The 192,737-nt window shown below is 61.0% G+C and carries 160 protein-coding genes, 1 tRNA gene and 4 pseudogenes; 78 read left to right on the top strand and 87 right to left on the bottom strand.

Going from position 1 to position 192,737, the window contains the following annotated elements:
• Positions 1 to 11 precede the first annotated feature (11 nt).
• Complete coding sequence (locus tag J1G33_RS23060) at positions 12 to 737, top strand: hypothetical protein (protein ID WP_223018825.1); 726 nt, start codon at positions 12 to 14, stop codon at positions 735 to 737.
• 14 nt (positions 738 to 751) lie between these two features.
• Positions 752 to 2,902 (top strand): lipase family protein, encoded by a 2,151-nt coding sequence (locus tag J1G33_RS23055; protein ID WP_223018819.1) that lies wholly within the window; start codon positions 752 to 754, stop codon positions 2,900 to 2,902.
• 8 nt (positions 2,903 to 2,910) lie between these two features.
• On the opposite strand, the gene codA is transcribed toward J1G33_RS23055, so the two are convergent.
• The 5 genes from codA to J1G33_RS23030 all read right to left on the bottom strand — a co-directional run bounded on the left by codA (position 2,911) and on the right by J1G33_RS23030 (position 7,833).
• Positions 2,911 to 4,146, bottom strand: a complete 1,236-nt coding sequence (gene codA / locus J1G33_RS23050; RefSeq protein WP_223018818.1) for a cytosine deaminase — start codon at positions 4,144 to 4,146, stop codon at positions 2,911 to 2,913.
• Positions 4,147 to 4,196: 50 nt separating this feature from the next.
• Positions 4,197 to 5,465: a cytosine permease gene (gene codB / locus J1G33_RS23045; RefSeq protein WP_078820844.1), complete on the bottom strand. Its 1,269-nt coding sequence runs from the start codon at positions 5,463 to 5,465 to the stop codon at positions 4,197 to 4,199.
• A 149-nt stretch (positions 5,466 to 5,614) separates the two neighbouring features.
• The gene (locus J1G33_RS23040) at positions 5,615 to 6,238 is read right to left on the bottom strand and encodes an NUDIX hydrolase (RefSeq protein WP_032876827.1); all 624 of its coding nucleotides are present in this window, start codon (positions 6,236 to 6,238) and stop codon (positions 5,615 to 5,617) included.
• A gap of 62 nt (positions 6,239 to 6,300) precedes the next feature.
• Positions 6,301 to 6,657: a 6-carboxytetrahydropterin synthase QueD gene (gene queD, locus J1G33_RS23035; RefSeq protein ID WP_003190259.1), complete on the bottom strand. Its 357-nt coding sequence runs from the start codon at positions 6,655 to 6,657 to the stop codon at positions 6,301 to 6,303.
• Positions 6,658 to 6,753: 96 nt separating this feature from the next.
• Positions 6,754 to 7,833, bottom strand: a complete 1,080-nt coding sequence (locus tag J1G33_RS23030) for a patatin-like phospholipase family protein (RefSeq protein WP_223018817.1) — start codon at positions 7,831 to 7,833, stop codon at positions 6,754 to 6,756.
• Positions 7,834 to 7,992: 159 nt separating this feature from the next.
• Between J1G33_RS23030 and J1G33_RS23025 the strand changes: the two genes are divergently transcribed.
• From J1G33_RS23025 to J1G33_RS23010, 4 genes are read left to right on the top strand one after another with little or no spacing between them, the layout of a single operon-like run.
• Positions 7,993 to 8,295 (top strand): PepSY domain-containing protein, encoded by a 303-nt coding sequence (locus J1G33_RS23025; RefSeq protein ID WP_005786863.1) that lies wholly within the window; start codon positions 7,993 to 7,995, stop codon positions 8,293 to 8,295.
• Entirely contained in the window at positions 8,295 to 8,606 is a 312-nt protein-coding gene (locus J1G33_RS23020; RefSeq protein WP_078820847.1) for a PepSY domain-containing protein, read from the top strand. The genes J1G33_RS23025 and J1G33_RS23020 overlap by 1 nt, the downstream gene beginning before the upstream one ends.
• Positions 8,606 to 9,274 carry a response regulator transcription factor gene (locus J1G33_RS23015; RefSeq protein WP_005786867.1) on the top strand — a complete coding sequence of 223 codons (669 nt, stop codon included), beginning with the start codon at positions 8,606 to 8,608 and terminating at the stop codon, positions 9,272 to 9,274. Before J1G33_RS23020 ends, J1G33_RS23015 begins: the two co-directional genes overlap by 1 nt.
• Positions 9,271 to 10,584 (top strand): sensor histidine kinase, encoded by a 1,314-nt coding sequence (locus J1G33_RS23010; RefSeq protein WP_078820848.1) that lies wholly within the window; start codon positions 9,271 to 9,273, stop codon positions 10,582 to 10,584. Before J1G33_RS23015 ends, J1G33_RS23010 begins: the two co-directional genes overlap by 4 nt.
• 128 nt (positions 10,585 to 10,712) lie before the next feature.
• Here the strand turns inward: J1G33_RS23010 and J1G33_RS23005 are convergent, their stop codons facing one another.
• Positions 10,713 to 12,860 carry a methyl-accepting chemotaxis protein gene (locus J1G33_RS23005; protein ID WP_223018816.1) on the bottom strand — a complete coding sequence of 716 codons (2,148 nt, stop codon included), beginning with the start codon at positions 12,858 to 12,860 and terminating at the stop codon, positions 10,713 to 10,715.
• A gap of 236 nt (positions 12,861 to 13,096) precedes the next feature.
• Between J1G33_RS23005 and J1G33_RS23000 the strand changes: the two genes are divergently transcribed.
• Both J1G33_RS23000 and J1G33_RS22995 read left to right on the top strand, forming a co-directional pair.
• The gene (locus tag J1G33_RS23000; protein WP_223018824.1) at positions 13,097 to 14,416 is read left to right on the top strand and encodes a Na+/H+ antiporter NhaC family protein; all 1,320 of its coding nucleotides are present in this window, start codon (positions 13,097 to 13,099) and stop codon (positions 14,414 to 14,416) included.
• Between the two features lie 123 nt (positions 14,417 to 14,539).
• Entirely contained in the window at positions 14,540 to 16,219 is a 1,680-nt protein-coding gene (locus J1G33_RS22995; RefSeq protein WP_223018815.1) for a methyl-accepting chemotaxis protein, read from the top strand.
• A gap of 4 nt (positions 16,220 to 16,223) precedes the next feature.
• Here J1G33_RS22995 and yegQ read toward each other — a convergent pair whose 3' ends face one another.
• Positions 16,224 to 17,537 carry a tRNA 5-hydroxyuridine modification protein YegQ gene (yegQ, locus tag J1G33_RS22990; protein WP_148854441.1) on the bottom strand — a complete coding sequence of 438 codons (1,314 nt, stop codon included), beginning with the start codon at positions 17,535 to 17,537 and terminating at the stop codon, positions 16,224 to 16,226.
• A 171-nt stretch (positions 17,538 to 17,708) separates the two neighbouring features.
• On the opposite strand from yegQ, the gene J1G33_RS22985 reads away from it, so the two are divergent.
• Positions 17,709 to 18,776, top strand: coding sequence for an AI-2E family transporter (locus J1G33_RS22985; protein WP_223018814.1), 1,068 nt, complete (start codon positions 17,709 to 17,711; stop codon positions 18,774 to 18,776).
• A 3-nt stretch (positions 18,777 to 18,779) separates the two neighbouring features.
• On the opposite strand, the gene J1G33_RS22980 is transcribed toward J1G33_RS22985, so the two are convergent.
• From J1G33_RS22980 to J1G33_RS22970, 3 genes are all read right to left on the bottom strand, one after another.
• Positions 18,780 to 18,962: a hypothetical protein gene (locus tag J1G33_RS22980; protein WP_005786881.1), complete on the bottom strand. Its 183-nt coding sequence runs from the start codon at positions 18,960 to 18,962 to the stop codon at positions 18,780 to 18,782.
• Between the two features lie 91 nt (positions 18,963 to 19,053).
• Positions 19,054 to 19,248 carry a hypothetical protein gene (locus J1G33_RS22975; RefSeq protein WP_003190284.1) on the bottom strand — a complete coding sequence of 65 codons (195 nt, stop codon included), beginning with the start codon at positions 19,246 to 19,248 and terminating at the stop codon, positions 19,054 to 19,056.
• 219 nt (positions 19,249 to 19,467) lie between these two features.
• Entirely contained in the window at positions 19,468 to 19,845 is a 378-nt protein-coding gene (locus J1G33_RS22970) for a hypothetical protein (protein WP_223018813.1), read from the bottom strand.
• Between the two features lie 156 nt (positions 19,846 to 20,001).
• Here J1G33_RS22970 and J1G33_RS22965 point away from each other — a divergent pair, with 156 nt between their 5' ends.
• Entirely contained in the window at positions 20,002 to 20,820 is an 819-nt protein-coding gene (locus J1G33_RS22965; RefSeq protein WP_032876805.1) for a shikimate 5-dehydrogenase, read from the top strand.
• A gap of 114 nt (positions 20,821 to 20,934) precedes the next feature.
• Here the strand turns inward: J1G33_RS22965 and J1G33_RS22960 are convergent, their stop codons facing one another.
• Positions 20,935 to 21,585: a DUF480 domain-containing protein gene (locus J1G33_RS22960; protein WP_032876803.1), complete on the bottom strand. Its 651-nt coding sequence runs from the start codon at positions 21,583 to 21,585 to the stop codon at positions 20,935 to 20,937.
• 116 nt (positions 21,586 to 21,701) lie between these two features.
• On the opposite strand from J1G33_RS22960, the gene J1G33_RS22955 reads away from it, so the two are divergent.
• Positions 21,702 to 22,211, top strand: coding sequence for a DUF1993 domain-containing protein (locus J1G33_RS22955; protein ID WP_223018812.1), 510 nt, complete (start codon positions 21,702 to 21,704; stop codon positions 22,209 to 22,211).
• Positions 22,212 to 22,279: 68 nt separating this feature from the next.
• Here J1G33_RS22955 and sstT read toward each other — a convergent pair whose 3' ends face one another.
• Positions 22,280 to 23,500 (bottom strand): serine/threonine transporter SstT, encoded by a 1,221-nt coding sequence (gene sstT, locus J1G33_RS22950; protein WP_078820854.1) that lies wholly within the window; start codon positions 23,498 to 23,500, stop codon positions 22,280 to 22,282.
• Between the two features lie 241 nt (positions 23,501 to 23,741).
• Here sstT and J1G33_RS22945 point away from each other — a divergent pair, with 241 nt between their 5' ends.
• Positions 23,742 to 24,896 (top strand): MFS transporter, encoded by a 1,155-nt coding sequence (locus tag J1G33_RS22945; protein WP_216091021.1) that lies wholly within the window; start codon positions 23,742 to 23,744, stop codon positions 24,894 to 24,896.
• A 21-nt stretch (positions 24,897 to 24,917) separates the two neighbouring features.
• Here the strand turns inward: J1G33_RS22945 and nhaR are convergent, their stop codons facing one another.
• Positions 24,918 to 25,820 carry a transcriptional activator NhaR gene (gene nhaR, locus J1G33_RS22940; protein WP_223018811.1) on the bottom strand — a complete coding sequence of 301 codons (903 nt, stop codon included), beginning with the start codon at positions 25,818 to 25,820 and terminating at the stop codon, positions 24,918 to 24,920.
• 134 nt (positions 25,821 to 25,954) lie between these two features.
• Here nhaR and J1G33_RS22935 point away from each other — a divergent pair, with 134 nt between their 5' ends.
• The 4 genes from J1G33_RS22935 to mnmH all read left to right on the top strand — a co-directional run bounded on the left by J1G33_RS22935 (position 25,955) and on the right by mnmH (position 29,218).
• The gene (locus J1G33_RS22935) at positions 25,955 to 26,206 is read left to right on the top strand and encodes a hypothetical protein (protein WP_005786899.1); all 252 of its coding nucleotides are present in this window, start codon (positions 25,955 to 25,957) and stop codon (positions 26,204 to 26,206) included.
• 31 nt (positions 26,207 to 26,237) lie between these two features.
• Positions 26,238 to 26,987, top strand: coding sequence for a TerC family protein (locus J1G33_RS22930; RefSeq protein WP_005786902.1), 750 nt, complete (start codon positions 26,238 to 26,240; stop codon positions 26,985 to 26,987).
• A gap of 93 nt (positions 26,988 to 27,080) precedes the next feature.
• The gene (gene selD / locus J1G33_RS22925) at positions 27,081 to 28,115 is read left to right on the top strand and encodes a selenide, water dikinase SelD (RefSeq protein ID WP_078820856.1); all 1,035 of its coding nucleotides are present in this window, start codon (positions 27,081 to 27,083) and stop codon (positions 28,113 to 28,115) included.
• Positions 28,115 to 29,218, top strand: coding sequence for a tRNA 2-selenouridine(34) synthase MnmH (gene mnmH / locus J1G33_RS22920; RefSeq protein WP_223018810.1), 1,104 nt, complete (start codon positions 28,115 to 28,117; stop codon positions 29,216 to 29,218). The genes selD and mnmH overlap by 1 nt, the downstream gene beginning before the upstream one ends.
• 109 nt (positions 29,219 to 29,327) lie before the next feature.
• On the opposite strand, the gene J1G33_RS22915 is transcribed toward mnmH, so the two are convergent.
• Together J1G33_RS22915 and J1G33_RS22910 are read right to left on the bottom strand one after the other, a co-directional pair.
• Positions 29,328 to 30,383 (bottom strand): permease, encoded by a 1,056-nt coding sequence (locus J1G33_RS22915; protein ID WP_032876785.1) that lies wholly within the window; start codon positions 30,381 to 30,383, stop codon positions 29,328 to 29,330.
• 58 nt (positions 30,384 to 30,441) lie between these two features.
• Entirely contained in the window at positions 30,442 to 31,143 is a 702-nt protein-coding gene (locus tag J1G33_RS22910) for a hypothetical protein (protein WP_005786910.1), read from the bottom strand.
• Between the two features lie 252 nt (positions 31,144 to 31,395).
• Between J1G33_RS22910 and J1G33_RS22905 the strand changes: the two genes are divergently transcribed.
• From J1G33_RS22905 to hemB, 3 genes are all read left to right on the top strand, one after another.
• A complete protein-coding gene (locus tag J1G33_RS22905) occupies positions 31,396 to 32,094 on the top strand; it encodes a glutathione S-transferase N-terminal domain-containing protein (RefSeq protein WP_032876782.1) in 699 nt (232 codons plus the stop codon).
• Between the two features lie 3 nt (positions 32,095 to 32,097).
• Positions 32,098 to 32,940, top strand: a complete 843-nt coding sequence (locus J1G33_RS22900) for a PhzF family phenazine biosynthesis protein (protein ID WP_223018809.1) — start codon at positions 32,098 to 32,100, stop codon at positions 32,938 to 32,940.
• 116 nt (positions 32,941 to 33,056) lie between these two features.
• Positions 33,057 to 34,031: a porphobilinogen synthase gene (hemB, locus tag J1G33_RS22895; RefSeq protein WP_005786915.1), complete on the top strand. Its 975-nt coding sequence runs from the start codon at positions 33,057 to 33,059 to the stop codon at positions 34,029 to 34,031.
• A gap of 54 nt (positions 34,032 to 34,085) precedes the next feature.
• Here hemB and J1G33_RS22890 read toward each other — a convergent pair whose 3' ends face one another.
• The 4 genes from J1G33_RS22890 to J1G33_RS22875 all read right to left on the bottom strand — a co-directional run bounded on the left by J1G33_RS22890 (position 34,086) and on the right by J1G33_RS22875 (position 40,368).
• The gene (locus J1G33_RS22890) at positions 34,086 to 34,547 is read right to left on the bottom strand and encodes a hypothetical protein (protein ID WP_347709544.1); all 462 of its coding nucleotides are present in this window, start codon (positions 34,545 to 34,547) and stop codon (positions 34,086 to 34,088) included.
• Positions 34,548 to 34,654: 107 nt separating this feature from the next.
• Positions 34,655 to 35,056: a hypothetical protein gene (locus J1G33_RS22885; RefSeq protein WP_262416912.1), complete on the bottom strand. Its 402-nt coding sequence runs from the start codon at positions 35,054 to 35,056 to the stop codon at positions 34,655 to 34,657.
• A 129-nt stretch (positions 35,057 to 35,185) separates the two neighbouring features.
• Positions 35,186 to 35,629, bottom strand: coding sequence for a hypothetical protein (locus J1G33_RS22880; protein ID WP_223018808.1), 444 nt, complete (start codon positions 35,627 to 35,629; stop codon positions 35,186 to 35,188).
• Entirely contained in the window at positions 35,626 to 40,368 is a 4,743-nt protein-coding gene (locus J1G33_RS22875) for an RHS repeat-associated core domain-containing protein (protein WP_262416921.1), read from the bottom strand. Before J1G33_RS22875 ends, J1G33_RS22880 begins: the two co-directional genes overlap by 4 nt.
• Positions 40,369 to 40,641: 273 nt before the next feature.
• On the opposite strand from J1G33_RS22875, the gene J1G33_RS22870 reads away from it, so the two are divergent.
• Entirely contained in the window at positions 40,642 to 41,727 is a 1,086-nt protein-coding gene (locus J1G33_RS22870; protein ID WP_078820862.1) for a DUF1615 domain-containing protein, read from the top strand.
• Here J1G33_RS22870 and J1G33_RS22865 read toward each other — a convergent pair whose 3' ends face one another.
• Positions 41,728 to 42,522, bottom strand: a complete 795-nt coding sequence (locus J1G33_RS22865; protein ID WP_032876770.1) for a DUF4349 domain-containing protein — start codon at positions 42,520 to 42,522, stop codon at positions 41,728 to 41,730. It lies immediately after the preceding gene.
• 85 nt (positions 42,523 to 42,607) lie between these two features.
• Between J1G33_RS22865 and J1G33_RS22860 the strand changes: the two are divergent.
• Positions 42,608 to 42,853: pseudogene (locus tag J1G33_RS22860) on the top strand (acyl-CoA thioesterase domain-containing protein); the annotation flags it as partial.
• A gap of 245 nt (positions 42,854 to 43,098) precedes the next feature.
• Here the strand turns inward: J1G33_RS22860 and J1G33_RS22855 are convergent.
• From J1G33_RS22855 to J1G33_RS22845, 3 genes are read right to left on the bottom strand one after another with little or no spacing between them, the layout of a single operon-like run.
• Positions 43,099 to 44,280 (bottom strand): acetyl-CoA C-acetyltransferase, encoded by a 1,182-nt coding sequence (locus J1G33_RS22855; protein WP_078820863.1) that lies wholly within the window; start codon positions 44,278 to 44,280, stop codon positions 43,099 to 43,101.
• A gap of 11 nt (positions 44,281 to 44,291) precedes the next feature.
• The gene (locus J1G33_RS22850; protein ID WP_005786928.1) at positions 44,292 to 44,951 is read right to left on the bottom strand and encodes a CoA transferase subunit B; all 660 of its coding nucleotides are present in this window, start codon (positions 44,949 to 44,951) and stop codon (positions 44,292 to 44,294) included.
• A gap of 31 nt (positions 44,952 to 44,982) precedes the next feature.
• On the bottom strand, positions 44,983 to 45,681 hold the full coding sequence (locus tag J1G33_RS22845; RefSeq protein WP_010211319.1) for a CoA transferase subunit A: 699 nt from the start codon (positions 45,679 to 45,681) through the stop codon (positions 44,983 to 44,985).
• 133 nt (positions 45,682 to 45,814) lie between these two features.
• Here J1G33_RS22845 and J1G33_RS22840 point away from each other — a divergent pair, with 133 nt between their 5' ends.
• Positions 45,815 to 46,717 (top strand): LysR family transcriptional regulator, encoded by a 903-nt coding sequence (locus tag J1G33_RS22840; protein ID WP_032876764.1) that lies wholly within the window; start codon positions 45,815 to 45,817, stop codon positions 46,715 to 46,717.
• Positions 46,718 to 46,772: 55 nt separating this feature from the next.
• On the opposite strand, the gene J1G33_RS22835 is transcribed toward J1G33_RS22840, so the two are convergent.
• The 6 genes from J1G33_RS22835 to J1G33_RS22810 all read right to left on the bottom strand — a co-directional run bounded on the left by J1G33_RS22835 (position 46,773) and on the right by J1G33_RS22810 (position 54,502).
• The gene (locus J1G33_RS22835) at positions 46,773 to 47,102 is read right to left on the bottom strand and encodes a hypothetical protein (RefSeq protein ID WP_003190335.1); all 330 of its coding nucleotides are present in this window, start codon (positions 47,100 to 47,102) and stop codon (positions 46,773 to 46,775) included.
• Between the two features lie 469 nt (positions 47,103 to 47,571).
• On the bottom strand, positions 47,572 to 48,426 hold the full coding sequence (locus J1G33_RS22830; RefSeq protein WP_223018806.1) for an NAD-dependent protein deacetylase: 855 nt from the start codon (positions 48,424 to 48,426) through the stop codon (positions 47,572 to 47,574).
• An 8-nt stretch (positions 48,427 to 48,434) separates the two neighbouring features.
• Complete coding sequence (locus J1G33_RS22825) at positions 48,435 to 48,875, bottom strand: CBS domain-containing protein (protein ID WP_148854148.1); 441 nt, start codon at positions 48,873 to 48,875, stop codon at positions 48,435 to 48,437.
• A 130-nt stretch (positions 48,876 to 49,005) separates the two neighbouring features.
• Positions 49,006 to 50,955, bottom strand: coding sequence for a DNA topoisomerase III (locus J1G33_RS22820; RefSeq protein ID WP_148854147.1), 1,950 nt, complete (start codon positions 50,953 to 50,955; stop codon positions 49,006 to 49,008).
• Between the two features lie 166 nt (positions 50,956 to 51,121).
• Positions 51,122 to 52,744: an MFS transporter gene (locus J1G33_RS22815; RefSeq protein WP_078820865.1), complete on the bottom strand. Its 1,623-nt coding sequence runs from the start codon at positions 52,742 to 52,744 to the stop codon at positions 51,122 to 51,124.
• A gap of 81 nt (positions 52,745 to 52,825) precedes the next feature.
• Positions 52,826 to 54,502, bottom strand: coding sequence for a GMC family oxidoreductase N-terminal domain-containing protein (locus J1G33_RS22810; RefSeq protein WP_223018805.1), 1,677 nt, complete (start codon positions 54,500 to 54,502; stop codon positions 52,826 to 52,828).
• Positions 54,503 to 54,631: 129 nt separating this feature from the next.
• On the opposite strand from J1G33_RS22810, the gene J1G33_RS22805 reads away from it, so the two are divergent.
• Positions 54,632 to 55,525 carry a LysR family transcriptional regulator gene (locus tag J1G33_RS22805; protein WP_148854144.1) on the top strand — a complete coding sequence of 298 codons (894 nt, stop codon included), beginning with the start codon at positions 54,632 to 54,634 and terminating at the stop codon, positions 55,523 to 55,525.
• A 71-nt stretch (positions 55,526 to 55,596) separates the two neighbouring features.
• On the opposite strand, the gene J1G33_RS22800 is transcribed toward J1G33_RS22805, so the two are convergent.
• The 3 genes from J1G33_RS22800 to J1G33_RS22790 all read right to left on the bottom strand — a co-directional run bounded on the left by J1G33_RS22800 (position 55,597) and on the right by J1G33_RS22790 (position 59,550).
• Positions 55,597 to 57,456 carry a DUF3857 domain-containing protein gene (locus J1G33_RS22800; RefSeq protein WP_223018804.1) on the bottom strand — a complete coding sequence of 620 codons (1,860 nt, stop codon included), beginning with the start codon at positions 57,454 to 57,456 and terminating at the stop codon, positions 55,597 to 55,599.
• Between the two features lie 178 nt (positions 57,457 to 57,634).
• Entirely contained in the window at positions 57,635 to 58,981 is a 1,347-nt protein-coding gene (locus J1G33_RS22795) for a glutamine synthetase family protein (protein WP_103735347.1), read from the bottom strand.
• Positions 58,982 to 58,992: 11 nt separating this feature from the next.
• Positions 58,993 to 59,550 carry an XRE family transcriptional regulator gene (locus tag J1G33_RS22790; RefSeq protein ID WP_216091035.1) on the bottom strand — a complete coding sequence of 186 codons (558 nt, stop codon included), beginning with the start codon at positions 59,548 to 59,550 and terminating at the stop codon, positions 58,993 to 58,995.
• Between the two features lie 268 nt (positions 59,551 to 59,818).
• Here J1G33_RS22790 and J1G33_RS22785 point away from each other — a divergent pair, with 268 nt between their 5' ends.
• Complete coding sequence (locus J1G33_RS22785; RefSeq protein WP_005786954.1) at positions 59,819 to 60,127, top strand: RcnB family protein; 309 nt, start codon at positions 59,819 to 59,821, stop codon at positions 60,125 to 60,127.
• Positions 60,128 to 60,215: 88 nt separating this feature from the next.
• Positions 60,216 to 61,409 (top strand): MFS transporter, encoded by a 1,194-nt coding sequence (locus tag J1G33_RS22780; RefSeq protein ID WP_032876744.1) that lies wholly within the window; start codon positions 60,216 to 60,218, stop codon positions 61,407 to 61,409.
• On the opposite strand, the gene J1G33_RS22775 is transcribed toward J1G33_RS22780, so the two are convergent.
• Positions 61,372 to 61,644, bottom strand: a complete 273-nt coding sequence (locus J1G33_RS22775) for a DUF1652 domain-containing protein (RefSeq protein WP_032876742.1) — start codon at positions 61,642 to 61,644, stop codon at positions 61,372 to 61,374. The two genes, J1G33_RS22780 and J1G33_RS22775, sit on opposite strands and share 38 nt — an antisense overlap.
• 103 nt (positions 61,645 to 61,747) lie before the next feature.
• Entirely contained in the window at positions 61,748 to 63,244 is a 1,497-nt protein-coding gene (locus tag J1G33_RS22770; protein WP_078820868.1) for a helix-turn-helix transcriptional regulator, read from the bottom strand.
• A 203-nt stretch (positions 63,245 to 63,447) separates the two neighbouring features.
• On the opposite strand from J1G33_RS22770, the gene J1G33_RS22765 reads away from it, so the two are divergent.
• The 4 genes from J1G33_RS22765 (at position 63,448) to J1G33_RS22750 (ending at position 66,429) form a co-directional block, all read left to right on the top strand.
• The gene (locus tag J1G33_RS22765) at positions 63,448 to 64,416 is read left to right on the top strand and encodes a hypothetical protein (protein WP_019821429.1); all 969 of its coding nucleotides are present in this window, start codon (positions 63,448 to 63,450) and stop codon (positions 64,414 to 64,416) included.
• A gap of 78 nt (positions 64,417 to 64,494) precedes the next feature.
• Positions 64,495 to 65,115: a lipoprotein gene (locus tag J1G33_RS22760; protein ID WP_032876738.1), complete on the top strand. Its 621-nt coding sequence runs from the start codon at positions 64,495 to 64,497 to the stop codon at positions 65,113 to 65,115.
• 358 nt (positions 65,116 to 65,473) lie between these two features.
• On the top strand, positions 65,474 to 65,818 hold the full coding sequence (locus J1G33_RS22755; RefSeq protein WP_223018803.1) for an FKBP-type peptidyl-prolyl cis-trans isomerase: 345 nt from the start codon (positions 65,474 to 65,476) through the stop codon (positions 65,816 to 65,818).
• Positions 65,819 to 65,829: 11 nt separating this feature from the next.
• A complete protein-coding gene (locus tag J1G33_RS22750; protein WP_223018802.1) occupies positions 65,830 to 66,429 on the top strand; it encodes a GNAT family N-acetyltransferase in 600 nt (199 codons plus the stop codon).
• Positions 66,430 to 66,441: 12 nt separating this feature from the next.
• Here J1G33_RS22750 and J1G33_RS22745 read toward each other — a convergent pair whose 3' ends face one another.
• Entirely contained in the window at positions 66,442 to 67,179 is a 738-nt protein-coding gene (locus tag J1G33_RS22745) for a helix-turn-helix transcriptional regulator (RefSeq protein ID WP_223018801.1), read from the bottom strand.
• Between the two features lie 74 nt (positions 67,180 to 67,253).
• Between J1G33_RS22745 and J1G33_RS22740 the strand changes: the two genes are divergently transcribed.
• The 7 genes from J1G33_RS22740 to J1G33_RS22710 all read left to right on the top strand — a co-directional run bounded on the left by J1G33_RS22740 (position 67,254) and on the right by J1G33_RS22710 (position 75,414).
• Complete coding sequence (locus J1G33_RS22740; RefSeq protein WP_223018800.1) at positions 67,254 to 68,414, top strand: cytochrome P450; 1,161 nt, start codon at positions 67,254 to 67,256, stop codon at positions 68,412 to 68,414.
• On the top strand, positions 68,411 to 68,755 hold the full coding sequence (locus tag J1G33_RS22735; RefSeq protein WP_148854139.1) for an antibiotic biosynthesis monooxygenase: 345 nt from the start codon (positions 68,411 to 68,413) through the stop codon (positions 68,753 to 68,755). The genes J1G33_RS22740 and J1G33_RS22735 overlap by 4 nt, the downstream gene beginning before the upstream one ends.
• A 508-nt stretch (positions 68,756 to 69,263) precedes the next feature.
• Positions 69,264 to 69,434, top strand: coding sequence for a hypothetical protein (locus J1G33_RS22730; protein ID WP_158254351.1), 171 nt, complete (start codon positions 69,264 to 69,266; stop codon positions 69,432 to 69,434).
• Between the two features lie 166 nt (positions 69,435 to 69,600).
• Positions 69,601 to 70,317, top strand: coding sequence for an MgtC/SapB family protein (locus J1G33_RS22725; protein WP_005786976.1), 717 nt, complete (start codon positions 69,601 to 69,603; stop codon positions 70,315 to 70,317).
• 290 nt (positions 70,318 to 70,607) lie between these two features.
• Positions 70,608 to 71,234 carry a response regulator transcription factor gene (locus J1G33_RS22720; RefSeq protein WP_032876719.1) on the top strand — a complete coding sequence of 209 codons (627 nt, stop codon included), beginning with the start codon at positions 70,608 to 70,610 and terminating at the stop codon, positions 71,232 to 71,234.
• 7 nt (positions 71,235 to 71,241) lie between these two features.
• Entirely contained in the window at positions 71,242 to 74,856 is a 3,615-nt protein-coding gene (locus tag J1G33_RS22715) for a transporter substrate-binding domain-containing protein (protein WP_050549310.1), read from the top strand.
• A 135-nt stretch (positions 74,857 to 74,991) separates the two neighbouring features.
• Entirely contained in the window at positions 74,992 to 75,414 is a 423-nt protein-coding gene (locus J1G33_RS22710) for a hypothetical protein (RefSeq protein WP_032876716.1), read from the top strand.
• Between the two features lie 40 nt (positions 75,415 to 75,454).
• On the opposite strand, the gene J1G33_RS22705 is transcribed toward J1G33_RS22710, so the two are convergent.
• Complete coding sequence (locus tag J1G33_RS22705; protein WP_223018799.1) at positions 75,455 to 76,534, bottom strand: 3-deoxy-7-phosphoheptulonate synthase; 1,080 nt, start codon at positions 76,532 to 76,534, stop codon at positions 75,455 to 75,457.
• A 619-nt stretch (positions 76,535 to 77,153) separates the two neighbouring features.
• Here J1G33_RS22705 and J1G33_RS22700 point away from each other — a divergent pair.
• Positions 77,154 to 77,903 (top strand): carbon-nitrogen hydrolase family protein, encoded by a 750-nt coding sequence (locus tag J1G33_RS22700; protein WP_223018798.1) that lies wholly within the window; start codon positions 77,154 to 77,156, stop codon positions 77,901 to 77,903.
• Complete coding sequence (locus tag J1G33_RS22695; protein WP_223018797.1) at positions 77,904 to 78,335, top strand: GNAT family N-acetyltransferase; 432 nt, start codon at positions 77,904 to 77,906, stop codon at positions 78,333 to 78,335. It begins immediately after the preceding gene.
• Between the two features lie 39 nt (positions 78,336 to 78,374).
• Here J1G33_RS22695 and J1G33_RS22690 read toward each other — a convergent pair.
• Positions 78,375 to 78,437 (bottom strand): annotated as a pseudogene (locus J1G33_RS22690) (DNA-binding protein); the annotation flags it as partial.
• Positions 78,438 to 78,519: 82 nt separating this feature from the next.
• On the opposite strand from J1G33_RS22690, the pseudogene J1G33_RS22685 reads away from it, so the two are divergent.
• The 6 genes and pseudogenes from J1G33_RS22685 to J1G33_RS22655 all read left to right on the top strand — a co-directional run.
• Positions 78,520 to 78,651 (top strand): annotated as a pseudogene (locus J1G33_RS22685) (transcriptional regulator); the annotation flags it as partial.
• Between the two features lie 160 nt (positions 78,652 to 78,811).
• Positions 78,812 to 79,453 (top strand): UvrY/SirA/GacA family response regulator transcription factor, encoded by a 642-nt coding sequence (uvrY, locus tag J1G33_RS22680; protein WP_005786991.1) that lies wholly within the window; start codon positions 78,812 to 78,814, stop codon positions 79,451 to 79,453.
• Position 79,454: 1 nt separating this feature from the next.
• Positions 79,455 to 81,278, top strand: coding sequence for an excinuclease ABC subunit UvrC (gene uvrC, locus J1G33_RS22675; RefSeq protein WP_078820877.1), 1,824 nt, complete (start codon positions 79,455 to 79,457; stop codon positions 81,276 to 81,278).
• Positions 81,279 to 81,310: 32 nt separating this feature from the next.
• Positions 81,311 to 81,871 (top strand): CDP-diacylglycerol--glycerol-3-phosphate 3-phosphatidyltransferase, encoded by a 561-nt coding sequence (gene pgsA / locus J1G33_RS22670; RefSeq protein ID WP_034135291.1) that lies wholly within the window; start codon positions 81,311 to 81,313, stop codon positions 81,869 to 81,871.
• A 60-nt stretch (positions 81,872 to 81,931) separates the two neighbouring features.
• Positions 81,932 to 82,007: transfer RNA gene (locus J1G33_RS22665), tRNA-Gly, on the top strand.
• Between the two features lie 1,013 nt (positions 82,008 to 83,020).
• Complete coding sequence (locus J1G33_RS22655; RefSeq protein WP_103735335.1) at positions 83,021 to 83,770, top strand: glucose 1-dehydrogenase; 750 nt, start codon at positions 83,021 to 83,023, stop codon at positions 83,768 to 83,770.
• On the opposite strand, the gene J1G33_RS22650 is transcribed toward J1G33_RS22655, so the two are convergent.
• Positions 83,767 to 84,687 carry an AraC family transcriptional regulator gene (locus J1G33_RS22650; protein WP_103735334.1) on the bottom strand — a complete coding sequence of 307 codons (921 nt, stop codon included), beginning with the start codon at positions 84,685 to 84,687 and terminating at the stop codon, positions 83,767 to 83,769. The genes J1G33_RS22655 and J1G33_RS22650 overlap by 4 nt on opposite strands.
• A gap of 86 nt (positions 84,688 to 84,773) precedes the next feature.
• Here J1G33_RS22650 and J1G33_RS22645 point away from each other — a divergent pair, with 86 nt between their 5' ends.
• Positions 84,774 to 86,249 carry an aldehyde dehydrogenase family protein gene (locus tag J1G33_RS22645; protein WP_223018796.1) on the top strand — a complete coding sequence of 492 codons (1,476 nt, stop codon included), beginning with the start codon at positions 84,774 to 84,776 and terminating at the stop codon, positions 86,247 to 86,249.
• Positions 86,250 to 86,505: 256 nt separating this feature from the next.
• On the opposite strand, the gene J1G33_RS22640 is transcribed toward J1G33_RS22645, so the two are convergent.
• From J1G33_RS22640 to J1G33_RS22625, 4 genes are all read right to left on the bottom strand, one after another.
• The gene (locus tag J1G33_RS22640; RefSeq protein ID WP_223018795.1) at positions 86,506 to 87,966 is read right to left on the bottom strand and encodes a TolC family protein; all 1,461 of its coding nucleotides are present in this window, start codon (positions 87,964 to 87,966) and stop codon (positions 86,506 to 86,508) included.
• A gap of 10 nt (positions 87,967 to 87,976) precedes the next feature.
• On the bottom strand, positions 87,977 to 91,078 hold the full coding sequence (locus J1G33_RS22635; protein WP_103735331.1) for a MexW/MexI family multidrug efflux RND transporter permease subunit: 3,102 nt from the start codon (positions 91,076 to 91,078) through the stop codon (positions 87,977 to 87,979).
• 18 nt (positions 91,079 to 91,096) lie between these two features.
• A complete protein-coding gene (locus J1G33_RS22630) occupies positions 91,097 to 92,212 on the bottom strand; it encodes an efflux RND transporter periplasmic adaptor subunit (RefSeq protein ID WP_223018794.1) in 1,116 nt (371 codons plus the stop codon).
• Positions 92,213 to 92,274: 62 nt separating this feature from the next.
• Entirely contained in the window at positions 92,275 to 93,492 is a 1,218-nt protein-coding gene (locus tag J1G33_RS22625) for an MFS transporter (protein WP_032876642.1), read from the bottom strand.
• A 264-nt stretch (positions 93,493 to 93,756) separates the two neighbouring features.
• On the opposite strand from J1G33_RS22625, the gene J1G33_RS22620 reads away from it, so the two are divergent.
• Positions 93,757 to 94,866, top strand: a complete 1,110-nt coding sequence (locus tag J1G33_RS22620; RefSeq protein WP_032876639.1) for a P1 family peptidase — start codon at positions 93,757 to 93,759, stop codon at positions 94,864 to 94,866.
• Here the strand turns inward: J1G33_RS22620 and J1G33_RS22615 are convergent.
• Entirely contained in the window at positions 94,857 to 95,657 is an 801-nt protein-coding gene (locus J1G33_RS22615) for a LuxR family transcriptional regulator (RefSeq protein WP_223018793.1), read from the bottom strand. The genes J1G33_RS22620 and J1G33_RS22615 overlap by 10 nt on opposite strands.
• Before the next feature lie 103 nt (positions 95,658 to 95,760).
• On the opposite strand from J1G33_RS22615, the gene J1G33_RS22610 reads away from it, so the two are divergent.
• Together J1G33_RS22610 and J1G33_RS22605 are read left to right on the top strand one after the other, a co-directional pair.
• Positions 95,761 to 96,576, top strand: coding sequence for a carbon-nitrogen hydrolase family protein (locus J1G33_RS22610; protein ID WP_223018792.1), 816 nt, complete (start codon positions 95,761 to 95,763; stop codon positions 96,574 to 96,576).
• A gap of 63 nt (positions 96,577 to 96,639) precedes the next feature.
• On the top strand, positions 96,640 to 97,740 hold the full coding sequence (locus tag J1G33_RS22605) for a polyamine ABC transporter substrate-binding protein (protein ID WP_223018791.1): 1,101 nt from the start codon (positions 96,640 to 96,642) through the stop codon (positions 97,738 to 97,740).
• Here J1G33_RS22605 and J1G33_RS22600 read toward each other — a convergent pair.
• Positions 97,724 to 98,746 (bottom strand): alpha/beta hydrolase, encoded by a 1,023-nt coding sequence (locus tag J1G33_RS22600; protein WP_223018790.1) that lies wholly within the window; start codon positions 98,744 to 98,746, stop codon positions 97,724 to 97,726. The genes J1G33_RS22605 and J1G33_RS22600 overlap by 17 nt on opposite strands.
• Positions 98,747 to 98,976: 230 nt before the next feature.
• Here J1G33_RS22600 and J1G33_RS22595 point away from each other — a divergent pair, with 230 nt between their 5' ends.
• Positions 98,977 to 101,160 carry a PAS domain S-box protein gene (locus J1G33_RS22595; RefSeq protein ID WP_223018789.1) on the top strand — a complete coding sequence of 728 codons (2,184 nt, stop codon included), beginning with the start codon at positions 98,977 to 98,979 and terminating at the stop codon, positions 101,158 to 101,160.
• On the top strand, positions 101,157 to 101,519 hold the full coding sequence (locus J1G33_RS22590) for a response regulator (RefSeq protein WP_032876627.1): 363 nt from the start codon (positions 101,157 to 101,159) through the stop codon (positions 101,517 to 101,519). Before J1G33_RS22595 ends, J1G33_RS22590 begins: the two co-directional genes overlap by 4 nt.
• Here the strand turns inward: J1G33_RS22590 and J1G33_RS22585 are convergent.
• On the bottom strand, positions 101,516 to 102,304 hold the full coding sequence (locus tag J1G33_RS22585) for a helix-turn-helix transcriptional regulator (protein ID WP_078820987.1): 789 nt from the start codon (positions 102,302 to 102,304) through the stop codon (positions 101,516 to 101,518). The genes J1G33_RS22590 and J1G33_RS22585 overlap by 4 nt on opposite strands.
• A gap of 146 nt (positions 102,305 to 102,450) precedes the next feature.
• On the opposite strand from J1G33_RS22585, the gene J1G33_RS22580 reads away from it, so the two are divergent.
• From J1G33_RS22580 to J1G33_RS22550, 7 genes and pseudogenes are all read left to right on the top strand, one after another.
• A complete protein-coding gene (locus tag J1G33_RS22580) occupies positions 102,451 to 102,639 on the top strand; it encodes a DUF1656 domain-containing protein (protein WP_032876622.1) in 189 nt (62 codons plus the stop codon).
• A 12-nt stretch (positions 102,640 to 102,651) separates the two neighbouring features.
• Positions 102,652 to 103,560: an HlyD family secretion protein gene (locus J1G33_RS22575; protein ID WP_032876619.1), complete on the top strand. Its 909-nt coding sequence runs from the start codon at positions 102,652 to 102,654 to the stop codon at positions 103,558 to 103,560.
• Positions 103,560 to 105,515 (top strand): FUSC family protein, encoded by a 1,956-nt coding sequence (locus tag J1G33_RS22570; RefSeq protein WP_223018822.1) that lies wholly within the window; start codon positions 103,560 to 103,562, stop codon positions 105,513 to 105,515. Before J1G33_RS22575 ends, J1G33_RS22570 begins: the two co-directional genes overlap by 1 nt.
• A 61-nt stretch (positions 105,516 to 105,576) precedes the next feature.
• Positions 105,577 to 106,482: a transcriptional regulator GcvA gene (gene gcvA / locus J1G33_RS22565; protein ID WP_032876613.1), complete on the top strand. Its 906-nt coding sequence runs from the start codon at positions 105,577 to 105,579 to the stop codon at positions 106,480 to 106,482.
• A 75-nt stretch (positions 106,483 to 106,557) separates the two neighbouring features.
• Positions 106,558 to 107,385 (top strand): DMT family transporter, encoded by an 828-nt coding sequence (locus J1G33_RS22560; RefSeq protein WP_032876610.1) that lies wholly within the window; start codon positions 106,558 to 106,560, stop codon positions 107,383 to 107,385.
• A 29-nt stretch (positions 107,386 to 107,414) separates the two neighbouring features.
• Positions 107,415 to 107,623 (top strand): annotated as a pseudogene (locus J1G33_RS22555) (SDR family NAD(P)-dependent oxidoreductase); the annotation flags it as partial.
• A gap of 244 nt (positions 107,624 to 107,867) precedes the next feature.
• Complete coding sequence (locus J1G33_RS22550) at positions 107,868 to 109,376, top strand: sensor domain-containing diguanylate cyclase (RefSeq protein WP_223018788.1); 1,509 nt, start codon at positions 107,868 to 107,870, stop codon at positions 109,374 to 109,376.
• Positions 109,377 to 109,391: 15 nt separating this feature from the next.
• Here the strand turns inward: J1G33_RS22550 and J1G33_RS22545 are convergent, their stop codons facing one another.
• The 3 genes from J1G33_RS22545 to J1G33_RS22535 form a co-directional block, all read right to left on the bottom strand.
• The gene (locus J1G33_RS22545; protein ID WP_177464527.1) at positions 109,392 to 109,541 is read right to left on the bottom strand and encodes a hypothetical protein; all 150 of its coding nucleotides are present in this window, start codon (positions 109,539 to 109,541) and stop codon (positions 109,392 to 109,394) included.
• Between the two features lie 177 nt (positions 109,542 to 109,718).
• Positions 109,719 to 110,168 (bottom strand): N-acetyltransferase, encoded by a 450-nt coding sequence (locus J1G33_RS22540; RefSeq protein ID WP_103735320.1) that lies wholly within the window; start codon positions 110,166 to 110,168, stop codon positions 109,719 to 109,721.
• Complete coding sequence (locus J1G33_RS22535; protein ID WP_034119103.1) at positions 110,165 to 110,614, bottom strand: helix-turn-helix domain-containing protein; 450 nt, start codon at positions 110,612 to 110,614, stop codon at positions 110,165 to 110,167. Before J1G33_RS22535 ends, J1G33_RS22540 begins: the two co-directional genes overlap by 4 nt.
• A gap of 81 nt (positions 110,615 to 110,695) precedes the next feature.
• On the opposite strand from J1G33_RS22535, the gene J1G33_RS22530 reads away from it, so the two are divergent.
• Positions 110,696 to 111,184, top strand: coding sequence for a DUF2938 domain-containing protein (locus J1G33_RS22530; RefSeq protein ID WP_223018787.1), 489 nt, complete (start codon positions 110,696 to 110,698; stop codon positions 111,182 to 111,184).
• Positions 111,185 to 111,190: 6 nt separating this feature from the next.
• Here J1G33_RS22530 and J1G33_RS22525 read toward each other — a convergent pair whose 3' ends face one another.
• Entirely contained in the window at positions 111,191 to 111,643 is a 453-nt protein-coding gene (locus tag J1G33_RS22525) for a GNAT family N-acetyltransferase (RefSeq protein ID WP_122735666.1), read from the bottom strand.
• 305 nt (positions 111,644 to 111,948) lie between these two features.
• On the opposite strand from J1G33_RS22525, the gene J1G33_RS22520 reads away from it, so the two are divergent.
• Positions 111,949 to 112,806: an SDR family oxidoreductase gene (locus J1G33_RS22520; protein ID WP_103735319.1), complete on the top strand. Its 858-nt coding sequence runs from the start codon at positions 111,949 to 111,951 to the stop codon at positions 112,804 to 112,806.
• Between the two features lie 672 nt (positions 112,807 to 113,478).
• Here J1G33_RS22520 and J1G33_RS22515 read toward each other — a convergent pair.
• The 6 genes from J1G33_RS22515 to J1G33_RS22490 form a co-directional block, all read right to left on the bottom strand.
• Positions 113,479 to 113,718 carry a hypothetical protein gene (locus J1G33_RS22515; protein ID WP_005787380.1) on the bottom strand — a complete coding sequence of 80 codons (240 nt, stop codon included), beginning with the start codon at positions 113,716 to 113,718 and terminating at the stop codon, positions 113,479 to 113,481.
• A complete protein-coding gene (locus tag J1G33_RS22510) occupies positions 113,715 to 113,972 on the bottom strand; it encodes a DUF6555 family protein (RefSeq protein ID WP_005787382.1) in 258 nt (85 codons plus the stop codon). Before J1G33_RS22510 ends, J1G33_RS22515 begins: the two co-directional genes overlap by 4 nt.
• Positions 113,973 to 114,071: 99 nt before the next feature.
• Positions 114,072 to 114,353 carry a hypothetical protein gene (locus J1G33_RS22505; protein WP_032876585.1) on the bottom strand — a complete coding sequence of 94 codons (282 nt, stop codon included), beginning with the start codon at positions 114,351 to 114,353 and terminating at the stop codon, positions 114,072 to 114,074.
• A 98-nt stretch (positions 114,354 to 114,451) separates the two neighbouring features.
• Positions 114,452 to 115,216: an OBAP family protein gene (locus J1G33_RS22500; RefSeq protein WP_032876582.1), complete on the bottom strand. Its 765-nt coding sequence runs from the start codon at positions 115,214 to 115,216 to the stop codon at positions 114,452 to 114,454.
• 231 nt (positions 115,217 to 115,447) lie between these two features.
• On the bottom strand, positions 115,448 to 115,726 hold the full coding sequence (locus J1G33_RS22495; RefSeq protein WP_223018786.1) for a hypothetical protein: 279 nt from the start codon (positions 115,724 to 115,726) through the stop codon (positions 115,448 to 115,450).
• Between the two features lie 24 nt (positions 115,727 to 115,750).
• Positions 115,751 to 116,005 (bottom strand): hypothetical protein, encoded by a 255-nt coding sequence (locus tag J1G33_RS22490; protein WP_005787385.1) that lies wholly within the window; start codon positions 116,003 to 116,005, stop codon positions 115,751 to 115,753.
• A 184-nt stretch (positions 116,006 to 116,189) separates the two neighbouring features.
• Here J1G33_RS22490 and J1G33_RS22485 point away from each other — a divergent pair, with 184 nt between their 5' ends.
• Positions 116,190 to 116,339 carry a hypothetical protein gene (locus tag J1G33_RS22485; RefSeq protein WP_005787387.1) on the top strand — a complete coding sequence of 50 codons (150 nt, stop codon included), beginning with the start codon at positions 116,190 to 116,192 and terminating at the stop codon, positions 116,337 to 116,339.
• A gap of 118 nt (positions 116,340 to 116,457) precedes the next feature.
• Here the strand turns inward: J1G33_RS22485 and J1G33_RS22480 are convergent, their stop codons facing one another.
• The 4 genes from J1G33_RS22480 to J1G33_RS22465 all read right to left on the bottom strand — a co-directional run bounded on the left by J1G33_RS22480 (position 116,458) and on the right by J1G33_RS22465 (position 121,638).
• Complete coding sequence (locus J1G33_RS22480) at positions 116,458 to 117,798, bottom strand: cytochrome c (RefSeq protein WP_223018785.1); 1,341 nt, start codon at positions 117,796 to 117,798, stop codon at positions 116,458 to 116,460.
• Positions 117,799 to 117,814: 16 nt separating this feature from the next.
• Positions 117,815 to 120,049 (bottom strand): xanthine dehydrogenase family protein molybdopterin-binding subunit, encoded by a 2,235-nt coding sequence (locus J1G33_RS22475; protein ID WP_223018784.1) that lies wholly within the window; start codon positions 120,047 to 120,049, stop codon positions 117,815 to 117,817.
• Positions 120,049 to 120,507, bottom strand: coding sequence for a (2Fe-2S)-binding protein (locus J1G33_RS22470; RefSeq protein ID WP_032876571.1), 459 nt, complete (start codon positions 120,505 to 120,507; stop codon positions 120,049 to 120,051). The genes J1G33_RS22475 and J1G33_RS22470 overlap by 1 nt, the downstream gene beginning before the upstream one ends.
• Before the next feature lie 189 nt (positions 120,508 to 120,696).
• Entirely contained in the window at positions 120,697 to 121,638 is a 942-nt protein-coding gene (locus J1G33_RS22465; RefSeq protein ID WP_223018783.1) for a LysR family transcriptional regulator, read from the bottom strand.
• A gap of 109 nt (positions 121,639 to 121,747) precedes the next feature.
• On the opposite strand from J1G33_RS22465, the gene J1G33_RS22460 reads away from it, so the two are divergent.
• Both J1G33_RS22460 and J1G33_RS22455 read left to right on the top strand, forming a co-directional pair.
• Positions 121,748 to 123,247, top strand: coding sequence for a CoA-acylating methylmalonate-semialdehyde dehydrogenase (locus J1G33_RS22460; protein WP_032876565.1), 1,500 nt, complete (start codon positions 121,748 to 121,750; stop codon positions 123,245 to 123,247).
• Positions 123,248 to 123,492: 245 nt separating this feature from the next.
• Positions 123,493 to 124,269 carry an ABC transporter substrate-binding protein gene (locus J1G33_RS22455; RefSeq protein WP_223018782.1) on the top strand — a complete coding sequence of 259 codons (777 nt, stop codon included), beginning with the start codon at positions 123,493 to 123,495 and terminating at the stop codon, positions 124,267 to 124,269.
• Between the two features lie 73 nt (positions 124,270 to 124,342).
• Here J1G33_RS22455 and J1G33_RS22450 read toward each other — a convergent pair whose 3' ends face one another.
• From J1G33_RS22450 to J1G33_RS22440, 3 genes are read right to left on the bottom strand one after another with little or no spacing between them, the layout of a single operon-like run.
• Positions 124,343 to 124,969 (bottom strand): PAS domain-containing protein, encoded by a 627-nt coding sequence (locus J1G33_RS22450; protein ID WP_223018781.1) that lies wholly within the window; start codon positions 124,967 to 124,969, stop codon positions 124,343 to 124,345.
• On the bottom strand, positions 124,969 to 126,102 hold the full coding sequence (locus J1G33_RS22445; protein ID WP_223018780.1) for an FAD-binding oxidoreductase: 1,134 nt from the start codon (positions 126,100 to 126,102) through the stop codon (positions 124,969 to 124,971). Before J1G33_RS22445 ends, J1G33_RS22450 begins: the two co-directional genes overlap by 1 nt.
• A 13-nt stretch (positions 126,103 to 126,115) precedes the next feature.
• Positions 126,116 to 127,063: an ornithine cyclodeaminase family protein gene (locus J1G33_RS22440; protein ID WP_032876556.1), complete on the bottom strand. Its 948-nt coding sequence runs from the start codon at positions 127,061 to 127,063 to the stop codon at positions 126,116 to 126,118.
• 436 nt (positions 127,064 to 127,499) lie between these two features.
• On the opposite strand from J1G33_RS22440, the gene J1G33_RS22435 reads away from it, so the two are divergent.
• Positions 127,500 to 129,992: a hypothetical protein gene (locus J1G33_RS22435; RefSeq protein ID WP_223018779.1), complete on the top strand. Its 2,493-nt coding sequence runs from the start codon at positions 127,500 to 127,502 to the stop codon at positions 129,990 to 129,992.
• Positions 129,993 to 130,067: 75 nt separating this feature from the next.
• Here J1G33_RS22435 and J1G33_RS22430 read toward each other — a convergent pair whose 3' ends face one another.
• The 4 genes from J1G33_RS22430 to xylA form a co-directional block, all read right to left on the bottom strand.
• Complete coding sequence (locus J1G33_RS22430; RefSeq protein WP_032876554.1) at positions 130,068 to 131,204, bottom strand: sugar ABC transporter permease; 1,137 nt, start codon at positions 131,202 to 131,204, stop codon at positions 130,068 to 130,070.
• A complete protein-coding gene (gene xylG / locus J1G33_RS22425; protein WP_223018778.1) occupies positions 131,205 to 132,761 on the bottom strand; it encodes a D-xylose ABC transporter ATP-binding protein in 1,557 nt (518 codons plus the stop codon).
• Positions 132,758 to 133,759: a D-xylose ABC transporter substrate-binding protein gene (gene xylF, locus J1G33_RS22420; protein WP_223018777.1), complete on the bottom strand. Its 1,002-nt coding sequence runs from the start codon at positions 133,757 to 133,759 to the stop codon at positions 132,758 to 132,760. The genes xylG and xylF overlap by 4 nt, the downstream gene beginning before the upstream one ends.
• Positions 133,760 to 133,847: 88 nt before the next feature.
• Positions 133,848 to 135,164 carry a xylose isomerase gene (xylA, locus tag J1G33_RS22415; RefSeq protein ID WP_223018776.1) on the bottom strand — a complete coding sequence of 439 codons (1,317 nt, stop codon included), beginning with the start codon at positions 135,162 to 135,164 and terminating at the stop codon, positions 133,848 to 133,850.
• 140 nt (positions 135,165 to 135,304) lie between these two features.
• Here xylA and J1G33_RS22410 point away from each other — a divergent pair, with 140 nt between their 5' ends.
• Positions 135,305 to 136,510 carry a XylR family transcriptional regulator gene (locus J1G33_RS22410; RefSeq protein WP_103735306.1) on the top strand — a complete coding sequence of 402 codons (1,206 nt, stop codon included), beginning with the start codon at positions 135,305 to 135,307 and terminating at the stop codon, positions 136,508 to 136,510.
• On the opposite strand, the gene J1G33_RS22405 is transcribed toward J1G33_RS22410, so the two are convergent.
• The 14 genes from J1G33_RS22405 to J1G33_RS22340 are packed head-to-tail and all read right to left on the bottom strand — an operon-like array spanning position 136,398 to position 162,669.
• Positions 136,398 to 137,825, bottom strand: a complete 1,428-nt coding sequence (locus tag J1G33_RS22405; RefSeq protein ID WP_223018775.1) for an isochorismate synthase — start codon at positions 137,823 to 137,825, stop codon at positions 136,398 to 136,400. The two genes, J1G33_RS22410 and J1G33_RS22405, sit on opposite strands and share 113 nt — an antisense overlap.
• The gene (locus tag J1G33_RS22400) at positions 137,822 to 138,130 is read right to left on the bottom strand and encodes an isochorismate lyase (protein ID WP_223018774.1); all 309 of its coding nucleotides are present in this window, start codon (positions 138,128 to 138,130) and stop codon (positions 137,822 to 137,824) included. Before J1G33_RS22400 ends, J1G33_RS22405 begins: the two co-directional genes overlap by 4 nt.
• Positions 138,127 to 138,873 carry an alpha/beta fold hydrolase gene (locus J1G33_RS22395; RefSeq protein WP_103735304.1) on the bottom strand — a complete coding sequence of 249 codons (747 nt, stop codon included), beginning with the start codon at positions 138,871 to 138,873 and terminating at the stop codon, positions 138,127 to 138,129. The genes J1G33_RS22400 and J1G33_RS22395 overlap by 4 nt, the downstream gene beginning before the upstream one ends.
• Positions 138,870 to 140,468, bottom strand: a complete 1,599-nt coding sequence (locus tag J1G33_RS22390) for an AMP-binding protein (RefSeq protein ID WP_032876538.1) — start codon at positions 140,466 to 140,468, stop codon at positions 138,870 to 138,872. Before J1G33_RS22390 ends, J1G33_RS22395 begins: the two co-directional genes overlap by 4 nt.
• Positions 140,461 to 141,180: a VOC family protein gene (locus tag J1G33_RS22385; protein WP_032876535.1), complete on the bottom strand. Its 720-nt coding sequence runs from the start codon at positions 141,178 to 141,180 to the stop codon at positions 140,461 to 140,463. Before J1G33_RS22385 ends, J1G33_RS22390 begins: the two co-directional genes overlap by 8 nt.
• Entirely contained in the window at positions 141,177 to 142,316 is a 1,140-nt protein-coding gene (locus J1G33_RS22380) for a Gfo/Idh/MocA family oxidoreductase (RefSeq protein WP_148854108.1), read from the bottom strand. Before J1G33_RS22380 ends, J1G33_RS22385 begins: the two co-directional genes overlap by 4 nt.
• A complete protein-coding gene (locus J1G33_RS22375) occupies positions 142,313 to 143,491 on the bottom strand; it encodes a cytochrome P450 (protein ID WP_223018773.1) in 1,179 nt (392 codons plus the stop codon). Before J1G33_RS22375 ends, J1G33_RS22380 begins: the two co-directional genes overlap by 4 nt.
• The gene (locus J1G33_RS22370; protein ID WP_223018772.1) at positions 143,488 to 145,164 is read right to left on the bottom strand and encodes a class I SAM-dependent methyltransferase; all 1,677 of its coding nucleotides are present in this window, start codon (positions 145,162 to 145,164) and stop codon (positions 143,488 to 143,490) included. Before J1G33_RS22370 ends, J1G33_RS22375 begins: the two co-directional genes overlap by 4 nt.
• A gap of 2 nt (positions 145,165 to 145,166) precedes the next feature.
• Positions 145,167 to 146,195, bottom strand: a complete 1,029-nt coding sequence (locus tag J1G33_RS22365) for a class I SAM-dependent methyltransferase (protein ID WP_223018771.1) — start codon at positions 146,193 to 146,195, stop codon at positions 145,167 to 145,169.
• Positions 146,192 to 147,295: a saccharopine dehydrogenase NADP-binding domain-containing protein gene (locus tag J1G33_RS22360; RefSeq protein WP_223018770.1), complete on the bottom strand. Its 1,104-nt coding sequence runs from the start codon at positions 147,293 to 147,295 to the stop codon at positions 146,192 to 146,194. The genes J1G33_RS22365 and J1G33_RS22360 overlap by 4 nt, the downstream gene beginning before the upstream one ends.
• The gene (locus tag J1G33_RS22355) at positions 147,289 to 149,034 is read right to left on the bottom strand and encodes an ABC transporter ATP-binding protein (protein ID WP_223018769.1); all 1,746 of its coding nucleotides are present in this window, start codon (positions 149,032 to 149,034) and stop codon (positions 147,289 to 147,291) included. The genes J1G33_RS22360 and J1G33_RS22355 overlap by 7 nt, the downstream gene beginning before the upstream one ends.
• Positions 149,031 to 150,770: an ABC transporter ATP-binding protein gene (locus J1G33_RS22350; RefSeq protein ID WP_223018768.1), complete on the bottom strand. Its 1,740-nt coding sequence runs from the start codon at positions 150,768 to 150,770 to the stop codon at positions 149,031 to 149,033. Before J1G33_RS22350 ends, J1G33_RS22355 begins: the two co-directional genes overlap by 4 nt.
• The gene (locus tag J1G33_RS28060) at positions 150,767 to 156,220 is read right to left on the bottom strand and encodes a non-ribosomal peptide synthetase (RefSeq protein ID WP_223018767.1); all 5,454 of its coding nucleotides are present in this window, start codon (positions 156,218 to 156,220) and stop codon (positions 150,767 to 150,769) included. The genes J1G33_RS22350 and J1G33_RS28060 overlap by 4 nt, the downstream gene beginning before the upstream one ends.
• 38 nt (positions 156,221 to 156,258) lie before the next feature.
• Positions 156,259 to 162,669: a non-ribosomal peptide synthetase gene (locus J1G33_RS22340; RefSeq protein WP_223018766.1), complete on the bottom strand. Its 6,411-nt coding sequence runs from the start codon at positions 162,667 to 162,669 to the stop codon at positions 156,259 to 156,261.
• Between the two features lie 300 nt (positions 162,670 to 162,969).
• Between J1G33_RS22340 and J1G33_RS22335 the strand changes: the two genes are divergently transcribed.
• The 3 genes from J1G33_RS22335 to J1G33_RS22325 are packed head-to-tail and all read left to right on the top strand — an operon-like array spanning position 162,970 to position 169,094.
• Positions 162,970 to 163,854 carry an ABC transporter ATP-binding protein gene (locus J1G33_RS22335; RefSeq protein ID WP_032876507.1) on the top strand — a complete coding sequence of 295 codons (885 nt, stop codon included), beginning with the start codon at positions 162,970 to 162,972 and terminating at the stop codon, positions 163,852 to 163,854.
• A complete protein-coding gene (locus J1G33_RS22330) occupies positions 163,851 to 166,913 on the top strand; it encodes a hypothetical protein (RefSeq protein ID WP_223018765.1) in 3,063 nt (1,020 codons plus the stop codon). The genes J1G33_RS22335 and J1G33_RS22330 overlap by 4 nt, the downstream gene beginning before the upstream one ends.
• A gap of 33 nt (positions 166,914 to 166,946) precedes the next feature.
• A complete protein-coding gene (locus tag J1G33_RS22325; protein ID WP_223018764.1) occupies positions 166,947 to 169,094 on the top strand; it encodes a TonB-dependent receptor in 2,148 nt (715 codons plus the stop codon).
• A 627-nt stretch (positions 169,095 to 169,721) separates the two neighbouring features.
• Here the strand turns inward: J1G33_RS22325 and J1G33_RS22320 are convergent.
• Positions 169,722 to 171,770: a TonB-dependent receptor gene (locus J1G33_RS22320; protein WP_262416911.1), complete on the bottom strand. Its 2,049-nt coding sequence runs from the start codon at positions 171,768 to 171,770 to the stop codon at positions 169,722 to 169,724.
• A 346-nt stretch (positions 171,771 to 172,116) separates the two neighbouring features.
• On the opposite strand from J1G33_RS22320, the gene J1G33_RS22315 reads away from it, so the two are divergent.
• Entirely contained in the window at positions 172,117 to 172,992 is an 876-nt protein-coding gene (locus J1G33_RS22315) for an AraC family transcriptional regulator (protein WP_262416910.1), read from the top strand.
• On the opposite strand, the gene J1G33_RS22310 is transcribed toward J1G33_RS22315, so the two are convergent.
• From J1G33_RS22310 to J1G33_RS22300, 3 genes are all read right to left on the bottom strand, one after another.
• Entirely contained in the window at positions 172,993 to 174,237 is a 1,245-nt protein-coding gene (locus tag J1G33_RS22310) for a carbohydrate porin (protein ID WP_122733382.1), read from the bottom strand.
• A gap of 54 nt (positions 174,238 to 174,291) precedes the next feature.
• The gene (locus J1G33_RS22305; RefSeq protein WP_078821046.1) at positions 174,292 to 176,700 is read right to left on the bottom strand and encodes a glucose/quinate/shikimate family membrane-bound PQQ-dependent dehydrogenase; all 2,409 of its coding nucleotides are present in this window, start codon (positions 176,698 to 176,700) and stop codon (positions 174,292 to 174,294) included.
• A gap of 114 nt (positions 176,701 to 176,814) precedes the next feature.
• Positions 176,815 to 177,690: a bestrophin family ion channel gene (locus tag J1G33_RS22300; protein ID WP_005787467.1), complete on the bottom strand. Its 876-nt coding sequence runs from the start codon at positions 177,688 to 177,690 to the stop codon at positions 176,815 to 176,817.
• A 262-nt stretch (positions 177,691 to 177,952) separates the two neighbouring features.
• Here J1G33_RS22300 and J1G33_RS22295 point away from each other — a divergent pair, with 262 nt between their 5' ends.
• Positions 177,953 to 178,873 (top strand): hypothetical protein, encoded by a 921-nt coding sequence (locus J1G33_RS22295; protein ID WP_032803480.1) that lies wholly within the window; start codon positions 177,953 to 177,955, stop codon positions 178,871 to 178,873.
• 2 nt (positions 178,874 to 178,875) lie between these two features.
• Entirely contained in the window at positions 178,876 to 179,904 is a 1,029-nt protein-coding gene (locus tag J1G33_RS22290) for a GGDEF domain-containing protein (RefSeq protein WP_223018763.1), read from the top strand.
• 15 nt (positions 179,905 to 179,919) lie between these two features.
• Here J1G33_RS22290 and J1G33_RS22285 read toward each other — a convergent pair whose 3' ends face one another.
• Positions 179,920 to 180,219, bottom strand: a complete 300-nt coding sequence (locus tag J1G33_RS22285; protein ID WP_050549300.1) for a helix-turn-helix domain-containing protein — start codon at positions 180,217 to 180,219, stop codon at positions 179,920 to 179,922.
• A gap of 91 nt (positions 180,220 to 180,310) precedes the next feature.
• Here J1G33_RS22285 and J1G33_RS22280 point away from each other — a divergent pair, with 91 nt between their 5' ends.
• From J1G33_RS22280 to J1G33_RS22270, 3 genes are all read left to right on the top strand, one after another.
• Positions 180,311 to 181,402 carry an NADH:flavin oxidoreductase/NADH oxidase gene (locus tag J1G33_RS22280; protein ID WP_223018762.1) on the top strand — a complete coding sequence of 364 codons (1,092 nt, stop codon included), beginning with the start codon at positions 180,311 to 180,313 and terminating at the stop codon, positions 181,400 to 181,402.
• A gap of 204 nt (positions 181,403 to 181,606) precedes the next feature.
• A complete protein-coding gene (locus J1G33_RS22275) occupies positions 181,607 to 183,742 on the top strand; it encodes a TonB-dependent receptor (RefSeq protein WP_223018761.1) in 2,136 nt (711 codons plus the stop codon).
• Positions 183,743 to 183,982: 240 nt separating this feature from the next.
• Positions 183,983 to 184,582 (top strand): hypothetical protein, encoded by a 600-nt coding sequence (locus J1G33_RS22270; protein ID WP_078821049.1) that lies wholly within the window; start codon positions 183,983 to 183,985, stop codon positions 184,580 to 184,582.
• 16 nt (positions 184,583 to 184,598) lie between these two features.
• On the opposite strand, the gene J1G33_RS22265 is transcribed toward J1G33_RS22270, so the two are convergent.
• Positions 184,599 to 185,321 (bottom strand): FadR/GntR family transcriptional regulator, encoded by a 723-nt coding sequence (locus tag J1G33_RS22265; RefSeq protein ID WP_005787481.1) that lies wholly within the window; start codon positions 185,319 to 185,321, stop codon positions 184,599 to 184,601.
• 48 nt (positions 185,322 to 185,369) lie between these two features.
• Positions 185,370 to 187,106, bottom strand: coding sequence for an IlvD/Edd family dehydratase (locus tag J1G33_RS22260; protein WP_005787482.1), 1,737 nt, complete (start codon positions 187,104 to 187,106; stop codon positions 185,370 to 185,372).
• 191 nt (positions 187,107 to 187,297) lie between these two features.
• On the opposite strand from J1G33_RS22260, the gene J1G33_RS22255 reads away from it, so the two are divergent.
• From J1G33_RS22255 to J1G33_RS22235, 5 genes are all read left to right on the top strand, one after another.
• Positions 187,298 to 188,620, top strand: coding sequence for an MFS transporter (locus J1G33_RS22255; RefSeq protein ID WP_078821050.1), 1,323 nt, complete (start codon positions 187,298 to 187,300; stop codon positions 188,618 to 188,620).
• 16 nt (positions 188,621 to 188,636) lie between these two features.
• Entirely contained in the window at positions 188,637 to 189,629 is a 993-nt protein-coding gene (gene araD1 / locus J1G33_RS22250) for an AraD1 family protein (protein WP_223018760.1), read from the top strand.
• Between the two features lie 10 nt (positions 189,630 to 189,639).
• A complete protein-coding gene (locus J1G33_RS22245; RefSeq protein ID WP_223018759.1) occupies positions 189,640 to 191,220 on the top strand; it encodes an aldehyde dehydrogenase (NADP(+)) in 1,581 nt (526 codons plus the stop codon).
• A 16-nt stretch (positions 191,221 to 191,236) separates the two neighbouring features.
• On the top strand, positions 191,237 to 192,100 hold the full coding sequence (locus tag J1G33_RS22240) for an SMP-30/gluconolactonase/LRE family protein (RefSeq protein WP_223018758.1): 864 nt from the start codon (positions 191,237 to 191,239) through the stop codon (positions 192,098 to 192,100).
• Between the two features lie 37 nt (positions 192,101 to 192,137).
• On the top strand, positions 192,138 to 192,737 hold a 600-nt coding region (locus J1G33_RS22235; protein WP_223018757.1), incomplete at its 3' end, for a substrate-binding domain-containing protein.

The raw sequence follows: 192,737 nt of genomic DNA, 5'->3' as shown, positions 1-192,737 counted from the left end.
GGGGCGGGGGGATTCGGGGGTGCGCGGGGCGGGTGGTGGATAGTTTTACATTGGAGGTGGATTTGCCGGCCCAGTTTGAACTTAAAACTGCTGCCAATTACCGACCTGCGACGGGTGAACGCTGCGTTTTACCCAGGCGTCGAGGTAAGAGACCAGAGCGAAAAGTCTTTTTCACGGAATACAAACCGGTAGCGAGCAGGATTAGCTATGAACTGCCGCTGGCTGAAACGGTAGAGGGTTGCCCGTTGGTACTGCGCAGTGTGGAGTTTGGTTTTTATGCGAAGTGGGGCGCGCGGGATACAGATGTGGGGGGGGATGATGCCTATATCTCTATTAGCGATCATCTGGATATACCTGGGATGCAGGAGAAAGGAGTGAAGGAGCTATCAGGTCAGTGTCAATGGTTGTTTCGGACAGTAGGTCCCTTTCATGCAATCAGGAAAATCCTCCAGTGCCGTTCGGTTAATTCGCTAGGACAGTTGCAGACAACACGCGTTGGTGGAACTGCACAGCGCGATCAACTGCGGGGGAGAACCCTCAGGGTGATGCTAAAGATGACTGATGAGGAACGCCCCGCTTTTGGCGATAACTGGGTCGCTGTTCCAGGAGGGTGGAAACGCTGCAAGGGTATAGATTTTGCCGATCTGGATGCTTACTGCAATGGCAATAACACCGATTTCAAGCCAATAAAAATGCCGGATGGCCGCATCTGCAATATTTATCCAACGTGTGAGTGATAAGGAGTTAAGCCATGTATTTGGACGCAAGGAAGCGATCCTTTTTCAGCGACAGTGCGCCAGCTTGTTCATTGCGAGGGCACTGGGTCAGCTTTTGCCTGGTCGATGAGCTCGGGGTTGGCGCGACGTATGGCGGCCTGCCATATACCGTCCGCGACAGTGTAGGACAGCAGTACAAGGGTAGATTGAATGGAGAAGGCTTTGCCAAGCTGGAAAATATTAATAGCGGCCCCGTCATCCTTGTTTTTGATGACCTGTATTCAGGAGCAGGGCAGCCATATCGTCGGTTAATGATGCGACCGACCTATCAGCTTCCAGTTACCGAGCTTCAAGTTCGTGCTGAGCAGACTGGATTTGCTATGGCCGATGGGCGTCGCGTTGAGGCTAATCCTGCACAACAACAAGCCAACCAATTCTACCAAGTCGAAGTCAGGGATCTAGTACGCCATGTTGCCCACTTACCTGCGATAACGCCTCGTGCCCATAGTCCCAAACGTCATGTACTGAAAATGATGGCCGACCTTGGATTCGGCCCACCCGAGCCAACGTTGTCAGGTATCGTACTGTTCCCTAACAACCACACTGTCCTCGAAGTACGACCACTACGGGCGTTGCGCCCAATGCTATGTATTGAAGACAGATTCAGTGCCCTGAACCTGTACCAGCTCGCATTGTTTGCCGCGTTGAGTTATTGCGATTTTGGGCAGGAACCCTCAGAAAGGCCTTTGCATGAAGTCCGGTTTCCGCTCGATCCAAGCGTTGGAAATTTATTCGCTGAACAGCTTTCGTTGTATCACGAAGCCTGGCGAATTGACCCGAAGCAAGTGCAGCGTTTTTATCCGCTCTATGAAGAGGTCCCTTATTCCAGCCGTTTCGAAATCCTGCCATTCGATCCTGAGTTGTATCCCCAAAACCGACCGGAACTGAAGGAAGAACAGGAGCACCCTGCGCGCTTGCACTTTTTCGATGACGAAAAATTCGGCACCGACACCCAGGCTTTCATCACTCACCACGATGAGGTAATCCTGATCGCTGTGCGAGGAACCGTCAGCCGTGCCGATGTGCTACGTGACGCAGACGCCCATCAGGTAGCGTTTGCCGAAGGCGTTGGAAAAGTGCATGACGGATTTTATCAAGCCTACCGGGCTATGCGTGATTTCGTATTGCGATACCTTGATCAGTTTCACACCGGCCAACGCATTGTAATTTGCGGCCACAGCCTCGGCGGCGCCATTGCATTGCTGTTGGCCGAAGGACTGCGCCGAACGCCGGACGCCCACTACAACATCCTCCTTTACACCTATGGGGCGCCCCGTGCCGTTGACTCCGAATTCACTGCCGGCGCTTCATCACTGGTCCACCACCGCATCGTCAATCACAACGACCCCGTGCCTAGTGTCCCCGCCCCCTGGATGAACACCACCGCCAAACTCTGGATACCCGGTGCCATCACCTTATTCAGTACTCCTGTACCCGGTGGCCTGTTGTTCGCCGCCGGGTTGGTGCGCATGGGGGGCAACCCCTATCAACATCATGGTGAACAACATCACTTCATGCCGATCACGCTCCCGGATGGCACCCATTCTTCGGTGTTATGGAAGCCGGGCTGTGAGTCCATCGAAGAGGCGGGTTGTAATCGCGCATTGCAACTGCAGGGCGACATGCCCGACCGCGACAATCTATTGAGGCAGCTTTTTCAGGCCGGTCAACACTTCATGACCACCAGCTACATCCCTGCGGCCTGGGCTACATTGCGGCGCTGGCAACAAACCCTGGATAGCCAAGGCCCCTTGGTGACTCCAAGGGAGTTTGAGCTGCTCGACCAGGCTCTTGAGGACATGCGCGCGCAACTGCGGGCCAAACGGCGTGACCTCGCCCGTCTACGCCCTGCCAATGATCGCAGCCATGAAACCAACGATGCCTTGAACGCCGAGATCGACCGTTTGCACACCAGCCGTGAGCGTCTGGCCAGCCTGCGCTGGCGTCGCCTTCAAGCCCGCGATGTCTACGGCAGTCATGCGGAGGCTGCGCACCTGCACGCCAGCCTCAAACGCTGGTTCAGCCACCGTGAGAATCGCGAGCCTGCTCAATTTGCCAGCATCCCACCGCCTTCCCACGATGATCTGGCAAGGGCGCAAACACTGGATATCGACTCCATCGTCTAGCCACCGGGTTACATAAACTCCACCTGTGCCGGTTGCCGCTTCATCAGCACCTTGCCATTGCGGATCGAGTACAGCGGCAGGCCCTGGCTACGAATGACTTCGTAGTCGCTGTCGGCCGACAGGATCAGCAGGTTGGCAGGGCGGCCGGCTTCCAGACCGTAGCGGTCACCCAGGGCCATGGCCTTGGCACTGTTGTCGGTGACCAGGTCCAGCGCGCTTTGCAGGTTGCGGTAGCCGAGCATATGGCAGATGTGCAGGCCGGCTTCCAGCACGCGCAGGATGTTGCCATTACCCAACGGGTACCAGGGATCGACGATGGAGTCCTGGCCGAAACACACGTTCATGCCGGCTTCGAGCAACTCGTTGACACGGGTGACGCCGCGGCGTTTCGGGAAGCTGTCGAAGCGGCCTTGCAGGTGGATGCTTTCGGTGGGGCAAGACACAAAGCTGATGCCGGAATGCCCCAGCAGGCGAAACAGTTTGGCGCAGTACGCGTTGTCGTAGGAGCCCATGGCCGTGGTGTGGCTGGCGGTGACGCGGGTGCCCATGTCGCGGCTGCGGGCTTCTTCGGCAAGTACTTCGAGAAAGCGTGAGTGAGGGTCATCGGTTTCGTCACAATGCACGTCCACCAGGCAACCGGTGCGTTCGGCCAGGTCCATGAGGAACTTCACCGAACTGACCCCTTGATCGCGGGTGTATTCGAAGTGGGGGATGCCGCCGATTACGTCGGCGCCCAGGCGAATGGCTTCCTCCATCAACTCGCGGCCATTGCGGAACGACTCGATGCCCTCCTGGGGGAAGGCAACAATTTGCAGGTCGATCAGGTGCGTGCTTTCTTCACGCACTTGCAGCATGGCTTTGAGCGCGGTGAGGTCCGGGTCGGTGACGTCGACATGCGTGCGCACATGCTGGATACCGTGGGCGGCGAGGGCCTGGATGGTTTTTTTGGCCCGGGCCTTGGTGTCTTCCTGGGTAATGGTGGCCTTGCGTTCCCCCCAGCACTCGATCCCCTCGAACAGCGTACCGCTCATGTTCCAGCGCGGTTCGCCGGCAGTGAGCGTGGCATCAAGGTGGATGTGGGGTTCGACGAAAGGCGGTATCACCAGGTTGCCGGCGGCGTCCACATCGCCGGCCGCGAGCGTGGGAACGCTGGTTTGCGCAGTAATACTGGCGATCCGGCCGTGTTCCAGGTGCAGATCATGCAAGCCTTCACGGTTGCGCAGGCGGGCATTGATGATGTGCATGGTCAAGTTCCTCTTGGCTAAAAACAATCAGGCAGGCAGCCGCCGGATCCTCAAGGCGATATCGATGCCCCGGCGGTCATGATGCGTAGTATGGCGCTGAGCAACACGTAGGTCAGCGATGCGGCAACAATTCCCACCAGCGGCGCGACCCATGGCGAATTGAACGCCAGTACGGTACCCACCCCATACGCTACCAGACCCGGCCAGTTGAATGCCGGCAGGCGAGCATCCGCCAGGCGCGGGTATTGGCCCCCATAACGATAGAAGAAGTCCGCCATGATCACCCCGCCAATGGGCGGGATCACGGTGCCCAGCAGGATCAGGTACGGCACCAGCAGGTCGTACATGCCAAGCAAGGCGAGCAGGGTGCCGATTACTGCACCGGCCAGGGTCACCGTTTTGCGGCGCTGGGTGCGCAGCAGGTTGCAACCGGCGACGGCGAAGTTGTAGATGGTGTTGTCCTGGGTGCTCCAGATATTGAGCAGCAACATCGCCATCGCGGCCATGGCGAAACCTTGCAACAGTAAAACCTCTACCACATCCGGTTGCTGATAGACGATGGCGCCATAGGCGCCGATCAGCACCATCAGGCCATTGCCGATAAAAAAGCCGATCAGGCTGGCCAGCACCGCGACCTTGGCCGAGCGCGAAAACCGCGTCCAGTTGGTGGCCTGGGTCGCACCGCTGACGAAGGTGCCGAACACCAGGGTAATCGCCGTGGACAAGTCCAACTCTGCGGTCGGCACCACCGCCAGCAGCCCCGGTAGCCCGCCGACCTTCACCGTGGCGACCCACATCGACAGGATCAACAATAACCCCATTGCAGGCACTGCGATCCAGGACAGGATTTCCAGCCCGCGATACCCCACATAGGCGGTGGCGCAGAACAATAAGCCAAACACCATCATCAGCCCCAGCACACTGCCTGGGCTCAGTTGGAAATATTTGCCCAATACTACGGCCGCCGTGGCAGTGCCCCAGGCATACCAGCCGATCTGGGTAAAACCGAGGATCAAGTCGCTGAGCTTGCTGCCCACTTCGCCAAAACAGAAACGCCCCATCAACACCGAATTCAGGCCGCTCTTGAACGCGATGTAACCCAGGCCTGCGGCATAGATACCCAACAACAGGTTACCCAGGGCCACGACGCCGAGCATGTCGATGAAACTGAACGCCACCCCCAGCTTGCCGCCGGCAAACATGGTTGCGGTAAAAAAGGTAAAACCCAGCAACACCATGGCCGTGGACGCAAGGCCTTTGCGCGCATGCAGGGGGACTTCGCTGAGGGGGTAATCGTTGCCAGGTGGTTGCTGCGTCATGGGGGCTGCTCCCTGAGTAGTGACGCAGCTCGTTTGCATCGTGCGTGCCAACGCAGAGGCGGGTAGATATCAGCTAGCGCAAGCAAGCCCCTTCAAGTTACCCCAGCCCAATCCGGTGCAGAAGCAGTGCAGCGGTGAGCCAAACTGGCTCAGTCGAACAGCGTCTGCGTGGTCTCACCCCGATGAAACGCAAAGGCCGCCTCAAGATCACTTTCAATCGTGCGCCCGCGAGACAGGGGCGGCAGATCATCCAGTGTGAAAAAACCGACTTCGGTGGTTTCAAAACCTGCCATGGGCGCGAGTTGGTCTACCCGGTCACACAGGAAGTACAACTTGTAGAAATCCCTCACATCCGGCCGGTACAAGCCCTTGGCTTTGTGCGTCACGCTGTATAACGCCCTTGCGGTGACCGTCAGCCCGGCTTCTTCGCGGATTTCCTTGACAATGTTCTCGGCCGCCGACAAACCGATGTCGGCATAACCACCAGGTAATGCCCAGCAGCCATCCGTCGACTCCCGTACCAGCAAAATCCGCTCACCTTCGATCACTGCACCGCGTACATCGATCATCGGCGTCGAATATCTCTGGGCAAAATCCGAGACCAGGCCGTTGATACGCTCCAGCGGCACGTTGCCCAATTGCGCCAGCATGGTGTGGGCGATCAGGGCAATTTCTTCCAGACGTTCGCGCTCGAAATCGTCGGTGCAGAAATGCAGCCCCGTGGAAGCCAGTGCCTGCAAGCGCTTGGCGTGGGCCAGCCAGGTGTTTTCCATCACGTTCTCCTGTAGGCATTTCCAAAAAAACCACCCGCAGGTGGTTTTCGACACGCTACCGCTTACTCGCCGCGATAGATGCAGCCGCTGGTGCAAGTCTCATGGATGCGGATTGCACTGAGCTCCGGCAGCAGAGGTTTCAATTCATTCCAGATCCACTTGGCCAGCACTTCGCTGGTGGGGTTTTCCAGGCCGGGGATGTCATTGAGGTAGTTGTGGTCGAGGCGCTCATAGAGCGGCTTGAAAATCGCCTTGATCTCCGAGAAGTCGCGAATCCAGCCGGTATGGGGATCCAGGTCGCCGCTCAGGTGGATGGCCACCTTGAACGAATGCCCATGCAGGCGCCCGCATTTATGGCCTTCCGGTACGTGGGGCAGGCGGTGGGCGGATTCGAATGTAAATTCCTTGAAGATTTCCACAGTGTTTTCAGCTCGGTCAGGTGTCTGGCAGGCGGCGAGTTTAACAGTTTGATCAACCCTTGCGCATACCGCCCCTCGCCAGCAGGCCCCATGGGGTCAAAGGGCTTGCAAGTGTTCGCCCAATTTACCGTTATCTGCCAATGCCAGGAACTCATCCCCCAGCCGCCGGCTCTCGCTCATCGCGGTTTGCCAATATTTGTTGCGGCTCAGGTCGTCGCCCATAAAGCGCTTGAAGTCACTGCGGTCTGGCAGTTTGCCGTGGGGCAGGCGGGCCAGATAGTCCCTGGATGGCGCCAGCAACAATACATCCTGCAAGCCTTGCGGGTTGCTGCGTCGCCACGGCAGGCCCTTATCAAACCAGCCGGGGATGACTCGGTCGGTGAAGTGCGGGTACAGCACGATGTCATCGCCGTGATAGGGCAGGTCGAGGTGGTAGTCCAGCAGGCCGCCGTCGCGGTAGGTGCCGGCCCCGGCGCCGGGCAGGTCGCGCACGCCTTGCATGACCATGGGGATTGAGCCGGATGCCAGTAGCGCCTGGCGCAGGTTGCCCAGTTCCAGGTCGATGAAGCGCGAGGCAAAGTCCTTGAGCGGATGTACCGGCGGCGCCTGGCGCGGGTCGTGGATGATCAGCCGCTCGAAATGCCGCGACAGCCGGGCGCGGCCCCGCAGGTTATCGGCAATTACCGACGACAAGCCCAGCCCCAGCCGCCCACGGTGGTCATCGGCAAGCAGCCCGTGGCTCTTGACCACCATGATGTTCAGCCGGTAGTCGGGGTTGTCCAGCACCCGCGCATCACGGCCGGCCAGCAGGTCATCGAGCATCCGTTGGCAGCTCTGACTGACTTCGGCCATGGTCACGCCCTTGGCGAAGCGCTGCTCGTTATACAAGCGGCCCAGGTCCAGCAAGCCCTGCACCGGGTCGGGCAAGCAGGCGCTGGCAAACCGCCACGAACCAATGGAAGCGCCGATCAGCGCGCGTTCCCTTGGTGCGCGCGGCAACCAGTCACCGAACAGCGCCAAGTCCAGCCCTTGGATACCCAGGGCCTTGGGGCCACCGGCCGCACCGGGGAGGATGCCCACTTCGGCAGGCGCAAGTCCCTGCTCGCGAATACGGCTGAGCGCGCGTTTGCCTGCCTTGAGGGTCAAGGCAGGGAACTTGATATGGATGGCAGTCATACCGGTCTCTGTTGAGGCAAGCGGGGCATTATAGAAAATCTCGCTGGCAGTGGGGAAAACGGTCCGCTTGGAAATTGCCATGGTGGCAATTCAGTTTCAGTTAAGTTGCGACAGGTACCGTGACCGGCGTAGGAAAACATCATGTAACGGAGACTTATCATGAAGCGCCTCACTGTTCTGGGCGCCGCCGCTATCATCATCGTTACGGCGACCCAGGCCGCCGCGGCGGACCCTGACAAGCCACTGATCGTGCCCGCCACTGTTACTATTGTCGCTTTCGATCAATTGGAAGCCACGGCCCTGGCCCTTCACCCCGGTTCGACGCTACTGGACACCGACCTGGATGAGGAATACGGCAAGTACGTCTACGAAGTGGAGCTGCAAGATGCCGACGGCATTGAATGGGACGTTGAATTGAACGCGCTCACCGGGCAGGTTCTCAAGAATCATCAGGATACGTAATGAAGGTAAATTTACGCGTCGGCAGTCGAGTGGCGCTGTTGCTCATGATTTTTTGCTCCAGCCTGGCGGCCCGCGACCTCAACCAGGATGAAGCCCTGGCCCTGCGCCAGCAGGGCGTGATTCTGCCGCTGGAACAGCTGCTGCACCAAGCCATGGCGCGTTATCCCGGCTCGCGGCTGCTGGAGGCCGAGCTGGAAAAGAAACACGGGCAATACGCCTATGAAGTGGAATTGGTGACTACCGAAGGCGTGGTACGCGAGATCAAGCTGGACGCGACCAATGGTGTGTTGATCAAAGATGAGGAAGACTGATGCGCCTGCTTCTGGTGGAAGACAACGTACCCCTGGCCGACGAACTGCTGGCCGGCCTGCAGCGCCAGGGCTATGCGGTCGACTGGCTGGCCGATGGCCGCGACGCCGTGTATCAAGGGCGCAGCGAGCCGTATGACCTGATCATCCTCGACCTTGGCCTGCCTGGCTTGCCCGGGCTTGAGGTGCTGGCGCAATGGCGGGCCGCCGCGCTGGCCATCCCGGTACTGATCCTCACCGCCCGCGATTCCTGGGCCGAGCGTATCGAAGGGCTCAAGGCCGGAGCCGATGATTACCTGAGCAAACCCTTTCACCCCGAAGAACTGTACTTGCGCATCCAGGCGCTGTTACGCCGCTCCCACGGCCAAGCCAACCAGCCAACGCTGCAAGCCGCCGGCCTGCATCTGGATGAAGGTCGCCAGTGTGTACTGCGCGATGGCGCCGAGATCCAACTGACGGCCGCTGAGTTTCGCTTGCTGCGCTATTTCATGCTGCACCCCGAACAGATTCTGTCCAAAAGCCATCTGGCCGAGCATTTATATGACGGCGAGACCGAGCGTGACTCCAATGTACTGGAGGTCCATGTCAACCATCTGCGCCGCAAACTGGGGCGCAGCGTCATCGAAACCCGGCGCGGCCAGGGCTACCGATTTGGCGCCACCCCGGCATGAAGTCGATCCAGCGGCGCCTGAGCCTGGGGTTGATCAGCGTGATGGTGATCGTCGGCGTGGTACTGGCGCAGACCAGCCTCTTGCTGTTCGAAGCAGGCTTGCAGCGCTACCTGGAGGCGGGCTTGCGCAACGACAGCGAGAACCTGCTGGTGGCGCTGGTGCGCGGGCCCAACGGCGTCCAGTTGGATGAACAGCGCCTGTCGCCGGCTTATCAGCGGCCGTTCTCCGGGCATTATTTTCGTATCGACTTTGCCGATGTCCATTGGCGCTCCCGTTCACTGTGGGATCAGGAGCTGCCCAGGCTCCCGGAGGCGGGGCTCAAGGGCAACCTGCAATTGGGCCCGGAAGGTCAGCAGTTGTTGGTGTTGCGCTCGGACTACAAGCGCTTTGGCAAGTTGATTTCCATCAGCGTGGCGCAGGACTACACACCCGTGCGGGAAAGCTTTCGCCTGATGCGTCAGGTGGGCCTGGTGGTGGGGGTGGTGGCGCTGCTGCTGGTGCTGGTGCTGCAACGGGTCACCGTGCGTCGCGCCTTGCGCCCGCTGGAGACGGCGCGCAACCAGATCGCCCAACTGCAGCAAGGCCAGCGCTCCCAACTCGACACTCAGGTGCCGCAGGAACTGGAACCGCTGGTGGCGCAAATCAACCATTTGCTGGCCCACACTGAAGACAGCCTCAAGCGCTCACGCAATGCCCTCGGCAACCTGGGCCATGCGCTGAAAACCCCTATGGCAGTGCTGTTGAGCGCAGCCTCCAGTGATGCGCTCAAGGATCATCCGCAGTTGAGCCAGTTGTTGCGCGAGCAGCTGGAACAGGTGCAGCAGCGCCTCAATCGCGAGCTTAACCGTGCCCGCCTGGCGGGCGATGCGCTGCCGGGTGCACTGTTTGACTGTGAAAAAGAACTACCCGGTTTGTTGGCCACCCTGCGCATGATCCATGGTGAGCACCTGGACCTCGCCTATCATGTCGCGCCGGGTCTGCATTTGCCCTGGGACCGTGAAGACCTGTTGGAACTGCTGGGCAACCTGTTGGACAACGCCTGCAAGTGGGCGGATGCCGAGGTGCGCTTGAGCGTCAGCGAGACGCCCCGGGGCTACCTGTTGGCGGTGGAGGACGACGGTCCGGGCATTCCTCAGGCCCAGCGCGACCAGGTATTCAGTCGCGGCGCACGCCTGGATGAGCAGAGGGTCGGCCATGGCCTGGGATTGGGGATCGTGCGGGACATCGTTGAGGTGTGGGGCGGGGTGTTGCAGTTGCAGGAAAGTGAGCTGGGTGGGCTCAAGGTATTGATCGAGCTACCACGCCGCTAGCACTGACCCACCCCAGTTCAAAAATGTGGGAGCTGGCTTGCCTGCGATAGCATCGACTCGGTTTGCCTGAAATACCGAGGTGTTGCATCGCGGGCAAGCCCGGCTCCCACAGAAAAGCCTGGCTGCATTCAGACCCGAAACTGATCCATCAACCCCTGCTGCTGGTTGGCCAGGCTGTTCAACGCCTGGCTGACCCGCGCCGATTCATTGGCCTGTTCCGACAGCGACTCGGTTACATCGCGAATGGTCGCCACGTTGTTGTTGATCTCTTCGGCCACCGCGCTTTGCTCTTCGGCGGCGCTGGCGATTTGCAGGTTCATGTCGCTGATCACCGTGACGGCGTCGCCAATCTGGCGCAAGGCCGTGACGGCCTGGCCGACTTGTTCGACGCTGCCTTGGGCCTGGCGATAGCTGTTGCCCATGGAGCTGACCACGTCGGTAGTACCGTTTTGCAATTGTTCGATCACCAGGCGGGTTTCTTCCACCGACTCCTGGGTGCGTCGTGCCAGGTTGCGCACTTCGTCGGCGACCACCGCAAAACCTCGCCCGGCCTCGCCGGCACGGGCGGCTTCGATAGCGGCGTTAAGCGCCAACAGGTTGGTCTGCTCGGCGATGCCACGAATCACTTCGAGCACCGAGCCGATCTTCTCGCTGTTAGCGGCCAAGCCTTCCACCTGGGTCATGGCGGTGCTCATATCGGCGGCCAGGTCACCAATGTTGGCGGTGGTGCGGTCTATGACGGTCAAGCCTTCGCGCGTCGCCTGGTCGGCATCCTTCGCAGCTTGGGCCGCCTGAGCGGCACTGCGGGCGACGTCCTGGGCGGTGGCACTCATTTCATGGGACGCGGTGGCCACCTGATCCACCTGGCGATACTGCTGTTCCATGCCGGCACTGGTCTGCGTAGCAATCTCGGCGGACTGGTCGGCGGTGCCGCGGGCGTCCTGCACCGAGCGCTTTACCTCGGCAATGATCGGTTGCAGCTTGTCGAGGAAACGGTTGAACCAGCCAGCCAATTGGCCCAGTTCGTCCTGTTTGCTGTAAGCCAGGCGCCGGGTCAGGTCGCCTTCGCCGCTGGCGATGTCTTCGAGCATATGCGCCACGCCAAGGATCGGCCGAGTCACACTGCGCGCCATCAGCCACACCAGCACCAAGCCAACCACAGCGGCCAGCAGGCCCAGGCCCAGTTCCAGCAGGGTGCCCTTGGCATTGTCAGCGTCCAGCTGGGTTTTCAGCGCCTCGGCGGGGGCTACCAGAACTTTTCCCGGTACATCCAGCAATACGCCCCACGACTTGCCCCCTGGGATCGGCGCAAACGGCGCCAGCACCTTGAGTTGCTGGTCGGTGCGCAGGCTGTGGGCCTGGGTGCTGTTGGCCAAGGCACTGACCAACTGCGCACCGCTGGCGGTGTCGACCTGCTCCAGGCGCTGGCTGAGTTTGCTGGCATCCGGGCTGTAGCCGGCCAGCAAGCCGGTGGGGCTGAGGATGCTGACTTGGGTCTGGCCGTCGTACAGCTTCTGGCTGGCCTGTTGGCTCACGGCCTGCAAGCTGTTGAGGTTGATGTCCACCGACAGTGACGCAATGACTTTGCCATTGACCATCAGCGGGAACACGATGCTGGTCATCAGCACGTTCTGGCCGTCGATCACATAGAAATAGGGTTCGATCACACACGGCTTGAGGGTCGTGCGCGGGCAGGTGAACCAGGCGTTGGCTTTTTCACCGCTTGGGCTAATGGAGGTGTCGGTCATGTCGCTTTCAGGCAGCGCCATTGAGGTGATCTTGCCCGGCGTTGGTTGCGACCAATACAGGGCGAACCGGCCTTTGTCATTACTGCCCAGTTCCGCCTGGTTGGCGAATAGCTCGTCTTTGCCATCCAGCGCATTGGCTTCGAATACCAGGGACAAACCCAGCAGGTCGGGGTTGGCCTGTAAGGCGGCCTTGACCTGGCGGGTCAGGTCTTCACGGGTGTCGAAGGCATCGAGAAAGCGTTTCTCCGCCTGTTCGCGCAAAAACAGTACCTGGCGGGAAAACCCATGGCCGTATTGGTAGGCATCCATGAACTGCTGGCGAATGCCCAGCGCCTGCACTTCACCTTGGGCCTCAATGCGCGCCTGGGCGGCTTCGTCGAGCATCTTCATGCTGGACGCCTTGACCTGCTCCGAGCTCTGCGCCATGCGATACAGCGACAGACCCACCAGCAGGGTCACGATCCCAAGCAGGCACAGGCCCGCCAGCAGGGTGATTTTCCATTGAATGGAGAGCTGCCTGAGCGACATCGGGACATCCTTACCTGAAAGCACATGGAAACAGTTTATCGGCCGGCGCCCGTGGTTCTTTATTCAAACGCCCCATTTAAACCTCAAAGCGGCGTCGTTTTTTGACATGAGCGCCTGCCTGCTGCAAAGTGCGCGCCCTCTAATAAGACCTCTTTCAAGCCTGCACGCCGGCAGCTGTTCCCATGGGCCGTGCGCGGGCATGCCTGTCTTTTATGTTTTTGCTTGAGGTAACCATGATTAACGCAGTCATCGCCGCGGTCGGCACCATGCTGGTGCTCAGCCTGTCCCGCGTGCATGTGGTCATCGCCATCATCGTTGGTGCCCTGGTGGGCGGCTTGACCGGTGGCCTGGGGATCGACGCCACGCTCAAAGCCTTCAACGGCGGTCTGGGCGGTGGTGCAACCGTCGCCTTGTCTTACGCACTGCTGGGCGCTTTCGCGGTGGCCATTGCCAAGTCCGGCCTGGCCCATGCGCTGGCAGACAAAGCCTTGCTGCTGGTGGACCGCCAGGAAGCCAGCGGCGGCAGCCACGTCAAATGGCTGTTGATCGGCCTGTTGTGGGTGGTGGCGATTGCCTCGCAGAACATCCTGCCGATCCATATTGCGTTCATTCCGTTGCTGGTACCGCCGCTGTTGTACGTGCTGACCAAGCTGCAACTGGACCGCCGCCTGATCGCGTGTGTGATGACCTTCGGCCTGATCACGCCATACATGTTCCTGCCGGTGGGCTTCGGCAATATCTTCCTCAACCAGATCCTGTTGGCCAACGTGGCCAAGAGCGGCGTGGATATCAGCCAGGTCAACGTCACCCATGCCATGGGCCTGCCGGCACTGGGCATGGTGGTCGGCCTGCTGGTGGCGGTGTTTGTCAGCTACCGCAAAAAGCGCGTGTACGACCTGGAAAAAATCGAGCGTGTTGAGCAAGTGGCGGTGCAGTACAACCCGCTGACCCTGCTGGTGGCCGGCCTGGCGATTGCCTCGGCGTTTATCATCCAGTTGTGGCTGGACTCGATGATTATCGGCGCCCTGGCCGGGTTTTTGATCTTCTCGGTGTCGGGCATCGTGCGCTGGAGCGACACCGATGACCTGTTCACCGAAGGCATGAAGATGATGGCGATGATCGGCTTCATCATGATCGCCTCGTCAGGCTTTGCCGAAGTGCTCAAGGCCACCGGTGACGTACGCTCACTGGTGGAAGCCTCGGCGGCGTTTATCGGCCATAGCCGCGGGGTAGGGGCGTTGCTGATGTTGTTGGTGGGGCTGTTGGTCACCATGGGCATCGGCTCGTCGTTTTCCACGGTGCCGATCCTTGCCGCGATTTTCGTGCCGCTGTGCGTACAACTGGGCTTCAGCCCGTTGGCCATCGTGTGCATCGTCGGCACCGCCGGTGCATTGGGCGATGCCGGCTCGCCCGCCTCGGACTCCACCCTCGGCCCCACCTCCGGCCTGAATATCGACGGTCAGCACCACCATATCTGGGACACCGTGGTGCCGACCTTCCTGCACTACAACATCCCGTTGCTGGCGTTTGGCTGGCTGGCTGCGATGACGCTCTGACGCAAGCACTGCACCTCTACGGTGGCGAGGGAGCTTGCTCCCTCGCCACACAAGCTCGCTCCTACAGAAATCACTTACCTGGCCGTTAACCTCTCAAGTCGCCACTAACAAGAGAGAAAAGCCATGCGTCTGAGTTTGAAGGCCAAAGTCCTGGCCCTTGCCGTTGTGCCGGTGTTGCTGTTTGCCGTGGTCATCAGCCTCACCACCGTGTGGATTCTGCAGGGCCAGGCCCGCAACGAAGTGGATGAAACCCGCCAGCGCCTGCTTGACGACGCCAAGGCCACTTTGCAAGGCTATGTCGAAGTGGCCATGACCACCATCAAGCCGCTCTACGACGCAGCCGCTCCCGGCGATAGCACGGCGCGGGCGCAGGTGGTCAAGTTGCTGTCCAACACCCGCTACGGCAAAGACGGTTATTTCTTCGGCTACGACTCCGAAACCATCCGCCTGTTCAAGGGCAACAGCCCGGACGGCGTAGGCAAAAGCTTCAAGGACAACCGTGACCCCAACGGTGTCTACGTCAATCGCGACCTGGTCAAGGTCGGCAAGGACGGCAGCCACTACTTGCAATACAGCTCGACCCAACCCGGCCAGACCGAACTGGTACCCAAGCTCGGCTACACCGAATACCTGCCCAAATGGGACATGGTTATCGGCACCTCTGTGAACCTGGACGGTATCGAGGCCCAGGTGGCGGTGGTCCAGGACAAGGTCGAACAGCGTATGCAAGGCGTGCTGCTGAGCATCCTTGGCGTGGCTGTGGTGGTGTTGCTGGTGATTGCGGCGGTGGGCATGTTAGTCGCCAATACCATCCTGCGCCCGCTGAGCCTGATGAAAGCCAACCTCGACGACATCGCTGCCGGTGAAGGCGACCTGACCCGCCGCCTGGCCATCACCAGCCAGGATGAACTGGGCGACCTGGCCGGTGCGTTCAACCGGTTTGTCGATAAAATCCACGGCCTGGTGCGCCAGATCACCGAAATGACCGCCCAGCTCACCGGGCTGGTGAGCCAGGTGTCCGACCAGGCCCAGCGCTCCGAACAGGCCATGGAACGCCAGCGTCACGAGACCGACCAGGTGGCCACCGCGATCAACCAGATGTCGTCCGCGGCCCATGAAGTGGCGCGCAGTGCCCAGGGCGCTGCGGTCGCCGCGCAACAGACCGACGCCGAGGGCCAGGCCGCCAAACGCGTGGTGGACGGCAGCATCGCGCAGATTCACGCGCTGGTGAACGATATCCGCAGCAGCGGTGTGTCCCTGGACAGCCTGCAGCAGGATGTGTCGTCGATTGTCAGTGTGCTCGGTGTGATTCGCTCGATTGCCGAACAAACCAACCTGCTGGCGCTCAATGCGGCCATCGAGGCTGCGCGGGCCGGGGAGGCCGGCCGTGGGTTTGCCGTGGTCGCCGATGAAGTGCGCGCCCTGGCCAGCCGTACGCAAAGCAGCACCCAGGAAATCCAGGGCATGATCGATCGCCTGCAAAAGGGCACCGAAGCCGCCGTTGACGCGATGCGTCGCTCCAGCGATGCGGGCGAAGGCACCTCGGCCCAAGCCAACGAAGCCGGGGCGTCCCTCGATACCATGGCCCAGCTGATCGGTACCATTAACTCGATGAACGCGCAGATCGCCAGCGCCGCCGAAGAGCAGACTGCTGTGGCCGAAGAGATCAACCGCAGCGTGCATCAGATTGCTGTGGCGGTGGACAGCGTAGCGGATGAAACCCAGCTCGGCGCCCAGACCTCGCGCAGCCTCGCGGACCTGGGCCAGCGGTTGGGGCAGTTGGTCGGTCAATTCAGGATCTGAGGTTCTACAAATCGCGCATCAGTAGGCCAAAACGCAGGTCCATCTCGACCGGCAAGGGCACATACACCGTGTGCCCATCTCCCGGCGCCACCTCAATGGCTTGCCCCTTGGCGTTGTGCAAGGTGGCCAAGTCAAAGTGAAAGTTGCCGGCGGGCGTCATCAATTCCAGGTGATCGCCCGCGGCAAAGCGATTCTTTACCTTGACCTCGGCCAACTCCCCGCGACGTTCGCCGGTCAATTCCCCAACAAACTGCTGGCGCTCGGACACCGAGCTGCCGTTCTGGTAGTTCTGGTATTCGTCGTGCACATGCCGACGCAGGAAACCTTCGGTGTAGCCGCGCTGGGCCAGGGACTCCAGATTGGTCATCAAGCCGCGATCAAACGCGCGCCCGGCCACCGCGTCGTCGATCGCCTGGCGATACACCTGGGTGGTGCGTGCGCAATAGAAATGGGATTTGGTGCGGCCCTCGATCTTCAATGAGTGCACGCCCATCTGCGCCAGGCGCTCCACGTGCTGCACGGCGCGCAAGTCTTTGGCGTTCATGATGTACGTGCCATGTTCGTCTTCAAAGGCCGGCATTTGCTCATCGGGACGGTTGGCTTCCTGTAACAGGAATACCTGGTCGGTGGGTGTGCCGACCCCCAGCGTCGGCTGATGGTGCTGGACGATGTCGCCGGTCGCGTTCTCCACTGCCGGCGTGGCCTGGTATTTCCAGCGGCAGGCATTGGTGCAGGTGCCTTGGTTGGCGTCGCGCTTGTTCATGTAGCCCGACAGCAGGCAGCGCCCGGAATAGGCCATGCACAGGGCGCCATGTACGAACACCTCCAGTTCCATGGTCGGTACGTGCTGGCGGATCTCGCCGATTTCTTCCAGGGACAGTTCCCGCGACAGGATCACCCGGCCAATGCCTTGCTGCTGCCAGAATTGCACGCTGGCCCAGTTCACCGTGTTGGCTTGTACCGACAGATGAATCGGCATCTGCGCGAAATGCTGGCGCACCAGCATGATTAGCCCAGGGTCGGACATGATCAGCGCATCCGGGCCCATGGCGATCACCGGCGCCAGGTCCTTGAGGAAGGTCTTGAGCTTGGCGTTGTGTGGCGCAATGTTCACCACCACATAGAAACGCTTGCCTTGCGCATGGGCTTCCTGGATGCCGAGGGCGAGGTTGACGTGGTCGAATTCGTTGTTGCGCACGCGCAGGCTGTAGCGTGGCTGGCCGGCGTAAACCGCATCGGCACCGTAGGCGAAGGCGTAGCGCATGTTTTTCAGGGTGCCGGCGGGAGCGAGCAGTTCGGGGGCAATCATCGGAGGCATGGGCGTGGGTCGCAAAAAGGCGCGAGGGTAGTGCACGGGCGGTCACAGTTTATTGACCCAGGTCTAAACAAGCCGATCTATGCTTGTTCGATAAACAAGGGCACTCCCAGGTTTCGCCGCGGACTAAGCAACAGGGCTGACACCGGCCCGGCTTTCTCATATGGACCGGACATGAATCAAACCAACCTGCAATTCAAAACCCTGCTGCTATTGCTGGCGCTGGTGACCATCGCCTTTATCTGGATATTGCTGCCGTTCTATGGCGCGGTGTTCTGGGCGGTGATCCTCGGCATCATCTTCGCGCCGATGCAGCGCCGCCTGCAGCAGCGCTTCAGTTGGAACCGCAACCTGACCTCCCTGACCACCTTGATGGTGTGCCTGGTGATCGCGATTCTGCCCGTGATCATTACCAGTGCGTTGCTGGTTCAAGAGGGGGCCACGCTGTATAAAAACGTCGAAAGCGGCAAGCTCGACGTGGCCGGTTATATCGAGCAATTCAAGAACTTCCTGCCGCCGTACTTCCAGCAACTGCTCGATCGCTTTGGCATGGGCAACCTGGAAGGGCTGCGCGAAAAGGTGGTCAAGGGGGCGATGCAGGGCAGTCAGTTCTTCGCTTCCCAGGCGTTCAGCTTCGGCCAGGGCACCTTTGATTTCCTGGTGAGCTTTTTCATCATGCTGTACCTGCTGTTCTTCCTGCTGCGCGATGGCCCCGAGCTGGTGCGCAAGGTGCGCACGGCGGTGCCATTGGCCGAGCCGCAAAAGCGCCGCCTGCAACTCAAGTTCAACCGGGTGGTGCGGGCCACGGTCAAGGGCAACGTACTGGTGGCCGTGACCCAGGGTGCGCTGGGTGGTTTGATCTTCTGGTTCCTGGATATCCCCAGTGCGTTGCTCTGGGCGGTACTGATGGCGTTCCTGTCCTTGCTGCCGGCGGTGGGCGCAGGGATTGTCTGGGCGCCAGTGGCCGTTTATTTCCTGTTGAGCGGCGCCCTCTGGCAAGGCGTGGTGCTGGGGCTTTTTGGCGTATTCGTGATTGGCCTTGTGGACAACGTGCTGCGTCCGGTCCTGGTGGGCAAAGATACCAAGATGCCGGACTACCTGATCCTGATCTCGACCCTGGGCGGCTTGTCGGTGTTTGGCCTCAACGGCTTCGTGATCGGGCCGCTGGTGGCGGCCTTGTTCATGTCGTGCTGGGCGTTGTTCGCCGAAACCAAGCCGCGGGTCAAGTTGCCCTTGCCTTAGGTCTCAGGCCTGGAGCCTGAAGTCGGCCGCCAGCCGGCGTTGTGTTTCGGCGTCAGACAACGAAGTGAGCGGGCCGCTGATAGGCTCGCCATCACGTACCACGTACCAGCAGGCAAGCAAGCCGAGCTTGCGCAGAGGGGTGGGAACGGCGCTACCGATGACAGACATGATTTGAACAGTGGGCATAAGGACCTCCAATCGCTATGGAGGTCACCTTAAGGGGTGTCGCTATCCAGGAAAAATCACCTGGCTCGATAGTCGACATCAACGCCAGGCGTTAATCCACCACCTGGTCGAGCATGTTCACCACTTCGTGTTCACTGAGCAGCCCCTTGCGCACCAGGTTTTCAGCCAACAGCGCCAGGAACTTCGCGCTGCGATGGCCTTCAAGGTGCTTGAGCTCGGTCAAGGCGCTGTAGACCTTGCTGGACGTGCAGAGGCCGGCGGTGCGGTGCGGATTCTGGGTGGGCATGTTCGTTCGTCCTTAATTGTTATTGGTGGACCGGGTCGATAGTGAGACTGTTTTATGACGCAACCATGACAGCGCACGCCTGGGCCGATCAAGAGGATATGCGACTCTTGTACTGTGGGATTGTCGTCATAGCGACATTGGCAGGATTAAACCGGACGTTCCAGGCAAAAAAAGGCCCCGCATGTGGGCGAGGCCTGTTCCACTCAAGTCAATTGAAACTTACCAACCGTGCCGGTAGTAGCCGTGGGGAGGGCCGTAGTAGCCGCGAGGCGGGCCATAATAGCCACGGGGAGGCCCGTAGTAGACCGGCGCCGGGCGATAGTAAACCTGCTGCTGCACGTACACCGGTGGTGGCGGCGCGTAATAGACCGGCGGTGGGGCGGCATACACTGGCTGCGGTTGCACATACACCGGCTGTTGCACATAGACCTCACGAGGCTGGCTGGCAACCACGGAGCCGACGACTGCCGCGCCCACAAGTGCACCGAACACTGCCGGGCCACCCCAACCACCACCGTGGGCGGAGGCTTGGCCGGCCATCGCAAGTGCGCCGATAAGCAAGGCGATGATTCTGGGGATTTTACGCATCATGGTCATTCCTCGGTTAGCCCCTGCGCTTGTGGTCTGCAATCAATAGACCCAAGGATTGTCGCGGGGATACTTTTAAGACAACGTATTTCAAAAAAACAGCACGGCCAGTAGGTAAAGGTTGTGTAAGGTCTGTACCGATTTGCTTACTTAAAGGAGTTACCCATGCAGATGCATCCCAACAAGGACACCCAGCTGTGCATGTCGCTGTCGGCGCGCCCTGGGAACTTTGGCCTGCGTTTTCATAACCATCTGTATGAACAACTGGGGCTGAATTTCTACTATAAAGCCTTCAGCAGCCAGGATTTAGCCGGCGCGATCGGTGGCATCCGAGCCTTGGGCGTGCGGGGTTGTGGGGTTTCCATGCCGTTCAAGGAGGCGGCCATCGCGCTGGTGGACGAACTCGACGATTCGGTTCAAGCCATTGACTCGCTGAACACTATCGTCAACACCAACGGTCATCTCAAGGCTTACAACACCGATTACATTGCTGTCGAGCAACTGCTGAAGAAGCACGCCGTGCCGAAAGATTCCACCTTCGCCCTGCGTGGCAGCGGCGGCATGGCCAAGGCGGTGGCCAGCGCCTTGCGTGATGGCGGTTATGCCAACGGTGTGATCGTAGCGCGCAATGAGGTGGCGGGCCGGGCATTGGCCAGCAACCTGGGGTATGAGTGGCAGGCGGACCTGGGCGACCTGCGTCCACAAATGCTGATCAATGTGACGCCCATTGGTATGACAGGCGGGGCCGAGGCGGATGCATTGGCGTTCGATGCCGACGCGATTGATCAGGCAGAAACTGTTTTTGATGTGGTAGCGATCCCGGCTGAAACGCCCCTGATCGTGCATGGGCGTGCCAAGGGCAAGCGGGTGATTACCGGGTTGGAAGTGATCGCGATCCAGGCGTTGGAGCAGTTTGTGCTTTATACAGGCGTGCGCCCAACGCAGGAGCAGTTCCAGGCGGCAGTGGCCTTCGCCCGAAGCTAAAGACTTACACAAATCCACTGTGGGGCTTGCTCGCGAATAAGGTGTGTCAGTCAATGGATTCTTAACTGATGCACCACTATCGCAGGCAAGCCAGCTCCCACATGTTTATCTGCGTTATGCCTGTTCCAACTGCGCCAGCCGTTCTTCCAGTGCGGCAATCCGCGCTTCCAGCTCTTCGATCCGTTCCACCGAAACAGCCCCCGCGCTACGCTCTACTGGATTGCCTCGCGCGGTCATGATCGCTTCAATATCCGCCGGATCCCCCAGCGCGTGGGTATACCGATCTTCCCGCTGGCCCGCCTGGCGCGGCACCAATACCGCCAACCCTCGGGCAATCAGGCGTTCCAGCTGGTGAACGACCTGCTCGGCATCTTCAAAGTCATGCATACGCCCGCTACGGGTCAGCAACTCGTTCACCGTCTGCGGCCCCCGCAGAAACAGCAACCCGGTCAAGATCACTTGGGCCGGCACCAGTTCCAACGCCTTGTCCACACGGTGTTCCCAGCGGTCTGCACGGCTACCCATCACCAGGCGGGTAAAGCCTTGGCCCTCCAGCGCGCGCAGGCTTTGGCCGACCTGGCCCTGGCTGAGGTTCATCACTGGCTCACGGCTGGTTTTCTGATTGCAGGCCAGCACCAGGGCGTTGAGCGTCAGGGGGTAGGTTTCGGGGTGGGTCGCCTGTTTTTCGATCAGGCAGCCGAGGATGCGGATTTCCGTGCTGTTCAGGCGCGGCTCAGGGGTGTCGGTGTCATGTTCGGCGGTCATCGCGCGTTCCCTATGCAGTGAAGGTCACCAGCGTAATCCTCAAAAAATAAAAGACAAGCGCCGGGCATGGCTATAATCGCCGCTGGTTCCAACCCTGCCATTATCGTGAGACTGACATGACTATTTCCCTGTACGCCGCTTCTATCCCAGTCTTCAAGCAAATGCTCAACGCATTGAGCGATGTGCTGAACAAAGCCGAAGCCCACGCTACTGCCAAGAACATCGAGCCCAATGCCCTGCTGCAAGCGCGCCTGTTCCCGGATATGTTCTCACTGGTGCGCCAGGTACAGATCGCCGTGGACTTCGCCAAAGGCGTGTCGGCACGCCTGGCCGAAATCGAAGTGCCCAAGTACGAAGACACTGAAGTCACCTTCGCCGACCTGCAAGCGTTGATCGCCAAGGTCCTGGCGTTTGTCGACACCATCAAGCCCGAGCAGATCGACGGCAAGGAAGGTATCGAGATCGTCACCCGCCCAGGCACCCCGAAAGAGAAGCGCTTCAGCGGCCAGTCCTACCTGCTGACCTACGGCCTGCCGCAGTTCTTCTTCCACGTCACCACCGCTTACGCTCTGCTGCGTCATAACGGTGTGGAAGTGGGCAAGCGCGATTACATGGGCGCGTTCTAAACCGGCAAGCATAAAAAAGCCCGGTGTCGTTCGTGATTGAACGGCACCGGGCTTTTTTTGCGAGGCGTTTAAGCTGCCTGTTCTTCCTTGCCCAGGCAGGCCGCCGCTGTAAACAACACATCGGTAGACGAATTCAGCGCCGTTTCCGCCGAATCCTGCAATACGCCGATGATGAAACCGACGGCCACCACCTGCATGGCGATTTCACTTGGAATGCCGAACAGGCTGCACGCCAGTGGAATCAGCAGCAGCGAGCCGCCCGCTACACCGGAGGCCCCACAGGCGCAAATGGCCGCGACCACGCTGAGCAGCACCGCGGTCGGCAGGTCCACGGCAATCCCGAGGGTGTGCACGGCCGCCAAGCTTAGCACGGTGATGGTGATTGCCGCACCGGCCATATTAATGGTGGCACCGAGCGGGATCGACACCGAATAGGTGTCTTCATGCAGGCCCAGGCGCTTGCTCAACGCCAGGTTGACCGGAATATTGGCCGCCGAGCTGCGGGTGAAAAATGCAGTAATACCGCTTTCACGCAGGCACATCAGCACCAATGGGTACGGGTTGCGGCGCAGTTTCCAGAACACGATGGCAGGGTTTATCACCAGCGCCACGAACACCATGCAGCCGATTAACACCACCAGCAGGTGCGCATAGCCGAGCAAGGCGCCGAAACCGGAGGTGGCCAGGGTCGAGGCCACCAGGCCGAAGATGCCCAGCGGGGCGAAGCGGATGACCACGCGTACGATCAGGGTCACGCCGTTGGACAGGTCGTCCAGCACCGTGCGGGTGGTTTCACCGGCATGGCGAATGGCAACGCCCATGCCGATGGCCCAGGCCAGGATACCGATGAAGTTGGCATTCATCAGTGCGCTGACCGGGTTATCCACCACACTGAGCAACAGGCTTTGCAGTACCTCGCCAATGCCGCCGGGAGCGCTCACCGTGGCGTCATGGGTGGCCAGTACCAGAGAGGAGGGGAACAACGTGCTGGCGACCACTGCGACCACGGCGGCGGAAAAGGTGCCGAGCAGGTACAGGAACAGGATCGGGCGGATATGGGTTTCCTGGCCATGCTTATGGTTGGCAATCGAGGCCATGACCAGCACAAACACCAGGATCGGCGCAACGGCCTTCAGCGCCGTGACAAACACCTTGCCGATAAAGCCCGTGGCGCGTGCGGCCTCGGGGAACAGCAAGGCCAGCACGATCCCGGCGATCAGGCCGATGACAATTTGTGTGACCAGGCTGACGCGCATTAAACGTTGCAACAGGGAAGGGGCAGCAGTCATAAAGAGTTGTCTCTAGTTTTTTTAGTAGGGCACAGCATTGCAGGCAGAAAGTACTGTAGGAAGCAGGCGCGAAGTCTAGCATGCTGTAGGACGCGTCTCGTTCGCTGCGGCATTCCGTCACCCGTTTACGTCGGATTTGGTCAAGTCCCGACATGTTCTGTTAAGATTCACCCCTCTCATCTTTCCTCTCTATCAGCGAGCCCTTCGGGCTGTCGTTGATGTCGCTGTTTCTGGAGTTTGCATGTTGTTCCCTATCTTGCTGCTGTCGGCAGCCGGTTTTACCGTGCTGACCACAGAATTCGTGATCGTCGGCTTGTTGCCCTCGATCGCCCGGGACCTGAATGTCAGTGTGTCCCAGGCCGGGCTGCTGGTGACGCTCTTCGCGTTTACCGTGGCGGCGTTCGGCCCCTTCCTGACCGCCTACTGCGCGCGGTTCCAGCGTAAGCGTCTGTTTATCAGCATCCTGATCATGTTTGCGGTGGCCAATACCGTGGCGGCATTGGCGCCCAATATTTGGATAATGTCCCTGGCTCGCTTGATTCCGGCGTTGGGCTTGCCGGTGTTTTGGGCCTTGGCCAGCGAAACGGCGGTGGACATTGTCGGCCCTGAATTCGCCGGGCGTGCCATTGAAAAAATCGGCTTCGGCATCGTCTGCGCCACCGTGTTCGGGATTCCGGTAGGCACGCTGATTGCCGATATGTTCGGTTGGCGCACCGCCTTTGCAGTGCTTGCGGTGATTGCCCTGGCCAAGGCGTTATTGCTGTTCATTTACCTGCCGGTGACCCAGGCAAAGAACGAGCAAGTCACCTTGCGCTCGCAATTCAAGATCCTGCGCAGCCCGGTGATGCAGGGCCACATCCTGCTGTCGATTCTGGTCTTCAGCGGCATGTTCACCGCCTATACCTACCTGGCGGATATCCTTGAGCGCTTGGCAGGGTTCGACGGCACGCTGGTGGGGTGGTGCCTGATGGGCTTCGGCGCGGTCGGGCTGATCGGCAATTCCCTCGGCGGGCGCGCGGTGGATCGTCACCCCTTGATTGCGTCCATAGTGTTCTGCGGGTTTATGATCGCGGGCATGGTGGCAGTGGTGCCGGCGATTCATTCCACCATTGGCCTGGCGGCAGCGATGGCGGTATGGGGCGTGACCCAGGCGGCGATGTTCCTGGTCAGCCATGTGCGATTGATGAAGGCGGCTCCCCACGCGCCGGCGTTTGCCGCCTCGCTGAATATCGCCGGGGCCAATCTCGGCATTGGCCTGGGTGCAATGGTGGGTGGGCATGTGATTGACACCCTGGGCCTGGGCAGCCTGGGCTTTGCCGCCTCAGGGTTCATCCTGGTGTCGATCCTGCTCGCACTGTGGCTGATGAGCGCCAAACCTCGCGCGGCCAGCGCCTGATCAAAGGGGCGTGCAGTTTTTTCAGGGCAGGGCGGTAAACAACTCGCGTCTTGCCCCTTCGGTAATCGCCACGATGCCGGGGTGCTTGACCTTGCGCTCCACCGAGATCGCATAGAACGACTCGGTCACCGCGTCGGTCTGGCCGATCAGCGCCACGCCGTATTGGCGCACCACCTCATCGGCAATCACGCCGGGGGCGATGAAGATTCCGCTGCCGGATTGCCCAAACGCTTGCATCAACGCACTGTCGTCGAATTCACCGATGATCCGCGGTTGAATCTGCTGCTCGGCAAACCAGCGCTGCAACCGGCTGCGCACTACGGTCTCTGCCCCCGGAATCAATAACGGCGCACCGTGCAAACACTGTGGGAAATCGCCGCCATGCTGGTCAGCCAACGCCTGGGTGGCGAAAAAACTGATGCCGCATTCCCCCAGTTTCTGGCTGTAGCCCTTGATGTCCAGATGGCTCGGCATCGGGCTGTCGGAAATCACCAGGTCCAGGCGCTGGATCGCCAGGTCGGCGAGTAAACGTTCGAGTTTGTCTTCGCGGCAGGTGATGCGCAGCGGTTCGCTCAGCTCCATGGTGGGGGCGATCAGGCGGTAGACGATGGATTTTGGCACCACATCCGCCACGCCGACCCTGAACGGGATCTGTTGCTCATCGGGCTGGGCGCGCAGCATCGTCTCAAGTTCGTTGCCCGTCTGGAACATCTGCTCGGCGTAGGGCAGCGCCTGGCGCCCGGCTTCGGTCAGCTCAAGCTGGCGCCCCACCCGCTGAAACAGAGCAATGCCAAAGGTTTGCTCCAATAGGCTGATCTGCCCGCTGATGGTCTGGGGCGTGAGGTTCAGCTGTTCGCAGGCACGCACGATGCTCCCAGTCTTGGCCACCACCCAGAAGTAATGCAGTTGTCGATAATTGAGCATCGGGGTCTACACTTCGTAAAAATCGAAGTATACGCGAGAAAAATACGAATTTTCCTGAACTGTTCCCCTGCATAGAATGCATCGCTATCGCGGGGCCACTATTTGGACCCAATGGTTCTAATGAGGAATACAGCATGAAACTCAATTCCCTGGGCGCGGCGTCGCTGCTTGCGCTTTCATTGGTGATGATCGGCGGTTGTGATCAGGTCGAGAAAAGCGCGCAGCAAGTGTTGGGCAAAGCCAGCGAATCGGCCAAGCAAGCGATCGATGACACCCAGAAGGCTGCCGAACAGGCATTGAGTGAAGCGACCCAGGGCTTGATCAATCCGCAGAAGAAAGATGATCAGGAAGAAAAAGACGCTGAATCGAACACCCAAGAAACCTAATTTCCAAGCACTACCACGTCAGGACTGACCTATGGATTACCTTTTACAACTGGCCGCCAGCCCCACCGCCTGGGTCGCACTGGCTACCTTGATCGTCATGGAAATCGTGCTGGGCATCGATAACCTGATCTTTATCTCGATCCTCACCAACAAACTACCCGAGCAGCACCGGGCCAAGGCGCGGCGCATCGGTATCAGCATGGCGCTGGTATTGCGCCTGGGCCTGTTGAGCACCATCGCCTTCATCGTGCAGTTGACGGCGCCGGTGTTTGAAGTGTTCGGCCAGGCGTTCTCCTGGAAGGACATGATCCTGATCGCCGGTGGCCTGTTCCTGGTGTGGAAGGCAACCACCGAAATCCATCACAGCATGGACCCGGAGCCTGAAGAGAAAGCAACGGTTGGCAACACCGTTGCCATCGGCTTCGCGGCGGCCATCGGGCAGATCCTGTTGCTCGACCTGGTGTTCTCCATCGACAGCATCATCACGGCCGTGGGCATGACCGAGCACTTGCCGATCATGATCATTGCCGTAGTGACCTCGGTGATTGTGATGCTGGTGGCGGCCGAACCGTTGGCCAAGTTCATCAATGACAACCCGACCGTGGTGATGCTGGCGCTGGGCTTTTTGATCATGATCGGCATGACGCTGATCGCCGAAGGCTTCGGCGCCCACGTGCCAAAAGGCTACGTGTATGCGGCCATGGCGTTCTCGGCGGCTATCGAATGCCTGAACATCGCGCGGCGTAACCGCCACAAGCGTTTGCTCGCTGCCCGCGAGTAACCGCTGACCCAAAAGGCCGGCTGCGCTCACAAGAGCCCAGCCGGCCTTTTGCTGTCTGTTAGAATCGGCCCACTTGATAGCTTGAGGTCTTCCATGAACGAGCCGATTCGCCTTACCCAGTACAGCCACGGTGCGGGTTGCGGCTGCAAGATTTCGCCCCAGGTGTTGGAGGTGATCCTTGCCGGCAGCGGCGCACAGAACCTGGACCCCAACCTGTGGGTGGGCAACGCTTCACGCGATGATGCGGCGGTATACGCCATTGACGACGAGCGCGGCGTGGTCTCCACCACGGACTTTTTCATGCCGATAGTCGACGATCCCTTCGACTTCGGCCGCATCGCTGCCACCAATGCCATCAGCGACATTTATGCCATGGGCGGCGACCCCTTGATGGCCATCGCTATTCTTGGCTGGCCGGTCAACGTGCTGGCGCCGGAGATTGCCCGCGAAGTCATCCGCGGGGGCCGTTCGGTGTGCGACGCTGCCGGTATCCCGCTGGCGGGTGGGCATTCCATTGACGCCCCGGAGCCGATCTTTGGCCTGGCCGTTACCGGGATCGTGCAAAAGCGCCACATGAAGCGCAACGACACTGCCACTGCCGGCTGCAAGCTGTACCTGACCAAGCCTTTGGGCATCGGTATCCTCACCACCGCCGAAAAGAAGGGCAAGTTGCGCGAGGCCGACGTCGGCCTGGCCCGTGACTGGATGTGCACCCTCAACAAGCCTGGCAGCCGTTTCGGCAAGTTGGCCGGTGTCACTGCGATGACAGACGTTACCGGTTTCGGCCTGCTCGGCCACTTGGTGGAAATGGCTGACGGCAGTGGCCTGACGGCCCGCATCGAGTATGCAAAAGTCCCACGTCTGCCAGGGGTTGAGTACTACCTGGACCAGGGCTGCGTCCCGGGCGGTACTTTGCGCAACTTCGACAGCTACGCCAGCAAGCTCGGGCGCGTGCAGGAGTTGCACAAGCGCGTACTGTGCGACCCACAGACCAGCGGTGGCCTGCTGATCGCCGTCACCCCCGAAGGCGATAGCGAGTTTCACGCGGTAGCCGCCGAACTGGGCCTGAACCTTGAGCCAATCGGCGAACTGCTTGAGCGACAGACCAACGCGGTAGAGGTGATTTGATGGCAACTGACATCACCGATTACCGCGACATCTTCCTTAATGACAGGCCGATGATGGATACCCGCGCGCCGGTCGAATTCGTCAAGGGCGCGTTCCCCGGCGTGGTCAACCTGCCGCTGATGACCGACGACGAGCGCCAGCGGGTGGGCACCTGTTACAAGCAGCAAGGCCAGCAAGCTGCAATCGTCCTGGGCCATGAGCTGGTCTCTGGATCGATCAAGGCCGAGCGCATCGAGCAATGGGCGCAGTTTGCCCAGGCTAATCCGGATGGCTACCTGTACTGCTTTCGTGGTGGGCTGCGTTCGCAGATCGTGCAGCAATGGTTGAAAACCGAAGCGGGCATCGAGTATCCGCGTGTCGGCGGTGGCTACAAGGCAATGCGTACGTTCCTGCTGGAGACCCTGGAACAGACGACCGCTGAATGCGATTTCGTGCTGCTTGGCGGTATGACCGGTACCGGCAAGACCGAGGTATTGGGTCAACTGCGCAACGCCCTGGACCTGGAGGGCCATGCCAACCATCGGGGTTCCAGCTTCGGCAAGCGTGCCACCGCGCAACCGTCCAATATCGACTTCGAGAACCGCCTGGCGGTGGACCTGTTGAAGAAACGCGCAGCGGGCATTGGCCAGTTCGTGGTCGAAGACGAGAGCCGCATGATCGGCAGCTGTGCGCTGCCACTGCCATTGCACAAGGGGATGCAGACGTTTGCGATGGTGTGGCTGGAAGACAGCGTTGAGGGCCGCGTCGAGCGCATCCTGAAGGATTACGTGGTCGACCTGTGCGCCGAGTTCATTGACGTGTTTGGTGAACGCGGCCAGCTATTATTTGCCGAGCGCCTGACCCAAAGCCTGGCCAATATTCACAAGCGTCTGGGCGGTGAACGTTTCCAGCGGCTGCAGGCGATTTTGCAGGACGCCCTGGCAGAACAGGCGCGCAGCGGTGCAGTGGACCTGCACCGCGTGTGGATCGAAGGCTTGTTGCGCGAGTATTACGACCCGATGTATGCGTTCCAGCGCGAGAGCAAAGGCGCTCGGATCGAGTTTGCCGGGGAGCAAGAGGCGGTGGTGGAATATTTGCGTGAACGAGCAGCTCGGGTGGGGTGATCTTTCGGACGCCATCGCAGGCAAGCCAACTCCCACCTTTTGAAGTGTGAATACATACAAAGGTGGGAGCTGGCTTGCCTGCGATGAGGCCATCAGCCCCACTGAAAATCTAAAGAATCACCGCCCCAATCAACCCACACACCACTCCCACCAGCATGGTCAACCCGGCCACCGTCACCAGTACCCGTGCATCGAAATCCTTGCGCAGCATCAGCAGCGACGGCAGGCTCACGCTCGGCAGGGTCATCAGCAGGGCAACGGCCGGGCCGGTGCCCATGCCCAGGGTCATCATGGTTTGTACGATGGGTATTTCTGCCGCTGTAGGAATCACGAATAACGTACCGACGATCGCCAGCGGCACCAGCCACACCAGGCTGTTGGCCATCGCCCCGTCCACATGGGGGAACAGCCACACCCTTGCTGCACCGAGGATCAATACCGCCAGAATGTACACCGGGATGGTGCTCCAGAACAGTTGCCACAAGGTGCGCAACCAACGGCTCAGGAAGGGTTGCGACTCCAGGGTGCTTACTTCGGCGACAGCCTCCAGCGCCGCTTCCGGCACTTGATCAGGGCGCGCGATACGCTGCGCTACCAGAGACACCCCCACCACCAACACAATCCCGGCCACCAGCCGCAGCGCGGTAAAGTCCCAGCCCAGCACAAACCCCATGAACACCAGCGTGGCCGGGTTCAACACCGGGTTGGCAATCCAGAACGCCAGCGCCGCGCCCACCGACACCTGCTGACGGCGCATGCCCGCCGCCACTGGCGCTGCACAGCAACTGCACATCATCCCCGGCAAGGCAAATAGCCCGCCGCGCAGGGTCGAGCCCAGCCCGGCGCGGCCAAACAGGCGCAGCAGCCAGTCGCGAGGGATCAGTACTTGCAGTAATGAACCGAGGATCACCGCCAGCACTGCGGCTTTCCAGATCGCCAGGAAATACACTTGGGCGTAGGCCAGCGCCGCTGTCAGGGGCGAGCTTTGCTGGTCATTGAGAATCGAGGCGCCAATGCTGTGGTTGTCCGCCGCTACAAACGCCTTGAGGTAGTAGGGCGACCATTTCACATAGTAGAGGCCGATGCAGGCCACCAGCAGAAACAGGGCAGGCTTGTACCAGAACGACCAGCCCCGATTGGGCTGGGAGGACGCGAGGTTGGACATGAAGAGGATCCGCAGGTGAGTCGATAGCCGGGCATCATACGCCCCTGCGGCTCACGCTTCAGATATCTGCACTGACCTGGGTCGGATCCGGGCAGGTTTCATCGCCGTTATTCAGCCCCTGCTTATAGTTGCGACTGAGCAGCGAGGCCTTGCCGTTGTGCCAGGTCAGCGTCAATACGTACAGGGAGTCATAGTCATTGCCAGACCAGTCATCGGTGAGGGTGTGCTTTTCGCCGGACGCTTCGCTGGCGACTTTGTTGATCAGCTCCGGCAGGTAACCATGGGACCAGGCCGTGTAGATCGTCGCGTTGCGGTACTTGTCCTCGACCAGTTCTTCGGCCAGGGCGCTGGTGTCATTCGCTGAGAATTCGATGTTCACCGGCAGGCCAAGCTTGATCGCGCTGGGGCTGATGGTAATCAGTGGGCGAATGTAGCTGTAGGAATTGTCCAGTTCACCTTCCTCGACATTGCGTGTCGGGTTGGCGGCAAACACGTAGTTGGCCTTGCCAAACTTCTCCGGCAGGACAGTAGCCAGGTTCATGGCACGGTTCAGGCCCTGGCAATTGAGCTGGCCCAGGCCACCGGCCGGTTTTTCGCCGTGGCGCAGGAATACCAGGGTTTGCACGCCGTCCACGGGTTGGGCACGGCTTTCACGGGCGTCGAGAGCGGTGACGATGGCCGCGCTGACCAGCAGCAGCGGCAACATCATGTATGAATAACGTTTGAATCGTTGCACAAGGCGCAGAGGCTTGATCTTCATTATAGGTTCGAGTCTTCGTGCGTCGGGTTAAGGCGGACAGGCCCGGCCCCAGTGACGCGGCAAGCGTCCTGCGGTATTCCCTGTCGATATAGCAAGGTGCCTCCATTCACCCTTCGGGCGCTCTTAAGAGTGCAATCGGGCGTTTTGGTTCGCCCAGAGGGGATACTAGTGGGCAAATGTTGCGCAACGATGACCCATGCACGGTGGCGGGCAGATGACTATCATGAGGGCTTTCCGTCCAGGGGGTTCTCGATGAACGCACTCGCCGCTTTCCCGATCAACAGCAAATGGCCTGCCCAGCACCCGGATCGCCTGCAGTTGTATTCGTTGCCCACGCCCAACGGCGTCAAGGTGTCGATCATGCTCGAAGAACTGGGGCTGCCCTATGAAGCGCACAAGGTCAGTTTCGACACTCAGGATCAGATGTCCCCGGAGTTCATGTCCCTGAACCCCAACAACAAGATCCCCGCGATCATTGATCCTAACGGCCCGAGCGGGCAGCCGCTGGCGCTGTTCGAGTCCGGCGCGATCCTGATCTACCTGGCGGAAAAGACCAGCCAGTTGCTTTCCGAAGACCCGGCCACCCGCTATGAAACCCTGCAGTGGCTGATGTTCCAGATGGCCGGGATCGGCCCGATGTTCGGCCAGGTGGGGTTCTTCAACAAGTTCGCCGGCAAGTCTTATGAAGACAAGCGCCCGCGTGACCGCTACGCCGCTGAAGCCCGGCGCTTGCTGGGCGTTCTGGAAAAACGCCTGCTGGGCCGCACCTGGATCATGGGCGATGACTACAGCATCGCCGACATCGCCACTTTCCCCTGGATTCGCAACCTGATCGGTTTCTACGAATCCGGCGACCTGGTGGGCATTGCCGATTTCCCTAACGTACTGCGCGCATTGGACGGCTTTGTCGCACGTCCGGCGGTCATCCGTGGCCTGAATATTCCGAGCTGAAGCATGCCGACTTTCGAGTTCCAACAACTGGATGTATTCAGCCGCGTACCGCTTAAAGGCAACCCGTTGGCCGTGGTGCTCGGCGCCGATAGCCTCACTGACCAACAGATGGCCGACTTTGCCAACTGGACCAATCTCAGCGAAACCACGTTTTTGCTGACACCCAGGGATCCACGGGCCGACTACCGCGTACGCATTTTCACCACCCTCACGGAACTGCCGTTTGCCGGCCACCCGACGTTGGGCAGTTGCCACGCCTGGTTGCAGGCCGGTGGCGTACCCCGAGGCGAGGAGATTGTTCAGGAGTGCGAAATCGGTCTGGTGCGCATCCGCCGCCAAGGTGATGAACTGGCGTTTATCGCGCCGCCGTTGTTGCGTGCAGGGGCCGTGGAGGCGCCGTTGCTGGAACGCGTGCGTCTGGCATTGAAGCTGGCGCCCGAGGCGATTGTGCGCAGCCAGTGGGTCGACAATGGTGCCGGGTGGCTGGCGGTGATGCTGGCTGATCGTGACGCGGTGCTCGCGTTGCAACCGGACTATGCGCAACTGCTGGGCCTGGCCGTGGGGGTGATCGCCCCCTGTGATCCAGTGCGTGACGCGGTAGACGCACAATTTGAAGTGCGCGCCTTTATCGCTGGCGACGGCGCCCCTGAAGACCCGGCCACCGGCAGTTTGAACGCAGGTGTTGCCCAATGGCTGCTCGCCGAGGGCTTGGCGCCCAGCCGTTATGTGGTCAGCCAGGGCACGGCTATGGGGCGAGCAGGGCGTATTCACATCGAGCGCCAGAGCGATGAGGTGTGGGTCGGCGGCGCCGTAGCGCTGTGTATCCAAGGGCAGCTACAGCTCTAGATCAATAAATTGTTACGCGCCTGGCAATACACTATTGGCCCCTTGGCATTTGTGTTGCCGGGACTTGGGGGCATAAGCTTTGGCCCCAAAGATTTCAGCCATTTTTCAGGAAAGCCATGACCAGTCAGTTCCCCCAAGCCCGCCCACGTCGCCTGCGCCGCTCCCCGCAACTGCGTGGCTTGTTCCAGGAAAGCGAATTCACCCTTAACGATCTGGTGTTGCCGATCTTCGTTGAAGAAGAAATTGACGATTTCGTGCCGATTACCAGTATGCCGGGCGTGCTGCGTATCCCGGAGAAGAAACTGGCCGGCGAGATCGAGCGTTACGCCCGTGCCGGCATCAAGTCGGTAATGACCTTCGGCGTGTCCCACCACCTCGACGCCAACGGCAGCGATACCTGGAAAGAGCGCGGCCTGGTTTCGCGCATGTCCTCGATCATCAAGGACGCAGTGCCGGAAATGATTGTGATGTCTGACACCTGCTTCTGCGAATACACCGACCACGGCCATTGCGGCGTGATGCACGGTGCCCATGTCGACAACGACGCAACCCTGGTCAACCTCGGCAAACAAGCTGTGGCCGCTGCCCGCGCCGGCGCCGACGTGATCGCTCCGTCCGCCGCCATGGACGGCCAGGTCCAGGCCATCCGCCGCGCCCTCGACGACGCCGGTTTCACCCACATCCCGATCATGGCCTACTCGACCAAATTCGCCTCGGCCCTTTACGGCCCGTTCCGCGAAGCGGGCGGCAGCGCCCTCAAGGGCGACCGCAAAAGCTACCAGATGAACCCGATGAACCGCCGCGAAGCCGTGCGCGAATCGCTGCTGGACGAACAGGAAGGTGCCGATGCGCTGATGGTCAAGCCAGCCGGCGCTTACCTCGACATCATCCGCGACATCCGCGAGGCGTCACGCTTGCCGGTGGCGGCATATCAGGTGAGCGGTGAGTACGCGATGATCAAGTTTGGCGCACAGGCGGGGGCGATTGATGAGGATCGAGTGGTGCGCGAGACGCTGGGCTCGATCAAGCGGGCTGGGGCGGATTTGATTTTTACGTACTTTGCGATGGATTTGGCGTTGGCGGGGATCTAAAGGCGCTGTTTAGCCCCCGTGGTGAGCGGGTTTGCTTGTCACAGGGGCGTCCAATTATATCGGCAGTGATTCGGCCCATTTTGTGCGATAAGCAATTTGTTCGTTGATGTCGTTTGTGAGTTCGTTTTCTTCATAGTCGAATATGCGGACGAGCTTGGCATCCGGGTTACCTATTTGGGTTTCATAAGCTACGATTCCACTGGACATCTGTGATGCCATGGCTGAAGGGTATACGTTTATTTTGGAACCTTTGCATAGGAACCTAATGTCGCTGAATTCTTTTCTCAGTAAACCAAAACATAGATAAATATCCGCATCATTGTACGTTTTTCCTAATCCACTAGAGAATGTTATCGAGAGTGTTGCTGTGCTTCCGTCGCACTCGATTATTGCCTTTTCTCGATTCGAGTTTTTGATTGTGAATATTTCTATTTTTTTCATTTTTATGTCCAAGGGTGGCGGATTTATTTGATAGTAAATATGGCTGGGGTCTTTAACGAAATCTGCCTCCTCCACGTAAGTGTCGAAGAGATAATTCGATTGGCGTACTCATCGATTTCGCGTGAGCAAGCATTTGTGATGAGCTGGCTTGGGTTAGGTTGGGCTGCGTGGTAGCTTCAGCATCACGCGAACAAGGCACAAATCGCCGGGCTAACAGGTGGAGTTTCCTTTCGTACTTGTTCTGACAGGCGGCAGTCAAACTTTTCGTAATCTTCCGCGCCTAACGACGCCAACCACTTCTTGAAAAAATCCACTTGGTCTTGCGGGTTATTTGTTAGGTTTTCATCTTCGTAATCGAATATTCGGACGAGGTCTTCGTGGGTGGCCTGTTTTCCTAACGTCATTTCGTATGCGACGAGGCCTGCGCTCATTTGAGATGCCATTCTGGAAGGCTTAACATTTATTTTTGCACCTTTGCATAAAAAATTCATATGCGAAAAATCAGCTCTGATTTTTGCTAGGCAAGCGTACATATCCTGCCCTTCGTAAATCTTACTGAAATTATCAGCCTCTGAAAATGTCATTCTAAGTCTTATAATGTCGTATCTTATTGTTACTAATTTTCTTTCGTCGTTGATTATTGTTTTTATTTTTGCGTTGCCATTTTATTGCCCGTTCGGACTGGGAGCTGAATAATCTATATATTTCGAGCGTTATTTTAAATCATCGGAAGTTGCTTCGCTTTGTGGGGGAGGTTCAGTTTGGGTTGCATCTATTGAAGTTAGCCACTCTTTATAAAATTGGTATTGTTCTTGTGGGTCGTTAGTAAGATTGTGCTCTTCATGATCAAATATATGCACCAGGTCTTCTCGTGTTGGGCGCTTTCCAAGAGTTAATTCATATGCAACCAATCCGCCACTCATTTGTGAGGCCATGCTAGAGGGGCGTACATTTATTTTGGCGCCTTTGCAGAGGAATTGTATGTGAGGGAAGTCTCTTCTAACATTGGCTAAGCAGTTATAGATATCTTCGGCTACGTACACTTTTGCAAAATTTTCCGCCTCTGAAAATTTTAATTTTGTATGGCGAGAGTCATATTTAAATGTAACGCATTTTTCAATGTTGTTTATTATGGCTTTAATTTTTTTTGTTCTCATTTTATCTTCCTGTTAGGGTTTGGAATCGAATAGCCCGTGTAGCTGCCATCTCGCTTCATGGGTGTCACACCCAAGATATCTTCTGTTCTGATCTTACTCTGTATTGCGATTTCTGCCTCAGTGTCAAAAGGTGCTAATTTTCCTAGCTCTTTGTTCACGTCCCGACCTGGAATTTTCTTCAGCGTGTAGAGAAAACCTTTTCGAGTCCCATATTGAGTGGCGAAATCGATTCCGACCCGTTTAGAGGGAGATGTGCTTATGAAGTTGCTTGGTGGGTTGTTGCTGTCGAGCGCGTGCAAATACAGATCGTTGCTATCGCCCTTGCTTTTGAATCCATTTTTAAATATCTGTTCAGGTGTTTTGTCATCTCCGCGGTAAAGGTACTCGTTACTAGTAACGGTTGGCAGGCTAGGCTCGGCCTTATCAACAGTTACCGTTTTCGCGGGATTTGCTACTTCAGCTTTTGGGCTACAGCCGTCCTCACCTGGGCAGGTAGTTAGCCCCAATGGATCCACCCAACCTGTGGGGTTGGGCACGTACTGATACCCATTGATCCCACCCGCCAACTTCACCGGATCCGGCGTCAGGTAACGACCAATATCCGGATTGTAGTAGCGATGGTGGTTGTAATGCAGGCCGCTTTCCGCGTCGAAATACTGACCTTGAAAACGCAGCGGATTGTCGATTTTGCTTACGTCGAACCGGGCGATCTGGCCGTAGGCGCGGTAGTGGGCGGACCAGACGATTTCGCCCTCGGGGCTGGTCAGTTCCTGCGGTGTGCCGAGGTGGTCGAGTTGGTAGTTGTAGGGCGTTGTGGCTTGTGGTCCGTAGCCTTCCAGCAGTGCCAGCGGGCGGAAGCTGTTGGGCTCGTAGATATAACTGTGATGACAGTCCGCATGGTGCTCGGCAATCAGCTTGTCGCCTTGCCAGAAAAACTCCGTGGTTATGTCATCCACGGTCTTGCTGACACGCCGGCCAAACGGGTCGTAGCGATAACTAGCGGTTTCGCCGTTCGGTTTTGTGATGGTGATTAACCGATGTTGGCAGTCGTAGCGGTACTCAGTGACGAGTTGCTGGCCCTTGCCGCGCCGTTCGCGGATCAGGTTGCCGAAGGCGTCGTAGTCGTAATGGCGGTCGCCCTGGATCATCAGGCGGTTGCCGGCAACGATGTCCGGGCCGGGGCGGTCTTGCATCAGCAGGTTGCCCGCTGGGTCGTGGGCGAAGCGTTCCTGGACGTCTTGGGAGTGATCGGCGCGGGTCAGACGATTCAGTGGGTCGTAGCGGTAAAGGTGTTCGCCTTTACGGGTGTCGAGCAGGCGGGTGAGGTTGCCGGATTTGTCGTAGTCGTACTGGCGCTGGTAAAGGTAATTTTCCTGCTGTGTGACGGCGTGGGCGTGCAGGCGGTTTTGGTCGTCGTAGTGGTAGTGGCTGAGCAGTTGACCTTGTTGGCGTTGGTGTTCGCGGCCGCTCTTGAATAAATGTGCAGTGAGCACCTCACCATTGAGCTCGACCGTAGCGAGATGGCCTCCCTTGTCATGGTTGAAGGTGAGGCGGTTGTTGTCGGGCAGGCGCAGTTTTTGTAGTTGGCCGCAGGCGTCGTAGCCGTAGCGCAAGGTGCCCCAGCCTTGGTGTTCGGCGGTCAGGCGATTTTGGCGGTCGTATTCGTAGGCCAACGCCCAGTGACCGTCTTCGACGCTGAGGAGGTTGCCTTGGCGGTCGTAGGCATAGTCGACAACGCTGGTATCGGGCAGGGTTTTTCGTACGAGGCGACCGGCGTGGTCGCGCTCGTAACGGGTGATTAGCTGACTGCCGTCATCGCCGTGTTCGGTCTTTTCCTGCAGATTGCCGTTGAGGTCGTAGACGTAGGCGGTGCGTTGGCCGTCGAAGCCGGTTTCCTGCTGGATCAGGCCGTTGGGGTGGTAGTCGAGTTGGTAGGTTTCGCCGACTTCGTTTTCGATTTCGGTCAGCAGTAAGCGAACGTTGTCGTAGCGGTATTTGACCTGGGTGCCGTCGGCGTTGATACGGCGGCTGATCAGGTGCAACCCATCGGCGTATTCGTAGCGGGTGACGTGGCCCAGTTCATCGCGCTCGGCGATGATTTTTCCGTAGGGGTTGTAGCTCAATTCCCGGCAAGCACCGCCGGGCTGGATCAGTTTCAGCAGGCGACCGGCAGCGTCCCATTCATAACCGGTCAGTGCGCCATGCTCATCCTCGCGGGCAATCTGTCGCCCTAAATCGTCATAGCGATAACGCTTGATCCCGCCATTGGGCAATTGCTCTTCCAGCAACTGCCCCCGCTCATTCCACACCAGCCGATGGCAACTATGATCCGGGTACCAAACTCCGGTCAGTTGCCCGTGTTTGTTGTAGCTGTAATCGGTAACCTCGCCGTCAGGATCGGTCCTACGCGTAACATCGCCTTGCTTATTACGCTCGTATTTCCAGACCGCCTCCCCACGCCTCACAACCCGAACAAAACCGTTGTCATGCTCGTAAGACGTCGGCTCATCATCCCCCGGAAACAAAGCCACCAGGCGCCCAGCTTCGTCGTACTGATAGGCCGTCACCGCGCCCAGCGGATCCTGTTCGACGGTCAGCCGCCCCTTGGCATCGTAGGATTTGAAATGCTGCGCGCCGTCCGGATCGATGCGCTGCACCAACCGCGCCCGGTCGTCGTGGACATAGACTTCCTGGCTACCATCGGCGTTATGCACCGTGACACGGCCGTCATCCCCCCAGGCATAACGCGTGTCCATCTGCGAAAAACTCGCCCAATGCCGGACGCAACGTGCCGCCTTGCCGGAGCCTTCCCACGCCCAGAAGAAACTCGCCCCACCGGCCAACTGCCGCTCAACAATGACGTGCTGATCGTCGTACCGATAACGCTCGCTTTCACCGACGGCATTGGTCGCGCAAACCAGTCGTCCGTCTTCGTCATAGGCGTAGGAAACAACGTTCTGCTCGGTTTCCCAGACGTAGGGCTCACGCCCTTTGGCGCGATGCACCTGGTAGTCCACCGCCACGATTCGATCCAGCTCATAACGCAGCAGCAGCGAGCGACCAGCACCGTTATCCAGCCGCTCGATCCGCCCGGAAGGATCACGGCAAATGCGCAGGCGGTTGTCATACGCATCGCTGATCGCAGTCAGTACACCGTCGCGAAAGTGATAGAACCGCGACGCCTGGGCCAGCACTAACTCATCAGGAGCCGAGCCCAAGTAGATCGCCGCTTCCGCCAGGCTGTTGGTAATCGCAGGCCGAGCAGAAGTCGGCAAGGGCAGGGTAGTCGAGCGGTTCTCATGATCGGTCCACACCACCGAATCGCCCGACACACAAAGCCTGTGCGCCAGCGCATGACTCCAGCCAAACCCCAACCCGCAATCCAGTTCCACCGCACTGGTGCGATACAGCCGCGTCCACTCAAACGGCAAAATCCCGTCCAGCGCGCCATCGGTAAGGGTCAGCAATTCCTCGCCGGTGACCATCGACACCGGGCAACCATGAGTGACCGTCTTATCTGCTGGAGCCGCCGCATCTCCCTTCGGATTCGACGCCACGGCAGGCGCATCATCCACCGATTCCTGGCGGACCAACGTGGTGCGTTGGGTCTTGCTGCGCACCATCGACACCGGGTTCGAAACCAGCGTATCGCCTGCCTTCAACGGCACCACCGGCACGGCCTTGACCGGTGTCGCGGCACTGCTCAGTAACACCGGCTTGGCGACCTCGACATGCGGCCCCAACCCTGGCCCCACTACTTGCTTGGCCAGCAATTCCAACAACGCTCGTGCGCGCCCGGATTTGACGTGACTGAGCACACCAGCCCCCAATCGCACCACTACGCCCATCGCACCCAAGACGCGAATCAGCAGCAGATTGATCAGGACCTCACCGGTAATTTCGCCCCACAGTTCAGCCATCTCCGGCGGCGGGAGCATGCGCATCCAGCTGACCAGCGCCGATAGATAGATAAACAACAGCGGCTCATCACTGAGCACCAGCAAGCCCTGGGCGATCGCGTCACTGCTCAGTGTCAGCAGTTCATCGAGCTCAGTTTGAGAAAGGTATTGCAGCAGTTTTTCGCTGTTGGGCTTGAGGTCCGCCAGCAGCGCCGACAGCTCGCCAATGTTGTCCCACAGGCTGTAAAGCGCCTTGACCATGCCGCTGGCAAAGGCCGCCTCCAGCAGGCGGCGCCGCTCAAGCGGGCGAGCGTCTGCGTAACTTTTCCACTGGGCTTGGAAAGTGTCGGTCCACTCTTTGTGCAGCCGGGCTTCCAGCGCTGCGATCACCGACTGGTAGGAGGCATACAGCGCCTTGAGGTGATCCTGGGAAACGTTGGGGTAAAAGCTCACCCGATATTGCTGGTTGCGATCACACTCGGTGATCTCAAGGATGCCGCTCGGGCCGATGGTCTTGTGGATGGGCTCGCCCAGCGGACCGCCGTTTGGATCAACGCGTTGCAGCATCACCGCTGTGTCGCCGATCGGCACGAACCGCGTGCTCTGGAACATATGCACCAGGGTCAACGTACCGTTGGCCCGGCAGGTGGCGACGGTGCTGCTGGGAAACAGGGAGCGATTGATCGGGGCAACGAGCGTTACCTCATCGCCGACCTTGAACACCTGCTCAAGCTCCAGCGCCGAGAAGCTCCAGAAGCTATTGGCCCAATCGTCAAAGGTGTTCAAGCAATCGCGAAAGTCACGGAAGACGCCTTCAACGTCGAACGTTTTCACGTTCATTGGGGTCAGGGCCAGCCTGCCAATGACCGGGTTCAAGCGCCAACCCCATCAACCGGGGGCGTAACGAAAACAACCATCTGCAATCCCTCGCACTGTTCAATCAGGCGAGGGACTTTGCAGCGGTTCACAGGGCAGGGGAGTAGCGCTTATCCGGCAGTTATGTGGGATGTTTCAGCTAAGGCTAGGCATCCGCTTCGGCTCACCGACGAACCCCGGTTAGACTTACCTGTCGATATCAGCACTGCCCGGCCTGTCGTTAACCAAGGAAGCCTCATGTATCCAAGTCGTCTGTTCTTTTGCCTCATGCCTTTGCTGGTGCTGGCCGGCTGTTCCACCTCCCGTGGCCCGCAGCAACCCGAGCGCAGTGAGGCCGAGGTGAAGGCGCAGATCGTGCGCCTGCTGCCGGCCAAGGTGTCGGACCGCAACGGTTGGGCCCAGGACATCTACACCGCCTTCGACACCCAGAAAATCTACCCCAGCACCGAAAACATCTGCGCCGTGCTGGCGGTGACCGAGCAGGAGTCTACCTATCAGGTCGACCCGCCTGTGCCGGGCATGGGCAAGATCGCCCAGGATGAAATCCTGCGTCGCGCCGGCAAGGTGCATGTGCCCGCGTTCGTGGTACGCAGCGCCCTGCAATTGCGTTCGCCCACCGGCAAAACCTACGCCGACCGCTTGAATGCCGCACGCACGGAGAAGGACTTGAGCGCGATCTTCGATGACTTCATCAGCATGGTGCCCCTGGGTAATACCTTGTTTGGCGGCTTCAACCCGGTGCACACCGCAGGCCCGATGCAGGTCAGTATCGACTTTGCACAAAAACAGGCGCGGGGTTATCCCTACACGGTGGACGGTACGATTCGCCGTGAAGTGTTCACCCGTCGCGGCGGTATGTACTTCGGCATCGCCCATTTGCTCGGCTACCCGGTGAGCTACGACCAGCCGCTGTACCGCTTTGCCGATTTCAATGCCGGTTGGTACGCCAGCCGCAATGCTGCGTTCCAGGCCGCGGTCAGCCGCGTGACGGGCAAAGAGCTGGCGCTGGATGGGGACTTGATCCGCTATGGCTCCCTGCTGCCCGGCACCACCGAACTGGCAGTGCGCTCACTGGGGGCGAAGCTGGACATGCGCAACCCGAGCATCCGCAGCCAGTTGGAGCAGGGCGATCAGTTGGATTTCGAGGACACTACGTTATACAAGCGCGTCTTCAGCCTGGCCGACCAGGCGGCCGGCAAACCGCTGCCACGGGCGATCCTGCCGGGCATTGTGCTCAAGAGCCCGAAGATCACCCGCAACCTGACCACGGCCTGGTTTGCCAAGCGTGTGGATGAGCGCTATCAGCGCTGTATCAAGCGCTGATCAGCTGCGACGCTTGACGAACCGGCGCCACAACCCAACCCACAGCCACACCACCGGGAACGCCAGGATCACAAACGGCAGCACATAGCTGGCACGCTCCAGGGCGTCTGCCGTGCCGTTCACCAGGTTGTCTCCCAGGTGGCTGAACATCCGGCTGAAACGTGACGCTTGGTTCGCACCGTCAGAAGAGCGGAAATTCAGGGTCACGCGATTGGTATCGAGGCGGCGTTGCTGGCCGGCGGCAACCTGGGCCAATGCCTGCAACTCATTTTCAATACTTGCTTGCTCCTTGCTCAGAACGATCAAGTCACTGACGTTGATATCCTTGCGCTTGGCCAGTTCGTCGAGGCGTTGCTGCTGGGCTTGCAGGCGCTGCTGGCGGCGGCGCACATCGTCGACCGCATCGGCCAGGTCTTCGGCGGTAGTGATGCGCTGGCCGAGTTTGCCGCCTTCAGCCGCGAGGGCGACCATCGGTTCCACACCCGTGGGTGCGATCCGCAGGATGATCTGGCCGCCGTTGCTGTCTTCGGTAATGCCAAGGATATTGCAGGCACCAAAGCGTGCCGTTTCACACGCCTCGCGGGTGGCCTGCATACGCGGCGCGAGCAGGGCGCCGGGCAGGGCCAGGGTCAGTTCATGCTCATAGGCCAGTTGCGCCCCAGCCTTGCCCTGTTCGCCATTGATGACCGTGGCGCGAGAGTGGTCCTTGGGTGAGCAACCGGCCAAGGCCAGGCCAGCGAGCAAAATCAACAGCGGCGCGCGAAGCGGGTGGGAATTGCCGTCCAGGTGGCGCATTACGTTTCCTTGAAATGTGCAGGAGAAATTGATCGCGATTAAAGCCGGTCTGGTCCATTAACGCAAAGCATTGCCGGGGATTTGCCTGGCCGATATTGGCATGGGATACGCCATGGCGTTTTCCAGTGAGCCACCGCTGCCGTTGATTACTGCCAGCATGACCTTGGACTACCTGGGCGCCGTGCAGGTGGGGGAGTGGATGGTGGTACGTTTGGAAAGCCACAAGCGCGGGCGGCAGATGGCGTTTGCGACGCTGAGTTTGCAAGTGCAGGAGCGCATTGTGCTGCGTGCGAGTGCGGTGTTTGCGGTGCCACAGGGTGACAGGCAATGAGATCAAATGTGGGAGCTGGCTTGCCTGCGATAGCGGTGTATCAGTCAGCAATAATTTGACTGACACACCGCTATCGCAGGCAAGCCAGCTCCCACCGTCTGACCGAGTGCTTACAGGTAGGGAATCGATAAAAGAAAAGGCCTGGCTTTTCGTGGAACCGGGCCTTTTCTGTGTTGCTCTTATTGGCATGGGGCTACTACGCAGCCCAACGGGAGCAAGCTCCCTCGCCACAATAGCGATCCGATTCAGTTGCGTTCGAGTGCCAGGGCCACGCCTTGGCCGCCGCCAATGCACAGCGTCGCCAAACCTTTTTTGGCGTCGCGCTTGATCATTTCATGCAGCAGGGTCACCAGCACGCGGCAGCCTGAGGCGCCAATCGGGTGGCCGATGGCGATCGCACCGCCATTGACGTTGACCTTGTCGGCGTCCCATTCCAGCTCTTTGCCCACTGCCAAAGATTGCGCAGCGAAGGCTTCGTTGGCTTCGATCAGGTCCAGGTCTGCCAACTGCCAGCCGGCCTTGTCCAGGCAGCGGCGAGTGGCCGATACCGGACCGATGCCCATGATGGCCGGGTCCACGCCCGCATTGGCGTAGCTGGCGATACGCGCAAGTACAGGCAAGCCGAGGGCGCGGGCTTTGTCGGCGCTCATCAGCAGCACGGCGGCGGCGCCGTCGTTGAGGCTGGAGGCGTTGCCGGCGGTGACGCTGCCGTCTTTCTTGAACGCCGGCTTGAGCTTGGCCAGGGACTCGGCCGTGGTACCGGCGCGGGGTTGTTCGTCCACCGCGAAAGCCACCGGGTCGCCTTTGCGCTGGGGAATCAGGATCGGGGTGATCTCGTCGGCAAAACGTCCGGCCTCAATGGCAGCGGCGGCTTTTTGCTGGGAGGCGGCGGCGAACGCATCCTGGGCTTCACGGCTGATGCCGTACTTGTCTACCAGGTTCTCGGCGGTGATGCCCATGTGGTAGTCGTTGAATGCGTCCCACAGGCCGTCGGTGATCATGCTGTCGATCATCTTCGCGTGGCCCATGCGCAAACCGGTGCGCGCGGCGGGTAGTACGTAGGGTGCCAGGCTCATGTTTTCCATGCCGCCGGCAATGATCACCTCGGCGTCGCCGCAACGAATGGCCTGTGCGCCCAGGTGCAGGGCCTTGAGGCCCGAGCCGCAAACCTTGTTCAGGGTCAGGCTCGGCACGGCGTGGGGCAGGCCGGCGAGGATCGAAGCCTGGCGCGCCGGGTTCTGGCCGCTGCCTGCAGTGAGCACCTGGCCGAGGATCACTTCATCGACTTGGGCCGGGTCCAGGCCGGTCTGCTCCAGCAGGCGACGGATCACGGCGGCACCCAGTTCCGGGGCCGGAATACTCGCCAGCGAACCTTGAAAGCTGCCCACGGCGGTGCGGGTGGCAGCAACAATCACGACGTCTTGCATGGAATCTGTCCTCACTGGAAGTGCATTTCTGGAACGTGGTCCGGGACGATCAGTTTACCGGCGGTCTTGCTCACAATCTCTTCAACACTGACGCCAGGTGCGCGTTCCTTGAGGACAAAAGCGCCATTTTCGATTTCCAGGTACGCCAGGTCCGTGAGCACACGCTTGATGCAGTTGGCGCCGGTCAGCGGCAGGCTGCATTGGCTGAGCAACTTGGACTCACCGTCCTTGGACGCGTGGGTCATGATCACGATGATATTTTCCGCACCGGCCACCAGGTCCATAGCACCGCCCATGCCCTTGACCAGCTTGCCGGGGATCATCCACGAGGCAATGTTGCCTTGTACGTCCACTTCAAACGCGCCGAGTACCGTGAGGTCGACGTGGCCGCCGCGGATCATTGCGAAGGATTCGGCGGAAGAAAAGATCGAGGCACCGATACGCGCGGTCACGGTTTGCTTGCCGGCGTTGATCATGTCGGCATCAATGGTTTCTTCGGTAGGAAACGGTCCCATGCCGAGCAGGCCGTTTTCCGATTGCAGCATCACTTCCATGCCGTCGGGGATGTAATTGGCCACCAGGGTCGGAATGCCGATGCCCAGGTTCACGTAGTAACCGTCCTGCATTTCGCGGGCGACGCGTTGAGCCATTTGTTCGCGGGTAAGAGCCATGGTTGTTTCCTCTTATTGTTCTGGACGGGGATTATTTGCGGACGGTGCGCTGTTCGATGCGCTTCTCGAAGGTGCCGCAGATGATCCGGTCGACGTAGATGCCAGGGGTGTGGATCTGCGCCGGGTCCAGCTCGCCCGGTTCGACGATTTCCTCGACTTCGACCACGGTGATCTTGCCCGCGGTGGCGGCCAGCGGGTTGAAGTTCTGGGCGGTGTGGCGGTAGATGACGTTGCCGAAGTGGTCGGCTTTCCAGCCTTTGACAATGGCGAAATCGCCGGTGATGGACTCTTCCATCAAATACGGGCGGCCGTTGAATTCGCGGGTCTCCTTGCCTTCGGCAACTGGGGTGCCGACGCCGGTGGCGGTGAAGAAGGCCGGGATGCCGGCGCCGCCTGCGCGCATTTTTTCCGCGAGGGTGCCCTGGGGGGTGAGGACTACTTCGATTTCGCCGCTGAGCAGTTGCTTCTCGAACAAGGCGTTTTCACCCACATAAGAGGCGATCACCTTGCTGATCTGTTTTTCTTCGAGCAGCACGCCCAGGCCGAAGCCATCGACGCCGCAGTTGTTGGAAACCACCGTCAGGTCGCGGGTGCCTTTGCGCTTGATCTCGGCAATGAGGTTTTCCGGAATGCCACACAGGCCAAAACCGCCGGAGAGCACGGTCATGCCGTCTTCCAGGCCTGCCAGTGCTTCTTCATAGGACGCCACGCGTTTATCGAAACCTGCCATATGCACCTCTTTTATTGTTTGTGGTCCAGCCAGTGCGTTGAGTGTTGCGCCAGTGGATTGATTTGTTAAGTTGTTTTTTAAGGTTGATTGATTTAGAAAACAGCATAGTCCAACTGCTGTCTGGAGCTGCCTCATGACCGTCAAACAGATGCGTGCCTTTCTCGCCGTTGCTCAGAGTCTGAGTTTTGCTGCTGCCTGCGAGCGCCTGCACCTTTCTCAGTCGGCACTGAGCTTGACCATCAAGGGGTTGGAAGAAGGGTTGGGCGGGCGCCTGTTCAGCCGCAATACCCGTAACGTCGCGCTGACCCCCGAGGGCGAATCGCTGTTGCCCCTGGCGCGCCGGTTGATTGCCGACTGGGACAACGCCGAGGACGAACTGCGCCAGCGTTTTACCCTGCAACGCGGGCGCGTGACGGTGGCGGCCATGCCGTCGTTTGCCGGTAACCTGTTGCCGCCGATCCTGAAGATATTCCGCGCACGTTACCCTCAGGTGAACGTGACGGTGCATGACCTGATCAACGAGCAAGTGCTGGAGATGGTGCGCGACCGTCAGGTGGAGTTGGGCGTTGCATTCGAGCCGTCCGAAGGGTCATCGTTGGCATTTACGCCGTTATATCTGGATCGCTTTATCGCCGTGGTGCCAGGGGATTCGCCGTTGGCTCAGCGTGCCGAGATCGATTGGAAAACCTTGCTGGAGCAACCGTTTATCACGTTGCAACGCCCCTCCACGGTACGTGTGATGTTGGAAGAACACCTTGGCGCCTTGCAGATGAAATTGCCCGTAGCGTTGGAAAGCCATCAACTGGCGACCGTGGGGAAGATGGTCGCCAGCGGGCTGGGCGTCAGCGCCGTGCCAGCGTTATGTGCCCGGCAGATGGAGGAGGCGGGTGCTCATTGCATTACCTTGACCGGCCCGGTGATCGAGCGGCCAATTGGCGTGTTGACCAAACCGGGCCATGAGTTGTCGGCGGCGGCGCAAGTGTTGTTCGATATTTTTCGGGATGAGGCGGGGAAGGGCAGGTTTCCAACTTTCTAACGTTATAAAAAATGCGGGAGCTGGCAAGCCAGCTCCCGCATTGATTGAGTAATACTTAGTAGTAGCGGTCGATCACTTTAACTTGCGAGCTGTCTTTGAAAGATGCCCAGGCATTGTTGAGTGTATCGAACACCTGCTCGATAAAGTTTCGATCAGCCGCAGCCTTCTTTCCGACATAGCCCTGGCCACGGCGGTACATCTTCAGGCGCGCCGCCAGTTCACGGTTATTGCGGTCGAACTCGGCTTCTTCGGTATGGGGCGCCAGGCAGTCAATTTGCACTTCGCCCGATTTGCCAATCCACAGGATATGGTCGTCGAGTGTGTCTTTCTGCGCTGCGAACATCTCAGCCAATTCATCGATAGTTGGTTGGTTGTTCAGATTCATGTGTAAGCCCCTTGACCAGTTGGCGATCTATCAATTGATTCGTTAAAACTGCGTAGTTGTCTCCGGTTCCGAAAACCGGGCGTCAGTGACGGTCTGCCGAATACGGGCAGGGTCTTGAACCTGATGCATGTAGTCTTGCTGATGAACTGCTACGCAACGCTTTCATAACGAAGACAAGCAGCGTTTTAGCTCCTTGTACCGGACCCTTTCGGGGCTGGTCAGCTTCATCAATCTGCCTTGTGGGCAGTGCACATCCGGAAAAACAGCTCGGCGGTCAGACGAGCCTGTTCAAAACGCTTGTTACCAACGCTCCCGATCCGGGAGACGTCTAGATCATGCAAGGACAAAAAGGTTACGTCAACGATTATGTAGTGATTATTTTTGATCACTACATAATTTGTTGTGGGGGCGGGGGAATGCGGGAAAACGTGACTTGGGCGTCATTTTTTGGAGGTGCAGGTCGGGCGTTTCAACCCTCCTGTAGGAGCCGGTCGGCGAGCAACGGCAGTAGCTGCTCGCAGGAGGCCTGGATTTTAACCTGCAGCAGCTCATCCCCGCGTGTCTTGCCCAGATTGATCGCAATCACCGGCTTACGCTGCTCGACCATGGCCTTGCACAATCGGAACGCCGAATAGGCCATCAGTGACGACCCCACCACCAGCAGGCCCTCAGCGTGTTCTACCGCCGCCATCGCCTTCAGCGCCGTCGCCGGTGCGACATTCTCGCCAAAGAACACCACGTCAGGTTTGAGCCGCTCGCCGTTGCAATGGGGGCAGTGGGGCACCTGGAAGTGTTGTTCAAACGCCGGATCGAGCAAGGTGTCGCCATCCGGCGCTTGCACGGCGTGAACCTGCGCCATATGCGGGTTATCAACTTCCATTTGCCGCTGGATCACATCGCGCTCGCTGCGCAGTTGGCAATCCAGGCACAGCACCCGATGCAAGCTGCCGTGCAACTCGATCACGTCATGGCTGCCGGCCTGGTCATGCAGGGTGTCGACGTTCTGTGTGATCAGCCCGCTGATATGGCCACGGTGTTGCAGTGTCGCCAGTGCCAGGTGAGCCTTGTTCGGCTGCGCAATGCGCACACGCGGCCAACCCAGCATCGCCCGTGCCCAGTAACGGCGTCGCGCATCCGGGGTGGCAAGAAATTCCTGGTACATCATCGGTGCTTTGCCCCGGCGTACACCTTCACTGTCGCGGTAATCCGGGATGCCCGACGAGGTGCTGATGCCTGCGCCGGTCAAGGCTAAAAAGCGTCGTTCAGCCATAGCCCGGTGCAGGATTTCGAGGTGGTCCGCCTGATGTTCCAGCGTGTCGAGCATGGTGTCTCCTATTCGCCGCGGATGTATTGCTCCAGCTGTTTGATCAGATCAGCCTGTTCGGCAATGGCTTCCTTCACCAAGTCGCCGATGGACAGCAGGCCCAACAGTTTGCCGTCTTCGACCACCGGTAGGTGGCGCAGGTGACTGTCGGTCATGATGTTCATGCATTCCTCGACACTTTTATGGGTGTCGACGGTGATGACGGGAGAGCTCATAACATCGTCGACCCGAGTGGTCACCGACGACAGGCCTTTGAGAATGAGTTTACGTGCGTAATCACGCTCGCTGATGATCCCTACGACCGCACCTTCCTTGACGACTGGCAAGGCACCGACGTTTTTCTCCGACATCCGCACCAGCGCTTCGAACACCGTGTGGTCCCATTGAATGGTGTGGACGTCCTGGTTTTTCTGATCCTTGGCTTTGAGCAATTGTGCGACGGTTTTCATGGCGGCCACTCCGGTGTTGTTCTTAGGTAGTCAGGGTCCCCTAAAGAATCCTAGACGGCCTGCGGCAGGGCAAGACCCAAAGCGGCGTTAAACCTGTCGAAAAACGTCATTTGCCGGATTTTTACGCGTTCTAGCCCGCCGTTGTCGGTTTCTTTGTGCGCTTTGGACTGGCCGCAGCCTTGCGTGGAGCGCTCTTGCGTTTCTTCTTCCAGGGCGTGGCACCTCGACCTGCCGGGCTGGCGGGGCCGGTGATGGTCATGCGCATACCGTTACAGCGCGCCACCTGCTTGCTCATCCACGCCGCCTGCTTGGCAACGAATTCTTCCAGGCTCATTTCGCCGCTTTGCACCATGTCCAGCGCTTGTTCCCAGATGGCGGTGGTGCCTGGGTCGGCAATGGCGCGGGGCACCGCGTCAATCAGGCTGAACGCGGCTGGGGTTGCCGACAGGGCTTTGCCGTTTTTCACCAGGTAACCGCGGTCCAGCAAGCCCTGGATGATCCCGGCGCGAGTGGCTTCGGTGCCGATGCCGGTGGTGTCCTTGAGCTTTTGCTTGAGCAGCGGGTCTTGCACCAGTTTGGCGACGTTTTTCATCGCCTTGATCAGGTCGCCTTCGGTAAAGGGCTTGGGTGGTTGGGTCCACAGGTCCTTGAGGTTGACCTTGGCCACGGCGTAGTCCTGGCCCTGCACCAGCGTCGGCAAGGCCTGGGGCGCAGGCGCTTCACGGCCTTTGGCGGGCGCCAGTGCCTCGGGCAATGCGCGTTTCCAGCCGGCTTCGATGATGACCTTGCCCACCGCACGCAACGCCTGGCCGGCACAGTCGAAATCTGCCTGGGTGCGGTCGTATTCATGGTTGGGCAGGAACTGCGCCAGGTAGCGCGCGCGTATCAAGGTGTAGACCGCACGGTGCTTGCCGGTCAGTTGGCTTAAATCCTTGCCCGCCCCAGTGGGGATGATGCCGTGGTGGGCGCTGACCTTGGCGTCATTCCAGGCCCGCGAGCGGCGTTGAGGGTCGATGTGCGGCATCAATTCGTTGACCGCCGCATCCGCACGGCCCAGCGCCGAGAGGATCTTTGGCGCCTCACTGTGCTGGCTCAACGGCAGGTAGCCGCAATCGCTGCGCGGGTAGGTGATGACCTTATGAGTTTCGTAGAGGGATTGGGCAATATCCAGGGTTTCCTGGGCGCCCAGGCCGAGCTTTTTGGAACAGATTTCCTGCAGTGTGCCGAGGTCAAAGGGCAGGGGGGCGACTTCGCGCATGCGTTCGGTGCGCAGCTTTACCAGCCGCGCCGCGTTCGCGTTGCCCATGGCGTCAGCAGCGTCCCGCGCCAGTTGCGGGTTGAGGCAACGGCCCTGATCATCGCAGGCATCTTCATTGGCGCGCCACTGGGCGGTGAAGGTCATGCTTTCGTGACGCAGGTCGACATCAATGGCCCAATACGCCACCGGTACGAAATCGGCGATGCTGCGATCACGGTCCACCACCAGGCGCAGGGTCGGGGTTTGCACCCGGCCTACTGGCAATACGCCCTGATAGCCGGATTGGCGCCCCAGTAGGGTAAACAGGCGGCTCATGTTCATACCGATCAGCCAGTCGGCGCGGGAGCGGCCCAGGGCCGAGTGATACAGGCTGAAGGTTTCGGCGCCCGGCTTGAGCGCCGCCAGGGCCTTGCGAATGGAGGCCTCGTCCAGTGCCGACAGCCACAGCCGCTGGATCGGCCCACGGTAGCGGCAATGCTCCACCAGTTCACGGGCAATCATCTCGCCCTCACGGTCAGCATCGGTGGCGATCACCAGCTCCTGGGCTTCCCCCAGCAAGCGCTTGACCGCCTTGTACTGGCTGGCGGTCTTGGGCTTGACCAGCATCTTCCATTTTTCCGGAACGATCGGCAGGTCGGCCAGCACCCAGCGTTTGTATTTGGCGTCGTAGGCGTCGGGCGGGGCGGTTTCCAACAGGTGCCCGATGCACCAGGTGACAGTAACCCCATTGCCCAGCCAGCAGCCGTCGCCGCGGCGTGTGGCGCCGAGCACGGCCGCGATATCCTTGGCCTGGGAGGGTTTTTCACAGAGGTACAGCCGCATGGTCATCACATCAGATCGGGTTGATGCCTTGCAGGATGCTTAGTCAGAAGGATTTGAGCAACCATTATCTGTATGGATGTACAGCAATTTGTGTGAGCAACAACAACCAAAATGTGGGAGGGGGGCTTGCTCCCTCCCACAAGGGATCTTCGGTGTTCAAACGAACTCAGTTGTTATCGATATCCACATGCCGGGTTTCTTTGAGGCAGAACAAACCGACGATCAAGCTCACCCCAGTCACCACCACCGGGTACCACAGGCCATAGAAGATATCGCCGGTGTACACCACCAGGGCAAAGGATACGGTCGGCAGGAACCCGCCAAACCAGCCGTTGCCGATATGGTAGGGCAGGGACATCGACGTGTAGCGGATACGCGTCGGAAACAGCTCCACCATCAGCGCCGCCAATGGCCCGTAGCACATGGCCGCGATCAGGATCAGCACGACGATCAGCACCACCACCATCACCTTGTTGACCTGGGCCACGTCCGCCGAAGACGGGTAGCCGGCCAGGGTCACGGCGCCACGCAGTGCCGCCTCGTCAAAGCCGTCGATGCGCACATCGCCCACGCTCACCTGCACCGGGCTGCCTGCCGGAGCGGCGGCACTGCTGTAGGGCAGGCCCTGCTTGACCAGGAAGGTCTTGACCTTGTCGCATGGGCTGTCAAAACGCGCCTTGCCCACCGGGTCGAACTGGAAAGTACAGGTGGCCGGGTCGGCCAGCACGGTAATCGGCGCCTGTCGGCTGGCCTGGTCCATCGCTGGGTTGGTGTAGTGCGCCAGGCCCTTGAAGATCGGGAAGTACAGCGCGGTCGCCAGCAGCAGGCCGAGCATCAGCACCGGCTTGCGCCCGACCTTGTCCGACAGCCAGCCAAACAGGATAAAGAACGGCGCGCCAATCACCACGCTGATGATCAGCAACATATTGGCCAGAGCCGGGTCCATGCGCAGGAACTGGGTCAGGAAGAACAGCACATAGAACTGCGCCGCGTAAAAAGTCACGGCCTGCCCGCCGTTGATACTGAACAGGGCAATCAGTACGACCTTGAGGTTTTCCCATTTACCGAACGACTCGCGGATCGGCGCCTTGCAGGCCTTGCCTTCTTCTTTCATTTTCAGGAAGGACGGCGACTCGTGCAGGCTCATGCGGATCCAGGTCGAGATGCCCAGCAGCACGATGGAAAACAGGAACGGGATGCGCCAGCCCCACACTTCGAACTGATCGCCAGTGAAGTAACGGCAGGCCAGCACCACCAGCAACGATAGCAGCAGGCCGAGGGTGGCGGTGGATTGAATCCAGCTGGTATGCAGGCCGCGCTTGCCGGGTGGCGCATGTTCGGCCACATAGGTGGCCGCGCCGCCGTACTCGCCGCCCAGCGCCAGGCCCTGCAACATACGCAGTACGATCAGGATGATCGGTGCGGCGATGCCGATGCTGGCGTAGGTCGGCAGCAGCCCGACGCAGAAGGTTGCCACGCCCATCAAAATGATGGTGACCAGGAAGGTGTACTTGCGCCCGATCATGTCGCCCAGGCGGCCGAACACCAATGCTCCGAACGGACGCACCACGAAGCCTGCGGCGAAGGCCATCAAGGCAAAGATAAACGCAGTGGTGTCGTTGACCCCGGCGAAGAACTGCTTGCTGATCACCGCCGCCAGGGCGCCGTAGAGGAAAAAGTCATACCACTCGAACACCGTCCCCAGGGACGAGGCGAAGATGACTTTTCTTGATTCGTTGGCAGTGCTTGCACTGGCCGCCGAGCCCAGGGGTTGAGCATGTTCTGACATTGGGTGTCCCTCACAGTGATTATTTATTGTTGTCCCACTGTCGGCGCCAACTTCGGCGCCGCTGTTTTTCTTCATATATCGTCAACGATTACGCGGGGTGCCCTGCGCGGTGCGCGGTGCGGGTGGGTTTTTCGCGAGCAAGCTCGCGCCTACAGTGTTCGGTGAAAGGATCAACTGCGCAGCCTTCTCCGCGATCATCAGCGTCGGTGAGCAGGTATTGCCGGAGGTGATGCGCGGCATGATCGACGCATCGGCAATGCGCAGCCCGGGAATGCCATGCACACGCAGTTGGCTGTCGACCACGGCGTCCTTGTCATCGCCCATGCGGCAGGTGCCCACCGGGTGGAAAATGGTGGTGCCGATGCGTGCCGCGGCTTCGTGCAGTTGTGCTTCGGTTTGCAGCGCATCGCCAGGCAGGTATTCCACCGGTTTGAACTGGCTCAAGGCGGGCGCGGCGACGATGCGCCGGGTCAGGCGGATGGCGTCGGCGGCCACGCGCAAGTCCTCGGGGTGGCTGAGGTAGTTGGGTTGTATCAGCGGGGCATCCGCCGGGTTGGCCGAGCGAATATCCACGCGGCCGCGGCTTTGCGGGCGCAGGTCGCAGACCGACGCGGTAAACGCCGGGAAGCCGTGCAACGGTTCGCCAAAGCGCTCCAGGGACAGCGGCTGCACATGGTATTCAAGGTTGGCCGACGTCTGCTCCGGCCCGGAGCGGGCAAATGCGCCAAGCTGGCTGGGCGCCATCGACAGCGGACCGCTGCGGTCGTACAGGTAGCGCAGGCCCATGCCCATCTTGCCCCACAGCGTGCCGGCGATCTGGTTCAGGGTACGTGCATTTTCCAGTTTGTAGATCAGGCGCAGTTGCAGGTGATCTTGCAGGTTGCCGCCCACGCCCGGCAGTTCATGCACCACATCAATGCCCAACGGTTTGAGCACGTTGGTGGGGCCGATCCCGGAACGCTGCAGAATGCCCGGCGAGCCCACGGCACCGGCGCACAATATGATCTCCTTGCGCGCTTTCCAGCTGAGCTGTCGGCCGTGTTGGCGCCCGCCAACCTGGGAGGCTCGGCCGTTTTCCAGCAGCACACGGTCGACCTCCACCTCCGTCAACACAGTCAGGTTGGGGCGTTGGCGGATCGGCTTGAGAAACGCCTTCGCCGCATTCCAGCGCACCCCGGCCTTCTGGTTGACCTGGAAGTAGCCGCAGCCTTCGTTGTCGCCCTGGTTGAAATCATTGATGTTGGCGATGCCGCTCTGGGCTGCCGCCTCACGAAACGCATCGAGGATTGGCCACGACAGGCGCTGCTGCTCGACGCGCCACTCGCCACCATCGCTGTGGAATTCCGAGCCACCGGCAAAGTGGTTTTCGCTGTGTTTGAACAGCGGCAACACATCGTTCCAGGCCCAGCCCGGGTTGCCTGCTGCCGCCCAGCCGTCGTAGTCCTGGGCTTGGCCGCGCATGTAGATCATGCCGTTGATGGACGAGCAGCCGCCGAGCACTTTGCCCCGTGGGTAGCTCAGGGCGCGACCTTGCAGGCCGGCTTGCGCCTCGGTTTTGAAGCACCAGTCGGTGCGCGGGTTGCCGATGCAGAACAGGTAGCCGACGGGGATATGGATCCAGGGGTAATTGTCGCGGCCACCGGCTTCGAGCAGCAGGACGCGGTGGGCCGGGTTGGCGGACAAACGATTGGCCAGCAGGCAACCGGCGGGGCCGGCGCCGACCACGATGTAATCGTATTCAGCAGTTGCAATGGGCATCTGGGGGCTCGCTTGTTTTTCTTGTTGGCCCCATCCTAGTTGTTAGTTTTCGTCTTAAAAATGTTAGTTTTTACCCAGCTGCTGTGCGTTTTTAAACAGCGCGGTCCGGGCTCAGGCAATGGAGGCGATATGTTCGACTGGAATGACCTGCGGTTTTTTCTCGAGTTGCAGCGCAGTGGCCGCCTGCTCACCGCCGCGCAACGCTTGAAAACCACGCATGCCACCGTGGCCCGGCATATCGAGGCCATCGAGAAAAGCCTCGGCACCGCGCTGTTTGTGCAACACGCCCAAGGCTACGAATTGACACCCGCGGGCGAGGCGCTGCTCAAACATGCCGAAGTCATGGAGAACGTGGCGCTGCTGGCCGAAGACGAACTCACCCACTCAGCCGCGCCCTTGGGCAAGATACGTCTGGGGGTGGCCGAAGGTCTGGGCGTGATGTTCCTCGCCGGGCGCATGGGCGGGTTGTTCGAGCGTTACCCAGGTCTGGAAGTGGAGCTGGTGGCCGTACCGCGTTTTGTCAGCATCCTCAATCGCGAAGCGGAGATCAGCATCCACCTGGAACGCCCCAGCGTCGATCAATTGGTGACACGCAAACTCACCGACTACCGTCTGGCGCTGTATGCCAGCCGCGCTTATCTTGCGCGCAACCCGCCGATCGAAAAGCGCGAAGACCTCGCCGCCCATGCCTGGATCGATTACGTCGATGACCTGCTGTTCAGCCAGGAACTGAAGTTCCTCAACAGCTTCTGTCGCAACCCCAAGGTGGTGTTCCACAGCACCAGCGTGATCGCCCAGCACCAGGCGGCGCGTTCGGGGTTGGGCATTGCCGTGTTGCCATGCTTTATGGCGGCGGGCGACAAGGATTTGGTGCCGTTGCTGCCGGCAGAGAGCATCCAGCGCAGCTACTGGATCAGCTCGCGCCGAGAGCTGCACAAGTCTGTGCGGTTGCGGGTGTTGTGGGATTATGTGGTGGAGTTGTGCGCGCGCGAGCAGAGTTTGCTACTCGGCGAATCCCGCTGACACACACGGACTAAAAGGTGGGAGCAGGCAAGCCAGCTCCCACATTTGGGCTGTGGTGTGTCAGGGACGGTCTAGAACTTTACTACCTGATGCACCTGCTCGGCACACGCCCGAGCCTCGTCAATCATCTTGCCGAACGCATCACTGGCCACTTCAGCATGGGTCAGCCAGCGTTTCTTCTGGCTCAGGCGATAGTGGTAGCGCAGCGAGCCATCCTGCAGTTTTCCGTCCAGGTCCAGGTCGTACCAGGGCGAGCGCACTGTGCAGCCGGGGATGGCTTTTTCCATCTTCCCGCCTGTCAGGGTGTAGGTGTAGTCGTAGGTTTCCGGGTTGCCCAGGTAAAGGTCGGCCTGTTGCCCCTGGCGGCGATAGTTGATGTAGCCCTCCCACCGGTCTTTCAACGACGGGTCGGTGTAGACATAGTCATTGGCCAGTTTTTCCAGGGCGCGCTGATCATTCATGCGCGCGGTGACGCTATAACCGTCATGCACCACAAAGCCGGTAGGTTCACGGGTGATCTGGCAGTCGCTGATGTCGTTGCCGAAGTTGGCGCAGATATTCTGGTCGGTGGCGGTGGTGCCTTGCTGGCGGTCGGCGACGCTCATTTGCATCAGCGGCAGGCGGCTGAAGGTGATAGTAGCTTTCACCGCGCCATCTCCTTCTTTGCCGTACTGCACCTGTTTGTCCAGGCGGATCGAGACTTCGGGCCGTTCCAATGGAATGTGTTCTTCGCGCACGTGGCCCAGGGCGTCGTTGACCAGCACCCAGCGGTCCTGAATGTCGGGCATGATCTGGCCCGGGGCGAAGACCGGATTGGTCGGGTCAAGCCACCACACCTGGTCATTCACTTCGGCACGCACGATGGCGTGGTTAGGCGCCTGGGTACCCGGAATCAGCAAGGAGTCGACCACATCGCCACGGCTCACCCACGCGGTCTCGGCCTTGATGCCACTGGCCTTGAGCATGGCCGTCAGCAGCGTCGCCAGGTCCTTGCAGTCGCCGTAGCCATGCTGCTCGATTTCCGCCAGGCTGAATGGCACATAACCACGCTCGCTGGCCCGCCAGTCACCCAGGTAGCGGTAGTGATCATTGATGTGCTGCATCAGCGCAGCCACTTGCTCGGCCGGTGCCAGGCTGCGTGCGGCGGCCACGGCGGCGGAGGCTTGCGCCGGCAGGTTGGCGCCGAGAATCTGGTTGTAACGCTGGGCGAAATCACCGAAGTAAGCCTGGCGTTCCACGGCGCTACCGACTTCCAGGCGTGGGATGCGCAGCAGGGCGGCAGCGGAGGATTCATTGATGTAGTTGAGGTAGATCGGGGCTTTAAGCGCCACGTCCAGGGTCTTGCCGTTGCTCGAAGGGGTCACGTTGAACGCGTCGAACATTTCACTGCGCCACTGGATCGGGCGTTCGGCGGTAAAGCGCGCCTTGAAGCGATCACGGCGGGCCGCGCCGGGGCCGAACTTGAGCACGTAATGGAACTGGGTCATCAGCGGTTTGGCCGGGTAGTGCTGGCGTACGGTGTAGCGGATCTTTGTGCCCACGCGCAAGTTGGGGAAGGCCAGGGAGGTTTGTTTGTCGCGGCTGAAGCCCTGGTCCGGGTTGGGCGCGCTGCGCGTGTCGATTTGAGTGGCCGCCAGGGGGACCGGCTTGGCGCCAGGCTGGGTGGACTGTGCGCTGATCACCTCAAAGGTATCGCCTTCGGAGTAATCGAAGTCGATGCGCGAAAGCATTTCGCGGCCGTTGGGCTTGAGGATCGTGTAGCGGTAAGTGGTGGTGCAGTCGGTACTGGCGTCGCGGTTGAAGTGGCAGTGCAATTCGGTGTCGTTGGCCAGCGGCGCTTCGGCTATAGGTTGCAGGGCAGCGCTGACGGAATGGGAAACAAGCCCCAGACTGATGGCAATCAAAGGGCGGTGAAACGAAAAACGGTACATGGGCGCCTCGGGTGACACATTGAAACAGCTACCCGGCGGGTAGCGAGAAGGCGCCGGATGATAATGGGTCTCAACGGCAAAAGCCAGGATTGTTCGACAATTTATCCGTCTGAAAGGCCCGTGCTAGAGCCTTTCTTTGATTTAAGTCAGGTTTTGGGCAAGTCAGTTTCGGTAGATTTTAAAGAAACCAGCGATATTCCCGCGCATGAATCTCTTGCTGAAAAGCCAAGTGATCCTGGCGCTTATTCTCGCAATATACATCGACAAATTCCGCGCCCAGCTTGTCGCGCACTACCGGTTGCTGCTGCATGGCGCGCACGGCGTCGAGCATCTCCACCGGGAAATCGGTACCGCTGTTACGGTCTTCGTTCAGCGATGTGATCGGCTCGCGCTTGGCCTCAAGCCCATGCTCCAGGCCCATCAGGATCGCCGCCAGCACCAGGTAGGGGTTGGCGTCGGCGCTGGCCAGGCGGTGCTCGATCCGCAGGTTGCGCGGGTCGGACTCGGGGATGCGCACGCACGCGTCACGGTCTTCAAAGCCCCAACTGGCGCGGGTGGCGGCGTTGACGGTGCCACCCAGGCGGCGCAAGGCATTGTGGTTGGGCGCGAAGATCGGCATGCAATGCGGCAGCAGCTCCAGGCAACCGGCCACGGCGTGGCGCAGCGGTTGCTGTTGATGAGCGGCAAGCAGGTTATTGCCCGCCGCGTCGTAGAGGCTGACATGCACATGCATGCCGCTGCCGGGAAATTGCAGGTAGGGCTTGGCCATGAAACTGGCGCGGTAACCGTGCTTGAGTGCCACGCCCCGGGTGCTGCGGCAGAACAGTGCGGCCCAGTCGGCGGCGCGCAAGCCGTCGTCGCAGTGGCCAAAGTTGATCTCGAACTGGCCGGGACCAATCTCGGCCGTGATCACGGTGATGTCGATACCCTGTTCCTGGGCGGTTTGCGCCATGTCGTCGAGCACTTCGCTGAAGCGCGAGAGCCGCTCGATATGCAGGTTGGGCTGGTCGTCGGCGTCACCACTGAGCGGGTCTCGGGCAAATTGCGGCAGGCCGTTGTCGAGCTTTTTATCGAACAGGTAGAACTCCAGCTCAAACGCAACCACCGGGTGGATGCCCTTGTGCTGCAAGCGTTCCAGCACCTTGGTCAATACTTCGCGGGGCTCGAACTCGATCGGCGCTGCGGTGCCGTCCGAGGTGATGAGCATTTGCCCCAAGGGCTGCGATTCCCAGCTAACCGGCTTCAATGTGCCCGGCACCAGGCGGCGATTGGCATCCGGGTCACCGTCGTTGAAGCAGTAGTCGCCAATCTTGAACAACCCGCCCTGAGCCCCCAGCAATACCGCGTTCTGCGGCAACTTCAACGGGCTGCCGGCGGCGACTTTTTCAAGCATCTCCACCGGGTAGCGCTTGCCGTAGAAATGCCCGGGAATGTCCAGGGCGATCAGGTCGACATAACGCACGTCGGGGTGGTTCTGGCGAAAGGTCCGTACTTCGGCCAGCAACGTTGCAGATGGGCTTTTCACGGGTGCAGCTCCTAGTTGTAAACCCACAGGACGCGGGCGGGCAGGTCGGTCAGGTTGGCGTAGCGGCAGTGGGCGAAACTGGCCAAGTGGAAACTGTCGCCTTCGTAGAGGGTGACTGCATCGGGCTCACCCTCAACCCACAGGGTCAGCTCGCCCTCCAGCACAAAGCCAGCCTGCTCGGCGCGATCGCTCATGCTCTGCTCGCCGCTGTTGGCACCGGGGGCCAACAAGCTGTCGAGCATCGAGAAAGCACCGTTCATGCTCGGCGACACCAGGATGTCGGTGATGCCATTGGCGTAATACACCGTGCGCCGCTCGTTGGGGCGTGTCACCCAGTCCACCGCCTTGGGTTTGGGCAGGCTGTAGAAATAGGTGGTGGGCACATCGAGGGCGTGGCTGATGGCGGTCAGGTCGGCGACGGTGGGTTGCGACAACCCGCGTTCCACTTGGGACACAAACCCCACCGAGCGCTCGATCTTTTGCGCCAATTGCGCCAGGGTGAGTTTCTTGTGCTTGCGCAGGTCGTGGATCAGGGTCGCGAGAGTGGCGAGTTCTTGTTGCTGGTTCATGAAATTTAGTTCGAATAATTTCATGAAAAATTACATGATTAATTTCATGGAGGCAATCGGGAGGGAGTTTGAAGCGTATTTATTCTTGCTGGAACAGGAGCTGCAGGGGTGTAGCACGCGATCGGATGCGGATCGATTGGGACAATTGTTGGCCGGACTGTATGGGTCAGCAAGGCCGAGCTGGCCACAGGGGAAACTGAGCGGGCTGAATGATTCTGCGCCGCCGCGGTCGGAACCTGGGTACGCACCATTAATTGAAGGAGCACCCATGAAGTCGAAAACCTTAGCCGCTTGCCTGCTGGTCGCTGCCAGCTTTTCCACCGCCAGCGCTGTAGTGCAGGCCGGCGATACCCCTCAGGAAACCGTGCAACCTTCAAACATCAACGCCCGTGATTTGAAAGAAGGTGATCGCGCCCCGGACATGTTGATGCGCGAGGAATCAGCGATTAAAGACTGGAAAAAGCGCGGCCTCAAACAGCCTGAGGATGAGAGCCAATGGGCGCGTGTAGGCGACAAGTACGTCCTGCTCAAAACCACCAACGGCACCATCCTTGAGATTACGCCGGTCAAGAAATAATTCTGCCGGGCCACCTGCTCGTTTCGTGGTTCATGCGTTAAGGTAACCGACCGCAATGGTCGCGTTACCTTCACAGGAAAGAAGCAGGATGCTTGCCACAATAAGAACCTACCCCCGCACGGTGAATCTGCTGCTGTGCGCCACCTTGCTGCTGACGTTGGCCAAGGCCATCACCTTTCCCTACCTGGTGATCTACCTCACCAGCCACTTCGCCCTGGACATTACCCAGGTTGGCCTGGTGATCGGCAGTTCGCTGATCGTCGGCTCGCTGCTCAGCGTGTACGGCGGCTTCCTGGTCGACCGCATCAACAGCTATCGGCTGTTGCTCGCATTGAGCCTGGTGTTTGTACTGGGGTTTATCGGCACGCTGTTGGCGCAGGATATCTGGGCGTTCTATGGCTGCCTGATCCTGATCAACCTGGCCTACGCGGTCATCGACATTGCGGTGAAAGCCGGCTTCGCCAGCCTGTTGCCCGAAGACGCACGCAGTGAAGTGTTTTCAATCAAATATACCCTCACCAATATCGGTTATGCCGTGGGGCCGGCCTTCGGGGCGATGGTGGCCAAGCTGGATATCAGCCTGCCGTTTATTCTGTCGGCGCTGTTGGGGCTCGGTTTTTTCCTGCTGTATTGGCGGTGGGGCGACCGCACCTTGGCCACTGTGGATGCCACGCAAAAACCGGTGCCGTTTCTGGCCGTCGCCCGTGTGTTGCTGCAAGATCGTCGCCTGGTGTGTTTCACCCTCGGCGGTTTGCTCAGTGCGGTGGTGTTCGGCCAGTTCACGGCCTACCTGTCTCAATACCTGGTAACCACCACCACCGCCGAATACACCTACACCGTGATCAGCGCAGTGCTGACCACCAACGCCGTGCTGGTGATTGCCTTGCAGTACCTGATTGGTCGGCGCATTTCGCATCGCTATCTCAGCCAATGGCTGATCGCGGGCTTGAGCATGTTCATGCTGGGGTTGATCGGTTTCGCGCTGTCCACCAGCGTGTTGTGGTGGGTATTGGCAATGGCGGTGTTTACCGTAGGGGAAATCATCGTGTTCCCTGCCGAGTACATGTTTATCGACCGAATCGCCCCGGACCACCTGCGGGGCATGTATTACGGGGCGCAGAACCTGTCCAATCTCGGTGCCGCGCTGGGGCCGGTGCTTTGTGGGCTGGTGCTGGCCAGCCTGCCGGCCCACTACATGTTCTATATGCTGGGGGCGTTTATCATTGGCGGCGGGGTGTTCTATTTCATGGGGGCGGCGATGAAGGCAAATCATCCAGCGTGAGCTTGCCGACGTTGTTGCTTTGCAGTTCGTAGCGCAACTCATCCACCATCTTCGCCACTTCCTGCGGGGTTTGCAGGCGATTGGTGCTGATGCCGGTAACCACCAGGTCGACACGGCCGGTTTCTGCGTCGTAGACCTTGAGGGTCAAGGACGCATCCCGGCACAGGGTGAATTCGCACGTCAGCGGTGACAGGCCTTCTTCGATGCAGTTGCGCAGTTGAGAGAGGGTAAACATGCAGATTCCTTCAAGGCATAAATACGATCCCTTGAAGGTTATGGCGTGCACCCTCGCGCCATAAGGCGAATTCGCACTAGGTGGACTAGTGCATTTGCAAGGGTCAGGGTTTGTTTTTAAGGCGCAATTCACCGGCGAACAGCCCGCGTTCACGGGCCCACACGATGGCCGCGCTGCGGCTGTGCACCCCCAGCTTGGAATACACCGTGGCCACGTGGTTGCGTACGGTATTGGGCGCCAGTTTCAGGCGCGAGGCGATTTCCTTGTCTGCCAGGCCCTCGCAGATCAGGCCCAGCACATCACGCTCACGGGCGGTCAGGTCGGTGAATGAGACATTCGGCAGGTTGGGGCTGTTGACGCTCTTGGCGTTGGCCAGTTTCTCGATCAGGGTCTGGCTGAACCAGGACGCGTCCTGCATGACTTCCTCGATGGCCGCCACCAGTTCCAACTCCGAACGTTTGCGTTCGGTGATGTTCATCAGCACCATCAGGTAGCAGGGCACGTCCTGGATGATCACCGTGTCGGCTGACACCACGCAGTCGATCACCTCGTTGCCTTTCTTGCGCACCTTGAGGTCCTGGCCGTCCAGGTTGCCGGCTTTTTCCAGGGTGGCGAACAACTGCGCGCCGGCCTGGGGGCTGTCGATAAAGTTGATGTCTTCGATGGATTTGCCGATCAACTCCTCGCTGATGTAGCCGGTGATGGTCATGAAGGCTTCGTTGACATCCACCACCTGGCGGTTGTCGGCGCTGCACACCAGGGTCGGCACCGGCGTCAGGCGGAAGGATTTGGCGAAGCGCTCTTCACTCTGGCGCAGGGCAATTTCCGCTTTGCGTCGCGGCTCAAGGTCAGTGAAGGAAAACAACATGCAGTCTTCCTCGTTCATGTCCAACGGTTGGCCGGCGACGATCACCAGTTTGCTGCCACCTTCGGGCAATCTCAGTTCGGCCTGCATCTGCGGAATAGTTGCGCCTTCGCCCAGGCGCTGGATCGCCAGGTCCTTGCGCTCGGCCTGTTCCAGCACGTCCAGTTCATACACGGATTTGCCGATGACCTGGTCACGGTTGTAGCCGGTCATCTCCAGAAAACCCTGGTTGACCTTGATGTAGCGCAGGTCGCTGAGGCGGCAGATCACGGCGGGTGCGGGGTTGGCGTTGAAGGTTTTTTCAAAGCGTTGCTCGGCGCTCGCCCATTCGGTGGCGTCGCTGAGGATCAGCACCAGCAACTCCGGCTCACCCTGCGCGTCGGACAGTATCAGGCTGCGCAAGCGGTGCACCCAGTAGCGACTCTCGTCGGCGGCAGGGGTGACTTCCACCACCACATCGCTGAACTCTTCACCAGCGGCCACGCGGCTTAACGGGTAGCTGTCCAGCTGTAAAGGATGGTTATTGCGATAGCGCAAGGCGAAACGCTCGGCGTAGGCCTCGGTATTGGCGCCCAGGTCCTCGACGGCGCTGACCCCGTGCATGGTCAAGGCAGCGTCATTGGCCCAGAGGATGGTCTGGTCGACCTCGGCCAGAATCACACCGTCGGACAACCCGGAAATGATCTGCTGCAACTGGCGGCGATTGGTTTCTTTGGCGAGAACATCGTGGGTCATAACGTCTCCGAAGGGGCGAGGCTTGAGTGCATTCGAGTACGACATCCCGGCTTCAGGATAGTGCAGAGAATTTGCCTTGGGAGGAGTGCGAATGCACCACCCGGCCTGGTGCATATGAGCCAGGACTGAACGTATGTCGTTTCGCCACACTCACACTCAACAAGGCGCATTGCCTTGCTTCTAAATTTGAAAAGGACCTTTGTATGACCACTGTCTATGAAACCAATCGATCGCTATTTCGTGTGTCATGGAGCTCGGTATTGGCCGGTAGTGCAATCGCACTGGTGACCTACCTGGTGTTGAGTGTGTTGGGTACGGCTATCGGCGCCAGCGCCGTTGACCCGATGGAAGCAGGTAACCCGTTGAGCGGCTTCGGCACGGGTGCGGGTATCTGGTTGTTTGTCTCGACCTTGGTCGCCATTGCGTTGGGTGCGTTTGTGGCTGGACGCACGGCGCCGGATCGCGGCGGCCTGCACGGGGTGCTGACCTGGACCCTGACCACCTTGCTGACCACCTGGCTGTTGGCAGGCTTGGCTTCCAGCGTCGTCGGCACCGCCGGCAACGTCGTGGGTAAAGGCTTGTCTGCTGCCGGCAGTGGCATTGCGGCCGCAGCGCCGGGGATCGGCAACAGCATCAAGCAGCAGTTGAACGAGCAGGGGATCGAGCTGGACTGGAACAGCCTGCAAGGCCAACTCGATACCTTGCTCAAGCAAAGCGGCAAGGCGGAATTGGACCCGGCCAACGTTGAGCAAAAAGCCGACCAGGCGGCTGCCGATGGCAAACAATCGGCCACCGATGCAGCGACCAACCCTGCCCAGGCCGGTGACGAGCTCAAGCAGTGGTTTGAACGCGTGAAAGCGTCCGGCGAGCCAGCCTTGAATGCAGCGGATAAAGAAGCCCTGGTCAACATCGTCGCGGCCCGTACCGGCAAGAGCAAAGAAGAAGCCACCCAGATTGTCGACAACTATGCCCAGGCTTATCAGCAAGCCATGCAGAAGGTCGATGAGCTGAAAAAACAGGCTGAACAAAAAGCCCGTGAAGCCGGTGAAGTGGCCGCCAAGCAATTGTCCCGCGCTGCATGGAGCACCTTGGCCATGCTGCTGTTGGGCGCGGCTTTGAGCTTCTTTATTGGTCGTATCGCGTTGACTACCCGTCGCGTGCCTTTGGCGTAAAACTGTCTGCGGCAAGGACGCCGCCTGTGGGAACGGGTAAAATGCTGGCCTTTTACCCGTATCCCGCAAAGGTGTCCCTTGAGCGCAGGCAAAGCCGTTGGACTGTTATTACTCACTTCTCTGTTGGCGGCGTGTGGCACCTCGCCGCCACGCACGCCCAATGACCTGTGCGGCATCTTTCGCGAAAAAGATGACTGGTACGACGCCGCCAAGGTCACGCAAAAGCGCTGGGGCGTGCCGATCCAGGTGCCGTTTGCGATCATGTATCAGGAGTCGGGCTTTCGCTACGACGCCAAGACCCCGCGTAAATACCTGTTGTGGATCATCCCCTGGGGCCGAGTGTCCACCGCTGCGGGCTACGCCCAAGCCAAGGATGAAGTGTGGAACGACTACCGCAAAGCCACCGGCCGCAGCGGCGCTGATCGCGAAGACTTCGACGACGCCATCGATTTTATCGGCTGGTACATGGACAAGACTTACACCATCAATGGCGTCTACAAATACGACGCCTATGGTCAATACCTGAACTACCACGAAGGTTGGGGCGGCTACCGCCAGCGCACCTACGCCAGCAAAGCCTGGTTGCTACCGGTGGCGAGCAAGGTGCAGGCGCGTTCGCAGATGTATGCGCGGCAATATGCCGGGTGCAAGGATGAGTTGGGGCGAGGCTTCTGGAGCCGGTTCTGGCATTGGTTGTAGAAACCGGGGCTGCACGCAAATCAATATGTGGGAGGGGGCTTGCTCCCGATAGCAGGGTGTCAGTCAATGATGCAGGGGCTGATGCACCGCCATCGGGGGCAAGCCCCCTCCCACAGTAGATTGGGGTACGGCGCTGGTTCTGTGGCGAGGCTGTTGGCAGCCTGACAGCGGACGGCTATCTAATTGGCAGTGACCAACGAAGACTAGCCACGTGATTCGAACGGCGCAAGCGGTTGGGATTCTCTCGGAAGCGTCCTTCAAGTTAAAGGGAAATGTCATTGTTCCGACTGTTCCTACACTTGCCAAACCCAGCCGAATCTGGGAAAAGCCCAGCCTTTCACCCCTCAATGAGACCCCCATGAGCAACGACAAACTGCAGGTCACCGACATCCGCCTGGGCACCGGCAAAACCGTGGTCAAGGGCGCGCTGATCACCACCCAATACACCGGTACCCTGGAAGATGGCACGGTGTTCGATTCGTCTTGGGAGCGGGGCAAACCGTTCCAGTGTGTTATCGGTACCGGTCGCGTGATCAAGGGTTGGGACCAGGGCTTGATGGGCATGCAGGTTGGCGGCCTGCGCACCTTGTACGTACCGGCGCACCTGGCCTATGGCGAACGCTCGATGGGCGTGCATATCAAGCCAAACAGCAACCTGCGTTTCGAGATTGAATTGCTGGAAGTGCTGACGCGGGATGATTGAAGAGATTGAACATGGACGTTGACCCACAGGTGTTGCCTGGCTGCTCCCTCAAAAACATTCGGGTGGTTGAACTGCTTGGCTGCGATGAGGCTGAGCTGCAGCAGTTTTTTGAACAGGCACCGGATTACTTCATCGCGGTGAATGGCGAGCCGGCTACCCCGAGCGAAGCACGGGAAGAATTACACGGTCAGTTACCCGCTGGCTGGCAGTGCAGCCGCATGTACTGGCTGGGCTACCGCGATACGCAGGACCAACTGGTCGCCGTGGTGAATATCGCCGCAGATTTGCTCGCCGCGGGGGTGTGGCATATCGGCTTGCTGCTGGTGCATTCGCGCTGGCACGGCAGCGGGCTGGCGCAGCGCTTGCACTCGGACCTTGAGGCATGGGCGGCGGCGAAGGGTGCCCAATGGCTGCGGCTGACGGTGGTGATGGGCAATACCAGGGCCGAGCATTTTTGGCCCAGGCTTGGGTATGTACAGGTGCGAACTCGCGAGGGCATCACCATGGGGCGCCAGGTGAATAGGGTGTCGATCCAGGTCAAGCCTCTCGGCAAGTCGACCATTGACGGCTACTTGGCGTTGGTCGAGCGGGACCGGCCCAGTACGCCGTAGCCTGTACCTGTCTTAAGTGGGAGCGGTGCCTGATTTCTCCAGCTCCTTGCTTTCAACCGTGATTCCAAATCTGCCGTACAGCTCCTTTCGCCCCTTGGGCGTCAAGGCCAATGCTCGACTATCAAGGTCCTGGATCACCCATTTGCGGCTTATAACGGCTTGTAGAACAGCGGCCCCCAGTGCGCCGGCGAGGTGAGGGCGGCGCATGCTCCAATCCAGGCATGAGCAAGCGAAACGACGTCGCTGCGCCCTTACGGTTTCTATCTCGACACCGAGCCCCGTCATCGCTTTTTCGCCCTCCACGCTAAGCTGATAAGTACCGTCACCAGCGACCGGCATGCTCAACCAGCCGGCGTCGATGAAATAGTCGTGCAGTTGTACAGCCAGGGATCCTGCCATGTGGTCATAACAGGTCCGCGCCAACTGCAATCGACTGGGGGCCGTCGAAACGAACTGGGTCTGCGCGTTTCGGCTGATCACCATGAGGGCTTCAATAGCTTGGGCCACGTGCGCGTCTGCCAGGCTGAAGTAGCGGTGCCTGCCCTGCGTGTGCAGTTTTATCAAACCGTCCTCTTTGAGCCTTGCCAAGTGCGCGCTCGCCGTGGATGCACTGACGTCGGCAATGACAGCCATTTCGGTGCTGGTACGGGCGTGGCCGTCCATCAGCGAACAAAGCATTTTCGTCCTCGCGGGCTCCGCGATGGCGCCTGCGACACGGGAAATAGCAGTGTCATTGCTTTGGGAATCCATATTTCGTTCCTGAGCGAATTGTGGGGGGGACGATTGCTCGATAGTAGCCGTTCTTTGTGAAAAGGACTGCCAAAATGACGCCGTTTGAAGCCGCTACTCATGTCGATCCCTACGTTTATTACTCATGCCTCAGGCAGCAAAGGGAACTGTTGTTCGATGCAGATCTTGGTGTATGGATTGCCAGTGGCGCCGGCGTTGTCGAGGCCATTCTGGAACATCCCGACTGCCTTGTACGTCCACTGCACGAGCCGATTCCAACTGCCCTTGCGCAAGGCGCCGCAGGCCATGTTTTCGGTCGTTTGATGCGCATGAACGAGGGGACGCAACATCAGTGCCCGCGCAGGGTTATCGAGCCCATCCTGGCCTCGATGGGCACGCAAAACATCGCAGGCCTCGTGGCGCAGGTCGTCGAGACATTTGATATCTCGGGCGATAACCCGAATGAGTGGATGTTCACGTTGCCGGTTTCGGTCATTGCATCCTTGATAGGTTTCACATCCAGCCAGCTAAAGGAAGTCGTGCAGCTGACACGGGATTTTGTTGCCTGTCTGTCGCCGTTAAGTGACGAGGCTCAACTCGGTAAAGCCCATTGCGCGGCGGCACGGCTGAGCCAAATGTTCCAAACGCTGCTGAGTAACGATGATAAAGGTAGTGGTGTGTTGGGCCGTCTTTATAGCGATTACGACGCTTCAGCCTGGGAAGACGATGATGCATTGATCGCGAATCTGATCGGGCTATTGTCACAGACCTGCGAAGCCACCGCCGGGCTGATCGGCAACACCCTTATAGCGCTCCAACGTAAGCCTGAGCTGTTTGAAGGCATGCAAGCCACACCGACGCTTGTCGCTGAGTGGGTGGCAGAGGTCGCGCGCCACGATTCACCGGTACAAAACACTCGGCGGTTTGTTGCCAGGCGATGCAAGATTGGCGACAGCGTTTTAGAGGCGGGCGATACCATTTTATTATTGCTCGCTGCTGCCAACCGAGACCCCTGCGCCAACCCAGACCCCGACAGCTTCTTGCTCAAGCGGGCGCGACGACGAACCTTCAGCTTCGGCTCAGGCAGACATCAATGTCCAGGCCAACCCTTGGCATTGGCTATTGCCTCAGAAGTGATTTCGGCATTCTTGCATCGACAGCCCAACCCTTCTGCCCGTGATTATCGCTGGCGTTATTTGCCTTCCCTGAATGGCCGTATCCCACAGTTCTGCCGTGATGAGGAGACTCAACAATGATCGCTGTTATTTTTGAAGCCTGGCCGCACGAGGAGCACTACCAGCGTTATCTCGACCTCGCTGCCGAACTCAAGCCCCTGCTGGCTCAAATCGATGGTTTCATTTCAGTTGAGCGTTTCCAGAGCCTGAGTGAACCTGGAAAACTGCTGTCGCTATCATTCTGGCGTGACGAGGAAGCAATCCAGCAGTGGCGCAGCCTTGAGCTACATCGAGCAGCTCAATCAGCAGGCCGTCGGCAGGTTTTTGCTGACTACCACCTGCGTATTGCTCAGGTAGTGCGCGATTACAGTCTCGAAGATCGTGTCCAAGCGCCGGACGATAGCAGGCAAGCTCATGAATGAAAGCACAGCACCTGGCCCATAGCTGGGGCGTATCTGCGAATTCAGTGTGTCAGGCAGTGAATGCGTAGCTGACACACCTCTTCGGGAGCAAGCCCCCTCCCACATTTGCTGGCAGATGGGGTTCAGAAAGGCATTCCTGAACCCATCCTGAAGAATTTTCGTGTTCTCCATGTGGGCACCTTCCTACGGTTTACTCGGCCACCATCGGGGCGTAAGCTTCGCGCGTTTTCATTAATAGCGGAGACCCTCAGTGGGTACTTGTTCGAGTGACAGTCGTCGGCCGGTTTCGGTAACCGGCATCTACTTGGCAAGGTAACGCGCATTTTCCAGATGCCGTTGTCTCGCCTCACAAAGCGAGAAGCGGTATCCCGGCAGTGGCCCGTCCTGGCGCCTGCCTGAATCCCTCTCATCGACGCTGACCAGCACCGGGGTAACGCCTGGATGCTACGGACGCGCCTGCCTTTTACGGCCGGCGGGCCATTTTCTCCGCCTGGAGATGCTTGAGACTGTGACTGACGCCAGTGTCAGCCGCGAAGTACCGCCCAGCCTGGCGCACTACTTCACATTGCAGGCGCTGGCGTCGCTGTACTTCGTATTTTTGCCCGCGATTTTGCTGGCGTACATGGTGCTGATCCAAGCGGTGAAGGGCTACTACATCCGCAAGTTTGGCTGGCAGTAATACGTTTTATGCAACACCGCAAAAACTGTGGGAGCCGGGCTTGCCCGCGATGACGGTGTATCAGTCGCCTGATTCATTGGCTGACGCGCCGCTATCGCAGGCAAGCCAGCTCCCACAGGGACCTGCGGTGCTTCCAATTTGCCACTGCATTCATGGAGATTTTTTTATGCAGGCAATCAACAACATCAACCTCAACTCCCTGATCGATACCGTGGTCAGCCTCAGCGCGGCGTTTATTCTGGGTGGTTTGATCGGCTTCGAGCGCCAGTACCGCCAGCGCACCGCGGGCTTGCGTACCAATGTGCTGGTGGCGGTGGGCGCGGCGATTTTTGTCGACATGGCCAACCGCCTCGGTGGTGCGGAAGGCGCTGTGCGTGTAGTCGCTTACGTGGTGTCGGGCATCGGCTTCCTGGGGGCCGGTGTGATCATGCGTGAAGAAGGCAACGTGCGCGGCCTCAATACGGCGGCCACCCTGTGGGCTTCGGCGGCGGTGGGCGCCTGTGCCGGTGCCGACCTGATCCTTGAGGCATTGCTGGGCACGCTGTTTGTGCTGGCGGCCAATACCTTGCTGCGACCGATCGTCAACAACATCAACCGTCAGCCACTGGACGTGGTATCGGCAGAGGTCACCAACATCCTTTACGTGATTGCGCGGCGCAGCCAGCAACAGGCAGTGATGGTCCTGTTGGAAGCCGAGCTGGCACGCTGTAACTACCCGGCCAGCGATGTCGACGTGCGACCATTCGGCAGTGAAGAAGTGGAAATCGAGGCCACTCTGGCCGCAACGTCGGTCGATGGCGATGAGCTGGATGCACTGGTGACGCGCATCTCCACGTCAACCCTGGTGGTACAGGCCTTCTGGAGCCCGAGTACCACCGACTGATCCCTCTGGGCACGCCAGGATTGGCTAAGCTTAGTTGTGGAAAAATCCTACATATAGTCAGGAATATCCCGTCAATTGAAACATCTTGGCGTTGGTAAGGTTGGGCACTTGCGGCTGTTGGGTCGTTGTGGTCCGGCGTCCGTGGTTATGCTGAGTTAATTGAAGGGGCCAGACATCGCCTGGTTATCGCCATGAGGGTATGCAGTGCCGCTCGTCGGAACTGTCATTTCTCACAGGTATCCAGTCCCGGTGTTATGTGTAAGGGTATTTTGTCCACATAGGGAAGTTTTATGAGCAAAGCATTAATTGTGGATGACCATCCATTTATCTGCGCGACGGTCAAACACCTTCTGAAATCGGAAGGGTTTACTGAAATCTACCAAGCAGGGGATGGGGCAGATGCAATGCAGTTGGCCAGGGAGCAACGTCCCGAGCTGATCATTCTCGACCTTGCGCTGCCGAAACTGGGTGGGTTGGAGGTTATCAGCCGGGTCAAGGCACTGGCCCTGCCGTGCAAGATTCTGGTGCTCACCTCTTACATGGCGGTGTTCTTTTCTACCCGCTGTATGCGTGCCGGAGCGATGGGGTTCGTGGCCAAGACCGGGGAGTTGGACGAGTTGATCAAAGCCATCAGGGCGATCAGGTCGGGCTACAGCTGCTTCCCCAGTTTGCCGACCAGTTCGGTACGCCGTGATGACCTGCAGGAAACGGAACGACAAATGATCGAGTCATTGTCGGACCGTGAATTGACCGTATTGCAGATGCTGGCCCTGGGGCTGGGCAATAAGGAAGTGGCCGCGAAAATGCTGCTGAGCCACAAGACCATCAGCACCTACAAGACTCGACTCAAGGAGAAGTTACGTATGTCCTCGGTGGTGCATTTGTCCAAGTTTGCCCAGCGCAACCATCTGATCTGAGCTGCAAATGATCACCACCGCGTTGACCAGGTTCGTCGCGATCCTTTGGATGAGCCTATTACCCCTGATCGCGGTGGCCTTTGAAGAGCCCCAGGCTTTGCAACTGTTGGGGCACTCCCACCTCGAAATCCCCAAAGTAGAGATGACCGAGGCTGATTGGCGCTGGCTACGCGAGCGGCGCACATTGGTCATGGGGATTTCTGCCCCCGATTACGTGCCTTTTGACCTGACCAATAACAACGACGAACTCGAAGGTATCACGGCCGACTTTGCCGCGCTGATTGGCCAGGCCCTGCATATCTCCATCGAGGTTCGGCGTTACGAAACCCGTGATGATGTGGTCCAGGCCCTGAAGCAGGGTGACGTGGATTTTCTCGGTTCCGCCAATGGCTATGAGGCTGCCGACAAGCAATTGCAGTTGTCTCGTTCCTACGCCAACGATCAACCGACCCTGGTGACTCGCAGCGGTGACAGCCAAGCGTTGAGTGACGACCTGGCAGGCAAGCGGGTGGCAATGCTGTATCACTATATGCAGCCCGACGCTGTCCGGGCATTTTACCCCCGTGCACAGTTGGAGCTTTTTGCCTCGACCTTCGAGGCCATTGGCGCCGTGGCGTTTGGTCGCGCCGATGTATACCTGGGCGATGCCATCAGCAGCAATTACCTGATCAATCGCAACCACCTGAACAATGTACGCATGGCTGATTTTTCCACCCTGGAGGTCAACCCGTTTGCGTTTGCCGTCACCCGGGACAATACGCGGCTGCTGCAGATCATCAATGCGGCGCTGGAGGCCATTCCCGCCAGTGAGCACATGGAAATCCTGCGCCGCTGGAGCGGTGGCAACCTGGGCATCGTGGGCATCGACCGGCTGCACTTGAGTGCCAATGAACAACGCTGGGTGCAGAAAAATCCACGGGTCAGAGTCGCGGTGCTAAACGACTTTCTGCCATTGTCTTTTATCGGTGAAAAGGGGCAATTCGAAGGGCTGAGTGCGGAGGTGCTGTCGCGCATCAGCTTGCGCACCGGTTTGAAGTTCGATGTGGTCCCGGGCAGTTCGTTGCCGCGCCAGGTCAATATTGTCAGTGCGGGCACGGCGGATATGCTGGCGGTGGTTACCCCCAGTACGGAACGTGCCGACAAAGTGCGCTTTACTCGGCCCTACCTGACCAGCCCGTTTGTGCTGGTGACCCGCGACAGCCCTGATAGCCCGCTCACGCTGGAGGATATGGTTGGCAAACGCCTGGCCATGGTGACCGGCAATGGCCTGCATGATGAGATAGCGCAAAACTTTCCAGGGGTTGCGTTTATCGACGTTGAAAACCCGCTGCAAGCCATGGCGCTGGTGGCCAATGGCGACGCCGAGGGCGCCGTGAACTCGCTGATCAGTGCGCGCTATCTGATCACCCGGCATTACCGTGACCGCTTGCGTATCACCAGTACGGTCGGCACTGAACCGGCGCGCGTGACCTTCGGGGTCAACCGCAGTCAGTTGGAGCTGTATTCGATCCTGGACAAGGCACTGCTGAGCATCACACCGCAGGAAATGGATGAATTGATTGGCCAATGGCGCAGCGAAGTCATCATCGAGGACAGCTACTGGCTGCGTTATCGCAACGTGATCATTCAGGGCTTCGGGTTGGCCGCACTGTTGTTGGTGGTCACGCTGGGTTGGATCATCTACTTGCGCAGCCTGATTCGTAAGCGCGTGCAGGCCGAGCGGGCGCTCAGCGATCAGATGCGGTTCATGAGCGTATTGATCGACGGCACCCCGCATCCGATTTATGTACGCGACCGCCAGGGTCGGTTGATGGCCTGTAACAATGCGTACCTCGATGTGTTTGGTTACAAGCTTGAAGACGTGATCGGCAAGACGGTGATGGAAACCGACGTCAACAATCCTCCACAGGCCCAGTCGTTTCATGAGGATTACCTGCGCTTGATGGCCGCCGGTGAACCGCAGATTCATGACCGGATACTCAAGGTGCCCAACGGCGACGTGCTGACCATTTACCAATGGATGCTGCCGTATCGCGACGGCGACGAGAAGGTGGTGGGCATGATTGCCGGTTGGGTGGATGTCAGCGAGCGTCATCGCTTGCTGGGCCAATTGCAGGAAGCCAAGGACGATGCCGACGCCGCTAACCGCGCCAAGACTACCTTCCTGGCGACCATGAGCCACGAAATCCGCACGCCAATGAACGCCGTGATCGGCATGATCGAGTTGGCCTTGAAAAATGCCGAACAGGGGCGGGCCGACCGTGATGCCTTGGAAGTGGCATCCGTGGCATCGCGCGGCATGCTGGAGTTGATTGGCGACATTCTCGATATCGCGCGGATCGAGTCCGGGCATTTGTCGCTGACCCTGGAGCCGGCCAATCTGCGTGAGCTGCTGGCATCGGTGGCGCGCGTGTTCGAGGGATTGGCGCGAGCCAAGGGGGTGGCGCTGCAAGTCCAGCTGGAGTCCTTGGTTGAGCGGACGGTGCTGGTCGACCCGCTACGCTTCAAACAGGTGGTGTCGAACCTGTTGAGCAATGCCATCAAGTTTACCGCCAGCGGCCAGGTAAGCCTCGGGGCGCGGGCGGTAGTCGAGGGCGACCGGTTGAATGTGCAGCTATGGGTGCAAGACACCGGCATTGGGATCAGCGTCAAAGATCAGCAGCGATTGTTCAGCCTGTTTATCCAGGGCAGCAATAACCAGCAGTCGGCCCGCAGCGGTTCTGGCCTGGGGTTGGTGATCAGCCGCAGCTTGTGCGAAATGATGGGCGGCCAGTTGCACTTGAGCAGCGTGTTGGGGCAGGGCACCCGGGTGGATGTGACACTGGCGCTGGCCCTGACGGACAGCTTGCCGACCCATGCCGCACACACTGCTGATGCCGTGCCAGAGGGCCGCGCACTGCGCATCCTGGTGGTGGATGACTACCCGGCCAACCGCTTGCTGCTGGCGCGCCAGTTGACCTTCCTGGGCCACCAGATCACTACGGCCGAAGATGGCGTCCAAGGGTTTGAGCAGTGGCGGGCGGGACAATTCGACGGTGTGATCACCGATTGCAATATGCCGTTCAAGAATGGCTACCAGTTGGCGCGCGAGATTCGTGCGCAAGAACGTGAACGGGGTCAGGCACCTTGCCTGCTGTTGGGGTTCACCGCCAACGCCCAGCCGGAGGAAACCGAGCGCTGTCGGCAAGCCGGCATGGACGGCTGCCTGTTCAAACCCACCGGGCTGGACGACTTGCGCTCGGCATTGGCTTCGCGTTCCGCCGAGTTGGGCCCGCCACAAATGCAGGCGTTTGACTTGAGCACCCTGGTCGCATTGACGGGGGACGATCGCCCCGCGCTTATCGAGTTGCTGGTGCCGTTGCTCGACAGCCTGGAAACGGACCGTGCCTTGCTCTCACAGCTGTCAAGCCAGGCCGACTTTGCCAAGCTGCACGACCTGGCCCATCGCGCCAAGGGTGGCGCACGGATGGTCAAGGCGCAGGGGTTGGTCGCGTGTTGTGAAACATTGGAGGCGGTGTGTGAACAGCGGGACCGCCTGGCATTGGGCCCTGCGGTTGATGGCGTCAGTGAAGCGATTGGTATTTTGCAGCAAGGCTTGAACGCGTATTGCAATCGGCCTTGACCGCGGTTGATCACCATTCAGGCGATTTGGGAAAACTCTTACGTGAACGGGGAAAATGCCTGATTTTGTCGTCGGCATATGTCTGGAAAATGGGCGACGCTCACTGCCGAGCACTGCCTGCCTCAGGGGTTTGCCATGCCAAACAAAGCACTGACTGTCCTGATTGCCGATGAACAGCATCTGCGACGCCTGTACATCGAGAAAATGCTCAACCAGTTGGGGTATTACCGGATCGTGCCGGTGCAAACGCTCGAAGAAGTCCAGATTCTGACCTCCATTCCAGCCGAACCCTTCGATGCGCTCATCATCAATGCCGGGTTGCTGGACCATGCCATTGGGCTCCAGCAGTCAGTGCACCACGTGTTGGTATACGAGCACATCGACCTGGGCGAGCCTGCCGGTGCAGCGTCAGCGGTGCGGGTGCGTCTGCCGGGCGTGCCGGACAACGTCAGCCTCGAACACTTCATGGACATCGTCGACCCATCCGAGGCTGCCCATGGCCTGCGGGTACTGCCGTGGCTACGGGAGTTGTCCCGGGCGCGGGTGGCCCGGGCCTAGCTTCGCTTCAACGCTGCTGCCGCATGTTGATCCACACCCGTCAGTTGGTTTTGTGAGAGGCGCGCAGACGTTCGGCCGCACTGCGCAGCAACTGCTCGGTTCCGTCCCAACCCAGGCAACCATCGGTTACCGACACGCCGTATTGCATTGACGCGCTCAGCGGCTGACAGCCTTCGAACAAGTGGCTCTCAAGCATCATGCCGATCAGCGACGTATCACCCTGCAAGCGCTGCTCCAGTACGTCATTGAACACTGCCGGTTGGCGCAGTGGGTCCTTGCCGCTGTTGGCGTGGCTGCAATCGACCATGATCCGCGCCGCCACTTTGGCCTTGGCCAGGTCATGTTTCACCTGGGCCACGCTCTGTGCATCGTAGTTTGGCCCACGGTGACCGCCGCGCAGTACCAGGTGCGTGTCGGGGTTGCCTGGTGTCTGGATGATGGCGGGATGGCCTTGGCTGTCGACACCGAAATGGCGATGCGGGTGGGACGCTGAGCGCATGGCATCACAGGCAATCGCGACGCCGCCGTCGGTGCCGTTCTTGAACCCTACGGGCATGCCCAGGCCGCTGGCCATCTCGCGGTGGATCTGCGACTCGGTGGTGCGTGCGCCGATGGCGACCCAACTGAGCAGGTCATCGAAGTAGCCGGCAGCCATGGGTTGCAACAGCTCGGTGGCGACCGGCAGGCCCAGGCGCAGCATTTCACGCATCAGTTCGCGGGACAGGGTCAAGCCGGCGGCCATGTCATCGCTGCCGTCCAGGTGCGGGTCGTAGGCCAGGCCTTTCCAGCCGATGGTGGTACGCGGTTTTTCGACGTAGGCGCGGATCACCAGCAGCATCTGGTCGCTGACTTCAAGCGCGAGTTTCTTCAGGTTGCGTGCGTATTCCATGGCCGATTGCGGATCGTGGATCGAGCACGGGCCGACAATCACCAGTAAGCGCGAGTCTTCGCCATTGAGGATGGCACGCACGGCCTGGCGATGGGCGTGGATCTGGTCATGGAGGAACGGGCTGAGGGGCAGCTGGTGTTTCAGCTCAAGGGAGCTGGGCAGGCGCTGGGTCAGGGCTTCATTGGCGCTGTTGAGGGTGCAGACGGGCAAAGCGGCGACGGAGGAGTTCATATTCAAGGCTTCCTGGGCAAGCGGCGGGTTGTTCCCGCGCGCTTGGCCTACTGGGGTGTTCGACAATTGGCCGTACTGGCGAGGTGTGTTGGTTTGCCACCAATAGGTGACCGATCGGAGGCGGCAGGCTGTCCCGAACGGAGCTGGCTAAATCGCCATGCAGTGCAAGTGTCGAAGCGGTAATAAGTGGCGTAGTTCATGGCGTGATTCCTTTAAGTGTTCTTGAACAAACAAAATGGTTAGCGGCTGAAAAACAAAACCCCCGGTCGGGGAGCCGACCGGGGGTTTAGATTTCTCTGGTAGGCGACCCCTTGAGTAGTGGGCGCCGATTTCAGGTATCAGGCGCGCCAGTGGCTAAACCAATACCCAAAATAAAAGCCGGCCAGTGCGCTCGAACCGTTCACGCGGGTAGCCGATACCAAGCGCAAGGCGCTGGCAGCAGGGCAAACCTGAGTGTGGGTGAGTTGCAACATGGTGGCTCTCCAAATGATGGGGGGAGCTTACTAGAGGCGCACGGGTGGATTCAATCAGTAATTTCTATTGCTTGAGGGTACTTACGGCTATGGGGTGAGTGTCGCTATGCTGGTGGCTCATAAACGATGATTGCCAGGACGCGACCATGACTGCCTTGACCCTTGCTGCGGCGCAAACCCTTTCCATTGCCGGCGACGTTGAAGCCAATATCGCACGGCACCGGGTGTTCATGCAGGCTGCGGCAGAGCAGGGTGTGCAATTGCTGGTGTTTCCGGAGCTGTCTTTGACCGGTTATGAACCCACGCTGGCCGCTGACTTGGCCATCGCTCCCGATGCGCCAGTGTTGGCGCCCCTGCGCGAGATGGCGCGCGAGTTGCAGCTGACGGCAGTGGTGGGTATGCCGATCCGACTGGCCCCGCAAGCGGATGTTTTGATTGGCGCCCTGGTGCTGGGGGGCGACGGCTCACTGGCGGTGTACACCAAGCAGCATCTGCATCCAGGCGAAGACGTGGCGTTTGCGGCCGGGCAGGGTGGTGAGGCACTCGAATGGGGCAATGACCGTATTGCCCTGGCGGTTTGCGCCGACTTCTCCCACGCCAGTCATCCACGTCATGCGGCGCAAGCGGGCGCCAATGTCTACGCAGCAGGCGTACTGATCAGCGAAGGCGGCTACGCAAAAGACAGCGCGCTGCTGCAGGGCTATGCCGCGGAGCATCGTCTGCTGGTGCTGATGGCTAACCACGGTGGCCCATCGGGTGGCTGGACCTGTGCAGGTCGCAGCGCGATCTGGGCCGCGGACGGCCGTTTGCTTGCAGCGGTACCCGGTGTCGGCGAAGCGCTGGTGATTGCCCGTCGCGACGGCGAGCATTGGGTGGGCCAAGTGGTGGCCGTGTAAATGGCTTTTCACCTGCGTGCTGCCACAGAACAGGATCTGCCGTTTGCGCGGGCCCTGACCCACGAGGCGATGAACCGCTACTACGTGCAAAACCAGCTGATTTGGTCCAATGCCGGCTTCGACACGGCCTGGGCCGGTCGGGAAAACTGGCTGATTTGCCGAGATGACCACACGTTGGGATTTATCAGCCTCAGTCGCGACGGTGGCGCTCTATACATCCGTGAGTTGCATTTGCTCCAGGCGTATCGCGGGCAGGGCGCAGGCACTTGGGTGCTGGAGCAGATAGCGCTGAAGGCGCAGGCGCTTGGGCTGTTGCGGTTGACCGTGTTCAAGACCAATCCGGCCAGAAGGCTCTATCAACGCATGGGGTTCAGCATTGTTGGCGAGGAGGATGGTTTCTGGCGGATGGAGCGTGTCTGTCGCGTACGCTAAACCCTGTACAAAATCCTAATAAGCGCATACTGATTCAGGAACCGACTTCCCTTGATGTTCCAGCCAGGCCTTGGCTTGTGCAGCGGTGCGGATTCCGGGCATGGTTCAAAACCGTTCAAGTTCGTTCGACGAAGAGATGAGTGTGTCACCTCTTGATGTGTGCAAAATGGGATCATGCATCCAAATGAGTGGAATCGGTTCGCGTTTAAGGCAAGAAAGAGAGCGACTCGGCCTGCCGCAAAAAGTTTTTGGTGAAATCGGAGGCGTTGAAGCCAACGCTCAAGGCAAATATGAAAACGGCGGGCGTGCGCCCCAGGATTCCTGACCTTTTGCCCAATAAATCCGGTCGTCCGCCAGCCGGTGGACGACTACCGAGCAGGCAAACTCCATATATATGACGCTTGCGGCTAGGTCTGCGCCCAGCTTTTTTGCTAAGGTGTTCAGCAATCTATAAGACCATATCGCGAGGTGTCTGCTTGATTAGGGTGCTAGTAGTCGATGATCATGATCTCGTTCGTACAGGCATTACACGAATGCTGGCTGACATCGACGGCCTGCAAGTAGTCGGCCAGGCTGAGTCAGGGGAGGAGTCTCTGATCAAGGCTCGGGAATTGAAACCCGATGTGGTGTTGATGGACGTCAAGATGCCCGGGATCGGCGGTCTTGGTGCCACGACCAAGCTGTTGCGCAGCCACCCGGACATCAAGGTCGTGGTGGTGACGGTGTGCGAGGAAGACCCGTTTCCGACGCGGCTCCTGCAGGCCGGTGCTGCGGGCTACCTGACCAAAGGCGCGGGCTTGGCGGAGATGGTGCAGGCCATTCGCCTGGTCTTTGCCGGCCAGCGTTACATCAGCCCGCAGATCGCCCAACAGTTGGCGATCAAATCCTTCCAGCCCACCAGCGATTCGCCGTTTGATACGCTGTCGGAGCGGGAAATCCAGATCGCCTTGATGATCGTCGGTTGCCAGAAAGTGCAGTCGATCTCCGACAAGCTGTGCCTGTCGCCCAAGACCGTCAATACCTACCGCTATCGCATCTTCGAGAAGCTCGCCATCAGCAGTGATGTTGAATTGACCCTGCTCGCGGTGCGTCACGGCATGGTGGACGCCAGCGCCTGACATGACTACGCCGTTTGATCCAAGTGCCTTTCTCTCGACCTGCAGTGGCCGCCCCGGCGTGTACCGCATGTTCGACAGCGAGGCACGCCTGCTGTATGTGGGCAAAGCCAAGAACCTCAAGAACCGGCTGGCGAGTTATTTTCGCAAGTCCGGCCTTGCGCCGAAAACCGCCGCCCTGGTGGCGCGTATCGCCCAGGTCGAAACCACCATTACCGCCAATGAAACCGAGGCGCTGCTGCTTGAGCAGACGCTGATCAAGGAATGGCGGCCGCCCTACAACATCCTGCTGCGTGACGATAAATCCTACCCTTACGTGTTTTTATCGGATGGCAACTTCCCGCGCCTGAGCATTCATCGCGGGGCTAAAAAGCTCAAGGGCAAGTACTTCGGGCCTTATCCCAGCGCAGGTGCGATCCGTGAAAGCCTGAGCCTGCTGCAAAAAACCTTTTTTGTGCGCCAGTGCGAAGACAGCTTTTACAAGAACCGCACGCGGCCGTGCCTGCAATACCAGATCAAGCGCTGCAAGGCGCCCTGTGTGGGCCTGGTTGAGCCGGCAGAGTACGCCGAGGATGTGCGCCACTCGGTGATGTTCCTCGAAGGGCGCAGCAATGCGCTCACCGATGAGCTGTCCGGGGCCATGGAGCAGGCGGCCAGCACCCTGGATTTCGAAAAGGCTGCCGAGCTACGTGACCAGATCTCTCTGCTGCGTCGCGTCCAGGACCAGCAAAGCATGGAAGGCGGCACCGGTGACGTCGACGTGATCGCCGCGTTCGTCAATCCGGGCGGCGCCTGTGTGCACCTGATCAGCGTGCGTGGCGGGCGGGTGCTGGGCAGCAAGAACTTCTTCCCGCAGACCGGTATCGACGAAGACGTTGCAGAAGTGATGGCCGCGTTCCTTGGCCAGTACTACGTCAGTAGCCCTGAGCGCGACCTGCCGTCGGAGCTGATCGTCAACGTGGTGCATGAAGACTTTCCCACCTTGATCGAAGCGATCCACGAGCTGCGCGGTCGCGAGTTGGACATCAGCCACCGCGTACGCGGCACCCGTGCCCGCTGGCAGCAACTGGCCGTGACCAACGCCGAACAGGCCCTGGGCGCGCGGCTGGCGAACCGACAGCACGTCGCTGCACGCTTCGACGCCCTGGCCGAAGTCCTCAACCTGGACGAGCCGCCCCAGCGCCTGGAGTGCTACGACATCAGCCACTCCAGCGGTGAGGCCACGGTTGCTTCCTGCGTGGTATTCGGGCCGGAAGGGCCGATCAAGTCCGACTACCGGCGCTACAACATCGAAGGCGTTACCGCCGGCGATGACTACGCCGCGATGCACCAGGCGCTCACGCGGCGTTTCAGCAAGTTGAAGGACGGGGAGGGCAAGTTGCCCGATATCCTGCTGGTAGACGGCGGCAAGGGCCAGTTGTCCATGGCGCGAGACGTGCTCAACGAGCTGGCCGTGCCCGACCTGATCCTGCTCGGCGTCGCCAAGGGCACCACGCGCAAGGCCGGTTTCGAGACGTTGTACTTGAATGATGCCGCCCATGAGTTCACGTTGAAGGGCGACTCGCCTGCGCTGCACCTGATTCAACAAATCCGTGACGAAGCCCACCGTTTCGCCATTACCGGCCACCGCGCGCGCCGTGGCAAAACCCGGCGAACCTCAACCCTGGAAGGGGTGGCAGGGGTTGGCCCGACGCGGCGTCGCGACTTGCTTAAACATTTTGGTGGCTTGCAGGAGCTCTCCCGTGCCAGCATTGACGAAATAGCCAAAGCACCCGGTATCAGTAAAAAGCTCGCTGAATTGATTTATGCAAACCTGCACAGCGAATAGAATGCCTTCTCACCTCGTAGCCAGTTGTGCCGATGAATATCCCTAATCTGATCACCGTACTACGCGTCCTGCTTATCCCGATTTTCATTTTGTTGTTCTATTTGCCGTATGAATGGAGCTACGTTGCGTCCAGTTCGGTATTTGCCTTCGCAGCCGCCACCGACTGGCTCGACGGCTACCTGGCCCGCCGCCTGGAACAGAGCACGCCGTTCGGCGCGTTCCTCGACCCCGTGGCCGACAAACTCATGGTGGCCGTTGCCCTGGTGCTGCTGGTGCAGGAACACGGCAATCTGTGGCTGACCCTACCGGCCGCTGTCATCATCGGCCGCGAGATCGTCGTCTCGGCCCTGCGCGAATGGATGGCCGAAATCGGCGCCCGGGCCCACGTCGCCGTATCGAACATGGGCAAATGGAAAACTGCCGCGCAGATGCTCGCGCTGGTCATCCTGCTGGCCAACCCGTCGGACTTCACATTCTGGGTGCTCACCGGCTACGCCCTGCTGTTGGTCGCCGCAGGCTTGACGCTGTGGTCCATGCTGCAATATCTGCGTGCGGCCTGGCCCCATCTGCGAACCACTGTTGAAAAGAAATAAAACTTTTTTGAATCAAGGGGTTGACGGGTGCTGAGGATTCTATAGAATGCGCATCACCAAGCGGGAATAGCTCAGTTGGTAGAGCACGACCTTGCCAAGGTCGGGGTCGCGAGTTCGAGTCTCGTTTCCCGCTCCAAGCATTAATGAAAAAGCCACTCTAACGAGTGGCTTTTTTTTGCCTGCGATTCGTGGAATAGACGCTTTGGCGTCGTTTTTCGTTTCTTGAGAAAACCACTGAAATCCAGGGTGATCGGTAAATCTAGGTACCGTTCCAGGTGCTGTCTCATGGCCAGGCTCGAACCCGCATTGTTGCTGGATACTCTCAGGTCGTGAGACGAGCTGTTCACCCCATCATTGGTTCGGGCTGGCCTTAAATGACACTGAAATCAATTAAAATTCGATGTGTCCGGGGTGAGTAAAATTCGGTGACTCAATTTTCTGAACCCTCTGCCAACCCCGATAGTTGATCCAGTTCTGTGTAGTCAGATGATGTTTCTACAGCCGTAAAGTCGTGATCATTTGTTTTATGAGCGTGCTCCTGAATCGTTGTGAAATCTTCGTTGTCAGGGTTATGGACAGGTACCATTTCTATTTGAAGGGCAGGGCCGAACGGAGCGCAGCTTGAACTCTTCTTCAGAACCATCGCCCAGGATTTGGGTGAGCTTAAAGCGCTGAGCGTGGGGCAGAGCAGTGATGAGGTGGTCCGTTTACTGCATCGGATTCGGGGCGCGCTGGCGGTCGGCAAAGCCAAGAGCCTGATCCAGTTGTGTCGCGAGCTGGAGATCGCTGTCGCACGGGATGGGCTGGCCCACACCCATGCAGATGTTGCAGCGTTTATCCAGCGCGTCGAATGCGCTATTGAGATTTATAAGCTTGGAATGCCGCCCCGTTCAGGCAGATCCCCACCGCATAAGGCTACAAAGCCGACCCCGAGTCGTTTCTTGGAGAACGATGCTGCAGATAGCTATAACGTCGGCGATACGTCTGCCTCCTCATGGTCAGTTTCAACTTCTCCTTGACTGATCACTATAACCGTCTGCCATCTGGACGATCACAAAGCTTTTCTGGAGCACTGGCTATTAACCGGTTCCCGCCATCCTCTTAAGCTGGCTTGACTGATTTTCAGCCAGCAACAAGTAGGAAGTGAACATGAAAAGGTTGCATAAGAAAGTCGCGCTGGTGACTGGTGCCTCCAAGGGCATCGGCGCAGCGATTGCCAAGCAATTGGCCCAGGATGGCGCCACTGTGATCGTCAACTATGCCAGCAGTCGCTTAGACGCCGAGCGAGTGGTTGAGCAGATTTTGCAAACCGGCGCCAGGGCCTACGCGGTGCAGGCGGACGTGTCCAACAGCACTGACCTCAAGGCGTTGTTCAAGACCATCGTGCATGAGCATGGCCATCTCGACATTCTGGTCAACAATGCCGGTGTCTATTCGACCAGTCCCCTGGCCGATATCACCGAACAGGAGTTTCACCGTCAATTCAACCTCAACGTTCTAGGGCTGATCCAATGCACACAAGCTGCCGTTGAAGTGTTCAACGTGCTGGGGGGCAGCATCGTCAATGTCAGCTCAAGCGTGACTTCGTTCACGCCGGCCAACTCAACGGTGTACACCGCGTCCAAGGCTGCGGTTGACGCGATCACCCGCACGCTGGCCAATGAACTGGGGCCGAGAAATATCCGGGTCAACTCGGTCAACCCAGGGTTGGTCGTCACCGAGGGCGTGCACGCCAGTGGCTTCTTCGAAGATGCGTTCCGTCAGAAAATCGAAGCGATCACGCCGCTGGGCCGCATCGGTCAGCCCGAAGACATCGCACCCGCCGTCGCCTTCCTGGCGTCGTCCGATGCAAGCTGGATCACCGGTGAAACCCTGATAATCGGCGGTGGCCTGCACTAAGCCTGGGTGGCGTGCTCGCGCACATAGTGGCGGGGCGACTGTGACATCACGCGCTTGAATGCGGTACTGAATGCGCTTTCGGACTCATAACCCAATGAGAACGCGATGGTGGAGACCGAGTCATCGGAGTTTTTCAGTCGGTCGCTTGCCAGCAACATCCGCCAGTACGTCAGGTATTCCATCGGTGCTGCGCCCACCACTTGCTTGAAGCGCAACGCGAACGCCGAGCGCGACATGGTAGCCCGTTGCGCCAACTCCTGGACGCTCCAGCGATGGGAAGGGTCAGCGTGCATGGCACTCAGAGCGACACTGAGGTGACGGTCAGCCAAGCCGTAAAACCAACCAGTGCCGTTGTTCTCCAGCGTTGCCAGGTGGGTGCGTAGTACTTCGACCAGCATCAGGTGCGCCAAGTGCTCATTCATCAGCGAGCGGCCGGGGCGCTTCTGCTGTAGCTCCGACGTGAACCGTTCCAGCGCCCAGCGCAGGAGCGATGCCTGCGGTTCATTGGCCTGCACGTGAACCATTGAGGGCAGGCTGCTGAGTAATAACTGGGTAGGAACACCGCTGAAGTCAAACCGGCCACCGACCAATTGCGTGTCGTTGCCGCCGTAATGCAGGGCCAGTTCGTCCGTTGCGAGGGTTTGAAAGTGACCATCGGAATTCATCAGCGGCTGGGACATATCGCTGTAGAGCGAAAAAGGCATGCCCCGAGTCATCAGAAAGCAATCGCCTTGGTGCAGGCGCTGCGGCTGCTGTTCGCCCTCTACGTGCAGCCAGCAACTGCCCTTGATCACCGCCGTGAACTTGATGCCTTCGCGCTCGGGAAAGGTGAAAGCCCAATCACCGCCCAGGGAAAGCGTGGCGGAGTGGTAATTACGGATTCTCAACAGTGAAAGAACGTCGGACAGAGGATCCATGCATCACCTGGTTGGACGAATAATAAAGTAATCGCGATTTTATATCAGAGCTAATCCAGATTTCATCTTTAAATGTGAGGTTCTCCATGCAAATCAATTTCGATAAGTCTTATGGCCCGCTGATCGATGGCGTGTTTGAAACTGAGGATAAGTCGCGCTCGTTTGCTGCGGTCGACCCTGCCACGGGCAGACACCTAGCTTACATTCATTATTGTGACGCCAAAGATGTTGATCGCGCTGTGAAGGCCGCGCATGCAGCGTTTCCAGCCTGGCGTACCCTGGGTCAGCAGATGCGCGCACGCCTGGTGAACCTCTTGGCGGACGAGATCGAAGAGCACAGCGAACGTCTGGCCATGATCGATGCCCATGACGTGGGGCGTTGCATCAGCGAAGTACGCAAGGACTACCTGACTGCTGTCCGGCACTACCGCTATTTCGCCTCGGTGATCATGGCCCATGAAGACACCGGCCGTGAAATTGAAGGCGGTTATGCCATTGCCAAGCGTGAACCACTTGGCGTTTGCGGGCAGATCATTCCCTGGAACGCGCCGGCGATCATGGCCGCGTTCAAGCTCGCCCCCGCGCTGGTAGCCGGCAATACCGTCGTGCTCAAACCTGATGAAAATGCTTCGGTGTCGACGCTGGAACTGGGCAAGTTGATCAACAAGATCTTTCCCGCCGGGGTGGTGAACATGGTCACTGGGTTGGGAGAGATAGTCGGTGCAGCATTGAGCGAGCATCCTCTGGTCAGGAAACTGTCATTTACCGGCAGTACCGAAGTCGGCCGCACAGTAGCCGGTGTTGCAGCCCGGCGCCTCGTGCCTTCAACACTGGAGCTGGGCGGCAAGAGTGCCAATATCGTATTCCCTGACATCGACGACATCGATGCGGTGGTCGACAACGCCACTTTCGCGGCCATTCATAACAATGGGCAGTCGTGCCTGGCTGGCACTCGTTTGTTTGTGCATGCCTCGATCGCAGAGGCGTTTCAGGAAAAGCTGATAGCCGCGTTCAAGCGTGTGAGAGTAGGAGCACCCTTGGCAGAGGATTCACGGGTCAGTTGTGTGGTCAACGCCCAACAAGGTGAGCGCGTGTTGAGTTACATCACCATGGGCCTGGAAGAGGGCGCCGAGTTGCTCGCAGGTGGCGGCCGGGCTGCAGTCCCAGGTTGTGAAAATGGCTACTTCATTCAGCCAACGTTGTTACTTGCACGTAACGACATGAGCATCTGCCAGGAAGAGATTTTTGGCCCGGTGCTATCGCTGATCGTGTGGGACGACTATGAAACGATGATCGCCCAAGCCAATGACACTGAATATGGGTTGGCCTCCGGGATCTACACCAGCAATTTGCAGCACGCTATGGAGACTGCAGCACGGCTGGAGGCAGGTTCGGTGTGGATCAATCGTTACTCGAACATTACCGATGGCACTGCGTTTGGAGGGTATAAGAACAGTGGGATTGGGCGTGAGTTTTGTCGGGAGATGCTCAATGCTTATACACAGATAAAGACGATCACAATGCAGGCGCGTGCACCACTGCCCTGGTTTGCAGGCGTGTAATTCAACGGGGATCTGCGCGCAGCCGTAGGGTGCGCGCATGACTTGCCCCTTCATGATTTCAACGATTGTACGTGGTTAAATTCGCCGCAAACTACCCCTTCACTTGTCCGACCTGCACTGGCATGTACTCGGCGCCGCCTCGGCAGCCATGTTCCAGTTCCTTGCTGCGTCCAGGCACCTATTCATTGCGCATCAATGCCGTGCTGGCCGGCTCAGGATCGGCCACGGGCGTGGCCGATTACCTTGGGAGTTAGGCTTACCCGCGAGGGCCTTGTCCGGTAACCGCATACGAACTGAGCGGCTCCGGCGCACGCCAGCCACCACCCAACGCTTTATAGAGTTGCACCACATTGAGATACGACGCGGTCTCTGCCTGCGTCAGCGCGTCCTGAGCATTCAGTTGCGTACGCTGCGCGTCCAGCTCTACCAGATACGCCGCACTACCTGCTTCATAACGCGCATGTGCCAGTCGAGCCGCACGCTCACTTTGCGCTGCTGCTTCAGCCAGGCTACGTACCCGTTGCTGCGACAAGCTATAGGTCGTCAGCGCGCTCTCGGTTTCCTCAATCGCATTCAGCACCACTTGCTCGTAACGCGCTCGGGTGCCCACCTCACGCGCCTGAGCCTCCCGCTGCCGGGCCTTAACACTGGCCAGGTGCAGCGCCGGCCAACTGACCGAGGGCATCACGCTGAACGCGCGGCTGCCGCTGTCGCCCAAATCCCCACCGCGCAAGGCCACAAAGCCGAGAAAGCCGCCCAGGTCGATCCGTGGGTAAAGCTCGGCCGTCACCGCGCCAATGTCCGCATTCGACGCCGCCAAAGCGCGTTCGGCGCTGGCGACATCGGGACGCTGGCGCAGCAAGTCACTTATCTGGCCAATCGGCAAGCGTGTGACCAGTGCCGGCAAGGGTTTCAGGTCGGTCAGCGCTTGCAGCTCATTGGGCCGCGAGCCCGTGAGTACGGCGAGCCGATAACGGCTGAGCGCTTGACGGGTTTCCAAACTCGGCAGTGTGGCTTGCACCCGTGCGCGCTCGGCCAGGGCGCTGGCCAGCTCGTCGGCGGTGCCGCGTCCGGCATCCACGCGGCCCTGGACCAGCGCCACGGTTTTTTCCTGATTACTCAGGTTGGCCTGGGCCACCGCTAATTGCCGTTGCGCGCCGCGCAGTTCAAAGTAGTGACGCGCCACGTCAGCGGTCACTACGATACGGGTTTGCGCAAGGTCCGCCGCGACGGCCTCAGCGCGTGCCGAAGACGCCTGCGACAGGCGCTGCAGCCGGCCGAACAGGTCCAGCTCCCACTGCGCATCCAAGCCGGCCTGATAGGTCTTGGCCAGGTTGCGCTCACCGCTCGGGCCGGGGTTGGCCTGGGACAGGCTACGGGAATAAGCCCCGCTGGCGGTCACCGTTGGCAGCTGGTCCAACTGACGCTGATCCAGCACCGCACGTGCCTCCAGCAACCTGGCCTGGGCGATGCGCAGGTCATGGTTACGCGCCAGCGCTTGATCGATCAGCGCATCCAGTTGTGGGTCCTGGAATTGTCGCCACCAATCCTGTTGCACGCGGGTGCTGCTATACAGCGCGGTATCGGGGCTTTGAGTCAGCTCTACTGCGGGCTCGTTACTGGCCCGGTAGTCCGGGCCGACGGTACAGCCCGTCATCCAGGCCGAGCAGACCAGCAGCGCGAGCGGGCGAATCACGAAGGTATTAAAGGGGTGCATATATGTCTCCTTACACCGTCTGGGTCGTGGCGGCGTCGGCTGCATCGGCAGCGGCCAGCGCACGGGCGCGGGGTGTGGTGGCCGCGATACGATGGTCGACGGCAATGAACGAATACATGGTCGGCAAAACCAGCAAAGTGAACAGCGTACCCACCAACATGCCCACCACGATCACCAGGCCAAGGTCATAACGGCTATGGGCACCGGCACCGGAGGCGAACAGCAGGGGAATCAAGCCCGCCACCATCGCCGCCGTGGTCATCAGGATCGGCCGCAGGCGCATCTTCGCCGAGTGCAGAATCGCCTCACGACGATCCAGGCCCTGCTTGACCTGCATCTCATTGGCGAACTCCACCATCAGGATGCCGTGTTTGCTGATCAGGCCGATCAGGGTCACCAGGCCGATCTGTGTGTAGATATTGATGGTCGCCATGCCCAAGGCCAGTGGAATCAATGCACCGCATATCGACATCGGCACGCTGATCAGAATGATCAACGGGTCACGCAGGCTTTCATACTGCGCAGCGAGTACCAGGTAGATCACGATGATTGCGAACAGGAACGCCATGACCAGCGCGCCGCTTTCCTGATGATATTGGCGTGCATCCGAAAGCCAGTCGTAGGTGAAACCCGGCGGCAGCAGTTTGGCTCGCGCCTCGAGGAACTTCACTGCATCGCCCATGGCCACGCCTGGGTTGGGGATCGCCTGGAAGATCGCCGAATTGAGCTGGTCGAACTGGGTCAATTGATTGGGCTCGACCCCGGTCGAGACGCTGACCAGATTAGACAGCGGCACTTGCCCACCGCTGGCGCTGGTCACATAAAAGCGCGACAGCGCTTCAGGCGTCAGCCGCTCGCCACGCAGGCTCTGCGGGATCACATCATAGGAGCGACCGTCCATGGCGAAGCGGTTGACGTAGTTTTCGCCCACCAGCACCGCCAGGGTGTCACCCAGGTCCTTCATGGTTACGCCCAGGCTGTTGGCCTTGGTGCGGTCAACTTTGATCTTGATCACCGAGTTGTTGTAGTCCAGGTCGCTGTCCACGACCATGAACAAACCGCTTTCACGTGCGGCGTGTTTGAGCGCTTCCATCGCCTCATAGACCACGCTGTAGTCACCGGCGCTCTTGATCACCATCTGCACCGGCAGGCCACCGGTCGAGCCCGGCAGTGAAGGCAGCTGGAAGGCAAAGACGTTGCTGCCCTCGATGGTGTTGGCGCGGTTCTGCATATCGCCCTGAATCTGGTCGGCGTTGCGCTCGCGTTTTTCCCAATCGACGAAGTTGACCCCGCCGATGCTGTTGGATACGCCGTTGCTGCCGTTGACCAGCCACAGGTTGCTCTGCTCCGGCAATGTCCCCATGGCTTCGTTCCACTGTTTGCCGAACTTCTCGACGTAGTCGATGTTGGCGTTTTGTGGAGACTTGATGGCCGTTAACACCGTGGACTGGTCCTCGGTGGGCGCCAGTTCGGTCTGGGCACGGCTGTATAGCCAGGGCACGCTGATCAGCACGATGACCGCAATCGTAAACGTGACCCAACGGTGGTGCAGCGACAGATCCAGCACCCGGCCATACGCGCTGCCGAGACGGTGAAAGAATCTCTCGGCCTTGCGCGCCATCCAGCCTTCGTTCATCTGGCTGTTGAGCAGCAGTGAGCTCATGACCGGCGACAGCGTAAGCGCGATAATGCCTGAGACCACCACCGAGCCGGCCAAGGTGAAGGCGAACTCCTTGAACAGCGAGCCGGTCAGCCCGCCCATGAGGCCTATGGGCGCATACACGGCCGCCAGCGTCAGGGTCATCGCAATCACCGGCGCTGCCACCTCACGTGCGCCCAGCAGGGCTGCATATGTGGGAGACTTGCCTTCTTCGATATGACGGTGAACGTTCTCCACCACAATGATCGCGTCATCCACCACCAGGCCGATGGCCAATACCATCGCCAGCAAGGTCAGCAAGTTAATGCTGAACCCGAACATCGACATGAATGCGGCCGCACCCAACATCGACAAGGGAATGGTGACCACCGGGATGATCACTGCCCGCGCCGAACCCAGGCTTAAGAAAATCACCAGTACCACGATGGCAATGGCTTCGCCCAGCGTACCGAGTACTTCATCAATCGATGCGCTGATAAAACGTGCCAGCTCAAACGGCACAGCGACTTTCACGTCCGGCGGCAGGTTGGCGCGGATCCCCGGCAGCAATTCATTTACCTTCTTGACGATCACCAGCGGGTTGGCATTGGGCGCGGCATTCAGGCCGAAAAACACTGCTTGAACTCCGTCCATGGTGGCGCTGGTGTCGGTGGACGCGGCGCCCAGTTCCACGGTAGCGATATCATTCAGGTGCACCACACCGGCAGCGCTGGACTTGACCACCAACTGTCGAAACTCGGCGACATCGACCAGGTCGGTGTTGATCTGGATATCCGACACCACATACAAACCCTTGGCCTGGCCGGGCGCAGCCTGCACGTTGTTATTCAACAGGGCCTGGGCCACATCGCTGCCGGAAATGCCATGGGCGGCCATGCGATTGGCATCCAGCCAGATACGCATGGCCATTGTCTGCCCGCCGCTGAGGTTGATGCTGCCGACCCCTTCGATGGAAGACAGTTGCGGTTGCACCACGCGCTGCAAGTAGTCCGAGAGTGCGGCGGTGGACAGGGTCGGGCTGGAAAAACCCACATAGGCCACGGCTGTGGCCTCACCGGAGGACTTCACAATCACCGGATCGTAAGCCTGCTCCGGCAAGCGGTATTTGACCTCGTTGACCTTGGCCATCACCTGGGTCATGGCCTTGTTGGAGTCGGCGTTGAGCTTCATGCGCACGGTGATCACGCTTTTGCCCTGGGTCGACGTCGAGCTCATGTAGTCGACGTCTTCCACGGTGGCGACCGATTGCGCGATGGCCTGGGTGACGAAACCCTGCATCAATTGCGGTGAAGCACCGGGGTACTGGGTGGTGATCGTCAGCGTGGAGCTTTCCGTCAGGGGGTACTGACGAATCGGCAGGTTATTTATGGCCAGCAGCCCCATCAATAAAATCAGGGTGCTGACCACCAGCGCCAACACCGGGCGCCGCACGAACAAGTCGGTGAATTTCATTTTCAGATCCTTGGTGTATCAGCGGCTTGCGGCTTGGTCGAGCCCTACGGTGTCCTTGAGCGCAATGCGTACCAGGGCGCCGCTGCTCAAGCGCAACTGACCGGAGGTGACCACGCGATCACCGGCCTTTCCGCCGTCAAGCAGCACGACCCGGCCATCCGAGCGTTCGCCGGTCTTCACGTAGACTTGGCGTACCGTGTTGGTCAGTTGGGTATCAGCGCCCTCGACGACGTAGACAAAGTCACCGTAGGCGCTGTAGCTCACGGCTGTTTCAGGCACGCTGATCACGTCTTTTTTGGCTGGCAGATGGACTTCGCCATTGGCGTACATGCCGGGTGACAGCAGGTTGTCCGGATTCGGAACCGTGGCCTGGACCAGCACCGTGCGGGTGCCGGGGTCGATACGTGGTTCGAGGGTACTGACGTGGCCCATGAACAAGCGCTGGGGGTACGCGTCTACGCTGACGCTCATCTCCTGGCCCGTTTTGAGCTGTGCCAGGGCACGTTCGGGCAGGGTGATGTTGGCGTACAGCGTCTGTGCGTCGGTCAGCGACACCATGGCATCTCCGGCCTGCACGAACTGGCCCAGGTTGACCTTGCGTACACCCAGCACGCCGGTGAAAGGGGCCTTGATGCGTTTCTGATCGATCAGCGCCTTGATCCGCACGATATCGGCCAGCGCCTGGGAGTAGGCGGACTGCACCTGATCCAGTTCCTCTTGCGTCGCCGCCTGTTGGGGCAGCAAGCGTTGGGTTCGTTGCAACTTGGCCTTGGCGTTGGCGGCCTGGGCCTGAAGCCTGGCCAGTTCGCCTTGCTCCGGCGCATCGTTGAGTCGCACCAGAGTTTGCCCGGCTTTCACCCGCTCGCCGGGTTGGAATGCAATGGCACGTACCAGGCCACCGCTTTCGGCGGTGACCATGACTTGGTGGGTGGCTTCCAGTTCACCGATACCCGCCAACGTGTTAGGCATATCGGCTTGCGTGGCGGTGGCGACGGCTACCTGGATGGCCGGCGCAGCCGTTCCGGCCGTCGTTTGGGTAGGTTGCGCAGAGGTGGACTGCCGGTACAAGCCGACGGCGCCGCCAATGGCGAGCACCGCAGCAATCGTGACGCACACTTTAAGTTTTTTATGCATGATTCCGGTACTGACGTAAGGCAAAAAATTAAGAGCCCTGATGGCTCAACGGTGACGAGCGCTCAACTGGACTGTTGATGCGCATGAGGGAGTCGGACCCGTGCAGCGAGAATCGCCAGCACGGCACCGAGCCCCAGAAAAAAGACCAAGGCGGCGAGCACGCTGGGGGCAAGCCCCATCGCGTCCACCAGCAGCCCAAGTGGAATGGGCACAGCGTTGAACAGGTAGATGGTCATATAGAAATACGCCACCAACTTGGCGTGGCAGTTGGCGGGAGCCAGCTGATTGATCAGCCGCGCACTGCCGACAAAAATGGCGCCATAAGCGTAGCCGCCGATTACCAGGGCCAGCGCCGCGAGCGTCAGCGAATGGACCGAGAAGGCCGTCAGCAGGAGCAGGAAGGCGGCACACTGGGCGAGCAATCCAGAACGCAATGCACGCGCTGCATCCAGGCGTTTGCAATACAGCTGGCTGGCCCCGGCGATCAACAGGTACACCGCCATGCTGTAGCCAAACATCCCACGGTCACTCAAGCCCAGTTGCTGTTCGGCAGCGCCGGGGCCAATCACGAAGACGCAGGCCGTGAACGACCAGCTGAAAAACACCGACCACGCGCACAAGTGGAAGGGCCGACCAATACCCCGCAGGCCTTCACGTAACGACGCTTGTGCAGTGTGAGCGGCGGTGTGGGCCTGGAGGGCGTGGCGGGGCCAGAGCGCCAGTACGCCGAGGGCGGCGACAGCGACCAGGGCCATGATCGACCAGAAGGGCAGGCTGGCCGGGTACAGGTTCAGTTGCAGTGCCACGCCGCTGAGCACTGGGCCGAAAGCCAACCCCAGGATCATTGCCAAGGTGGCCAGCGTCGCCGCCAACTTGCCGTTGTCGAGCGGACCGAACCGCACCAGCGTCACGTTCACCGCGGTGGTCATGATCCCTGCGCCAAGCCCCGAGATGGCGCGGGCCGCACATAGGGCCCACAACGAATCGCATTCGGCGCACAACCAGGCGCCGATCAGCACCAGTGCAATGGCTGGGAGCAGCAAAAAACGCTGGTCTTTGACATGGCCGGCGATGCGCGCCAGGGTCATCAAGGCCAGCAAAACACCGGCACCGTAGGCGCCGAATATAAACGTCAGGTCCACAGCGTTGATCTGCAGGTGTTCTTGGTAAAAAGGGTACAGCGGCGTGGGTGCGCTGCTGTTCATGAGCGCTGCGGTCAGTGACAGCGCGAGAAAAAACATCAAGCCTTTTGAGCCGTGTTTAGTGATATCGACGGACATGAGTCTCCCAGCCCAGCGCTCAGGGCTTTTGCCTAGTGAATGTTTGCAAGCGGGATGTGAATGCGGTTTAGAGGGCTTTGCCCATTGGCAAATGATACGGACCGGTGCGATTGGCACCATGCCCGAAACCCCAGGCTTCATTTGCCATCGTCCAAAGCGGGGCCGACCTAACTCATCGGGGGTAACAACTGTGGGTTATCGTCAACGGCTGGCCGACTACCTAGACTTGAGCCAATTCTTCACGGGCTTATCGAGAGTAAAAACATGCGCTTACGAGACCTGGGCATCACGATTGGCACGGGCACACCCGGGGCGTTCAACGCCATCACCGACGTGCCCGGCGTTCGCGTCGGCCATCACACCCTCAATGCCGAAAGCACCGACGGCTCGATGCATACCGGTGTGACCATCATCGAGCCGCGGCCGGTCGCAGCTCATCTGGCGCCGTGTTTCGCCGGCGTTCACGTGCTCAACGGCAACGGCGACGCCACCGGTCTGGAGTGGATTCGCGAAGCAGGCTTGCTGACCACACCCATTGCCTACACCAATACCCACAGCGTCGGCGTGGTACGTGATGCACTGGTGGCCGCCGAACGTGAAATGGGCAAGCAACACACCTATTGGTGCATGCCGGTGGTGCTGGAAACCTACGATGGCATTTTGAGCGATATCTGGGACCAGCACGTCACCGCCGAGCATGTGCACGCCGCATTGGCGGATGCACACAGCGGCCCGGTGCAGGAAGGCTGCGTGGGCGGCGGTAACGGGATGATCTGCCATGAATTCAAAGGTGGGATTGGTACGTCGTCTCGCGTGCTGAGCGCCGAAGAGGGCGGCTGGACCGTGGGCGCACTGGTGCAGGCCAACTACGGCGTACGCAGCGCCTTGCGCGTGGCGGGTTACCCGGTGGGCAGCGTATTGCAGGACACGCCTTCGCCTTATGACGGGCCGGTGAACGTCGGCGTGCCTGGCATGGGGTCTATCGTGATCACCATCGCCACCGACGCGCCCTTGCTGCCCCATCAATGCACACGCCTGGCACAGCGTGCGAGTATCGGTTTGGCGCGGGTCGGTGGCGGCACCGAAGACGACAGCGGCGACATCTTCATCGCGTTCTCTGTAGGCAATACCGGCTTGCCGGTTGCTAATCTCGGGCAACCCGGCCCGCCGACCACGGCCTTACAGATGGTCAATAACGACTACATCTCCGCGTTGTTTGTGGCCGCTGCGGACGCCGTCGAGGAAGCAATTCTCAATGCTCTGTTGGCCGCCAACGACCTGCAGGGCCGTGGCCGACAAGCACTGGCGCTCAAACCTGAACAATTGCTGGCGGCGATGACGAAGGTGGGTTGGACGGCTGCTGTTCACTCCTGAGCCTGAAGGAACAATAGGAACAGCTCGGACTGGGATTTGATCCCCAGCTTGTTGTACATGTGCTTGCGATGCACCTTGACCGTTTCGGCAGAGATCGCCAGCTTGCGGGCGATCTCTTTGTTCGAGCAGCCACTGAGCATCAACTGCGCTACCTCGGCTTCACGGCTCGACAACGCCGAGCTGATCTGCAGCGTCGGTGACAGCAGGCGCTCTTGCCAGTCCGTTGACGGCTCCGCTGCCGGCACGCTGCTCGATGCCTGTTCAAACACGCAGCGCTGACGCATCAGGCCGGCCACCCAGGGCTGGATCAACCGCAGCAGTGCCAGTTGCTCCTGGCTGAAGCGGCAACGGCTGCCCAACGACAGGCTCAGAGTGCGCTGGGGATCGAGTTGCACATTGAGATGTATCTCATCGGCGACCACGTTCAGGCGGAAGTAGCGCTGGTAATAATCGGTCTGCTCAAAACACTCGGGGGCAACGTCGTCCAGTTGAAACAGCCCACTTCGCGGTGATTCGCGATTGGCCAGGTAAAACGGATCGAGCAGGTAAAGCCCCTTGAGGTAGTCCTGGAACAGCGAGTCGGTGCCGCCTTCCTCCGTAGGCGATTCAGCCAGTACCAGTGGCCTGCCAGGGTTGAAGATCAGTACCACCCAGCTGTCCACCGGCACATAGCGCCCGAGCAAACGCGTCATGGATACCCAGAAGTGCGGTTGGTCGAGGTTTTCGATCAGCCGCCCGACCGCGTCATGCCAGGCCACATCCTGCAAGGTCAGATTGGTTTGACTACCCATTGCGGGGTACCCCATTGAAGTGATTTTTTCCCATTGCGCTGCACCCCATACTCATTTGAAGGCCCGGGTAAATTCGGGTTTCCACTTTGCCCAAGGACCTGCCATGAACATCGAACTCTTGCAGTTAGCCGGCCGCGACGGTGATACCGCTTATAACCTGGGACGCACCTTGGAGACCATCGCCAACTGCAACGCGGATACCGACTTGCTGGTATTTCCGGAAACCCATTTGATGGGCTTCGTCGGTGGCGAACAACTGGCCAAGGTCGCCGAGCCTCTGGACGGCCCGACGCTGCAAACCGTGCAGCAGGCGGTGCGCCAACGCAATGTGTCGGTTGTGATTGGCTTGGTCGAACGTGATGCGGACGCCTATTACAACACCTCGGTATTGATCACACCCGAGGGTATTGCCCTGCGCTATCGCAAAACCCATCTGTGGCCCTCCGAGCGCGCCGACATCACGCCAGGCGATCGCTTCGTCACTACGCTGTGGAACGGCGTGCGTGTCGGCCTGCTGATCTGCTACGACATCGAGCTGCCGGAAACGGCGCGGGCGCTGGGGCAATTGGGTGCCGAATTGATCATCGTCACCAACGGCAACATGGACCCCTACGGTCCGGTGCATCGCACTGCGATCATGGCCAGGGCCCAGGAGAACCAGGTGTTCTGCGTGATGGTCAACCGCGCGGGGCAGGGCGATGACGGTCTGGTATTTGCTGGCGGCAGCACGGTGGTCGACCCGTTTGGTCGCGTGCCGTACGAAGCCGGGCGCGAAGAATCACGCCATGTGATCAGTCTGGACCTTGCTCAAATCAAGGCGGCCCGCAGGGATTATCACTACCTCAATGATCGTCGGTTGCTGCTGCAAGGCGAGGCTGTCGAGCATCCCAATGGCCGCCGTGAACTGCTTATTCGCTGACTGCGTTTGTACCCTCCATAACAATAATCAGCTGGTGCGCAGGTGCCGGCCCAGGAGTTCGTGATGATCGCTATTCGATGCATGCAATGGGGGCTGGCTGCCGTTATCAGCGGCGCAATGGCATGCGCTCAGGCGGCGGAGCCGAAGGTCAATATCTATAACTGGTATGACTTCATTGCACCCAACACGCTGAAGGATTTCCAGGCGCAGACCGGCATTCAATCGGCCTACGACGTGTTCGACAACAGCGAGGTCATGCAAAGCAAACTCATGGCCGGGCGCAGTGGCTATGACGTGGTGGTCGCTACCGGCGACCTGTTGCCGAACCTGATCAAGGCCGGCGTGCTCAAGGAACTGGATCGCTCGCAACTGCCCAACCTGTCACATCTGGATCCGGATATCCTGGCAAAGGTCAGCAGCAACGACCCCGGTAATCGTTTTGCCGTGCCTTATCTGTGGGGCACCACCGGCATCGGTTACGACGTCGCCAAAGTCCACGCGCTCCTGGGTGACAACGCACCGGTAGATTCCTGGGACCTGATTTTCAAAGAAGAAAACCTCGCCAGGCTGGGCGAGTGCGGCGTGGCGATGCTGGATGCGCCCGCTGAAATCATCCCGATCGCCTTGCACTATCTGGGGTTGCCCTATAACAGCCAGAACCCGGAAGACTACCTCAAGGCCCAGGCCCTGTTGTTGAAACTGCGCCCGCACATTCGCTACTTCGACTCCTCGCGCTTTATCACCGATCTGGCCAACGGTGATATCTGCGCCGTCGTCGGCTGGGCGGGCGGCGTGATGGACGCTCGCAAAGCTGCCGATGCCGCCGGCAATGGTCGCCGGATCCAGTACAGCATTCCCAAGGAAGGCGCGCCGATCTGGGTGGAAAACCTGGTGCTGCTCAACGATGCACCGAATCCCCAGCAGGGCCTGGCGTTCATCGACTACATGCTGCGCCCGCCGGTGATTGCCGCGTCGTCCAATTACCTCAGCTATGCCAATGCCAACAAGGACGCCAAAGGGCTGGTTGATGCGAAGGTGCGCGATAATCCTGGGGTTTATCCTTCCAAGGCAGTGCTGGATACGCTGTTTGCGCTGGAGCCGCTGCCGTTGAAACTGGAGCGGGTGCGTACGCGGGTCTGGAGCAAGGTCAAGAGTGGGACCTGAGCTTGCGTAGCCAGGTGCTTATGGCTTCAACGAGTTCGACCTTGCATTCCACCGGCAACCAATGCCCGCCGGGTAGGCTTGCCACGGTGAGATCTACGCAGGCCGCCCGCATTGGATCGCCCAGCTGATTACCTTTGATGGTGTTCATTTGATCGTAGTCGCCGTTCACAAACAGTACGGGCAATGACAAGAGGCCGCCATTTAACGCCCGGTGCGCATATTCAATGTTGGCATCGTCGTTTAAATACCAGGCGCAGGGAGCGCGGAAACCCTGCGCCTGGAAACTGCGCACCAATTGCGCGAAGTCTGCAGGCGGCCAGAGTGCAAGGTCTGGCTGGGTGAGGGGGGCCCGGTGCGCTTGGCCGAACCGCCCGCCCTTGCGGGTCACTTCGGCATTCGCTGCAATCTTGCCGATATTCGCCGGGTCGCCTCGGCGATAAATCGACGCCAGCGACGCGGCTTTATCCGCATCAAGGTCAGCGACAGCGCACGCAAAGTGCGTGTTGTAGTAGCGGTAATAATCCCATTGACCGTCCGGATACGTGTCCGCCGGGTAGATCGAGCGATCAACCAGTGGGACGAGCGTTGGCAGCGCGTTAGTGGTGGGGAAGTACGGGACCGAAATCAATACAACACCGCAACTGCGCTGAGGCTCATGAGCGACCAGTTCACCCGCCACGACGCTGCCCCAATCGTGGCCTACCCAAATGGCGGGCCTGCCACCGAGATGGTCGTGAAGCTCTGCCATGTCGGCCACGATGTTTTCAAGGGTGTACGCCTGCGTGGGCGCGGGTGCAGAAGAACGACCATAACCGCGCATGTCGGGTGCAACGCAGTGCCAGCCTTGTGCCGCGAATGCTTGGATCTGTGCGCGCCAGATCAGGCTGAGCTCCGGCCAACCGTGCAGGAACAGCATCAATGGCCCATCGGCCGGTCCCATCTCTACATAGTGCGTCGTATGGCGCGGTGTATTGAGAACACGCGAGGTCAGCTTGGAAGTGGACACAGTCTCTCCTCATGCTACGTCGGCTGATAAACTCGAAGCGGCAACACTATACTGAGCGGTAGGCTTCATGTTTCGTTCCCATTCGGCGCTTCCAGCGTCCGAGGCAAAGTCTTGCGTGTGAATGAAATTTATCCAAGGTGGAATGCTTTCTCGGTACATACACTCAGGGAAGAGCGAAAGGCGGCAATAGCAGTCGCGTTTTTCAACACAGGTTGCATTGAGGATCAAGTATGTTGAATGTTGACCAGCCCCCCACAACCACACGCGAACCCAGTGAATACGAAAGCCTGGTCGCGATGGGGACTCATTTGCTCGATGTGATTCCGGGGGCAATTTACCTCTGTGACCGCGACGGGTGGCTCGTCAGGTTCAACAGCGAAGCGGTTAGTTTGTGGGGACGAACACCAGCCCTCGGTAAGCATGGCGACCGCTATTGCGGCTCATATCGACTTTATACGACGGACGGCGCGCCATTGGCGGTCGACGAATGTCCGATGGCGTCGACGCTCAACGCTGGCCTGTGTGCGCGTAACCAGGAAGTCTTGATCGAGCGCCCTGACGGATCTCGCTTCGTAGCGCTCATGAATGTCCGCACGCTTAGCGATCGCCATGGACGAATCCAGGGCGCGATCAATTGCTTTCAGGACGTCTCGGCGCACCACGCAATAGCCGAGGAGCTGCGACGCAAAAGTTCCGACCTCGAAGACTTTTTCGAAAACAGCGCCGTGGGCCTGCATATTGTCAGCGGCGAAGGCATTATCCTGCGCGCCAATAAAGCCGAGTTATCGCTGCTGGGCTATTGCGCCGAGGAATACATCGGCCGTCATATCACTGAATTTCATGTGGATGAACCGGTCATCGGCGACATCCTCCATAAACTCGGCAGCGGCGATTGCCTGAACAGCTACCCGGCGCGCCTGCGGGCCAAGGACGGCAGCATCAGGCACGTGGCGATTACCTCGAATGGGCGATTCGAAGACGGCAAGTTCTTCAACACACGTTGCTTCACGATTGACGTGACCCGCGTGCATGACGCCGAAACCGGGCGCCAGGAGAGCGATGACCGGCTGGCGGCGACCTACGAGGCGGCGACCATCGGCATTGCCGAGGCTGGCGAGGATGGTCGCCTGCTGCGGGTCAACGATGCCCTGTGCACCATGCTCGGGCGCCCTCGTGAGCAATTGCTGGCGATGACCTTCCTGGACTACACCCACCCAGACAGTGTCGAGCAGGACGCGGCGTTATACGCACGGCAGGTGGCGGGTGAACTGGACAACTACGTGTTGCGCAAACGCGCGTTCAAGCTCGATGGCCAGGCGCTTTATCTGGATGTTCATAGCTCGTCGGTCAGGGCGCCGGATGGCCGGTTCCGCTATGGTGTGCGGGTCATTCAGGACGTCACGCTGGCCCGAAAAATGGAAAACCGGGTGCGTGAAAGCGAGCGGCACATGCGCGATCTGCTCGAGGCGCTGCCGGCAGCGGTCTACACCACCGACGCCGAAGGGCGTATCACCTTTTATAATCGTGCGGCCGTCGAGTTGTCGGGGCGCACGCCGCAACTGGGCGACCTGTGGTGTGTCACCTGGAAACTGTTTAACACCGACGGCTCTTTTCTGCCTCACGACCAATGCCCGATGGCCGTGGCACTCAAGGAAAACCGCGCCATACGCGGCGTCGAGGCCGTCGCCGAGCGTCCGGATGGCACCCGCGTGTCTTTCACGCCGTATCCGACCCCGCTGCACGATGCCGATGGCAATCTGATCGGCGCGATCAACATGCTTGTGGATATCACCGAGCGAAAGCAGGCCGAAGACCGACAAAAGAACTTGATCGATGAACTCAATCATCGGGTCAAGAACACCCTGGCCACGGTCCAGTCCCTGGCGTCCCAGACCGCGCGTAACGCGCAGGATGCCAGGGACGGCTACACCCGGTTCGAAGCCCGATTGCTCGCCTTGTCGCGTGCCCATGACCTGCTGACGAAGCGGCATTGGGGCCTTACGCCGCTGGGAGTGCTGGCCCAGGAAGTGTTGGTGCCGGTGTTTGGCCATGATTCCGGTCGCGTGGTGATTGCCGGTGATGCCATCGAGGTCGACACCCGCGTCGCCCTGAACCTGACCATGACACTTAACGAACTGGCGATCAACGCCCTCAAATACGGAGCGATGTCCACCGACACCGGGACACTCTCGGTGAGCTGGAGCGTGCGACCCCAGCCCAGCGGCGCGCTGCTCACCGTGGACTGGCGCGAACAAGGCGGGCCTTCGGTATCCACGCCGGAGCGCGAAGGCTTGGGTTCGCGGTTGATGAAGCGCTGTATCGAGCGTGATCTAGGCGGTTCGTTCGAACTCGACTTCGCCCGTGAGGGCGTTCACTGCCGCTTCTCGTTTATGCTCGCTGAGAACCAGACATGACCACGTTCCCAGGCACCAGAGTGCTCCTGGTTGAAGACGAGGGCACCATCGCCATGTTGATCGAGGAAATGCTCGAAGAGCTGGAGTGCACCGTAGTCGCCTCCGTGGCCCAACTCGCCAAGGCGATACACGTGGCAGGGGTGGTGGATGTCAACTTGGCGATCCTCGACGTGAACCTGGCTGGAGAATACGTCTTCCCAGTGGCGCGGATTCTGCGCGCACGCCACATTCCGTTTTTGTTCAGTACGGGCTACGGCGGCAGTGGCCTGCCGGAAGAGTTCAGGGGCTGTCCGGTCTTGCATAAGCCATTTGCGGAAAAGGATCTGCGGTTGAAAATTGCGCTGACGCTGGAGTCTTAGGTAAGACCCACGGTGTTGCGCAGGTAACGGGCCGGTGAGGTGCCCAGGGTTTTACGAAACATCGTGATGAACGAGCTGACTGACTCATAGCCGAGCGCTTCAGCGGTTCTCTGCACTGATTGCCCTTCGGCCAGGCTTTGCAGGGCGACGATGATCTGCCATTGCTTGCGCCATTGTCCGAAGGTCAGGCCGGTTTCGGCTTTTACCAGGCGGGCCAGCGAGCGTTCGCTCATGGCCACGTGGCGTGCCCAGTTCGCCATGGTGGCGCGGTTGGCGGGATCTTGCGCCAGGGCCCGGGCGATGGTGCGCAGCGGGTTTGAGGCGGGTAGAGGCAGGTAGAGTTGTTCGGTGGGGGCCAGTTCAAGCGCTTCGAGCAGTACGTGGGCCAATCGAGCAGTGCGTGAATCGGCCGGGTAATCCTGAGCCTGGCCGCTCAGGTGCAGGATCAGCTCAAGGATCAATGGCGACAGCGCCAAGGTACAGCAGCGATCCGGCAGCGATGCAGCGCCGGGCTCCACGAACAGAAAACACACCTGCCCGTTGGCTGTCACGCGGTTGCTATGAGCGACGCCCCCCGGGATCCACACGCCGAACCCTGACGGCACCATCCACACGCCATCTTCCACCGTACACACAATGCCACCGCAACACGCCACCACCAGTTGCCCCTTGCGGTGCTTGTGTACGGCAGACTCGCTGTCGTTGCGCTGGGGTTCCAGCATCAGCGCTACGGCGGGCTGGGAAAGGGTGTCGTACTCAAACTGATCGACTTGGATCTGTGCCATGCAAGCTCATCCAGGGTTGTCCGGATTTGATTATATTTTGGCAGTGTACTCAATATCGGCAGTGGCAGTAATTCCCTAGCATCACCTACAAGCCTGCCTTCCTTGGGCGGGCGACTGCTAGAACCTTCCGAATCCCGGTGCTTGCCATGCTTAGCGAAATCTCGATTGCCAACCTCTACTTTCCGCCCTTGTTGATCTACCTCGGTGCGTCCCTCCTGGCCTACCGGCTGATCGAACGTCTGGCCGGTCGCTGGCTGGACCGAGCGTGGCACCCGGCGCTGGCGCGTTTTTTTGTCTCGCTCATCGTCGTGTCGACGATGGTCGTCCATTGCTGAGCGAGGCCGCGCATGTCTATCGTCAAACTGCTTAAAACTGCCGCCACCGTGGGGCTTGGCGTGCTGGCCCTGGTGTTTTGCCTGCAACTCTGGCGGGCATACGTGCTGGCGCCCTGGACGCGGGATGGGCGGGTGAGTGCACAGGTGATCCGCATTGCGCCCGAGGTGTCCGGCCAAATCGATCAGTTATGGGTCAGTGACAACCAATGGGTGGCAAAGGGTGCTTTGCTCTATCGGATTGATACGCGTGCTTATCGATTGACCCAGCAGCAGCGCGCAGCGCAATTCGCAGAAGCGCGGAGTGTGTTCGAGCAGCGCAGTGCGCAGTTCAAGCGGCGCGCGCAACTGGGCGGCGCCATCGCCCGGGAAGAGATCGACAACGCGGCGCGTGACTTGGCCGTGGCCCAAGCACGTTTGGACGCGGCACGCAGCCAGTTGGCCCAGGCCCAGCTCGACCTTGACCGCACGACTGTGCGTTCGCCAGTGGACGGCTACGTCACGCAACTGCGGTTGCAGCCCGGTGACTATGCGCAGGCGGGTGCTACCAACCTGTTCGTGGTCGACGCTCATAGTTTCTGGATCACGGGCTATTTTGAAGAGACCAAGCTGCCGGGTGTACTCATCGGCGCACCGGTGTCGATCAAGCTGATGGGCTTTGACCCGCTGCTGGAAGGCCACGTGGCAAGCCTGGGCAGAGGCATTGCCGACACCAATGAGTTGCGCAACGACAGCGGCTTGCCCCAGGTGAGCCCGACCTTCAGTTGGATTCGTCTGGCCCAGCGAGTGCCCGTGCGCATCGAGTTGGACAAGGTGCCGGATGGGGTGGAGTTGGCGGCGGGCATGACCGCCAGTGTCGAAGTGACGCAGCCGGGCGCCGCAGCGCGCTGGCGACTCACCCAATGGCTGCAGGCGTTCATGTGATGACTGGCCTGGCGACACGCTTTTTCGCGGCGATCCCTCGGCCCTGGACGTCCGCCACGCTTGCCTACGTGCTGCGCAGTATCCTGGCGGCAAGCCTGGCACTCTGGCTTGGTTTCCAACTGCATCTGGATTCGCCATTCTCGGGTGCGTCCACGGTGTTGTTGCTGGTGCAGCCCATCCAAGGGGCAGTGCGAGGCAAGGGTGTGTACCGGATGCTGGGCACCCTGGTCGGCATGGTCGCAGCCTTTGTGCTGATGGGGTTGTTCGCGCAACAGATGCTGTTGTTCATACTGGGCGTCGGTATATGGCTGGGCCTGTGCGTCGGTGCAATGACGGTTTTGCGTCATTACCAGGCCACCGCGGCAGTGGTGGCGGGCTATACGGTGTGTTTGGCGCTGGGCCCTGCCATCGTCGCCCCGGAACAGGGCTTCGACCACATCATCACTCGTGGCACGGCGGTAGCGCTCGGCGTGCTCAGCTTGAGCCTGGTAGCGACGCTGTTCAGCGCCAAGACCATGGCGCATAAAGTTCGAAGCTCGCTGATCGACGCCTGTGCGCGCAGCGCCCGGCTGCTCGCGGCAAGCCTTGTGGGTGAAGAGCCTGCGCAGCTGGCGACGCAACGGCACCAGCTCGCGATCGATATCAGCAAGGTGGACGACCAGCTTGGGCTCGGCCGTGGCGAATCGTCGCTGATCCGCTCGCGGCAGCTGGCGATTCAGGCCGGCCTGGCGCATCTGCAGTCGGCTGTGCTCGACGTGCACCCGGACGACCCCGACCCCGCAATCGACCCCGCGTTGCGCGCCCGCATAAGCACAGGCTTGCAGCAACTGAGTGAATGCCTGGCGCAGGCTCGCTGCGACTTTCGCGCCGCGGCCGCGACACTGGAGCAACTGCGTCGCTGGGTGGATGATTGCGCCCACTCAAGCCCACACCTGCGGTTGCGCAGCGAACGCTTGGACGACCAATTGGCGGACTTGGGCGAGGCCCTGTTGAACTTCGCCAGCCTCGACCAGGCTCGCCGCGCGCCAGTACGCGCCGTGGGGTATCACCGCCATTACGCGGATGCGGCGCGAAACGGCATCCGGGCACTGCTCGCCATACTGAGTGCGGGTGCGATCTGGTATTTCAGCGGCTGGGATCAAGGGCCCACATTACTGGCGGTGCTGGGGCCGTACTGCACCCTGGTGGCGACGGCTGCCGCGCCAGCCCAAGGTATCAACGGTTTTATCCGCGGCACGCTCTACGCGATTGTGGCGGCGGCGCTGTGCAAATTCCTGTTGATGCCACAGATCAACGGCTTCCCTCTGTTGTTGCTGGTCATGGCGGGCTTCTGGTCATTCGGCATCCATGCCACGAGCCAGCCGCGCCATGCCCTGCAAGGGGTTGCCTACCTGATCGGCTTCAACACCCTGGTGAGCACCGGTATGACCGCCACCTACGATTTCGTCGGTTTCGCCAACCAGGCGCTGGCCTGGATCGTGGCGATGATTGTGTGCCTCCTGGCGTTTCAGATCCTGCCCAAAGATCCAGCCAGGCAGGTACGCGCATTGACACGTGCGCTGCACCGGCACACACGCCTGCTGCTACGCCAGGCAAATACAATCGATCATGCTCAATGGCAAGCGGAGCAACAACACCGGTTAGTTACGTTGAAGAGTTTGCTTGGCGCTGATCACCCGCACGCTGACCCGGCGGGCTACTTGTCGCTGCAACTGAGCAAGCAATTGAATCGGCTACAGCGCAAAGCCAGCGGTGTTGATCCGGCATCTCCCGTGGCCCGATGCGTGCAAAGCGGTGCGCGGCGGGTTGCACGATATGCCCATCATCCCGCGATCGGCGCCGCACAGGCGCGGCGCACATCCCGGTCGTTGAGCAGGCTTGGTGCGCCTCATCTGGCGAGCGGATATCAGCACTTGGCGCGGCTGCTGGAGCAATACGCGAACCTGGTGCTTTAGGGCTAACATGAGTCAATGCTCATGCTCAGCGCTTACTGCTAACTCGCCGGACACCCTATCTATGAGAGATCTGCCGCCCACCGCGACCTTGCGCGCCTTCGAAGCCGCCACTCGCCACCCGACCTTTACCGCGGCCGCGCAGGAGTTGCATGTTACTCAGAGCGCGGTCAGCCACCAGCTCAAACACCTGGAAGCGCTTTGGGGCCTGGCGTTGTTCGAGCGTGGCCAGTCGTTACGCCTGACCCCGGCGGGGGCTACCCTGGCGCCCATCGTGCGCGAATTCTTCATGAGCCTGGAGGCGACCCTGGCCGACCTGCGCGAGCAAAAGGGCAGGGTACGGCTCAAGGTCAGCACCACTTATTCCTTTGCCTTGAAATGGCTGCTGCCACGCTTGCCGAACCTCGCTCGCCAGCACCCCGAGCTGCTGGTTGCGCTGGACACCACGGACGACGTCATCCACTTTTCCGACGCCCAAGCGGATGTCGCGGTCCGGCTGGGCAAGGGGAATTACCCGGGCCTGTATTCGGAGTTTTTGTTCGGCGAGCAGGTGTTTCCCGTGGCCAGCCCCGAACTGTTGCGGCGCCTTGGCACCCCGGGCAGCCCCGCCCATTTATTGGACTTCCCGCTGCTGGCCCGCGATGGCGCCGAGCTGGCACCGAAATGGGAGGTCTGGTTTCAAGCGGTGGGGCTGGCTTTTACGCCGCTCAGGGAAAGCGTCAGGTTTGGCGATACCAACATGACCGTCGAGGCGGCCCTGCTCGGCCATGGCATCGCGTTGGTGCGCAGCGGGCATGTGGAGCAGGAAATAAGTGACGGTCGCCTGGTGCGCCTGTTCGATGTGCCGTTCCCGTCACCGCTTGCCTACTATTTTGTGTGCCCCAAGGGCATCGAAACCCAGCCGCATATCTTCAGCTTTCGTCAATGGCTGATGAGCGAGGCGCTGAAAGTACAACGGGCGGATCAATGAGGTATGAGTATCTGTTCATGCTGTGATGAGCAGACTTCGCTGTAAGCCGGGGCCTTGGCTTGCCTAAGATGGCGCATGCCTACTCATATCATCTTCCTGGTGCTGTTCGCCGCCCTGCTTCATGCCAGCTGGAACGCGCTATTGCGTGGTGGTGCCGACCGGCTGTGGTCAATGACTGTCATGTGCATGGCCATTGCCTTCACCAGTCTCATCGCCGCTACGTTCATGGTGACGCCGGCGATTGAGAGCTGGGGCTATGGGGTGCTTTCGGCGTTGCTGCATGTTGGTTACAACCTGTTCCTGGTGCGCAGCTACCGGGTGGGCGACCTGGGGCAGATCTATCCGATTTCCCGGGGCTCGTCGCCGGCGCTGATCACCCTGGGGGCTGCGGTATTTGCCGGGGAACGCATTGCGCCCGTCGAGTTGCTGGGGATTGCACTGGTGTCAGGGGCGATTATTTCCCTGGCTTTCAGCGGGCGTCGGTTGTCGGTTCCCAGCCTGCCTTATGCGCTGGGAACGGGCTGTTTCATCGCGGCCTACAGCGTTGTCGACGGTATCGGCGCCAGGCTCTCCGGCGCGCCGCTGGCCTATACCGTATGGATGTGCGCGTTGTGGGGCGTGATGATGCCAGCGGTGTACATCGGCCTGCGCGATGCCCGCAGTTTATTAAGCCTGCGCCCCGGTACCTTGGCCGCGGTGGTCGGCGGGCTGGTGTCTTTGCTGGCCTATGCAATCGTGATCTACGCGATGAACGAAGCGCCGTTGGGCGCGGTATCGGCATTGCGCGAAACCAGCGTGTTGTTCGCGATGTTGATTGGCTACTTTTTTCTTGGCGAAACCCTTACCGCGCGCAGGGTCCTGGCGTGCGTGGTGATCGCCGGCGGCACCCTCATCATCGGCTGATACAGCCATCATCCAAGGAGGTATTTTCAATGGTTGACGTCTCGCAGGCACCGCTGATCCTGATCACCGGTGGCAGTCGCGGAGTGGGTGCCGCGACCGCCCGGCCATCGACCGCAGGTTCGGGCGCCTCGACGTACTGGTAAATAATGCCGGCGTGCTGGCGACCCAGTCGCGTCTGGAGGACCTGAGCCTGGAGCGCATGCAGCGCATCTTCGCGGTTAACGCCATCGGCCCGATGCCCGTGTGGTTAAAGGTGAGCACTGGTAGCACGGTGCCGGGCCCTGGAGGTTGCTTGCACTGGCCCTGAAGCCTCGGTTGTTTCACTTGAGGCGAGGCAGTTGGTGTAGGAAATTTCTGTGGGCGCTATTGCTGCAGTGCAAGCAGAGTGCTTGTATGCTTGCGCCCAGAAACCGGTGGCCTCTGTAAGTGCCGACGTTCGAATGATGGCTGGACTGGAAACCGGACTTCCTTAAGGTGCTGACGTGAAGCGCGATACCCGCCTTGTGATGCTTTTGCTGTTGGTGATTGGTTGCTCCCTGACCTCGTTGACGATCTGGAAAGTCCAGTCTTCGCGTGAGCGCGCGCTGGCGGAAGTGGATGTGCACGGTTTGAACCTGACCCAGGCACTCAATACCTATACCGAAGGTATCGTCCGGCAAAGCGCGCTGTTGTTGCTGGGCCTGGTCGAGCGCCTCGAAACCGAAGGCAGTGGCCCGGTGCAAATCGAGCGTATCCATGCGCTGATCAACCGCCAGCAGCCGCTGATGCCGCAGCTCAGTGGCATCACGGTGTATGACCGTCAGGGCGGCTGGTTGATGTCCTCCAACCGGCGGATTCCAGAGGGGGCCAATAGCAGCGATCGCGCCTATTTCATTCATCATCGTGACGATCCGAGCCCCGAGCCGTTCATTGGCCCACCGATTCAGAGCCGTGCCAATCAGGAATGGGTGGTTACCGTCAGCCGTCGTTTCAATGATGCGTCGGGCAATTTTGCCGGGGTGGTCGCGGTGACGCTGGGGGTGGAAAACTTTCTGCGCGTGTTCGGCAAGCTTGACGTTGGCCAGGAGGGTGCCATCGGCTTGTCCTACACCGACGGCACGTTGCTGGTGCGCTATCCCTTCCGTGAACAGGACATGGGGCGCAATTTTTCCAAGTCGCCTATCTATGCCAAGTATTTCGATCAGCCTTTTGGCACCACCGCGCATACCTCCAGCCTGGATGGTGTGGAGCGGTTGTATGCCTTTCGCAAAAGCGAAACGCTGCCGCTGATTACCACCGTCGCGCTGGGCAAGCATGAAGCCCTCGCGGCGTGGCGCATCGAGGCGGCACTGTCGGCAGTCGTGGTGGCGGGCTTGTTGGGGCTGACCGGGCTGATCGGCTGGTTCCTGATCCTGGATATTCGCCGGCGAACCGCGGCGGAAGAGGCGCTGCGCGTCGCCCAGCAACAGTTGCTCGATTCCAATCGTCAATTGGCGTTCCTGGCGATGAAGGACGCGTTGACCGGTTTGGCGAACCGCCGTTGTTTCGATGAAACACTGGCCCTGGAAGCACGCCGGGCGCAGCGTGAAGGTACGTCGCTGGCGTTGCTGATGATTGATATCGACCATTTCAAACGCTACAACGATGCCTTCGGTCACGTGGTCGGCGACACGTGCTTGCAGAGGGTCAGCAGGCTATTGGAACGATGCGCGCGACGACCGTCAGACCTGGTGGCGCGGTATGGCGGTGAGGAAATGGCGATCATCATGCCCGGCACCGACAGCCAAGGCGCGGCGGTGGTCGCGCAACGGATCCTTGAGTCGCTGCAGCACGAAAACATCACGCACCCAGGCAGCCCGTTCGGTTACGTCAGTGTGAGTATCGGTATTGCGACGGGCACTGGTTCGCGCCTGGAGCCGGCGCTCGGATTGATCGAGGCGGCTGATCAGGCGCTTTACTCGGCGAAGGCTGCGGGACGCAATGGATTTTCCCTGCAAGCCACGGGGCCTTGATTGTCTGCTCTAACCTCACATACCCAGCGTCGGAATCATCACTTCACCACACTCCATGAGTTGGCCTGCCGTCACTTCCAACTGCGCAGTGGGCTTGGCCGCATAGCCAGCAATGAAGCCGGCGCTTAGCAGTAAAAGGCACAGGCAGGCTTTTCTCAGAATCATGCGCGTAGTTCTCAAATTAGGTCGCAAGGGAGATGCACAGATTGTGTATTCAAGAAAAGGTTCCTGAACAAGGCGTCACACCGTTAGCTGATCGCCAATAGGCAAGCGCCGAACACGCATGCCGGTGGCCGCCGCAAGGGCATTTCAACTCCTCGCCGATGCGCCGGGTTGGAGTCATCAGGGCAGTGGGTCAAATAATCCATCAGGCGCCCAGCCCATCACTGTTTCAAGGTGACCTGTGTGTTCGTCCCGTTGCTCTCTGAATACGGTAAAACCGTGCTTCTTGTAGAAGTGAAGGCTGGGAACATTCTGCGAATACACGCTCAGTTGAAGTGAGGTTCTGGCTGCCTGCGCGTCCTTGAGCAATTGTGTACCGATACCACTGCCCTGATGCTCAGGCGCGACAAACAGCGCCGCCAGGGTGTCTTCATATACGCAACTGAAGCCCAGCACTTTCCCGTCGGCTTCAAACACACGGGTCACGGCGCTGGGCAGGTAGACCTCGCGCATGGCGCCCAGTTGGTCATGCCAGAAGGCGGGGTCGATAAAGTGGTGGGCCAGGATGGACGCGTGCAGCCAAATATCCAGGACGGGTTCCAGGTCGGCAGGTTGAAAGTGGCGAATCACAGTGCCTCAGTGTTTGAGTGAGCAGGCCGAACCCTGGCGAGACCGGCGCTGCCGCGCTTGAAGGTTCCTGCTGCTGCGATGGTGAGTAGGCGGCGAAAAGTCGGGCATTGTGCGTGGTTGGGGGCAGGGCAGGCGGCCGCATGGCGCAAGCCCCGGCTCATCGCCTGCAGGTGTTTGACCGTGGCATCAATCTCGTCGGCCTTGGCCAGCAGTACCGCTCTATCCACATTGGCCTGGCCATTGGGTGACAGCATGGCGTGTATCTCGTCCAGCGACAGGCCACCCGCCTGCCCGAGGGCGATGACCGCCAACTGCTCAACGACCGCTGCTGCGAAATGACGGCGAGCACCGGGCGGGCTGGTCGATGTAATCAACCCCTTCTTTTCATAAAAACGCAGCGTATGGGCAGGAATGCCCGTGCGTTTGACGACCTCGGTGATATCCATTGGCAGACCATTGACTTGAAGTTGACTTCAACTTCTATGATGCCTGCGCAGGTCGAATGGGTCCATGACTAAGAGGTAGGTATGACAGCGTTGGAAGGGGTTGCGCAGGTTGTGTTGTTGGGGGCAGGGGCTACCGTGGTGATGGATATGTGGATGCTGCTGATGAAGGTGCTTGGCGTTCCGACCCTGAATTTTGCGTTCGTAGGCCGTTGGGTCGGCCATGCGTGCCGGGGGCGATTTGCGCATTCAAGCATTGGGCAAGCGCTTCCCGTTCGAGGTGAAGTAGCCCTGGGTTGGATCGCGCATTACGTCACCGGAGTGGTGCTCGCGTGGGTGCTGGTGTGGATTGAAGGCGATGCCTGGTTGCTGGCGCCGACCTTTGTACCTGCACTGGCGTGGGGTGTTGTGACAGTGGCCGTTCCGCTGTTTGTGATACAGCCGGCCATGGGGGCCGGGTTTGCATCGTCCAGGACGCCGACGCCAGGCAAGAACCGACTGCGCAGCCTGATCAACCATGGCGTTTTTGGTGTGGGCCTTTACCTGGCGGCGTGGGTGATCGCCTGGGCCTGATGCAGATCAGCGCAGGAATTTGACGTACACGCACTCGGGGTCGTCTTCGTCGAGGTTCTCGATCTGCCCGCTGGGTATGAATCCGGCCTTTGTCATCAATGCCTGGGACGCGCGATTGGAGGCGTTGGTGGAGGCGAACAACTTCGGCGTCTTGCAGGCCGCCTCGGCCGCCGCCAGCAGGCGCAGGGCCACACCCTGGCGCTGGCAGGTCGGTGATACCACCACAAGGGCAATAAAGCCGTGATCGAAAAAGTCGTGGGTGAGCACCAGGTACCCGGCGCACGCGTGGTCGCTGACTGCCACCAGGCATTGCTGGTTAACCACGGCGTCGTGGATAAACACGCGGCGGTGGGCATGGGCAGCCGCGTAGGCGTCCAGTTCAACCAGGGCGTGTACGTCGTCGGGTTGGGCCTGGCGGATCAGCCACTCTGTGGCGGTGGGGGAGCGGTGTTCAGTCATGGGCGTTCTGGTTTTTTCTTCTACGTGGCGAGTGCCGGCTTCACGTTCATGTATGAGTCCCTAGCGCATAGGGATAGCACATTTTTATTACGCAACGGTAGGCGCGAGCTTGCTCGGGAAAAACTCTCAGGCGCCGTGTTCATTCAGAAAGTACGCGTCTGCGTTGACGATTTTCGCGAGCAAGCTCGCTTCTACAACCAAAAGGGAAATCTGTCGGCAACGGTTATCCGATTTTATAAAAATTGCTCTGAACTATCGCGCTCGGCACGCCCTCGCAACAGTATCCATACACAGGAGGGAATCCGATGAACCACTACCCAACACCACCCTTCAATCCCCAGCAGCAGCCCGTTCCGGGCGACCAGCGCAAGATGGACCCGATGCCGGATTGCGGTGAGCAAAGCTACAAAGGCTCGGGGCGCCTGGCCAACAAGATTGCGTTGATCACCGGCGCCGACAGCGGTATCGGGCGTGCGGTGGCGATTGCCTTTGCTCGCGAAGGCGCGGACGTCGCGGTGTCGTATCTGGACGAGCATGAGGACGCCAAGGAGACCGCTCGCTGGGTCGAAGCGGCAGGGCGCCAGTGCCTGTTGCTGCCCGGCGACCTGGGCGACGCGGCGCAGTGCACGGCGATCGTCAATGACACCGTCGAGAAATTCGGCCGTATCGATGTGCTGGTCAATAACGCTGCATTCCAGATGACCTATAAGTCTCTGGAGGACATTCCCGACGAGGATTGGGTGAAAACCTTCAACGTCAATATCACGGCGATGTTTCGCATCTGCAAGGCAGCGTTGCCGCATATGGCCCAAGGCAGTTCGATCATCAACACCTCGTCGGTCAATTCCGATATGCCCAACCCGACCCTGTTGCCCTATGCGGCCACCAAGGGTGCCATTGCCAACTTCACCGCCGGCCTGGCGCAGATGCTGGGCGAGCGTGGCATTCGGGTGAACAGCGTAGCGCCGGGGCCGATCTGGACGCCGTTGATCGTGTCGACCATGCCCGAGGAGTCGGTGAAGCATTTCGGTGGCAACACGCCACTGGGCCGCCCAGGCCAGCCGGTGGAAGTGGCGCCCATCTATGTGTTGCTGGCGTCGGATGAAGGCAGTTACATCTCTGGCGAGCGCTATGGCGTGACGGGGGGCAAGCCGATTCTTTGAACAGGCACATAACCCTGATTCAAGCAGCTCTAAAATGTGGGAGGGGGCTTGCCCCCGATAGCCATGGGTATCTACACAACTTCGTAGCAGCCACCAGTAACCACGATGCGAAGCGAGCCGCTCTTGATCTGCATTTGATCTTGATCTTAGGCGCCCCGTTAAACCACGCTGGCCGGAATTCGACAGGGATTTGGGGGGTAAACCGGCAGGGATGCCGGTTTAGCCGCCCCGCGCCATGGATGGCGCGTGGCGGCGGCCCCCCAAATCCATGGCGGATTACGGGCACACCAAGCCTAAGCGAGGTGCCGAGTGGTGGGGCAAGAGCGCTTTGGTTACTTTCGCGCTTTTCGAAAGTGACCCGCTGTAAAAGCGGAACCAATAGCAGCCGTGACTCAAATAACGGATATGTACTCGGTCAAAGTCCAGCATCCTGGTCGGCTCTTAGGCCGCCATCGGGGGCAAGCCCCCTCCCACAGGTCCGGCGTCACACCAAAGGTGTGTAGACACCCATGCCCCGATAGCGACAAACCAGTCCACGCTTTGTTGACTGACACGCCCCGGACGGGGCGTGTCTTTTTTGTAGGATCGAGCTTGCTCGCGAAAGACTCACAAGCGCCGCGTCCCTTCAGGTTTACGCATTATCGTTGACATTTTTCGCGAGCAAGCTCGCTCCTACGTTCTCATAGCCCGCCGTATACGCATCCACTCTCGATAAGCCGCAGTCCGCTGCGCATCCGCAAGCTTCTTCGCCTCCGTGAAGCGCGCCCAGGTCGTTGCATCGCCGCTGTAGTGTTCGATGATGTTATACGCCTGCGCATCCAGTCGATCCGCTTCGAAAAACATCTGGGTGTTCTGCGCAATCTCCTCATCCCACCTTTGACTGATTGTGTAATCCAGCACCTGACTGTTCATTGTGTGACACCCTCCGCCCACTGAATTTCTTCCGCCCCGCACCAGCGCACATCGGTAATGCCGTATTTTTCCGCCATCGGCTTGGACACGCGCTTGAGGTTGTTTTGACCGAACCTGGGGATGACCGCCACGCCGGCATCGCAACTGGCCCAGTGCCATGCTTCAGCATTGTTCATGCGTGCCGTACGCACGATAAAGGACCTCGGCTCGCCGTGAAGTTGATACTTGATGGTAAATAGCTCGTTGGTTTTCATGAGGCCTCCCTATGCTCATGAACTACAGATAATTGACGTCAAAAAAAATTCAAAGAACTTGTCGGGCAATTCGATGGGGGGCTGTCAGCGCTGCGGCAGTCAGTCATCCACGGTAAATTCTACCCACCCGGCTTTGTCAGCGGGCCGCTCTATCTGGGCGATTACACCGCCGACGGAGGTACCGTCTGGCAAGTTCACCATGACGAAATTGGGATGGCCGGGCCACTCCAGTGGAGTGTCAAAGACCAGGCGAATCAGGGTAGGTTTACCGCTACCTGTCAGATTTACGTCAACGTGTTCGTTGAGGCGTTCATCTGCTTGGGTTCCGAGGTGACGCGAAGCCGTGATGATGCTGGCGGAGCCTTGATAATCGTAAGACATGTTGCAATACCTCATGCAAAGGGCGGCGGATGCAGCCGTATTCTTGTGTGGCAAGCGCGGGTCAATGATTGTTCAATCCAGATGACCCGGCGGCGCCGTCAGTGCCGGTGGGGCGTTGCGGTAGGGTCGTCGATCTGGATGATCGTGCCGTGGCGCCAGGCATCCGCCCCGGGTGCAATGGCCGGTGGGGCTATATCGGCGCGAGAGCGCTTCTTCTCGGTGCTGTCGATACCCAGGCGTTGATCGCGCTCGGCGACCATCCTTGGATCAGCCTGGCCGTCAGCGGTAAACCCCATCATCAGTTGAGGCACACCCAATGGCAGGCGCTTGTGCAGGTCGGTATGCCAGGTGTGCCAGGTCTTGCCGTAGGTGTGCACCAGTTTTTCCATCAGCGCGTGCTCGGCCACCGCGGGAATGCCGGGCGCGACCAGTTGGCCGGACTTCACCTCATGCACATGGCTGTGCCACAAGGCTTTCTCCGGTGCCGGCAGGCTGTTGAACAACTGCTCGCTGATGATGTACTCCACGCCCATCAACTTGGCGTCCTTGCGGTTGCCGTCGTAAATCACGCACTGGATCACTTCCTCGTTAAGGATGGCGCAGTAGTGGTGCGCTTCCATCTGCACGTCGGGGTGGCCGTTGTAGAAGTGAAAGCCGTCCAGGTAGGCATTGAGCGCGTCGATGGGCGGACGTGACTGCAGCAGGGCGGCACCGGTATCGAGTGCTCGCGTGCCTGGCGATTTGGCATCACCCGGCGCCACCACGTTTGAGGCTGAGTCGTTGCCCGCGCACGCTGTCAACGAGGCGACGCAAATTGCCAGGCACAGCGATGGCAGTGCAGGTTGCAGGCGGTGAATGTTCATCGGGGATTCCCTCCATGGGCAGTTGTCGAGAACATCTAGAAAGCCTGCCGAGGAGGGTGTTCAACCGGATAGGGGGGCGCATGGTTTGCGACGATTTGTGGAACAAGCGTTCAGCGTACCGGGTCCTTTTTCACAAGCGTGCAGTTCGGCGCAAATGGCAGTCGCCACACCGGTTTACTGGTGCCTGACGGCAAGGACGGCATTCCGACCGGGACCATCTGTAGCGAGTCCCTAGCCCTGGAGTTTGATGGTCACCAGCAGTTCATTGGCGTTGTTCTTGCCGGCATCAACGACAACGCCGTGATAGGTGCGGCCTTCGGTTTTGATCTGAACCGTATGGGCCTTCAATAGTTGTTCCGGCCACGGTGAGAGAATTTGCAGCGACACGCCCGCACCCGCTTCCATGACCTTCGCCATGCACTCGCAAGACAGGGGGGTCACGCCGAGCAGTGTGTCTTGAAGGTAGTCGATTTTGACGCGTTGCAAGGGGGTAGCAGCACCAGCGTGCATGGCAAGCCTCGTTGATTTTTGCGTTTACTCCACGGAGGAGAGGCGGGACGATTGTCGCGAAACTACCATGTCTTCCAGGATTTCCCGAACGAGCCGATTGATCCCTGGCTCGCCGTGATACTGGGCACGGTTGATGTTGGCGATGGTGAACTGGTTGGCATCGGGCGCGAGCACCGTCACCGACAGGCTGTTATCCGGATTGATCGTGCAGGAGACACGGCAGTTGCACAGCCGCCTCGCAAGCGCGCGCTGGATTTGCGCTTTGGTCAACGTGTCCATGGGGTCACCGGATAGCAGGCCTTAACGGATCAAGGGTAGCTCAAATTGGTCGTGCGTAAAGGCTAGCGAGTTGATGGCAAGCCACTCGTCAGTCGCTGAGGCTGCGCGTTGAACATATGGGCGGTTGCGCCAGCCTGATACAGCATAGGCTGATGCATCACCCAAACATCGCTAGGGGAATCTCATGAAGAAGTTATATATGTGCCTGGGCTTGTGCAGTGTGTTCATGCTGCACGGTTGTTTTGACAGTTCCGATAACACCACCAAAGACAACACCAGCGGCAGCAAGTCTTCGGTGCAGATGCAGGAAGGCAAGGCGGACGAAAGCAAATAGAGGTCCCCGAGCCAAATGTGAGAGGGGGCCTGCTGCCGATATAGGTGTGTCAGTCTATGCAACTGTGACTGAACCACCGCAATCGGGAGCAAGCCCCCTCCCACGGTTCATACATCACTCAGCGCATATGCAGGATGATCGGGCTGCTGCTCGCAGGGTCAGTATGCCCGCGCAACTTGCTCACCGCCTTCGCCTCGACCGCGCCACCGTTGTTGCCCCAGGTTCCGCGCACGTAGCTCAGCACATCAGCGATTTCCTGATCGGACAGCTGCTCACGAAACGCCGGCATCCGGTAGGCGTCCGGCATCCCGGCCGCCACCACGCGCTGCGAGCCGTTGAGGGTGATGTTGATCGCCGAGGCGCTTTCCTTGGCCAGTGCCGACGTGGCGCCGGCCAGGGGCGGCATCCATTCGGGCTGGCCTTTGCCGTCGAGGCCGTGGCAGGAGGCGCAGCGGGTCGCGTAAGTGTGGGCGCCGGGCACATCCTGGTTTGCTGTCACCGCCTGATACTGCCAGGGGCTGCCATCACGCTGCGGGTCACCGGGCAGTGATTTGAGATAGCGGGCGATAGCGGCCAGGTCCTCGTCCTGCATGAACTGCGTGGAGTTGTTGAAGGCTTCGGTCATCGAGCCGTAGACCACGGCATGGGCATTGCGCCCCGTCTTGAGGAACTGCACGATCTGCGCTTCGCTCCAGCGGCCCAGCCCGGTGTTGGGGTCCTGGCGCAGGCTGGGTGCGTACCAGCCGTCAAGCAGCGCTCCAGCGAGGAACGGCGCGCCGGATTCGTCCAGGGCTTTCTCGTTGAAGGCCAGGCCACGCGGTGTGTGGCAACTGCCGCAGTGGCCTGGGCCCTGGACAATGTAGGCGCCACGGTTCCATAGCGCGTCCTGGTCGGGCTTGGCGGCGTAAGTGGCGGTGGGCGCAAACACGCCATTCCACAGGGCGATGGGCCAGCGCAGGTTGAGCGGCCAGGGAATATCGCTGGGGATGTTCGGCTGGTTGGCCGGTTGCACGCCCTTCATGAAAAACGCATACAGCGCCTTCACATCGTCGTCGCTGAGCTTGACGTAAGACGGGTAGGGCATGGCCGGGTACAGCCGACGGCCGCCCGGTGCAACACCCTGGCGTACGGCGCGATCAAAGTCGGCCAGGCTGTAGGTGCCGATGCCATGCTCGCGGTCGGGGGTGATGTTGGTGGCGTGGATCGCCCCCAGGGGCGTGGCCATTTCCAGGCCACCGGCGAAGGGCTGCTTGCCGGCCAGGCTGTGACAAGCCACACAGTCACTCACCCGCGCGACGTATTCGCCGCGACTGACCAATGCAGGGTCGAAACTGGTGGCCTGTTGCTGTTCAAACGGCGAGGCGGGCTCGCGGGTGACGTACCAGGCCAGCAGGCCTGCGGCGACCAGGCAGGGCAGCGCCAGCCAGCCTGCGGTTCTTGCGAATCGGCGGTTGTTCATGGGCGTTCCCTGTGGGTTAACTGAAGGTGTGGCGGCTCAACGGCAAGCTGCGGATGCGCTGGCCGGTCAACTGTGCCACCGCATTGATCACCGCCGGTGCCACGGCGGGCAATGGCGGTTCACCGATGCCTCCCATCTTTTCGCCGCTCTCGACGATCTTCACGTGGACCTGCGCCATACGCGAGGGCGGCAGGATCGGATACAGGTCGTAGTTACGCGCCCGTGGCATACCGTCCACGTACACCGCTTCCTCCAGCAACGTTTGCGAGAGCCCCAGGGCTACCGCGCCGCTGACCTGGGCTTGAATGATCGCCGGGTTGACGATGCTGCCCGGGTCGATGGCCTCCCAGATATGGTGAACCTTGACCTGGCCGTTCTCGATCGACACTTCGGCGACTACCGCCGCGTGAGAGCCAAAGGGCGAAGCCATGGCCACCCCGCGTGCACGGCGCGTGCCGTCTTCGGCGGTGTAGGGGCCACGCTTCCAGCCACCGGACAGCTCGCCCACCGCTTGCAGCAAGGTGGTCAGCCGTGGGTTGTCGCGCAGCAGGTGCAGGCGCAACTCATAAGGGTCGTGACCGCCCTTGTCCGCCAGCTCATCCAGGAATGATTCGTAGAAAAAATCGTTAAGGGAATTACCCACTGAACGCCAGTAGCCGAGCATGGGCGCGCCCTTGACGTAGATCTGTGCGATGCGCTTGTTGGGGATCGCATAACTCTTGCCCGACAGGCCTTCCAGGGCGGTGGGGTCGATCTGCTCGCCCTGTTTGCCACTGAGGGCTTCGGTAGGGCCTTCGGTGGCACTCACCGCTTCGATGGCTATCGGCAGGCCCTTGTCGTCCAGGGCGGCACGAAACTTCACCACGGCGAGCGGGCGCAACACATCGCGCAGGAACTCTTCTTCACGGCTCCAGATCAGCTTGATCGGGCGGCCGACCGCCTTGGCCAGCGCGATAGCCTGCGGGTACGGATTAGCCGAGTCATACAGGAAATGCCGACCAAAAAAGCCCCCCAGCAGCGGGGAGTGCAGGGTGATTTGCTCGGTGGCGAGGCCGGTGCGTTTGGCAATGTCGGCGCGGAACATATCCGGCGCCTGGTTGGGCAGCCACACCTCAAGCGTGCCGTCGGGGTTGAAGCGCGCCAAGGCTGAAGGCGGCTCCAGCTGGGCATGGTTGAGGTATTGGTTATGGTAGGTGGCTTCGACCCGAGTCTTGGCGCCAGCCAGGGCGCCGGCGACATCGCCCTGGTTTTCGTCATCGCGGGCCGGGCCCTGCTGGGCGGCGAGGAAGTCGAGGTATTTGTCGCTGGAAAAATCCGCCGGCATCGCCCGTACGGTCGAGTCGGCAGAGGCTTCCTGCCATTCAACCTGGATGGCCTCCACCGCACGCTTGGCGTGCCACCAGCGTTCGGCCACCACCGCCACGGCGCCTGGCAAGGTATGAACCGAATGCACCCCCGGCATGGCCTCGACCTGGGCCTGGTTGCGCAGGCTGCCCACGCTCATGCCCAGGCGCGGCGCGTGCTGGACGGCGGCGTGGAGCATGTTGTCGAGTTTAAGGTCGATGGTGTAAAGCGCCTTGCCGGTGGATTTGTCATAGGCATCCAGGCGTTTGACCGGCTTGCCGATCCAACGGAACTGGCTAGGGTCGCGCAGGGTGATGGTAGCGGGGTCGGGCACCGGCATATCGAGGGCACGACCGGCCAGTTCACCGTAGCCCACGGAGCGGCCGGAAGCGGCGTGTACCACGCGGCCAGGCTGGGTGGTCAGCTCGCTGAGCGGCACGCGCAGTTGCTCGGCGCCGGCCTGCATCAGCATGGCGCGGGCGAGGGCGCCGAGGCGGCGCATGGTCGGGTAGCTCATGCGCACCGACATGCTGCCGCCGGTGATGCGCAGGCCGTTTTCCATTACCACGTAGGCTTCACCCGGCGGGGCCGCTTCGACGATAAAAGTGGCGGGGTCGGCATCCAACTCTTCGCCGATGATCTGTGCCATGGCGGTGTGGGTGCCCTGGCCGCCTTCCATGAAGGGGCTGAGCAGGCGCACGCTACCGTCCGGGCGAATTTCCAGGAACGCCGGCACTTGGGTGCCGCGTTCGGCAGCGCCGGTGGCGGCCTGCACCCGCGACGAGCCCAGGGGCAAGCCAAAGCCGATGACCAGCGCACCTACGGCGGTACTGGCGAGAAAGCGCCGACGCGACAGGTTGATCGGCTCGTCCAATTTAACGCCGGGCAGGATCTCGGACATATTCATCAGGCGGTCTCCTTCCCGGCGGCCAAGCCATCCATGGCGGCATGGATGGCGTTGTAAGTGCCGCAGCGGCACAGGTTGACCATTGCCGCATCGATCTGCGCTTTCGACGGAGCGGGGGTGTGCTTGAGCAGCGCGGTGGCCGCCATCACTTGCCCGGACTGGCAGTAGCCGCACTGCGCCACCTGGTGCTCGACCCAGGCAGAGACCACGCGTTTGCCCACCTCGTCGGCCTCGATGGCTTCGATGGTGGTGATCTCGCGACCGACCACCCCGGCTACCGGCGTCACGCACGAGCGCACCACATTGCCGTCCACCAGCACCGAACAGGCGCCGCACTGGGCCAGGCCGCAGCCGTACTTGGTGCCGGTCAGGCCCAGGTTGTCGCGGATCACCCACAACAACGGCGTGTCTGCCTCGGCCTCGACTTGATAGGCCTTTTGGTTAATACGTAATTCCATGGCTGGCTCACCTGCTGATCATCGGTTGGTGCTGCAAAATTCTTATAGGAACGGTGCGACTGTACGTCGCCCATCGTCGAACTCTAGACCACCGCGCAACAGCTATCTATGCAATCGACTTCAAGTTCAGAGGATCAGGCAAGAATTCAACAGGATTGGGTCACTGTCCTCTGTAGGAGCGAGCCTTCATCAGCTGCCAGTGAATTGAAACCCGCCTGACAGTTTTTCCTTCAAATACCCCACCAGCATCGCCACGGACCTGGGCACATGGGGCGAGTAGGGCCGAATCAGATAAATTTCATCGGCAAACGCGCCCTTGAGCGTCCAGCCCTTCAACACCTGCACCAGCTTGCCGCTGGCCAGGGCGGCATGGGCGCTGAAGTCCGGCAGCAAGGCGACGCCCAGGTGATTGAGCGCCGCGTCGCGCAAGGCTTCGCTGTTGTTGGTGGAAAAGCTGCCGGCGATGGGCACGGTGGTGCGCTCGATATTTTTGCTGCCGCGCTCGAAGGTCCAGGCCGGTTGGTCGCTGCCCCGTGGGTAGTAAAGGCAGTTGTGGGCGCCCAGGTCTGCCGGGGTTCGCGGTTCACCGTGGCGTTGCAGGTAGTCCTGGGTAGCCACCAGCACTGAGGTGGTATCGCACAGCTTCCACGCCACATGCGTCTCCGGTACCTGGAAACCGTGGCGCACCGCCAGGTCGTAGCCTTCGGCCGCCAGTGAGCTCAAGGCGTCGGACACGTCTAGCTGGATGCGCACTTGCGGGTACTGCTGCAAAAAGCCGGAAAGGTGCGGCACCAGTTGTTGCCGGGCAAACGCCACGGGGGCGGTCAGGCGCACCAGGCCGCGAATTTCGCCGACGGAGTCGCGCACCGACGAGAAGCTGCGGGCAATCTGCGCATAGGCGCTGCGCACTTCGCGGGTCAAAGACAGCCCGGCTTCGGTCAATCGCACGCTGCGGGTGGTGCGGGTCACCAGGCGCGTACCGGTGGCTTTCTCCAGATCGGAGATGCGTTGGCTGACCGCCGATTTGCTCACCCCCAACCGTGCCGCGGCGGCGGTGTAGGTGCCTTGTTCTTCCAGCACCGACAGCCAGTGGATATGGGTCCACAGCCCTTCGATCTCAGCCTTTTCCATGAGTGTATTGTTCGCATAAAAGGACAATAAGTTCTGGATTTTGCTCTGGTTTGGAACAAATCGAAAGCCTATCGTGTGTCCCAACGCTACCTACCTGGGATCCATTGCCATGACCACGACCATTGAGCACTACATCAACGACCAGCGCGTGAGCCGCGATGATCGCTATCAGGACGTCTACAACCCGGCCACCGGTGACGTCACCGCGCGCGTGGCCCTGGCCAGCCGCCAGACCGTAGGCGAAGCCGTCGCTGCCGCCCAGGCTGCATTCGCCGGCTGGGCCGACACCCCGCCGATCCGCCGCGCCCGCGTGTTGTTTGAATACCTGCACCTGCTGCGTGAGCGCAAGGATGACTTGGCGCGCATCATTGTCGCCGAGCACGGCAAGGTCTTCACTGACGCCCAGGGCGAAGTCGACCGTGGCATCGACATTCTCGAATTTGCCTGCGGCATTCCCAACCTGCTCAAGGGCGAGCATTCCGACCAGGTCTCCCGTGGCATGGACAACTGGACCATGCGCCAGCCGCTGGGCGTGGTGGCCGGCGTGACGCCATTCAACTTCCCGGTGATGGTGCCGATGTGGATGTACCCGATCGCCATCGCGGCGGGCAACACCTTCATCCTCAAGCCAAGCCCCACCGACCCGAGCGCTTCGTTGTTCATGGCCGAGCTGCTGCGTGAAGCGGGCTTGCCCAAAGGCGTGTTCAACGTGGTGCAGGGCGACAAGGAATCGGTGGATGCGCTGATCGAACACCCGGACGTCAAGGCCGTGAGCTTTGTCGGTTCTACGCCGATTGCGCAGTACATCTATGAGAGCGGCGCCCGCAACGGCAAGCGCGTACAAGGCCTGGGCGGGGCGAAAAACCACATGGTGGTGATGCCCGACGCCGATATCGAGCGCACCGTCGATGCACTGATGGGCGCTGCCTACGGTAGCGCCGGCGAGCGCTGCATGGCCATTTCGGTGGCGGTGCTGGTGGGGGATGTGGGGGATAAGGTCATCGCTGCCTTGAGCGAGCGCGCCAAGACGCTGCGCATTACCGACGGCCGCGACTTGAAAGCCGAGATGGGCCCGATCGTTTCGCGGGCCGCCCTGGAGCGCATCAGCGGCTATATCGAGCAGGGCGTACAGGCCGGCGCGCAATTGTTGCTCGACGGTCGTGACTACGTGCCAACCGAACCCGGCCTGGAAAACGGCTTCTGGCTTGGCGCCACGCTGTTCGACCACGTGACCCAAGACATGAGCATCTACCGCGAAGAAATCTTCGGCCCGGTGCTGGCCTGCGTGCGCGTCAACGATTTCGCCGAAGCGGTGAAGCTGGTCAACGACCACGAGTTTGGCAACGGCGTCAGCTGCTTCACCCGCGACGGCAACATCGCCCGCGAATTCGCCCGGCGCATTGAAGTGGGCATGGTTGGCATCAACGTGCCGATCCCTGTACCGATGGCCTGGCATGGTTTTGGCGGCTGGAAGAAGAGCCTGTTTGGCGACATGCATGCCTACGGCACTGAGGGGGTGCGTTTCTACACCAAGCAGAAGTCGATCATGCAGCGTTGGTCGGAGAGTATTGAACAGGGTGCGGAGTTTGCGATGCCGGTGTCGAAGTAAGGTCTCACGAGCACTGTAAGTCCAAGTGTGGGAGGGGGCTTGCTCCCGATAGCAGAGTGTCAGTCAGTCTCTATGTGACTGAAACACCGCTATCGGGAGCAAGCCCCCTCCCACATTTCGTACGCGTTTGTTCTGAATTGACGCGATGAGCATAAAAGTCCAGTATGGAATTATAAGTACAAAACAGCTGCTGTCCGTTTTTCTTCACTCTTGCCAAACCAACAACAACCCGCGAGAACCCGCTCATGAAGAAACGCCACCTTATTCCCGCCCTGGCCCTGAGTCTGTTCGCTGCCGGCCACCTGCTGGCCGCCGAGAAAACCCTGCGCATCGGCATCGAGGCCGCTTACCCACCGTTTGCGTCCAAGACCGGCGACGGCAAGATCGTCGGCTTCGACTACGACATCGGCAACGCCCTGTGCGCGCAAATGAAGGTCAAGTGCGTGTGGGTTGAAGGTGAGTTCGATGGTTTGATCCCGTCCCTCAAGGTCAAGAAAATCGACCTGGCGCTGTCGTCCATGACCATCAACGAGGACCGCAAGAAGTCGGTGGATTTCACCCACAAATACTACTTCACCTCCTCACGCCTGGTGATGAAGGACGGCGCAGTGGTGGATGACCAGTACGCCAGCCTCAAGGGCAAGAACGTCGGCGTACAGCGCGCCACCACCACCGACCGTTATGCCACCGAGGTGTTCGAACCCAAGGGCATCAACGTCAAGCGCTACAGCAATAACGAAGAGATCTACATGGACCTGGCCGCAGGGCGCCTGGACGCGATTTTTGCTGACACCATCCCCTTGAGTGACTTCCTCTCGATGCCACGCGGCCAGGGTTACGCGTTTGTGGGGCCGGAACTCAAGGATCCGAAATACGTGGGCGAGGGCGCGGGGATTGCGGTGCGCAAGGGCAATGGCGAGTTGGTCAGCGAATTGAATGCGGCCATCGACGGCATTCGTGCCAGTGGTGAATACCAGAAGATTTCACAGCAGTACTTCAAGGCTGATATCTACGGCGACTGATCCAGGGAAATACGCGGTCAATGTGGGAGCTGTCGAGCTCCCACAGGGGGGCGGCGCTGTCTTCAGAAAGGGCTCAACCCTTGAGTTCCTTCAAATGCTTGTAGACCGTCGCCCGCCCCATGCCCAGTACGTTGGCGACATAGTTGGACGCGCTCTTGCCCTTGAACGCGCCTTCGGCGTGTAACGCCAACACCAGTTCACGTTTGTGGTCGCGGGTCAGCAGGTTCAGGCTCAACTGACGCTCACGCAGCCAGCCATGCAGAAAGGTGTTGATGCGCTCCTGCCAATCATCGCGAAACAGCGCGTCCGGCTGGGCGATCAGCTTGCTCGGCGACAGGAACAGATCCAGCGCGGCCTTGGCGTTTTCCAGCAGTGAGATATTCAGGTTGATGCACAGCACGGCCAGCCGGCGTCCGTTGTGGTCGTGCAGCACGGTGCTCAGGCTGCGGATTTTCTGACCGTCCCAGTTAAGCTTCTCATAAGGGCCGATATTCACTTCGCTGACGTCGCCGTCGAGCATGTCCTCCAGCGACGAGTCGTCACCCAGGCTGCGTTTGGACAGATTGTTGGCGATGTAGTCGATGGTTTGCGTGCGCAGGTCATGCAGGACCACCTCCGCATGGGGAAAGAACAGCGTGGCGATCGCATCGGCAATCGCACGAAAGTTCTGCATGACGTTGTCGTGTTCAGCGGTGTTCATCAAAGGGGCTCCAGGCGGACGGGGGAGAGCATACCAGCGTCCAGCCCGAACTGTACGAGGTGCTCGGGCAGCGGCTCGCCGCGCACCAGTGCAGCGCTGGCCTGGCCCATGGCCGGTGAGGTCTGGATGCCATAACCGCCCTGTGCCGCCACCCAGAACAGCCCCGGTACCTGTGGGTCAAAACCGCTGAGCAAATCCCCATCGGCCACAAAACTGCGCAGGCCGGCCCAGGTGCGCGTCGGGCGGCGGATGGTCAGGGTGGTGGCTTCCTCGATCTGGTAGATGCCCATGGCGATATCCAGCTCTTCGGGTTGCACGTCCTGGGCCTGGACCGGGTCGGCGTTGGCCGGCGAGCCGAGGAACATGCCCGCGTCGGGCTTCATGTAGAAGGCTTCGTCAAGGGCCACCAGCATCGGCCAGTCATGGGCATCGACGCCGTCCGGGCCGGCGAAGATAAATGCGGAGCGACGTTTGGGTTGCAAACCGATGGAGGCCGCGCCTGCCAGGCCGCCGATATGGTCGGCCCAGGCGCCGGCAGCATTGATGATGACCGGCGCGGTGAAGGTCCCATCCTGGGTACGCACGTGCCACAGGCCGTCGATGTCGCGGCTCAAGCCCAGCACATGGCTGTCGGTGCGCACTTGGCCATTGTTGCGACGGATGCCGCGCAGGTAGCCCTGGTGCAGGGCGTCGGTATCGATGTCGCACGCCGTTGGGTCATAGATTGCGCCGTGGACTTTTTCCCGGCGCAGGATCGGCAAGCGTTTACAGGCCTCGTCGGCGCTCAAGCGTTCCACCTGTGCCACGGTGGCTTTGGCGCTCAGGTATTGACTATCGAGTTCGGCCGGGTCGCCGGTGAAATCGACGGTCATTTCGCCCCGCGGAGTGAGCAGTGGGTGTTCGCAGAAACCTGCTGGCGGCTGGTCGAAAAACGCCCGGCTGGCCAGGGTCAGCGCGCGCACTTGCGGGGTGCCGTATGCAGCGGTGTAGAGCGCCGCCGAGCGCCCCGTGGAGTGATAGGCCGGATGGTTTTCGCGCTCCAGCACCAGCACCTTGGCGTGCTGCGACAACCAGAAGCCGGTGGACGCGCCGGCAATGCCGCCGCCGATGATGATGAAGTCTGCGTGGTGCATGTGAATCTCCTGATTAGCGCTGGCGTTGGTACAGGGCATTGGCCAATGCAATATCTTCCAGGCCCAGGCCGATAGAGCGGAAAAACACATGGCGCTGAGGGTCCGGGCGCTGCGCCATATCGCTGAGCAGTTCGGGCAGGTCGCCGAGCACCGCACGTTTATCCCAGCCGTGCTGTTCGCTGGCAATCAGCATGTCGCCCGCCGCATCCGGGGTGGTCTGGCGATAATCGCAGTACACCTGCATCTGTTCGAGGCACACGGGAGGCACTTCGTGGGCACGCGGTGCGTTGGTGCTGATGGAGGTGATCAACGCGGGCTTGCTCAGGCGCATCGGGTCGATCACTGGGCCTGCCGATGAGGTGCAGAGCAGAATCACATCGGCGTCTTGCAGCGCGGCATCGCAGCTGGCGGCGAGGCTCAGGCGCGGGTCCAGCGCGTTGAGTTGCGCGCGCGTTTCGGCGCTGGCACTGCCAAGGCTTGGGGAATACAGGCGGATGTGCTGCCAGTCACGCAGGTTTTGCACATAGCGCAGGTGTGCCTGGGCGACCTTGCCGCTGCCGATAATCGCCAGGCGCTGCGCCGACAGCGGCGCCAGCGCGTCGACTGCCAATGCGGTGGTGGCGGCCGTGCGTGCGGTGGTCAATTCAGCGGCATCGCACAACAGCAGCGGCTGGCCGCTGTGCATCGACATCAGCAGGGTCCACGCCGTCACCAGCGGGCCCTGTTCACGCACGATGTAGGGCGAGGTCTTGACGCCATACACGCCATCTTCTGCCAGCACTCCCAGGTAATTGATGAAATCTCCCGCGCCTTGGGGAAACTCCACCCACTGCTGCGCCGGCTGCACCGCCTGCCCGGCGGCGAGCTCGCGAAACAGCTTGCGCAGGATAGCGGGCACGTCGATTTGAGCCAGCAAGCTACGGGCCTGGGCCTGGTCGATGATGAGGGGGGGATTGGACATGGACGCCTCTGAATAAACTTATTTGTCCATTATGGACTTTTAGTTTGCGTTCGCAATAACCCATGGAAAAAATCAGATCAATGTGGGAGGGGCGGTGCGACGATTCGACTTGCCCCCGAGGGCGGCGGGTCAGTCACAGATGTGCTTCTGACACTCCCTCATCGGGAGCAAGCCCCCTCCCACAGTTTTAACCATGGCGCGCCCAAAGGCGCCACTAACCAATGTGCAATATCGACAGTGAGCAATAGCGAAAACGGCATGTAACACGTGCCACGCTTATTGGAGGAACCTATTCGCTTGGAGGTGCGACTCATCTGACGGCTGATGTAGTTACGAGGGGGCGCGATCTGTGTACGCAAACTCCACCAGCGCAGCCTGCCCCCTATGATGCAGTCAGGTGGGGTAATCGCAATTGTCTGGAAAAGGTACCTCATCAATGTTCTTGGATGATTTTTCTTCACTGAGCCCCGATTGCTATTTGCCCGGTGATCCCTCGTATTCAGAGATCACGGGCGCACTGGATTTCCCCAGCAACAATACAGCTGACCCTCTCAGCGAAACATCGAGCATTCTGGCCCGACCTCTGTCCCAAGAGGCGCTTTACACTACGATCATCCATGGACCTTTCACGGGCTCTTTGCGCAATACCCTGGAAGAACAGCTGCAGTGTATCGATGCGTATGCCCTCCGGGTTACCGCGCTGATCGATAGCATAGAACGGGGTAACGAAGGTGAGCGCAATATCCGGTTCCAACAGACTCGTCAGTTCCTGGAACCTGCAGGTTACTTTAGCGCCGGATTGTTGGCCGCTGGGTACGACCCCCATGAAAAAATCAGCGTGACATTCAACACTTACGTAGGGAAATGGACGCCGGAGGTAAAAACCAACACGGACACACGCACCTACTTTGCTTGGGAAATAGCAGCTGGCGCGCTAAAGCACGACCGGACATCGGAAGGTGGCCTGGTCAATTTCCGAACAACCCACATCGAGCCACAAGACCGCAGCAGGATCAGTGATCTGGAGGCGTTGGGAGCGCGACTCCAGGGCCATTGGGAAGCTGAGGTAGCCAAGCCAATGAGCGATGAGTCAGGGCCACTGGCCGAGCGCTCGGGCAAAGCGGATGTCTATGTGCTGCGCGGCACCTTGCAAAGCCTGTTAAACGATAAGACTGGCTTCGAAAAGTTAAGCGTTGAAACACAAGAGGCGATCCATCGAACGTTATATTGGAACGGCCAAGTCATTATTCCCAATCTCTATGGTTACCCATTGGCAGGCTATGCCTTTATTCCTGACTTGCCCTTTGATGGGAATGTCGAGCATCGACCCAATAAGGGGTTGATGATTGATTTGAAGAGCGGCAAGGCCAGTGAAATATCGGGCGATAGAGGGTTTTCCGAGTGGGCCAAAGAAAATCGCCATAGCATCGTCAGTCGATTCAATGCCAGCGACAGACAAGGCGGTAAAGACGCGCATTGGCCCAAAGCTGGCGAGGTACTTGATCATTACATTGCGGGCAATCTTGCTACCTATCCGGGGCGTCAAAACATAGTCAAAGACAAGGCTGTGCCGGTGTGGGAAACATTCAATTATACGAAGTCGCGAGGCAGTGATTATTTTTTGAAGCACGGTAGCCTCAGCTCCGGTATTGCCGCAGCGTACCAAGGGTTAAATGCCAATAATGCGGTGTGGAATGACCAGACACAGGTATTTGGCGCCTCGCAGCAACGATGGAAGGCAATAAAAGAAGTATGGGGCAGTACCTTTGGTTATGCGCCCGTCGTTGGCAATCTGGGCCAGATCGTTTTCGGAGTGCACGACTCCATTTATGGCATGACGGCTAATGATCGCGTGGCAGGCAATGCCGCAGCGGCCATTTCAGCTTTGCAGCTGGCGCACGAGCTGTCGCCAGTCGGGCCAGAGGCGCAGGAGCCGCCGCTCATACCGTTTAACGCCAGCGCCAATGATCGTTACCAATGGCACCCTGCAGCGCAGCCTAACGAAGTTGAACTGACGCGAATATCAAATGCTCCGGCCACTACGCCGTCCACCCCAGCGCCAACCTTTGCGGGAATGCGCGAGGTGGAGTTCAGGGGCAAGAAGTATTTTGTTGCTGACAAACCCGATGTGGCAGATGGTGAACATTACAAGTTGCGAGTACCCGACGCGCAAGACCCCTCAAAATTGGCATATAGCGGCATTGCCGCCAAGCCGGATGAGGCGGGAGTGTGGACAAGAATGGGCGTCCCGGGTGGGGGGCTGAAAGAATATTTTTCCCGTAAATACAGACAGGCACGGGAAACGTTGGACGCCGTTGCTCAACAACATGCCGACATGGCGCTCCCCGTTAAGGAACACGAGGTAGAGCAGTTTACAAAGACGCTGGTTACACTTATGGGCGAGAGTAATGCGGGTGAGTTCGAATGGATTGAAACCTACACTCACGCGGATTCCGACTTTGTCAACGGACCACTGAGAGCGGGTAAGACCACGCCTGAGCTTGAAGCGTTTCTCGGCGAGTTCAATCAATTGAACCCTTATGAAGGCAAAGCTTATCGCTCGGCTTTTGTTACGGATGAAGGCGCGAAAAGGCTTAAAGATGGTGTTGGGAAAGTGTTCCAGGACCCGGGGGTACAATCTGCTTCGGCGACGGTGCGTAATTCTGCCGAATGGGAAGGATGGGCCAAAGGCGCGGCGAAGCAGCGAACCCATGCCACCCAGCAGGTGGTGTATGTATTTGATGAGTCAGTGCCGAAAATGAATATGTCGACGGACTTTTTGAAGGACCATGTTGCCATAGGTGCTGGAAAGGTTTTGCAGGTGCTGGCTTTCAAAGAGCAGGGCCAAAAGTTGTTTGTGTACCTCGCTTCGCCCTCCAAAATACCGAAGCATGTTTACAATCTATTTGATGGGAAGATCATTTACTGATTGCCTGAGCCCCTCAGTCGGCTGGATGGCGGCATGACTATGTGCGCCACGCCGCCGTTTTGAGGGACTGGCGAATCAGCGCCGTCCTGCCCGCGTACTCACATCCACCCACACCGCCACTACCAAAATGCTGCCCTTGACGATCATCTGCCAGTAACTGTCCACGTCGAGCATCGACATGCCGTTATCCAGGCTGGTAATCACCAATGCTCCGAGCAACGCGCCATACACCGTGCCCGAGCCACCGCGCATCGAGGTGCCGCCAATAAAACATGCGGCGATGGCGTCGAGTTCGCCCATGTTGCCCGCCGACGGTGACCCGGCGGCGAGGCGGGCGGTGTTGACCAGACCGGCGAGGGCGCACATCACGCCCATGATGCCGAAGATCCACAGTTTCACCGCTTGCACATTGATGCCCGACAGGCGCGTGGCTTCCATATTGCTGCCCACCGCATAGACGCGGCGGCCGAACACGGTCTGGCGAGTGACGTAGCTGAAAACGCCGAGCAGCACCAGTAACAACAGCACCGGTACCGGAATGCCGTCGTAGCGGTTCAGCGTGGTGACAAACCCGGCGAGCACCGCACCGATCAGCACCACGCGCAATCCATCACGCACCGGCGAGTGCGCGGCCAAACCATGCAGCGCGCGGTTGCGCCGTTGTTTCCAGGTGAGGAATACCGTCAGGGCAAACAGCAACACCCCGAGCCCGATACCGACGGTGTGGGGCAAATACCCCTGGCCCACATACACCAGCGACGGCGACACCGGTGCAATGGTGGTGCCGCCGGTAATCCCCAGCAAAATCCCGCGAAACGCCAGCATCCCGCCCAGGCCGACGATAAACGAGGGGATGCGCAGATAGGCGGTCATGTAACCGTTGGCCAGGCCGATCATCAACCCGCACAGCGCCACCAGGCTGAGGTTGGCCAGCAGCGGTACGTGATAGACCACGTCCAGAATCGCCGCCAGCCCGCCCAACAGTCCGAGCAACGAACCTACCGACAAATCGATCTCGCCGCTGATAATCACCAGCACCATACCGCACGCCAATATGCCGGTGATCGACATCTGCCGCAGCAGGTTGGACAAGTTGCGCGGCGTGACGAAGCCGCCCTCGGTCTGCCAACTGAAAAACAGCCAGATGAACGCCACGGCGATCACCAGGGCGAGCATTTTGTAGCGGGTGAAAAGCTGTTTGACCTGATTCATCTACGCGGTCTTCCGATTATTAGGGTGTTGGCTGAGCGCAGCGGCGAGCACCTGTTCCTGGGTAAGCCCCTCGTTGATGAAGTCACCGCGCAGTTGGCCGTCGCCGATTACCAGCACGCGGTTGGATACGCCGAGCACTTCGGCCAGCTCCGAGGAAACCATGATGATCGACACACCTTCGGCCGCCAGCGCGCCCATCAGTTTGTAGATCTCATACTTGGCGCCCACATCCACCCCACGTGTGGGTTCGTCGAGGATCAGCACCTTGGGCTTGGCCATCAGCATTTTCGCGAGCACGGCCTTTTGCTGATTGCCGCCGGACAGGCTGGTGATCGGCAGCAACGGGCTGGCGGTCTTGAGGTGCATACGTGCGATTTGCTGGTCGATGCTGCCCAGTTCGGCCTCAGCGTCGATGCGGCTCAGGTGCGCATAGGTGTCGAGCACAGCCAGGGTGATGTTATGGCCGACGCCCAGGTCGGGAATGATGCCTTGGCGCTTGCGGTCTTCGGGCACCATGCACAACCCGGCGCGGATCGATTTGAGCGGTGTGCGCGTATCGACGATTTGGCCGTCCAGCCACACCTGCGCGCTGTAGCGTCCGGGGTAGGCGCCGAACAGTGCCGACACCAGTTCGGTGCGCCCGGCGCCCACGAGCCCTGCAATGCCGAGGATTTCGCCGCGCTTGAGCACAAACGAAATATCGTCGACGCGCTTGCGCTTGGGGTTGTCGACGTCGTAGCAGGTGACGTTGCGCGCTTCAAAAATCACCTCGCCCACTGCATGTGGCTCGGTGGGGTAGAGGTTGCTCATTTCGCGGCCGACCATTTGGGTGATGATCTGTGCAATGTCCATGTCCGCCATGGCGGTGGTCGCGATGTGCTTGCCGTCGCGGATCACTGCGATGGTGTCGCACACCGCCGCCACTTCATCGAGCTTGTGCGAGATATACACGCAGGCCACGCCCTTGGCCTTGAGGCCCTGGATGATGTCCAGCAGCACTTCGATTTCCGAGCGGGTCAGGGCTGAGGACGGCTCGTCAAGGATCAACAGGCGCGCTTGCTTGTTGAGGGCCTTGGCGATTTCCACCAGTTGCTGGTAGCCGCCGCCGTACTGCGACACTGGCAGCGCCACGTTCATGTCCGGCACCTTGAGTTCGCGCATCAAGGCTTCGGCCCGTTGCAGCATCGCCGGGTAGTTCATGCGCCCGCCGGGCAGGGTCAGCTCGTGGCCCATGAAGATGTTTTCGGCTACCGACAGGTCGGGCACCAGGGTCAGTTCCTGGTGAATGATGACGATGCCGGCGGCCTCGGTTTCGCGAATGGACTGGGCCTTGAGCGGTAGCCCGTCCCAGAGGATTTCGCCCTCCCAGGTGCCGTAGGGATAGACCGCCGACAGCACCTTCATCAAGGTGGATTTACCGGCACCGTTCTCACCGCACAGCCCGACGCATTCTCCCGGGCGTACCTTGATATCGATGCCATTGAGGGCGTTGACACCGCCAAAGCTTTTGACGATGCCGTTCATTTGCAGCAGGTAGTCGGCGGCCATGGCGGTCATTGCCCGCCGATCTGCTCTTTGGTGTAGAACCCATCCTTCTCCAGTACGTCGATATTGGCTTTGGTCAGCGGTGTTGGGGTGAGCAGGATGGTGTCGACTTTCTTGCTGCCGTTGTCGTACTGCGAGCTATAGGTCGGCTTTTCGCTGCGCGCCAGTTGCACCGAGAGTTTGGCGGCTTCGGTGGCGATCAGCTTGAGCGGCTTGTAGACGGTCATGGTCTGGGTGCCGTCGATCACGCGCTTGATTGCCGCAAGGTCAGCGTCCTGGCCGGAGATCGGCACCTTGCCCGCCAGCTTCTGTGCGGCCAGGGCCTGAATCGCGCCGCCAGCGGTGGCGTCGTTGGAGGCAACGATGGCATCGATCTTGTTGTCATTACGGGTCAGGGCGTTTTCGACAATGCTCAAGGCTTCGGTAGGGTTCCACTCCTTGACCCACTGCTGGCCGACAATCTTGATGTCGCCCTTGTCGATAGCCGGTTGCAGCACCTTCATCTGGCCTTCGCGCAGCACCTTGGCGTTGTTGTCCGTCGGTGCGCCGCCGAGCAGGAAGTAATTGCCCTTGGGCGCCGCTTGCAGCACGCCGTTGGCCTGCATCTCACCGACTTTTTCGTTATCAAACGAGATGTACGCGTCGATGTCTGCGTTGAGGATCAGGCGGTCATAAGACACCACTTTGATCCCGGCCTTCTTGGCTTCGGCTACGGCGTTGGTCAGCACCGTGGCGTTGAACGGCACGATCACGATCACATCGACGCCACGGGAGATCAGGTTTTCGATTTGCGAGATTTGCTTTTGCTCGTTGGCATCAGCGGACTGCACGAAGACCTTGGCATCAAGTTTTTCCGCGGCGGCGACGAAGTAATCGCGGTCGCGGGACCAGCGCTCCAGGCGCAAGTCATCGATGGAAAACCCGATTTTCGGATGGGCCGGATCGGCCATCACCGGCAAGGCGAGCAGGGCCAGGGCAGTGGCGAGCAGGGTGCGTGTGAATGACTTCATGGTGGTGCGTCCTTTTATTGTTGTTGGAAAGACACTAGGTGAAGACTCTCATTGTGGCGAGAAAGCTTGCTCCCTCGCCACAGGACACTCAGGTGTAGATAAACCGATTCACAACCCCCTCAAGCATCTCCTGTCGACCACTCACGGCCTGCGGATTCAGTTCGTGGGCAAACGCATGTTCAGCCAATGATTCCAGGCTGAACTCGCCCGCCAGCACCGCCTGGCCCAATGGCTGCTGCCACCCGGCGTAACGCTGGTCCTTGAATTGCTGCAACGTGTCGTTCTGCACCATCGCCGCCGCACGTTCCAGGGCCAGCGCCAGCACATCCATGGCTGCCACATGCCCGTGGAACAGGTCCACCTCGTCCAGGCTCTGGCGGCGCACCTTGGAATCGAAATTGTAGCCACCGTTCTTGAAGCCTCCGGCCTTGAGGATTTCATAGGTGGCCAGGGTCATTTCTTCGACGCTGTTGGGGAACTGGTCGGTGTCCCAGCCGTTCTGCGGGTCGCCGCGGTTGGCGTCGATGCTGCCGAATATCCCGAGGGACACGGCCGTGGCAATTTCATGATGAAAACTGTGCCCGGCCAGCGTCGCGTGGTTGGCCTCGATGTTCACCTTGATTTCGTTCTCCAGGCCGTACTCATGCAGGAAGCCGAACACCGTAGCGCTGTCGTAATCGTACTGGTGCTTGGTAGGCTCCTGGGGTTTTGGCTCGATCAACAGGTCACCCGTAAAGCCGATCTTGTGCTTGTGCTCCACCACCATGCGCATAAACCGGCCGAGCTGCTCTCGCTCACGCTTGAGGTCGGTGTTGAGCAGGGTTTCATAACCTTCACGGCCGCCCCATAGCACATAGTTGGCACCCTTGAGACGCAGCGTGGCATTCATCGCACTGAACACTTGCGCGGCGGCGTAGGCAAACACCTCCGGGTCGGGATTGCTCGCGGCCCCGGCGGCAAAGCGCGGGTTGCTGAAGCAATTGGCGGTGCCCCACAGCAGCTTGATGCCGGTCTGTTCCTGATGGCGCTCCAGGTGATCGACCATCTGTGCGAAATGGTTGCGGTACTCCTTGAGCGAGCTGCCTTCCGGCGCTACGTCGGTGTCGTGAAAGCTGTAGTAGTCGATGCCCAATTTGGAGAAAAACTCAAAGGCCGCCTCCGCTTTGCCGATTGCCACCTCCATCGGATCGCCATTGCGCTGCCATGGGCGTTTGAACGTACCCATGCCAAACATATCCGCTCCCGGCCACACAAAGGTATGCCAGTAACAAGCGGCCATGCGCAGGTGCTCACGCATGGGTTTGCCGAGGATCAGCTTGTTGGCGTCGTAATGGCGAAAGGCGAGGGGGGATGCGCTGGCAGGGCCTTCGAAGCGAACCTTCTCGACACCGGGGAAGTACGGCATGGCGGTTTCCTTATTGTTCTGGGCGGTGTCTGGATACTAGCAACGGCGCCCTGGCCGCTGATTATGAAAATCACCAAGGTGTAGTGCGATTTTGCACAGCGAGGTCTAGTCTGCACCTACCGGCCCCAAGGACAAAAACAATGAAAACCCTACCGCCCGTGCACCGCATCGCTTTGCTCTTCAACGGCAGCAAAATCTACGACCGCGGCATCATCACCGGTATCGGCAATTACCTGAGCAGCACCCGCGCGTCCTGGGACTTGTTCCTGGAAGAGGATTTTCTCTGCCGTCTGCGCGGTATCGAGCGTTGGCAGGGAGACGGCATCATTGCCGACTTCGATGACCCGTTGATCGGCGAGGCGCTGGCCGGGAGTCGGATACCGGTGGTGGCGGTGGGGGGATCTTACGAGGATGTCAGCGCGTACCCCAAGGGCATTCCCTATGTTGCGACCGATAACCATGCCTTGATGAAGCTGGCCTACGAGCATTTGATCGAGGCCGGGCTGACGCGGTTTGCCTGTTTCAGCCTGCCCGAGGCCCAGGCCAATCGCTGGGCGCAGGAGCGTGAGAAAGCCTTTCGCGGCTTGGTGCAACGCGATGGCTTGCCGGTGGAGATCTATCGCGGCCTGGGCACCAGTGCGCCGTTGTGGGACAGCGCGGTGGAGCAGCAGATTGCCTGGCTGCACAGCCTGCCCAAGCCCATCGGTATTATCGCGGTCACCGATGCTCGCGCCCGGCAGTTGTTGCAAGCTTGCCTGACGGCGGGCATTGCGGTGCCGGAGGAGGTGGCGTTGATTGGTATCGACAACGACCCGCTGACTCGCACCCTGACGCGGGTGCCGCTGAGTTCGGTGATCCAGGGCACCGAGACCATGGGCCGTACTGCCGCGGCCTTGCTGCATCAGATGCTGCACGGCAAGCCCTGCACCGGCACGCAGGTGCTGGTACCGCCGGATGCGATCAACGTGCAAGCCTCCAGCCTGCATCAGCCCTTGGGCAACCCTTATGTGATGCAGGCATTGCTGTTTATCCGCCAGTACGCGTGCCAGGGTATCAAGACCGACCAGGTCGCCGCCTATGTCGGGGTCTCACGCTCGTCATTGGAAGCGCACTTTCGCAAGGTGCGCGGGTGCAGCGTGCATGATGAAATCCTGCGCTTCAAACTCGCGGCCGCCGCCAAGGGCCTGGAGAACCAGGACCTGGCCATCGCCGACATCGCCGCCCGCTGCGGCTTCACCTCTGCGCAGTACTTGCATACGGTGTTTCGCCGCGAGTTTGGCTGTACGCCACGTCAGTATCAGCAGGGCAGGCCAGTTGCAGCGCCTGTTGCATGCTTGCCAGCTTGATCTGGGTTTCTTCGTACTCATTGGCCGGCAGCGAGCCCTCGACAATGCCGCAGCCGGCAAACGCATGGCAGTGCCTGGGAGTGATCAGCGCCGAGCGCAGGGCCACGAGAAAATCGCCATTGCCCTCGGCATCCAGCCAGCCCACTGGCGCGGCATACCAGCCGCGATCAAAGCCTTCGTGTTCACGGATAAAATCCAGCGCAGGCGCGCGCGGTAGACCGCCGACCGCGGGGGTAGGGTGCAAGGCTTGGATACCGTCCAGCAGGCGCTTGCCGGCGTTGAGCCTCGCGGTGATGGGCGTGCTCAAATGCTGCACGGTGGCAAGTTTCAGCAAGTTGGGGTGCGGCGCGGCGTGCAGGTCGCTGACCTTGTCACCCAAGGCTTGGGTAATGGTCTGTACCACCAGTCGATGCTCGTGCTGCTCTTTCGGGTCGGCCAATAAACGTTTCCCCAGCGCCTGATCTTCATTGGGCTTTAACCCACGACGGGTGCTGCCTGCCAGGGCGTGGGTGGTGAGACGGCCCGCCTCGCAACTGAGCAACCGCTCGGGTGTGGCGCCCATGAAGCAGTGTTCGCCCCGGTGAATCGCGAACAAGTGCGAGGCGTTACGCCGAGCGTGCAGGCGGCCCATCACCGCGCCAGTGTCGAGCGCGGCGTCCAGGTGGTGGTCGATATGACGCGCCAGCACCACCTTGCTCAAGTCACCCCGGGCGATGACGTTCAACGCGGTGTCGACCTTGGCCTGCCATTGATCCCGCGGCAGTGCGACGCGTTCCACTACATAGGGGGTAGGAGCAACGTGGGTGGCTGGGTTGAGCAGTTGTTCAAGGGCGGCCAGGCTTGCTTGCACCAAGGCCGCAGGATCGCTGCCGGGCTCGACCACGCGCTGGCAGCGTAGCCAGCGCCCGTGGCTGTCCTCGCTGAGCAACCAGTGGGCAAGGTGGAAACTGGCATCGGCAAACGGCGCCCAATGGGATGCGCAGGGCTGCTGCTCATCAAAGCGCATACCGCCCAGCAGCAAGGGCGGATGCGGGCCGTCCACCAGCGCATCGGCGCACAGTGCGAACCATTGGCGATCCACTTCGGCCATGCGCTGGGGCCCCGAGGCTTCGATCTGCCAGGTGCAGCCGAGGCCGAACAAACTCAAGTCCGGCGAGTGCGCACACCAGAAGAAACCCTGGCGATGGGCCTCGTACAGTGCCAGGGGCGCCAGCGTCGGCGCGGGGTAGGCGCTGACGGCAATAACGGGGCGCTGGTACGCCACCGCCCGTTGGTGCGCGGCCTGGAAGGTCTTGAGCAAATTGGCCGCGTTCATACGCACTGGCTCTTTTTCTGTAGCCAGAAGGCCGTCTGCTCGGCGATGTACCAGTGGATGATCTGGTTGAACAGACCCTCGACAAACTCGCCATCCAGCCCGACCTCCTGCGCCCACTGCCGGCGCTGGGGCAACATCGCCGCAACGCGATCGGGTGCGGCAATGCTGGCCTGGTCGGGTTTGAATGCGGAGGCGGCCTTGACGTATTGCATGCGCAGGCCGAGGGCGTCGATGATCTGCTGGTCGAGGCTATCGATGGCATGGCGAATGTCGTGAAGGCCAGTGCAGTGTTCCGGGGTTTTCATCGTGCGTCTCCCTGAAGGTAGGCGGTGCGCTGCAACAGGTGGTCGATCACCGGTCGCGGCTGATGCTTGAGGTAAAAGTGGTCGCCGTCGAACAGGCGGATGTCCGGGGTATGGCGGCTCAGGTCGGCCCAGGCGCGAGCCTGCTCCAGGCTGACTTCGGCGTCATCGCGGGCCAGCAGCACGTCCAGCGGTGCCGTTAACGGCTGTAGGTTCGCGGGGCGCCAGGTTTCTATGGCCTGGTAGTCGCTGCGCAACGCCGGCAGAAACAGCGTGCGTAACTGCGGGTTGGCCCACAGGTCGGCGGCCTGGCTGTCCTGGCGCAGGATGTCGGCAATCAACGCGCTGTCGTCCTGGCGATGCAGGTCGCTGGAGGGTTGCCGGTGCGGCGGTGCGTGGGCCGAAACAAACACGTGGTCAGGGCCGACACCGTCGGCCTCCAGCAGCGTGCCGACGGCATAGGCAAGCGCCGCGCCCATGCTGTGGCCGAACAGCCACAGGGGCCGCGCAGGCAAGGTCAGCAACGCCTGGCTGATGTGCTCGGCGAGGGTCGCCAGGCATGGGATATGCGCTTCGTTGAAGCGCTCTTCGCGCCCGGGGTACTGCACTGCCAACAGGTCAATGTCACCCGGCAAATGCGCCAGCCACGGCCGAAAAAAGCTCGCGCTGCCACCGGCGTGGGGCAGGCACACCAGGCGTGCGCGGGGCTGTTGCCCCTCACGCAATACACGTAGCCACGGGCTCATAAGGCCAGCACCTGTTCCGCCAGGGCCTTGCGGTTGACCTTGCCCAGGCGCGTCAGCGGAAACTCGCGCAGCACTTGCAAGCGGTCTGGCAACTTGTAGGCCGCCAGCCCACGCTCGCGCAGCCAGGCGTTGATCGACGCCAGGTCCAATGGCGCGCCGTGGGCCAGTACGCAGGCGCAACTGCGCTCACCCAGCAACTCGTCGGCCAGCGCCACCAACGCCACATCGCGGATCAGCGGATGGCCGAGCAGCAGGTTCTCGATCTCTTCCACCGGAATCTTTTCGCCGCCCCGGTTGATCACATCCTTGCTGCGCCCCTCGACGATCAAGTGCCCTTCGGGCAGGCGCCGTACCAGGTCGCCGCTGCGATAAAAGCCATCGGCGGTAAAGGCGCGCTGGTTGTGCTCGCGAGCGTTGTAGTAACCGCGAATGGTGTAGGGCCCGCGCACCAGCAATTCACCGACGGCGCCGGGAGCCACCGGCACATCGTCGGCATCGACGATACGGATCTCGTCTGCGCCGGTCAGCGGCAGGCCCTGGGTGTCGAAGACCAGCGCCTGCGGGTCATCCAGCCTGGTAAAACACAGCAATCCTTCGGCCATGCCGTACACCTGTTGCAGGCCACAGCCCAGGGTGGGGCGGATGCGTGCGGCGATCTCGGCCTTGAGGCGTGCGCCACCGACTTGCAGCCATTGTAAGCTGCTGAGGTCGTTGTCGGACCATTGCGCCACTTCCAGCCACAGCAACACCAATGGCGGAATCAACGCCGTGTGGGTAATGCGTTCGCGCTCGATCAGTTCGAAGGCGGTGTCGGGGCTTGGTTCCGGCGCCAGTACCAGGGTGGCGCCGACACTGAACACCCCGAGTGCCCCCGGCGAGGCCAGCGGGAAGTTATGTGCCACCGGCAGCGCTGCCAGGTAACGGGTGTGGCGGTCGAAACCGCAGGCTTGCGCCGCCAGCCGGGCATTGCACGCATAGTCGTCATGGGTGCGCGGGATCAGCTTGGGCAGGCCAGTGGTGCCGCCGGACAGCAATAGCACCGCCACATCGCGAGCGTCCGGCGCCGGGAACGGGTGAGGCGTGGCGACGCAGTCGGCCAGGGCCACGAATTCCTCGGCTGCGCCTACCACCCACACCTGTTGCAGGCTCGACACTTGGCTACGCAACGTGCGCGCCAGGGGCCGATAATCGAAGCCCAAGTGCTGGTCGATAATCACATAGGCCACCGCTTGGCTAAGGTGCGCCAAGTGGGCCAATTCATGTTCGCGGTGGGCCGGCAACGCAAACACAGGGATCGCTCCCAGGCGCAACAGAGCGAAGGTCAGGCTGAAAAACTCGGCGATATTGGGCAGTTGCACCAGCACTCGCTGGCCGGCGACCAGCCCGCGCGCGGCGAGGCCGGCGGCCAGGCGGTCGGCGTGTTGGTCCAGCTCGGCGTAGCTCCAGCGTCGGTTGCCGTCCACCAGCGCCTCTTGCTGCGGCGTACGCTGGGCTTGCTCACGCAGCAGTTGGCCCAGTGGCACGCCTTGCCAGTAGCCTTGCTCGCGGTAGCGGCGGATAAAATCTTCGGGCCAGTCTGTGAATCCATCAAGCATGGCTATCTCCATGTGCAGTCGGGCAGCTCAGCAATTGCGCACCGTGTAACGTCAATGGTTGCGCCAGGCCGGCGACTTGCACCGCCTGTACGCCGGTAAATTCGGCGGGTTGCAGGTGCAACATCGGGTCATCGCCCGCGAGCAGGTTGAGGGCGGTGCGGTCGGCGGGGCTTACGCCCAGGTGAATGGCCGCCAGCCCCGTGGCGCCGTTGGGATGGATCAGTCGCTGCGGGTGCTGGGAGGGTGAATAGGGCGTGACCAGAAACGGCAGGCGCTCATGTCGTGGGTAAACAAACCGAAAGCGCGTCTGGCTGCCGTCCGCACAGGTGCGTTGCCACTTCACCACACGGCCCATGGCCACGCCGCCGGCCGCCAGGTTTGTCAGACGGGGTGCCAGGGCCAGGTCATCGCAGAGCAGCGCGAGGTCGCAAAACCCCTCACCCTGGGCAGCCCAGCGCAACATGCGCCGCCCGGCGCCACGCCCGGCCAGGCAGTCGATGGGCCACTTGAACAACCAGGCATGACGCGGGGTGGTGAGCAGCTCGATGATCGGCCCGCGGCTGAACCAGATATGCGCATGTTGCGCGCGGGCCTCGGCGGTGGCGTAGATGACCTCGAAACCGGCGGCGCGAAAGTTCGCCACCGCCTGGTGCAGGTCGCGAACCCACAGCAGCACATGGCTGCAGGACGAACGGGATTGGGCAGTGTTCAAAAGGGCAGGGCTCCCACGAGTTGCGCGCTGGGGTCAGCGCCAGGCGGCTGTACGGCGTCGGCGCAGCGATGCAGTTCGGTCATCGGCAGCGCACGGGGAATCGGCGGTTCAATCAGTTCCGGCATGCCGATCAGGCTGTTCATTTCACGCCAGGCCATCGACACCTCGGTGGCCCACATGCCGCTGCGCAGGCGCTGCGCCGGTTCGGCGATGTCGGCGCACAGCGCATCCAGGGCGAGGCTGACCGCATCGGGCCAGAGCTGGTTGAACACCTGGTGATAGCTGGCGGGTATGTGCGGGTCGAGCACCACCATGCTTGGCCCGGCCAATCGTTCACTGCCTTTGCCTGCCATGATCAGGCGGTCGGTGTCGTCCCGTGGTGCGTGCAGGCGTGGGTTCCACAGCACCGGGCCGTGGGTGTCGCACAGGCTCAGCACCCCGGCTTCACAACCCACTTCAAGGCGATGCAGCAGGAACGAGTGGTTATCCGGGTCTTGGGGGTGCACCTGGTTTTGCACGCGCAGGCTGATCGGCACGCCATTGAAGCTGGCGTTCAACCGCGTGAAGGGTTGCGCACCGACACTGGTGGCCGGCGCCGCAAATACCCAGGGCCGCAAACCACCGGCCAGGCGCCCGAGAATATCCAGCAACGGGTAGGCCACCTGGCTGTTACAGGCCGCGTCGATATAGGCCAGCCCTTGTTGCTCACGCAGGTACGCGGCTACCGCCAGAAAACGCCGGATCGCAAGGATATTCGGGTACAGCGTATTGACCGCATAGGCCGCCTGGCCCTGACGCGCCGCCTGCATGCACGCGGCGATTTCGCGGTGATGCACCGGGTGTTCCTGCAATACGTGAATGCCACGGCGCAAGAACTGCTGGGCCAGTTCGCTGCCCACGCCACCGGTGGCGCCGGAACGCACCACCACGCAGGCAATGTCGACGCTATCGGGCACCTGCTCGACGGCCTCGTACAGCGCCACGCCGTAGTGATCGGCGCAGGCTTTCGAATAGGCATTGCCACGCGACAGGATACCGACCAATTCATAGCGCTCATGGGCACGAGCCAAGGCTTGAAGGTAGATGCGGCCGAACGCGGTGCCGGCGACGATCACGCGTGGACGAGCGCGGCTCATGACCAGGTCACCGGCAGGCAGTGGGCACCGCGAAAGAACGTCGCCGTTTTCCACTGCACCTGCCCGCAGCGTTGCAGGTTGGGCAGGCGTTCTACCAAGGCTTGCAACGCCTCTTGCAGCTCCACCCGCGCCAGCGCCGAGCCGATGCAGTGATGCAGGCCGTGGCCGAAGCCGAAATGGCCGGCGGCATCGCGTTGCAGGTTGAGGGTTTGCGGGTCGGCAAAGCGCGCCGGGTCATGGTTGGCCGCACCGATTGACGCGAAAACGGCTTCGCCCTGGCGAACCAGGGTTTCACCCACCTGGATATCTTCGAGGGCGTAATGCACAAACATCGCCGCCGACGCCAGCGGGATATAGCGCAGCAGCTCTTCCACCGCCTGGGGAATCTGCTCGGGATGGGCCTTGAGTTGTTGCCACTGTGCGGGATTGTCCAGCAACACCAGAATGAAATTGGGGATCTGCGAAGCACTGCCTTCGTAGCCGGCGACGAGGATGGCGATGCACAACAGCAGCAGTTGGTCTTCGCTCAGGCGCTCGCCTTGGTCATCGGCCTGGGCCAGGGCGGTCATGAAATCGTCCTGAGGCTGACGGCGCCGCTCGGCGACCAGGCCCTTGATGTACTCGGCCAGTTCACCCAAGTGCTGTTGGGTCAACGCGGCGTCTTCGGCGCGGGTCGACAGCAATGAGTCGTTCCATACCTTAAAGCGTTCACGGTCTTGCAGCGGTACGCCCAGCAGCTCGCAAATCAACGCCAGGGGCAACGGTAAGGCATAGTCGCCAACCAAGTCGGCGGGCGGGCCGGCGGCGAGCATACGGTCGATCAACTCATGGGCGTAGGCCCGGGCATGGGGGCGCAGTGCTTCGACGCGCCGCCGGGTAAACGCCTGGGCGGCGCGGGAGCGGATCCGCGTGAGTTGCGGCGGGTCCATCATCACGATGCCGCCGGCAATTCGCGGGAATGCTCGCGGGGCATCGTCGCGGCGAAATGCTTCGCTGCGGCTGAAGCGCCGGTCGCTCAGCACCAGGCGCACATCGTCATAGCGCGTGGCGAGCCAGGCGGGCGCGCCGATGGGCATCTGGATACGCAGCAGGCCCGGTGCTTGCTGGGCATGGCGGTAAGGCTCGGCGAGCTCCAGGTCGGTGAAGGCATTGAAAGGGTAGGCCAGCGGGGTCATGGCAAGTCCTTGGCGGTAGGCAGGTCGGGCAAACGGTCGAGCAGTTCCAGGTGCAGGTCTGGGTGTTCCAGGTGCGCGGCCAGCGCGGCGCGGCTCAAGCGTTGGCAGGGCACTTGGGCGACGAACACACGATGGCCGAGCGACGCCAGCGGGTGGTCGGCGGCGGGCAGGCTGCGATTGCCCTGGAACCCGGCGCGGGCCAGGGCGGTTTGCCATTGGTTGAGGTCCAGGAAGGTACTGCTGCTCAGCGCGCGCTCATCGCTGGCCTGGTTGAGCATGAAAGCCTGGGAGGCCATCACCCAGAACTCCTCCTGGGTCGGCTCGCTGAACACCAGCCAGCCGCCGGGTTTGAGCAAGGCGAGCAGGGTGGCCAGCGAGCGCTCGGTGTCGCGGGCGGCATTCAGCACGCCCCCGGCGACGATCAGGTCCCAACTCTGGGTGCGATAGCCTTGGGCAGGGGCGGGGCAGTCGATATCAAACACCCCGTGGCGCACCCACGGCCAAGCGTGCAGACGCTCGGCGGCCTGCTCGCTGAAGTAGCGCGACACGTCGGTGCACAGATAGTCCACCGTGACCTTGGCCAGGGCCGGCACCACGGCCTGGGTGGTGGAGCCGGTGCCGGCACCGACTTCCAGCACCCGCAAGGGCTCGGTGCCGCTCTGGCGCGCAGCCCAGGCGCCAATCCAGTGAGCCACGGCGCGATGCTGGTACTGCGCCGCCAGGCTTTCGCGGTACAACGCCGCCGCACGTTCGGTGCGGCCTTCGGGAAACAGCAGGTGCACCGCTGCGCACTCACCGCGCATCAACGCCGGCAACTGGCGAGCGTTGTCGCGCGCGTAATCGAGGGTGGCGCTGCCGCCGGTGTTGCGCGCCCAGTCCAGGCTCAACTGTGCCCAGATGCCCTCCAGGCTGGCGTCGCTCCAGGTGCTGGCGTCGAGGTTGGGATGCAGGTGGTCGCCTTGGCGGCGCAGCAAATCCTCGGCTTGGAGCACGTCGAGCCAGCGTGCGATGAGCGGGCGGTGGCCGGGGGCGATGCCGGCATTGGCGAGGCTGTGCGCCACATCGTTGAGCGGTGCGGGCAGCAGGCCGCACTGCTCCAGGCCATTGAGCATCGACAGCAAGGCGGCGTAGCTCAAGCGCTGGTTCAACTGTACGGCGTCGGTCAGTTGCGTGACGCTGAACTGCTGATCGACGGCGGCTGCGGTCGCGTCCAACTGATCGTCCACTGTCGCCGGTTCGCACGGCTGGGGCACCGCGAACAGCGTCGTGCCGTGCAGCGCCACCGCATTCACCTGGGGATGTTCCAGTGCCCGCTGGCACCAGCGCTGGTGCTCACGCTTGACGCTGACCAGGTCGCGCCCGTCATCGGTAAAACCCTCTACGTGGCAATCGAGCTGCGCCGCTGCCCGTTCCGCCAACTGCCAGTCGCCCGGTCGGAGGCTGATGAACAACAGTTGTTGCAGATGGCTCAGATCACTCAGGGCCAGGGCGGGAAAGTCCAGCAGACGCTCCAGTTGTTCGGCGCTCATCATTACCACCGCCGGACGCTGGCGTTCGAGCACTGCCAGCAAACGGGCCGGGGCCTGTTGATGCAGGCCCAGGTCGGTAAAGACCGGCAAGCGCCAGGGGTGCTTGCCGGCGGGCAGGTCGATCAGCAAGGTGTCGATATTCATGCTCAAACTCCTCTGGCCTGGAACAAGCGCTGCCCCGCAGCAGCGAGCGGTTCGCCCGCGTCAGGCCACACCTCCAGCAACTCAAAACCTGCGACCTGCAAGGCCTGGCGCCACGCGTCGACGGCCATGAAGGCTTCATCGCCAGCACGCAGCGGCGCATCGGCCGGCGGCGACAGCAACAGGTGCATGAAGGTCAGCATCGCCGGGTTGTCGGCGATGGATTCACTGAACAGCAAGGCGCCGCCGTCGCGCAGGCTGGTGCGGATCTGGCCGAGGCAGTTGGGCAGGTCGCGGGCGTTGTGCAGCGCGTTGCCGGCAATCACCAGGTCTTGGCTGCGGGGCGCTATGCCCTGGTCGCTGAAGCGGCGATTGAGATCGAGCAGGCCGAACTGCATCCCCGGCTCAAGACGAAACTGACGCTGGGCCGCACTGGTGAACAGCGAGCTGATGTCGGTAAAGCGATAATCCTTCTCGCGTTCTTGCAGCGCCGTCAGCACCGTAGCGGTGGTGCAACCGGCGCCGCCGCCCAGCTCCAGCACCTGCAGCGGCCCGGCAGCGGCGCTGACTTGCCGCGCCCGGGTGCCCAAAGCGTGATTGACCGCCGCAGTGAAGTGGTTGTGCTGGTAGGCGCCCATCACCTTCACCGGGTCCCCGCCAAGCATCAGCAAGTGGGTGAGGGTGAATTGATCGCGCAGCAGGTCGGGCAGGCATTCGATCACTTGGGTATGCAGGCGCGCCATGCTGTCTGGAAAGCCCAATGTGGCATACAGGCGCGGCAGTTCACCCACTTGCGGGTCATCGGGGGGCACTTGCCAACCCAGGCGTTTACCTTCCTCGTGCAGCAGGCCGGCACGGGTCAACGCGGCCAGCCAGCGGCGTACCACCCAGGCATGACGGGCCGCCGTGCCCAGGGCCTGGTTGATGTGCTCGGCAGTGCGCCACGCCTGCAACGGCAACGCCTGGCTGTGCAGTAACACCTGGGCCATCACGCCCAGGCTCAAGTGTTCCAGCTCGTTCAGGGCGGTGTTCATAGGCAACCTTCTTGGGCGACATGCAGTTGATCGAGCGGGCCGTGCAACAGGTTCAGGCTACGAATCGCCGAGGTGCACAGCAGGCGCTCCAGGCTGGCGGCGGGCGGCAAGGCCTGGGCCGCTTCATGGCAGCCGGCGCTGATCTCACCCTCCACCACGCTGATCACCGTGATCGCGGCCATGGCTGCGGTGAGCGCCGCATTGCCTGCGCCACTGAGCACCAGGCTGCGGGTCCGGACCTCGCTATCGTGCAGGCCCTCCAGTTGCAGCAGCAGGGTGACGAAGGGCGCCTGGCCGCTGAGATCCAGGCGGCTGGCTTCGCACAAGCGCTGCACCGCTTCTGCCCTTGGCAAGCCGTGAGCCTGGTCAAACGCCTTGAGCACGTAGCCGTCGGTGATCACGTTGAACCACTGGCCGACGTCCAGGTTCAGGTCCATGGCCAGACGTTCACCCTCAAGGTTCAGGTAGGGCAGCAGGTGAACCGAGCCGGGAAAGCACGGCACCGACACCTCGCGCCGGCGCCGCAGTGCGCGGCTGCGACGCCCGTGTTGCCAGGCCGCCAGCGGTTCGCTGCTACCGTCCACCGCGCCTTGCAAAAAGTCGTCGGCAGCCACGGCGGTGAAGTGATCGCGCAAGCCGAAATAGCTGGTCAGGCTGCGCACCTGAGTGAACGCCTGCTCGGCCAGCCAGCGCGGCAGCAGGCCGGTGAGCCCCGGTTGCAGGCCTGCGCCCAATATCGCGCAGCGGCCACGCCATTGGGCTGGGTCGAGGTGCATATGACCGGCGGCGTCGACGTAATGCGCGTCGGCCTGCAACGCTGCCTGCGCGGCACGGTCCTGCACGCGCCACGAGGGGCCCGCGCAGTTGAGCAGCACAGCGCAACCACGGGCGAAGGTGGCCAAAGCCTCGGCATCGTTGAAGTCCACTTCGGCCCATTGCAAACGGGCTTGGGGCCACTGCTGCTGGAGAACCTGCACGCAGTGCGTGCCCTTTGCGGCATCGCGCCCGCCCAGGCGCAGCTCATTGACTCCCAGCGTCAACAACGCCTGGGCGCTGGCCAGCCCCACGTCGCCACTGGCGCCCAACACCCCGATCAGCATGGCTGCGCCTCGGCTTTCAAGCGCCAGCCGCCGGCGCGCTGGCGGTCATGCCAGAACCCTGCGTAACGACCGTTTTGGGCAAGTAATTGTGCGTGCGTCCCCGATTCCACCAATCGGCCTTCATCCAGCACCAGTATCTGGTCGGCGGCCATGATGGTGGGCAGGCGGTGGGCGATCACCAGCACTGTGGCATTTTTCATCAGGGCGTGAATCGCCGTCTGCACGAAGGCTTCGTTGTGCGGGTCCAGGGCTGCCGTGGCTTCATCCAGCAGTACGATGGGCGCCCGCTTGAGCAGGGCCCGGGCCAGGGATACCCGTTGGCGTTCGCCGCCGGACAGCGCCGCGCCACCTTCGCCTACCGGGGTGTTCCAGCCCTGGGGCAGGCGCGCGACGATTTCATCCACACCGGCCAATCGCGCCGCTTCGGCCACTTGCTCGGCGCTGGCGTCCGGGTTGCCGACGCGAATGTTGGCCTCCAGGCTGTCGTCGAACAGGTAGACGTCCTGCATCACCAGAGACAACTGCGCCATCAGCGCTGCGTTGGACAGCTCGCGTACGTCTACACCGCCAACCCTGACGCTGCCCTCGCTGGCATCGAAAAAGCGCATCAACAAGCGGGTGACAGTGGTTTTGCCCGAGCCCGAAGCGCCGACAATCGCGGTCATCGAATGCGCCGGTGCGCTGAAGGTCAGGTTATGCAGCACCTTTGGTCCGCTGGGGTACCCGAAGCTGACCTTGTCGAAGGCCAGGGTGCCGGGTGCCGTCAGCGGTTGGCTCACCGCGGGTTCCGGCAGCGGCGGCTCGCGCAGGATGCCCACCAGTTGCTCCAGGTCGTTAGCGGCCATGCGTAACAGACCACTGCGCGCCGCCGCTTCGGCCAGCGGCCCGACAAAACGTGCCGCCAGCGCGAGCAAGGCGACCAACTGGATGGCGTCGATTTCGCCGTGGGCGGCCAGGGCGATGCCCACGCCCACCAGCAACGCAAATGCCAGTTGCACGGTCAGGCCACCGGCCAGCAACTTGGGAAAGGTCTGCGACAGCATCGAGCCGCCCGCGTGTTTCTGCGCCAGGTTGGCGGCCTGCAACGGCGCGTAGCCGTCCTGGGTGCGACCAAAGGCGCGCAGCACTGGCTGGTAGCGGGCGAATTCGACCACGCGGTTACCGGCCAGAGTCGCGGCGGCTTCCACGCGCGCATCATTGCTGCCGATGGCGGCGGCCGACCAGTGATGGGTGAAGTAGATCAGCGGCGCGCACAATGCGGCGGTCAGGCCCAGGCGCCAGTCGAACACGAACAGGGTCAGCGCCACGGTAGCCGGCACTACCACGCCAGACACCACCGGCCCCAGGTAATGGGCAAACAAGCCGGTGACCATCAGTGTGCCGCTGGTGGCACTGCGCGACAGACGCCCGACCTTCTCGGAGTTGAACCAGCCCAGCGGCAGGCTGACCAGGTGCTGGCCAAGGCGGTCATGCAAGGTGGTCAACACCAGCAGCGCCAGGGCAAAGCCCTTCATGGCCTGCTGGTAATGGGCGATGCAGGTCAGCACCACCATCGCCGCCAGGCCAGCCAGCCAGAGGGACGCGCTGTGCAGGTCACCGGCAATCAGCGCGTGCAGGATCGGCACCAGCAACGCCACGGCCAGCCCTTGCAACACGGCACTGGTCACCAGCCAGGCGAGGTAGCGGTACAGGCGTGCGGCGTGGGCCGGGCCCAATAAAGTCACGAGGCTGCGGATCACAAGGACATCTCCAGGTCGGGGGCGGTGGTTTCGGTGCCGGCGCGCCACAGGCGGGCATAGGTGCCGTTCGCCGCCAGCAATTGCTCGTGAGTACCGTTTTCCAGCACGCGGCCCTGGTCGAGCACCACGATCTGGTCGACGCCGCAGATACTCGCCAGACGGTGGGCAATCACCAGTACCGTGCGGCCGCGGGCCAGGGCAGAGAGGGCATCCTGGATCAGCGCTTCGGATTCGGGGTCGGCGTGGGAGGTGGCTTCATCGAGGATCAGCACCGGCGTATCGGCCAGCAGCGTGCGAGCGATGGACAAGCGCTGGGCTTCACCGCCGGAAAAAATCGCGTCTTCGCCGATCACCGACTGATAGCCGCGGGGCAGGGCGCGGATGCGTTGATGAATCTGCGCGGAGCGTGCCGCTGCCTCGACGTCGGCATCGCTGGCCTCGGGGCGGCCCAGGCGCAGATTGTCGGCGACGGTGCCGTGCACCAGTTGCGCGTCTTGCAACACAAAGCCAACGTGTTGATACAGCTGGCGCGGGTCAATCTCGCGCACATCCACACCACCCACGCAGACCCGCCCGGCGTTGACGTCGTGAAAGCGCGGCACCAACTTGGCCAGGGTCGATTTGCCCGCGCCGGAGGCACCCACCAGCGCGGTGACGCTGCCAGCCGGGCAGTGCAGGTCGACGCCATTGAGGATCAGGTGTTCGGGGTCATAGCCGAACTGCACCTGTTCAAAGCGAATATCACTGCCCTGGGGCATCCTGCACAGCTTGGGCGTGGGCAGTTCCTCAACCTCAAGCAGCGCCTCGATGCGGTCGGCGGCCGCGAGGGCAGTGCGCTGGGCGGTGAGGCTCTGGTTGATCACCAGCAACGACTGCGGAATCACCACGGCTACCAGGGTTTCGGCGAACAACTCCAGCGCTGTAATCCAGCCCTGGGCCAGCAACAGGCTACCCACCCCCAGACTCACCAACAGAATTACCGGCACGCTCAGGGCCATCGATGAAAACGCTTCCAGGCGCAGCAGCGGCCGCACCCAGCCAGCGTATTGCGTGCTGAACTGGTCGACCGCCTGCTGATAGCTGCGATGGGCCTGGCCCACCTGGCCGAACGCCTTGACCACGGCAATGCCGTGGACAAACTCGACAATCGCCGCGCTGACTCGGGTCATGCTCTTGTCGAGCAACTGCATCTTGGCGCCGAAGCCGCGCATCATCAGGCTGTAGGCCACCGCGTAGATCGGCAGGGTCAGCACCGCCAGCAGCGCCAGGCGCCAGTTCAATGTGGCCAACCAGATCAGCCCTGCCAGCGGGGTGACTATCGCCGCCGTCACTTCCACTGCGTGATGGGCAACCAGGTGGTGCAGGTCTTCCAGGTCGTCCTGCACCACTTTGCGCACCGCGCCGGAGGTGGTGTCGGTGTACCAGCCCAGCGGCACGCGCCCCAGCTTGCGCACCATGGCTTCGCGCAAGCTCGATTGCAGGCGGTGGTCGGCCAGGTGGGTCAGCCACAGCGCGACGCCGCTGGCCATCCAGCCAAGGCTCAGGGCGACCACTACCAGCGCCGCCCACAGCCACAACGTGTGGCTGTGGGCATTGCCGGCCAGCAGCAAGCGGCCCAGTTCGGTCAGGCCGATAAAGGGCACCAGGTTGACCAGTGCGCCGACGGCGGCGAATACCACACCGAGGCGGATCAGGCGGTTGACCGGGCGTTTGAGGGTATCGAGTGCGGTGCTCATGAGTTTTTCCGAAGGGCCTCAAGCAGGTGCGCGGTGACGGTGTGCACGTGGGGTGGCTCGATGACGCTGAAATGGTTGCCCGGCACGTCGATCAGGTTGAATTGCCCCAGGCACGCGTCCTCCCAGAACGGCGCCGCCAGATGGCCGACGCCGCCGGTGATCCCGAACGATTGCTGCTCCAGACAGCGCAGGTAGGTCATGTTGCCGAGGAACGGCGGCGGATCGAACCGTGCCGCCCGCATGCTGTGGCGGCATACGCGGAACAGCGTGGGCACCAGCTCCGGGCCGATGGGCACCCCGGCCTGGCCGGAGGCCAGGCGCGCATACTCGGCCAGGCGCTCTTCCTGGCTGCGCGCCGACTGTTGCTGCACCGCCAATGCCAGCGCGTCCAGGCCCGGGTCACCGCCCAAGGCAGCCATGGCCCCGGCGGGCACGCGGCGGTTGTCGCGGGCCATCAGCAGGTCGATGGCGCGGTACACGTCGTAGTCTTCGATATGCGCGCCGAACACGGTCTTTACCGGGTCCAGGTTGAGGTTGGGCACGAAGATCGCCTCGTAGGCCAGCTCTTCGTCGGTGTCGATAAACATCGGGATACTGTCGATCAGGCTCAGGTCCACCACCTCCATGCCACGTTCCAGCAGGCGCCGGGCGACTTCGGTGGCGAGCAGGCCGCCCAGGCAGTAGCCGATCAACTGGAAGCGCTGATGGCCGTCGGCGATCAAGCGTTCGGTGTAGTCCTGGGCCACGCTTTCGATCAGGCGCTTGGGTTCCAGGGCCAGGTACTGCGCGGTGTCGGCCACCGCGAAACCGATCACCGGGCCGGCCTGCTGAGCGGCGAGTGAGCGGCCCAGGTGCTGGAAATAATCCAGGGTGCCGAGGGCCGCGTGGAACATCACCCGCACCGGGCCGACGTCGCCGCCGCCAAAGGGCACCACCAACGCGTTGCTGTTGGATGAACGCTGGGATTGGCCGGGATTGACCGCAGACGGTGCGCTTTCTCCATGGTTGAGCAGGCGCGCCAGTGCGCTGACAGTCGGCTCGTTGAGCATCTGCCGCAACAGGGTGTCGTAGCTCAGGCGTTGCGCCTGGGGCAGTTGTTCGCGCAACTGGCCAGCGACACGGGCGAGGATCAGCGAATCGGCGCCTTTTTCGTAGAAGCTGTCGTCGGCGCCGATCTGCCCCAGGCCCAGGGCCTCGGCCCACACTTGGCACAGCTGCGCGGTAAGTGGGTCACTGGGTAACTGCTCGCTGCTGGCGGCTTGGGTATCCACGGCGGGGCGCCAGTTGGCCAGGGTCTTGCGGTCGACCTTTCCGTTGGCGGTCAAGGGCAGGCGGTCGAGTACTTGCACATGCGCTGGCAGCATGTAGTCCGGCAGGCGTTGCGCGAGAGCGCGGCGCAGGCTGTCGACGCTCAGGCGCTGGAACCCGGCCTTGAAGCGTGCGGCGAACACTTGCATACCCAGGGCCGTCAGCGGGTGGTCGGCGTGGGGCAGGGTCGGCAGGCTTTCGCCGCCGAATGCCTGGATACGCTCACGCCAGGTGTCGGCGCCGCACAAGCCGCTGCGGCCTTGGTCATGATCGCTGCCTGACGGCGTCATCATGAAGCCCTGGGTCAGTAGAATCTGCGGCCATTCGCCGGTTGGCTCGCTGAACACCAGCCAGCCACCCGGGCTGAGCAGTTCGGTGATCTGGCCGAGGGCGTTGTCGATGTCCTTGACGCTGTTGAGCATGCCCGCGCACAGCACGATATCCACGCTGTTGCTGGCCAGGCCCTGGGGGCGGATGGGCTGATCGATGTCCAGCACGCCATAACGCACCCAGGCGTGGTCGGCAAAGCGTTGCCTGGCCGCCGGCAGGAAAAACGCGGTCATGTCGGTGAACAGGTAATCCACTTCGAGCCCATCGAGCAGGCTGATCACCGGCGCACTGGTAGCGCCGGTGCCCGCGCCGATTTCGAGGATGCGCAGCGGGCCGTCGCCTTCGTGGTGGGTAGCAAGGCGGTTGATCAGCGCAGCGATGCTGTGGTTGTTGTAGCGCGACACGGCATCCCCGCCATACAGCTGCAATGCCAGGTTTTGCTCGCCCTGAGGGAACAACAGGTCGAACGGATTGACCTCGCCGCGCAGCAGTTTCTGCAGTTGCCCGACGTGATTGAGCTGGTAGTCGAGCAGCGTTTGGCTGCACAGCCCCGACGCGACCGCCTGTTCCACCCGGCCCCATGCCAGCGCCGGGTTTGGCGCGCTGTCGAGCAGGCGATAGCGGGACTGTTCCCCGTGCAACAGGCCCGCGTCACACAAGGCCGCGAGCCAGCGCCGCACCAGCCAGTGATGGCGGGGCTGCGCTTGCAGGGCCTGCAGGATGGTGGGTGCATCCGGCTCGGCCCACGCGCCGCTGAATAGATTGGCCTTGAGCATCACGTCCAGCATCGAACTCAACGCTGCGCCACTGAGGTCCGCCTGATAGTCACGTACCTGTTGGGGGTCAAAGCTGCCGACCTGGCTGTCGGCGTAGCGCTGCACCGCCGTCAGCAACGGCGCACCGGATAGCGGTTCGGGTTCGGCCCGCGCAGGCGTGACGAAGGCCAGTAGTTCGTCGCTGAACAGGCTGACCGCGCTGTCCACGCCCGGGGTGGAGAGCAGTGCGGCGTCGATTTCGCCCAGTTCCACCCGATGTCCACGGATCTTGACCTGGCCGTCGTTACGGCCGAGGAACTCCAGTTCACCCCCCGGCAGATAGCGGCCACGGTCACCGGTGCGGTACAGGCGCTGACCGTCGAGCGGGTGTGCAAAGAAGCGTGCCTCAGTCAACGCCGGGTCGCCCAGGTAACCCTGGGCCAGGCCGACGCCGGTGATGTACAGGTCACCCGGCACCCAGGTCGGCACGTCGCGCCATTGGTTGTCCAGCACGCGAAAGCCCTGGTTGGCCAGCGGCAAGCCGTAGGGAATGCTGCGCCACGCGGGGTCAATTGCGCCGATGGGGTGCAGGTTGGACCAGATCGAAGCCTCGGTGGCGCCGCCCAGAGCCACCAGGGCCAGGCCCGGCAACAGCGCGTGCAGTTGCGGCGCCAGGTTCAGCGCGATCCAGTCACCCGACAACAACGCCAGGCGCAGGCTGTCGAGGGGGCGCGGCTCGGCTTGCAGGTAGTGGGCCAGCATCTGCAATTGCGCCGGTACCGAGTTCCACAGAGTCACCTGATGGCGCTGCACCAGCTCGGCCCAGTGCGACGGGTCGGCGCCGCGTGCCGGGTCGGGCAGCACCAGGGTGCCGCCCACCGCGAGGGGGCCGAACAGGTCATACACCGACAAATCGAAACTCAGTTGCGCCAGGCCCAACACGCGGTCGGCGGCGTTGACCGCAAAGCGCCGGTTGATGTCCTGCACGGTATTGAGCGCAGCGCGATGGCTGATCATCACGCCCTTGGGTTCACCGGTGGAGCCGGAGGTGTAGATCACATAAGCGAGATCGTCGGGGCTGCCGTGCGGTGCCGGGAAGTCCGATGGGGTCGACGCCAGTTGATCCACGGCATGCCAGTGCAAGCCCTCCGGCAATGGGGTGTGGGGCAGGGCCTGGGACTGGCCGAGCACGTGGCGCACCTTGGCGCTGTGCAGCACGCGGTCGCGGCGGGCGGCCGGGGCATGGCTGTCCAGAGGCAGGTAGGCGGCGCCGGCCAGGAGCACGCCGTAGGCCGCCACCACTTGGTCACGGCCCTTGGGCATCAGGATCGCCACTGGTTCCTGGGCGCGGCAACCGGCGGCGCTGAGGGCAGCAGCGACTGCCAAGGCACGCTCCATCAGGGTGGCGTAGGTCAGGCTGCCGTGGGCATCGATCACTGCCAGGGCCTGCGGCTGCTCCCAGGCCATGCTCAGCAGGCTGTCATGCAGGCGGCCGGTGGGCAGCGGCGCGGCGGTGGCATTGGCGGCCAGGCGCTCACGTTGTTGCCAGGCCGGCAACGGCACTTGCATGGGGTGGTCCCAGGCGGCCGGGTCGAGGGCCAGTAACTGCAACTCGGCGACGAATGCCTGCTGCATGTCTTCGATCAGGCCGTCGGGGAACACGCCTTGGCGCACATCCCAGTGGATGTGCAAACCCTGCGCGTCGTCCATCACCTGGCAGTCGAGGGTCACCTGCGGAGTTTGGGTGATGCCGTGGCCGACCTGTCGCTGGCTGGCGGGAGGTGGTTCGATCGCCAGGCCGATAGCACTGGTGAACACCACCGGCATGGACGCCGCTTCACGCCCGCGCCGGCGACCGATTTCGCGCATCACCTGGATGCCGGAAAACAGCCGGTGCTCCAGGTCGGCAAACAGTTGATTGCCCAGTTGGCGTGCCTGGCTGGTGAAATCCTGGCCCTGGGGATCATTGACCTGCAACAGGCTGACCGAGGTGAAATCCCCAACCAGTTGACCCACTTGCGGATGCAGTGGCAAGCGGTTGAGCAGTGTCAGATTGAGGCTGAAGGTGGGTTGCTGGCTCCAGCGTTGCAAGGTGCCGACGTAGGCGCTGAGCACCACGATGGACGGGGTGAGGCCGAGGGCGCCGGCGGCTCTTTTCAAGGCTGCCCATGGTTGCGCGTCGAGTTGCGCGCAGTGGCGCTGGAAGCGTGGCACGCTGGTGTCTTCGCCGCTCAGGGGCGCCGGCAGTTGCGGGGCGGGGGGCAGTTCATCGATACGCGCCATCCAGTAGTCACGGTCGCGTTGGTGGCGGCTGCCTTCGAGCAGGCCCCGTTCGGCCAGCAGGTAGTCGCGAAAGGTGATGTCCAAGCTGGGCAAGTTGGCCTGGGGGTCGTGCAGTAGCTGTTCCAGTTCATTGAACAGCAGTTGCGCGCTGGCCCAGTCGGCAATCAATGAGTCCATGGAGAAGTGCAGGGTGTCGCCGCTGTCGCTGCGGCTCAGGCGCAATTCGAATAGCGGCCAGATATCGGTAGGGTAGAGCTTCTGCTCCATGGCCTCACGTATCTGCTGCACGGCGTGCTGGTGCTGTTCACGAGTGGCGCCGCGCAGGTCGGCGACGTCCACCGGGTAATGGGCGACTTCGGCCAGCACGCGCTGGGAGCCTTCGCTGGCGATCACCGCGCGCAGCATGTCGTGCCGGGCAATCAGGCGGTTCCAGGCGTGTTCGACTTGCTGCGGGTCGAGGCTCGGCCAGCTCAGTTCGAGGTAACCGTGGCAGGCCACGTTGCCGTAGCCGAATGATGACTGGCGGCCGAGCAGGTAGGCGTTCTGCACATCGGTGAGCGGGAACGGCGCGTGGCGCTGTGCCGGGTCGGCCATTACCTGGGGCCGCTCCTGGGTTTGCAGCAGGTGCAGGATCTGCTGCTTGTGCTCGCGCAGTTGCGCCAGGCGCTTGGCGTCGAGGAGGCCCTGGGGCGCGCGGAATTTGAGTTGACCATCCTGGGGCCAGAGTTCGACGCCCAGGGACTTGAGTTCGCTTAACAGTTTGGCGGCGGGCATGGGGGCAGCTCCTGGGATAAGGGCAGGTTGCGCGGGCATCAGATGACGCCCTCTTCAACGGTGTGCGGGGTGGGTTGGCGCTCTACCGCGTGGGCCACTTCCATCAGGCTGGCGGCGCCGAACAACTGGCCCATGGGCAATTCCAGGCCAACACGGCTGCGCAGCATTTCGAGAAACCGCGTGGCCAGCAGGCTGTCGCCGCCCAGGCGGAAAAAATTGTCGTGGCGCGACACGCTGGGCACGTTGAGCAATTGCTGCCACAGCTCGGCGACCAGTTGCTCTGCGGCGCTCAGCGGGGCTTCATCCACGACGCAGTGGGACCGGGCAGCTGCCGCCAATGGCGCAAGCAAGGCACGGCGATCTACCTTGCCATTGCTGCTCAGGGGCAAGTGTTCCAGCACCAGGATCTGTTCCGGGCGCATATAGGCGGGCAGGCATTGCACCAGATGCTTGGCCAGCACCTCGGCGCAGGTGCTGGCGGTGACAGCAGCCAGCAGGCGCTGATCCTCGACCAGCACCACGGCACGGTTCACGCAGGGATGACGGGCCAGCGCGGCTTCGATTTCCCCCAGCTCGATACGATGGCCGTGAATCTTCACCTGGGTGTCGGCACGCCCGAGAAACTCCAGCAACCCACCCGGGTGGTAGCGGCCCAGGTCGCCGGTGCGGTACCAACCCTCGACAAAGCGCTCGGCATTCAATTGCGGCGCATGGCGATAGCCGCGTGCGACGCCGGCGCCGCCAATCCACAACTCGCCCGTGACCCAGTCCGGGCAGTCGCGGCCAAGGGCGTCGACCACGCGGTAAGCCTGGTTCGCCAGCGGCACGCCGTAGGGGATCGAGCGCCAGCCCGGCAACAGCTGCCGTACCTCGTAATGGTTGGACCAGATCGCCGCTTCGGTGGCGCCGCCCAGGGCGATAAAGCGGCAATCCGGCGCTTGCTGGCGCAGGCGTTGCGGCAGGTCGAGGCCGATCCAGTCGCCCGACAGCAGGGCCACCTTCAGCGCCAGGGGTTGGCGCTCAAGGGCGTTGGCCTCCAGCAGCATGTCGAGCAGCGCCGGCACGCTGTTCCACAGGCTCACGCGGTGGTGTCGCAGGGCCTTGAGCCAGGCGCGGGCGTCGCGGCGCTGGTCTTCGTCGATCAACACCAGGGCGGCGCCCACCGAGAGCAGGCCGAACACGTCATACACCGACAGGTCGAAGTCCAGCGCCGACAGCGCCAGGCCGCGGTCCGACGCGTCGATGCCGTAGCAGCGGTTGATCTCGGCCACGGTGTTCATGGCGGCGCGGTGGGTGATTTCCACGCCCTTGGGCTGGCCGGTGGAGCCGGAGGTGTAAATCACGTAGGCCAGTTGGTTGGCGCACACGGCCAGCGGTGCCGATAGCGGTTCGGCGCTTTGCGCCTGGGACGGCTTCAGATGCTTGACGCCTGGCAGCTGTGGGTCGTGCTCGGCGAGGATCAGGCTGACGCCGGCCTGTTGCAGAATGCGTTGGCAACGCTGCAACGGCTGGTCGACACCCACTGGCAGGTAGGCGGCGCCGGCGGCCAGCACGCCCAATACACTCGCGATCTGTTGCGGGCCCTTGGCCAGGGACACCGCCACCAGGTCACCGGCTGTCACCCCTGCGTCCATCAGGCTACGGGCGATGCGCAACGCCCGTTCGGCCAGTTCGCCGTAGCTCAGGCTGTCATGCTCACCCCACAACAGCGCAGGGCGATGCGGGGCGTGGTGCGCATGCTGGAAAAAGCCCTGATGCAAGGTCGGATCACCCGGCACGCCGGGGCCGGGTGCATTCAGCTGGGCGCGCAGTTGCGCCTGGGCCAGGGGCAGCAAGTCTGGCGGCGCGTCGTCCCAGGCGTGTTCGGCCAGCCAGTGGAGGCTGCGCAGGTAGGCGTCGAACATGGCTTCGACCAGCCCTTCGGGGAACAGGCCGACCACGCGGTCCCAGTTCAGGGCGATGCCGCCGTGGGCTTCCACCACCTGATGATCGAGCCATACCTGTGGGGTTTGGGTCAGGCCGAATACCTGCCGGGCGAACGGCCCGTCTACCGGTGCGGCGGTGCCATCCGGCACCCCCAGGGCACTGGTGAAGACCACCGGCATATTGACCTGCTGTTCACCGCGTTGCCGCGCCAGTTGACGCAGCAAGCTCACCGAACCGATGCAGCGGTGTTCCAGCGCATCGCCGAGTTGCTGCTGGGTGCGCCGTGCGCGGTCGATCCAGCGTTCGCCGACCTTGGGCGCAAAGCCGAGCAGGGTCAGGGAGGTGAAATCGCCCATGACCTGATCGATCTGCGGATGCACCGGCCGGCGGTCAAACAGGGTCAGGTTGAGACTCAGGTCGGGGCGCGCACTCCAACGCCCGAGGGTTTCGGCAAACGCGCAGAGCAGTACCGCCGAAGCAGTCAGGCCGTGTTGCTGGGCCTTGGCCAGGATCGCTTGCCAGGCATCGGCCTTGACCTGCCCCTGCAGGCGCTCGAAGCGCGGTTGGCCCACGTTGGCGGGGTCGGTTGCCAGGGGCAGTTGCGGGTGCGGCGGCAACGTGGGCAGGCGTTCCTGCCAGAACTGTTGCGCGGCGTGCAATTCGTCAGGTTCCACATGGGATTGCACTTGATAGTCGCGAAATGAAAGCTGCAGCGGTGCCAGGGCCAGCGTCGGCTCGCGGTACAACGCGTCGAGTTCGGCATAGAAACGCAGGATGCTCAGGGCATCAAGAATCAGGTTGTCCAGGCTGATCGCCAGCCGCGTGTGCCGGCCCTGGGTCACCGCCTGCACATCGAACAGCGGCCATTGGGCGGGATCGAACACGCGGTGGGCACAGTGTTCGCGCAGGTCTTCAAGGCAGGCGTAGCGCTGGCCGATCACGAAGGTGGGCACCTGGGGGAGGATGCGTGCCTGGCCTGTGTGGTCGAACACCGTGCGCAGCGTTTCGTGGCGTTCGATCAGGCGTGCCAATGCGTGTTGCAGGCGTGGCAGGTCGAGGTCTTCGACGTCGTATTCGCGGTAGAAGTGGCAGCTCACGCCGCCCAATACCAGGCTGGGGTCGCGGCCCAGCCAGTAGGCTTGCTGCACCTCGGTCATGGGGAAGGGCGCGTGACGTTGGTCGAGGTCCGGTACCACGGTGCGTTGTGTTTCGGCCTGGGCCTGTTGATGCAGGCCTGTGCAGAACTGCGCCAGCACCGGCTTGGCAAACACCTGGGCGATCCGTGCGCCCCCCAGCCCTTGTTCGGCCAGCAGGCGCACCAGGCGCGTGGCGCTCAGGGAGTCACCACCGAGGGCAAAGAAGTTGTGCTCACGGCAGACCTCGTCACAGCCGAGCAATTGCTGCCAGGCGCGGGCCACCTGTTGTTCGATGGCTCCGCAGGGTGGCGACAGCTGGGCAGGGACGGCGCTGCTGTGGTCGGCCAGCCAGCCGTTGAGTGCGTTGCGATCCACCTTGCCATTGCTTGTCAGGGGCCACTGCGCGCAGCCGAGGATCAGGCTGGGAATCATATAGGCCGGCAGGCGCTCGGCCAGGTCCGGCAGCTCCAGCACTGTGGGCTGCACCGGGCCATTTGCAAGGCGCACCACCGCTGCCAGGTGCTGGCCGACCAGCAGCGCCACCGCCTGTTCGACGCCGGGGCACGCCAGCAGCGCCTGTTCTACTTCACCGGCTTCGATGCGGTAGCCATGCAATTTGAGTTGGAAGTCTGTGCGCCCCAGAAACTCGACCGTGCCGTCGGGGTGGTAGCGCGCACTGTCGCCGGTGCGGTACCAACGCAGGCCCTGGTGCTGCACAAATCGTTCGGCGCTGCGTACCGGGTCGCCACGGTAACCCTCGGCCACCCCGGCGCCACCGATCCACAGTTCACCGGTCACCCAATCCGGGCAGTCATGGCCATGCCGGTCGACGATGCGCAGGCTGACGTTATCCAGCGGCTTGCCGTAGGGCAGGCAATGCCAGTGCAGTGCCTGGCCGGGGGCGACTTCGAACAGCGTCGAGTGAATCGCCGCTTCCGTTGCGCCGCCCAGGGCCATGAAGCGGCAACCGGGCGCCTGGGCCCACAGACGTGGCGCCAACTGCGGCGCGACCTTGTCACCACCGAGCAATACGGCGCGCAGGGGCAGTGGGGCGTCGGCGCAACTCAGCAACATGTCGAGTAGCGCCGGCACGCAATTGAGCACAGTGGCGCGGTGCTGCACGGCCAGTTCACGCCAGCGTGGGGCGTCGCGTTGCGCTTGGGGCTCGATGAGGATCACCGCCGCGCCGTTGGCCAGCGCGGCAAACAGGTCAAACACTGACAGGTCGAATTCCAGCGCGGAGAGCGCCAGGATTCGGTCTTCGCCATTGAGCTGCAAACGCCGTTGCAGGTCTTCCAGGGTGTTGGCGGCGGCCAGGTGGCTGACCTCTACGCCCTTGGGCTCACCAGTGGAACCGGAGGTATATAGAACATAGGCCAGGTCGCTGATCGCACCGGGGCGCGGCGCTTGCAACGCGGTGTCGGCGTGCGGCAAGCGGGTGAGCAGCAAGCGTGCGCCGGACGACTGGCAGATCTTGCGGCAACGCGCCTCGGGCTGGTCAGCGCCGATGGGCAGGTAGGTGGCGCTGCACGCCAGGATGCCCAGCACGGCGATCACCTGCTCGGGGCCTTTGGGCAGTTGCAACGCCACGATGTCACCGCGCTGCACGCCCTGGCCTTCGAGGTAGGCGGCGACTGCGAGGGCTCGCTCGGCCAGCTCGCCGTAGCTGATGATGTGGTTGCCGTGCAGCAGTGCGGGCAGGGCGGGCGTCAACTGCGCCAGGGTGAAAAAACCTTCGTGCAGGCGTGTCACCGGTAATGCTGTGCGCTGGCCTTGGGTGGCGCGGCGTACGTCAAGCTGGCTGGCGGGAACCAGCGCCGGCACCGTCTGATCCCAGGCCGCAGCATCATGGCACAGGCGCTGCAACAGGCCGGTATAGGCATCGAACAGGCCATCGAGCACCCCCTCGGCGAACAACCCTTCGCGGGCGTCGAGGTTGACCAGAATGCCGCCGTCCAGCTCGGTGACCTGGGCGTCCAGCCACACCTGCGGGCCCTGGGAAATGATCCAGGCCGGCTGGCCGAAACTCTCCTGCACGCCCTCGGCGAACAGTTCCCCCAGGCCCAGCGCGCTGGTGTACACCACCGGCGCCAGCACTTGCTCGCCGCGATGGAGGGACAGTTCACGCAACACCTCCAGGCCGGAAAACGCACTGTGTGCGGCATCGCCATGAAAGCGTCGTTGCAGCGCCGTGGCTCGGGCGGCGAAGGTGCCGGTCATGCGGCCGTCCCAGGCCAGCAGGATCGAGGAGGTGAAGTCGCCGACCAGGCGCTCGACATCGGTATGCAAAGGCATGCGGTTGAACAACGGCAGGTTGAGCAGCAGCTCAGGCGTCTCGCACCAGGCGCCAAGGGCTTCGCAAAACACCGCGGCCAGGGCCATGGCCGGGGTGAGGGCGTGCTCGCGGGCGTGGCGTTCGAACGCCTGGCGTTGGGACGCCGACAACCAGTGGTGACGGCGGCGCACCTGGCGCTCATCGCCCTGGCTCTTGATGGGCAAGCGTGGGGCGCCGGGCAAGGCGTCCAGGCGCTGCAACCAGTAGTCGCGGGCGTGTCGATGGCGCTCGCGGTGCTCGGGGCTGGCGTGCTCCAGGCGCAGGTCGGCCAGGTAACGGGGGAAGCTGTAATCCAGCGCGGGCAGCGGCTGTAGGCGGTACAACTGCACCAGGTCGCCGAGCAGGGTACGCAGGCTCAAGGCGTCGGCGGCGAGCATGTCGAGGTTCAGGTGCAGGCGCGTGCCTTGGGGCAACAGTGATAACTGGATGTCCAGCACCTGGCCGTGTTCCACGGCCAACTGGCGATGGGAAAGTTCGGCGCGCAAGACGTGCAGATGGTGTTGCCGCTGTTCGGCATCGGCCTGGCGCAGGTCATGCACTTTAAGCCCCGGCCATGGACTGCGGGGCAGGATCTGCTGGCGGCCATCGTCGAGGAACTGCGCCCGCAACATGGGGTGGCGGGCCAACAAGGCGTGCACGGCGGCTTCCAGGCGGGCCGGGTCAACGTCGTGACCGTCGAATTCGTTATAGAAGTGTGCAGCCACACCGCCCAGTGCCTGGCCAGGGGCACGGCCGATCCAGTACGCATGTTGCATGGGGGCCAGTTCGAAGGGCTGGCCATCGTCGGCGCTGTGATTGACGGGCGCGGCAGGAGCCGGCGCGGTGTCGAGCAGGGCCAGCCAGGCGCACAGGCGCGGGTCGGCCACCAGCTCGGCGAAACGTGCGGCCAGACCCTGACGCCGCCATTGGCCTGCCAGGCGGATCAGGGTGACCGAATCCAGGCCCCATTCGATCAGGTTGGCCTCCAGAGGGATCTGCTCGGCAGGCTGTCCCAGGGCTTCGGACAGGGAACGGCGCAGCAGGGTTAGGGTTGAGGTGCTGGGAGTGGCCATGGCTCAACGTCTTCTCATCGCTAGGGCCCGGACCGGCGTTGGCCCAGGCGCTGAGGGGCAGGTAATTGCGTGGAAGGAGATGCTAGTCATTCTCATTGTCTCGACTACCCGGATCGAATCGTTTTTGCCCCGTATCCGTTTCCCTTGCGCGGTTTCGGGCGTGTGAGGGGTGGGGCATAACGCCGATCAGCGTGCGGGATACGGTTGGAAAATGACTTGAATCGGGTAGAGCCGCGCCGCCGCCCTTGACTACCGTCGCTCGCCGCCCTTTTGCAGGGCTTGTCCTTGAGGGAGTTGTGGATGTCAGTCGATTCGGGTTTGCAGGTGCGCGGTTTGTGCAAGCGCTACAACAATGGCGTTGAGGCGCTGCGCGGCGTTGACCTGAATGTGGGGCCGGGCATGTACGGTTTGCTCGGCCCCAATGGCGCGGGCAAAAGCAGCCTGATGCGCACCCTGGCGACCTTGCAGCAGCCGGACGCCGGCAGCATCCACCTGGATGGTGTGGACGTGTTGGCCGATGCCGAGCATTTGCGTCGTCGCCTGGGTTACTTGCCACAGCAGCTGGGGGCGTATCCGGGAGTGAGTGCACGGGATTTGCTTGATCGGTTTGCCTGGCTCAAGGGGCGTACCGACACCCGCCAGCGCCGCGAGGAAGTCGAGGGCTTGCTGGCCAAGGTCAACCTGCAGGAAGCCGCGCACCGGGCGCTGGCCACGTATTCGGGCGGCATGTTGCGTCGCTTCGGCATCGCCATGGCCCTGATCGGCTCGCCGCGCTTGCTGATCGTCGATGAGCCGACCGCCGGGCTCGACCCGGCCGAGCGCAACCGTTTTCACCGAGTGTTGGCGGATGTGGCGGCCGAGTCCATCGTGTTGCTCTCGACCCATATCGTTGAAGACGTCGAGAACCTGTGCAGCCGCCTGGCGGTGCTGGCCGCTGGGCAGATTATTGTCGAAGGGCGCCCGGCGGATTTGCTCGAGGCTGAGCAGGGCCGTTTATGGGAGGCGTCGTTCGGTCGTGGTGAGCCGCTGCCCGACGCCTTGCATGTGGCGGCGAGCCCCGACGGCAGCCGCGTGATCGTGCACGGCGAACGTCCGGCTGACCCGCGCTTCAGGCCCCACGCGCCGCGCCTGGAAGACATCTATTACCTGGCGCTGGCCCAGGCTGGCGAGGCAGTCGCGGCATGAATACCTTTGCTCTCTTGATGCGCGAGGCCTGGGTGCAAGTGCGCGCCGGACTGCGCAGCGGCATTCCACTCCTGGTGTTCCTGGGCCTCACCGGCTATTTGCTGATGTCCCTGACCAATGCCGACTATGTGCAGAAAATGGGCGCCAGCGACATCGCACGCAATGCGCCGAGCCTGATCTACCTGATGTCGTGCGGGTGCATGTTTTTCCTGTTTTTCGCCTGGGCCTGGGTGTTCGCCCAACCGGCACTGCGCGACCGCGAGGCGCAATTGGAAGAGGTGCTGCTGGCCTTGCCGCTGTCGCTGCCGGCGCTGCTGTGGGGGCGCTTTATCGGCGCGGCGCTGGTGGGTGGCTTGCTCGCCAGTTCGCTGATCGTGGGCTTTCTGGTCAGCCCGGTACTGGGCTGGCTCGGCTGGGTGCCGGCCGCGAGTATCGGTGCACCGATGTGGTCGGCGCTGGGGTTTGCCTGGGTTGCGTTGCTGTTGCCGGTCAGCACCGGGGTTGGGGCCTTGTATTACCTGCTGGCCTTGCGCAGTCGTGGCCTGGCGGCACCGTTTGGGTTGGCGACGGTGTTGATGCTGCTGTGGATGTTTGCCGTGGTGGTGCTCAAGGGGGGGCATATAAACCCGCTGTTGGCTGCCAGCCTGGACCCGTCGCTGTTCACCTTTGCCCAGGCCCAGGTCGAGACCTGGAGCGCCGCGCAGAAATCCCAATCGCTGTTGGCCTTGACCCCGGGGTTCTGGCTTAACCGGCTGTTGTGGTGCGTTGTGCCGCTGCTGTTATTGGCCGCTGTATTGGCGCGCACCACGCGCCAGGGCTTGATGGGCAAACGCAGCGGGGCAGTGCTGGCGGAGCCGCCGATGTTACTGACAGGCGCAGTGACCTTGCCCGGCCCGCTGACCCATAGCCAATGGTCGCGCGCCCTGGGGCATGAGGCACGTTGGCAGGTACGCCAGCTGTTTGCCCGGCGCCTCTGGTGGGTGGCGCTCGGCTTGCTGTTGGTGATGGGCGTGCTCAGTGGCTTTGTCCACGGCGTGTGGCATGCGCGAGGACCGATGGTGCCCCGGGCGGACCTGACCCTGCCGTTGTTGTCGAGTGCGTTGTTCCTGGTGATCGCCTTTATCGTTGCGGCGCTGGTTGGGCTGGTGTGCCGGCGCGATGACGTCGAAGGGTTTGGCGCTATGTTGCAGGCAACTGCGGCCCCGGCGTGGTTGCGATTGCTGGGGCGGGTGGCTTGTGTGCTGCTGGCGACCCTGACGCTTGCGCTGGTGCCGGGCCTGGCCAGCTTGCTGATCAGTGCGATTGCCGCGCCCGACAGCCTGGCGCCGGGCTTTGTGCTGGTGTATCAGGCGTTGGTGTTCGCGCCTCCATTGGTGGAGCTGGCGATGCTCACAGTGCTGGTGCATGCGCTGATCCGCCGATCCGGGCTGGCGTATGCCGCCTCGATGCTGCTGACGTTTTTCCTGGTACTCAACCATGAGTTGGGCCTGGTCACCTATCCGCCCTATGCCATGGCGATTCCTGCGCATGTGGGCGTGTCGCTGCTGACCGGCTGGGCGCCGTGGCTGGCGTTTCTGACGACCTTGGCCGGTTGGAAACTGGCCGGTTGCCTGGTCATGCTCGCGATCGCGGCACTGGCCTTGCCCCGTGGGCCGGAGCGTCGTCGATTGAGCGACGTGCGCCGCGGTTTGCTCGGCTTGCCCGGTGTGTTGCTGGCTCTGGGTGCTGTCGGCTTGCTTGGCAGCGGCGTGTTGTTGCAGCGGCATTTGGTGGAGCAGGGCGATTACCAGTCTGTCGCCGAGCAACGCGCCGAACGCGCCGACTGGGAACGGCGCTGGCTGCCCGGGGCGAGTGCCTGGCAGGTGGCGGGCGGGCAGTTGCAGGTGCAGGTCGATTCGGCCGCCCGGCAGGTGGTGGGCCAGTGGACGTTGGATGGGGTGCTCACTACCGGCCTCGATGCCGAGTTGCCACCGGGTATGCAGGTGACCGCGGTCAGCGTGATGGGGCGCCCCGTTGTGTTTGAACACGCCACCGAGCACCTGCGGGTGCCTTTGGAGGGGTGCGCAGCGAGCGGTTGTCAGGTGGTGTTGAACTGGACGGTGAGTGCTGACGGCTGGCCTGCCGAGGGTGAAGCATTCTGGCTTGGGCCTCAGGGTGTGTGGCTGCAAGCGCACCGTGTGGTGCCACGTTTGGGCCTGGACAGCGAGCGGTTGTTGCGTGCACCGGCCCAGCGCAGCGAAGCCGGGTTGCCGACAGCGCTGCCCCGGTTGCCGACGGGCGCGGCGGTGGCGGTGGATGCCGTCGCACCGGCCGGGCACTGGCATTGGCAGCTTGAGGTCGATGGCCAGGCCATTACCGGCAGCAGCGAGGGGCCGCTGGACTTTGCCTATGCCACGTCGGCTCAGAAGGATATCAGCCGCGAGCACACCGCCCGTGAAGTGCAGGAGGACCTGGACGCGATGAGCGCCTGTGTGGCACGGCGCCTGGGCAGCCGTCCCAGCGTCGAACAACTGAGTCAGTGGCCTGTCGGCATGGGTGCCAGCCGTCTGAGTCATGGCCATTTACTGCTTGGCCAGTCACCCAATTGGGACGTGGCGCCGACAGGCGTCGGGCGCTGGACGCGCCGTGCCCATATCGCCGAACTGCTTGCCCGCCAATCGCTGGTCGAGGCGAGCAACCTGCGCCAAACCCCCGGCTACCTGTGGCTCAGCCAGGGTGTGGCAGGTGCGCTGGGCCTGCTGTGTGTGGAGGACATCGACGGTGCTGATGCCCGTGCAGCGCTGGTCAAGCTGATGGCCGACGACCTGACCCGTGCCCTGGGCAATGACGGTGAGCCCGTCGGCACCCTGGCCGATGCCCGCGAACAGGGGTGGGCCGCCAGTTATGCCGCACTGGTCAGCCTTGACTGGGTCGCCGGGCAAACTCCGGAACAGCTCACGGCGCTGACCGCCGATGTCCGTAACGGCCAGGGATGGCCAACCGCGATCCAGGGCCTGCTGGGCGCGCCCTCCGATCCTGTGATTGCTGCCGCGCTCAAGCGCTGGGGGCCTGTGCAATGAAGTTGAATCATCCCTGTCTTTTGGAGCTTTGCCATGTCATCTGAACTGTCTATCCATCCGTTGCGTCGTCCTTTCGGTTGGCGTGCCAACGTATTGACCCAAGCCATGGCGCTGACCTTGTCCAGCCAGATGTGCACGGCCTATGCTGCTGACTATCAACCCGCCGCCAGTAGCGAGACCATCGAGCTGGCGCCGGTGACAGTCAGTGCGCGGTTGAACCAGGAAAGTGCCAAGGACATTCCATTCGGTCTCTCGGTGCTTGATGGGAAAACGCTTGAGACCCGGCGGTTACGCACCCTGGAAGATGCCTTGCGCACCACGCCGGGGGTGGATGTGAACTCCTGGGGCGGCGCCAACGACGCCAACGTGCGCATCCGCGGGGTCGGCTCGCTGAACCAAATGAGCATGGATGACGGCTCGGTGGTGCTGAACGTGGACGGCGTGCCGATGTCGGTGCGCAACGCGGCAATGGCCACCCTCGACGTGCAGCAAGTGGAAGTGCTCAAGGGGCCGCAAGGCACGTTGTTCGGACGTAACAGCGAGGCCGGCGCGATTAACGTCACCACCCGCAAACCCACCCGTGAGCTGGAAGGCTATGTGCGCGGCGAAGTGGGCAACCAGGGCCAGTTCATGACCGAGGGCGCAGTGGGCGGGCCGCTGACCGAGTCCCTGGCCGGGCGACTTGCCGTGCGGCGCAGCGGCTTTGATAACTGGGTCGATGACCAGCAGGATGGCGACCCCCTGACCAAGCCCCGCGACCTGGCATTGCGCGGCAGCCTGTTGTGGGACAACGATGAAGGGACCACCGGCCTGCTGACCGTCGAACGCCAGCGCGCCGATCATTATGCCGGCTCGGAGATCCTGCGCCCGTTCGGCAATCGCCCGAGTCTCGATTACACCCCGGGTACGTTCAATGGCAACAAGAAGACCAACGAGCGTTATTCCTTCGAGCTCAACCATGACCTGGCCCAGGCCCGGATCACCTCGATCAGCGCCTACACCAGCACCGACTTCAATGCGGTCAAGGGTTATGACCGCAACATCACCCAGGCGCTGTATGGTCAACCGTTTGAATACCTGATCGAAGACTCGGCCCACGAGCGGGTCTGGAGCCAGGACCTGCGCCTGGGTTCGCTGGCGGATGCCGAGGTGTTCTGGGTGACCGGGGTGAACCTGTCGCGCTCCGAGCGCAGCTTTGACTCCAACAACTTCACCAACGGCGCGAAGCAGTTGCGCGACTTCACCACCAACAGTTATGCCGCCTACGGCGAAGTCACCTTCCCGATTGCCGAAGACTGGAAACTCACCACCGGCCTGCGCCACACCTGGGACCGCAAGACCTACGGCGCCGACTACAGCGGTGGCGGCAAGCTGGTCAGCGACAGCCGACGCTTGCAGGACGATTACAACACCGGACGCGTGGCCCTGAGCTACGCGTGGACACCGCAGACCAATGTGTATGCGGTGTTGTCGCGGGGCTATAAGTCGGCCGGGTTCAACGACTACGCCACCTCGATCAAGGACAGCGAACCCTACAAGGCGGCCAAGGTGAACTCCGCCGAGGTCGGCTTCAAGCATGAAAGCGAAGGCGGCGCACTGAGCCTGGAAGGCGCGTTGTTCATTACGCGTGTGCAGGATGATCACTTGCTGGGTTATGACTTCACGTCCCTGGCAGTCAGCGCAGTGAATGCTGATACCCGCAGCAAAGGCGCCGAGTTGTCGAGCACCTGGCATGTCACCGATGCACTGACCCTGGGCAGTGCCATCAGCTACACCAATGCGGTAGTGACCTCGGACGCACCGGGTGTGTCCGGTGGTGATGTGGCCAAGGGCAGCCGCGTGCCGGATGTGCCGTTGTGGAGTGGCAACTTCAGCGTGGCCTGGAATAAACCCCTGGGCGAACTGTTGGGCTTGCCGGCGCCGCGCTTGAATACCTTGCTCAATTACCGCATCCAGAAAAACCGCCCGGCGGATCCGCAGAACCACTACGACCTCAAGGGCTATGCCAAGCTGGACTTGCACCTTGGAGTAGAGAGTGGGGGGTCGGAGGTATATCTGTGGGGCGATAACTTGTTGGATGCGCGGTATGACCTGTATGGCGCGTATTCCACTGATACGGTGCTGACCGGGATGCCGGGGCGCGGGCGTTCGGCGGGGGTGGGGTATAGCTATCAGTTCTGAGGCAGCCACTGGGTGCAATGTGGGAGGGGCTTGCTCCCGCTGGCGACCTGACAGCCTATAGCTATCTAACTGATGCCCTACGATCCAAATGTGGGAGGGGGCTTGCCCCCGATGGCGACCTGACAGTTGACCAGGATGTTGGATCAGACCGAGTACATATCCGTTATTTAGGTAACGGCTGCTATTGGTTCCGCTTTTACAGCGGGTCACTTTGAAAAGCGCAAAGTAACCAAACGCTCTTGCCCCACCACTCGGCACCTCGCTTAGGCTCGGTGTGCCCGTAATCCGCCATGGATTTGGGGGCCGCCGCCACGCGCCATCCATGGCGCGGGGCGGCTAAACCGGCATCCCTGCCGGTTTACCCCCCAAATCCATGTCGAATTCCGGCCAGCGTGGTTTAACGGGGCGCCTGAGATCAAGATCAAAAGCAGATCAAGATCAAAAGCAGATCAAGATCAAGAGCGGCTCGCTGCGCATCGTGGTTACCGTCGGCTGCTACACAGCTGTGTAGATACCCATGCCCCGATGGGGGAGTGTCAGTCAGGACATTTGTGACTGATCCACCGCCATCGGGAGCAAGCCCCCTCCCACATTTGAACTCAGGACAGCCGGCCGAATCGCGTCGGTTCAGAATTGATAGGTATAGCCCACGCCCACCGTCCTCCGACGCGACGGCCCACCATAGGCCACCGGGTCACTGTAGAAACCATAGGTGTCATACGTCTGGTTCAACAGATTGTCGGCAAACGCATACACCTCGCCAAACTTGCTCTCCAGGCCCGCCCGCAGGTCGAGTTTCTCGTAGTTGTCCAGGTTGAAGTGGTTCTGCGGGTCAGCCGCGCGTTCACCAACCAGGTGGTAGTTGAGGCTGGTGTTGAGGCTGGTCTGGCCAAGGCTGGCGAAGTTGCCCAGGGGGTGTTTCCAGCTGGCGTTGACGTTGCCGCTCCAGCGGGGCACATCCGGGGTGCGGTTGCCGGCGGCGACGTCACCGGCCTGGATGCCTTGCACACCGCTGGTGATCTTGGCATCGAGGTAGGTCGCGCTGGCGGCCAGGGTCAGGCCGTAGTCGAAGCGCCAGCTACCTTCCAGTTCGGCGCCGCGGGTGCGGGTGTCGGCGTTGAAGGCGTTGGTGGCGAAGGTCGCCGCGTCGTAGCCAAGCAAGTGATCATCGTGCACGCGGGTGTAGAACAACGCACCGTTGAGGCTGCCGCGACGGTCGTCGGTCTCGCTCTTGAAGCCCAGTTCGGCGGCCCTGCTGACGGCGGCCTTGTAGGGTTCGCTGTCGCTGACCTGGGAGGCATAATCATTGAACCCGCCGGATTTATACCCTCTTGCCAATTGCACGTAGACGTTGGTCTGTGGGGTGATCGCATAACTCAGGGCGACGCGGCCGGTGCCGTAGTGGTCGGTGAGTGCGCGCGAGTCGTCCACGGCGCTCGAACCTGCGAAGTATTGGCCGTCGTAGGTCTTGCGGTCCCAGGAATGGCGGTAGCCGGTGGTGAGTTTCAGGCGTTCGGTGAGCGGGACAGTCACTTCGCCGTAGCCTGCGTAGGTGGTGGTAGTGAAGTCGCGGAACTTGGCGCCGGAGGTGCCGTAGGTGTTGCGTGGGGTGTCGTAGCTGCGTTCATTGCGGCTGGCGGCGACGCCGGCGACCCAGAACACGTCGGAATCGGGCAATGAGCCCAGGTGTATATCCTGGCTCCAGCTGCGCTCGAAGGATTTGTCCACCACCCAGAACTCACCGGGCGTGCCATAGAGGGCGCCCATCAGCTTGCTGTCGTAGGCGATCAAGCCGGTGAAGTCGGCAGTGCCAGTGGCGGTGGTGGAGGTCAGCCGGCTGTTGGCGAAGTCGTGGTCGACCTTGATCGTGTAGCGCTCGGTGGTCTTGTCGTTGTCGTCGAACAGGCCGGGCGTCAGGTCCAGGCTCGGGTGGCTGCCGTAGGGGCGCAGTACCAGGGAATTGGTGGCGCGTTCGGTCTGCTGGCGTTCGGCGCTGAACAGCACGTGGGTGTCATCGTTGAGGTCCCACAACAAGCTGGCGCGATAGGCTTCGTTGCGCGGTTTGGTAATGGGGTTATGGGTCTGGTCGTTGTCGATCCAGCTGTCGTAGCCGGCACGTCGCACCGCCAGGCGGCCGCTGAGGCCGTCACTGAGCGGCCCGCCAATGGCGCCTTCGGTGAGGAACTGGCCTTTCTGGCCGACTTCACCACGCACATAACCTTCGAGTTCCCGGCTGGGTTGGCGGGTGGTGATATTCACGGCACCGGCCTGGCCGATTGCGCCGGACAGTGTGCCCTGCGGCCCCTTGAGCACTTCGATGCGGTCGACGTCGAGGGTGCCGAACCCCAGGCTGCGCGACGACACAGGTACGCCGTCGATATTGAACGCGACCGAACTGTCGTCCATGGACATCTGGTAAAGCGAACCGACACCGCGGATCAACACGTTGAAGTCGTTGGGCCCGCCGGAAGAATTGACGCTGACCCCTGAGGTATTGCGCAGTGCGCTTTCCAGGGTATCGAGGCGTTGGGTACGCAGTTGTTCGCCATCGACCACACTGACGCTGATCGGCACTTCCTTGGAATTTTCCTGGGCCATGCGCGCCGTTACCGTGGAGGCGGGCAGTTGCAGAGGTTCGCTGAGGGTGGCGGCGAAGGCGGTAGGGGTCAGTGTCAAAGCAATCGCTATTGTTATACTATTACGTTTGTAGCAAGATTGACGGGTAGCCGCCGTGTTGCATCGTGCAGACATGATGGGACCTTGACTGAGAGTTCTGATCGGCGTGCGTTGCTCAGGGGCAGCAGCAATCTGGCTTGGCACGTGCGGTGCGCCAAATGCTAATAATTATCAATTGCAGAGTTCTACCCCGATGTGGTCTGATTCGAGCCGTATCCGGTCAGCCAGGAGATTTACGATGTCAGCCGTTCAGGGAGGCGCAGGAGAACCGATGCCGGTCTCGCGAATCATTACGGGAGGGTTTGGTAGCGATCTGGGGCCGGGAGCGCATTGCCGGGTCACGTGTATGACCCTGCAGGAGGGCCTGGACATCGTGCGTTGGCAGAGCACCTTTGAGCAGCCGGTAGAGTTGCCCTTGCAAGACGACAGCGAGTGCATTCACTTTAGCTTCACCAACCTGTTAAAGGGCAAGGCCGCGTGCAGCTTTCGCGATGGGCGCCGGCAGCGTCGCTATGTGATTGATGAAGGCGCGGGCAGCATCAGCTTTGGCCGTTGCCGCCACGGCCTATATCACCAGCACGGCGAGATCGACAACATCACCGTCATGATTCGCCCCGAGTTGCTGGCCCAGTGGGAATTGAAGCTCGACCCGCTGCTGAACAAGGCATTGGCCTGCGAACATTGCTTCCTCGACGGCCATCGCAGCGGTGAAATGAGTGCTACCGCGCACATGCTCGGCCTGGCCATGGACCACGGCGCCAGCCTGCCATCGGCCCCGCCGCGCAGCAGCCTGTGGCTGTACGGGCAAAGTGTCACGCTGGTCAGTCTGTTCCTCGAAGCGCGCCAGGATGGCGAATGCACCTGCCGCGTCAGCCACACCGACCGCCAGCGCCTGGTGCGGGCCCGCGATCGTTTGCTGGAAGATCTGGGCAAGGCGCCAAGCCTGTCGGAGTTGGCCCGTGAGTCCGGCTTGAGCCAGCCCAAGCTCACCCGCGGGTTTCGCCAGCTGTTCTCCAACAGCGTCTATGGCGTGTTCCAGCAGACGCGCATGATCCAGGCGCGCAGCCGCTTGATGAGCGGCAATGAATCGGTGATGCGCATCGCCTCGGACCTCGGTTATGCCAACGCCAGCCATTTCGCCACTGCGTTCCGCAAGCAGTTCGGGATCAATCCGTCGATGTTGAAAAATGGCGGGCGCGGCAGAGCCCTGGATGTCGGCTGACTAGAAGGTCGCTTTCACCTGCAGTCCCAGCACCAGCGCGTTGTCGATGTTCTGTGCGGAAAACGCCCCCGGCTCGATGATGTATTGCACGTCCGGGCGCAAGGTCAGCCACGGTGTGGCCTGGTAGCCGTAGCTGAGTTCGATCAGCTGTTCAGCGTTGTCCAGATTGGCGTAGGCCGCATCCGCATTATCCCGGCTGCGCGGGTTGGGCACTGCACGGCCATAACCGAGGGCGACGGTATCCCGGGGGCGACTGTCGAACGGTTTGTACAGTACCAGCCCCGCGCCATACCACTTGGTGAACGGCGAAGCCGCTTCGCTGGCCGCAGAGTATTGGCCGAAGGCGTGCAAGCTGCGGCCTTGGGAGGATTGGGAGGCCCACACCGCCTGGTCGATCAACAGGTAGTGACCGCCGCGCCCGCTGACGTCCTTGTTGCTGCCAATGCGTTTTACATCGGAACTGTCGTAGTAATAACCGAGTTTGTATTCACCCGGCAGGCTGCCCGCGTGCTTGTAGATCAGCTCGATGGGCACCACGGTGCCGGTGGTGTGCTTGGGCCCCAGGTGCCAGGCGCGGCTGGAGTTGCCATTGCTGGAAGGGTCGACGTTGAACGCAGCCACCCGCAGTTGCCAGTTTGGCGAAAAGTCATATTTCACCCGCGCGCCCAGGTGCGCATTCGGGTAATTGGCCCATCCACTGCCGCCCGACATGTTCAGCGGATGCCCGCAGAAGCCGGCGTTCATGAAATTGCACAAAATGCCGCTGTCCAGGCCGCCGAGGTCATTGCCCATGGCCATGTAGCCGAGCTTGACGTTGAGTGCGGGGGTGAACAGCGTGCGCTCGTAGCTCAACTCGGTGAGGCGCGTGTAGAGGCCGCCGTAGTTTTCCTGGATCGGCAGGCGGTTGCCCACCAGGTCTTCGGAAGCGCTGTTGCCGCGCCGGTCGTTGATGGTCAGCTGGATGCGGTCGCCGTTGTTGAAACCGTAAAGCTTGCCCAGGTCGAACTGCACGCCGAGCTTGAGGTTTTGCGAATAGCGGGCCGAGCGATGCTGGCCGCCGTGGGCGTTGTAAGCGGTTTCGCCGCTGTAGTCGCCGGTAAAGCGGATGCCTTGTGCGTCGAGCTCACGGCGCAGGCCGCCCCAGTCGCCGGTCAGGGTGGTGTCGTCGGCTTGAACGGGCAGGGCAGCAGTCAACGCCAGGCCGAGCACCAGGCGCCCAAGGGAGGTATGAGAAGTAGGGTTCATGCGGAGTTCCAAACGCAAAGCGCGGTGCGGGAGCACCGCGCGAACAGAGAGGGGTTACGGCAGGGCGTAGGCGATCACGTAGTCGCCGCGGTCGGTGGACTGGCGCGCGCCGCCGGCGGTGACGACGATGTACTGCTTGCCGGTTTTTGGCGACACGTAGGTCATCGGGCCACCCTGGCTGCCAACCGGCAAACGGGCTTTCCAGATTTCGTCACCGTTGCCACTGTTGAAGGCGCGCAGGTAGAAGTCCTGGGTGCCGGCGATAAAGATCAGGCCGCCTTGGGTGGACAGCGTGCCGCCCAGTGTCGGCAGGCCGACTTTGATTGGCAGGTGCATGCGGATGCCCAGAGGGCCGGTGTCTTCAACCGTGCCCACCGGTACTTGCCAGGCAACTTTTTGCGTCTTCATGTCGATAGCGGTCAAGGTGCCGAATGGCGGTGCCTGGCAGGGAATGCCGGCCACCGACAGGAAGCGGTTCTTGTTGACCGCGTAAGGCGTGCCCTTGAGCGGCACGGCGCCCATACCGGTGTTCAGTGCTTCACCACCGGAAGAGGCCTGGGCCTTGTTTTGCGACGGCACCATCTGGATCCACAGCCCCAGGCGCATGTCATTGACGAAGATAAAACCGTGTACCGGATCGGTGGAGATGCTGCCCCAGTTCATGCCGCCGAGCGAACCCGGAAAGCTCAGGGATTTATCGGTGCCCGGCGCGGTGTACAGGCCGTCGTAGCGCATACCTTTGAAGTCGATACGGCACAGCAACTGGTCGTACGGGGTGGCACCCCACATGTCCGATTCGGTCAGGGTCTGCGCGCCAATCTGCGGCATACCCACCGATTTTGGCTGGGTCGGGGAGTATGGTTCGTTGGGAATGTTCGCGGCCTTGACCGGCACTTCCTGCACGTCGGTCAGCGGCTTGCCGGTGGCGCGGTCGAGCACGTAGATCTGCCCGGCCTTGGTGCCGATCACCACAGCCGGTACCGTTTTGTCGCTGCCTGGCGGGGTGAAGTCGATCAGGCTCGGCTGCATTGGCAGGTCGAAGTCCCAGAGGTCATTGTGGACGGTCTGGTAGACCCACTTTTCAGCACCGGTGGACGCGTCGAGCGCCAGCACGGAGGCGCCATATTTGTGGTTCAGCTGGGTGCGTTCCACGCCGTAAATGTCGGTGGAGGAGCTGCCCATCGGCAGGAAAACGGTGTTCATCAGCGGGTCGTAGGACATCGGCGCCCAGCTGTTCGGCGTGCTGCGCACATAGGTGCTGCCCGCGGCCGGCGCTTGCTTGTCTTCAGGGTTGCCTGGGTCGAACGCCCAACGCATCTGGCCGCTGATCACATCAAAACCACGGATCACGCCGCCTGGCATATCGGTCTGCACGTTGTCGGCGACACGGCCACCGACAACGACGGTGGTGCCGGCGATCAAAGGCGCCGAGGACAGTTGGTAGTAGCTGTCCGGCACATTACCCAGGCCGGCTTTCAAGTCCACTTGGCCATGGGTGCCGAAGTCTTCGCAGAACTTGCCGGTGTCGGCATCCACGGCGATCAGGCGCGCATCAATGGTGTTGGTCAGCAGGCGACGCTGGCACTGCGCACCGGCAGGCACGCTGGCGGCAATGATCGGCGAGCTGTTGGGCTGGGTCGGCTGGGCAATCGGCGCAGTGGCGTCGAAGTAGGCCATGCCACGGCAACGCTGCCACACCGCTGACTGGGCGTTGACCTCGTTCTTCCACAGCTCTTTGCCGGTGTCGGCGTCCAGAGCGATCAAGTTGTTGTGCGGGGTGCAGATGAAGACTTTGTTGCCGATCTGCAAGGGCGTCAACTGGTCTTCGGCGCCGTTGCCGTCGCTGATGGCCACGTCACCGGTGTGGTAGGTCCAGGCGACTTTGAGTTTGTCGATGTTGTCGCGATTGATCTGGTCCAGCGCGGCGAAGCGGCTGCCGCCCTCGGTGTTGCCGTAGTGCGCCCAGTCTTTCTGTGCATCGGCTTCGGCTACCGGGGTGATACCAGGGCCGGCACCGGTCGGCGCCACGCTTGGGTGAGCGACGAACATATTGCCTGCCGCCACCGCCACGCCGACTGCCAACAAAGCCGCGACCGCATAAGCGCCACGCGCCGGTTTGCCGGCCAGCAATGGATATACCAGCGCCACCACCACGCCGATCACTGCGAACATGAACAGCCGCGAGAACAGCGGCCAGTACACCAGGCCCACGTCGGCCACCGCCCATACGGCCGTACCGACGAGGAACGCGGCAAACAACCACGCTCCGGCAGGCTTGCGCCGAGCGATCAACAGGCCGGAGACAGCCATGGCCACGCCACCTGCCAGGAAGTACCAGGAACCTCCCAGGCTGACTAGTTTGGCGCCACCCACGGCAAGCGCAAGGCCGAGCAGGGCGATGACAACGCCCAGGCCCAGGAGTAGAAATCTAGAGACGCCAGCGGCGCGCGATGCTCGTTTCATGTCGAATAGACTCGAGTGAGAGAGGGCAAAGACGCGATTTTAGCAAGATAAGTAACCGGTTAGTACATTGCGCCTCGTAATAGTCTTTTACAACTACGGCGACGATGCCTTGGCTCAGGCCAACGCATCGCGCTGCATCGATTGCAGGTTCTTCTCAATGGTTTCGCAAATCGCCTCCATCTGGATCTGATGCTCGCTGGAGTGAAACGGGCTTTGCAGGTCGGTGCCGATACGCTCGATGGCCAGCAGCATAAAACCCACTACCGTGGAAGCCAGCGGGGTAAACCAGCCGAGGGATTCCACCAGGCCCACCGGTACGATCAGGCAGAACAGCGAGATGAACAGCCGCGGGAAATACACGTAGGGGTAGGGCAATGGTGTATTGGCGATGCGCTCCATGCCGCCTTGGGCATTGGACAGGTCGACCAGGGTCGACTCCAGCCGCGCCAGGCGGATGCTGTCCAGGTGGCCGGCCTTGTATTCCTTGGCCAGCAACGCCGCTGACCCGGTCAGGATGTCATTGGCAAAATTGTTGGTCGCGCCATTGCGGGCGAATTCCTCGGCGGGGATAAACGCTCGTACTTCATCCGGACAGGGTTCGCCCTTGAGGTGGGCGGCCAGGCAATTCACATACGCCACATGGCGGCGCAGCAGTGTGGATTTGATCGGATTCACTTCGCCGTCGGGGTCATCCAGCAGCGTCAGCACCTGGCGCGCAAAGCTGCGCGAATTGTTGACCATCGCCCCCCATAACGTGCGCGCTTCCCACCAGCGGTTATAGGCGCTGCTGTTGCGAAAACTGATCAACACCACCAGCGCCGAACCCAGCAATGTCAGTGGCATCAGCGGCAGGTTGATCTTGGTGGTCAGAAACAGCATGAAGTCCACGGTTACTGCCACATCCCACAGCAATAGCCAGAACAGGGCCCAGCCCACATAGCCCATGGTCTTGATGATCAGGCGGTATTTCTTCAGGACGGCAGCTTTCAAACGAGAACCTCGCGGCGGGCGGTTGGCAACAATGCTCTGTTACGACGCCATGCAAGGGAGAAAGGTTCGCCGGTTGCTGAATCGATTCGTCGACCAGTCACTAGCTTCGGAGGATGTAACGAGAAGTTACGCGCAGGGGTGCGCAGAGGGTCCACTTGAATCTGGAACAACTTTGGTACTGATGACGTCTTGTCCGGCAATCGCTGTACATTGCGTTCGAGGCAAAAAGCCATTAACCGTAGGGTTTACCACGTGATTTGTTTTGGGGCCGGGCTGCAGGGATTTCGTAGCTGAGATCAGTGGAATCAAGTTGGATGATCAGGGCTCTTTCATGCATGTCAGTTCGTTGAAGTCGGCTATGTGTAATACCGCGCAAGCGCTCGAACGTCATAAGGATTTTGAATCGTGCCTGAGAGCGCATTACCACGTGCTGCTCGTGCCCTATTCCCGAAGACCGTTTTTCTACAAGAGTGCACTTAAATACAGCCGTTTGATGGTGTCGTTTGCCTTATTGAGTGAATACTTCGCCACACCCTTACCGTTATTGTCGGAAGTTAAGACCCTGTGTGTGACGCGCAGGTATTGTTCAAAAAACAGCCTGGAATCAATGTTCCTGTTATTGCGGGCGCTGGGCTTCATGGACGTCGCGCCGCACCCCGAAGACAGTCGCTTCAGGGTCTACGCGCCGTCGGATGAGGCCTGTCGCGAAGCGCGTTTGATGTTGACCTCGCTCACCGAGTCATTGGCGCGGCTTTACCCTGAGCGGGCGATTTTCCGGCAAATGCGCGAGTTGGATGACCGGGGCTTCCTGTCCCTTTATTTCAAGGGCTTTGCCATTATCCTCGACGCCGATCTCACGGTGGATGTACTGCTTCCCGAGTGTTACTGGTTGGTGAAAAGAGACGCCGGGCATCTGTTGATGCTGGCGATTTATAACGATGCCTTCGCGCCGGAAAATGATCGGGCCACGTTCCGGTCATCGTCTTATCTGGCCTTGGCCAAGCAACTTTCCGTGTCCAAGACTCACATTATTCGAATGGTCCAGGAGGGTGTCGAGAAGGGGTATTTCAAAGCTCACTCCAAGACCCGGCTGGAAGTGCTGCCGCCTTTTGTCAGCCTGGTAAAACGCTTTATGGCCTTTTCTTTTGCGCTGGGCCTGCATGCTATTGAGATGGGAGCGTAAGGATGCCTGCTAACTTGAAGTTAAGGCCCAGGATGCGCAGGTTGTTGTCGCCTGCGGTGACCCAAGCGGAATGGATCGGGATCATTGCCTGGGTCGGTATATGGCTGATTCATCCGGCCATGCAGTTCGACCTGTCCATGTTGGGTGTCACCATTGGTCTGTTGCTGGTATGCCGGTTTCACTCCAAAACCGCCAACTTTCTACTGTGGCGGATGCTGGGAGTGGCCTATATCGTGATGTTGTCCGTGGGGTTTGCCTATGTCATTGGCCTTAATCAGGAGTTGCGTATCTACGGCTTGCCCCTGGCCGTTACCCTGGTGGTCGGCAGCGCTATCTTGTTTATCAGTGTTCAGGATTATCTGGTCGGCGCCCTGTTGATCTGGTTCATATTATGGTCGCCGATGCAGGCCGATACATATGCAGGAACACAGGCGTATCTGCTGATATTTTGCGCATCTTCGGTCTCCATCGGTTTTATCCTGAGTTATTCGTATTTGAAGAACCTGCGTTCGGTGTTGTTGGTGGAAAGCGAGTTTCGCGCCTTGGCCGAAACCGATTATTTGACCTCGATCCTTAACCGTCGCGCTTTTATGCAAAGCTTCGAACAGCTGCTCGACAGCGGCCAGGCTGGCTACTTCATCATGTTGGATATCGACAGCTTCAAGGCAAAAAATGATCTGTACGGTCACGATGTCGGTGACAAGATCCTGCGGGCCATGGCCGTGTGCCTGAAAAACGCCAAAGGTAGCCACAGCTTTGGAAGAATCGGCGGGGAGGAGTTCGGCGTGTTGTTGCAGGACGATGACCCGGTCTTCGCCCGTGAGTTCGTGCTGGGTTTGTTGCAGGCCATACGCTCAAGTGTTGCCGCGCCTCACAACTACACCTGCAGTGCGGGCATGGCACGCTTCGCGCCAGGTGACGAGTTATCGGCGGTGCTCAAGATGGCGGACAAAAATCTCTACGGCGCCAAGCGCAATGGCAAGGACTGCGTGCACCTTAATGGCGTGTTGCTGCAGCCAGTTGCGTCCTGATGGGCAAAACGCCGGCTAGGATTGCGCAAGAACACTCGCCAGCAGCCCGGGAAAGCGGCTCTCAAGCTCTTCACGGCGCAACGAATTCATATGGGTGGTCCCCACATTGCGCGTGTGTACCAGGCCCGCATCACGTAACACCCTGAAGTGGTGGGACATGCTGGACTTGGGCCGCCCGCCATCCAGTTCACCACAGCTGGCTTCGGCCACGCCGGCCAGGCAGCGCACGATGTCCAGGCGCACGGGGTCGCTGAGGGCGTACAGCACGCGCTCAAGCGTCAATTCTTGCAGGGTAGGGTGTTTGAAGGCTCGCATGGGGCGGATCATAACAGGGGGGTAGCGTTCAATACCATAGTTCGATTACCATCGAACTATCGAATCACACACGCTTCTCTCGGAGTATCTGATGTCCGCATTGTTCGAACCGTTCAAACTCAAAGACGTTACCTTGCGCAATCGCATTGCCATCCCGCCGATGTGCCAATACATGGCCGACGACGGCATGGTCGACGACTGGCACCATGTGCACCTGGCCGGCATGGCCCGGGGCGGTGCCGGCCTGCTGGTAGTCGAGGCCACAGCAGTCGCACCGGAGGGGCGTATCACCCCAGGCTGCGCCGGTATCTGGAGCGATGCCCATGCCCAGGCGTTCGTGCCGATGGTCAAGGCCATCAAGGCCGCAGGTTCGGTACCGGGCATCCAGATCGCCCACGCGGGCCGCAAAGCCAGCGCCAACCGCCCATGGGAGGGCGATGACCACATCCCGGCTTCCGATGCCCGCAGCTGGGAAACCATCGCGCCGTCGGCCATTGCATTCGGCGCCAATTTGCCCAACGTGCCGCGTGCCATGACCCTGGAAGACATCGCCCGCGTCCAGCAAGACTTCGTCGATGCCGCCCGTCGCGCCCGCGATGCCGGTTTTGAATGGATCGAACTGCACTTCGCCCACGGTTACCTGGGCCAAAGCTTTTTCTCCGAGCACTCCAACCAGCGCACCGATGCCTACGGTGGCAGCTTCGATAACCGCAGCCGTTTTCTCCTGGAAACCCTGGCCGCCGTACGCGAAGTCTGGCCGGAAAACCTGCCACTGACCGCACGCTTTGGCGTGATCGAATATGACGGCCGCGATGAGCAGACGCTTACCGAATCCATCGAGCTGGCGCGCCGCTTCAAGGCCGGTGGCCTGGATCTGTTGAGCGTCAGTGTCGGTTTCACGATTCCTGACACCAACATCCCGTGGGGTCCGGCGTTCATGGGGCCAATTGCTGAACGTGTACGTCGTGAAGCCGGTATCCCGGTGACATCGGCGTGGGGCTTTGGTACTCCGCAACTGGCCGAAGGCGCGCTGCAGGCCGGTCATCTGGACCTGGTTTCGGTAGGGCGTGCGCATTTGGCCGATCCGCACTGGGCGTACTTTGCCGCCAAGGAGTTGGGCGTGGACAAGTCCTCCTGGACCTTGCCGGCGCCTTACGCACATTGGTTGGAACGCTACCGTTGAGGCCAGCCAGCCGGTGATATGAGCCACTCGATTGAGTGGCTTTTTTTCGCCCGTGGTTTTTGCAGTACCCGCTCGATACAACGCCGATACTTGAAAAATAACAAATGAGAATTGATATCAAACGAGAATATGCTGAGATATGATGCGCGGCGAATTATTGGCAGGTTTGCCGCCCCATCTGGCTCATTCACTAGGTTTACATCCATGCGTCGTACCCTGATTTCAATCTGTGTGCTCCAGGCGTTTTCCCCTTTGACCTGGGCAGAGGATGCCCCTGCTGAAAAAGCCAGTATCGAGCTGCAAGCCACCAATGTGACTGCTACTGCAGATTTCGAATCGGCGCAGGGCCCGGTTCAGGGCTACCACGCCACCCGTTCAGCCAGTGCGACACGCACCGACACCTCGATTCATGAAACCCCACAGTCCATCAGCGTTGTCTCCAAAGACGTGGTCGAGGATATCGGCGCAACCCGCCTGCAAGATGCCCTCGACTACGCCGGCGGCGTCGGCCGCGCCAACAACTTTGGCGGCCAGGGCCTGACCACCTTCACCGTACGTGGCTTCACCACCGGTGAGTTCTACCGCAATGGGTTTCCGATCAACCGGGGCTACCCGAACATGCCGGATGCCAACACCATCGAACGCCTTGAGGTGTTGCGCGGCCCCGCAACCATGCTCTACGGCCGTGGCGACCCCGGTGGTACGTTCAACGTGGTGTCCAAGCAACCCTTGGCCGAACGCACCGTCACCCTGGGCAGCCAGGTGAATGACCAGGGCATGAAGCGCGGCACCCTGGATGCCTCCGGCCCTCTGGACGAAGAGGGCCGTCTGGCGTATCGCCTCAACGTGGTGGGCGAGGGTGGCGATACCTTCCGCGATCATGTCGAGACCGAGCGCTACGGCGTGACGCCGGTGATCACCTGGCAGGCCACCGATGCCACCAAGGTGACCTTCGAAGGCGACTTCATGCGCAACAACCACCCGCTGGACCGTGGCCTGACGCGTTTCCCCAACCAGCGCGGCACGCCATCGCGCGATACGTTCTGGGGCGACAAGGATGCCGGCAAGCTGCACAACGACAACAACATGGCCCAGTTGCGTTTCGAGCACGCGCTCAACGACAACTGGACCCTGGGCGGCGGTTTCCAATGGTTGGACGGCAGCTTGAAAGGTAACGCCATTGAAGCCAATGGACCGAGCAGCCTGGGCGCCGATGGCCGTACCCTGCAACGCAACTTCAACTACCGCAAGCTGGAATGGACCGACAAGGATTACCAGCTCAACCTGACGGGCCACTTCTCCACGGGCGGGTTCGAGCACACCTTGCTCACCGGTATCGAGTACGAGGATTACGACTACAAGTCGATCATCCAGCGTTCCAGTGCGGCCCTGGGCACTTACCCGATCGACATCTTCAATCCGGTGTACGGCCAAACGCGCCCGGCGCTGACTCGCACGCCCACCCACGATAAAGAAAACCTCAAGACCTACGCTGCCTTCGTGCAGGACCAGGTGGCACTGACCGAGCGTCTGAAAGTCTTGGCAGGTGCGCGTTTCGAGCGTTTTGAACATGACTACCAAAGTTATGTGGCGGGAGTAAAACCGTGGACCGCCGCCGACAACGCCGTCACGCCGCGTGTGGGCGTGATCTACGACCTCACCGACACCGTCGCGGTCTATGCCGACGCCGCCCGTTCGTTCAAGCCCAACACCGGCGCCAGCCGCGAAGGCGGTGGTTTCGCGCCGGAGAAAGGCAAGTCCTACGAGATGGGCATCAAGTGGGAAGCGCTTGATCGTCAACTGAGCGTCGACGCGGTGATCTACCAGATCGAAAAGAAAAACGTGCTGGCCACCGACCCTTTGGACAATACCCTGAGTGTCGCGACCGGCCAGGTACGCAGCCGCGGATTTGACCTCAACGTGGCGGGCAACCTCACACCCGAGTGGCGTGTGATCGGCGGCTACGCCTACGTGGACGCCGAAGTGACCCGCGACACCACCCTGCGCGCCGGCACCCGCTTGATGAACATCCCGCGCAACAGCTTCAGCCTGCTCAACGTCTACGAGTTCCAGGACGGCGCACTCAAAGGGCTGGGCCTGGGGGCCGGTGGCAAGTACGTCGACCAGCGCGCCGGCCAGACCGCCAATACGGCCTTCTCGATGGACGCCTACACCGTGGTCGACCTGCTGGGTTACTACAAGGTCAACGAGCAGGTGCGTCTGAACCTGGACGTGAAAAACCTGTTCAACCGCGAGTATGAGGAAGGCGCGTTCGGCAATATCTACGCTTACCCAGGCGCACCGCGCACCGTGCAGGTCGGAATCTCCTACACCCTATAAGGCTATACACAGTACTCAATGTGGGAGGGGGCTTGCTCCCGATAGCGGTGAGTCAGTCTCAATGTTTTTGACTGATACACCACTATCGGGAGCAAGCCCCCTCCCACATTTGCAGCTGCGTTACTGTCAGGTTTGACAGTAGACAGTGAAGGGCGATGGAGGGATGTTTGCCGTTAACGTGTCAGCGTAGTGGTCGGCGCTTATTATTTTTCCAAGCCACGCTTAATAGGGATATTAAAAATGGAACAGGAACTCATAAATGAAGTTGAAGAACTGATTAAAAAAACCAACGATGCGGAGCGTCTGTTCACCCGGTACGCCACCAAGTGCTACACGTCAGCCTTGCAAAAATACGCCAAGGAAATCAGCGAGACCTCATACACGTATCTGTTGGCCGAGCTTGCCGAAAGTTCGTTGAGCTCCGAAATCCTCGGCCGGCCGGGTGCCAATATCAGCCTGGTCAGGATCGAGATAGAGGAGGTTATGCTCGAAGCCGACGTGATCAAGAAATTGAAACGGGCCGAAACCCACTATCTGGAAACGTTGGAATCGGTGCGCAAGTTCGAAGACCTTAAACGCTTTGAAAAGATGCAGGACACGTCCGATATCGTGCGCTCGATAAAACTGGGTGTGTCACGTTTCAATATCCTGTTTGTCATCCTGCTGATCGGCGGCTTGACGTGGGCGGCGATCAATCTGCCTAAAGAAGCCCTGGCGCTTATATCTGCCGCTATCGGCGGGGCTATCACCCACTTGTTGTCCGAGCGCCAGGCGGTGCTGGCGCTGAAAAAAGAGGGCGATAACACCTGCCCCAGAGCCAACAATAACAATCAGGAGTGAGTGCGACGGGGTGGGGTTACAACGGCGTCAATACATTCATCACCGTATCCAGCGCCACCCGCGTGTCATCCAGTTGTACCAGCGAGGCATGCCTTGCGCCCAGCGCATCGCGGTTCTGGATCGCGGTGAGGATTGCCTTGTGCCGGGGCAGGCTCAGGCCCTGGATATCCGGGCGGCGGTTGGTGATATTGATCGACTCGCGCAGCGGCAACGAGAGCATGTTGCACATATAGGCGAGCAGGTCGTTGCGGGTGGCGTCGGCAATCGCGCGGTGGAAGTCCAGGTCGGCCTGCAACAGATCCTCATGGGTCTTGGCGGTTTCCATGCCCTGGTAGGCTTGTTCGATGATGGCGATGTCTTCATCGGTGGCGGTGGTCGCGGCCATGGCAGCGATTTCCGGTTCGAGGATGCGGCGCACCCCGGCCAGCGTATTGAAGAACTCACTGTGGGGCGTGGACTGCATCAACCAGGACAGCACATCCGGGTCGAGCAGGTGCCATTTCAAGCGTGGCCGTACCACCGCACCCACCCGTGGCTTGGAATACACCAGGCCCTTGGCGCTGAGCACCCGCGTCGCCTCGCGCAACACCGAACGGCTGACCTGGTATTCCTCGCACAGCGTGGCTTCCATGGGCAACCGTTCTTCGGGCTTGAAGCGACCGGAAACGATGTGCATGCCCAGGTCCTGAACGATCTGGGCATGCTGGCTCTTGCGCGGCTTGGGCGGCTGGTGATCCATAACGACGGGCAGGCTCTGGCTTGAATTCGCCGCATCATAGCATCCCAATTAGTGGGAATGCCGTGGGACTTCCGCTCCGCGGCAGCCCACCAGGAAGTCAAAGTCGCAGCCCTGGTCGGCTTGCAGCACATGGTCGATGTACAGTTGGCGATAGCCACCGACGATCAGCTTTTGCGGTGGCGCCAGATCAGCCATGCGCGCCGCCAGCTCGGCGTCGGGGATGTCCAGGTGCAGGCGGCCATTGGCGCAGTCGAGTTCAATCCAGTCACCTTCCTTCACGGCCGCCAATGGCCCGCCGGCAGCGGCTTCCGGTGCCACGTGCAAGACCACCGTGCCGTAGGCGGTGCCGCTCATGCGCGCATCGGAAATGCGCACCATGTCAGTCACGCCCTGGGCCAGCAGTTTGGCCGGCAGTCCCATGTTGCCGACCTCGGCCATGCCTGGGTAACCCTTGGGGCCGCAGTTCTTCATGACCAGGATCGAGTTGGCGTCCACGTCCAGCTCCGGATCATTGATGCGCGCCTTGTACATGTCGAAGTTTTCGAACACCACCGCACGGCCACGGTGTTGCATCAGTTCGGCGCTGGCGGCAGACGGCTTGAGCACCGCACCCAACGGCGCCAGATTGCCGCGCAGCACGCAGATGCCGCCGTCGGCGCGAATCGGGTTGTCGAGGGTGCGGATCACTTCGTCCTGGCCGTAGATCGGCGAGTCCTTGGTGTTCTCGCCCAGGGACTTGCCATTGACGGTCAAGGCGTTCGGGTGGGGGATCAGGTTGGCCTCACCCAGGCGACGCAACACGGCAGGCAGGCCGCCAGCGTAGTAGAACTCTTCCATCAGGAAGCGCCCTGAGGGTTGCAGGTCGACGATGGTCGGCATGCCGCGCCCGATGCGGGTCCAGTCATCGAGGTCCAGCTCCACGCCGATGCGCCCGGCGATGGCTTTAAGGTGAATCACCGCGTTGGTCGAACCGCCGATGGCCGCGTTCACGCGAATCGCGTTTTCAAACGCTTCTTTGGTGAGGATCTTCGACAGCTTCAAGTCTTCGCGCACCATCTCGACCGCACGCATACCGGACATGTGCGCCAGCACATAACGCCGCGCATCCACCGCTGGGATCGCCGCGTTGTGGGGCAGGGACGTGCCCAGTGCCTCGGCCATGCACGCCATGGTCGAGGCGGTGCCCATGGTGTTGCAGGTGCCTGCCGAGCGCGACATGCCGCCTTCGGCCGCGAGGAAGTCATCCAGGGTGATGGTGCCAGCCTTGACCTGTTCGCTGAGCTGCCACACCACCGTGCCCGAGCCGATGTCCTGGCCCTTGTGTTTACCATTGAGCATCGGCCCGCCGGTGACCACGATAGCCGGCACGTCGCAACTGGCGGCGCCCATCAGCAGCGCCGGGGTGGTTTTGTCGCAGCCGGTCAGCAGCACCACACCGTCAATCGGGTTACCGCGAATCGCTTCTTCCACATCCATGCTTGCCAGGTTGCGGGTCAGCATCGCGGTAGGGCGCAGGTTGGATTCGCCGTTGGAGAACACCGGGAACTCCACCGGGAAGCCACCGGCCTCGATCACGCCGCGCTTGACGTGCTCGGCGATCTGGCGGAAATGCGCGTTGCACGGGGTCAGCTCCGACCAGGTGTTACAGATGCCGATGATCGGCTTGCCATGGAACTGGTGGTCGGCAATGCCCTGGTTCTTCATCCAGCTGCGATACATGAAGCCGTTTTTGTCGGCGGTACCAAACCATTGGGCGGAGCGTAGGCCGGGCTTTTTGTCAGGCATGATCGATTCTCTTATTGTATGACTATATGTTCTATGCGTGCTTAAACATAAGCGCAAAATCGCTGCTTTGGAAGAGTTGTTTTGTAAATAGTCCTACTATATAGTCTTTCTCAACTGAGGTATGACCCTGGCGGATTTCGCGAGAGGCGTCCCCCGAGCTTCTATAAAAACAACAATCGGAGATCGACCCCATGAGCCAGGAATTGCGGCTTATTCGGCGCATCACGCTGAAACTGATTCCCTTCCTGATCCTGCTGTACCTGATCGCCTACGTGGACCGTTCCGCCGTAGGGTTCGCCAAGCTGCACATGGGCGCCGACGTTGGTATCGGTGATGCTGCCTATGGCCTGGGCGCCGGGCTGTTCTTCATCGGCTACTTCCTGTTCGAGATCCCCAGCAACCTGATGCTCGACCGCTTCGGCGCGCGGCGCTGGTTTGCGCGCATCATGATTACCTGGGGCGCCATCACCATCGGCATGGCCTTTGTGCAGGGGCCGCACAGTTTCTATGTGATGCGCTTTCTGCTGGGCGCGGCGGAAGCGGGGTTCTTCCCCGGCGTGCTGTACTACATCACCCAGTGGTTCCCGGTGCGCCATCGCGGCAAGATCCTTGGGCTGTTCATTCTCTCCCAACCCATTGCAATGATGATCACCGGGCCCGTGTCCGGTGGTTTGCTCGGCATGGACGGCATTCTTGGCCTGCACGGTTGGCAGTGGCTGTTTATCGTGATCGGCACCCCGGCGATCCTGCTGACCTGGCCGGTGCTGCGCTACCTGCCGGACGGTCCCAGGCAGGTCAGCTGGATGAGCGAGCAAGAGAAAACCTGGCTTACCGGCGAGCTGGAAAAAGACCTGCAAGCCTACGGCCAGACCCGTCACGGCAACCCGCTGCACGCGCTCAAAGACAAACGCGTGCTGTTGCTGGCGCTGTTCTACCTGCCGGTGACCCTGAGCATCTACGGCCTGGGCCTGTGGTTGCCGACCCTGATCAAGCAGTTCGGTGGCAGTGACCTCACCACCGGCTTCATCTCGGCCGTGCCGTATATCTTCGGCATCATCGGCCTGCTGATCATCCCGCGCAGTTCCGATCGATTGAACGATCGCTATGGCCATCTCGCCGTGCTCTATGTGCTCGGCGCCATTGGCCTGTTCTGCAGTGCCTGGCTGAGTGTGCCGGTGCTGCAGATGGCCGCGCTGTGCCTGGCAGCTTTCGCGATGTTTTCCTGCACTGCGGTGTTCTGGACCTTGCCGGGACGGTTTTTTGCCGGTGCCAGCGCGGCGGCCGGCATCGCCTTGATCAACTCGGTGGGCAACCTTGGCGGCTATATCGGCCCGTTCGTGATCGGGGCGCTCAAGGAGTACACCGGCAACCTCGCCTCGGGCCTGTATTTCCTATCCGGCGTGATGCTGTTCGGGTTGCTGCTGACCCTCGTGGTCTACCGCTTGCTGGAGCGCAAGCACGTACTGCCCGTCGATCAATTTGCCGCCAGCGCCCGTGGCGCCACACGTACTTAAATCCAGGAGAACCTGCATGCGTTTAGTTCAGTTCGAGTTGAGCAACGGTGAGCGCCGCGTCGGCGTGGTGGAAGGCGACACCCTGCGGGAAGTGCAGGGCGCGCACAGCGTGCGCGAATTGGCCCTGGCCGCCATCGAAGCCGGGGTCAAATTGCAGCAACAGGTACAGAGCCTGGGCCTGGGTGCCAGTCATGACTACGCGGCGCTGCTGGCCGAACTTAAAGTCCTGCCACCGCTGGACCACCCGGACCCGGCCCATATGCTGATCAGCGGCACCGGCCTGACCCACCTGGGCAGTGCCTCGGCCCGCGACAAGATGCACCAGCAGGCCGGTGATGACAGCGCGATGACCGACACCATGCGCATCTTCAAATGGGGCGTGGAGGGCGGCAAACCCGCTGCCGGCCAGGCCGGTGTGCAGCCGGAGTGGTTCTACAAGGGCGACGGCAGCATTGTCGTGCGTCCAGGCGCCGCCTTCCCGGTGCCGCCGTTTGCCGAAGACGCCGGCGAAGAGCCGGAAATCGGCGGCCTGTATGTGATCGGTCACGACCGCAAGCCTTATCGCCTGGGCTTCGCGGTGGGCAACGAGTTCTCCGACCATGTGATGGAACGCAAGAACTACCTGTACCTGGCCCATTCCAAACTGCGCAGTTGCAGCTATGGCCCGGAGCTGCGCGTGGGCGAGTTGCCCGCGCATCTGGCCGGTACCAGCCGCATCCTGCGTAACGGCGAGGTGATCTGGCAGAACGAATTCCTCAGCGGCGAAGCCAACATGTGCCACAGCCTGGAAAATCTTGAATACCACCACTTCAAATACAGTCAGTTTCTCAAACCGGGCGATGTGCATATTCACTTCTTCGGCACCGCTACCCTGTCATTCGCCGACGGTATACGTACTCAACCGGGCGATGTGTTCCAGATCAGCCAGGCTGAGTTCGGCGCGCCATTGATCAACGGCATCGGCATGGTCGACGCGGTATTCGAACCCGGCCACGTCATCACCCTTTAAGGAGACCTACATGACCCAGTTCCTCGGCCACAACTACATCGGCGGCCAGCGCAGCGCCAACGGCAGCGTCAAGCTGCAGAGTATCGATGCCACCACCGGCGAAGCCTTGCCCCAGGATTTCTACCAGGCCACCCCGCAAGAGGTGGATGCCGCCGCCAAAGCCGCAGCGGCCGCTTACCCGGCCTACCGCGCCTTGAGCGCCGCACGGCGTGCGCGGTTTCTGGACGCGGTGGCCGATGAGCTGGACGCGCTGGGCGATGATTTCGTCGAGTTGGTCTGCCGCGAAACTGCGTTGCCTGCTGCCCGTATCAAAGGCGAGCGCGGGCGTACCAGTGGCCAGATGCGCTTGTTCGCCACCGTGCTGCGCCGTGGTGATTTCTACGGGGCGCGTATCGACAAAGCCCAGCCCGACCGCCAGCCGTTGCCGCGTCCGGACCTGCGTCAATACCGTATCGGCCTGGGCCCGGTGGCTGTGTTCGGTGCCAGCAACTTCCCCCTGGCGTTTTCCACCGCCGGTGGCGACACCGCCGCTGCGCTGGCCGCCGGTTGCCCGGTGGTGTTCAAGGCGCACAGCGGGCACATGGCGACCGCCGAGCGCGTGGCTGATGCGATCATTCGCGCCGCCGAGGCCAGCGAGATGCCGGCGGGCGTGTTCAACATGATCTTCGGCGGCGGTGTCGGTGAAGCGCTGGTCAAGCACCCGGCAATCCAGGCGGTGGGCTTTACCGGTTCGCTCAAGGGTGGTCGTGCCCTGTGCGATATGGCGGCCGCACGCCCGCAACCGATCCCGGTATTTGCCGAAATGTCGAGCATCAACCCGGTCATCGTGCTGCCCCAGGCCCTGCAAACGCGTGCCGAGAGCGTCGCCCGCGACCTGACTGCCTCGGTGGTACAAGGCTGCGGCCAGTTCTGCACCAACCCCGGACTGGTGATTGGCATCGCTTCGCCTGCGTTCACCGCGTTCACGCAACAGGTCGCGCAATTGATCGGTGAGCAACCGGCGCAAACCATGCTCAACACCGGCACCCTGGACAGCTACGGCAAGGGCCTGGAAAAACTCCTGTCTCACCCGGGCATCCAGCATCTGGCAGGCAGTACGCAAGTGGGCAACCAGGCTCAACCGCAACTGTTCAAGGCGGATGTACGCTCGCTGATCGACGGCGACGAAGTGCTGCAGGAAGAAGTGTTCGGCCCCACCACGGTGTTTGTCGAGGTCGTCGACCAGGCTCAACTCAGCGCCGCCCTGCATGGGCTGCGCGGCCAGTTGACCGCCACGATCATCGGCGAACCGGCTGACCTGCAACAGTTCGCCGAGTTGACGCCACTGCTGGAGCAGAAGGTCGGGCGCATCCTGCTCAACGGTTACCCCACGGGGGTGGAAGTCTGCGATTCGATGGTGCACGGCGGGCCGTATCCGGCGACCTCCGACGCCCGCGGCACCTCGGTCGGCACCTTGGCCATCGACCGTTTCCTGCGGCCCGTGTGCTTCCAGAATTACCCTGATAGCCTGCTGCCCGACGCGTTGAAAAACGCCAACCCGTTGCGTATCCAGCGCTTGGTGGATGGCGCACCGTCTCGAGAATCGCTGTAAGTCATCAGGAGGCTTCATGTCGTTGAGCGCAGTCACCCCACACCGTGCCCGCTTGGGCGAAGGACCGTTCTGGGATGTTCGATCCCAGGCGCTTTACTGGGTGGATATCGCCGCCAAACAGGCACTGCGCTGGATGGACGGGCAGTTGCAGGTGTGGCCGTTGCCCGAGCATGTCTCGGCGTTTATTCCGTGTGAAAGCGGCGATGCGCTGGTGACCTTGAGCAGCGGTGTGTATCGCCTCGACCTGGCTACCCAGGCGCTGACCCTGCTGTGCGTGGCCGACCCGCAACCGGGCAACCGTGGCAACGAAGCGCGCTGCGATGCCCAGGGCCGGCTGTGGCTGGGCACCATGCAGAACAATATCGGTGAGCAGGGCGAAGACCTGCCCATCACCCGGCGCTCCGGTGGCCTGTTCCGTGTCGATGCCGATGCGCGGGTCACGCCGTTGCTGACCGGGCTGGGCATTCCCAACACGTTGCTTTGGAACGAGGAGGGTAGCCAGGTGCATTTCGGCGACAGCATGGACGGCACGCTGTATCAGCATTCGATCCAGTCCGACGGCCAGCTCGAACCCGCCCAGGTATGGTTTGCACCCCATGAGCGCGGTGGGCCGGACGGCTCGGCCATGGACAGCGAGGGCTACATCTGGAACGCCCGTTGGGACGGCAGTTGCCTGCTGCGCCTGACGCCCGCAGGTGAGGTCGACCGCATCATCGAGCTGCCGGTCAGCCGTCCCACCAGTTGCGTGTTCGGTGGGCCCGACCTCACCACCTTGTATATCACCAGTGCCGCGAGTCCCTTGGATCACCCTTTGGACGGTGCGCTGTTGGCCATTGAAGTCGATATCCCTGGCAAGCCTTGCCATCGTTTCGCCGGTTAAACCCAAGACTCAAAAACAACAACAAGAGGTGTCGTTCATGAAAAAGGTTCTACGCGTTCTGGCTGCCGCTGTTGCGTTAAGCAGCCTCAGCAGCATCGTATCCGCTGAAGAAGTGAAGATCGGCTTCCTGGTCAAGCAGGCCGAAGAGCCGTGGTTCCAGACTGAATGGGCTTTCGCCGAAAAAGCCGGCAAGGAGCATGGCTTCACCGTGATCAAGATCGCCGTGCCCGATGGCGAGAAAACCCTCTCGGCCATCGACAGTCTCGCCGCCAACGGTGCCAAGGGCTTTGTGATCTGCCCACCGGACGTGTCCCTGGGCCCGGCCATCGTCGCCAAGGCCAAGGTCAACGGCCTGAAAGTCATGGCCGTGGATGACCGCTTTGTCGATGCCAAGGGCAACTTCATGGAAGACGTGCCGTACCTGGGTATGGCCGCGTTTGAAGTGGGCCAGAAACAAGGGGCCGCCATGGCCGCCGAAGCGAAAAAACGCGGCTGGGACTGGAAGGACACCTATGCGGTGATCAACACCTTCAACGAGCTCGATACCGGTAAAAAGCGCACTGACGGCTCGATCAAGTCCCTGGAAGAAGCCGGCATCCCCAAGGATCACATCCTCACCGCTGCCCTCAAGACTCTT

It is taken from the genome of Pseudomonas sp. P867, from assembly GCF_019891455.1.
GTDB classification, from domain to species: domain Bacteria; phylum Pseudomonadota; class Gammaproteobacteria; order Pseudomonadales; family Pseudomonadaceae; genus Aquipseudomonas; species Aquipseudomonas synxantha_A.
The sequence above is the reverse complement of the archived record's forward strand: the minus strand, read 5'-3'. Positions and strand labels throughout refer to the sequence as shown.

What these genes read in the sequence shown, in the direction of transcription:
- J1G33_RS22605 (WP_223018791.1), top strand. Translation starts at nt 96,640, where the DNA reads ATGATCGCTATTCGATGCATGCAATGGGGGCTGGCTGCCGTTATCAGC.
- J1G33_RS22460 (WP_032876565.1), top strand. Translation starts at nt 121,748, where the DNA reads ATGACCACGACCATTGAGCACTACATCAACGACCAGCGCGTGAGCCGC.
- J1G33_RS22545 (WP_177464527.1), bottom strand. Translation starts at nt 109,541, where the DNA reads ATGATTCTGAGAAAAGCCTGCCTGTGCCTTTTACTGCTAAGCGCCGGC.
- J1G33_RS22825 (WP_148854148.1), bottom strand. Translation starts at nt 48,875, where the DNA reads ATGAAAACCGTCGCACAATTGCTCAAAGCCAAGGATCAGAAAAACCAG.
- J1G33_RS22480 (WP_223018785.1), bottom strand. Translation starts at nt 117,798, where the DNA reads ATGAACAACCGCCGATTCGCAAGAACCGCAGGCTGGCTGGCGCTGCCC.
- J1G33_RS22785 (WP_005786954.1), top strand. Translation starts at nt 59,819, where the DNA reads ATGAAGTCGAAAACCTTAGCCGCTTGCCTGCTGGTCGCTGCCAGCTTT.
- J1G33_RS22330 (WP_223018765.1), top strand. Translation starts at nt 163,851, where the DNA reads ATGAATACCTTTGCTCTCTTGATGCGCGAGGCCTGGGTGCAAGTGCGC.
- J1G33_RS22855 (WP_078820863.1), bottom strand. Translation starts at nt 44,280, where the DNA reads ATGCAAGACGTCGTGATTGTTGCTGCCACCCGCACCGCCGTGGGCAGC.
- J1G33_RS23005 (WP_223018816.1), bottom strand. Translation starts at nt 12,860, where the DNA reads ATGTCGCTCAGGCAGCTCTCCATTCAATGGAAAATCACCCTGCTGGCG.
- J1G33_RS22570 (WP_223018822.1), top strand. Translation starts at nt 103,560, where the DNA reads ATGACTGGCCTGGCGACACGCTTTTTCGCGGCGATCCCTCGGCCCTGG.
- J1G33_RS22790 (WP_216091035.1), bottom strand. Translation starts at nt 59,550, where the DNA reads ATGAACCAGCAACAAGAACTCGCCACTCTCGCGACCCTGATCCACGAC.
- J1G33_RS23020 (WP_078820847.1), top strand. Translation starts at nt 8,295, where the DNA reads ATGAAGGTAAATTTACGCGTCGGCAGTCGAGTGGCGCTGTTGCTCATG.
- J1G33_RS22530 (WP_223018787.1), top strand. Translation starts at nt 110,696, where the DNA reads ATGACAGCGTTGGAAGGGGTTGCGCAGGTTGTGTTGTTGGGGGCAGGG.
- J1G33_RS22455 (WP_223018782.1), top strand. Translation starts at nt 123,493, where the DNA reads ATGAAGAAACGCCACCTTATTCCCGCCCTGGCCCTGAGTCTGTTCGCT.
- J1G33_RS22590 (WP_032876627.1), top strand. Translation starts at nt 101,157, where the DNA reads ATGACCACGTTCCCAGGCACCAGAGTGCTCCTGGTTGAAGACGAGGGC.
- J1G33_RS23025 (WP_005786863.1), top strand. Translation starts at nt 7,993, where the DNA reads ATGAAGCGCCTCACTGTTCTGGGCGCCGCCGCTATCATCATCGTTACG.
- J1G33_RS22525 (WP_122735666.1), bottom strand. Translation starts at nt 111,643, where the DNA reads ATGACTGAACACCGCTCCCCCACCGCCACAGAGTGGCTGATCCGCCAG.
- J1G33_RS22845 (WP_010211319.1), bottom strand. Translation starts at nt 45,681, where the DNA reads ATGGCAGGTTTCGATAAACGCGTGGCGTCCTATGAAGAAGCACTGGCA.
- J1G33_RS22965 (WP_032876805.1), top strand. Translation starts at nt 20,002, where the DNA reads ATGCAGATGCATCCCAACAAGGACACCCAGCTGTGCATGTCGCTGTCG.
- J1G33_RS22725 (WP_005786976.1), top strand. Translation starts at nt 69,601, where the DNA reads ATGCAGGCAATCAACAACATCAACCTCAACTCCCTGATCGATACCGTG.
- J1G33_RS22380 (WP_148854108.1), bottom strand. Translation starts at nt 142,316, where the DNA reads ATGAGCCGCGCTCGTCCACGCGTGATCGTCGCCGGCACCGCGTTCGGC.
- J1G33_RS22240 (WP_223018758.1), top strand. Translation starts at nt 191,237, where the DNA reads ATGTCGTTGAGCGCAGTCACCCCACACCGTGCCCGCTTGGGCGAAGGA.
- J1G33_RS22970 (WP_223018813.1), bottom strand. Translation starts at nt 19,845, where the DNA reads ATGACCATGATGCGTAAAATCCCCAGAATCATCGCCTTGCTTATCGGC.
- J1G33_RS22335 (WP_032876507.1), top strand. Translation starts at nt 162,970, where the DNA reads ATGTCAGTCGATTCGGGTTTGCAGGTGCGCGGTTTGTGCAAGCGCTAC.
- J1G33_RS22535 (WP_034119103.1), bottom strand. Translation starts at nt 110,614, where the DNA reads ATGGATATCACCGAGGTCGTCAAACGCACGGGCATTCCTGCCCATACG.
- J1G33_RS22955 (WP_223018812.1), top strand. Translation starts at nt 21,702, where the DNA reads ATGACTATTTCCCTGTACGCCGCTTCTATCCCAGTCTTCAAGCAAATG.
- J1G33_RS22835 (WP_003190335.1), bottom strand. Translation starts at nt 47,102, where the DNA reads ATGAATCTGAACAACCAACCAACTATCGATGAATTGGCTGAGATGTTC.
- J1G33_RS22265 (WP_005787481.1), bottom strand. Translation starts at nt 185,321, where the DNA reads ATGGATCACCAGCCGCCCAAGCCGCGCAAGAGCCAGCATGCCCAGATC.
- J1G33_RS22575 (WP_032876619.1), top strand. Translation starts at nt 102,652, where the DNA reads ATGTCTATCGTCAAACTGCTTAAAACTGCCGCCACCGTGGGGCTTGGC.
- J1G33_RS22510 (WP_005787382.1), bottom strand. Translation starts at nt 113,972, where the DNA reads ATGAAAACCAACGAGCTATTTACCATCAAGTATCAACTTCACGGCGAG.
- J1G33_RS22735 (WP_148854139.1), top strand. Translation starts at nt 68,411, where the DNA reads ATGATCGCTGTTATTTTTGAAGCCTGGCCGCACGAGGAGCACTACCAG.
- J1G33_RS22410 (WP_103735306.1), top strand. Translation starts at nt 135,305, where the DNA reads ATGAAAACCCTACCGCCCGTGCACCGCATCGCTTTGCTCTTCAACGGC.
- J1G33_RS22350 (WP_223018768.1), bottom strand. Translation starts at nt 150,770, where the DNA reads ATGAGCACCGCACTCGATACCCTCAAACGCCCGGTCAACCGCCTGATC.
- araD1 (WP_223018760.1), top strand. Translation starts at nt 188,637, where the DNA reads ATGCGTTTAGTTCAGTTCGAGTTGAGCAACGGTGAGCGCCGCGTCGGC.
- gcvA (WP_032876613.1), top strand. Translation starts at nt 105,577, where the DNA reads ATGAGAGATCTGCCGCCCACCGCGACCTTGCGCGCCTTCGAAGCCGCC.
- J1G33_RS22800 (WP_223018804.1), bottom strand. Translation starts at nt 57,456, where the DNA reads ATGTACCGTTTTTCGTTTCACCGCCCTTTGATTGCCATCAGTCTGGGG.
- J1G33_RS22445 (WP_223018780.1), bottom strand. Translation starts at nt 126,102, where the DNA reads ATGCACCACGCAGACTTCATCATCATCGGCGGCGGCATTGCCGGCGCG.
- J1G33_RS23010 (WP_078820848.1), top strand. Translation starts at nt 9,271, where the DNA reads ATGAAGTCGATCCAGCGGCGCCTGAGCCTGGGGTTGATCAGCGTGATG.
- J1G33_RS22490 (WP_005787385.1), bottom strand. Translation starts at nt 116,005, where the DNA reads ATGGACACGTTGACCAAAGCGCAAATCCAGCGCGCGCTTGCGAGGCGG.
- xylG (WP_223018778.1), bottom strand. Translation starts at nt 132,761, where the DNA reads ATGACCGCCATGGCCGCCGACTACCTGCTGCAAATGAACGGCATCGTC.
- mnmH (WP_223018810.1), top strand. Translation starts at nt 28,115, where the DNA reads ATGGCAACTGACATCACCGATTACCGCGACATCTTCCTTAATGACAGG.
- J1G33_RS22260 (WP_005787482.1), bottom strand. Translation starts at nt 187,106, where the DNA reads ATGCCTGACAAAAAGCCCGGCCTACGCTCCGCCCAATGGTTTGGTACC.
- J1G33_RS22750 (WP_223018802.1), top strand. Translation starts at nt 65,830, where the DNA reads ATGGACGTTGACCCACAGGTGTTGCCTGGCTGCTCCCTCAAAAACATT.
- xylF (WP_223018777.1), bottom strand. Translation starts at nt 133,759, where the DNA reads ATGAAGTCATTCACACGCACCCTGCTCGCCACTGCCCTGGCCCTGCTC.
- J1G33_RS22715 (WP_050549310.1), top strand. Translation starts at nt 71,242, where the DNA reads ATGATCACCACCGCGTTGACCAGGTTCGTCGCGATCCTTTGGATGAGC.
- J1G33_RS22755 (WP_223018803.1), top strand. Translation starts at nt 65,474, where the DNA reads ATGAGCAACGACAAACTGCAGGTCACCGACATCCGCCTGGGCACCGGC.
- J1G33_RS22935 (WP_005786899.1), top strand. Translation starts at nt 25,955, where the DNA reads ATGAAACTCAATTCCCTGGGCGCGGCGTCGCTGCTTGCGCTTTCATTG.
- hemB (WP_005786915.1), top strand. Translation starts at nt 33,057, where the DNA reads ATGACCAGTCAGTTCCCCCAAGCCCGCCCACGTCGCCTGCGCCGCTCC.
- J1G33_RS22870 (WP_078820862.1), top strand. Translation starts at nt 40,642, where the DNA reads ATGTATCCAAGTCGTCTGTTCTTTTGCCTCATGCCTTTGCTGGTGCTG.
- J1G33_RS22435 (WP_223018779.1), top strand. Translation starts at nt 127,500, where the DNA reads ATGTTCTTGGATGATTTTTCTTCACTGAGCCCCGATTGCTATTTGCCC.
- J1G33_RS22280 (WP_223018762.1), top strand. Translation starts at nt 180,311, where the DNA reads ATGTCCGCATTGTTCGAACCGTTCAAACTCAAAGACGTTACCTTGCGC.
- codA (WP_223018818.1), bottom strand. Translation starts at nt 4,146, where the DNA reads ATGCACATCATCAATGCCCGCCTGCGCAACCGTGAAGGCTTGCATGAT.
- J1G33_RS22390 (WP_032876538.1), bottom strand. Translation starts at nt 140,468, where the DNA reads ATGCTTGATGGATTCACAGACTGGCCCGAAGATTTTATCCGCCGCTAC.
- nhaR (WP_223018811.1), bottom strand. Translation starts at nt 25,820, where the DNA reads ATGCTCAATTATCGACAACTGCATTACTTCTGGGTGGTGGCCAAGACT.
- J1G33_RS22365 (WP_223018771.1), bottom strand. Translation starts at nt 146,195, where the DNA reads ATGAACACCGCCCTGAACGAGCTGGAACACTTGAGCCTGGGCGTGATG.
- J1G33_RS23055 (WP_223018819.1), top strand. Translation starts at nt 752, where the DNA reads ATGTATTTGGACGCAAGGAAGCGATCCTTTTTCAGCGACAGTGCGCCA.
- J1G33_RS22450 (WP_223018781.1), bottom strand. Translation starts at nt 124,969, where the DNA reads ATGAACACCGCTGAACACGACAACGTCATGCAGAACTTTCGTGCGATT.
- J1G33_RS22635 (WP_103735331.1), bottom strand. Translation starts at nt 91,078, where the DNA reads ATGAAATTCACCGACTTGTTCGTGCGGCGCCCGGTGTTGGCGCTGGTG.
- J1G33_RS22710 (WP_032876716.1), top strand. Translation starts at nt 74,992, where the DNA reads ATGCCAAACAAAGCACTGACTGTCCTGATTGCCGATGAACAGCATCTG.
- J1G33_RS22370 (WP_223018772.1), bottom strand. Translation starts at nt 145,164, where the DNA reads ATGAATATCGACACCTTGCTGATCGACCTGCCCGCCGGCAAGCACCCC.
- J1G33_RS22980 (WP_005786881.1), bottom strand. Translation starts at nt 18,962, where the DNA reads ATGCCCACTGTTCAAATCATGTCTGTCATCGGTAGCGCCGTTCCCACC.
- J1G33_RS22360 (WP_223018770.1), bottom strand. Translation starts at nt 147,295, where the DNA reads ATGCTGATCGGGGTGTTGGGCGCCAGTGGCGACGTGGGGCTGGCCAGC.
- J1G33_RS22885 (WP_262416912.1), bottom strand. Translation starts at nt 35,056, where the DNA reads ATGACATTTTCAGAGGCTGATAATTTCAGTAAGATTTACGAAGGGCAG.
- J1G33_RS22960 (WP_032876803.1), bottom strand. Translation starts at nt 21,585, where the DNA reads ATGACCGCCGAACATGACACCGACACCCCTGAGCCGCGCCTGAACAGC.
- J1G33_RS22910 (WP_005786910.1), bottom strand. Translation starts at nt 31,143, where the DNA reads ATGAAGATCAAGCCTCTGCGCCTTGTGCAACGATTCAAACGTTATTCA.
- J1G33_RS22930 (WP_005786902.1), top strand. Translation starts at nt 26,238, where the DNA reads ATGGATTACCTTTTACAACTGGCCGCCAGCCCCACCGCCTGGGTCGCA.
- J1G33_RS22975 (WP_003190284.1), bottom strand. Translation starts at nt 19,248, where the DNA reads ATGCCCACCCAGAATCCGCACCGCACCGCCGGCCTCTGCACGTCCAGC.
- J1G33_RS22290 (WP_223018763.1), top strand. Translation starts at nt 178,876, where the DNA reads ATGCCTGCTAACTTGAAGTTAAGGCCCAGGATGCGCAGGTTGTTGTCG.
- J1G33_RS22400 (WP_223018774.1), bottom strand. Translation starts at nt 138,130, where the DNA reads ATGAAAACCCCGGAACACTGCACTGGCCTTCACGACATTCGCCATGCC.
- sstT (WP_078820854.1), bottom strand. Translation starts at nt 23,500, where the DNA reads ATGACTGCTGCCCCTTCCCTGTTGCAACGTTTAATGCGCGTCAGCCTG.
- J1G33_RS22740 (WP_223018800.1), top strand. Translation starts at nt 67,254, where the DNA reads ATGACGCCGTTTGAAGCCGCTACTCATGTCGATCCCTACGTTTATTAC.
- J1G33_RS22625 (WP_032876642.1), bottom strand. Translation starts at nt 93,492, where the DNA reads ATGTCCGTCGATATCACTAAACACGGCTCAAAAGGCTTGATGTTTTTT.
- J1G33_RS22310 (WP_122733382.1), bottom strand. Translation starts at nt 174,237, where the DNA reads ATGAACCCTACTTCTCATACCTCCCTTGGGCGCCTGGTGCTCGGCCTG.
- J1G33_RS22340 (WP_223018766.1), bottom strand. Translation starts at nt 162,669, where the DNA reads ATGGCCACTCCCAGCACCTCAACCCTAACCCTGCTGCGCCGTTCCCTG.
- J1G33_RS22245 (WP_223018759.1), top strand. Translation starts at nt 189,640, where the DNA reads ATGACCCAGTTCCTCGGCCACAACTACATCGGCGGCCAGCGCAGCGCC.
- J1G33_RS22995 (WP_223018815.1), top strand. Translation starts at nt 14,540, where the DNA reads ATGCGTCTGAGTTTGAAGGCCAAAGTCCTGGCCCTTGCCGTTGTGCCG.
- J1G33_RS22850 (WP_005786928.1), bottom strand. Translation starts at nt 44,951, where the DNA reads ATGGCTCTTACCCGCGAACAAATGGCTCAACGCGTCGCCCGCGAAATG.
- J1G33_RS22475 (WP_223018784.1), bottom strand. Translation starts at nt 120,049, where the DNA reads ATGAATATGTCCGAGATCCTGCCCGGCGTTAAATTGGACGAGCCGATC.
- J1G33_RS22285 (WP_050549300.1), bottom strand. Translation starts at nt 180,219, where the DNA reads ATGCGAGCCTTCAAACACCCTACCCTGCAAGAATTGACGCTTGAGCGC.
- J1G33_RS22820 (WP_148854147.1), bottom strand. Translation starts at nt 50,955, where the DNA reads ATGCGGCTGTACCTCTGTGAAAAACCCTCCCAGGCCAAGGATATCGCG.
- J1G33_RS22520 (WP_103735319.1), top strand. Translation starts at nt 111,949, where the DNA reads ATGAACCACTACCCAACACCACCCTTCAATCCCCAGCAGCAGCCCGTT.
- J1G33_RS22640 (WP_223018795.1), bottom strand. Translation starts at nt 87,966, where the DNA reads ATGCACCCCTTTAATACCTTCGTGATTCGCCCGCTCGCGCTGCTGGTC.
- J1G33_RS22880 (WP_223018808.1), bottom strand. Translation starts at nt 35,629, where the DNA reads ATGAGAACAAAAAAAATTAAAGCCATAATAAACAACATTGAAAAATGC.
- J1G33_RS22275 (WP_223018761.1), top strand. Translation starts at nt 181,607, where the DNA reads ATGCGTCGTACCCTGATTTCAATCTGTGTGCTCCAGGCGTTTTCCCCT.
- xylA (WP_223018776.1), bottom strand. Translation starts at nt 135,164, where the DNA reads ATGCCGTACTTCCCCGGTGTCGAGAAGGTTCGCTTCGAAGGCCCTGCC.
- J1G33_RS22375 (WP_223018773.1), bottom strand. Translation starts at nt 143,491, where the DNA reads ATGACCCCGCTGGCCTACCCTTTCAATGCCTTCACCGACCTGGAGCTC.
- J1G33_RS22945 (WP_216091021.1), top strand. Translation starts at nt 23,742, where the DNA reads ATGTTGTTCCCTATCTTGCTGCTGTCGGCAGCCGGTTTTACCGTGCTG.
- J1G33_RS22585 (WP_078820987.1), bottom strand. Translation starts at nt 102,304, where the DNA reads ATGGCACAGATCCAAGTCGATCAGTTTGAGTACGACACCCTTTCCCAG.
- J1G33_RS22325 (WP_223018764.1), top strand. Translation starts at nt 166,947, where the DNA reads ATGTCATCTGAACTGTCTATCCATCCGTTGCGTCGTCCTTTCGGTTGG.
- pgsA (WP_034135291.1), top strand. Translation starts at nt 81,311, where the DNA reads ATGAATATCCCTAATCTGATCACCGTACTACGCGTCCTGCTTATCCCG.
- J1G33_RS22655 (WP_103735335.1), top strand. Translation starts at nt 83,021, where the DNA reads ATGAAAAGGTTGCATAAGAAAGTCGCGCTGGTGACTGGTGCCTCCAAG.
- J1G33_RS22705 (WP_223018799.1), bottom strand. Translation starts at nt 76,534, where the DNA reads ATGAACTCCTCCGTCGCCGCTTTGCCCGTCTGCACCCTCAACAGCGCC.
- J1G33_RS22985 (WP_223018814.1), top strand. Translation starts at nt 17,709, where the DNA reads ATGAATCAAACCAACCTGCAATTCAAAACCCTGCTGCTATTGCTGGCG.
- J1G33_RS22650 (WP_103735334.1), bottom strand. Translation starts at nt 84,687, where the DNA reads ATGGATCCTCTGTCCGACGTTCTTTCACTGTTGAGAATCCGTAATTAC.
- J1G33_RS22395 (WP_103735304.1), bottom strand. Translation starts at nt 138,873, where the DNA reads ATGAGCCCGTGGCTACGTGTATTGCGTGAGGGGCAACAGCCCCGCGCA.
- J1G33_RS22610 (WP_223018792.1), top strand. Translation starts at nt 95,761, where the DNA reads ATGAACATCGAACTCTTGCAGTTAGCCGGCCGCGACGGTGATACCGCT.
- J1G33_RS22900 (WP_223018809.1), top strand. Translation starts at nt 32,098, where the DNA reads ATGCCGACTTTCGAGTTCCAACAACTGGATGTATTCAGCCGCGTACCG.
- J1G33_RS22840 (WP_032876764.1), top strand. Translation starts at nt 45,815, where the DNA reads ATGACCGTCAAACAGATGCGTGCCTTTCTCGCCGTTGCTCAGAGTCTG.
- J1G33_RS22780 (WP_032876744.1), top strand. Translation starts at nt 60,216, where the DNA reads ATGCTTGCCACAATAAGAACCTACCCCCGCACGGTGAATCTGCTGCTG.
- J1G33_RS22875 (WP_262416921.1), bottom strand. Translation starts at nt 40,368, where the DNA reads ATGAACGTGAAAACGTTCGACGTTGAAGGCGTCTTCCGTGACTTTCGC.
- J1G33_RS22315 (WP_262416910.1), top strand. Translation starts at nt 172,117, where the DNA reads ATGACCCTGCAGGAGGGCCTGGACATCGTGCGTTGGCAGAGCACCTTT.
- J1G33_RS22805 (WP_148854144.1), top strand. Translation starts at nt 54,632, where the DNA reads ATGTTCGACTGGAATGACCTGCGGTTTTTTCTCGAGTTGCAGCGCAGT.
- J1G33_RS22620 (WP_032876639.1), top strand. Translation starts at nt 93,757, where the DNA reads ATGCGCTTACGAGACCTGGGCATCACGATTGGCACGGGCACACCCGGG.
- J1G33_RS22815 (WP_078820865.1), bottom strand. Translation starts at nt 52,744, where the DNA reads ATGTCAGAACATGCTCAACCCCTGGGCTCGGCGGCCAGTGCAAGCACT.
- J1G33_RS22700 (WP_223018798.1), top strand. Translation starts at nt 77,154, where the DNA reads ATGACTGCCTTGACCCTTGCTGCGGCGCAAACCCTTTCCATTGCCGGC.
- J1G33_RS23030 (WP_223018817.1), bottom strand. Translation starts at nt 7,833, where the DNA reads ATGACTGCCATCCATATCAAGTTCCCTGCCTTGACCCTCAAGGCAGGC.
- J1G33_RS22810 (WP_223018805.1), bottom strand. Translation starts at nt 54,502, where the DNA reads ATGCCCATTGCAACTGCTGAATACGATTACATCGTGGTCGGCGCCGGC.
- J1G33_RS22770 (WP_078820868.1), bottom strand. Translation starts at nt 63,244, where the DNA reads ATGACCCACGATGTTCTCGCCAAAGAAACCAATCGCCGCCAGTTGCAG.
- J1G33_RS22405 (WP_223018775.1), bottom strand. Translation starts at nt 137,825, where the DNA reads ATGAACGCGGCCAATTTGCTCAAGACCTTCCAGGCCGCGCACCAACGG.
- codB (WP_078820844.1), bottom strand. Translation starts at nt 5,465, where the DNA reads ATGACGCAGCAACCACCTGGCAACGATTACCCCCTCAGCGAAGTCCCC.
- J1G33_RS22645 (WP_223018796.1), top strand. Translation starts at nt 84,774, where the DNA reads ATGCAAATCAATTTCGATAAGTCTTATGGCCCGCTGATCGATGGCGTG.
- J1G33_RS22305 (WP_078821046.1), bottom strand. Translation starts at nt 176,700, where the DNA reads ATGAAACGAGCATCGCGCGCCGCTGGCGTCTCTAGATTTCTACTCCTG.
- J1G33_RS22720 (WP_032876719.1), top strand. Translation starts at nt 70,608, where the DNA reads ATGAGCAAAGCATTAATTGTGGATGACCATCCATTTATCTGCGCGACG.
- J1G33_RS23015 (WP_005786867.1), top strand. Translation starts at nt 8,606, where the DNA reads ATGCGCCTGCTTCTGGTGGAAGACAACGTACCCCTGGCCGACGAACTG.
- J1G33_RS22595 (WP_223018789.1), top strand. Translation starts at nt 98,977, where the DNA reads ATGTTGAATGTTGACCAGCCCCCCACAACCACACGCGAACCCAGTGAA.
- J1G33_RS22615 (WP_223018793.1), bottom strand. Translation starts at nt 95,657, where the DNA reads ATGGGTAGTCAAACCAATCTGACCTTGCAGGATGTGGCCTGGCATGAC.
- J1G33_RS22775 (WP_032876742.1), bottom strand. Translation starts at nt 61,644, where the DNA reads ATGTTTACCCTCTCTCAACTGCGCAACTGCATCGAAGAAGGCCTGTCA.
- J1G33_RS22630 (WP_223018794.1), bottom strand. Translation starts at nt 92,212, where the DNA reads ATGCATAAAAAACTTAAAGTGTGCGTCACGATTGCTGCGGTGCTCGCC.
- yegQ (WP_148854441.1), bottom strand. Translation starts at nt 17,537, where the DNA reads ATGCCTCCGATGATTGCCCCCGAACTGCTCGCTCCCGCCGGCACCCTG.
- J1G33_RS22465 (WP_223018783.1), bottom strand. Translation starts at nt 121,638, where the DNA reads ATGGAAAAGGCTGAGATCGAAGGGCTGTGGACCCATATCCACTGGCTG.
- J1G33_RS22505 (WP_032876585.1), bottom strand. Translation starts at nt 114,353, where the DNA reads ATGTCTTACGATTATCAAGGCTCCGCCAGCATCATCACGGCTTCGCGT.
- J1G33_RS22745 (WP_223018801.1), bottom strand. Translation starts at nt 67,179, where the DNA reads ATGGATTCCCAAAGCAATGACACTGCTATTTCCCGTGTCGCAGGCGCC.
- J1G33_RS22440 (WP_032876556.1), bottom strand. Translation starts at nt 127,063, where the DNA reads ATGTCCAATCCCCCCCTCATCATCGACCAGGCCCAGGCCCGTAGCTTG.
- J1G33_RS22560 (WP_032876610.1), top strand. Translation starts at nt 106,558, where the DNA reads ATGCCTACTCATATCATCTTCCTGGTGCTGTTCGCCGCCCTGCTTCAT.
- J1G33_RS22830 (WP_223018806.1), bottom strand. Translation starts at nt 48,426, where the DNA reads ATGCTCGACACGCTGGAACATCAGGCGGACCACCTCGAAATCCTGCAC.
- J1G33_RS22695 (WP_223018797.1), top strand. Translation starts at nt 77,904, where the DNA reads ATGGCTTTTCACCTGCGTGCTGCCACAGAACAGGATCTGCCGTTTGCG.
- J1G33_RS22430 (WP_032876554.1), bottom strand. Translation starts at nt 131,204, where the DNA reads ATGAATCAGGTCAAACAGCTTTTCACCCGCTACAAAATGCTCGCCCTG.
- J1G33_RS22485 (WP_005787387.1), top strand. Translation starts at nt 116,190, where the DNA reads ATGAAGAAGTTATATATGTGCCTGGGCTTGTGCAGTGTGTTCATGCTG.
- J1G33_RS22580 (WP_032876622.1), top strand. Translation starts at nt 102,451, where the DNA reads ATGCTTAGCGAAATCTCGATTGCCAACCTCTACTTTCCGCCCTTGTTG.
- J1G33_RS22495 (WP_223018786.1), bottom strand. Translation starts at nt 115,726, where the DNA reads ATGCACGCTGGTGCTGCTACCCCCTTGCAACGCGTCAAAATCGACTAC.
- J1G33_RS22515 (WP_005787380.1), bottom strand. Translation starts at nt 113,718, where the DNA reads ATGAACAGTCAGGTGCTGGATTACACAATCAGTCAAAGGTGGGATGAG.
- J1G33_RS22905 (WP_032876782.1), top strand. Translation starts at nt 31,396, where the DNA reads ATGAACGCACTCGCCGCTTTCCCGATCAACAGCAAATGGCCTGCCCAG.
- J1G33_RS22255 (WP_078821050.1), top strand. Translation starts at nt 187,298, where the DNA reads ATGAGCCAGGAATTGCGGCTTATTCGGCGCATCACGCTGAAACTGATT.
- J1G33_RS22470 (WP_032876571.1), bottom strand. Translation starts at nt 120,507, where the DNA reads ATGGAATTACGTATTAACCAAAAGGCCTATCAAGTCGAGGCCGAGGCA.
- J1G33_RS22765 (WP_019821429.1), top strand. Translation starts at nt 63,448, where the DNA reads ATGACCACTGTCTATGAAACCAATCGATCGCTATTTCGTGTGTCATGG.
- J1G33_RS22270 (WP_078821049.1), top strand. Translation starts at nt 183,983, where the DNA reads ATGGAACAGGAACTCATAAATGAAGTTGAAGAACTGATTAAAAAAACC.
- J1G33_RS22865 (WP_032876770.1), bottom strand. Translation starts at nt 42,522, where the DNA reads ATGCGCCACCTGGACGGCAATTCCCACCCGCTTCGCGCGCCGCTGTTG.
- J1G33_RS23040 (WP_032876827.1), bottom strand. Translation starts at nt 6,238, where the DNA reads ATGGAAAACACCTGGCTGGCCCACGCCAAGCGCTTGCAGGCACTGGCT.
- J1G33_RS22500 (WP_032876582.1), bottom strand. Translation starts at nt 115,216, where the DNA reads ATGAACATTCACCGCCTGCAACCTGCACTGCCATCGCTGTGCCTGGCA.
- uvrC (WP_078820877.1), top strand. Translation starts at nt 79,455, where the DNA reads ATGACTACGCCGTTTGATCCAAGTGCCTTTCTCTCGACCTGCAGTGGC.
- J1G33_RS28060 (WP_223018767.1), bottom strand. Translation starts at nt 156,220, where the DNA reads ATGCCCGCCGCCAAACTGTTAAGCGAACTCAAGTCCCTGGGCGTCGAA.
- selD (WP_078820856.1), top strand. Translation starts at nt 27,081, where the DNA reads ATGAACGAGCCGATTCGCCTTACCCAGTACAGCCACGGTGCGGGTTGC.
- J1G33_RS22915 (WP_032876785.1), bottom strand. Translation starts at nt 30,383, where the DNA reads ATGTCCAACCTCGCGTCCTCCCAGCCCAATCGGGGCTGGTCGTTCTGG.